This window comes from Tundrisphaera macrotermitis (genome assembly GCF_051175315.1).
Classification (GTDB): Bacteria; Planctomycetota; Planctomycetia; order Isosphaerales; family Isosphaeraceae; genus Tundrisphaera.
Genome location: NZ_CP195100.1, coordinates 2125530 through 2356215 on the forward strand (window position 1 = coordinate 2125530; position 230686 = coordinate 2356215).

The window sequence follows — 230686 nt, forward strand, 5'->3', positions numbered from 1 at the left end:
TCCAGCTTGCCGACCGGGGCAAGCTCCGCACGTCGGACCCGCTCTCGACGTGGTTCCCCAACTTCCCGAACGCCCGCAACATCACCGTGGACGACCTCCTGCGGATGCGCAGCGGGCTGGCCGACGGGTTCGACGAGGCGTTCCTCCAAGAGTATTACGCCAATCCCCGGATCCGGGTCCCGGTCTCCCAGATCCTCGCCCGCACCGCCGCGAAGGCCGACCGCTTCAAGCCGCCCGGCGAGGCGACGGTCTACAACAACACCAACTACATCCTCCTGCAGGAGATCGTCGAAAAGGTCTCCGGCCGGACCCTGGGCCAGCAGATCCAACGGACGATCCTCCGCCCGCTCGGCCTGCGCGACACCCTCTACCCGACCACCGACCAGTTGCGCAGCCCGCTCCGGGGCTACAGCCTCGACCCGGCCACGGGCCGGTACATCGACCGGACCGTGCTCAACCCCGCCATCGCCGGCGGCGCCGGGGCGATGATCTCGACCCTGGGCGACCTCAAGACCTCCGCCCGGGCGCTGGCCACCGGCACCCTGCTGAAGCGGAACACCCAGCAGGTCCGCCTCGATGGCGCCCCGATCTCCGGCGCCCCATCGTTCGTGAAGTACGGCCAGGGGATCGAGGAGCTGGGCCGGTTCGTGGGCCACAACGGCACCATCTTCGGGTTCAGCTCCGAGATGTACGACCTGCCCGCCCTCAAGGCCACGATCGTCATCAACGTCAACCGCCTCGACGCCGACGACCAGAGCCAGTCCACGCCCCTGTTCGTGGCCCTGTCCAAGATCGCGTTCCCCGAATACGTGAATTGGTGATCGCCTGCCGCCGCCGGGGAAGGACCACAGGCGTCGGTCCATCCCCCGGCTCGGCGATCCCGCTCAGCGATGTCGGCTGAGCCTGGACCCGGCAACGGGAAAGGCGGCGACGCATGGTGTGGCTCTGAGTTCCGCCACGCAGAAGAAAGCTGGGTCTAGACCCAGCCTACATCACTGTCCATCGCCCAATTCGATCGTCGCACCTGTCCCGCCCGGACCAGTGGCGGTCAATCGCAGCAACCTCCACCAAGGAATCACAGGAATGACGATCGCCGCAATCATTCCACCCAGACCATAGACGAAATCGATCCGTCCCGTCTGGATACCGAAGCCGAATGAGACTGCGGCAAGGACCGCAATGACCACCGAGGCGTATTCGGCAAACTTCGAGGGACGCATTCCCGTGACCTGGTCAACCCTCGCTCGAAGCTCGGAGACTTCTTTCAAGGCCCGACTCAGTTTCACGTCATTTCCAGCCCGGAGCGAATTCTCCTGCTCAAGTTCGTTGCATCTAACACGCAATTCGATCAGTTCTTGAGTCTGCTTTTCCAATCGTTCAGCAGCATACTTCAGACTGTAGTTTTCGCTCCACAAGGCACTATTTTTCATAGACAACTTTTCAATTTCAGCCGCAAAATTCTCCACGACAGGCGAGTTGATTACCCTCGTCAGCAAACTGTCTTCTGACATGAGGTGACGTTCAATGGCATGATAAACGTCAAGCACGATGATAGGTTTGAAAATGTATTCGCAGGCGCCCAATCGTACGCATTGGACGATCTCAGCCGGTGACTTTGCTTCTCCAGTTACGATGATGACCCGGGTGGCAATCTTACGCTCCCGTAAAGCCTGCAAAACTTCAAACCCGTTGAAAATTGGCATTTGAATGTCGAGGAGAATTATATCGGGGGTGTCCTCCTCGGCGGCCTTGATTGCTTGGGCGCCATCCAATGCGATTCGGATATCGTAATCATTGTTGTATGACTTAAGCATTCGCTTAAGCGACCTGTTCGACTCTGTCATGTCGTCAGCCAGCAAAATTTTGTGCTTCACGGCTTCGGGCACTGGACAACTCCGATGCAATCTGCGTTAAGGATCGTTCCTGGAGGTGTCCACTTCACCTTCCGGTCGATTCAGAACGGGATGTCATCGTCGTCGGTGGCCCGCCCCGCGAACGTGGATGGCTTGAGTCTTGCTTGAGACGGTTGCGGAGCCATGAGGGATGCCGAATGATCCCGACACCACTTCTTCCCGTCGTTGGTTATCGTATAATCGAGATAATGGTTGTCGTAGGCATCGTGGACCGCCTCAACGTTGAGTAAACCTTTTTCAATCAAGGCATCCAGGACAAGCGCCAAATGGGTTTCATCGTATTCGATGCCCTCCAGTTTCATTTCAAGTTGACGGAATGTGCAGCCATCGCCAGATGAGTAGTGGTTGGCAAAGATCAGTCCCAACACTTGCATTTGCAAAGTGGTAAGTTGGATTTCCTGGGTTTTGACATCGGTTTTGACTATCTTCCGAAGCCGCTCATAGTCGATCGAGTCCAACTCTCGCTCGAAAGCCTCTTGTACATCCTCTTCTGAGGGTTCGGTTACCTCATCGCCGGCTAAAATGAATTTCATCATAGATCGAAGATCCAAGAAGATTTCAGTTAGCGGAAATCCATCCTTCAGCAAGGGGTGGAGGGTGTATTTCCCCGCTCCGACCTGAATTCCGAAGTCCTTCAAATTCTCGCTACAGAAAAGCAACTGACATTCTTCGAGGTTCTTATCAGCGAAGAAACCTTCAAATGTCTCGATTATCGCGCAATCAGCCCAGGGATTGTTGTTGCGATCTTCCGCATTCGGGTAGTTTCCAGATAACAGGCGCTTATGGGCATAGAACCATAGCTTCTGGGAGTACGGCAGTTTAATGGTCGAAGCAAAGTTCAACAATTTCCGTTGTTCCTCCCTGTTGGCATTCATCATCGCGGTCTTTTTCTTGTGGAGGGATTCCACCTCCGCACGCAATGACTCCCCAATGTCCTCGATTTCCGTGGATTTGAAATTCTGCATGAACCAATCTGTGATCTTGGACTTGGCGTCTTTCAAGTGTTTGTCAATGGTGAGTCTGCTTACCTGCCATTGTTTCTCGCATTCCAGGGTGACCACTTCGGGGACCAAAATGGTTACCTCTCCGGCGTCCACCTTGGACTGAAGTCCCCTCCAATGGTCGATCTCACACCCTGGTTTCCCCTGGGTCCAGCCCCGAATGAAAATGTTGGAATCGATCGCGACATAAACGGTCTTGTCCATGGGTCGAATTCTCTCGTTTGCCGACCTCTGACCCCTCCCCCGGGTAGGGTACCATCCGTTCACAAAACGGTCAAAGGCTCACTGAATCGGCGAATCCTGGCTTCAGGACAAAAAGTCACGAATTTTGATGGTTAGTTGCTTACTTACTTACATGGCAATTCCCATGAGTAGATCAAAGGGGACATAGCGAATATCGAGTAGATCAAAGGGGACATAGCGAATATCGCCGGGTGGACTTGGTTAGCCTGTCAACCACGGCGCCAGCGATCATGCGACTTGGGATCGGCCAACGACTCGGCCGATCCCGATCATGCACGCAGGGGCCGGGGCCCATGACCCCGCTCGCCGGCACGGTGGTTGGCAAGCCGACCACGGCCACCCGGCCGAGGGGTGACTTGATCCGCAAAATCCGCCCCTCGAGGCAGATAGTGTGCTAAGCGACCCGCGCCGCAACGATAGTGTTCGGTGGATTTCTCCCCCGGGCACCGTTGCTTCGCGAGCTTGCACCATGAAGACCCTGGCCACCGCCTCCGCCTCTTCCCGCTATCCCGACGCCAACGTGCTGGTCGATGGCTTCGCGACGCCGGTCGCCCGCGTACCGGAGAACCAGCAGAACGTCAAGGATCGGGAGAAGGTGTACTTCGACGCCCTGTGCCCGCAGAATTTCTTCCACGCCTGGATCGTCGAGGATGTCGCCCTGATGACCCTCCGGCTGGAGCGGTGCGCCCGGATCGAGCGCCGGGAGCGGGACCGGATCGCGCTCCGGGCCGAACGCTTCTGGGATGACGACCGCCGCCGCGAGGTCGAGGAGGTCAGAGCCCGGCTCTCCGACGACCCGGCCCGCACCGTCGCCCGGCTCCGATCCAGCCCCCACGGCTGCGACTGGATGATCGAGCGTTGGCAGCTCCTTGCCAACGAGATCGAGCGGGACCGGGCCTGGACCGAGGCCCACCTCGCCCTGGCGCACGACCTCCTGGGCACCCTCCCCGACTTCCGGATCGACGCCCCCGGCTTCCCACTCGGCCCGGCCGACCTGGCCCGTCGCGAGATCGCCGCGCTCCGCGAACACCGGCTTTCCGTGGCCGAGGCCGACGCCCTCGATCGCTCGCTCGCCATGGCCGACCTCGGCGAAGCGACCACGCCCGAACTCCGCCGGCTTCGCCGCCATGAATCGGCACTCCACAAACGACTGCGGTGGAATCTCCACCAGCTCCAGGTCGTCCCCAAGCATCACCGCCCGCACCCCGAGCTCGCCCTGCTGCACGCCTCCGAGCCCGACCCGGCCCCGATCGTCACCGAGCCCGAACCCGAGCCCGAGCCCGAATCGCCTCGCGTCGATCGCGAACCAGGGCCGGCCCGCCGCGCCGAACCTCGGTTGCTCAAGGACCGGGCCCGCCGCCAGGCGAAACGGCGCCGCGTCGACCGCATGGACAACTGAGGCCGCGCCCGTCGCGACGCTCGCCCCGGCTGCCCGTCCCTGATGAGGGGGCCGGGCCGGCTCCCTCGCGTCCGCCCCTCGCCATTGGCCCGCTTCTTGGCAATCCGGTCCCCATGAGGTCGCGTTTCCGGGCGTGTTCCCGCCTCGAACAGCCTCCCGTTTCGACGATCGACGAGCGACCGCGACGCAACCCGACGGCTGCCCACCCCCGGATCACAGAACGAAGCCAACGCGGGGGTCGGCCGGCATCCGCGGGAATCCAAAACGAACCCAATCCCGGCCGCCCGGGACGGCCACGGCGGAAAATCCAGAACGAACCCATCGTCGGCCGCCCAGAGGCGGAGGGCCCTGGGCTTGAGCCGGGCGTCGTTGATCCGGTCGAGGATGGTTTGATGACCCCCGGCCAATCCGGGCGAATCAGGCGTCGGCGTGGTCGCGGAAGAACTCGGCCAGGGCGACCTTCTTTTCGGCGGCGATCGAGTCGGAGAGCTTCCCCCGCTCCTCGGCGGACATCGGGGTGAAGGCCCGGGCGATGGCCGCATTCCGCTCGATGAACTCGGGCTTCGGCATCCCCAGGCTGGCGAGGCTCACGGGCAGGGACAGGGCGTAGGCGATGAGGCGGTCGACCGGCGCGGCCCCGAGGAGTTGCTCCTGGCCGAAGACCTTCATGGCGATCACGCCCATCCCCTTGCGGGCGGCGACGGGCAGGGCCAGTTCCTCGAAGCCGCCTTGTTTCATGGGCGTGGCCTTCATTCCGCCCGGGGCGTCTGCCATCCGGGCTCGGGCGGCGTTCAGGGCCATCTGGGTGCAGTCGAAGTCGTGCCGCTCCAGTGCGTCGCGGAGCGCCTCGGGGCTGGCATGGCTGGTGATGCCGATGGCCCGGACGATCTTCTCGTCCCGGGCCCGGTAGAGGGCCTTGAGGACTCCGTCGGGCGCCTCGATTTTGGCCAGGTCGTCGGGCCCGGACAGGGCGTGGATGTGGACCACGTCGAGGCGGTCGGTCTTCAGCCGCTTGAGGCTCAGTTCGAGCTGCCTGCGGGCCGCTTCGGCCGTCCGGGCCGAGAGCTTGGTGGCCAGCGTGACCTCCCCGCGTCGCGTCGCCATGACCTTGCCGACCCGTTCTTCGCTCTTGCCGTCACCGTAGGAGTGGGCGGTGTCGATGTAGGTGATCCCCAGGTCGATGGCGCGGTTCAACGCCTCCAGCGCCCGGTCCTCGTCCTTGTACATCAGGAACCGGCTCCCCGAGCCGAACCCGAGGATCGGCACGGTCAGGCCGGTCTTGCCCAGCGGGCGGGTCGGCAGCCCGGCGGCGGCCGGCGCGGCCCCCAGCGACGGGAGGGCCAACGCCCCGGCGGCGGTCGATCCCAGGAACCGGCGGCGCGAGAGTTCCATGGCGGAGGCTCCTCTTCGGAAGCGGCGGATGGCGATGGAGATTCGGCGCATCGTATCCGGGACGGACGCCGGCGGCGACCCCCTCCGGGCCGAGCACGAGGCGGAACCCCGGTGGTCCTGGGCGTGGCCCGCGTGTATTATAAGAGTGCAGTTCCCCCCCACCCGGACGTGCCCCCCCACGACCGATCTCGGCACTTCGCACTCCCCCCCGCGCGAACGAGCCCTTCGCGGATCATCCATCCCCACCCCCAAGTCCCGAGAGTCCTCTTATGCTCCGCCGCGCCTCCCGCCGTGCGTTCACCCTCATTGAACTGCTGGTCGTGATCGCCATCATCGCCGTCCTGATCGCCTTGCTCCTGCCCGCCGTGCAGGCGGCTCGCGAGGCCGCCCGCCGCGCCCAGTGCACCAACAATCTCAAGCAGATCGGCCTGGCCGTGATGAACTACGAGAGCACCCACGGGTCGTTCCCGCCGGGCGCCAAGTACATCGCCCATGCCACGTGGTATCACTTCACGCTCCCCTACATGGAGGGGTCGGCCCTCTCCAACGCCTACAACTTCATGGGGTCGAACTGCTCGACGCCGGCGCTGACCTACTCGGGCGTCGAGAACACCACGGTCAGCTACGCGCGGGTCAACTCGTTCAGCTGCCCGAGCGACCAGAACGTCGCGCCGCTGGGCGGGGTGACGTCGGGCAACTACGTCTGCAACTTCGGCAGCACCGGGACCGGCCTGTTCCAGAGCCAGGCCACGATCAACGGCGTGGTCGTCCCGTTCCGGGGCGCCCCGTTCAGCTGGCTGAACGCCTCCCCGCCCACGTGCCCCGCGACCCCGACCGTCCGGGGGGCCTCCACCAGCACGATCTCCTCGATCACCGACGGCACCAGCAACACGCTGCTGGCCTCCGAGACGATCCAGGGGCAGACGTTCGGGTCGCTCACCGACCTCCGCGGGTTCATCCAGTACGGCTCGTCGTGCGGGTTCTCGGCGATCCTGCCCCCGAACTCGCCGCTGCCCGACGACATCAACCAGGCCAGCTACTGCGCCAACCAGCGGCCCAACCCGCCGTGCCAGTTCCGCGACGCCTCCCCGTCGCTGACCAACATCAAGTTCATCGACCCCACGGGCGCCAGCACGACCACCCGGACCGGCGACCAGTATGCCGCCCGCAGCCGCCACCCCGGCGGCGTGAACGCGGTGAACTGCGACGGCAGCGTCAAGTTCTACAAGAACACGGTCAACCCGCTGACCTGGCAGGCCCTCGCCTCCAGCCAGGGCGGCGAGATCATCAGCTCCGACTCGCTCTGACCCACATCTCGAGCCCTCGAAAGTGAGCACACTCATGAAGAATGCCCTGGCCCTCCTGGCCCTCGCCTTCGCCACGTGGACCTTCGTCGGCTGCTCCGGCGACGACAAGCCGGCACCGCCCGCCCCCGACGCCCCCAAGGCCCCGGGCGTCCCCCCCGGCGGCCCCTGAGCCGGCATCGACAGGCATCGCCATCCATAGCGGAGGCCCCGCTCGCCCCATCGAGCCGGGGCCTCCGCCGTTTCGCGCCCGACCTTCCGGGGCCATCTCCAGGGTGGCCACCAGCCCATAATGGTCGGAGGGGTAGAGGCCGGGGTCGCCCGGGGCGGGCCGGTCCAGGAACAGGTCGCACGAGACGACGCGGAGGTCCCGGCCGGCGAAGATGTAGTCCAGCACGCCCCGCCACGACTCTCCCGGGCGGTTGGTGAACCGGCGCATCAGCCATCCCGTCACCGCCGAGCGGAGGGCATCCCCGCCGACCAGCGGAGTCGGGCAGGTGGCCTCGGGCTCCCGGCCGTGGGCCGCCTCGTGGGCCGAGGCCATCACCTCGCGCAGCCGGGCGATCGGCCGCGAGTCCGGCAGGGCGTTGAAGTCGCCGCAGACCACGGCGGGCGTCCCCGGCTCGATCGCCTCCAGCCAATCGAGGACGAGCCCGACCTGCCGGGCCCGTGCATTGTGAGCGGCCGGGGACCAGTAGTAGTGGCCGTTGACGAGGGCGACGGCCCGCCCCCCGACCCGCACCCGGACGAGTTGGGCCGTCCGCCCCTGCCCGCGCAGGTCGAGGACCTCGTGGCGCTCAACCGGCAACCGGCTCAACACGGCGATCCCTTCGCGGGCCCGCCCCCGATGCCATCCCGCCTTGGGGCAGGGGAGCACCGCATAGCCCCCGAGTTCGCCCGCCAGCCAGTCTGCGGTGCTCGCGCCCGGCGGCCCCGTCACCTCCTGCAACGCGACCAGGTCGGGCGCGGCCTCGGCCAACCCCTCCGCCAGCAAGCCCCGCCGCTCCCGCCACCGCGACGGGTCGTTCAGGATGTTGATCGTGGCGACGCGGAAGGACGCGGGGTTCATGTCAGGACGGCTGCCCGACGTCGCTCGACTCAACGCCGATTTCGAGCGATCTGCAGACCCCTCGCAAGGCCACCTCGCCGAGGAGATTTTCATGATGGCAGCGGATCAGGAAGCGATAGAAGGCGTCGCGGAGTTGCCGTCCCGCATCGCCGAGTTCCTGGCTGGGGACACGCCTCGGCGGTGTTGCGGTTGTCCGCGTACAGCAAGGATCATCAATGTCGAACTCGATCGTCCCATGATCGGCCACGAACTTCATCTGGGCCGCCTTCATCCGCTCGAACCTGCGGCTATAGCCGTCGATGACTTCGAGGCAATGCCGCACCTCGGCCGCCCAGAAGTCGAGGTTCGCCAGGTGCCCTACGAGTTGATGGCGATTTAATGTGGCAAACTTCGTGAGTTGGTTGATAAGGGTCCTGGATATGTCCGAGGAATAAGCCATTCCAACGCCTCCGGAATCCTGGCCTGTGAGCGGTCCCTCGCTATTCTCGCCCACGGCCGGTTGTCTCGGCCACCAAGAGGCGTACGTACTCGGCGAGATCCAGCGGATCGCCCATCAAAACTGGCCCCGCTTCAGTGTCACATCAAACGGCAAGCCTCGCGAAAATCATCAGACCGCAGCTTGTCGCGATGACGAAGGAACGCCCCGTCTCCGAGAAGCCGCAAGCTCGCCATTCGCAGGCTCCGTCATCGCCAATGCAGATCTCTTGATCGGAGTCCGGGGCCACCAAGTAAACGCTTTGAGTCGGCCACTCGCGGGCTTGAACACGCATCCTCCATCCGTCACAAGTCGTGAGGGGGAGGCCACCGCCGAAGAGCCCGACGACCCGCACAACATGGCCGTCCAGTGGACCGATGCCGATGGCCGTGAGTCGGATCGGGTCGAAAAAGTCATGGGCCTCGTCGTCATCGCGGGCGACTTTTACTCCGGTGAGGCAATCGAAGACGCCTCGTCCCTGCGAGGAGAGCACCAGCAAAAGATCGGATCCGGCCGCATATCCGACCTGGAAGAGGCCGCCGACGGCATGACCCTGAATCGGTTGCCAAGGTGCTGGGACATCGCGGATCACCTCGGTCATCCGGTTTCCTTTCCGCCCACGGCACCGGATGAATCAGTGCGCATGACCATAGGTGAGATCCGCGATATCCCGCAGCGACCGATGATCCTCACAACAGACAGCGGCTCAGGCCAAGAGTTCCTTGACCACCCGGCCGTGGACGTCGGTGAGGCGGAAGTCGCGGCCGGCGTAGCGGTAGGTGAAGGTCTCGTGGTCGAAGCCGAGGAGGTGGAGCATCGTGGCGTGGAGGTCGTGGACGTGGATCTTGTCCTGCACGGCCTGGAAGCCGAAGTCGTCGGTGGCGCCGTGGACGTGGCCGCCCTTGACGCCGCCGCCGGCCATCCACATCGTGAAACCGTAGTGGTTGTGGTCGCGGCCGTTCATCTTGCCGGCGTTGGCGCCGGGGGTGGGCAGCTCGACCGTGGGCGTGCGGCCGAACTCGCCGCCCCAGATCACCAGGGTGTCTTCGAGCATCCCGGTCCGCTTGAGGTCGGTCAGCAGGGCGGCGATCGGCTTGTCGCACTGGTCGGCGAGCCGGCGGTGCTCCTTGGCGATCTCGTCGTGGCTGTCCCAGGGCTGGCCCTCGCCGTGGTAGACCTGGACGTAGCGGACCCCGCGCTCCAGGAGGCGGCGGGCGATCAGGAGCTGTCGGGCCTGGACGCCGGGGCCGTAGAGGTCGCGGACCTCCTTGGTCTCCTGGTTGACGTCGAAGGCGTCGCCGGCCTCGGTCTGCATCCGGTAGGCCAGCTCGAACGACTGGATCCGCGAGTCGAGCTGGGCCTCGGCCTGGCGTTTCTCCAGGTGGTCGCGGTTGAGCTGCATCAGGAGGTCGAGCTGGGCCCTTTGGGCCGTCGGCGTGACCCGGCGGTTCTTGATGTGCTGGATCAGCTTCTCGATGTCGGTGTGACGGGTGTCGATGTGGTTGCCCTGGTAGATCCCGGGCAGGAACGACGACTGCCAGTTCTGCGCCCCGGTGGTCGGCCGCCCGTTGGGGCAGAGGACGACGTAGCCGGGCAGGTTCTGGTTCTCGCTGCCCAGCCCGTACAGCACCCACGAGCCGACGCTGGGGCGGGACTGGCGGGCCTCGCCGCAGTTCATCAGCATGAACGACGGCTCATGGTTGGGCACGTCGGCCGTCATCGACCGGATCACGCACAGGTCGTCGGCGTGCTGGGCCACGTTCTGGAACAGCTCGCTGATCTCGATGCCGCTCTGCCCATACTTCTGGAACTTGAACGGCGAGCCCATCGCGGCGCCGGTCTTGCGCTCGGTGGGCAGGGTGAGCGGGATCGGCTTGCCGTCGTACTTGGTCAGTTCGGGCTTGGGGTCGAAGGTGTCGACCTGCGACGGCCCGCCGTTCATGAACAGGTGGATCACCCGCTTCGCCTTGGGGGCGAACTGGGGCGCCTTGGGGGCCATCGACGAGGTGAGCTTCGGGGCGGCGGCCCCCTCGGCGGCGCGGGCGGGCCGGGTCAGCCCGGCCTCGGACATCAGGGTGCCCAGGGCCAGCGAGCCCAGCCCCATGCCGGCGCGGTTGAGGATCTCGCGCCGGGTCAGTGCGGCATCCCCGAATCGGGGCGAATGGTGGGACATCGGCGGGGCCTCCGGGATCAGTCGACGAACAGGAATTCGTTGGCCAGCAGCAACACCTGGGCATACTCTTCCCAGGGCGTGGTGCCCTGGGACTTGTCCCCCTCCGGCCGGGGCGCCGCGACGAACGCCCGGCCCAGCTCGACCTCGCGGGGCTCGGGGGGGCGGCCGAACAGGTCGGCGTAGAGGCGGTGGATCCGGGCCTCGGCCTCGGGCAGGGCCTCGATGTCGGGGCGGTGGGCCAGGGCCTTGGCCTGGTCGAGCAGGAACGGGCTGTTCATGAGGAACAGGGCCTGCTGTGGGACGGTCGTCTGGGGCCGGACCGGGGCGTGGGCGTCCGGGTTGGCCACGTCGAAGGTCGGCAGCGTCGGGTCCAGGTCGAGGCGGTCGGTGTAGCCGTAGACGCTCCGCCGGGTGGCGTAGGCCTGGCCGGTGAACAGCCGGACGGAGCGGCCCCCCATCGCGGGGTCGAGCTGGCCCGAGGCCGCCAGGATGCTGTCGCGCATCGCCTCGAAGTCGAGCCGGCGCCGCTCCTGGCGCCAGACCAGGCGGTTGCTCGGGTCGATCGCCTCGGCCTCGGGCCGGCGGTCGCTCGCCTGCTGGTAGGCGGCCGAGGCCATGATCATCCGGTGCATCGCCTTGATCGACCAGCCGCCCTGGATGAACCGGCTGGCCAGGAAGTCGAGCAGGTCGGGGTTGGTCGGCGGCTCGCCCCGGAGGCCGTAGTCGCTGGGGGTGAGGACCAGCCCGGAGCCGAAGTGGTGCATCCAGATCCGGTTGACCATGACCCGGGCGGTCAGGGGATTCTTGGGGCTGGCGATGGCGCGGGCCAGGCCGAGCCGGCCGCTGCCGTCGTCGAACGGCTTGGCCTCGCCCCCCTCGGACAGGACCCGGAGGAACCGCCGGGGGATCGTCTTGCCGGGCCGCCCGGGGTTGCCCCGGATGTAGACGTGGGGCTCGACCGGCTTGGGGGCGTCGACCATCACCATGGCGCGGGCCGGGGAGCCGGGATGGGTCACGTCCAGCTCGCCGACCTTCTTGGCCAGATTGTCGTTGGCCTCGCGCTCGGCGCGGTTCAGGACCCGGCGAGCCTGGTCGGCGGGCACGGACAGGCCGCCGTCGGCCCGGGCCAGCAGGGCGCGGACCGGTTCGAGCGACGGGTCGGGCAGGACCTCGGGCGGGCCGACGAATTCGGGGGGGACGGGGCCGGATCGGGCGGCCCGCTCGAACAGGGCCCCGTAGCGGAGGGCCACGTCGCGGAGCGAGGCCGGGGCCGGCTCGTCGGCCACCAGCCGGAGGACGTTCGGGTCGAGGGGCAGGGCCGGGTCGGGCTTCGAGAAACGCTCCTTGACCTCGGCGGCCTTCGCGGCGAACTCGGCCGGGGGCAGGGCGGCGAAGGCCCGCCAGGGGGCCAGGATCGGGTCGTGGCCGTCGCCGGATTTCGCCAGGATCTTGCCGAGCCGGGGCGCCACCCAGCGGAGCCGCTCGGGCGACACGTCCTGGGCCCGCGCGGCCTCGTCGAGCTTGGGGCCCCGGGGCTGGAAGTCGAGGTCGAACGCCGCGGCGACGAACTTGGCCAGGTGGCGGCGGATCTCGGCGTCGATGCGGGCGCGGAGCCGGTTCAGGTCGTCCTCGGCCGCCTTCTCGCGGGCGGCCCGCTCCTTGTCATAATCGGCCCGGGCCGGGTTGGGATCGGCCGGGCTGATCAGCGGCGGTTCCTCGGGCTCGACCGAGCTGGCGAAGACGCCGTGGAGCGAGTAATAGTCCTCGGTCGGGATCGGGTCGAATTTGTGGTCGTGGCACCGGGCGCAGGCCACGCCCAGCCCGAGGAAGCCCCGGGTCACCACGTCGATCCGGTCGTCGATGACGTCTTCATTGTTGTTCAGGTACCGGCGGCCGACGGTCAGGAACCCCAGCCCGGCCAGGGCCCGGTTGTCCTCGCCGAGGCCGAGCTTGTCGGCGGCGATCTGCTCCAGGATGAAGCGGTCGTAGGGCCGGTCCTCGTTGAACGCCCGGATCACATAGTCGCGATAGGTATAGGAATAGGGATAGCGTCCCTCGGCGGTGAAGACGTATCCCTTGGTGTCCGCATACCGGGCCACGTCGAGCCAGTGCCGGCCCCAGCGCTCGCCATAGCGGGGCGACGCCAGAAGGCGGTCGACCACCTTGTTGAAGGCGTCGGGCGACGAGTCGGCCAGGAAGGCGTCGACCTCGGCCGCCGTCGGCGGCAGGCCGTGGAGGTCGAACGTGGCGCGGCGGATCAGGGTCCTTTTGCTCGCGGCCGGCGAGGGGGCGATCCCCTTGGCCTCCAGCGCGGCGACCAGGAAGGCGTCGATCGGCGAGGCGACCGTCGCCGCCGCCGACTTCACCGCGGGCGGGGCCGGATCGCGGATCGGCTGATACGACCAGTGCGTTTTGGAGGCGTCTTCCTTGGCCTCGGCCGAGAGCACGACCCCTTCCGGCCAGGGGGCCCCCATCCGGACCCATTGGCCCAGGGCCTCGACGGCCGGGGCGTCGAGCTTCGCCCCCTTGGGGGGCATCTTGATGTCCCCCTCGTGCCTCGCGGCCAGGACGAGCATGCTCTTGTCGGGCTCGCCGGGGACGATCGCGGGGCCGCCGTCGCCGCCTTCCAGCATCGCGGCGCGGGAGTCGACCCGAAGCCCCCCCGACTGCTTCGCCTCGCCGTGGCACTTCGCGCAGTGCTCGACCAGCACCGGCCGCACCTTGGACTCGAAGAAGGCCGCCGCCTCGGACGACGGCTTCCCATCGGGGGCCGGGCCGGCGCCGGGCGCGAGCCGGGCCGATGCCAGGCAGGCGAGCAGGGCAAGGCCGACGGAGGATCCCCTTCGCTGGGCACTTCGCATGGTCGGGTTCTCGGGACGATCGGCAGGGTGGGGGCCCAGGCGGGCCGGAGGCGGGAGGACGCCCGACCTCGCACGCATTCGAAGCGTGGCCGGGCGCCTTCATTATGGATGAATCGCCGGAAAGTTCAACAGTCTCTCGATCCGGCCCCCCCGGCCCACGGAGCATCGGTCCGATCGCCGGGGGATGGGCCTCAGCGCGGGACGGCCGTCCCGGCGGGCGGGGCACCCTGGCCGGGCAGGGCGGGGCGGAACGCGGGCGCGACCGGCGGCTGGCCCGTGGCCGGGTCGACCGGCAGGACATCCCCGGTCGCCAGGAAGCCGGTGATCGCGGCGTGGACGTTCTCGACGTCCACCGAGTAGGTAATCTGGGGGATCCCCGGCGGGATGTCGGTGACGAAGTAGTTGAGCTGGTATCCGGGCAGGATCCACTGATTCTCCCACTCGGGCATCCAGACCGCGTTGAGCACCCGGACCGAGACCCGCGACGGCGCGGTCACGGGGTCGGAGCCCAGGTGGCGGACGACCAGGTCGAACCGGCGCTCGATCGGGTCGAACGACGGGGTGACGGCCATGTATTCGCGGGGCGTGATCTGGGCGAAGACGATCGGCCGGCGCGCGATCGGCTTATCCGGGGCGTCGCGGGCCTCGACGGTCACGGTCATGGTCCGGGTTTGGCCCTGGGGGATGTCGTCGGCCACCACCTCGTCCTCGATCGTGTCGTCGGCCTTGCCGGGCTGAAGCGTCAGGGACTTGCTCTTGCCCGACGGGTTGGCCGGGGTCTTCATCCCGTAGCGGACCACGACCGGGGTCGGCCGGTCGAACCGGTGGCGGATCACCAGGCGATAGCGGAGCGTGGTGCCGGGGTGCAGGAAGCCCTGCCCCTCGTGGCGGCGGAACTGGTCGGCGATCTTGATCTTGCCGCCCCGGTACTCGACCGACCGGAGGGTCTGCTCGATCGAGATGGCCACCCGTTCGGCGGCCGGCTCGATCCGCACGAGGGTCGCGAGGTCGGCGTCGAACGACCGGCCGCGATAGAAGACGCCCGGGCGGATCTGGGCCTCGATGGCCTCGAAGGCGGCCTGGGTCCTCCGCAGTTCGCAGGCGATCGGCTCGGCCACGTCGCGGCCCATCACCGGCGCCAGCGCACCCTGTCCCGGGGGCAGGGCCTGGCCCGAGACCCGGACGTCGAGCGGGGCGGCGGCGTCCCGGGGGAGGAACACCGCGGCATCCCCCGCCGGCACCGGGCCGTCGGCCGACAGCCGGAGCTTGATCGGCCGGGCCTCCCAATCCGACAGGAGGATCGGCCCGGCCCCTCCGCCGTCGGCGCGGACCAGCAGCCGGGCCGAGGTCATGGCGTCGGCCCGGGCGGCCAGGGCCCCCAGCGCCGGGGGGTTGGCGAACCGCCGGGCGTCGTCGAACAGGACGCGGGCGTGGCGGGGGGCGAAGTCCTCCAGCAGCCGGCGGCCCCGCCAGGCCAGCCCCTCGGCGCGGAGGAGGCGGAGCGCCGGCAGGGTCGGGTCGTCGCCGCCGGCCGTCTCGGACCACGGCAGGACCCGGGCCATGGCCGGGCCCCCCCCGGAGGCCGCGCGGGCCTCCCGGAGCTTGGCCGACAGGTCGGCGAAGGCGGCGAACCGGGCGGCGTGCGGGGCCGAGGCCGCGGCCACCGCCCGGGCGCGGGACTCGGCCTCGCGGATCGCGGCGAGCGGGCTGCCGTCCAGCCCGCCCAGTTCCAGGAGGATCAGGTCGAGCCGGGCCAGGTTCCGCGCCAGGGCCCAGAAGCTCGGGTCGTCGGGCGACCCCTCGGCCGGGGCCGACGTTTCGGTGGAATGCGGGCCCGGGCCGGGCAGGGTGGACGCCACCCGGGGAGACCGGGCCTGGTCGAGCAGGCGGAGCCGGACGGCGGCCGGGATCGCGGGGACCGCCAGGGCATCGTCGAACTCGCGCCAGGGGTGGGCCCCGTCGGACTCGGCCAGGTCGCGGAACCGCCGTTCGGCGCGGGCGACCCAGGCCTCATACCCCTCCTTCAAGGAGCGATAATCGGCCTCGGCGTCGCGGGGGCGGGGGTCGTCGGGGTCGGCGGCCGGGGCCTTCTCGTCGCGGAGCGGCGACGGGGCGGCGCGGAGGGTCTCGGCCAGGTCGGCGGCGCGGTCCATCAGGGTGACGAAGGCCGGGTCGAGGTCCTTGTCGTCGCGGGCCGCCGCCCGGGCCGCCCACTCGCCGAATCCGGGGGCCTCGGCGGCGATCCGCTCGATCAGGTCGTGGGCCTCGGCCGCCCACTCGGCCAGGCGGAGGGCGCGGCGGGCGTCGTCGTTGGCCTCGTCCAGCTTCCGGTGGGCCTCGGCGAACGGCGGGCCGCCCGCGCCCCGGCCGGCGTCGGGGTCGACGGCGAACAGGCGGTCCTGCGCCTGGCGGCGGGCCTGGTCGGACCGCTCCACCAGGGGGGCGATCCAGCCCAGGACGCGATCATCGGCGGCCACCGCCGATTCGACGATCATCCTCGCGTCGATCGCGGCGCGGAGCAGCTCGCCCCGCGCCCCCTCGAACGCCGTTGCCACGCCGACCCGCCGGGCGAACGCGCCGGCCCAGGTGGCGACCTGGGCCTCGACGAACGCGGGGCGGCCCGAATCCTCGGGGCTGGCCAGGGCGGCCACCGCCCCTTTCCCCGAGGGCCGCGCCTTGCTCTCGACCCCGGCGCGTCCCGCCCCGACCGCCTTCTCGGCCCGGCCCGAATCGGCGGCGGCCGGGGTCCCCTTGCTCGCGTCCGCGTCGGCCTTGGCCGCGTCCGGGGGCTTGTCCGGGTCGGCCGGGGCCTCGGGCTCGGCGGCGGCGGTCAGCGCCGCCAAGGCGTCCTCGATCGCGGCGCGGGACGCGTCCAGGTCGCGGCGTCCGGCCTCGTCGGGTCGGAGGGCCAGGCCCCGCGCGGCATCGGCCAGGGACCGGGCCGGGCTCGGGGCGAGCATCCGCGCCGCGTCGGCCAGCTTCGCCTCCAGCGTCGGCAGGGAGTCGAGCAGCTTCTTCGCCCCCGGATCGTCGCCGGCGCGGAACAGGCGTTCGGCGCGGAGCAGGGTCTCCTGGTACTCGCGCCACTCGACCGGGGCCAGGCGATAGGGGCGGGTCGCCCTCAGGGCGTCATGCCGCGCCCATTGCTCGCCGAGCGAGGCGCGGAGGGCCGCCGCCGGGTCCTTCTTCGGGTCCCCACCCTCCGCGACGGCGGGCGCGGCGACCGTGCGGGGCAGGGGGATAGCCCGGAGGGCGAAGTCGACGTCGGGCCCGGCCAGCAATTCGGGCGTCTGGATCGCCCCCCGGTTCTCCTTGACCCAACGCGCGACCTCGTCGCGGACGTACGCGGCCAGCGACCGCGCGGAGAGGCGCCGGCCGGTCCGCGCCGCGGCCTCGCCCGACAGCCCCAGCGCGACGAAGTGGCCGAACGCCGACCGGCCGTCCGCCTCCGACCCCCAGCTCATCTGGCCCGGGGCGCACGAGCAGAGGATGGCCGTGTTGGGCGGCGGGTTCTTCGCCATCGCCGCGCGGAGCCGGTCCACGAACGGATTGGCATACACCCCGAGGTTGCGGTCCGACCCCACCTGGCCGGCGTCCAGGATCAGCAATTTGGACTTGGCCGCCACGTCCGGCTCGCCGAACGCGGCCAGCAGGGCGTCGGCCGTGCAGATGGCGTCGGCGGCCGCGCCCCCCTCGGTCGACGGCAGCGCCCCGGGCCGGGGCGGCAGCAGGAACGCCCGCTTCGCATCGGCCACGCCCGCCGCCGACAGCGAAACCACCACCGGCCCGCGCGACCGGGCCAGCACCCCCCGGAGCGACGGCAGGAGGTTGTCGTAGGCGATCGCCCCAGACGCATCCCCGCCGATCGGCCGCCCGACCCGCTTGAAATCCCCGGCTTGCCCGACCACCACCGGCGCCGACCGCGACCCCAGGGCGACCCACCCCGCGTCGATCCGCGCCCCCTTCTTGGCCAGCACTACCCACATCGGCAGCCAGATCAGCAGCACCACCGCGACGATCAGCGCGGTCGCCACCAGGATGGCCCGCGACTGGTCCGGTTTCGACATCCCGCCCAACCCGAGCCGGGCGAGCGCGACGGATTCTTTCCGGGCGGGAGGGGCGATCGGGCTGGCCATGGGAACCTCGGGGGGCTGGCGTTTTCCGGCCTCGCATCGCGAAGCGTCCCCGATTCTAACGCGACGGGATTCGATCCGGGACATCCAATCCGGATGACTTGCCCACCAGAATGCATTCGCCACCCGTTGCTGCCCACCCAGCCCGATGGCTCCTGGCTCGGGAGTAGTCGTAGGCTGGGTCGAGACCCAGCACCCGTCGGGTCTCGCTTAGTGACAAGCTGACTTCGATTGCGGGACAGTCGGGTTTTCTTCTCCACGAGCGTGACTCGGATGGGTAGCTGGGTCTTGACCCAGCCTACGACTACTACCTCTGCTTGCCTGGACATCATTCGGAGGCGAGTTCACGTGCACTCGCGGGAGTCCGACCAAAGATAATAGAAGTCGAAATCGACGCTCAGCCCATAGCTTCCGAGCCTCGCCACGATGCCGGCGTCGAACTGCAAGCCCGGGTAGCCCTCATGGAAGTAGCCGACGAGTTGCATGCAACCGCCAAATTCCCGGGATAAGGAGGCGAAACCCTCGGGATTCCGATCGAGTTGATCCAGCACGTCCTCGATGTGCGCCTCCAACGGCTCGGAGTGGGGGTGGCGTGAGCGAAGGGACCATTTGCTGCACTTGCGTTCGTACCTCGTCCTGGGATGCATGTCGCCCGCGCGCCAGGAATCGCTCGGGACGGTGCCGAGACGGGATGTGATCGCTTCCGGATCGAAGGAACCCGTCACGGCGAAGTAAGCGAATTGTTCATTCGGCCGGCTCATGGGCGGACCTCCTCCATCTATGCCAGGGGCTTGAGCGAGGCGGTGAGAGTCTCGCGGCCGTCCTTGAGGGCGACGACCCGGAAGTTGAGGGCGCGGTCATCGGCCTCGACGCGGATCAGGCGGGCGTTGGTGTCCAGCTTCGGGCCGCCGCCGATGAGTTGCTGGTAGGGGAATTCGGCGGTCGCCGGCATGTGGTGGGACGAGTGGGTGTGGCCCGAGACGATGATCTGGGCCCCCCAGCGGACGAGGGCGTCGTGCCAGGCCTGGCGGCCACGCAGGCTGAAGTGGTCGAAGCCGGTGAGGGCGTAGTTGGGCGTCGATTCGTCCTTCCAGCGCAGGGGGATGTGGCAGAAGGCCACCCGGTAGGGGGCGTCCTTGAGGTGGGGCTTCTCGATCTCCTCGGCGAGCCAGCGGGCCTGCTCGCGGATCAGGTTGGCGAAGTCGACCATGCCCAGGAAGCTCGGGTGGTCGTCGGGCTTGTCCTCGCCCGTGTCCAGCACCACCGCGCCCACCGGGCCGGAGCGGAACGAGTAGTAGGGGCGGCCGTGGGGATAGTCGACGTACCCCGGCAGGCGGTTGGCGGCCAGACCCCGGACGTCGTGGTTGCCCCGGTTGAACAGGATCGCCGGTCCCTGCGCCAGGTCGAGCCCGCCCCGGGGCTGGAGGTAGAGGCCGGGGATCATCGACTCGGTGTTGATGTTGTTGCTGACGTCCCCGTTCCAGAACAGGAAGTCCCACGGCTCGGCCCGGGTCATCTCGCCGAGCTTCGCCAGGGTCTCGGGGTGGTCGTGGGTGTCATTCCAGATGGCGAACCGGGTGGACTTCGCGCCCGGATCCAAAAGCCCGAGCCGATACGTCTTGCCGACCCGGACCCCGAACCCCTCGGGCGGACGCGGCGTCCCGGGGATCGGCCGCGTGTGGGTGCGATACCAGTACTTGCCGCCCGGCCTGAGGTCGCGGAGGCGGACCCGGATCGCATGATCGCCGTGGGGGATCGACCCGAACCCGTCGCCGCGCTCGATCCGGCCTTTCCCCTCGGCCTCGACCCCGACCTCGCCGTACTCGACCCAACCCAGGGACGGCACCGCCACCGGCCAGATCACCGTCGCCCCCGTCTCCGTCGGCGCGTAGACGGCCGGGGCCTCGCCCACCGGGGCCGGGTCCGCCGCGGCCAGCAGCGACGGGGCCATCGCGGGCCCAAGTCCGACGAGTCCGGCATTCTGGAGGAGTCGGCGGCGATTCATGGCTGGATCTCGGGAGGTTCGGTCGTCGGGTCTCGATCGCGACCGGGCCACTCTACCCGCGACGCGGGACGGATCAATCCCGCAGGGCCTCCGCCTTTTCCGGGTGGCTGTGGTTGGCTTGCCAACCACGGCGCCGACGAGCCCGCCCTGGCCATCATCCGCCGGCGTCGATGATCCTGGCCCGATGCCGCGATGGTTATCGCCCTGGAATCTTGGCGCCGGCGCCGTGGTTGGCAAGCCAACCACAGCCACCCAGACGGGTTGTGGAACGGTCGATGACCCTCCCGGCGCGTGACGCATCAAACTTGCGGGGCGGTTGGCCCACCCTTGGGGACGGCCGACGGTTCGGGTATGCTGATCGCACCGACGCGGCGGGCGTCGGCGAATCACGGGGAGGACAGCCGAATCATGGCGAGCCGGTCCGTCCACTGGTCCGAGGGGATGTTCCTCCGTCCCCACCACTTCCAGGCCGCCGACCGCCACGCGCGCGAGTCGCTCCGCGAGTCCGAGGACTGGTTCCGCCCGTTCAACTGGGGGCTGCGCCGGGTCGAGTTCGACCGGGACGCCATCGGCAACGAGTCGGCCCGGCTCCTGGCGTGCGAGGCCCGGTTCAAGGACGGGACTAAGGTCGCGATCCCCGCCGAGGCGTCGGTCGACCCGGTCGAGCTGAAGGCGGCGCTGGCGGCCTCGGCCGCGGTGACGATCTACCTGGCCGTCCCGAGCTACCAGCCCAGCCGCGCCAACGTCCAGGAGGCCCCGACCGCCGACGGCCCCCGGTTCTGGGTCGACGAGCAGGAATGCCGCGACGAGAACACCGGCGCCGGCGAGGAGCCGATCCAGGTCCGCCGCCTCCGCGCCCGGCTGCTCCTCTCCACCCAGGACACCACCGGCTACGAGGTGTTGCCCCTGGCCCGGGTCGAACGCTCGGCGCAGGCCGGGGCGCCGCCGCGGCTGGTGGCGTCGTATGTCCCCCCCTTGATCTGCCTGGATGCGTGGCCCCCGCTCTGGCGCGAGGTCCAGTCGCTCCACTCGCGGATCGACGCCCACATCAAGCGGATGGCCGCGCAGCTCGTCGACCGCAAGATCTCGTTCGACAGCCAGGTCCCCGGCGACGCCGAGCGCCTGCTCAAGCTGGCGGTGCTCAACGGGGCGTCGGGCTTCATGGCGGCCACCGTCTTCGTGCCGGGGCTGGCCCCGCTGGGGATCTACCAGGAGCTGTGCCGCCTGGTCGGCCAGCTCGCCCTGTTCTCCGACAACCGGCGCCCGCCCGACCTGCCGTCCTACGACCACGAGGACATCGGCGGCTGCTTCGCCCTGGCGATCCGCGAGATCCAGGACCGCCTGGGCGACGTGTCACGCCAGGCGTTCGAGAAGCGTTACTTCCTCCGCGTCGGCGAACGCCTCCAGGTCGCCCTGGAGCCGGAATGGCTGATCGAGACGAAGCGGCTCTACCTGGGCGTGGAGACCGACCTGTCCGACCAGGAATGCCAGGACCTGCTGGGGGCGATGGAGCTGAAGCTGGGCAGCGGCGCCCAGGCCGAGCAGATCTTCCTCCGGAGGCTCCGCGGGCTCCGGCTCCTGCCCGTCACCCGCCCGCCGCGCGAGCTGCCGGCCGGGCAGGGGGTCGTCTACTTCCAGGTGGAGCGCGACCCGATCTTCTGGAAGGACGTCGGCGACACCTACACCCTGGGCATCCGCATGAACCTGAACCGGGCCGCCTTCCAGGGGGACCAGATGCTCGCCGTTACCTCCCCGGCCGGCAAGGCGACCAACCTCCAGTTCGCCCTCTACATCATCTAAATCGAGCTTCTTTCCCCCGGCCGGCCCCCCACCTCATGACCGAATCGTTCGCCAACCTGGTCTTCCCGGTGATCCGCCGGCTGGTCGATTTCCGGGCCCGGGTCGAGGCGGGCGAGAATCCCCCGCTGGAGGCCGAGCGGGCGGCGATCCTCGCGGATCTCGACGAGGCCGACGGGAAGTCGCGATCGTCAACCCAGCTCGCCCACGACTTCGCCCTGGCCAGGTGCGCCCTGGTCTACTGGATCGACGAGGTCATGCTCACCTCGCGCTGGGCGCATGCGGGGGAGTGGAAGGAGCGGATCCTCGAATTCGAGATCTACGGGAAGTGGGAGGGGGGCGAGCTGTTCTACGAGAAGGCCCACGAGGCCGAACGGCTGGCCGGGACCGACCCGCTGGAGGTCTTCTTCCTGTGCGCCGCGCTCGGCTTCCAGGGCCGGTATGCGTTCGACCACCCGGCGTACCTGGCCTGGGTGGATCGGGTCTACCAGAGGATCGCCGCCGGCAGCCCGTTCCCGGACCGGTTCCTCCCCGACGACGCCGTGCCCCGCGAGCCGCTGGCCCCGTTGCCGGGCCAGTCGATCCTGCTGGCGGTCAGCATCCTGGTCTCGGCCACCGTCCTCGCCACCCTGGCGGGGCTGATCGTCGCCGTCCATACGTCCCTCTGACAACCATCTCGCGGAGATGTTTCGCCCGATGCCCCAACCTCGACGCCACGCGACGCCCAGGACGCTAATCTTGACGCTCTTCACGCTGATGGCCCCGATCCGGAGCGAGGCCGGGGAGCATCTCGGCGGCTACCCTCTCGATGAGTCCCACCTGAGTTCGCCGTTCTGGCGGTCCAGGACGCAATTCGGCGAGTCGGTGCTGTTCCTCAAGGAGCCGGACCGGGCGACGGCCGACGGGACGCTGCTGCTCCGGCCGGCGACGGTCCGCCGGGTGCGCAACGCCCAGACCGGCGAGGTCTACGAGGCCGGCCGCGACTACACGATCGACGCCCCGGGGCGCCGGCTGGTCGCGACCGAGGGCTCGCGGATCCCCCGCCTCGACCGCTCCGAACTGACCAAGCCCCCCCGGTCGCCCGGCTCCATCCCGCACAAGCTCGGCGATCCCGGGACCTGGATCCGCTATCAGGAGAACGGGTTCCACGCCCTGCAGGTGGAGGTCGACTACGACGCCGACGAGGCCTGGCCCGGCATCCGGCCCGCCCACCCCGACGCGGCCCTGGCCCGGGCGATCGCCAAGCTCAAGGCGAAGGGGGAGTTCAACCTCGTCGTCACCGGCGACAGCATCTCCACCGGGGCCAACGCGTCGCGCAAGGAGCTGCCCCCGCACCAGCCCGCCTACCCGGAACTGCTCGCCGCCGGGCTGGAGGCGAAGTATGGCGCACGGGTGCAACTGACCAACGTGTCGGTGGGCGGGGCGACCGTCGCCGGGGCGATGTCGTCGATCGACGCGGTGGTCGCGGCCCGGCCCGACCTGGTCATCGTCGCCTACGGGATGAACGACGTGGCCTCGCACGATACGGCCAAGTACGAGGACGGCGTGCGCCGGGTCATCGAGGCCGTGCGGGCCCGGGCCCCGGAAACGGACTTCATCCTGGTGGCGACCAGCCGGGGCAACCCCGACTGGGTCCACACCCCCGCCGACCAGTTCCCGCGCTTCCTCGAGGCCCTCTCCCGGCTGCGGGGCGACCACATCGCCCTGCTCGACCTGACCACGCTCTACGGCGAGATCCTGGCCCGCAAGCGGTTCATCGACCTCACGGGCAACGGGGTCAACCACCCCAACGACTGGGGCCACCGCTTCCACGCGCAGGCCTTTTTGGACCTCCTGACCGACGACGGCGCGACGCCCTGACCGGACCGCCGCAACCCCCGACCCCCCGGTGCCTCCCGTGATCTCCTGGGCGAAACGCTGGTTCTGGACCTTCCTGGCGGCCGCGGTGCTGGTCGCGCTGGGCGTCCTGTTCCTGTTCGTCCTGCCGCGCAGGACGGACCCCAACGCCTTTTTGGACCGCTCGCTGCCGCCGGCGATCGCGGACCACTTCTGGGCCTGGATCTACGCCCTGATCCTGGGCGTGTTCGCCTTCGCCTGGCTCCTGGCGCGGGCGATCCGCCGGGCGCGGGCCGCCGCGCCCGGCGGTGCGGAGATCGACCCGGCCGACCTGGCCACCGGCCCGGCCCGCTATCCGGAGTTGGAGGAGGCGTGGCGGCAGATCCGGATCCGCCTGAGCCAGGCGCAGATCGACCCGGGCGCCCGGAACGTGATCCTCCTGATCGCCCCTCACGAGGACTGGGCGGCGGCGCTGGTGCGGTCGGCGGGCCTCCCCCTGTTCGTCCAGGCCCCGGAGACCGACGCGCCGATCCACGCCTTCGCCACCCAGGACGCCCTGCTGATCAGCTGCTCGGGCATGTCCGCCTTCGGCACCCAGGAGGCTGACGGCGTGACGCGGATCGAGGCCCTGTGCCGGCTCCTCCTGGCCGAGAACCGGGATTGCCCGGTGATCCGGGGGGTGGTCGCCCTGTTCCCGGCCGGCTGGACCACGGCGGGGGAGTCGGTCCGCTGGGCCTCGGCCCTGCGCGATGACCTGAACGCGATCGAGCGCGTGACCCGGGTCCGCCCGCCGGTCTTCGCCCTGTTCCCCGAGATGGAGACGGTCCCCGGCTTCGCCGAGTTCATCCGCCGGATGCCCCGCGAGGCCCGCCAGCAGCGCGTCGGCTTCGCCGTGCCCCGGGACCATGCGCTGGGCGACGACGTCTCCCAGCGCGGCCTGGTCTGGCTGTCCGGCTGGTTCCACGCCTGGGCCCTGAACCTGATGGCCGGCGACCCCCTGGACGCCGACGGCAACGGTCGCCTGTTCGTCCTGGACCACGAGATCCGCCGCTACCGCTCGCGGTGGCGAAAAATCCTCGACGCCGCCCTGGCCACCCACCGCGAGAGCGAGCCCGCCCTGTTCCGGGGCGTCTACCTCACGGCCACCGGCGTCGGCGCCGACGACCAGGCCTTCTCCGCCGGCCTGTTCCGCGGCCCCCGCGCGCGGATCGTGGCCGACCACGCCGCCACCACCTGGACCGCCCAGGCCGAGGCCGACGACCGCCGCTATCGCCGGATCGCCCTCTGGGTCGGCCTCGTCGGGGCCCTGCTCACCCTGGGCACCTGGGCCTTCATCCTGCTCCGCATCGTCCACGAGCCGATCTGGTGGCTCGCCCCCCTCGCCCAGATCATCGCCTGGGCCCTCGCCCTCCGCCGCATCCTCCGCCGCCCCGCGCCGCCATCGGCCACAAGTTGACGCACGGGAAACTCAACCTTTGCCCCGGGCGAGTGCGATGATCCCGACGCGATCCAAAGCGAAACTGCCGCACCACCTCTCATACCCCGTCGGTGCCGGGATCATCACCGATGCGTTGGCCGGAGCGCCCCATTTCGAGGCCCTCTCCGTGGCATTCTGGAGCGCAGCCGTCTGGCCCGACTCGGAGTTCCGCCGCCTTCTCGCCGAGTGTTTGCCCTATCGGGTCATGGCGGCCGTGTACCAGCCCGCCCGCAAGCCCGGCCTCAGCGGGGCGGACTTCATGGTGCAGCGGGGCTGGTATGGAGAAAAATGGGAGTTGGAGGTCTACCCGGTGCTGTCCGAGTTCAGGCCGCTGGCCAACCGCTTGCTCCGGGAGGAGGGCCTTCCGTCCATCGCGGCATGGTTGAAGGCCTCCGACAGGCCCGGCTGGGCCAGGACATACCAGAGCATGGAACTCTGGTTCGACCCGGACGGCCAGTCCCTCATATCCAAGGTGCGTTCCGGCGTGTAACCCGGCGTGACAGCATTCGGCCAATTGGTGCTGGGCCCCGACCCAGACGACTCGAATTTTAACTATGCTCCTGCGTCGCGATCGATCAGAAGGTAATGCGTGCTCCGGCCGCCGGCGCTGGCCTTCGCCAGGACGCCCCGCCCGACGAGGTCGATGATGTCGCGATGGGCGGTGTCCTGGGAGCATTTGGCGAGCTTCGCCCACTTGGATGAGGTGAGATGGCCCTCGAACCCGTCCAGCAGGCGGTTGAGGACCTTGCGCTGGCGTTCGTTGATCGATGCGCCCGAGAGGGAGTCCCAGAAGCGGGCCTTTCGCAGGACTCGGGCCAGTGTCACCTCGGTCCCCTCGAACGCTCGGCCCAGGCAGCCGAGGAACCAGGCCATCCAGCGGGAGACGTCGAGCGTCCCTTTCTGGGTCGCCTCCAGGGTGCGGTAGTAATCGTCGCATTCGGCCCGGATTTGGGCCGACATGCTGTAGAACCGGTCGGGGCTCCCCTCGGAGCGGGCCAGGGCCATGTCGGCGATGGCGCGGGCGATCCGGCCGTTGCCGTCGTCGAACGGGTGGATGGTCACGAACCAGAGGTGGGCCAGGGCCGCCTTGAGGACCGGGTCCGTCGTCGGCGGTCGGTTGAACCAGGCCAGGAAGACGGCCATCTCGTCCGGGAGTCGGCCCGCGGCCGGGGCCTCGAAATGGACCCGCTCGTTGCCGATCCGGCCCGAGAGGACCCGCATCGGCCCGGAGGCGTCGTCGCGCCAGGCCCCGACCCGGATCGGGTGCAGGCCGCTCCTCCCGGTCGGGAACAGTGCCGCGTGCCAGTCGAAGAGCCGCCCCTCGGTCAGGGGCCGGTCGTAATGCCGCGTGGCGTCGAGCATCATCTCGACCACCCCCTCCACGTCCCGATCGGCGGGCTTGAGCGCGCCGATGTCCACGCCCAGGCGGCGGGCCAGGGAAGACCGGACCTGCTCCGGGTCGAGGGTCTCCCCCTCGATCTCGCTCGTCTTGAGCACGTCCCGGGTCAGGGTATCGAGGACGGCCTCCTCGCGGAGCCGAAAACCCAACGCCTCCATCCGGCCGACGAGGCGACCCTGCCGGTGTCGCACCGCCGCGAGCGGGGCCGCCAATGTCTCGTCGTTCCAGGAGAAGTCAGGCCAACGGTCGTTTTGGTGGATATACAACGTCATTCTCCGCAGGCACTGCGTGGATTGTACGCATCGATTTAGCCGTAGGAAACCTGATTCTCCGCGGTTTTGCGGAGAATGCGCCGGGCAATCTCCGCATTCCCGGATGGCCGGAAGATGAGCAGGTGGCTCCGGGACGTTCCCTCGAAGGGGGCGACCATTTCAGGATGGCGTGCCATGCCCCGATCGTCGGGCCTGTTGCAAGAGAGGGAGATGCCTGTACCCCTTTTCCGGTGGGGACGCTAGGATCGGGGCGAGAGGGAGCGGGATCAGGGCGAGACGGATCGAGGGGGCAGGGCGGGATGAGCGACGAACGGGCCGGATCGGAACGCAACCCCGCGATGCCGTGGGACCTGCTCGACCGGGGCGATCCCGGGTTCGTGGACGTCCTGCGGGGCATCCACGACGCCGACGCACTGGCGGACTTCGCCCTGGGCTGGTATCAGGATGACCGGCCGGCGGCGCGTCGGCTGCTGCACGACTACCTCGGCCGGCCGCTGAACGCGTTCCGCCACGAGGGGCTGGTCAAGCGGCTGTTCAAACTCGCCGAGGTCGCCCGCGACGACGCGACCATGGCCCGGTTCCTGGTCCTGTTCGACCGCTCGATTCGCCGGTCCCGCCGCAAGAAAGCCCGCCACGAGAACCGGAGGGTGGCCAACCGGGCCGAGGCCGACGCCCTGCTGGCGGAGTGGAAACCCCGGGGATTCCGTCTGCTCGGCATGCACCAGCCCCGCCCGGGCGGGATCGTCCAGATCCTGGGCTACTGGCCCGACGAGGTCATCGTCCAGCCCCGCGGCACCGACATGCCGCGCGACCGGAAGGGCGGGGTGAGCCGCTGGGATGCGCAGGCACGACGGCTGGTCCCGCCCGACGCCCCCAACCCGATCCCCCCCGCCGTGCCGGACTGGGCCGACCGCTTCCGCCTGTTCTCGGTCTCGACCCGGAAGTACCTCCGAAGGCGTTCCTGGCGCTACCTCCGCAACCTGGGCCGGCAGCAGCCGGGCCGGTACGTCGCGGCGGCCCGCGAGGCGCTTCTCCAGTACCGGGATGAGGATGCGCCCGACGGGCTGGCGCTGCTGGACAACTGGGGGCTGGTCCACATCCTGTTCCACGACAGCCCGGCCCTCGTCGCGGGGGCGAGCGGCTGGGCCCCGGCCGAGGGGCGATCGCTGGCCGACCTCGCCCCGGCGCCGGCCTTCGCGGCCCTTTGGGACGAGGCGCCCCGGGCGGTCGTCGACCTGCTGGGCCGGGCCCCAAGCCGGACCGTCCGCCAGTGGGCGATCCGGCGGATCCGCGAGCATCCGGACGGGGTCGCGGCGGCCTGGCCGGTGGCCGAGCGGATCGACCTGCTCGGCCACGCCGACCCCGACGTCGTGGCCCTGGCGGCGGAGTGGCTGGGCGGGGTGGACGGGCTGGACGCCCTGGGCTTCGACCGCTGGCTGGAACTGGTCGTCTCCACCAGCCCGGACTCGCTCGACCTCCTGTGCGACCTGGTCCGCCGCCACGTCCGCCCCCAGGACGTCTCCGCCGAGCAGGCCGCCGAACTGGCCTCGCGACGCCCGGCCCCGCTGGCCCGGCTGGGCCTGGACTGGCTCCGCGCTCGCCCCCTCGGCGAGCCCGCGGCCGATGCGCTCCTGACCCGCCTGCTGGAGGCCGAATGCCCTTCGGCCCGCGTCGAGATCCTGGCGTGGCTCCGCGAAAGCCTGGCCCGCCTGCCCGAGCATCGCGCCGACCGGGCCCTGCGGTTCCTGGACAGCCGCCACGCCGACGCCCGGGCCGAGGGATGGCGGTGGTTCCTCGCCGATCCGACGCTCCATCAGGACGTCGGGATCTGGCGGAAGCTCGCCGAGACGCCACATGACGACGTCCGGATCGCCCTGCTCGCCGACCTGGAGAAAAGGGCGGGCGGAGGGGACCCGTCCCGACTCGGCCTCGACCCGGGATCGCTGCGGCCGATGTGGGCATCGGTCCTCCTGAACGTCCACCGGGGGAACCGGGCCAAGCCGGTCGCGGTCCGGCAGATCGTCCAGGCCCTGCGCCGCAACCCCGACGCCGCTCCGGACCTGCTCCCCTTGCTGGGCGTGGCCCTCCGATCGGTGCGGGGCCCGGAACGTCGGGCGGGGCTGGCGGCGGTCGTCCAGCTGGTCGAGAAGAAGCCCGGGGTCGAGCCCCTGGCCCGGTCGTCGTTCCCGGAACTGGCCTGGTCCTGATCGAAAACAGGGATGAGGTGGTCGATGGATCTGGCAGTCGCTTATCAAGGCCGAAGTGCCGTGGTCGCAACCCCGGCCGGGTTGGCCGTGTCGCTGGCCCCCAACCTTCGCCGCGACCGGGTGGCGTTCGACGCCGCCCTGCGCCATCCCTTGCGCTTCCGGGAGGCGATCGGGGCGCTGCACGACGTGGTGATCGGCGACCTCCGCCGCGGGCCGCGGGACCGATCGGCCCGCAACGCCCACCGCCGCTCCGAGGCGGACCGCGAAGAGCGGCTCCGTCGCCAGGTCACCGCCCAGGCCCGCGCCGCGCACGCCGAGGCCAACCCCGAACTGGCCTTGCTGGAGGGGGAGTTCCGGCAGAAGCGGGCCCAGTACTGGAAGGCCCGGCGGGCCTATTCCGACCACCTGAGCCGCAACAACCCCAGGTTGTGGCGGCTCCTGATGCCCTGCGACCCGGTGGTCACGGTGGCCCCCGACGTCCTGTTCTTCGAGTGCTTCAGCGCCGATGAGAGCAGCTACGGCTGCCTGACCGTCGACCGCGAGGGCTTCGGCCCCGCCCGCGACGTGGCCGAGGGGACCACCAACGTCGACTACTCGTGGGCCCTGTACGAGCACTTCCAGGAACTCCGGAGCTACCGCGAGACCCGGTTCCTGATCGACCCGGGCGGCTTCGAGGTCGCGACCACGGGGCAGGGGGAGGGCTACCGCGAGGAGAAGATCCCGCTGCCCCCGAGCTGGCTCCGGGGCTTCCTCCAGCTCCAGTCGGCCATGGCCCTGCCCACCCGCCGGGTCCGGGTCGGCCGCGAGGGGCTGTACAACATCCTGGCCTTCCTGAAGCGGAACCGGGCCGCGAAGTCGCCCCGGGCCCTCCGGTTCGAGCTGGAGCCGGGCCGCCCGCCTTCGGTCGTCCTGGAGCCGTGGGAGAAGCGGATCGCCCTCCATGACCGCCCCTACGACGGCCCGAAATCCGAGGTGATCCGTACCTGGGGACGCGACCGCCTGCTGGTCCTGGCCCGGCTCCTGCCTTTGCTGGACGACGCGGAGGTGGACCTCCTGGGGACCGGCCTGCCCAGCTTCTGGTCGGTCCGGATGGGGGAGATGCGGCTGTTGCTCGGCCTGTCGGGCTGGACCGCCAACGACTGGACCGGGGCATCGGCGCTGGCCCAGCTCGCCCCGCCGGCCGACCCGGATCCGCTCGCCGTGGCCCGGGTCGCCGCCTCGTTCGGCGATGCCCCGGCCCAGAGCCTGGACCGGATCGTGGCCCGGACCGGCGACCCCGCGCCGGTGGTCGCCGCCGCGCTCAACACCCTGGCGCTGATGGGGCAGGTGATCTACGACCTCCACGCCGGGGCCTACCGCTGGCGCCAGGTCATGCCGGTGGCCCTGTCCGCCGAGCTGATCGGCCCCGAGGACCCGGAGACCGTCGCCGCCCGCTCGATGACCGCCACCCAGGGCATCCGCGTGACGAAGGACGAGACCCGGCCCGACGGCCTCCGCGTCCTGGAAGGGCTCGATTACCACCGCCCGATCTCCCTGCTGCTGGACGCCGACGGCCGGATGGTCGGCGGCAAATGCTCGTGCTCGCACCACTTCACCGGCGGCCTCCGCCGAGGCCCGTGCCGCCACCTGCAAGCCCTCCGCCTCAAGGCCTCGACCCCGGCCGATGCCGCCCCGGCCGGCCTGGCGGCCTGGTTCGCGTCGCTCTGGAACTGAGCTTCTTGACTTCGCGGGGTCGATCGGGGAAAGTCGGGGTCGAGACGGGGCGGGCCGGGCCCGAGACCACCTTGCTGCGGCGTTCCGCCGCGGTCGCAATCGCCCTCCCGTTCGCTTCCCCAGGGCCGTTGTTCTTTTGTCCCCGTCCGCACTATCGACGGGGCTGAGGCAACGAGGTTCCCCCGTCCGATAGTGCGGACGGGGACTCTGTGAACGACCCTGGTCGACGCTTCGAAGTCGGGCCGGCCCGCCTGTTTCCTCGCCCTTGCGGCGTGACGAGGGATTCTCACAGGATCGATCCCGGGTCGGCCCTCGCGACCCCGACGGAGCGGGGCGGCGTGCATGGGTTTCCTCGCTGATCTGGTCCGACGCGTCCTGGGCGCGGCACCCCGGGCCCCCGAGCCCGCCAAACCGATCCCCGCGGCCCCCAAGCCCGCCCCGGCGGCCCCGGCCGCCCGACCGAGCACCCCGGCGGGACCGCCGCCCGCGCCGACGCCGATCATCGACGCCCCCAGGACGCTCGGCCTGGATGCCGGCGACTTCCTCCCGGCCTCGCCGGCAGAGCTGGCCCAACAGGCCCAGGCCGGCGGGCCGGATTTCCGGTTCAACGTTTGGTTCGGCCGGACCGACCGGATCCCGCCCACCACCGACCCCCGGACCCTCCTGATCGACCGGGGCATGATCGGCCAGGGGCTGCTCACGCCCGAACAGCTGCGGGAGATCCACGAGGTCGGCGCGCGGATGGAACGCGTTCGCGAGGCTTCCGAGGCCGCCGAAGCCCGCGCCGGGCGGTCCGGCGACGAGGCCGTGGCGGCCGACCGCGCCGAACGGGCCCGGATCAAGGCGGCGAAGAAGGCCGAGGTCGCCGAGCGCCGCCGGCTCCACGCCGAGAAGGTCGCCCACCGCCACGCCACCGACATCGTCTACCTGGGCCGGGGCGTGTCGGGCCGCCTGAACGACCGGACCAGCGATCTCGCCGCCCTCGAAGCCCGGGGGATGCCCGCGCTCCAGACCCCGGCCGACCTGGCCGAGGCCCTCGGCCTGCCGGTCCCCCGGCTCCGCTGGCTCGCCTTCCACGCGGAGGCCGCCACCCGCGTCCACTACGTAGGCTTCGCGGTCCCCAAGCGGTCGGGCGGGACCCGATCACTGCTCGCACCCCATACCACCCTCGCCCTGGCCCAGCGCTGGATCCTGGAACGGATCGTGGCCCGGATGCCGGTCGAGGCCGAGGCCCACGGCTTCGCCCCCGGCCGGAGCATCCTCTCCAACGCCCTGCCGCACGCCGGAAAGGCGGTGGTGGCCAACCTCGACCTCGAAGCCTTCTTCCCGAGCATCGGCTTCCCCCGGGTCCGCTCGGTGTTCCAGCGTGCCGGGTACTCGCCGGCCGTGGCCACGATTTTGGCCCTGCTCTGCACCGAGTGCCCCCGGCGAACGGTCACCTACGACGGCACGACCTACCACGTCGCGACCGGCCCGCGCGGCCTGCCACAGGGCGCCTGCACCAGCCCCGGCCTGTCCAATCAGGTCGCCCGCCGGCTCGACCACCGCCTGGCCGGGCTCTCCGCCAAACTGGGCGCAACTTACACCCGATACGCCGACGACCTCACCTTCTCCGGCGGGCCCGACCTCGACCCCCGGGTCGGCTACCTCCTGGCCCGGGTCCGCCACCTGGCCTCGGCCGAGGGGTTCCGGGTCAACGAGGCGAAGACCCGCGTCCTCCGCCGCAACGCCGCCCAGACGGTCACCGGCCTCGTCGTCAACGACCGCCCCGGCGTCCCCCGCGACGAGGTCCGCCGCCTCCGCGCCATCCTCCACCGCGCCCGCACCGAGGGCCTCGCCGCCCAGAACCGCGACGGCCACCCCGACTTCCGCGCCTACCTCCTGGGCAAGATCGCCTTCGTCGGCATGGCCCGCCCCGAAGCCGGCGCCAAACTGCGGGCGGAGTTCGACTCCCTCCCGGCCGACTGATCCGCGACCCTGTTCGATCAGCACGTTGCAGGCGAAATCCCGCCCTTCGGACGATCGCCCGGGTCCGTCGTTGGCTTCGTTTGGGATTCACCTGTGGGTCCGACCCGGGTCCCGAGTTGGCTTCGTTTGGGATTCACCTCCGGGCCCGACCCGGGTCCCGAGTTGGCTTCGTTTCGCCGCCGACGAGATCACCCGGATCCACCATCCCGGGTCGATCCTCCGCCGGCGTTCGAGACGCGTCCCCGATGATGATGCGAGATCGGGCCACATTTCCAGGGCGGCGATCGGTCATTCGATCCCCCGGGCTTCGGCCATCGAAGCTCATCGTCGGCCCTGCGAAAAACGCCCCCGCTCACTTCCGCGTGGCCGAGGTCCCGAAGGCCCCCCCGGCGCGATGGCCGTCCGATCGATCGGCGCCTCCCGACCTCGGGCGATCGGGCGCAGCCCTTCAGACGGACAGCCTCGCAAGGTAGACGACCATCGCCAGCCCGAGGAGCGACAGGCCGGCCGCCACCACGATCCCGAGCGACAGCCTGGGCGGCCGATACGGCTCGCCCCGCCCGATCCCGCCCAGCACCCGGGCGTGCTCGATGGCCGCCATCACGTTCACCGCGACGCCGAAGATCACCAGACCCGTGCCGATCCAGAACGATAGGCCCGACGGATTCGCCGTGGCCACCCGGCCGGTAGCCGCCATCTCCCGGAGGAACAGGCCGAACCGGGCGACGACGAACCCGAACCCCATCATCGCCAGCCCGGTCCGGATCCAGGCCAGCAACGTGCGCTCGGCCGCGAACCGGACGCGAGGGTCCTCCGGCGTCTCAGGATCGTTGCCCATCGCCTTCCCTCGCTACGAACATCACGGACGGCCGGTGAACGCCGAGGAAGACCCGGCGATCCACGCGTTCACGACGGCCACGATCGACCTTCGTCGCTCGGGTCGCCCCGGCCGTCCTGGACCTCAGCACGTTCGGGACCGCTCGCCTCAAATAGCCCGCCGCAGCCGCGGGCGTTGGGCCGGCGAAGTCCGTCGGCCCGCCCGATTGCGCGAGGTCGTGCGGCTTCGGCTCCCTCAGATCGTGATCACCACCTTGCCGAAGTGCGAGCCGCTTTCCAGGTGGGCATAGGCGGCCGGGGCCTGGTCGAACGGGAAGACGCGGTCGATGACCGGGCGGATCTGGTTGGCGACGATGGCGCGGTTCATACTCTCGAACATGACCCGGGAGCCGACGAAGATCCCCTGGAGGCGGATGCTCCGCATCAGCAGGGGGCGGGGGTCGATCTCGCCGCCGGTCAGCACGCCGATCAGGGCGATGTGGCCGCCCGAGCGCACCGCCTTGATCGAGCGGGGCAGGGTGCCCGCGCCGCCGACCTCGACGATGTGGTCGACGCCCCGGCCGCCGGTCAGCTCGCGCACCGACTTCTCCCAGTCGGGCGTCGTCCGGTAGTTGATCCCGTCCGAGGCCCCCAGCGACAGGACCCGAGCCAGCTTCTCGTCGCTGCTGGAGGTGGCGATCACGCGGGCCCCGGCCGCCCGGGCGAACTGGAGGGCGAACACGGAGACGCCGCCGGTCCCCTGGACCAGCACCGAGTCTCCGGGCTTGATCCCGCCCGAGTCGACCAGCGCGTGCCAGGCCGTGACAGCGGCGCAGGGCAGGGTGGCGGCCTCCTCGTCGCTCAGGTGCTCGGGCGTGGCCACGACCCCGCCCTCGGGCAACACCGCGCGTTCGGCGAGCATCCCGACCCCGCCCGCGCCCAGTGCGGTCTTCGACGATTCATCATCGATCGGCCCGGCCTGCCAGTCGGGCATGAAGCAGCCGGCCACCCGGTCGCCGACGCGGAACCGCGTCACCCCCGGCCCGACCTCGTCCACGAGCCCCGCGCCGTCGGACACCGGCACCAGCGGGAGGGGCAGGTGCGGGCTGTACTGGCCCCGCGCGATCATCAGGTCGCGATAATTGAGCGACACCGCCCGGACCCGGATGGCCACCTCGCCCGGCCCCGGCTTCGGCTCGGGCACGTCGTCCCGATGCAGGGCGCCCACGCCGCCGAACTCGCCAATCCGATATGCCTTCATCTCACCGGCCTCCGACGCCCTTCACGGGACGGAGGCCGATCCTCCATCCGGCGTCATTGTGGCGGGCGGTCAACCCCCGGATCCTCCGGCGGGAACGGCCAGATCCGGCTTATTCGACGGTGCCACGCAGCCATGAGGCCGCGGCATCCAGGTGGTGGCGGGCCACCGCGCTATCCCCGGCCGCACCATCGCGCCTCGGGCTGTACAACGTGTCGAGGACGCGGACCAAGGCGGGGACCTCGGGGCAATGCCAGCGTCCGTCTTCATCCAGCACCGCCTCGGCGGTGCCGCTCCGACAGGGAAATCGCAGGCGTCCCATCATGACGGGATCTCTCAAAAGACAGGGAGCGTTCATGGGAGACGATTCGCCTTCAACCGCCGGAATATTGGGAGGATTCCGGCGACCTCATCGGCAGATCCCCCCCGACCCGAACCTCTCCGACCCGTTACGTCCGGGCTCGAAACAATGTTCGATAGCGAGTCGAAATCTCCCCGAGTCGCGGTTCCGAACCGGTCGAGGCCGAAGCAACCCCAACCCAGTATAGGTCGCATTTCGATGCCGAGGCGGTCGTGAACCGCCTCGTTCGAATTCATGGGGTCATCACATGAGGAGGTCTTGGCTACCTGGGACCTCCAGGGTGCTTGCGGTGATCCCGGGCGTCAAGCCTCAGGGGTGAATCCGAGGACGACGTCGACCCGGGCGGCCAGTTCTCCCACCTTCGAGCCGGGCAGGGGGGCGAACTCGGCGCAGACCGACTCCCGGGCCTTGGGATCGCGGACCCCGCGGAGCACGCCATCGCGTTCGTTTTGCGGGTGACCCTTGATATAGAACTGGGTCGTCAGCAGTTCCTTGCCACCCTTGCGAACCTTGACGTGGATGTGCGGCGTCCGTCCCGGATAGCTCACCGGCTTGATCGTCCGGAAGTAGTATTCCCCCGACGAGCCGGTCAGGAATCGGCCGAATCCCTGGAAGTTCCCGTCGTGCTTGCCGTGGTTGGGGTCCTTGGAGTGGATGTACGCCCCGGCGTTGTCCACCTGCCAGATCTCGATCACGGCGTTCCGCAGCGGGTCCCCCTTGGCGTCGAGCAGGCGGCCCGACAGATGGGTGATCTCCCCGACGGCCGGGGTCAGCGAGTCGTTGACCACGATCAGGTCGTTGTCGGTGTCGAGCGGCAGTTTGTCGGGATAGAACGGCCCCTCGGTCATCTTCGGGGTCCGCATCAACTCATCGGCGAATGCCCCGCGTGCCGTGAGAGCGACCGAGGCCGCAACGCCAAGAAAGGCACGCCGGCTGGATCGAGCGAACATCGGATCGGACATCGGGTCATGCTCCTGAGAGGGGCGGACACAGGGGCTATCGGAGAGCGACGGGGCGAGCCCCCAACGATAGAGGCGTCGGATCCGATCCGATCGCCCCGACGAGTTGACCGGAATCTCCCCCACGACAATTCACGGGGCGGCGTTTTCCAATTCCGGGATGACCTCATAGATGCAAACCGAACTCGCGCCCGCGTCTCGCCGCCAGACCTGGCGGACCCGATCGGGATGGCGTTCGATGAACTGCGCAATGGGATTGGCCGGCGATCGAGCATAACGGTTGTCATCGATCAGCAGGTAGGCCACGCCCAGCCGATCGATCGAACGGGCCGCTTCCTCGGGATCATCCGGGTTGACGCCCAGGCCGACACGCCCGGTCGTCCAGTAGACCTCGGCCGGGTGCATGGAAAGCACGGGGCCGGGACGCCCCCCATGCCGGGAAATCCAGCGGCACGCCTCGTCGAATGGTCGATCGGCCAGGCGACGGGCCTCGGCTCGACCCGCAATGATCGCATAGGCAGGATAGGGAAGGGAAGCGGTGACGACGACCAACGCCGCCCAGGCGCGCGGCCGCCGAAACCCGAGCCAGGCCGCGGGCCTGGCTAGTCCTTCGATGGCCCCCACGATCAGGCAAGGGACGAGCGGGATCAGAAATCGCCCCGCCTCGGTGAAGGGCCAGATCAGGAGCAGGGGCAGGGTCGCCAGCGGGACCAAGCCGGCCAACCTACGCCTCGGCGAACGCAGGGTCCGCACCCATCCCCACCCGATCAGGCTGGTCGCGAGCACGGCCCAGAGATTCACGACGATCAGCAAGATGGGAGATCTTGCCACCTCGGTCCCGATCTCGACGATCGGTCCAACCCATTGATCGGGGAGACGTTGGAGATAAAACACGGCCTGATGACCGATGAGCGATGCCAGCCCATCCCCGGTGAACAATCCCGCCTGGTTTCGGTGGGGCGACGACATCAGCCAGACGACCCAGGGCAGCACCAGCACGAAGGACGCGAGCCCCATCCCGAACAAACTGGCCGTCCGCCGCCGGAGGATCAGTTCGATTCCCATCGCCAGGACCAGAGTGATGGCGACATGACGAGTGAGGACACCCAGCCCGAGCAGAGCACCCAGGATCATCCCACGCCCGACCCCACCACGTCGCCCGACCCTGACCCCATAGAGAATCGCGGCCTGATCGATCAGGAAAAAGAGAGGCTCGGACAGGATCAAACCTCCGGTGCGGCCCCACGTCCAGTTGATCGCCAGGGCCAGGGCAGCACCCAGTGCGATCCGGTTTGTGTACATCGAACGGAACCACAACCACGCCAGGAAGATGGCCACGATTGTGCACGCAACCGAAAAGATGTGAGCCGACTCGGAGGAGGGTTCCAGGAATCGCCACAAGGAAGCCAGACCCAGTGGATATCCCGGAGGAAAGTGCGTATGGCGGGCCGGCTCCGGGGCAAAAACATCTCGATATCCCTGCCCCTCGGCCAACGCTCGCCCGAGAACGGCATAGCTCGCACCGTCGTATCGAGGGGGCGACGATCGATCCGCGTTCATCAGGATGGATACCGCGGCCACGACTGTGATGAGCGAACCCGACAACCAGAACCAGGTTCCAGGAAGCTTGAAACGATTGACCATCATCTGCCCACCACGACAACCCACGATCACGATCCAAGTCGTTACGATTTCGCTCCGATCCCCGCAGGAATGTCGGACGGATTCGTACCGGGGAAGCCCGCGATCATCAGGGATCCGGCCGGCCGGGACAAGTCGGTCTACTTCGAAACGAAAAAAGCCGCCGCCCGGCATCCCTGGTGGGGGATGCCGGGCGGCGGCTGGTGTGGGATCCGGCGATGACCGACTTTCGCGCCGAGGGCACTATCATGGGCCTGGCGGGCTTAACGGCCGTGTTCGGGATGGGAACGGGTGGGGCCCCGCCAGTATCGTCGCCGGAAGTCGGCCGGGGGAGGGTCAGCTCCCCGCGGCCGCGGTGGTTCGGATCGTCCGCGGAGGGTGGTCGCACACACGCGTCGTGATGGCGGACGGGATCATCTCGGTCGCGGACCCGTGGAGGATCATGGATCGTCGTCGATGGGCCTGAGATCCCGAATGATCGCGGCCCTGTTGGGGGCGGCGACGAGTCGGGGTGGTCAAGCCGCTCGGCTGTTAGGACCGGTCGGCTGCGACGGTCGCCCGTCGTGCACTCCCGGCCTATCGACCTGGTCGTCTTCCAGGAGCCTTCGCAGCATATCGCTGCCGGAAACCTCGTCTTGAAGAGGGCTTCGCGCTTAGATGCCTTCAGCGCTTATCCTTTCCCGACCTGGCTACCCGACGATGCCCCGAGCGGGACAGCCGGAACACCAGAGGTCGGTCCTCCCCAATCCTCTCGTACTAGGGGAGACCCTTCGCAAGTTTCCAACGCCCACGGCAGATAGGGACCGACCTGTCTCACGACGGTCTGAACCCAGCTCGCGTACCGCTTTCATTGGCGAACAGCCAAACCCTTGGGACCTTCTCCAGCCCCAGGATGCGATGAGCCGACATCGAGGTGCCAAACCTCCCCGCCGCTGTGGACGCTCGGGGGAGATCAGCCTGTTATCCCCGGAGTACCTTTTATCTGTTGAGCGACGGCCTTTCCATCCAGCACCGCCGGATCACTAAAGCCGACTTTCGTCCCTGCTCGACTGATGGGTCTCGCAGTCAGGCACCCTTGTACTTTTGCGCTCATGTTGCCCGATTGCCGACCGGGCCGAGGGTACCATTGCACTCCTCCGTTACGCTTTGGGAGGAGACCGCCCCAGTCAAACTGCCCGATGAACACGGTCCCGATCCGGGCCACGGATCGGTGAGGACCAACGTCGGTTCAGGGTGGTATTTCACCGATGGCTCGCCGACGGCTGGCGCCGCCGGGTCGCTGCCTCCCACCTATGCTACACAAAACCGACGCTGGGCCAGTGTCAACCTGCAGTAAAGGTTCACGGGGTCTTTCCGTCTGACCGCGGGTACGTGGCATCTTCACCACGGCTACAGTTTCACCGGGTCCCTCGTGGAGACAGCGCTCCAGTCGTTACGCCATTCATGCAGGTCGGAACTTACCCGACAAGGAACTTCGCTACCTTAGGACCGTCATAGTTACGGCCGCCGTTTATCGGGGCTTCGGTCGCCAGCGTCGCTTTCGCTAACCGGCTCCCTTAACCTACCGACACCGAGCAGGCGTCAGACTCTATACGTCCTCTTGCGAGTTGGCAGAGTCCTGTGTTTTTGATAAACAGTCGCTAGAGCCGATTCTCTGCGGCTCACCCCTCGCGGGATGAGCACCCCTTATACCGAAGGTACGGGGTCATTTTGCCGAGTTCCTTCACGAGGGTTCTCCCGAACGCCTTCGGATGCTCGCCTAGCACACCTGTGTCGGATTGCGGTACGGGCCGATGGATCGTCCACGGCGGGCTTTTCGTGGCCGGGTGAAGAGGGGCTTCCGGATCGAATGCCGTCGCCCTTGCGGGACGGGGTAATCTAATGCCCCGACCCCTCATTTCCCGGCGTCCTCGCCGCTTCAACCTCACCACCGGGTGGCGGAATATTAACCGCCTGCCCATCGTCTACGCCCTTGGGCCTCGACTTAGGTCCCGACTGACCCTGGGCGGATTGACCTTCCCCAGGAAACCTTGTGCTTTCGGCGGACGGGCTTCCCACCCGTCTTATCGTTACTCGTTCCGGCATACGCACTCGCCATCGCTCCACCGTTCGTCCCCGTACGGCTTCGCCGCGGATGGCGACGCTCTCCTACTGCTCGATTTCTCGAACCCGCGACTGCGGCGTGACGCTTGAGTCCCCGTCATTTTCGGCGCGGGATGGCTCGACCGGTAAGCTGTTACGCACTTTTGAAATGGTGGCTGCTTCTAAGCCAACATCCCGGCTGTCACCGCGATCCCACTTCCTTTGCCACTGAGCGTCAACTTGGGGGCCTTGGTCGGCGGTCTGGGTTGTTTCCCTCTCGAGCGTGAAGCTTATCCCCCACGCTCTGACTCCCGGGGTCCGCCTGACGGTATTCGGAGTTGGGTTTCGGCGGGTAGGCGGGAAGCCCCCCGGCCGAATTCCGTCGCTCTACCCCCGTCAGGTACTGCCCGAGGCTGGCCCTAAAGCCATTTCGGAGAGAACGAGCTATCTCCAGGTTTGATAAGACTTTCACTCCTCCCCACGGGTCCTCCCCCGATTTTTCAACATCGGTGGGTTCGGTCCTCCACGGCCTGTTACGGCCGCTTCAACCTGCCCATGGGTAGTTCACCTGGTTTCGCGTCTACTGCGCCCGACATCGTCGCCGGTTAGGACTCGCTTTCGCTGCGGCTCCTCCCCTGAAGGGATTAACCAAGCCGGACACAGTAACTCGCCGGATCATTATGCAAAAGGCACGCGGTCAGGCCGGCCGAGGCCAGACGCCCTCCCACCGCTCGTAGGCACGGGGTTTCAGGTTCAGTCTCCTCCCCTTATCGGGGTTCTTCCCACCGTTCGGTCGCCCTACTGGGTTCGCTATCGGTCGTCATCGAGTACTTAGCCTTGCGGGATGGTCCCCGCCGATTCAGGCCGGGTTTCACGTGCCCGACCCTACTCGGGTACCGGATAGGAGAGTTCGCATCGTCGCCTACGGGACTGTCACCCGCTCTGGTGCCGCTTTCCAGCGGACTTCGGCTGACGCTGGCTCATTCCATGGCTCCGGCCCCACGACCCCGGGTGGTGTCCCACCCGGTTTAGGCTGGTCCCCGTTCGCTCGCCGCTACTGAGGGAGTCTCGGTTGATTTCTTTTCCTCCGGGTACTGAGATGTTTCAGTTCCCCGGGTCTCCGACGGGCATTCCGGGATCGACGCTCTTTGGGCAGCTCCCCCGGACTTATCGCAGCCAACACGCCCGTCATCTGATGACGCCTAGGCATCCCCCCCGTGCCCTTAAGGACTTGACCACTCCGACCCGTGCCCGCCCCGATCCCGTGAAGGATCAGGAGGCCGTGATCGCATGAATCTTGAGTCCCATCGATTCGAGGCCGGCGCGTCTCGCGACGCTCCTTCCCTCGGAGTAACGATCCTCGCATGGGATGGTTTAGTCCCCATGCGGATCCAAAAGGGTCCACGTTCGTGGATGATTCTGTGCCACTACCACTTTCGAGTTTGCACTCGCTTGCGTGTGTGTGACCAACCGCCGAATTGTGAAAGATCCGATGCGTCGGGGCCAACGCCCCGGGCACCTGGCCACCGGCCAGGGGGCGACGCAGCATCCCTGGGGGACCTGCACCGCCCCGCACCCGGTGGGGGAGCGGAGAGGGAAGCGACGGGAGGGCCGGGGAAGGGGTATTAACCCCACCCCCGGCATCCCGGGATTCGATCGATCTGCTGCAAGCGTAGACCACGTTCTATCGAGTCGGGCCCGCAAGGGGGGCCGGCGTCGGGGATCGTGTCCGGGACGGGCCGATGTCATCTCACGGCCCGGCACCGCGGTGAGGATACGGGATCCTCGGTGCGGCGTGTACTCCGGCGTGGATGAAGATTTTCCAAGTTTCCTTAGAAAGGAGGTGATCCAACCGCAGGTTCCCCTACGGTTACCTTGTTACGACTTAGTCCCCATCACGGGTTTCATCTTCGGCGCCTGCCTTTCGGCTCCGGCGACTTCGGATGCCCCCCGCTTTGGTGGCTTGACGGGCGGTGTGTACAAGGCTCAGGAACACATTCACCGCGGCATGCTGATCCGCGATTACTAGCGATTCCGGCTTCATGCGGGCGGGTTGCAGCCCGCAATCCGAACTGGGGGCCGGTTTATGCGATTAGCTCGGCCTTGCGGCTTGGCGACGCTCTGTCCGGCCCATTGTAGTACGTGTGCAGCCCCGGGCATAAGGGCCATGAGGACTTGACGTCATCCCCGCCTTCCTCCGGCTTAACGCCGGCGGTCTGTCTAGAGTTCCCGGCATGACCCGTTGGCAACTAGACACAGGGGTTGCGCTCGTTAGGGGACTTAACCCAACACCTCACGGCACGAGCTGACGACAGCCATGCAGCACCTGTGCACGTTGTACCTTGCGGCCTCACCGACGTTTCCGCCGGCTAATCCGTGCATGTCAAGCCCGGGATAAGGTTCTGCGCGTAGCCTCGAATTAAGCCACATACTCCACCGCTTGTGTGAGCCCCCGTCAATTCCTTTGAGTTTCAGCCTTGCGACCATACTCCCCAGGCGGAACACTTCACGGTTTCCCTACGGCAGGGAGCCCATCGGCGAGCCCCCTACCCAGTGTTCATCGTTTACGGCCAGGACTACCGGGGTATCTAATCCCGTTCGCTCCCCTGGCTTTCGCGTCTCAGCGTCAGAAAGGGTCCAGGACCTCGCTTTCGCCACGGGCGTTCCTTCCGATCTCAACGCATTTCACCGCTCCACCGGAAGTTCCAGGTCCCCCTACCCCCCTCGAGGCCGGTCGTATCCCCGCCACTTCCCCGGTTGAGCCGGGGGATTTCAGCGTCGGACGTGCCGGCCCGCCTACACGCGCTTTAAGCCCAGTAATTCCGAATAACGTTCGCACGGTTCGTCTTACCGCGGCTGCTGGCACGAACTTAGCCCGTGCTTCCTCCAGGGATCGGTCAAGCTTGCGCCTTCCTCCCCCTCGACAGGAGTTTACAACCCGAAGGCCTTCGTCCTCCACGCGGCGTCGCTCGGTCAGGCTTGCGCCCATTGCCGAAGATTCTCGACTGCAGCCTCCCGTAGGAGTCTGGGCAGTGTCTCAGTCCCAGTGTGCCGGGCCATGCTCTCACACCCGGTAGGCATCGCAGGCTTGGTGGGCCGTCACCCCACCAACAACCTAATACCACGACGGCCCGTCTCGCGGCGGCCGAAGCCTTTGGCGGCAAACCGATGCCGGTTCGCCGCGTCGCCGGGAATTACCCGGGGTTTCCCCCGGCTATGCCCGTCCGCGAGGTTGGTTACCATCGCCTTACTCACCCTTGCGCCACTCCCCTTGCGGGGCGTTCGACTTGCATGCCTAATCCACGCCGCCAACGTTCATTCTGAGCCAGGATCAAACCCTTCGAGATGGGAGAGCGGACGAGTCCGCTCCCATTTCCTCGGGTCGAGGAAAAACTAACTGGTCGCCCCGGTCCGATCGGTCGGAGATGAACCCGACCTCGCCACCGAGTGCTGCGTGATCCGACCCGGACAACACGGCGAGGCCGAGGCCCCACCCTGCTCATCCCGATCCTCCCACGCCGGCTCCCCTCAAGGGCCCGCTCACATGCGTGTGTCTGCTTGCAGACGATCGACCGAATTGTCAAAGAAGGGACCGGGAGAGCTTCCCCCCGACCCACGCGACCGCGGCTCGTCCGATGGACTCCCCGCGACCTTGCTTTTTCCACCCGCCCTGAGACGCAGCAAGCGACCCTCGCGGGCCGCCCTGTTCGAGGGCTTCGGTGGTGGTTGTCGCCGGTTTCACTCGCAAGTCATTCGCATGACTCGGTTTGTGTCGGCGACGAGTGAGATATTACCGGGAAGATGTCGCGAAGTCAATCACTTCGTTTTTTTCTTCTCGGCCCGCTCCGCGGCGACTCTCGCCCCCGCCTCGCGTCGTCGTCCCGTCTCACAGGCGACAAGGAAGATCTTACCGAGAGTTTCCCTCACGTCAAGGAACTGGTCACTTTTCCTCCTGCGACTTCACTCATTTTCGGTGCTTTTTCTCGTTCGACGTCGAATTCCTCCAGTGCCGGTTCCGCTTCTAACGATAATCTCACCTAGCCCGGTTATCCGTGCGGTTCAACCTCTCTCTATAGGAGGGGCATAGGGCAGGGGCCTGATCGTCTTCGGGTATCGGGTGAGATTGGGTCAGATCCGTGTCGAGCAAGGATGATTCTCCAGGAGGGGGTTTCTCATGCCCGTCGCCATGCCCATTCAGACGGATTGGCTCAGGAGCGTCCTCATCGAGCGCGGGTATCTGGCCCGCATCAAGGGTGAGGCGATCAAGGTCTACATGGTCATGCTCGAGGCCTGCGGGGGGATCCCCGATCAGAGCGTGACCATGAGCCTCAACCAGATGATGCAGCAAACTCGCCTGTCCTGCCCGACGGTCATCGACTGCCTGGCGCGGCTCGAGAAGCTGAAGCTCGTGGTCTCCACCACGCACGAACGCGGGAAAGTGAAGTCGTATTACGTCTCCGACCCGCTCGCGGACGAGTTCGCTTAATTGAGCCGGCCGAGATCGTTTAACCGACGTCGCGCCCGTCGTCCGGTCCCAGGGAGGGAGACCAGTCGACCATGGATCCGTTCTTCTTCCGGGTCGAACACGACCTGCTCCGTTCCGAGTCCTTCAAGACGCTTGGCGGCTCGGCCATCAAGGTCTATCTGGTGATCGGCCTGTATGCGGATTTCGGGACCGGTTGGGCTTATCCAGGCATTCGCACGATCGCCGCACAGGCGGGACTGAGCCGCCAAACGGTCCTTGCGGCGATCGAGGAGCTCACCCGACTGGGCCTGCTGGCGACCAGCAAGTCGAAGGGGAGGTCGACGGCCTATCGGATCATGCAGCAGGCGCCGCCGGGTCGTCCCGCGGCAAAAAAGCTGCGACCGGCCCAACCGGCAGCACCGACTGGCCCACTTTCTTTAGAGGGTGGGGGTGAAACTGGTCCAGAATCCTTAGGACCCCCCCTCCGAACTGGTCCAAAATCTTTCGAGGCGCTGGCCCAGTTCTTCGGCCCGAGCGGCCCCGCAGCTGGGCCCGAACGAGAACAAAGAACGAGAGAAGACAGCCCCAGCATCCCGATTCCGGGAACGCCGTTTCGTTTGTGCTCCGACGGTCGCCTGGCGGTTGCTGCGAATGTGCAAGATTTGTTGAGGGAGCAGGGGATACCAGGGAGGCTCGCCGAATCCCTGGCCGCCAAGAAGGCGCCCGAGGATGTCGCCAAGGTTTTGCTCAACGCGCTTTATTTGCAAAGCCAGGGCAAGCTACAGAACGGCCCCGGCTACATTCGCGCGGGGATCGAGGATGGCTACGAGCTTCTGCCCCAGGTCGCCAACCGGCTCGAATTGCGCAGACGGGAACTGGAAAATCAGCTCCGTACGGTCGAATCGAAGCAAGAAAAGGCCCGGGAACAGAAGGCGAAAGCGGACGAGGACGCGGCCATCGCGCTGGTGATCGAAAGCCTCCGGCTGGATCAGGTTGAGGAACTGGTCCGGCGGGCCGTCGCGCAACTTCCGGAACCGATCGTCCGCCGCAATCCCACGCTGACGAATCCATTCGTGCGCGGGAAAGTCTACGAACTCGCGGGCGGCGACCCGATCCCTTAATATCTACCAATTCAAGGTTTACGCGCGACTATAAGATCCCTGACCTGCCCCAGCATCCGCCCGTCGAGCCTGGCGCGGCGGACATGCTGGGGCAAGTACGCGCCATCCATCGGGCAACTGATTCGCCGATGGGGTGCGAACCCGGCGTCGAGGATCGCCTTGTAGCCGAAGAAGGCGTGATCCAGATAGCCGTGTCCGGCCGGGAGATCCTTCTCAGTCTGGTTGGCCAGCAGCAAGGCGAAGTAGCCGCCCGACTTGAGTGTGGCGAAAGCGTCGCGTGCCAGCTGATCGAGGAAACGTTGCCACGCGTCCAGGGGGATTTCCGCGACCCCTTCGGACGCGTACTGGCGCGCCAGCATGGTATGGTACGGGGGATCGCAGAAGACCAGATCGCACCCGCTCGCCTCAGGCGGAAAGCCGCTTCGGATGTCGAGACGGATGACTCCGGGACGTTTGGGCTCTATGTCATACGCGAGGCAAACGCGGCCCATCGACTCGCAGACGTCCATGGTCGTCCCGCCGCCGCTCATGGGGTCGACGACCAAGGCGCCGGGGGCGGTGAAGTAGTGGAGCGTATGGGCGACGATAGCTGGGGGGATGGAACCGGGATGGGGGATTCCGAAGGCGCGATCGTGCTTGAACGACCAGACGTCGTAAGGCGTGGGGCGGAAGTTGGCAGAGAAGCGATCGCGACGTCTCAGGTCCTTGTAGGCGGCGTGGATCGTCTTGGTCCCGGCATCGATCTGCGCGACGCCGCTACGGGCGCGATCGTCTCCGGATTGGGCGACCGACCAGAGCTTGCGGGCCTGGCGGTAAAGATCCTTGCCGCCGAGACCAATGGTCCTGGCGATCGCGGTATCGGTGCGACCGCCCCGATCGTCGGAATTCCGACGATCGACAGGATCGGTCCCTTTGCGAAGGTTGGACTGACTTCTCAGCTTCGCCTGGGCTCCCAGGATCTCCTCCAACGCGTCGGCCTCACGCATCTGTTGCGAGAACGTCTTGTGCCGCTGGCGGTTGTATTCGAGGACGGCCTGTCGAAGCTCGGCCGTGGACGCGAACGAGCGGACCTCGCAGGGGAGGTCAACAAGACCCAGGGAGCGGGCACAGGCGAGCCGTCGATTGCCCGAGACCACTTCCCAAACGTCGCCGGTCAAGGTCACGACGAGCGGCACCAGGATGCCCGACTCGCGGATTCCATCGATGAGACCGCCCGTTTCCGCTTCCGGGTCGCCATAAACGGATATGCTGAAAGGACTTGGCTTGAGCAGCGAGGTGGCTATCCGGGTGGCGTGGGCATTCATGGGGCAGCGACCGGGACGCTCGATGGGCGATGGGGAATCGGCGAAGCAGGCTCGTCCGGTGCCAACGTAGCAGCGGGTGTCCGGGGTGTCCAGGTCATCGGGTGGGTCGAAAGCCCCGGGCCGAATTGAAGCGTTTGGTATGGGCGCGCCGATGGGTATCTGGATGATTGGCAAATTCGGGTGGCACGAGGATCGGCGACCCTCGCGACGGGCAGGGAGGCCCGACGTCATGAGTTCTTTCCGACGCGACGACGCACACATCCTGAACCCGCCCGAAGCGGCCGCGTCCCATGTTCGCCCCGACCTCGGAGCGGCCCGGCGCGGGACGTTCTCGATCGTCATCCCGGCCAAGAACGAGGCCGGCAACCTGCCGCACCTCTTGGACGAGATCGCCCGAGCCTTCCGCCCTCTCATCGCCGAAGGGGAGGGGCGTCATCGCCTCGAAGCCTACGAGGTCGTGATCGTCGACGACGGCTCGACCGACGGCTCCGCCGAGGTGCTGCGGGACCTGGGCGAATTGCATCCCGAGCTGCGGTCGGTGATCCTGGCGCGGAATGTCGGCCAGTCGGCGGCGACGGCGGCCGGTTTCCGGGCGTCTCGCGGCGACTGGGTGGGCGTGCTCGACGCCGATCTCCAGAACCCCCCGGCGGACCTGGCGATCCTGTGGGGGGCGTTGCCCGGCCACGATGCGGCGCTGGGGTGGCGGCGGACCCGCGAGGATGTCTGGACCAAGCGGATCATCAGCCGGATGGCCAACCGGGCCAGGAACTGGTTCCTGGGGCAGTCGATCCGCGACACCGGCTGCTCAGTGCGGATCTTCCCTCGCGAGGTCGCACTGAGGCTGCCGATGTTCCACGGCTCGCACCGGTTCTTCGGGCCGCTGCTGATCCGCGAAGGATGCCGGATCGTCCAGATGCCGGTGACGCACCGCCCCAGGACGCGCGGGAAGTCGAACTACCACTTCGGCAATCGGTCGGTCCGGGTGGTGGTGGACCTGCTCGGCGTGGCCTGGCTGCTGAGGCGCCCGGTGCGGTGCGAGGTGGCCGAGGTGATCGGCATGCCCGGTGCGATGACGGCCGGGCAGCGGGCCAACGCGGCTCAGGAGGTCGGCCGATGACGACCGCTAGCTACTGGCTGGTGATCGGGGTCGTGGGGCAGGGGATCTTCGCCCTCCGGTTCCTGATCCAGTGGATCGCCTCGGAGAAGAAGCGCGATTCGGTCGTGCCGATCGCCTTCTGGTGGCTGAGCCTGCTGGGCGGGATCGACCTGCTGGCCTATGCCATCTACCGGCGCGAGCCGGTGATCATCATGGGCCAGGTGATGGGGATCCCGGTCTACGCCCGCAACCTGTTCCTGATCGTGAGGGCCCGGCGGGCGGCCCAGGCCGCGGACCCGACGCCCATGGTCGAGCCACGGGCGGCGCGGGCACACAAGCCGAGGACGCGCCGGGCCTCCAAGCAGGCTCGCGAGAAGGTGGCGGGCTAACCGACCTCGGGCGCGGGGGCGAGCCCGAGCAGTTGCTCGGTGGCCAGGCCGATGTCCGGGGCCCGCATCAGGGTCTCGCCGACCAGGATCGCGGAGACGCCGGCGGCTTCCAGCCGTTCGACATCTTCGCGAGTGCGGATGCCGCTCTCGCTGACCATCAGGACGTCGGGCGGGATCTGGTCGCGGAGCCGCAACGACAGGCCGAGGTCGGTGACGAAGCGATGAAGGTCGCGGTTGTTGACCCCGATCAGGTCGGCGCCGGAGGCCAGGACCCGGGGCAGGTGGACCGGGTCGTGGAACTCGACCAGGGCGGCCATGTTCCACCGCCGGGCCAGTGCCAGGAGCGAGGCCAGCCGCTCGTCGTCGAGGATCTCGGCGATCAGCAGGATCGCGTCGGCGCCGGCCATCCGGGCCTCGACGACCTGGTACTCGTCGATCAGGAAGTCCTTGCGGAGCAGGGGGATGGCGACCGACGCCCGGATCCGGGCCAGGTAGGACAGGTGCCCCTGGAAGTAGGGGGCATCGGTCAGGACGCTCAGGCACGACGCCCCGTGAGCCTGATAGGCCCGGGCGATCGCGATCGGGTCGAAGTCGGCCCGGATGACCTTCGCCGAGGGGCTCGCCTTCTTGACCTCGGCGATCAGCCGGATCGGACCCGGGCCGGAAAGGGCCGCGCGGAAGTCGCGGACCGGGGGTGCCTCGGCCGCCTGCGCCTCCAGTTCCTCCAGGGGGAGCCGGAGCCGCGATGCGGCGACCTCGCGACGCTTGGATGCGACGATCTCGTCGAGGATGGAAGCGGGCACGACGGAACTCTCCCCGGACTGCTCGGAAACGTCGGACGCGGCGCCATCGACGCCGCGAACCACCGTTTTAACCGATACCGGGGCGGTCTGGCGAGGCATGCGGCGAGGGAAGTCCGGGCGCACCCCTTGTCGATACGCCCGGGCCCGGCTCAGCCCCGGACCGCCATCTTCGCCTTCACATACTCGACGAGCTGATCCAGGACCGTGCCCCACCCGTGGTGGAAGCCCATCGCCTCGTGGGTGGATCGGCTCGATTCGTCGGGGTGGAACGCCGTGGCGACGTATCGGGTCCCGTCCCCTTCGGGTTCGAGCGAGAGGACCGCGGTGAACCGGGGGCCTTCCTCGACCACCGCCGGGCGATAGCCGGGCAGCAGCACGTTGGTCCAGGTCAGCCGCTTGCCGGGGAGGATCTCCAGGTAGCAGCCGGTGTAGGGGTACTCGACCCCTTCGGGCGACTTCATCACCGTCCGGAAGATCCCGCCGGGGCGGAGGTCGATCTCGCATTCGGCGATGGTCCAGGGGCGGGGGACGAACCACTGCGAGACGTGCTCGGGCCGGGTCCAGGCCTCCCAGACCAGCGCGGGGGGCACGTCGATGCTGCGGGCCAGCACCAGGTCGAACCGGGGATCGGGTTCCAGGGGGTGGGTCGCGCTCATCGGGACTTGTCCTTGAGGGCCTTGAGATACTCGTCGAGCTGATCCAGGCGGGTCTCCCACTGCGACCGCTGCCGGGCGAGCCAGTCCTCCGCCAGCTTCAGGGGCTGCGGCATGAGCTGGTACGTCCGAACCCGCCCCTTCTTCTCCGAGGTGACGAGCTGGCACTCCTCCAGCACGCTCAGGTGCTGGACGAACGACGGCAGCGCCATGTCGAATGGCGCCACCAGCTCGCTCACCGACGCCGGGCTCTGGCTCAACCGTTCCAGCACCGACCGGCGCGTCGGGTCGGACAGGGCGCGAAACACGCGATCGATCGATGCGGCCTGGGCCATGGGATTTCCTCGCTGGGCTCGCGGCGGCAATGTAGCCCGCCTGAATACTTAGGTCAATACCTTAGTTTTGATCGGCGGCCGGTTCCGGGGGGCGGGTCCGGTACATCAGGGGGACCATCAGGGCGGAGGGCACGACCGAGACGGCCACGAGGGCAACGATGGACCAGACGCGATGCCGGCCGAGCCCGTCCATGCCTTGCTTGAGCGGGTGGGCGTCGAAGAAGGCGCGGGAGATCGGGTCGTTGAAGTGGGCCGCGAACCCTTCGCCCCCGGCGGCAAGGTCTCGGGCGATGGCGAGCCCCCCGAAGGCGGCCTGGCGGGCGATCGCCGCGCCTCCGACCGCGACGTTCCAGGCCAGGGCCCCCCCGCCCGCGGCCCAGGCACCGATGGCCCCCCCGCCGATGGCCAGGATCCCGACCCCGAGCCCGCCGATGCCCACCAGGCCGACGGCCAGCCCGCCCACGGCGATCCCCCCGCAGGCGACCCCGCCCACGCTGATGACGCCCAGGGTCCGGCCGCCGATCGCCATCAGGCCGACGGCCGTTTGCGAGCCGATCGCCAGGATCAGCCCCCGGGCGTGGTCGCCGATCGCGATCCAGCCCCGGGCGATGCCGCGACCGGGCTCGGGCGGCGGGTCGCCCGGGAAGCGGGGGTCGGCCACGTTGATGTCGACCAGGGGTCGGCCGAGGATCGAGGCCCGGCTCCGATAAACCCGGCCTTGCCTCCGCCTCATCCCGGCTTCCATGGCCACCCGGAGCGGGGCATCGTTGGGTTCCAGGGGGGCCGTGTTGGTCGCGTGGAACCGCCGCTGGGCGCGGAGGGCCCGCAGGACGACGAAGGCCACATAGCCCTGGAAGAGCAGGATCGTGCCGAGCAGTATCAGCGGCGACCAGGCGCCGAGGAGTCGCCACCGCATCGCCACCGCGCTCGCCGCGACCGCGAGCATGAAGACCAGGCTGGCCGCCATCATGTGATCGCCGAGTCCCCGGATCCGGTCGCGGTCGGGGCGGGTCGGGGCGAGCTGGGCGGGGAGCCAGGATCCCAGCCAACCGCCCGCCAGGCCGACCAGCGGCCCCAGCACGGAACCGGCGAGGCCGCCGCCGAACAGCCCCGCCACCTTCAACGCGGGCGGCCCGGCGGCCGCGGCCAGGGCGTTGCGCGAGACCGATCCGGAGGCCAGGCCCGCCATCACGGCCGCGGTGAACGTGCGGGTCGGCCGGCTCCGCCGCAGGCCCGACTCGACGATCGCGTCGACCCGGTCGCGGAGCATCCCCCGCCCCCGGGCGAGGCGTTGCCTCACGGCCTCCTCGCTCAGGTCCAGGGCCGCGGCGACCTCGGCCACCGACCGATCCTCGCGGTAATAGAGGATCAAGGGGACGCGGTACGACTCGGGCAGCCGGCCCAGGGCATCCCGCACCAGGTCTTCCTCCTCGCGCGACACCGCCGCGTCGGCCGGCGACGGGTTCGCGGCGATCGGCTCCCGGCTGGCGTCGATCGCCTCGGCGGCCCAGGCGGGGCGGGCGGCGCGGCGGCCGGCGTTCCGGCCCAGGTTCCGGGCGATCCCGCACAGCCAGGCCCGGATCCGGGTCGGGTCGGCCAGCGAGGCACGGCCTCGCCAGGCCGCCCAGAATGTCTCCTGGGCCACGTCCTCGCTCAACGCCAGGTCGCCGCACGTGCCGTAAGCCACGGCGCAGACCAGGGATTGATACCGCTCTACCAGCACCGCGAACGCCCCGGAATCCCCCCCGGCCGCCCGCCGCCAGAGGTCCGGGTCGGTCGCCGAATCGGTCGGTTCTGCCGGCATCATGTCCCACCTCGGTTCGAGAGTCGGCCTCGGTCGCGGGCCTTTCCCAGATGGCCCGACGATCGGGGTGGCGCGAACGACCCGATCCGTGACACGAATCGCCCCGGAATTCCCCCTCCTCGGGGCGGGGCAGGATCGCTCTGCGGCGGTGGCGATGGCCCGGGGCCGGGGCGGCGATCGTCCCCCCAGGATACCGGGGCGATGGGCGGGTCGGCCAGCACACCGCGACGGCCGCGACCCCTCCGGAGCGGTCGCGGGCCGACACCGGGAGGGTTGCGATCGGGCCGGCCCGGTCTTATGCTCCGGGCGACTCCAGCGGGCCATCGACGAGAACAAATCCGGGGATGAGTGCCATGCTTGCGGCCGCCCTGATCCTGCAAATGGTGCCCCTCCTCGCCATCGGCGATGGGGCGGGCCGGTCCGACGTCCTGGTCTATGGCGGGACGCCCGGCGGGATCGCCGCGGCCCTGGCCGCCGCCGACGACGGCGAGTCGGTCGTCCTGGTCGAACCGACCGCCCGCATCGGCGGATTGACGACCTCGGGCCTGTCGCACACCGACTTCCGAACCTTCGAAGGCCTCAACGGCCCGTTCCTGGACTTCGCCCGGCGGGTCGAGGCCGATTATGTGGCCCGATACGGCCGCGAATCGCCGCAGGCCCGCGACTGCTTCCGGGGGACCTTCGGCGAGCCGAGCGTGAACCTGGCCGCCTTCCGCGCGATGCTCGACGAGCACCCCCGGATCCATCTCGCGACCGGGGCCCGCCTGGAGGGCCTGGCGATGGCCGACGGCGGACGTCGGATCGCGTCGGCCACGCTCGCCCGGCCCGATGGATCGACCTGGACGGTGGCCGCCGACGCCTTCATCGACGCGACCTACGAGGGCGACCTGATGGCGAAGGTGGGCGTCGCCAGCCGCGTTGGACGCGAATCCCGCGACGAATACGGCGAATTCCTGGCACCGGACGTTGCGGATGGCCAGCTCCAGGCGTACAACTTCCGGCTGATCATGACCCAGGATCCCGCCAACCGGGTCATGCCGGAGGCCCCTGCCGGGTACCGCCGCGACGATTTCGCGCCAGTACTGGATTGGCTGCAGGGCCGGGGGATCCGGACGGTCTTCGGCTACCCGACCGGGTGCCTGTTCAAGGCCCAGACGCCGCCCCTGCCCAACGGCAAGTACGACATCAACGACGTGTCCAAAGGGTCGATCCGGCTGTCGTTGCCGGGCCGGAACCTGGGCTGGCCCGACGGCTCGCCGGCCGAGCGCGGGCGGATCTTCGCCGAGCACCTGCGGGATCAGGTCGGGCTGCTCTACTTCCTCCAGAACGACGACGCCGTGCCGGCCGCGTTCCGCGACGAGGCCCGCGGTTGGGGCTGGTGCCGCGACGAGTTCGAGGAGACCGGCCACCTGCCGCCGCAATTGTACGTCCGCGAGGCCCGGCGGATGGTCGGCGCGAGGGTGTATACCCAGAAGGACGTCGAGCCGGCCCCCGGCGACGCGCGGGCGGTCCTCCACACGGACGCGATCGCTATCGGGGATTACGGCCTGAACTGCCACGGCACCGCCCACGAGGGCCCCCGGTTCGGCGGCCAGCACTCGGGCGAGTTCTACCGGTCGACCCCGCCCTACCAGATCCCCTACGGGGTGATCGTGCCGAAGGAGGTGGACAACCTGCTCGTCCCGGTGGCGGCGAGCGCCTCGCACGTCGGGTTCTGCGCCTTGCGGCTGGAGCCGATCTGGATGTCGCTCGGCCGGGCGGCGGGCCATGCCGCCCACCTGGCGCGGTCGGAGAAGATCGCGGCCGGCTCCGTCCCCGTCGGCCGCCTGCAACGCCGCCTGCACCGGGCCGGATCGGCGACGATCTACGTCTCCGACGTCCCCCGCGAGGACCCCGAGTTCGCCATCGTCCAGGCGTTCGGCACGGCCGGCGGCCTCCACGGCCTGTCCGGCCCGCCCAGGGGGAGCATCCGCGGTAAGAACATCCACGGCCAGTATTACGAGGCCTTCCCGGCCCACGCCGCCGACCTCGGCCGGCCCCTCGACGCCCCCCTCGCCGAGCGCTGGACCGCGATCGCCCGCACCCTCGGCCTCCCCACCGACGGCCTGCCCCAACCCGACGGCCGGGCCACGCGGCGCGACTGGCTCCGGGCCGCCGCCCGCAATCTTCGGTAGCGGGCCCTGCCGCCCGATGGCGGGTCGGACTTCGCGTTGGCAGGGGCCGTTGTGTCTCGGTAGTCTGGGGCAATGGAAAGATCTCAGTCCCCGGGCCAGATTGGGAGGGCGAGATGAATGTCATCACTCCGGATCAACGCCGGGCCGCGGCCGAGGCGGGCGATGCCCCGCTCAAACTGGAGGACCCACAAACCGGGGACTCCTTCATCCTGGTGCGGGCCGACATTTTCCGACGGATGACCGATCAGTTGGAAGAACGCGAGGACCGCATCGAGCATGAAGCCTGGGCCGCGCAGGCGAGGCGAGCCAGGGAGAGTTGGGCGCGGGAAGATCCATATTGAAGCACCGTCCTGGCCAGCGTCTCCTAGCTTATGTGATCGAATGTGCATGCGGTGCTCGAGCATGGCCGTTGCTTGACGCTGGGCGAAATGTTTGACAATTTGGTATCCTAACCAGCCGAGATGATGAACGAGCCGATCAGGACCAGCCGACCGGGAGCGTGGGCATGGGACGCGACGCGACTGGGGCGAGGATCTTCATCGTCGGGGCGGCGGTGCTGCTCGGGCTGGCGGGGCCGATCCGGGCCGAGGGCGGGGAGGCCGGGGCGGCGTATCAGTCGGAGATCCGGCCGCTCATCGCGCGGTATTGCCAGGAATGCCACGCCGGGGACCGGGTCGAGGGGGACCTCGACCTGGAGGAGTTCGCCGCCTGGGACGAGGCGAGGAAGCATCCCAGGGCCTGGCAGAAGGTCGGGGCGATGCTCGACGGCGGCCAGATGCCGCCCAAGGATGCGAGGCAGCCGACCGACGCCGAGCGGGCGAAGCTCAAGGCGTGGGTGCATGATTACCTCACCACGGAAGCCCGCAAGCAGGCCGGGGACCCGGGCCGGGTGGTCCTGCGCCGGCTGGGCAACGCCGAGTACACCTACACCCTCCGCGACCTCACCGGGCTCGACGACCTGTCGCCGGCCCGCGAGTTCCCCGTCGATGGCGCGGCGGGGGAGGGGTTCACCAACACCGGCAACGCCCTGGTGATGTCGCCGGCCCTGGTGACCAAGTACCTGGACGCCGCCAAGGGCGTGGCCGCCCACGCGGTGCTGCTGCCCGATGGGTTCCGGTTCTCCCCGACTACCACCCCGAGTGACTGGACCAACGAGGGCCTGGCTCGGATCCGCGACTTCTACCGGGCCTTCACCGACCCGCGCGGCGGCAACTCCGTGGTCGTGCAGGGGCTGGTCTTCGAGACCAACCAGGGCGGACGCCTCCCCCTGGAACGCTACCTCGCGGCCACCCTGGCGGGCCGCGACGCCCTGCGGGCCGACCCCTCGAACGCGATCGCGAACGTCGCCCGCGACCACGGCCTAAGCCCGAAATACCTGGGGATCCTGTGGCGGCTGCTCGCCGATGAGTCGCATCCTTCGCCGATGCTCGACGGGCTGCGGGGCCGCTGGAAGGCCGCCGGGCCCGGCGAGGCCGGTGCCTTGGCGGCCGAGGTGGAAGGCTGGCAGGGCCTCCTGTGGCGGTTCAATCTGGTCGGCCACATCGGCAAGGTGGGCGGCCCGAAGGCCTGGATGGAGCCGATCAGCCCGATCGTGGCCCGGCAGGAGATCCGCCAGAAGCTGCCGGCCGTGCCCGACGGCGGCGAGGTGGTCCTGAGCCTCGCGGTCGGCGATGCCGGCGACGGGTCGGATGGCGACCTCGCCGTCTGGGAGCGGCCGAGGCTGGTCGTGCCGGGGCGCCCCGACCTCCTCCTGCGCGACGCGGGGCCGGTGGCCCGCGACCTGGCGGCCCGCCGCGCCCGGATCATCGACGCGGCCGCGCAATGCCTGGCGATCGCCGACGATGTCGGCCGGGAGCCGGGGGCCGTCGACCTGCCCGCACTCGCGTCCAAGCATGGCGTCCCGGCCGAGGCCCTGTCGGCCTGGCTGGAGGCTTTGGGCCTGGATCATGGCGGCCCGGTCTCGCTGGGCGATCCGATCACGCGGACCGTGGCCGGCTTCCCGGGCTTCGATGCCATCAAGGGCTGGGTCGGCGACGAGGCCCTGAGCGTGCTGGCGAACCCGACCGACCAGGCCGCGAGCATCCCGGGGACGATCCCCCCGCATTCGGTGGCCGTCCACCCGACGCCGACGCGGCAGGTCGTGGTCGGCTGGCGGAGCCCGGGCGCGGCGGGCCTGCGCGTGTCCGGGATGGTCCGGGACGCCCACCTCGCCTGCGGAAACGGCGTGGCCTGGTCGCTCGAACTCCGCCGGGGCCGGACCCGGCAGGCCCTGGCATCGGGCGTGACCGATGGCGGCAAGCCCGCCCCGATCTCCATCGCCGACCCGGTCGAGGTCCGCCCCGGCGACGCGCTGGCCCTGGTGGTCGGCCCCCGCGACGGCAGCCACGTCTGCGACTTGACCGCTATCGCCCTGACCCTCCAGGCCGGAGATCGGTCCTGGGACCTGGGCCGCGACGTGTCGGCCGACATCCTGGCCGGCAACCCCCACGCGGACGCATCGGGCACGGCCGGCGTCTGGCACTTCGCCAGCGAGCCGATCGCCCCGGCGACGCCCGGCGCCGTTATCCCGGCCGGGTCGATGCTGGCCCGGTGGCGGTCGTCGGCCGATCCCGCCGAGAAGGCGGCCCTGGCCGATCAGGTCCGGGCGATGCTCCGGGGGGAGGCCGCCCCGGCCCCGGGCTCGCCGGATGCCGCGCTCCGGGGCCTCTTGCTGGCCCCGGCCGGGCCGCTGATGGCGTCGACCCTGCGTCCGGCCCGGGACACGCCCGCCGATCGGGGCGATCCCCGGTTCGGCACCCGGCCGGATGGCGTGGCCGTCGACCCCGCAAGCCTCGCCGTCCGGGCGCCCGGCGTGGTCGAGTTCCGGCTGCCGGCCGACCTCGCGGCGGGGGCGGAGTTCGTCGCCTCGGGGCTGCTCCACCCCGAGGCCGGCCGCGAGGGGAGCGTGCAGTTCCGGGCGGTCGTGGGGCCGGTGGCCGCCGGGCCGGGATTGGGCCCCGGGCCGATCGTCGCCCGCGACGGGTCCGCCGCGAAACGGCGGATCGAGGCCTCGCTCGACGAGTTCCGCCAGGCGTTCCCGGCCGCCCTCTGCTACACCAAGATCGTCCCGATCGACGAGGCGGTGACGCTCACCCTCGTCCATCGCGAGGACGAGCCGCTCCGCCGGCTGATGCTCGACGATGCCCAATCGGCGCAGCTCGACCGGATGTGGGAGGAGCTGCACTTCATCGGTCAGGACGCGATCAAGCTGGTCGACGTCTTCGCCCAGCTCCTGGAATATGCCTCGCAGGACGCCGACCCCAAGGTCTTCGAGCCGCTGCGGCCGGCGATCATGGCCGGGGCCGATGCCCTCCGCCGCAAGCTCGTCGCGGCCGAGCCGGTCCAGATCGACGCCCTGGTCCGATTCGCCGCCCGGGCCTATCGCCGCCCCCTGGCCGACGGCGAGGCCGAGGAACTGCGCGGGCTCTATGGCCGGCTCAGGGAGCAGGGATTGCCCCATGACGAGGCGTTCCGCCTGACCCTGGCGAGGATCCTGGTCGCCCCGGCGTTCCTGTACCGGGCCGAGGTCCCCGCCCCCGGCGTGGCCTCCGCCCCCGTTTCGAACTGGGAGATGGCCAACCGCCTGAGCTACTTCCTCTGGGCCTCCCCGCCCGACGACGAGCTGCGCGGGCTGGCCGCCTCCGGCCGGCTCCGCGACCCGGACGTGGTGGCGGCCCAGGCGCGGCGGATGGTCAAGGACGGCAAGGCGCGGCGGCTGGCGACCGAGTTCGCCTGCCAGTGGCTCCACGTCTACGAGTTCGATCAGCTGGACGAAAAGAGCGAGCAGCACTTCCCGACCTTCGTCGGCCTCCGGGGGGCGATGTACGAGGAGACGATCCGGTTCCTAGCCGACCTGTTCCAGCAGGATCGCCCGGTGCTGGACGTGCTGGACGCCGACCACACCTTCCTGAACGAAGCCCTCGCCGCCCACTACGAGATCCCCGGCGTGGCCGGTCCGGAGTGGCGGCGGGTCGACGGATTGAAGGGCAGGGGGCGGGGCGGCGTGCTCGCCCAGGCGACCACCCTGGCCAAGCAGTCCGGGGCGTCGCGGACCAGCCCGACCCTGCGGGGCAACTGGATCAGCGAGGTCCTGCTCGGCGAGCGCCTGCCGCGCCCGCCCAAGGACATCCCCCAGCTGCCCGAGGACGAATCGGCCACCGAGGGGCTGACCGTCCGCCAGCTGGTCGAGCAGCACGCCAGCAACCCGAAGTGCGCCACCTGCCACGTCCGGATCGACCCGATGGGCTTCGCCCTGGAGGCGTTCGACCCGGTGGGCCGGCTGCGGACCAAGGACCTGGGGGATCGGCCGATCGACGTCCGGGCGAAGGCCGCCGACGGGGCGGAGTTCGCCGGACTGGACGGGCTGCGGGGCTACCTGCTGACCGCCCGCCGCGACGCCTTCGTCCGCCAGTTCTGCCGGAAGCTGCTGGGCTATGCCCTGGGCCGGGCCGTGCAACTGTCCGACGAGCCGTTGCTGGACGAGATGCAGGCGGCGCTGAAGGCCCGCGACCATGCGGTCGGAGCGGCCATCGAGGTCGTGGTCCGGAGCCGGCCGTTCCGCGAGATCCGCGGGCGCGACCGGGTCGACGACGATGAATAAACCCAACCGAATTCCATCCAGCCAGGGGCCCGCGATGACCAGCTCACACACCTTCTCGCGCCGGACGTTGTTGCGGGGCCTGGGCGTCTCCATGGCCCTGCCGTGGATGGAGTCGGTGCGGGTCTGGGGGGACGAGCCGGCGGGCCGCCGGGATTCGAGCGAGGCCCCGGTCCGCCTGGCGGTGTTCTTCGCCGGCAACGGCTTCCACGGCAAGGAGTGGTGGGCGAAGCCCTCCCCCGCCGGGCTGGAACTGGGCGGGGTGCTCCAACCGTTGCAGGGCGTCCGGGACAAGATGCTGTTCATCCAGGGCCTGTACAACGCCGAGGCCCAGAAGGGGAACATCCACAGCTCTCAGACCGGCAACCTCCTCTCCGGGGCGCCGCTGGCGTCGGGCGGCGAGATCCGCTCGGGCACGTCGGTCGACCAGCTGCTGGCCCAGACCTACGGCCGGTCGACCAAGGTGCCCAGCCTGGTGCTGGGGTGCGAGAAGGCCAACCCATCGGTCCACAAGAACTATTCGATGCTCTACAGCTCGCATATTTCCTGGACCTCGCCCACCACGCCCACCCCCCTGGAGTTGTACCCGGCGCTGGCCTTCGACCGCCTCTTCAAGGACGAGGCCCGGGCCGGCGACCGCAGCGTGCTCGACGCGGTGCTGGCCGATGCCGGCGACCTCCGCCGCCGGATCAGCCTGTCGGACCGCCGCAAGCTCGACGAGTACCTGGACTCGGTCCGCGACGTGGAGCAGCGGATCGACTCCGCCGGCAAGCAGGGCGAGCTGCAGGGCTGGCGGCCCACGCTCGACAAGCCCAACATCCCGCGCCCGCCGGAGGGGATCCCCCAGAACATCGCCGACCACATGCGGCTGATGTGCGACATCCTCGTCCTCGGCTTCCAGACCGACACGACGCGGATCACCACACTCAAGCTCAACAACGACCACTCGTCGCTCCGGTTCCCGCACCTGGGCATTGATTATATGATCCACCACCTCCTGTCTCACACCGACAACGCCGATTGGCTCAAGGTCAACCGGTTCTTCGCCGAGCAGGTGGCCTACGTCGCCGCCCGGCTCGACGCGATCCAAGAGGGGGAACGCACCGCCCTGGACAACTCCATGCTCCTGTTCTGCTCCAGCATGATGAGCGGCGCCCACGACAACTCGCAGCTCCCGGTGGTCCTGCTGGGCAAGGGCGGCGGCAAGATCCAGACCGGCCGCGTCCTCGACTACCGCGGCCAGCCCGACCGCCAGATGTGCCGCCTCTACCTCTCCCTGATGGACAAGATGGACGTCCGCCCCGGCCGCTTCGGCGACGCCACGTCGCCCCTGGCCGAGGTCTGATCCGGTCCCACCGGCCTTCCGTAGGGCGGGCACCGCCCACCTGTCGTTCGATGTGATCGGAACACGGGTGGGCGTTGTCCCCTTGCCTCCGTCAGGCTGCCGTCGCCTGCCCGCAATGCCGGACGATCCTGCCGGGCGACATCGAGCAGGGATCGAGCACGGCACGTCCAGGGCGGCAGGTGGCCGCGACGATGACGGGGCGCGGCCACCGGGCTGCTCCGGGAGATCCATCGGGGAGGCGTCGTGATCTGGCCGTTTCGCCTCAGCCCTGTGGATTCCCGGCGATCAGCGACTTCGCCTTATCCAGTGCCTCGCCCGCGGCATCGATCGCCTGCCTCACTTTGGGCATCATGACCCTCGGATTCGTATACCCGCGATTCAATCGGGTTGCCTCATCGATCAGCTTCGTGTCGACCTCCCCCCTCTTGAGGGCCGCGATCGCCGCCTGGATGGCGCCAACCGTCTGCTCCCTCCTCCGATAGCGTTCGTCGTAATCCTTTCCGTTCCGTTGGAACTGGATCGCTCGTAGGCCCTCCGCGGCCCCGGTCAACTCGTCGATGGCGTCGGAGAGATATCCCGGCATGGCGGTCGCATTGCCCGACGCGGGATCGGGTGCCTGGATCGGGACCTGGAGGTCGAACGCCAGCTTCTTGAATCCGTCCGTGGGGCCGAATTCCGACTTGCCGATCGCCTCGCGGACCGCCGGATTCGCCGCGAGCGAACGGTATCGCTCGGCGACCTCGCGGACCATCTTCCTCAACTCGAGCTGACTCGCCTCGGCGGACCTCCACGCATCCTGGGCCTCATCCTGCATCCTCCTGACCTGCTTGGCCTTCGGCTGGCCCGGCCCGAGTTTCCCCCGCCTCGCCTTGGCGATATTCCGGTCGGTCTCCGCGGCCCGCAGCTGTTCGCGGAGCGCGATGGTATTGCCGGACCTCATGGCGACGCGGATGTTGGAGATGGAGGCCTGGTTCTCGGCGATCCGTTGCTGCAACTCGACGAGGGCCTGCTGATTGGCCGAGACCGCCCCGAGTTCCTGGATCGCCTGGTCCGCCATGGCAAATGCATCGATCGTCTCCTGGCATTTGCGGAAGACGTCCTGCTCGGCCTGGAGGACGTAGCGTTTCTTGAATTTCGTGATGCCGTTCGCCGCGAGCGGCCCCGACGCCGGTCCATCCGGCGCGGAGAGGGAATCGGTGCCGATCAGCACCACGAGGCCGCAGACGATGGCAACAAGCGAGGATTTGAGTCCATAGGGGGGCATGGATGGCTCCGAATCGTCCAGGAGAAAACCGGGAGCGGATAGATTCGAGCATCGGATCGAGGATTGCCAGGATATAATAACCACGGGGCCATGCAAGCCCCGAGTGAACACATCCTGAGGTTTGGGGGCCGAGACGGGGGCAGCAAAAAGCGGATGATGGGGGATATGATGAATCATCGCCCGGAGCCCGGCTTGCCGGCGGAGCGGCAGGCGGTTTCGGAGGGTTGGCACCGCCCGCCGATCCTCTGATAGGATAGATCGGCGGGCGATGCCCGGGCCAAGGAGCTTCGTGGTCGTGTCACATCAGTGGGCGTCGTCTTGAGGCGACTTTGGCCCGTGTTCGGGTCGTTCTCGGACGCCCGGCATCATGTAGGAGGGTACGACCATGAAAGTTTTTGCCGGTTGCCTCTCGATGTTCATCTTATCGATCCCCTTCTACGCCGAGGCAGGGGCGGCCGAAGAGATGAAATCGATCATCGAAGCTGTCAAATCAAACGAAAGAAATTATCGCGATTTAAGAATTTCCATCAAAACGGATTATCGCCTCGTGAATCCAGCGATTGCGCTGGACGGGATGCTTCGTGAGCGCAATCAAGCCATTGATTGTATCATAAAAAATAATCAATATTATCTCAAAGAAGATACCACCGAGATTCCCGTGGCCGGCCAGGAGCTGATCATCGACACCACGACGATCAGCGATGGGAAAAACACCCGGTATGTCCAGGGCAATGTCATTGCCAATATTCGATATAATGAATCAAAAGCCATCCACGATCGATATAACCCATTCCTGGTCCTTTTCCAATCATTGATGGTCAATGTCCCATTTTCCACCTTGCTCGGCGGCGACGCGACCCTGAAGGGCCTGCCGGATGCCGGCCGTTACTCGAAGGGGGTGCCGCTCAAGGTCGAGTATGTCCGGGACGAGGCCGTCGATGGAGAGGCCTGCAAGCTCGTGCGGTTGTTGTCTTACAGGAAGGCATCCGATCCCGACATCATGAAAGTTTGGCTTTCGCCTTCACATAACTATCTCCCGGTCAAAATGGAGGGCTTCAACCCGGACATCAGCGCAGAGCGTCCCGTCGAGGTGGGCATGGTGAAGAAATGGCGGAAAGTCGATCCGGGAGTTTGGTTCCCCGCCGAGTGTGAGTCCACGATCTATCTCGACCCGCCGACCTCGCCCCGAGATCTTCAGGGCTTCGGCAAATACTCGCACACGCTCGGATCCGTCGAACTGCATCCTGTCGTGGAAGAAGGAAAATTCTCCGACCTGCCTATTCCGCTAGGGACGACCGTGATCGAGACCGATGGCGGCAAGATCCTTCGCCAGTACAAACAAGGGGAGATCCAATAAAGAAAGGCTGCCGGAGGATGGACACCGCCGACCGATCTTCCGCACGATGGATCGGTGGGCGGTGTCCAACCGACGAAACCGGGTCGTCGATGGCCGGGATTCTTCGCCGCCGAACGACCCAAGTTTCAATAGAGCGAGGCGAGCCCGCATCCTGGCCCGGGGTTCAGGCCCGGGCGAGCCAGTCGTCGAAGCGGGTCGCGCCCAGGAGGGGGCGGTCGCCGGGGGTGAGGGAGCGGTCGTCCAGCGGGGTGCCGAAGTAGCGGGCCTGGGGGTCGGTGGTCACGCGGCGGGCGTCGTGCTTCGCGGCCAGGTCGCGGCGGGCGAGTTCGTCGAGGCGGATCGGCTCGGGGCCGGCCAGCTCGACCATGCCGTTGCGCGGGGGGGAGGTCGCGATCTCGGCCAGCGCGGCGGCGACGTCGTCGGCGGCGATCGGCTGCAGGAGGGCGGGGGGGAGCCGGACCTCGTCGCCCAGCGTGGCCGACTGGGCGATGGCGCCCACGAACTCGAAGAACTGGGTGGCGCGGACGATCGTGTAGGGGATTCCCGCTGCCTGGATCAGGGCTTCCTGGGCCATCTTCGCCCGGGCGTAGCCGAGGGCGGGCACCCGGTCCGTGCCCACCACCGACAGCGCGACGTGGTGGCCGACGCCGGCCGCCCGCTCCGCCTCCGCGAGGTTCCGGCCCGAGGTCTCGAAGAATTCCAGGGCCGCCCGGTCCTCAAACGACGGCGAGTTGGACACGTCGACCACGACCTGCGCCCCCTCCAGGGCCCCGGCCAGCCCCTCGCCGGTCAGGGCGTTGACGCCCGTCGAAGGGGACGCCGCCACCGCCTCATGCCCCCGCCCGCGGAGCAGGGCCACCAGCCTCGACCCGATCAGCCCCGATCCGCCGATCACCACGATCTTCATCTCATATCCCTCCGTCGCTGATGGAGCCCGATGCTGCCGCCAACCCTGGATTCACTCGTGCGCCGGCTCCGGCACGGCCACCGGGCCGCCGTCGCGGGGCTGCAGCACCACGGCGAGGAGGCGGGCCTTCTGCCTGGTGGACGGGTTCCGCGACACCCGGTGGAGGCACTTCGTCGGCTCATAGAATGTCTCGCCCGCCTTGAGGATCTTCGCGGGCTGGTCGTCGATGGCCCACTCGTATTCCCCCTCCAGGATGTAGCCGAACCCCGGGCCGGGGTGCCGGTGGGGGACGCCCGCCTGGCCGGGTTCGATGGTCACCTCCACGAAGGTCACCTTCGCGTCCTTGCCGTCGAGCTTCTCCAGGATCATCCGCTCGGCGATCGCGTTGACCTTCTCGCCCTCGTCGTGGGCCGAGGCCATCGCCATCGCCCCGGCTCCCAATCCGATGCCGGCCGCCAATGCCCACCAGGTGCGCGTCATGTCTTGCTCCTTCGAAGGTGCTTCGGGCCATGTCCTGCCGTTCGAAGATAAGGACGCCCGGGCGGGGTCGGTTTGTGACGACCCGCGGGGCGATCCTGCGAATCGGCCCCGAAAGTTCGCGGAACCTTGCGGCCGACGGCCTCGGGGTGGTGTCATGGGGCCGGAGATCAGCGAATGAATCGATCCACCCGGCGGAGAATCGGACCCATGAGCGTCCCGGCAGCTTCGACGACCACCGGCCGGGCGGGCCGGGATGCCCTGGCCCTGGCCGGGTTCGTGGCCCTGTGCTTCGCCGTGGCGGGGCTGGGCGGGTACTGGTCGAGCCGGGGGTTGGGGCCGTGGTACGACGGGCTGGCCAAGCCCGCCTGGACGCCCCCGGGCTGGCTCTTCGGCCCGGTCTGGACGGCCCTCTACCTGGCGATGGCGGTGGCCGCCTGGCTGGTCTGGAGACGGGGGCCGTCGCCCGCGAGGCAGGGGTCCCTGGTGCTGTTCGGCGTACAACTGGCGCTGAACCTGGCCTGGTCGGGGATCTTCTTCGCCCTGCGGAGCCCCGGCCCGGCGTTCGTCGAGATCGCGGTGCTGTGGGTGGCCATCGCGGCGACCATCGCGGCCTTCGCCCGAACGAGCCGGCCGGCCGCGGCGCTCCTGGTGCCGTACCTGGCGTGGGTGACGTTCGCCTCGGCCCTGAACTTCGCGATCTGGCGGCTCAACGCATGACCCGACCCCGCCGCAGCCCGCGCACCATCGCCATCGGCGACATCCACGGCTGCTCCAGGGCCCTGGACGCCGTGCTCGACGCCATCGGGCCCCGGCCTGAGGACACGATCGTCACCCTGGGGGATTACATCGACCGGGGCCCGGACAGCCGGGGGGTGATCGACCGCCTGATCGGGCTGGCCGGGCAATGCCATCTGGTCCCTTTGCTGGGGAACCACGATCAGATGCTGCTGGAGGTCCGGTCGGGCAAGTACCCGGTCCAGTGGTTCCTGGACATCGGCGGCGGGGCGACCTTCGGATCCTACGGCCCGGGGGCGGTGATCCCGGAGGCGCACTTCGCCTTCCTGGAAGGGTGTCGCGACTACCACGAGGACGACGCCCACATCTTCATCCACGCCAACTACTTCCCCGACATCTCGATGGAGGAGCAGGAGGCCAACATGCTGCGGTGGGAGTCGCTCCGCAACACGGTCCCCGGTCCTCACCAGTCGGGCAAGACGGTCATCGCCGGGCACACGTCGCAGAAGGATGGCCAGATCCTCGACCTCGGCCACCTCGTCTGCATCGACACCTACTGCCACGGCGGCGGCTGGCTCACGGCGATGGACGTCGATACTCGGGACGTATGGCAGGCGGATCGCGATGGGAATCTGAGACCCTGACGTTTCCCTCCGTCATTTCCCCTTGAGTGGACGCGGGCGGACGCGGTTGGGCAGGGGGTCGCCGGTCTCGCGGTCGAACTCGTCGGGGTTCTTGCGGGCGGGCGGGGCGTCTGCCGTCTCGCGGGTCCAGTCGGCCAGGGCCTTCCGCATCGCGTCCAGGGTGGCGGCGTGCTCGGGGAGTGTGGCCACGTTGTGCAACTCGTCGGGGTCGGCGTCGAGGTCGTAGAGTTCCTCGGCGGGTCGGGGGGCGACGAAGCAGGCCCGCTGCGCGGGGGTGAGCTTGCCCTGGTCGCGGAGCCGCCGCATGGCGATGAAGGTCGGGCTCCGGACGGCGTCGGCGGGGGGCGTCAGAGGTTCGTCGGCGTCGTCGTTGCGGATGTACTTGAACCGTTCTGACCTGGCGGCGCGGCCGTGATAGCCGAAGTCGTGCCAGTTCCGTTCGCCGAAGATGTGGTCGCGGACCTTCGCCGAGGGGTCGCGGAAGGTCGCCGCGAAGCTCTTGCCCTGGACGGTCGGCATCGGGTCGACGCCGGCCAGCGCCAGGATCGTCGGGGCGATGTCCACGGTGCTGACCAGCGACGGGCAGCGGCTGCCCGGGGCGATGCGGCCCGGCCAGCGGGCGATCAGGGGCGTCTTGATCCCGGAGTCGTAGAGGGTGGTCTTGGCGCGGGGGAAGGGCCGGCCGTTGTCGCTGAGGAACAGGATCAGGGTGTCGTCGGCCACGCCCTGCCGGTCCAGTTCGTCCAGGACCGTGCCGAGGTGGTGGTCGAGCCGGCCGATCTCGTCGTAGTACCGGGCCAGGTCGGCGCGGACCTCGGGGACGTCCGGCAGGGTGGGCGGGACGAGCACGTCCTCGGGGAGATGGGGATCGGGGATGGCGCCGGGGCGGTAGTCGCGGTGCGGGTCGAGCGCGGCCAGCCAGAGCAAGAAGGGTTTGTCCCTGGGGCGGTCGCGGAGGACGGGGATCCACTGGTCCTCGCCGCCCTGGGCCGCGCCGGGGCCATCGGCATTCATGGCCTTGCCGGCCTCCAGCTGGAAGCCGGCCGGGTTGGCCTCGCGGACCGCGTCGAACCCGCGCTTGGCGGGGTTGCCCAGGTGCCACTTGCCGGCGGCGGCTGTGTAGTATCCGGCGGCCCGGAGTTTTTCGGCGAAGCCGACCTGCGCGGCGGGCAGGGGCCAGTGCAGCTCCTCGGCGTCGGTGCCGTGGGGATAGCGGCCGGTGAGGAGGCTCGCGCGGCTCGGGCTGCAGGAACTGGTGGTGACGAAGGCCCGATCGTAGCACATCCCGCCCCGGGCCAGGCGGGCCATGTGGGGCGTCCGGACCCTTGGGTTGCCGAACGGGCTGCAGTCGTCCCAGCCCAGGTCGTCGGCGATGACCAGGATCACGTTGGGCCGCTTCGGCCCTTCCTCGGCGACGGCGAGGAAGCCGAGCAGCCCCGCGACGATGGCGACGTTCATGATCCGGGCCTCGGTGGTGGTCGATCGGGAGTTTCGGGGCGATTCTACCGGATCGGCCGGGGCGGAAAACGGCCCTCGGAGGGGAGAATGGCCGGATTCGGGGCGGTCGGGCTGCCGACAAGAACAGGAGGATCATTCGACCGGGAGGGAATCATGCTGGAAAACATCGTCCTGGATCGCCCCCTGGCCGTGCTCGACCTGGAGACGACGGGGATCGACCCCAAGGTGGACCGGATCATCGAGGTCAGCGTCCTGAAGCTGGTCCCCGGCGGCGAGCCCGACCACCGGACCCGGCGGGTGAACCCCGGCGTGCCGATCCCCCCCGGGGCGACCGCCGTGCACGGGATCTCCGACGATGACGTGGCCGACATGCCGAGCTTCCGGGCGATCGCGCCGGGGCTGATCCGGTTCCTGGACGGGTGCGACCTGTGCGGGTTCAACATCCTCAAGTATGACCTCCGGCTGCTGGTCAACGAGTGCAACCGGATCGGCATCGACTTCCCGGTGGCCGGCCGCAAGGTGATCGACGCCTGCCACATCTTCCACAGGCGCGAGCCCCGCGACCTCACCGCCGCGTACCGGTTCTACTGCGGCAAGGACCACGAGGGGGCCCACGGCGCCGCGGCCGACGTGCTGGCGACGCTGGCGATCCTGGACGCGCAGGTCGCCTGGTACGACGACCTGCCCAGGACGATCGACGCCCTCCACGACCACCTGGCCGACCCCCGGGCGCTGGACATGAGCGGGATGTTCGCGCGGGCCGACGAGGGGCAGGTCGTCTTCATCATGGGCAAGTACAAGGGAAGGACCCTGGACGAGATCGCCCGGTCCAAGCCAGACTATCTCCAGTGGATGATCGCCGCCGATTACTTCGACGACACCAAGACCATCGTCTCCGAGGCGCTCCGCCGCGCCAGCTGAACAAGGCCCCCCGCATGGACGCCGAAACGAACCCAAGGCCCGAGGCCGGATCAGGTCCGCCCCCCCCGACGCGGCGGCCGGGCCGCGCCCGGCTGACGCTCACGATCAACAACATCAACTATGATGTCCGGCCGATCCCGCCGGGGGACGGGTCGATCTCGCGGGCGTTCCGCCTGTCGCGCGACGGCAACATCTACGACGTGGCCCAGACGGTCCACGGCCCCACCTGCGACTGCCCCGACTTCATCTTCCGCCGCGATGGGCTCGACCCCGAGGGCTGCCTCCACATCCGGGCCATGATCGCCGTCGGCATCCTGGGCTGATCGGCCCGCCTGCGTCACCCGGGCCGCGCGATCCCGGCCCGTCGCATGGTCATTCGCGCAGATTCTCATCGCAGCATCGGCCCGGAATGGCGCGCCATGTCCTAAATTCTCACCAAAGCCATCCCGGCCACCGGCCACGCGCCGGCCGGGCTGGCGGAGGGCCCGGCCGCGATCCAGCGCCGGGCATGAATCGATGGACGTTCCTCGGGCGTCCCCCCTTTCCGCCGGACGAGCCACCATGAATCGCAAGCACGGAAGACGCCGGGATGCCGGCCTGCGCCCCCGCACCTCGCGCAGGAGGGATCGGCTCCAGGTGGAGAGCCTGGAAGGGCGGCAGCTCCTCGCCCAGTTCATCGTGAACTCGATCGCCGATTCCGGGGCCGGCACCCTGCGGCAGGCGATCCTCGACGCCCGGGGCAACGCCGATGCCGACACGATCGTCTTCAGCGCGAGCCTGGCCGGCCAGACGATCAACCTGACGACCAGCGACAGCATCCGGGGGTTCGGCCCGACCGGCCTGGTGGTCGCCGCCGATGACGTCACCATCGACGGCGCGGGCGCCCCGGGCCTGTCGATCAGCGGCAACGATGAGCGGCGGATCTTCGCCGTGGGCTCCTCCGGCTCGCTGACCCTGTCCAACCTCACCCTCACGGGGGGCCGTGCCCAGGGCGGCCGCGGCGGCGACTCGGTCGCGCTCAACGCGGCCGGCGGCGGCGGCGCCGGGCTGGGCGGGGCGATCTACGTCTACCGGGGCACGCTGAACATCCAGAACTCCACCCTCACGGGCAACTCCGCCGCGGGCGGGCGCGGGGGCAACATCAGCCTCGATGGAAGTGCACCCGCGACCGCTGCCGCCACCGGCGGCGGCAGCGCCGGCGGGGACGGCGGCGACTACACCGGGACGGGCGTCCTGTTCACGGGCGGAGCGGGCATCGGCGGGTCGGCCCCGGACTCCGACGATGCGGACGGCGGCGACGGCGGCCCCAATGAGTTCGGCGTGTCGGTTTCGGCCTCCGGCGGCGGCACGCCCGGCGTCAGCGGCGGCCTCGCCGCCCCGGCGACGGGCCTCAGCGACGGCGGGTTCGGCGGCGGCGGCGGCGGCGGCAACGACAACTTCAACGGCGGCCAGGCCGGCGGCGACGGCGGGTTCGGCGCAGGCGGCGGCGGCGGCACGTATGGCACCGGCGGCGGCAACGGCGGGTTCGGCGGCGGCGGCGGCGGTGCCTACCAGAGGTTCGCCGACCCGGCCACCGGCCTGGGCGGCTACGGCGGCGGCAACGGCGACGCCAGCACCAACGCGACCGGGCCGGGCGGCGGCGGGGCCGGGCTGGGCGGGGCCATCTTCAACAACGAAGGGACCATCATTCTCACCAACTCCACCCTCGTGTCCAACACGACCATCGGCGGCGCCGGCGGCGTCGGCTGGGGCAGCGGTGGCCAGGCCGGCCTGGGGATCGGCGGGGCGATCTTCAATCGCAACGGGTCGCTGACGATCTTCAACTCCACGATCACCGCCAACACCTCCACCGTCGCCACGGGCGTCGTCAGCCTCGCCGACGGGATCGCCGCCGCGAACACCTCCATCAACAACACGATCATCGGCGGCAGCTCCTTCTCGTTCCCCGATTTCCTGGGCATCAGCCTCCTGGGCGGCACGAGCAACACCTCGGGCACGGGCAATCTGATCCGCACGGCCGTGGGATTCAACGGGACGATTGCGAGCACGGCCGACCCCTTGCTCGGCGCGTTGGCCAGCAACGGTGGGCCCACCCAGACCCTGCTCCCGCAGGCCGGCAGCCCTGTCCTGGGCGCCGGGGACCTCGCCGCGGCCGCCGACCTGACGACCGACCAGCGCGGCCTGCCCCGCATCTCGCCCACCAACACCGTCGACATCGGATCCGTGCAGGTGGCCCCGCCCACCGTCGCGCCGACGATCACCAGCGAGGCCGCCGCGACGTTCACCGTGGCCTACGCCCAGACCTTCACGATCACCACGACCGGCACCCCGACCCCGACCCTGACGGTGGCCGGGACCTTGCCCGCCGGCGTGACCTTCCTCGACAACGGCGACGGCACCGGCACCCTGGCCGGGACCCCGGCGGCGAGCACCGCCGGTCCGTATTCGTTCACGATCACCGCGGCCAACGGCACCCTGCCCGATGCCGTGCAGTCGTTCACGCTCACGGTCAACCCGGCGATCGTGGTGGGGCCGGGCACGCTGCCGGTCGGAACCATGGACAACGCATATAATCGGCAGCTCATCGCGTCGGGCGGGTCGGGCTCGGCCTACGCCTTCGCCGTCACCGCCGGGGCCCTCCCGCCCGGCCTGACCCTGGACGCCGACGGCCTGATCTCGGGCACGCCGACCGACAGCACGGGCTCGCCGTATACCTTCACGGTCACGGTCACCGACGAGATCGGCGCGGCCGGGACGCAGGTCTTCACGCTCGCGGTGAACCTGGCGGTCGAGATCGCGACGACCCCCGGGCCCGACCCGACGGTGGGCTTGCCTTACAGCCAGCAGTTCGTCGCCTCGGGCGGCTCGGGCATGGGCTACGTCTTCGCCGCGACCGGCCTGCCCGAAGGGATGATCCTCAGCCCCGACGGGTTGCTCTCCGGCACGCCCACCGGCACCGCGCCGATCGAGATCGTCGTCACCGTGACCGACAGCCAGGGCGGCACGGCCACCCAGGGCTTCGTCATCCCCGTCAACCCGGCCCTGGCGATCACGCCGACGGCCCTGCCGCCCGCGCAGGCCGGCGTGGCCTATAGCCAGCAGTTCACCCCGTCGGGCGGCTCGGGCGAAGGCTACTACTTCGCCGCGATCGGCCTGCCCGAAGGACTGACCCTCAGCCCGGAAGGGCTGCTCTCCGGCACGCCGACCTCGACGGCCGTGCCCGCCGAGGGCGTGACGATCGCGGTGGCCGACTCCAACGGGGCCTTCCAATCCTTCACGGTCCCGCTGGTGGTCAGCCCGGCCGCCGTCGCGACCCTGGCCGTCACCACCTCGCCGGCCTCGCCGGTGAAGGGCGGGCCGCTGACGATCACGGTCACGGCCCTGGACGCCTTCGGCAACGTCGTCGCCGGCTATGAGGGGTCCGTCCGGATCGCCGGGACCCCGGCCCAGCCCGGCCTCCCGGCCGACGTGGCCCTGGTCGACGGCGTGGGCACCTTCACCACGACGCTCGGCACCGCCGGGCCGCAGACCTTCACCGTGACCGGAGTGACCGACCCGGCCCTGTCCGGCACGATCTCCGTGGTCGTGGCCGCGTCGGGGCCGGCGACCCGGTTCCGGGTGGATGTCGCCCCGGGGGTGGCCGGGGGGACGACGACCTTCACGGTCACGGCCCTGGACGCCTTCGGCAACGTGGCCACCGGCTATGCCGGCACGGTGAGCTTCAGCGATTCGGACCCGACCGCGATCGTGCCGGGCCCCGCCCCGCTGGTCGACGGCGTGGGCACCTTCACGGTCGTCCTGGGCACGTCCGGCTCGCAGGCGATCACCGTGGCCGACCCCGCCAACCCCGGCATCTCCGGCACGTCGGGCAGCGTCGCGGTGACCGGGATGGCCCGGGGCACCGTGTTCCTGGACATCAACGCCGACGGCATCCAGGATCCCGGCGAGCCCGGCCTGCCCGGACGGGCGGTGTTCCTGGACCTCAACGGCAACAGCACCCCCGACGCCGGCGAGCCCACCGCCGTCACCGCCGCCGACGGGTCGTTCTCGTTCCCCGGCATCGCCCAGGGGACGGCCCCGGTGGTCGAGGACACGGACCTCGACAGCTCGCTGCGGTTCGTGGTCGACCAGGCCCGGACCCTGCTCGACGGGTCGGTGACCGTGGGCGTGACGCCCTATTCGCCGATTGCCGTGGTCCCGGTCGTGCCCAACCCGTTCGCGGGGACGGCGGCCCCGGACGCGAACGTGGCCTATGTCCGGTCGCTCTACCTGGCCATCCTCGGCCGCGAGGCCGGGCCCGGCGAGGCCAAGCCCTGGGCCGATGCCCTGGCCAACGGGTCCATGAGCCGCAACGCGGTCTCCTCGGCGATCGTCAACTCGCCCGAGCACCGCACCATCCAGGTCACCGAGTACTACCGGGCCTACCTCGGGCGAGGGCTCGACCCGTTCGCCCAGGGGTGGATCGACGCCCTGCTGTCCGGGCAGTCGGAGGAGTCCGTCACCCAGGGCATCCTCAACTCGCCCGAGTACCAGTCCAGGCACGCCGCCGACGACGCGTTCATCTCGTCCCTGTATCAGGACGTGCTGGGCCGCGACGTCGACCCCGCCGGGCTGGCCGACACCAAGGCCGCCCTGGCCAACCGGACCCCCCGGTCGGCGGTCATCGCCAACGTGGTGAACTCGGTCGAGGCGATCGACCAGATCCTCGACGGATTCTACTCGTCCTACTTCCGCCGCGAGCGCGACCCGGCCTCGGCCTACTGGGAGGACATGCTCGAAGCGCCGGGCGGCTCGGCGACCCCCGTCGCGGCGGGCCTCCTGTCCAGCGACGAGTTCTACGGCCTGGCCCGGCGGGGCGGGCAGTAATCGCCCATCCCGAAGGATCCTCCGGATCGTCCACCTCGGGGAGGTTCGCCACGCGGCGGGCCTCCCCGTTCGCGTCCCCGGGGCCGATGCGGCATGATGGCGACCGGCACGCCATCCCGAATGGTTCCCGACCCATAGGTGACCCGGGCCGGTGGCCGAGGCAGGTGGGGAAGTTCATCGATGGATCATCGGTCAGGGGACATGGGCGAGACGAGGCGTGGGATCGACCCCATGTGGTGGGAATGCGGCGGCCTGAGTTATGGCAATCTCCTGGTCCGTGCCCCATGCTCCCAGGTCGTCGCAAAGCTCCGGGGATATCGCGACGCGCCGACGCACGTAGGCGACCTGCTGGCCGAGGATGGGATGATGATCGGGCCGGTTCGCGACGATCCGGTCGTGGTCTATCAACTCCGCGGCCACGAGTGGACCCAAATTCATGACTATATCATGGTTTCGTCTTGCGAACTGGCTTCGGACCTCTCGCGCCGGCTCGGCACCCGGACCTACGAATACGGTTGGGAAGACGTGGCGTCCGCCCTGTTCTATCAAATCTTCGACGAAGGAGAATTGATCGAGGTCTACAGCATGTGCCACAACCTCCCGATCTATGAGGGGGCGGTGGGCGAAGCCGATCTGGCGCGGAAGCAACGCGATGGCTGGCGCATCAGCCGAGATCACACCTTCGAGTTCTTCACTAGGCGCGGGACGGAACTCGACGTCGAGTCGCCCAAGGAATGTGATGCACTCCCGGAGCGGGTGGCGGCCAATCTGGGCATGTTCGTCGCCTGCATGCCGTTCTGGCATTGCCGGGAGACCGGAAGGATCGTCCGGGCGGGTGGCTGGGATCGGGGGAAGTTCGAGGCGGCGTACGTCCTGTGGACGCCGAAATCCTGACGGGCGTCAGCGGGTGTCGGGCGACCGCGACTGGCGGATGATCTGGAGCATCGATCGGCCGGATTTCGGTGCCGGGGCGGGGGCGGGCTCGGCGGCCACCGTGGGGCGGGGGCGGAGCGACGACGAGGAGACCTCGGGGTCGACGCGAGCCGCGACCCGGGGTTGCGGGACGAGCCGGGCCGGCTCGGCGAGCGCCGGGGCGGGGGCCGTCGCCGGGGCGGGTTCGGCGTCGGGGGTGGGAGCCGGGGCAGGGCGGGGGTTGGCCGCCACGGCCAGGGCGCCGGCGATGCTGCGGCGGCCGGTGAGCATCAGCTCGTTGTCGACCACGCCCCGTTTCTCGATGATCGCCAGGGCGTGCTTGGCCCCGGCCATGACCTGGAGCGGGGTCATCGCGCCGATCCGGACTTCATAATAGGCGTGGTAGCGCTCGCGGGCGGCGGCCGCTTCCAGGGGTTCGAGCAGGGTCGGGGGCTCGCCGAGGCCGGGGCCGGTCGGGGCCTCGGGGCGGATCGGGGCGGGGGCCGGCGGCGGGGACTCGGGGCGGATCGGCGCGGGGGCGTCGATCTCGATCGGCCGGCACGAGCAGCGGTTCAGGGCGGCCATCGCCGCGGCGCGGACCCGGGGGGAGTTCTCCGACGGGTTGCCGTCTTCCTTGCTGGCCGAGGCGGTCAGCGTCAGCGCGGCGATCGTCTTCTTGGTGCAGCAGCAGCCCGATCCCAGGACGCGGGCGGCGGCATAGCGGACGCACTCGTTGCGGTCGGCGCGGAGCGAGTCGATCAGCGCCTTCTCGGCGTCGGGCCAGTAATGGCAATCGACCGTGCCCAGGTACTCGACCGCCGCGACCCGGGCCTTGGCCCCGGCCTCGTCGGCGGCGATCTTGTTGGCCACGCTGGTCGCGCTCTCCGGCCCGCCCGCCGGGTTGTTGCCCAGCGGGTTGGGCGGGCAGACCTGCGGGACGATCCCGCCGCTCAGGGCCGACAGCGGGGTGAGCCCTCCGTTGAGCAGCCCGCCCAGGGGCGACTGGCAGAGCTTGGCCCGGCAGGCCGCCAGGCCGCCCTTGGACAGGCCGAGGCAGCTCCAGATCGACTTGGGCGGCGCCATCATCGGCACGGCGACGGGGGTGCCGGCGGCGGGGATGCCCGCGGCGGCGGGGATGCCGGGCACGCCGCCGGCGCCGGTCGGGACGCCGGGGATCTGGGCCCACGCGGCGGGCGCGGTCGCCAGCAGGAACGCAACGCCCAGGCCCGCGGATGGCAGCCGTCTCATCAATCGCACCCCCAGGGCCGCCGCCCTCCCTTGGTGATCGCCGCGAGGCGGGAGGCCGGTCGTTCGAGTCAGAGGCAGGTCCAACAGGGGCTGGATACCCCCGATCGGGCCCGGGGCCAATCCCGATTCGCCCGCTTTGGAAGTTTTACCGGCCGATTTCGCGGTTTTGAAAGTTTGGGCTCAAGTTTCGGCGGCTTCGCCCGCCCTGACCTTGCCAAGATAAGGGGCTTCCGCTAGAACCCGGCGAACATCCCTCGATGCCACCCACCAAACCCGCCCCGGGCCCTCCCATCGATGGATCGGCCCCGGGGATTCATCGTCGCGACGCGGGTGGAGGCCGGGCCGGCGTGGCCCGGACGCCCGGCCGACCGGCCCGGAATCGAGGAACGCCCCGTGATGATCGCGCCACCGCAAGGATGCCGACGCCCGGCTCGCGGGTGGCTCATCGCCTGGTCCGCCCTCGTCTTACTCGGCCCGATCGGATGCGCCGCGCTGCCCAGGGATGAGGGGCCACCCGCCCCGGCCGCCGCAGCCCAACCCGTCGTGCCGACCCAGGCCGTGGCCCCGGTCCTGAAGGCCGAGTTGCCCGCGTTGCCGGATCCGGAGCCCGGCCCGAAGCCGGCCGGCGCGCCCGCCGAGGTCGCCCGGGCGCTGGCGGTCCTGTCCGGGGAGCCCGGCGAACCGGCGATGCCGACCGTGGCGGCGATCACCACGCCCCCGCCGCCGGTGCCGGAGGCCGCCCCGCCGCCCCTGGCCGGCGACGTCCTGCCGCCGATCCCCATCGACCTGGCCGCCAAGTTCGACCCGGCCATCACGCCGGCCGCCTGCGCCTCCTGCGGCCAGCGCTACCCGGTGGGGGTCGAGCCGATCCCCGGGATGAGCTGCGGCCGGGCCGGCTGCGTGCCGGGCCACAAGAATTGCTACGCCTACGAGCCCCACACGTTCGTCGGGCGGGTGTTCGCCAACATGTACGAATGCCTGTGCTGCCCCGACCCGTGCTACGAGCCCCGCTGGGTGCCCGAGGCCAACGCCGCCTTCTTCCAGGACTATGCCCGGCCCCGGACCCTCCAGCGGTTCCGCTGGGACCACGGCATCGACCTCCGGTTCCCCGACCGCTCGGAGTACTTCTGGGCCCGCGACGACGGCAAGGGCGACGGGCCCAAGCCGCCGCCTCGCAAGACCAAGGCGGGCCGGCCCAGGCGCGGCACCAAGCCATTGGGCGAAGGGGCCGTGACCTATGATCAACTCTACCTCTACACCGAGGCCGCCACCGGCCGGTTCGCCTTCTTCACCGAGTTCTCGTACCGGACGGTCTACCCCGACTTCGAGGCGTTCCACTCCGGGTTCGGCGACATGAACCTGGGCACCAAGTCGCTGCTGCTCGACTGCGAGCTGATGCAGGTCAGCTTCCAGTTCAAGACCTTCCTGCCGATCGGCAGCGCCAGCAAGGGGCTGGGCACCGGCCACGTCTCGCTGGAGCCGTCCTTGCTCGCCTCGATCCGCCTGGCCGACGAGACCTACCTCCAGGCCCAGCTCGCCGAGTGGATCCCCATCGGCGGCGACCCCACCTACGCCGGGGCCTTGCTCCACTACCACTTCAGCCTGAACCACGTCCTGTACAAGGTCACGCCCGACGTGCCGATCATCGGCACGATGGAGTTCAACGGCTGGTCGTTCCAGGACGGGGCCTACACCAACCCCTATGCCCGGGTGCCGATGAACTCCAGCGGCGCCAGCTACCTGAGCCTCGGCCCCGGCATCCGGATGTCGATCTGCGACAAGATCGACTTCGGCTCCTCGGTCGCCCTGCCCCTGACCAGCCCGAGCTGGGGCGACGCCACCTTCCGCACCGAGTTCCGCATCCTTTATTGACGGGGGTCCGCGAGGGCGGACGCGGCGTCGAAGGGCGCCAGCCGCGTGTCCGGCAGCGAGTTGTCGTGCACCAGCGCCGCCGCCTTGCCGGCGAAGAAGTCGTGATCGCCGGCCACGTCCAGGTTGAACACCGGCTGTTCCGGGCCCGCCTCGACCGAATCGACGCGCCTCGTCCCGTCCAGGAGCCTCAGGACCTCGCCCCCTTCCAGGTCGCGGGCCATCACCCAGCCTTTGCCGGCGACCCAGAACCGATGGAACGGGCTGCTCACGATCGTGTCCCCGGCCACCTTGACCAGGAAGGTCGCGCTGGGCGGGTTGTGATAGACCCGGGTGATCGGCTGATACGACAGCGAGCCATCCGCGACGCTCTGGGTCAGGACGCGGTCGCCGATGCTCAACGTCTCGATCGGCGCGGACCCTTGCAGCGTCCGGACCAGGGTCCCGGCCCCGAAGCACGAAAGCCGATCCCAGTAGGTCTCCTGGGGGCGGACTTGGGTGTAGACGACGACCGGCGGGGGCGTGTAGGCCGAGGGGATCGTCTCGACATACGTCGGCTTGGGGAGTTCCCCGGGCGACTGGTACCGGTAGCCCAGCTGATCGACATACCAGGCCTTCCAGCCTTCCGGGTCCGTCCCCAGATCCTTACCGGCCGCCGACCGGAGGAGGCCGAGGACGAGATCGTTGTCGGACTTGATCCGCGCGTTCTGCTCATCCAGGCTCGCCACGTCGGCCTCGAGCTGCCGCTGCGAGACCACGGCCGCCGTCCGCGCCTGCTCCATCAACTGGCCGATCGGGATGATGGTCTCGTAGGGGGAACTCCGATACATCGCGAACCCGAACTCGTCGGGCGTCAGCTTCTCCGCCTCGGCCGTGGCCCGGACGACCTTGGCGAGCTCGGCCGGGGCCCGCGCATCCAACGCCGCCTGCCTCTGGATCCCATTTTGTCGGATGTACTGGCCGATGGGAGCAAATCCGGCGACATCGAGGCGTCGGGCCAACTCGCCGGAGTCGGCCAACTGGGGGAGGGGGAGCGTCCCATCCTCGATCATCTTCAGCACGGCACTCCCGGTGTAGCGCTTCGTGATGAGGCTCGACGGGCCGCTCCGCTTCAAGATGGGCAGGCCATAATCGTCGTAGGTGAGGAAGTCGCCGACCTGGATCGGGAACGAGGCCGAGGGCGGGGCGTAGTATCGTTGATTGATCGCCTGCTCACCCTCCACGAACAGGGCCCCGGGGGAGCCCGGCCCCCCGACGGGTCGGACTTCGTAACGCAGAGGCCTCCGGATCAGGCCGATGAGCAGCCCGGCATACTCGCGCGGATCGCGACGCTTCAGGGTCTCGGCGGCGGCCCGGCGGATCTCGGCCGACCCGTCGAGGACGGCGAACCAGGCCAGGGCCTGGGACGACGCCGCCGCGTCGATCTGGCCGAGCAGGCGGACGGCCAGGCCCCGATCGGCCTCGTCCCCCCGGGCGAAGACGGCGAGGACCGACCGCACCGCACGCGGATCGGTGACATTCGCGAGGTCCTCCGATGCCTGCGCCCGCTTCTCGCGATCGTTCAACCGGGCGCGGGCATCGAGCAGCGAGGCCTTCCATTTCTGGTCCGCCTCGCCCTGGAGTCGAGCCTCTTCCTTCTCCGCGAGGAGTTGCGCATCGGTCACCCAGCGGCGGCCGTCGCGCTTGAAGCCCAGCTTGCGCCGCGACAGTTCGCGATTCGGGTCGAACCGCAGCGCGATCGCGTGGTGCGCCTTCGATTCGTCGATCAGGCCATTCTCCTCGCACCATTGGGCCAGGCGTGCCTGGCCCTCGGCGGACTGGGGGGCCTTCGCCCGCCGCTCGCGATAGGCGGCCAAGGTCGCCGTGTACGCGGCGTCGTCGGAGAGTTGGCTCGCCACCTTCTCGGGGGAGGCCCACCGGTCGCGGAATCGGACCACGCCCATCAGGCCGCGCGCGGCGGTGTTCTTCGGGTCGCGCAGGCAGGCGAGCGCCAGATGCTTGAGTCGTTCGGCGGGCAGGCCGTGGGCCTCGCACCACAGGGCCAGGCGGATCTGGGAATCGGCATCCGCCCCGGCACGATCGCGCTCCGCCTCGTAGGCGGCCCGCGATGCGTGCGGGGGAGGGCTCGCGGGCGATCCGGGGGAGGTGGTCAGGATTCCGGCCGCGAGCATTACGGCGAGTGTCATGGTCTCGGCTCCAGTGGGGCCCCGGTCGCGATGGTACACTCTAGGGCGTGTCTGGCAATAGTGCCTTCAGCAACCGTTCAAGCATCGCCAGCTTGACCATCGCCTCGAAGTTCTCCGCCAGCTTCTCGAACCGCGTCGCAACCCGCCGCCGATCCTTCAGCCACCCGATGCAACGCTCCACCACGTTGCGACGGCGATACGACGCCTTGTCGAACCCCCGGACCCGCCTCTCATTGGACTTGGTCGGGATCACCGAGGCGATCCCCCGGCGACGGTTGGATCGGCGGATCTTCCGCGAGCTATAGCCCTTGTCGCCGGCCAACTTCCTGGGCCGGCTCCGGGGTCGGCCCCTCCGGCCGGGCACGCGTACCCGGCCCATTACCGCCTCGAACTGGGTCGCCTCGTGCCGCTGGCCGGCGGTCACCGTCACCGCCATCGGGAGGCCCTTGCCGTCGCAGATCAGGTGGATCTTCGAACCGAAGCCGCCGCGAGAGCGGCCCAACGCGTGGTCGGCCGGCTCGGCGGCCGTCCCGTGGGTCGGCGAGGCACCGGCGGCGTCGCGGCTCGCCCGGATCGAGGAGCCGTCGATGCAGAACAGGTCCCAGTCGATCTTGCCGGCGGCGTCGAGCCGCACATGCAGGGCCTCGAGCAGCCGGGCCCAGGTCCCGTCCTTGGCCCAGCGGTTGAACCGCTCGTAGACGGTCTGCCATGGGCCGTAGGTTGGCCTGGGCAGGTCACGCCAGGGGGAGCCGGTGTGGAGGATCCAGAGGATGCCGTCGATCACCCGGCGGTGCCCCTTCCAGGGGTGGCCGGGCCGGGCGTTGGTGGGCAGGAGCGGCTCGATGGCGGCGTAATGCTCGTCGGAGAGGGCGTGTCGGAGTTGAGCCAAGGTCGTGAGGGTGCTGGTGGGGTGATCCGTCCACTCCAATCGTATGGGCCGAGGCTATTGCCAGACACGCCCTAGTCCGCAAGATCGGGCGAAACCTAACGCGAAAACCCCCGGGCCGCGGAATCCGGCTCGTACCGGGAAGTGATACGGTCCTCCGGAGGGCCTCCTCGCCCGGCTCACGCGGGCATGAGGCTGGTGTGCTTCTCCGGCTCCTCGCCGAGCCATTTCGGGTGCGTGGCCGTGGCGTCGAAGATCGACGAGGTCTTGAACAGCTCGAACTCGCCGAGCGAGCCGGCCCCGGAGGTTTTGGCCATCAGGGCATCGATCTCGGCCTCGCCCAGCGGTTGGAAGGTCCGGGCCGCCTCGAACGCCTGGTCCAGGATCTCCATGCTGTCGATGCCGGTGATGACCACCGAGGTCGGCAGGTTCAGGGCGTAGTGGAGGCATTCGATCGCCGTCACCGTGCCGGATCGGAGGATGATCCCGTTGCCCAGCGCCTTCATTCCGAGCACGCCCACGCCCTGCCGGACCAACTCCGGCACGACCGCCCGGGCGAAGCTGCGGTAGTGGGCGTCCATCACGTTCAAGGGCATCTGGGCCGCGTCGAACCGGAAGCCGTGCTGCTCGGCCACCCGGAGCATGTGCAGGTGGATCTCGGGGTCCTTGTGGCCGGTGAAGCCGATGTAGCGGAGCTTGCCCGCCTGCTTGGCCTCCAGGAACGCCGCCTGGGCCCCCTCCTCGTCGAAGATCCGGTGCGGGTCGTCGAAGCGGATCACCTCGTGGTGCTGGACGAGGTCGATGCGGTCGGTCTTCAGCCGCTTCAGGGATTCGTCGATCTGCCGGGCGGCTTCCTTCTTCGACCGGCCGTCGATCTTGGTCATCAGGAAGGCTTTGTCGCGATAGCCGTCCTGGAGGGCCTTGCCCATCCGGATCTCGCTCTCGCCCTCGTTGTAATCCCAGGAGTTGTCCAGGAAGTTGATCCCGCGATCGATGGCGGAATGGACGATGTTGATCGCCGTCTTCTTGTCGACGTGCTTCAGGGCCAGGTGCCATCCCCCGAGCCCGATGGCGGAGACGCGCTCGCCCGTGCTGCCGAGGGTCCGATAGGGCATCTCGGTGTTGCTCATGGCCGCCGCTTTCGTGGTGGTCCGATCCTCGCGGGCGGTGGATGGCCCTGATGAATCGGAGATGTTCGATCGGATGATGTCCGGGCCTGGATCGCGGAGCAATTGCCGCGCCCAAAGTGTTTCCGGCGTTGGTGCGCCTCCTGCCCCCGGATCGGCTATGATAATCCGGGGGGGACGGGCGGCTCGTGCGTTCGTCCCCATGTCCGACGACCACCTCGGAAGGACGATCCACCGGATATGGCTGGGACGGCAGTCCACTGGCACGAGGGGATGTTCCTCCGCCCGCACCATTTCCTGGCGGCGCAGGGCCAGGCCGCGGACCTCGCCCACCGCGACGAGAAGTGGGACCACCACCACAACTGGGGCCTGCGGTCGGCCTCGATCGACCTGGACGCGCTGGCCAACTCCCGGTTCTCCCTGCGCGGGGCGCGGGCCCGGATGCGCGACGGGACGCTGGTGGCGATCCCCGACGACGCCGTCCTGCCGGCGCTCGACCTCAAGCCGGCGTTCGCCGCCCAGGACGTCGTGACCGTCTACCTGGCGGTGCCGATCCTGAACCCGGGCCGGGCCAACGTCGCCAAGGCGGGGGCCGCCGACGGCGTCCGCTACGTCGTCGATACCGAGACCATCCCCGACGAGAACACCGGGGCCAACCCCCAGCAGGTGCTGGTGCGCCGGCTCAACCTCCGCCTGCTGACCTCGGCGCAGGACCAGAGCGGCTACGACGTCCTGCCGCTGGCCCGGATCATGCGGTCGTCGCGGAGCGAGTCCACGCCGCAACTGGACGAGACGTTCATCCCGCCCCTGATCGCCTGCGACGCCTGGCCGCCGCTGGCCGCCGGGATCCTGCAGGCGATCTACGACCGGATCGGCAAGAAGATCGAGGTGCTGGCCTCGCAGGTCACGTCGCGGGGGATCACCTTCGACAGCCAGGCCCAGGGGGACCCGGTCATCTTCGCGCAGCTCCGCGAGCTGAACGAGAGCTATCCGACCCTGGGCGTCCTGGCGTTCGCCGAGGGGGTCCACCCGTTTGCGGCCTACCTGGAGCTGGCCCGCCTGGTCGGCCGGCTGGCGATCTTCGGCGCCACCCGCCGGCCCCCGGACCTGCCCCGGTACGACCACGACGACCTCGGCGGCTGCTTCTTCCGGGCCAAGCAGTGCGTGGACGCCCTGCTGGATATCCTGGTGGAGCCCAACTACAAGGAGCAGCCGTTCGTCGGCGCCGGGATGCGGATGCAGGTGGCCCTGGAGCCGGCCTGGCTGGAATCGGTCTGGCAGATGTACATCGGCGTGCGGAGCCCTTTGCCCGCCGAGGAGACGATTCGCCTGCTGACCCGCCCGGGGCAGCTGGACATGAAGGTGGGCAGCTCGGACCGGGTCGACGCGATCTTCCGGCTGGGCCAGGCCGGGCTCCGGTTCGCCCACTCGCCGCGCCCGCCGCGGGCCCTGCCGTCGTCGCCCGACCTGATCTACTTCCAGGTCACCCGCGAGTCCGAGCAGGCGGAGTGGCAGAACGTCCAACGCTCGCTCACCCTGGCGATCCGCCTGAATGAGAACCTGATCGCCGGCAACATCCAGGGCCAGCGGGTCCTGACGATCAAGGCCGAGGGGCAGGTCACCACGGTCGAGTTCACCCTCTACGTCGCGCCGCAGGGGACGTGATGCCGGACACCATCGCCGCCCTGATCGACCCGGTCATCGCCCAGGGGATCGACCTGCGCGAGCGCCTCGAACGCGGCGAGTCGCCGGTTTTCGCCACCGAGCAGGCGATCCTGGAGGGGCTGCTCAACGGCGTGGGCGGGGAGGAGGCCCGTCGCGGCGACGACCGGCTGGCCACGGTCCGCTATGCTCTGGCCTGCTGGCTTGACGAGACCTTCATCCTCGACTCCCCCTGGGAGTCGCGCTGGAACGAAAGGAAGCTGGAGCTGGCGCTGCACGGCACCAACGACCGCGCCTGGAAGTTCTGGGAGCTGGCCCGCAAGGCCGAGACCCGGTCCGAGGTGGACGTGCTGGAGGCCCTGTTCCTGTGCGTCATGCTGGGCTTCCGGGGCCAGTTGCGCGACCGCCCGGCCGAGCTGCAAGACTGGGTCGCGGCCACCCGGGCGCGGATCACCAAGCTCCGGGGGCAGGGGTGGCCGCCCCCGCCCGAGCTGGAGGTGATCACCTCGGTGGCGCCTTTGCGGGGCCGCGAGTCGTTGCAGAAGGTGGTGATGGCCGGCGGGCTGGTCCTGCTGCTGTCGGTCCCCCTGGTGGCCTTCTTCCTGGTGTACCAACTCGGCCGGTAGGCCAGGCGGCGGGGCATGGGTTTGTTTCGCAAGATCGGGAAGGGGATCCTCGGGCTGTTCGGGCTCCTGCTGCCCGCCGTCTCCGGGGTCCGGGCGCTGGGCCATCCGGGGCCAGGGCTGCGGCGGGTGCTCCGCGTCGTGCTGGTGGCCCTGATCCTGGTGGGGCTGTGGGCGATCAACGAGCGGCTCGACCTGGAAAGGGTGCTCCGGGCGCCGGTTCCGGTCCTCCGCAAGGTCTGGCTGCCGACCATCTTCCTCCTGCTCTACCTGATGGCCTGGATGGGCTGGTGGCTCTGGAAGCTGCTCACTTCGGAGCGCGAGTCGTCGGAGTTCCCGGACATCGACGCCGCCTGGGACGAGGCGCTGCGGGCGCTGGACCAGGCCAGCATCGACCTGACGGCGACCCCCCTGTTCCTGATCTTCGGCCGGCCGGCGGGCACGCCCGAGGCGCTGTTCCACGCCACCCAGATCCCGTTCGAGGTCGGCTTCGCCCCGCGACGGGCCGACGCCCCGCTCCACCTGTCGGCCAACCGCGACGCCATCTTCGTGTCGTGCGAGGGGGCGTCGCTGCTCGCCCGCCAGGCCGAGCTGTTCAACCGGGCGGACGCCGATCGGGCCGCTCCGGCCGCCCCTCCCGAAATCGCCCCGGCCCCGAGCCTCGCGCCGGCCTCGCCGTTCGACCCGTTCGACCTCGGCCCGATCCTGGGTGCGGTGGCCCCGGCGCCGATGGTGGCCGCCCCGGCCGTGGTCGCCCCCGCCCCGGACCCCGGGCCCGAGCCGAGGCGAGTGGTCCTGCTCAAGGACCCGGGGGAGATCGCCCTGATCTCCGACCGGCTCCGCCACCTCTGCCGGCTGATCGCCCGCGATCGCCGCCCCTACTGCCCGGTCAACGGGATGCTGTTCCTGATCCCCGCCCTGGCCATGGAAGACGACGCCTCGGCCGACCAGGCGGGATCCGTCTGCCGCCGCGACCTGGACATCGCCCGAGAGACCCTCCAGACCCAGTGCCCGACCTTCGCCCTGGTCTGCGACCTGGAGTCCGCGCCCGGCTTCCGCGAGTTCGCCGGCCAGTTCCCCGACGCCCACCGCCAGCGGTTCCTGGGCCAGCACTTCCCGCTGCTGCCGGCGATCGACCCGGCCGACGTGCCGAGGATGATCCGCGACGGCGTCCTCTGGATCGGCGCCGCGCTCCTGCCCACGCTGGTCTATCGCCTCTGGCGGGTCGAATCCTCCGCGTCCGGCGACGACCCCGGCGCCGCCGTCCGCGACAACATCCGGCTCTACCACCTGCTCCTTTGGTGGCGGGCCCGGGAATCCCGACTGGCCCGCCTTCTGGTCCGCGCCTTCGTCCTGGAGGCCAATGCCCCGCGCCTCCTGGGGGGCTGCTACCTGGCCGGCACCGGGCTGGATGCCGAGCGCGACCAGTCGTTCGTGGCCGGGGTCTTCCGCCGGCTCGTCGAGAACCAGAACGCCGTCTCCTGGACCCGCGAGGCGCTCGCCTCCGAGGCCGACGACCGCCGCTGGACCACCATCGGCCTGGCCGGCATCGTCGGCTTCGTCGCGGCCCTGATCGCCCTGGGCACCTGGTACTGGCCGCGCTGAGGGCCGGGCCACGCGACGGTCGGGTCGTAGCGAACCAGGGCCCCGCATCGACGAACGCTCGATTGGCGTTGAGGGATGGGCGTGACGGCCCTATAGTCTCCGGGGTGGCAGAGGCGGGCCGACGGGTCGGGGCATTCTCCGTCGTGCCGCTCCCCTCGGATGGGGCGACCGCCGCGATTCCTGCCATCATCGCCAGGGCAAGGAGGACCGACCATGAGCGACGCACCGAAGGGCCCCGCCTCCTACTTCCCCGCCATCGAGAAGAAGTACGGCGAGCCGATCGCCCACTGGCTGGACCTGCTCAAGGGGCAGGCGGGCAAGAAACACTCCGAGATGGTCGCGTGGCTCAAGGCCGAGCACGCCATGGGCCACGGGCACGCCAACGCCCTGGTCGCCCATCATCGGGCCAACCCGGGCGATCAGCCCACCTGAGATCGGCCGGGGACCGCGACCCGACCGCTCCGTTCGAGTTGATCGGCCTCGATCGGCCGGCGGACTCCTCGCCGGTCCCCTTGACGACGAGGAGGATGGGGGCGAAACTAACTCGCCCCCGGGCCGGTGCGTCTCGGCGTCCCGGCCGGCCTGGGGGCCCGGCGTTGCCGTCCCCCAAGACCCGATCGCTCCCCGAAGATGAGCCGCATGAACGCCCGCCGCCACACCTCCCGCCCGACTCCGCCCTGAGCGGACGCTCCTCGGTCCCCGACCAGGACGCCTCGAACTCCCATCGTCGATGGTGGGTGATCCGCCCCATCCCCATCCTAACCGGCGCGAACTCCTCGTTCGTCGCCGCCCTCGGGCGGAGGCGACGCATCGCCTTGCCGTCACCGGGCGCCCCGCCGCCCGGCCCGGCTTCGGGCCCCCCATGGATCGAGATCCAACGAATGATGAACATGGCAAGAATCAAGGATGAGTGGTTCTCCAACGTCGGCCGCGACCTGCTGTCCGGCACGGTGGTGGCGCTGGCCCTGATCCCGGAGGCGATCGCGTTCTCGATCATCGCCGGGGTCGATCCCAAGGTGGGGCTTTATGCGTCGTTCTGCATCGCGGTCGTCTCGGCGTTCGCCGGGGGCCGCCCGGCGATGATCTCGGCGGCGACCGGGGCGATGGCCCTGGTGATGGTCGACCTGGTCAAGGACCACGGGATCCAGTACCTGCTGGCCGCGTCGATCCTGACCGGCGTGCTCCAGGTGCTCGCCGGGCTGTTCCGGCTCGGGGCGCTGATCCGGTTCGTGTCGCGGTCGGTCATCACCGGGTTCGTCAACGCCCTGGCGATCCTGATCTTCCTGGCGCAGGTGCCGGAACTGGTGGGCGGCACCTGGCACGTCTACCCGATGGTGGCCGCCGGGCTGGCGATCATCTACCTGCTGCCGCGCTTCACCCGGGCGGTGCCCTCGGCCCTGGTCTGCATCATCGCCCTGACGGCGGTGGCCATGCTGAGCGGGATGCCGCTGCGGACGGTGGGCGACATGGGGCAGTTGCCCACCGAGTTCCCGGCCTTCCTGCTGCCGAAGGTCCCGATCTCGTTCGAGACCCTGCGGATCATCTTCCCGTATGCCTGCACCCTGGCCGTGGTGGGGCTGCTGGAATCGATGATGACGGCCACCATCGTCGACGACATGACCGACACCACCAGCGACAAGAACCGCGAATGCGCCGGGCAGGGGCTCGGCAACATCGTGGCCGGGATGTTCGGCGGGATGGCGGGCTGCGCGATGATCGGCCAGTCGGTCATCAACGTCAAGTCGGGCGGGCGGACCCGCCTGTCGACGCTGTTCGCCGGCTGCTTCCTGCTGTTCCTGATCCTGGTGCTGAGCGACTGGGTGCGGCAGATCCCGATGGCCGCCCTGGTGGCGGTGATGACGATGGTGTCCATCGGCACGTTCAGCTGGGCCTCGCTGCGGAGCCTGGTCGTCCACCCCAAGAGTTCCAGCCTGGTCATGCTCTCCACCGTGGTGGTGACGGTGGCCACCGGCGACCTGGCCAAAGGCGTGCTGGTGGGCGTCCTCCTGAGCACCCTGTTCTTCGCCATGAAGGTCGAGCGGATCGTCCGCGTCCGCGCCGAATCGTGCGACGAGGGGCGCAAGACGATCTACCACGTCAGCGGGCAGCTGTTCTTCGTCTCCTCGCACGCCTTCATCCGGGGGTTCGACTTCACCGAGCCCGTCGAAAGGGTGGAGATCGAATTCACCCACGCCCACTTCTGGGACATCTCGGCGATCGGCGCCCTGGACAAGGTGGTGATGAAGTTCCGCAAGAAGGGCGTCGCGGTCGACCTCGTCGGCCTGAACGAGGCCAGTTCCACGATGATCGACCGCCTCGGAGCCCACGACAAGCCCGGCGCACTCGACCTGCCGGCCGGGCACTGACGCGGGCCTACTCCCCCCGGCATTTCCCCTCATCGGGAGAGGCCGGGGGGCGACCGGCGATGGCCCGATCGATCCCCTGCGCTTGCCGGGGATGAGAGCACCGCGTTATGATCGATCGAGACCAGTCCCCCGAGAGCGAGCGACCCGGCTCATGCACGCCCCACCCTCCCCCCCCACCACCGAGAACGAGCTCTACCTGAAGCTCTTCATCACCAACGGCGGCGGCTGGTAGCCCTCCCACCTTCTCGATTCCATCATTCTCTATTCATATTACGATCTCTCGGGTCGACCGGTCGCCGTCCATCCCCGGGCCGGGCAGATCCCGACGCCCGCCCCGGATCGTGGGGGAGGACGGTCATCATGGCCCGGATCGTCCATCGATTACGAAAGAATCTGGATATTTATGCATCATATTAGTATCCCTGAGTTTCTAGGCCTCGTCGTCATCATCCTCGGGTCGGCGAAGTTCTTCGGGGCGCTGGCCCGGGCGTGCGGCCAGCCGTCGGTGCTCGGCGAGCTGGTAGCGGGGGTCGTGATCGGCTCGTCCGCCCTGGGCTTCGTCGACCCCAAGATGGACGTGATCCACCTGATGGCCGAGCTGGGCGTGATCCTGCTCCTGTTCGCCATCGGCCTGGAGACCGACCTGGCGAAGCTCCTGAAGGTCGGGGGCAGCTCGGCGGCGGTCGCGGCGGTCGGCGTCGCCCTCCCGTTCGCCCTGGGCTATGGCGCCTGCCGGCTGGTCGGCCTCGGCAATCTCGCTTCGATCGTGGCCGGGGCCTCGCTCACCGCCACAAGCGTCGGGATCACCGCCCGCGTCCTTTCGGACCTCGGCCGGATGCAGGAGCCCGAGAGCCAGATCGTCCTCGGGGCGGCCGTCATCGACGACATCATCGGGCTGATCATCCTGACGGTGGTGGCCGGCCTCACCCAGGGGGAATCGGTGACGGCCCTCGGCGTCGCCAAGATCGTCGGTTCCGCGTTCGGGTTCCTGGTCGTGTCGCTGATCGCGGGGATCCTGCTCACGCCGCCGGTCACCTGGCTCGTGAGCAAGCTCAGATACCCGGGGAGCCCGACCATCCTGGCCGTGCTGCTGGCCTTCGCCCTGGCATGGCTCGCCGATAAAGTGGGCTCCGCCGTGATCATCGGCGCATTTGTCGCCGGGGTGCTCCTCGCCCGCACGCCCAAGGCGCACGAGGTCGAGCATGGGGTCACGGAGCTGGGCAACTTCTTCGTGCCGATCTTCTTCGTCTCGGTCGGGGCGGCCGTCGACGTCCGGGTCTTCAACCCCGCCGTTCCGGAGAATCGCGCGACGCTGATGGTCGGCGGCCTCCTGATCGTGGCGGCGGTGATCGGCAAGTTCGCCGCCGGTTATGCCGCCCCCTGGTTCAAGGGCAACAAGAGGGTGATCGGCGTGGGGATGATCCCTCGCGGCGAGGTCGGGCTGATCTTCGCCCAGATGGGCCTTTCCAGCGGGGTCTTCGACGCGAAACTCTTCGGCGCCGTGACCCTGATGGTCATGGTCACCACCTTCCTCGCCCCGCCGCTCCTGCGGATCCTCTTCCCCCCGGCGGATGCGTCGTGGAAGCCGCCCGAGTCGGAAGGGATCGACGAATGGGTCACGGGCAATTGATGCCCGCTCGCGTCGAATCTCTTCGAAAGGTTACTCGAGGGGCGGCGCCATGACGCTGGAACGGGGGATCGCCCGGGCGTTCGCGATGGATGAAGCGGCCTGGCGGCGTCATGCCAGCCCGTGGAGCGTGTGGACGCGCGTGGCGACCCTGCCGTTGTGGATCCTCGCCGTCTGGAGCCGGGCCTGGATCGGCCGGTGGGCGGTGGCCCCGGTCGCCCTGCTCGCGCTCTGGACCTGGTGGAACCCCCGCCTGTTCCCCGCCCCGGCCTCCACCGACAACTGGGCCTCGAAGGGGGTCATGGGCGAGCGGGTTTGGCTGGACCGCGACCGGGTGGCCATCCCGCGCCACCATCGGCTGGTGCCCCGGATCCTGGCCGCCGTCGCCGCGATCGGGGGCATCCTCCTCATCTGGGGGCTGGCCGAGCTGGCCATCTGGCCGACCCTGCTCGGGATGGCCCTGGCCTTCCTGGGAAAGCTCTGGTTCGTCGACCGCATGGTCTGGTTGTACGAGGACATGAAGGATGCGACGCCGGAGTATCGGGGCTGGGCGAGTCCCGCCGACGATCCGCCGCGGGACCGTGGCATCGAACCGAATCCGTCGGCATAACGGGGCAAATCTCATGATGATCTCGCTGGGGTTGGTGCTCATCGGCCTCGTGCTGCTCGTGGGAGGCGGGGAACTCCTGCTCCGGGGGGCGGTCTCGCTGGCGACGCTGGCCCGGGTCACGCCGGCGGTCATCGGCCTGACCGTCGTCGCCGCGGGAACCTCGGTGCCCGAGCTGGCCGTGAGCCTGATCGCGGCCCTGCGGGGCAGCGAGGCGGTCGCCATCGGCAACATCGTCGGGTCGAACATCTTCAACCTGACGTGCATCCTCGGGCTGGCCGCGATCATCCGGCCGCTGGTCATCGGCGGCAACACGATCCGCCTGGAATACCCCGTCCTGGCGCTGGTGACCCTGCTCTACCTCACGGTCAGCCACGACGGCACGATCGATCGCCTGGATTCCGCCCTTTTCATCGCGATCTACGCCGGATTCACGGCCTACCTGGTCGTGCTGGTCCGCAAGCAGATGAGCCCCGTGGAGGAACACAAGCAAGATCTCGCTGTCAAGGAACTCGCCCAGGCCAACCCCCGGTCCAGCGGCCTGCTGGCCCTGGGGCTGGTGGGGGCGGGCGTGGCCCTCCTCGTCGGCGGCGCCCAGGCGACCGTGACCGGGGCCATCGAGCTGGGCCGGGCCTGGGGGATGTCCGAGCGCATCATCGGCCTGACCATCGTCGCGGGCGGGACCGGGCTGCCCGAGGTCGTCACCTCGCTCGTCTCCAGCGTCCGGGGCCGCGACGACGTGGCGGTCGGCAACGTCATCGGCTCGAACCTGTTCAACATCCTGGGGACGCTCGGCCTGAGCGGCCTGGTCCGCCCGGTCCGGGTCCCGAGCGAGATCATCGTCGGCGACAACCTCTGGATGCTCGGCCTCACCCTGCTCCTCTTCCCGGTGATGTTCACGGGACGCCGGATCGGGCGATCGGAAGGGGTCCTGCTCCTGGCCTGTTACGGCCTCTATCTGTTCGTCCTGCTCGGCAGGACCACGGTCGCATGAGCCGGGCCGTCAGCGGAATAGCTCCAGCGTGGGCGTCGCGGTCGAGCCGGGGGCGACGGTCACCTCGGCGGACGCCTTGGTGAGCGATTCCGGCTTGGCGGCCGAGAGCTTGTACTTGCCGGGGGCGAGGTTGGAGAAGGTGAACGTGCCGTCGGCGGCGGTCTTGGTGCTGGTCGGCCCGGCGCCGACGGGTCCGGTCAGCGAGACTTCGAGGTTGGGCTGGGGATTGCTGCCCTCGACCACGCCGCCCCGGATCGAGCCGGGGAGGACCGGGTCGGCGTCCAGGAGCTCGACGGTCCCGGAGGCGAAGGCCGAGACCCCCGCCGCGTTGGTGAACCGGGCCGACAGGTCGATCGGGCCCTTGCGGTCGCCGGGCAGGGGGAGCGCGGCCGTCCAGGTCGAGCGCCGGGAATCGGCGGGGGCGCCATCGATTGCGGCGACGCCGGACGGGATCTTGCCGTCAACCGGCTTGCCGACGAAGAAGGAGGCCGAGGCGATGCCCGACTCCGACGGCGAGGCGATCGCCGAGACCGCCAGGGTCGTCCCCTTCTTGACCTGGGCCGGCAGCCCGACGAACCGGGGCTGGCCGGGGGGGATGTCGTCGAAGACCACCGGCTGGGTGGCCTCCTGGATGGCATGTCCTTCGGGGTCGAGCATCCGGGCGCGGAGCAGGCGGGTGCCCCGCAGGCCCGCGATGTCCAGGGTCTCGGCCCAGTCGGCGACCGAGGCCGAGAAGGCCAGCGGGTTGCCGGCGCCGCCGATGGCCAGGCCGATCCGCGTCCGCCGAGGGCCGGGGTAGGTTCGCGATAGGTCGGGGCGGAACACCCCGGCGTCGAACCGGCCCAGGACCAGGTCCAGCGTCGCGCCGGGCGGGGCGTTGTCGGCCTCGATGGTCACCTTCAGGGTCGGGGCCGTCCCGCCCGCGAACCGATCGGCGCGGAGCCGGAGGGCGGGCAGGGCGACCGGCTCGGGCGTCCGGGGCGTGGGGGAGCCGGTCGCGAACGTGGTGCGGAAGGCGAACGCGCGGTCGAAGTGGTCCAGCGCGATCACCGCCAGTCCGTCCGGGTCGGCGGCCGGGTCCAGGCCGATCCCCTTGGCGTCCAGGGTGATCGGGCGGCCGTCGGCCGGCAGCGTGGCGCGGAAGGTGCCGTCGCCGGGGCGGAGCAGGGCGGGGATCCGGTCGCGGTCCAGCACCAGCCTGACCACGCACGGCGGCCCGGCGATCGGCCCCGAGGCGCGGAGCGTGACCTCCAGGTGATTCTTGCCCGATGCCCCGCCCGGGTCGAACCGGATCGAGGTGACCCGGGCCACCTCGACGGGCGAGGCGATTCCGACCTCCACCGGCACCGTGGCGAGCTCCGCCCCCCCGGCCTCGGCGTCCAGGATCCGCACCGACAGCGGCCCCGCCAGCTCGGGCAGCTCGGCGTCGGGCCGGGCGGCGGCCGGGGTCGCGGCCCCGGCCGCCGCGACCGGAGGGGCGAAGCCGACCTTGCCGATCGCGCCCGGTTCGAGCTTCACCGTCCCCTCGCCACCCAGGACCGGCGAGCCCGCCGCCAGGATCCGGACGCCGAAGCTCCGCGCCCGGCGGGACGGGTTCCGGACGTAGAGATGCCAGGGTTGGAGCCCGTCCACGGCCCGGAGCCGGATCGCCTCCCGGGGGTCGTCGGGGCGGTCGGGGCTGGCCGCGAACAGGACCTGGGGCCGATCAACGTCGGAGGTCAGGTCCACGTCCAGGAGTTTGTGGAAGTCCCGACCGTCGGCCTGGACGCGGACGAGGAGCCCGCGGGGTGGCGGCGTCTCGGAGCGTCCGGCGCCGGTCCGCAGCTCGATCCGCAGCGGGATCGTCCGATCGAGGGCATCCGACGCCGGGAGTTCATAGCGGCGGATCGACCGGTCATCGCTGCCGGAGTCCGAGCGGACGGCCCCGCCGCCGGGGTCGACCAGCAGCCATCCAGGGTCGTGGATCAGGGCGAAAGCCGGGGCCCGGCCGGTCGAGCGGGCGAGGCGGAAGCCGAACGGGACGGTCGCGACCGGGCGGTCGGCGGCCAGGCTCGGTGGGCCGGAACTCGGGGGGAGGAACTGGACCGGCGCGGGGCGGTCGGCCCGGTCGTCATCGCGGGGGCGGTAGGTCCGGGCCGTGATGGCGTCGAAGGCCGAGCCGCCCAGGTCGCGGGCCCGGTCGTCGGCGCGATCGGCGAGCCAGCCCAGCAGCGCCTTCATGGCCGCCTCGCGGCGCATGAGGGTGGGGTTCGCCTGCGGGTCGTCGAGCAAGGACGACGGGGCGAACGGGGGGAAGAACCGACTCATCCGATCGCGGGCCGCGAGGCTTTTTTGCTCGCGATACTGCCCCGTCAGCCGTTCGCGCCAGGCCGAGTCGATCTCGCGGGCCAGCCCTCGCCAGGTCCCGGGCCGGCCCCGGGCCGCCAGTTCCCGATCGAGGGCGGATCGCAGGGCGGAGAGCCCGTCGGGGTCGAGACCGGCCAGGCCCAGGGCCGCGATCGACTCGCGGGCGCGGCGGGCGGCATCCCGGGCCGGGTCCGGGATCGGGGCGCGGGGGCCGTCGGCCCCGGGGTCGGGCCGGGCCCCCCGGTCGACGGCGATCGAGCGATCGAGCAGGGCGCGGGCCAGCACGCCCCGGGCGGCCCGGATCCGGGCGCGGGCCGGCGCCTCGGGGAAGGGGGTGGCCAGTGCCGCGTCCAGTTCGCGGAGGACGGCCGGGCCCGCGTCGGGCCGGGCGGATCGGGCGATCAGGTCGGCCACCCGGGCCGGCGCGAGCGGCCCCCAGAGGTCGTCCAGCCGGGCGTTGAGGACGTCGATCTTGTGCCGGAGGTCGTCCAGGGCCTGGCGGGGCCCCGCCGCGGGCGATTCGGGCGCGGATGCGGGGGAGGGGGCCGCCCCGGTCAGGAGGTCCGCCAGGTCGCCGGCCACGTCCACCGCGTCCAGCCAGGCACCGGCGCGGTCGGGGAAATACTCCAGATAAGGCCGGTAGGCGGGCAGGTCGCGGAGCGCCTCGTCGACCTCGGCGAAGGCCAGGGTGACGCCGTCCTGCCCCTCGGAGATGGCCTGGTAGGCGTCGATGGCCCGGCCCATGGCCCGCACGGCCTCGTCGAGCGGTGCATAGCCCCGGCCGAACAGGAGCAGGACCTCGCCGTCGTGCCGTGCCCGGGAGGCCTCGTCGAAGGACTTGCGGAGCCGCTCGAAGGCGATCGGCCGGCTTTCCGCCGCCTCGGCCTCGCGGGCCAGCCGGAGGCCGAGCAGGGCGGCCTCCGGCGTCGGGGCATCGCCCCCGGGGGCGGCCGCGCGGGCCAGGTCGGCCAGGCGGCGGAGCATCAGGGTCTCGGCATAGATCGGCCGGGCGTGGCGATGGCGGAGCAGGTCGTCGAGGAAGATCAGGCCATCGCCCCGGCCGTCCCCCCCGACGGCCGCGTCGAAGATGGCCCGGGCGAGGGCAAAGTCGGTGGCGGCCCGGGTCGCGTCGTGGAAGGCGTCGACGAGGCTGCCCGGGTCGGCGGCCGGGTCGGGCTTGGGGGCGCGGAGGAGGGCCGCCCTCTTGGCGAGCAGGTCGGAAAGGGCCTTCGCGATGGCCGGGTCGGCGGCGGCGCCGAAGGCCGAGGCCATGGCCAGCGAGCGGGGCTCGGGCCGCCCGGCCGGCCGGGCCTGCTCGAACCGGGATCGGGCCTCCGCGAGCCGATCGTCCAGGGCGCGGCGGGTCCGGGCTTCGGGGAGGCCGCCCCGCCACTCGGCCTCGGCCTCCAGCACCCCGGCCTCGGCCTTCAGGAAGGCGCGGGGCAGGAGCCGGTCGTCGCCGGCCTTGAGCCAGAGGTCGCGCCGGGCCCAGGCGTCGTTCAGCCAACCGGGATAGGCGGGCGGTTTGGGGATGGCCAGGTGGGGCCGGGGCCGGCTGTGCGCCATGGCCACCAGCGGGAAGTCCTCCCCCGTCCCGGACCAGGCGGGGACCTGCACCGCCCCCCGGTTCAAACGAACCCAACGGGCGACCCGATCGGCGACGAACCGGCCCAGCTCGACGGCGCAGACCAGGCCATCCCGGCCGTCGGTGTCGTCGGCCCAGCCCCGCAGCCCTTCTTCGAGGTAGTAGCTGAAGACCGACCGGCCCATCTCCTCGGAGGCGAACGAGACCTGGCCCGGCCCGCACGCCGAGAGCACCAGCCGCCGGGGGTCGGCGACGGCCTTCAACTCGTCGGGGATCCGCGCCGGGACGTCGTCCAGCAGCACGCCCATCCGGGCCGTCCCCAGGGGCCGCATGATGTCCAGGATCAGGAGCTTGTGGGCGGCCGGGCAGTCGCGGACCGCCACCAGCACGTCGCGGAGCGGGAGCCAGGTCTGGGGCACGGCGGGGTCGGCGTCGGCGGGCAGGATGGCGACCGACCCGTCATCGGCGACCCGGGCATTGGCTGACACCAGCACGACCACCGCGTCCCGCTCCCTCCGCTCACGGAGCCCGGCCAGCGTCGCCGCGATCACCGCCTTCTCCTGGTCGGGGAACCCCAGGCCCACCGTCCGGGCGAAATAACCCCGCCCCAGGGCCGCGGCGTCGTTGCCGGCGAACGGCAGGAACGGGATCTGGCGGTCCTGGTATTCCCCCACCCGGATCGGCACGAAGAACGGGCTGGGGATCGGCCGGATCCAGTTCAACAGCCCGACGACCGCCCCGCCCAACGCCAGGATCGCCGCCAGCAGCCCGTAGATCATCCGCCGGTCCGGCCCGTCCAGCCCCGACGCGCCGGCCCGCTCGGACGGATCATCCCGCCATCGGCGAGGGACGGGGGGCGGGGTCGGCGGCGTCTCGGGCATGGCTCGGCTCGGCGGAGCGGTGTGGACGATGCGGCGGCGGGCCACGAGCCCGGCGTCCCTGGAGGATATCTTACTCCGCCGCCGGCGGGTCGGGCTCGACGGCGAGCCAGGGAGACCGGGCCGCCCGCTCGTACTTCGCCTTCATCCGCCCGAAATGCTCGGCGCGGGACCGTTCCGCCTCGGCCACCCTGGGGGAAACATATCCCTTGGTTGCCATCGACCGCGACCATGCCTCCCTTTGGCGTGCTTCGGCCTCCTTTTTCTGGAACAGCACGGCCGACCGGAGATGCTGCCCTCGCCGGATCAACATCCGCGTGCCGAACGACGCCAGGGCCAGGATCGCCACCGCGACCATCATCCCCCGCAGGGTGAACCGCCACCGAGGCCGCTTCATGCCCGTCGTCCTCCAGCGGTCGGGATCAATCATCCTCGACGGACACCCCTTGGATGAGATCCTTGGCGCGTGCCTGCCCCATCAAGGAGACCAGTTGCGGGAGCAACCGATCGCGATCGTCCCTGGTCTTCGCGACGCAGGAAAGCGTGGCACAACCGTCGGCCGAATTCATCCAGAAATTGACCTTGGTGAAGGCGGGGTCTGCGGCGAGTATCGGGGTGATGGCCGCCACTTCCTCGTCGAATCGCCGGTTCTTGCAACCCCAGTCTCCCATGAGCAAGCCGACGACCAGCCCGACGGGGAGCGAGGGCAACGCCCCGCCCAGCAGGCCGAGGACGGCATACATCCAGCCGCGAGGGCGGAATCGATCGATCTCCTCGTCCGATCCGGGTTTTCCCGAAGGCTGCCGACGCGGGCCCGAAAGGGCGACGGCCAGCACGATGACCGAGCCGACGACCAGCCCGGCGATCAGGCCCTGAGTGATGCCGAGGCCGACGCCGACCTGATCAGGATCGAAACCCGGCTGAACCCCGGCCTGGAAGACGCCCCGATAGTAGAACGGGGCGAAGCGGGCCAGCGCATAGCCCACGCCGCCCCCGCCGGCGGCAAAGCCGATCCCGGCGCTGAGGATGATCAGAAAGCCCTGCCTGATGGTCATGGATACCTCATCGTCACCTCGGGGTGGGCGATTGTGATGGGGCCGCCCTCGGAACCATCAACCAGGATAGACGATCCCGGACCACGTTGCTTCGGCCCGGGAGCGGTGTCACCCTCGGGCGGCGCTACCCAGTCGGGTCGGGCCCCTGGACCCATGCCGCCCGCCGACGAGTGGCGCAGGCCGTCATCGACCCGCGGGCCTTCGGCGCGATCGGGCCGTCTCGGGCCGAGGATGGCCCGTGGCGACCGGCGGCCGGATCACCTCGGCCGATCGTCCAGGCTTCGCCTGATGACGGCGGGCAACGCCGCGTTCAGGGCCCGATAGGCGGCGTCATTCAGGTGGAGTTCGTCGAGTTGGTATTGCGGCTTCATCCGGCCGTCGGACGACAGGACCGCGTCCGCATCGAACACCGTGACACCCGGCCGATGGAGCGCGCGGATCTCCCGGTTCCATTCATCCCGGGCCGCGACGATCCGATCGGACCAGATGGGACGCCGCAGCAAGGAGACGTCGCCGAACGGGAAGACCGTGCTGACGACCACCGGGATCCCCGCCCGGGCGAGTCGATCAATGATGGCGAAGACGTTGGCCCTGAACCGGCCCCGGATCGACGCCTCATCGTCCGGGAATAGCCCGATGGACTTCAGGTCGTTGGCGCCGACCTCCAGGAAGACGAGATCCGGTTTCAAGGCGATGGCGTCCCGCTCGACGCGGAGGAGGAGCTGGGCGCTCGTGTCGTTGCTCCTGCCGCGATTCACCCGCTGGCAGCCGTCCAGGTCGGGCAGGTCCCGCCACATCTCGGTCCGGGAATCCCCGAGGAACACGACGCGGTGGACGCCGCCCGGGGCCGGCGGCAGGGCGGAGTTCAAGGGGAGGAACATGATCTCGGAGGTCGGGTCGAGCCGGACCTGAAGGTTCTTCCGGTACTGTGCGCGGGCGGCCCATGCCAGGGCGACGTTGCCGACCACCGAGAGCAGCAGCAGGACGGCCAGCACGGCCGCTAGGCGATGGGGTCGGGCCGGGATCCGCATGCTTTGATACACCTCGCCCCATGACGGAGGATGGCCGGATGGCGGAGGATGACCGCCTCCGATCGGCCTCCCAGGATGGCCCGGTGCAGGCCATCCCGCAAGGGGGGCGGAGAGGCCGGCGGGCGTGTCCCTCCGCCCCCGATGCGATGGCCCGATCAGGGGCAGGCGTTGCCGCCGGTGATGCCGAAGTTCTCGCCGGTGATGTAGCTCGACTCCTGCGACGCGAGCAGGACGTAGACCGAGGCCAGCTCGGCCGGCTGCCCGGCGCGGCCGAGGGGGGTGTCGGAGCCCATCTTCTGGATCTTCTCCATGCCGTAGTTGCCGGTGGGCTGGATCGGCGTCCAGATCGGGCCGGGGGAGACCACGTTGACCCGGATCCCCTTCTCGGCGAGCTGCTGGGCCAGCCCCTTGGTGAAGTTGAGGTTGGCCGCCTTGGTGACGGCGTAGTCGAGCAGGGCGGCCGACGGCTGGTAGGCCTGGATCGACGCCGTGTTGATGATCGTGGAGCCCGGCTTCATGTGGGGGACCGCCGCCCGGCAGATCCAGAACAGGGCGTAGACGTTGGTCTTCATCGTGCGGTCGAAGGCCTCGGTGGTGAGGTCCTCGATCGACTCGCAGGCGATCATGTGGCCGGCGACGTTGCAGAGGATGTCCAGCCCGCCCAGCGACTTCACCGCCTGCGCCACGAGGTCGTTGCAATACGGCTCGCTGGTGAGGTCGCCGGGGATCGGGTACGCCTTGCGCCCGGCCTTCTCGATCAGGGCGACCACTTCCTTGGCGTCCGCCTCCTCCGAGGGCATGTAGCTCATCGCCACGTCGGCCCCCTCGCGGGCGAAGGCGATCGCCGCCGCGCGGCCGATCCCCGAGTCCGCCCCGGTCACCAGCGCCTTCCGCCCTTCCAGCCGGCCCAGCCCCTTGTAGCTGTCCTCGCCGTGGTCGGGCTTCGGGTCCATCTTGGCGGCCAGCCCCGGCTTGGCCTGCTCCTGCCCCTTGTACGGCGGCCGGGGATACTGCTTGAGCGGGTCCTGCATCTCGTACTGGTGCTTGCTCGATCCGAACATGGGAAGCCATCCAAAAGTCGATGTGTGATCAGGTTGTGCGACAACCGCGACGATCGACCTTGCCCGGCACAAACCATGCCGCCGGGATCACTCGTAGGAGAGTCGCCATCCCGGGCTCGTCACGGGCTGATGGCCGGGCGGGTGGGGCTCGACGAGCGGGCCATACAGGTCGGGGCGGCGGGCCTTGAGATAACGCCGGCCGGGGGCCCGGTCCAGGGCGTCGGCGGCGAGGAGGCCGACGACCACGTCGTCGCCGAGTTCGTGGCTCTCGACGAGGACCTCGCCGCTCGGGTCGAGGATCATGGACAGGCCGGGCTTGATGGTGTCGTGGTCGCGGCCGATGTTGTTGGAGAAGACCACGAAGACGCCGTTCTCCCACGCCCTCGCCGGCAGCCAGCGCATCAGCCAGCCCCGCCCCTTGGGCCCCTGGAATTCCTGCCGCACCCGGGCGGGGTCGCGGTGGCGGCCGTCCCACAGGGCCAGGTCCACCGTGCCGCGCCCCGGCATGGGAGACGGGGTGCAGCCGGTCACGTGCGGCATGACGATCACCTCGGCCCCGAGCAGGGCGGTGGCCCGCACGTTCTCCGGCAGGTTGTTGTCGTAGCAGATCAGGAAGCCGAACCGCACGCCGAGGATCTCCGCAACGTGATACCCCCGGCCGGGCGTCAGGTGCGGGCTGATGAACGGGTGCAGCTTGTGGAACCGGGTGATGAACCCCTCCGGGCCGACCGCGACGTAGCTCTTGTAAAGCCGCCCGTCCGGCTCCCGCTCGATCAGCCCGGCCATGACCACGACGCCCATCTCGCGGGCGATGTCGACGAGTTTTCGGGTCGAAGGTCCGTCCGGGACCGGCTCGGCCAGCGCGTCCAGCTCGTCGCGGGAGAGGGTCTGGAGGTAGGTGTACGAGGTGACGCTGCACTCGTGGAAGCAAACGACCTCGGCCCCCCGGCCCGCCGCCCGCCGGGTCAGCTCGCGGATGCGAGCCAGGTTGTAGGCCTTGTCCCCGTCTCGATGCTCGAACTGGGCGGCGGCAATGCGGATGTCACGCATGATCGGCAAATCTCGCTGAGTGAACGGTCTTCGGACGGGTGGCGTGGATCGTTGTATGGGGCGGCATCGCCCAGGTTCTGGGTATCGGTGGACGATGCCCATCCGATGATGATTACGCGCCTCATGATTCGTGTTCCCAACCCGTTATCTCCGTCCTCGGCATGCCTTCGGCGACCAAATCCTCGGCAATCGATTTGGGCATGAAGTTCGGCACTTCCGCCAGTTTCTCCCGCGGTGCGAAGACGCTCAGTTCATCCCTGTACTTGGCCCATCCCCGAATTTCGTTCTCCGCGATGCCGATGTGCTCCTCGTAGAACAACTCGGCACCGTCTTCCAGGTCGTCTTGGATGACTTCCAGGTTCCGGATGCCCCGGAAGCTGCACTTGACGAGCTTGTCATTCGTGTTGTCATACTCCATCTCCCCGGCCCGACCCAAATCGACAGCCTTCCGGTAAGCCAGTTCGGGGGTATCGGCTTTGATCAGACGGGTGTTGATGTGGATGACGTTCCTGGGATCGCCCTCGATGCGAATTTCGAGGATGAGATTGGCGAGATACCAGCGGGCGTCTTCGGGGATGGATTCCATGCGAGTCAACTCCGTTCGCGGGTCCGATCAAGCTATGATGTAATCGATTCCATAAAACAGGACGTTCGGGACGCGACCGACGAGCTTGAATCCCTCATGCTTGGCCTTGGCGATGAGTACCCGGCCGCACGATGCAGGGACGGGGGATTCTCCTGACAATCTGGGATCTCTTGTCGCAAACATCCGCGGACGGGTATAAAAGTCGGCTGACGGTCGGGCCGTGGCCGTCCTTCCCGATAATTTTCGCATTTGCACCAATCGATCTCCAATTATTCGACAAGCTGCCGGCTCGCCCCACCTCCCGCTTTCCACTCGTTGCGGCCGCCCTTTGCGCCGGGTCGAATTGATGTCGAAGCGTAGCTTCCCAGCCTTCATGATGACAAGGAGGCCGTCATGCTGCATCTCACCGCCCTGTCAGTCGAAGCCATCGGCCTGTTCCGGCTGCATGTCGAGCGGCAGGGGAATCTCCCCGTGGACGATTCGACCCGCGGGCCGTATCGCGAGCTGGCGCGTGCCGGTCTGATGCTGGCCGGCAGCACGTTCCGCGACGGCGAGGAATCGGTCTACGTCCTGACTCGGGAAGGTTTCGAACGCAAGGCCGAGATTTTGGATGGCGCGAGGGAATCGGCCTGATCGGTTGCGTCAGCCCGCAACCTACCTCGCCATCGCCCGCAGGATCTTCCTCGCCCCATCAGCGACGGGCAATGCCGTCTTCGCGGCATGCGTCAGGGCCGCTTCGTGGCTTCCCAGCCTGTGTTCCTCGTACTCGTGGGCGATGATCGCGTCGATCCGGTCGCGCAACCGCGACCTGGCGAACACCATCGCTCCGGGCTGTCCGTGCAAGAGTTCCGGGTTCAGGCACCCGGAATTGACCGTGATCCCCGTGGTGAGCCTGCCCCCGGTGCGGTTGTGGGCGATGAATGCCCGCCACTCGCCACCTCTCTCGAAGTCCGGTGCGCCGTGGAGGTGGTCGGGAATGCCGAGTTCCTCCATGCGGATGGCGCAGTAGGCGTCCAGTTCCCGCTCGTAGCGGTGGGCGAAATCCTCGGCGAGATCGGCCGGGTCGGGGCCTGATGAGTCGGGCATCATCGCCCCGGGATCGCCACCGGGCGGGGGCGGGCATCGTCGGGGGAGGGGGTGGGTAGGTCCTGAATCTCGGCGGAGTAGCCGCGGCGGGCGGCGTTGGCCTTGAAGGAGGCGACCGAGATCAGCTCGATGCCGGAGAGGCGGGCGTCGGCCTCGTCGCGGGTGACGGGCCAGGCCAGCGAGGTCGAGCGGGCGGCGTCGGCGTAGAAGCGGTGCTCCTGGCCGGCGGGGGCCAGGCCCACCGGGCGGGCCCAGACCGGCTTGCCGGGTGCGTGGGCGATCCGGACCACCAGGCAGGTACGCAGGCCCCGGGTGCCGTCGCCGAGGTCGACCGTGTGGTCCTCGATCGTCGCGGATTCGACCGTGACCGGGTCGCCGTCGATCGGCACCGGGGCGATGGTGGCGCGGGGGGCGTCGACCTGGAAGTCGGCCCCGCGGTCCAGGGCCGCCGAGGCCGGGGTCTCCTGGTCGGGGTTCCACCAGGCCCGCAGGACCGGGCGGGCCGGCGCGTTCGTGCCGGGGCTCCGAGGCCAGGCCGCCACGTCCAGGCTCCAGCACGGGGCGGGATAGCCCCCCTGGTCGCCCCAGCGGAGGGTGAACGGGGTCTTCGCGTCCGGGAACGGGGCCAGCTCGAACCAGGCGGCGCGGGGCCGGATCATCTCCAGGGCGGTCTCGCGGGGGTCGAACAGGCGTTCCAGGCTGACCAGCATCTGGAGCCCCCCGGCGTCGCGGGACTGGTCCTGGAGCACCGCCAGTCGCCAGCCGTTCTGCTCGCGGGATGGCCGATAGGGGTGATCGTCGCGCGAGAAGATCCCCCGGGCGAACCCGAGCCCGGAGGCGGTGTTGATGATCCGGACCAGCAGGCGGTCGTCGCGGCCGATGACCAGGCTGCGCCGGGGACGGCCGGGGACCTGGGCCACGACCTGATAGCCCGACGGTTCGAGCCCGGCGGGGAACCAGGCGGTGTTCTGGCCTTCGCGGCCGACCGCCAGCCCCTGGGCGGGAAGGCCGGGGACGGGCACGTTGTCGTCGCGCTCGATCGAGACGGTCAGGCGGCGGCGGAGGGCCCGGCCCAGCACGCCCGCCAGCTCGTCGGCTTGGTCCACTGTGTAGAACTTGCCCGGCAGGGGCAGGGCCTCGATCCCGCCGAACTGGGCCCGGGCCTTCTCGGCCTCGCCGGCGCCGAGCTTGTAGCCGACCACGTTGATCTCGATGCCGGACTTTTCGAACGCCTCGCGCAAGACCTCCGGGATCGGCTTCTTGCCGGGGTTCCAGGGGTCGTGGGCCTCGTAGCGGTTGTCGCCGCCGTCGGTCAGGACCAGCATGGTGCGGAAGCCGGGGGCGTTCCACAGGTCGTCGCGGGCCAGGATCATGGTCCGCACGATCGGCGACTCGTTCCAGGGCTCGATCCGGGGGTAGTCGATCTCGGTCATCAAGCTGGCGAGCTGCGACGGGTCCCAGGGGGTCGGCGGGCGGACCCGGAAGGCGGTGCGCTCGACGTCGCGGGCGGTCTTCTCCGCCCCGACCGACTCGCCGAAGATCCAGAGGCTGACGACGGTCCCCGGCGACACCTGGCCCAGCACGTCGCGCAGGGCCTTCAACGCCTCGCGATACTTGGTGGTCGGCCCCCACGGCTGGCCGGCCGGCGGGCCCATGCTGCCCGAGGCGTCCAGGACGATCGCCAAAGAGCCGTTGCTGGTGCCGTAGCGGTCGAAGGCGGCGGCCTCGGCGCGGATCGCCACCGTACCCGGCGTCGGGCTGGGGGGGCGGGCGACCACCGCGTCGGGGGCCAGGGACAGGTCGACCTCGGTGCGGAACGCGATCGCCTGGCCCCGGAACAGACCCCGGACCCCGAAGCCCGACCGCTGCGTCCGCGGGACGGCGGGGCGGGCGGCCCCGGGGGCGAGCGGGCCGATCCCTTCCAGGATGGTATCGAGCCGGGCCTCGGGCGACCCGTCCACCGACCGGGCCTGGCGCCGCTCCGCGTCGGCGTCGAGGGTGCGGAACACGTCGCCCGGCTCGGACCAGGTCACCGGGTAGCCCTGGGGGACCGGCCCCGATCCGGGCGCGGGGCCGAGCTTGTAGCGGGCGTCGATCCGCCGCTCGTCGGTCACCACCCGGCGGGCGTCGCCGGAGAAGGCCAGGGCGGAAGGCCGTGCGATCCTGTCGCGGGCGGCAACCAGCGCGGCGCCCGGCCGGTTCGGGTCGGCCTCCAGCCGGCCGGCATCCTCCAGGAAAAGCTGGCCGGCCGCCCGGTAATAGGGGGGGCCGCCGGCCGACGGGTCCTCGGCGTCCCAGTGGTCCTCCCAGGCCCGATCCGCCTGCCAGATCAGGAGGTCGCGGACGATCCGCCTGCGCAGGGATTCGGCCGGGCGGACGGCGGTGGGCAGGACCAGGGAGCCGGGGGCCTGGCGGACCAGGCGGTCGGCGTCGCGGAGGTCGGCCAGCTCGCGGTCCCCCTGGTCGGTCACGGCGGCGTCGACGGCCTTCTTGATGGCGTCGGGCACGCCCCGCCAGGTCGCCCCGACCTCGGCGCCCAGCTCGGCGGTGACGGCCCACCAGTTCGGGCCGACGTCGAGCATCGCCAGGCGGTCGCGGGCCCGGTCGAACCGGCTGGTCCCGGCGGGGGCCCCGGCGTCGAACAGGCGTCGGCCGATCAGGGCCACCGCCATCAGCCCCTGGCGGCGGGCCCGGTCGCGGGAGACCGACTCGTTCTCCCGATCGGTGATGATCGCGGAGGTCGCGACCCCCGGCGGGGCCTCCGCGGCGAATCGTCCCTCGATCCGGGCGAGGTTGGCCTGGAGCGTGGCCCGCAGCGCCAGGTCGTCGAACGGGACCGCCAGCGCCTGCTGGGTCTCCCACCACAGGCTGGTCAGGTCGATCGTGTCGATCTGCCCCGCATAGGCGAGGAACCGGGACTCGATCCGCGCGAACCCCTCGGACACCTCGCGGGCGTGGTCGGCGAGGCCGGGTTGGGCGGGCGCGGCCGGGCCGGTGCCGGTGCCGGCCGCGCCCCGGATCGCGGCGAAGTCGGGGGTCTCCAGGGCGGCGAACAGGGCGTGGAGCCGGTCCCACAGGGCCTCGATGTCCCGGGCCATGGCGTCGGATTCGGCCTGCTTCCGCGGGTCGACCCCGTGCCTCTGCCGCCCCGCCCAGGCCGAGTAGTAGGGCAGGGCGGCCATCACCCGGTCGCGGGCCCGGAGCGCCGTGCGGACGATCTCGGCGCCGTCGCGGGCCTGGTTGTAGAGGCGGGATGCCTGCTGGAACAGCCCTCCGGCCCGATCGAGGGCCTCGGCCCCGTCGGCGAGCAGGAGGTCCTGGCCGAACCTCCGGGCGCGGTCGGCCTCGGCCATCACCGACGCGACCCAGGGGACGACCTGCCCGGCGTGGGAATAGCCCCCCTGGGCCGGGATCAGGACGGCCCTTTCGGCGAGCAGGCGGAGCCGGAGCGCCTCGCCCAGCCGGTCGATCCGGAGGAGGGCGGTGGCGGGGTCGGCCGGCAGGTCGCGGTGGAGCATCAGCAGCGTCTGGATCTCGGCGGGGCGGAACCGGGCCGGGTCGTCGATCGCCCGGGCCACCCGCGCCGCCCGATCCCAGTTCGCGGCCGGGTCGCCCGCCGCCCTCTGCATCAGGAGTGCATCGAAGGACCGGCGGATCGCGTCCAGGCCCGATGCGCCGGTGCGGCCCGAGGCGTCGGCCCGGATCTGGTCCCAGATCTTGGCGGTGTCGGCCTCGGCGGCGTCCCAGAGCCGGTCGAACGGGGCCAGGGCGGCCGACAGGTCGACCGGCGTGTCCCCTTCCACCGCGTCCATGGTCAGGGTGGCCTGCGAGGAGGCCAGGTCGATCCGCCGGGCCTGGGCGATCGTGCGCTCCAGGTCGCCCAGGTTCGCCTCCATCCGCGCCGCGGCGTCCGCGGCCCCGGCCCGGGCCAGCTGGTCGCGGCGGATCACCGTGTCCAGATAGCGCCGCCAGAGGTGGGGGGCGTGGACGTAGGGGGCGGGGAAGGCCCGCTCCAGATTCCGGGCCCGCTCCCAGGCGGGATGGACGGCCGGGGCGACGGCCGGGGCCGGATCCTTCGGGGCGGGCAGGGTGCCCGCGGTCAGCTCGATCGCGTGGCCCCGGGCCGCCCCGGACTCGCCCCGGGGATAGCGCATGGGGGTCTGGAGGACGTCGAAATTGGCGTCGGCCCACCGCCGGACGCGGACCCGGGCGAACTGGAACAGCGTCTCGACGTCGACCCGCCCGTCCGGGCCGGCGGCCTCGCCCCGGAGCCCCCGCTGGAGGAAGTGGGCGAAGATCGTGCTCCGGGTCGAGTCGCTGCCCCAGGACCGCTGGTCGACCCCGCTGGAGGAGAGGACGACGAGGTTCGGGACCGCCTCGATCCGGTCGTTCATGGCCTCCAGGGAGCGGGCGAAGTCGTTGTGGAGCATGCCCAGGCCCCAGTCCGAGGCGACCTGGGTCGCGTCCAGGATCAGGAGCTTGCGGGTGGATGGGGGCAACTGCGCGAGGCGGTCGATCACCTGGGAGAGCCGGAGCCGGTTGTCGGGCGTGTCGTCGATGTCGGCGTCGTGGCCCAGGAAGTAGGCCCCCTGGGCATCCGCCCCGCCGTGCAGGCCCAGGATCACCGCCAGGGTGTGCCCCCGGTAGCCGGCCAGGGGGGCATCCCAGGCCGTGCCCGCCTTGAGCACGACCGGCGGAGCCAGCAGCCGGTATTGCCCGCCCGGCGTCGCCAGCCCCGACGCCCTCCGGATGGCCTCGACCCCGTAGACGTTGTGCGGGATCGCCAGGTTCTCCTCGTACCCGGCCTCGACCAGCAGGAGGTCGATGGCCCGGGGCGGGCTGAGCCACGAGCCGACCCAGATTAAGAGCCCGGCCAGCACGCCCAGGCCCAGCGAGGCCAGGACGAACCGGATCGGCCAGGTCCGGCGCGACCGCCTGACCCCGGCCGCCGGCACGGCCTCGCGCCGCCAGCCCGGCCCGAGCCGCCTCGCTCGCCCCGGCGCCGGGCCCGGGGTCGAGGTCCGCCACGCGTGGGGATTGGTCGGGCGGTCGCCTGCCATCGGGGGAGGTCCGGGAGGGAAGATCGGGGGGATGCACCGGCTGTACTATAATCCATCCCGGGCCGGCGGGGGCATTGCTCAGTCGATGTCGTAGGTGAAGCTGCCCGCGTCGTCGACGCCGACGCGGACCGAGGCGATCGGGCGGGCCTCGGCCATCCGGGCGAGGAACTCGCGGGACAGGTCGGGCAGGAGGGACCGGGTCAGGATGTGGTCGACGTTCCGGGCGCCGGATTCGACCTCGCGGGCGCGGGACGAGATGGCGTCGACCACGGCGTCGTCGTAGGAGAAGGCGGCCTTGTGGTTCTCCTTCATCCGCGCCCCGACGCGGCCGAGCTGGAGCCGGATGATCTGCTTCATCACGTCGTCGCGGATCGGCCGGTAGGGGACCAAAATCATCCGGCCGAGCAGGGCGGCGGGGAACGCCTTGAGCAATTCAGGGCGGAGGGCCTCGCCCATCTCCTCGGCCGAAGGCTCGGGGCCGGGCCGGGCGAACCGGGCCATGATCGTGTCCGTGCCGACGTTGGACGTGAGCAGGATCATCGTGTTCTTGAAGTCGATCTCGCGCCCCTCGCCGTCTTCGAGCATCCCCTTGTCGAAGACCTGGAAGAACAACTCCATCACGTCGGGGTGGGCCTTCTCCACCTCGTCGAGCAGGACCACGCAGTACGGCTTGCGGCGGACCGCCTCGGTCAGCACGCCGCCCTCGCCGTAGCCGACGTAGCCGGGGGGCGAACCCTTGAGGCTGGAGACGGTGTGGGCCTCCTGATACTCCGACATGTTGATCGTGACCAGGTTCCGCTCGCCTCCGTACATCGCCTCGGCCAGCGTCAGCGCGGTCTCGGTCTTGCCCACCCCGGAGGGGCCGACCAGCAGGAACACGCCGATCGGCCGGCGCGGGTCGGTCAGGTTGGCGCGGGCCGTGCGGACCCGGCGGGCGATCGCCTCCAGGGCCGCCGCCTGGCCGATGACCCGCTCCTCCAGCCGCGTCTGGAGGTTGAGCACGGTGTGGATCTCGTCGGCCAGCATCCGGCCGACCGGGATGCCGGTCCAGCCGGCGACGACCTCGGCGATCGTCTGGGCGTCCACGCTCACCTGCATGAGCGGGTTCTCGCCCTGGACCTTCCGCAGCTCGGCCACCTTGGCGTCGAGTTCCCCGCGCATCTTCGCGAGTTCCACGTCCGGCGTCCCGTCGCCCGAAGCCGTCTGCTGGGCGTGGGCCTGCTCGACCTGGTCGGACAGGGTGCGGACCTCCTGGACCAGGGCCCGCTCCGACTCCCACCGCTGGTTGAGGTCGACCAGCCGGGCCTCGGATGCGGCCAGGTCCTCGCGGGCCTCGGCGATCCGGGCGGAGCCGGCGTCGCTGGTGGCGGACTCGCGGTCGAGGATGCCGAGTTCGACCTTCAGGGCCTCGATGTGGCGGACGGCGTCCTCGACGGCCGGCGGAGTGGCGATCTGGCCGATGGCCACCCGGGCGCAGGCGGTGTCCAGCAGGCTCACCGACTTGTCCGGCAGTTGCCGGCCCGAGATGTAGCGGTGGGCCAGCTTCACCGACGCTTCCACGGCCTCGTCGAGGATGCGGACCTTGTGGTGCTTCTCCAGGACGTCGCACACGCCCCGCATCATGAGGATGGCCCGTTCCTCGCTGGGCTCCTCGACCTTGATGACCTGGAACCGGCGGGCCAGGGCGGCGTCCTTCTCGAAGTACTTCTTGTACTCGGCCCAGGTGGTCGCGGCGATCGTGCGGAGTTCGCCCCGGGCCAGGGCCGGCTTGAGCAGGTTGGCAGCGTCCCCCTGGCCGGCCTGCCCGCCGGCGCCGATCATGGTGTGGGCCTCGTCGATGAACAGGACGATCGGCACCGGCGATGCCTTGACCTCCTCGATCACGTTCTTGAGCCGGTTCTCGAACTCCCCCTTCACCCCGGCCCCGGCCTGGAGCAGCCCCAGGTCGAGCGTGCGCAGGACCACGTTCTTGAGCGACTCGGGCACGTCGCCGGCGGCGATCCGCAGGGCGAAGCCCTCCACCACGGCGGTCTTGCCCACGCCCGCCTCGCCGGTGAGGATCGGGTTGTTCTGCCTCCGGCGGATCAGGATGTCGACCATCTGCCGGACCTCGGCGTCGCGGCCGATGACCGGGTCGATCTTGCCGGCGCGGGCCTTCTCGGTCAGGTTCAGGGTGTACTGGTCGAGCGCCGGCGTCTGTCCGGCGGCGGCCGGCGCGCCCGAGGTCGCCGTGGCGTTGGACGGCGTCCCGGCGGAGGCGGCCCCCGACGGGGCCTCGGGCGACCCGGCGGTGATCTTGGCCAGGCCCGAGGCCAATCCTTCGACGCCGATCTTGGCCAGCTCGCGCGAGGCGTCGCGGGCCTGCCGGCCGAGCCGGGCGTCCTGGAGGATCGCCAAAAGGAGCGTCCCGGACCGGATCGCCGGCTCCTGGAACTGGATCGACGCCAGGAGCCAGGCATCCCGCGTCGCCTCCTCGATCGCCGGGGCCAGCGTCGGCGTGCGGTCGTTGCCCCTTTTCAGGCCGTCGATGGTCCGGGTCAGGTCGCGGAGGACATTGGACGCGTCCACCTCGAAGTGGCGGAAGATCCGCGTCAGGTCGGTGTCGGCCGCCTCGGCCAGCTTGAACAGCCAGTGCTCCAGCTCGACGCTGTAGTTGGTCCGCGACACGCACAGCCCGGCCGCCGCCTGGAGGGCATTCAAGCACGCCCCGTCCAGCTTCTTGATGAGGGCGCCCTGATCCAGACCCATGCCGATGCTCCTTGCCCATTCCCGACGGCGAGCGTTGATCCACCGGACGCGGTGGGTTTTCAGAAGATCATAGGATGGTAATCCGGCCTTGTTGCGATTCGCAATCGTCGATCGGGGTCTCCGTCGGGAATCGCCGTCGCACCTTGACAGGCGTTTCGCGAAGGACTGTAATATCCATCCTGAATGAGATTGAGTCTCATCTTCTAAAAAACGACCTGTTTTGCGTCAGGGGTCTCGATGAGCGGATGTCCGAGGCGTCGAGGCTTCACCCTGATCGAGCTGCTGGTGGTGATCGCGATCATCGCGGTGCTGATCGCCCTGCTGCTGCCCGCGGTGCAGGCGGCGCGGGAGGCGGCCCGGCGGATCCAGTGCACCAACAACCTCAAGCAGATCGGCCTGGCGTTGGCCAACTACGAGTCGGCCAACGGCGTGCTTCCCCCTTCGAGCCTCGTCCAGGCGACGGCCGGCAAGCTCACCTGGTACGGCGGCTGGAGCGTCCACGCCCGGATCCTGCCGATGATGGAAGGCGGGTCGCTCTACAACGCGATCAACTTCACGACCGACTTCAACAACGCCCCGAACTGGACCGTGGTGGCGACCCAGCCGGCGTCCCTGCTCTGCCCGTCGGAGGTCCGGACCGAGCGTCGCCAGATGGAGTACGGCCCGATGGGGATCTCCAGCTACGCGTTCTGCTCGGGCGATTGGTTCGTGTGGGGCGGCGTCTCGGGGCCGTATTCCCGATCCCCGTTCAGCTCGAACCGATCCCTCCCCTATGCGTCGGTCCAGGACGGGCTGAGCAACACGCTGATGGCCGCCGAGGTGAAGACGTACCAGCCCCGCGTCACCGGCTGCCCGTTGGGGTCGATCACCGACCCGAACAACGTCCCCGCGCCCGGCGCCGACCTGTACGCGGTCGCCCCCGAGTTCACCGGGTCGTGCGCCGCGGGCCGGATCTCGTCGATCGGCCATACCCAGTGGCCCAACGGCGACTCGATCATGTCGGCCTTCACCACGGCGTTCCCGCCCAACCGCAGGACGATGGGCGGGGCGAACCGGGAGTTCGACCTCGACTTCGTCACGGTCACCGAGAAATCCCTGGGCCCGACCTTCGCCTCGCTCACCGCCCGGAGCTATCACCCCGGCGGCGTGAACGCCCTGTTCGGCGACGGCTCGATCCGGTTCGTCAAGGACACGATCGCCCCCTCGACCTGGCGGGCCCTGGGCACTTTCGCGGGCGGCGAGGTCGTCTCGGCCGACTCCTATTGAGTCGATGAGGTCGCCCGCCGCGCCGTCGCGGCGGGGATGGGCCTCCCGGCGTAACAACCCCGGAAGGCCGCCGTCACTGGCGTTTCTTGCCCTGGGCCTTCGCGGCGGCCTCCTCCTGGGCGACCAGGTCGTCGTGCTCCTTCTGCTGCTCGGGTGTCAGGACCCCGCCGACGTTCGAGGGGATGCCTTCCTGGATGCCGCCCCCGCAACCCGTCGTCCCGAGGATGAGCATGGCGATGATGGCGATGCGAGGCATGGTCGCGTCCCTCAATGATTCTGGACAAGGATTCGTGAGATGGCCGTCCCCGACATGGCCGCCGATCCCGGCTCGGGGCGTCGGCGTGATGTGAGCCATCAGCCCGGGCGTCAGTAGGCGTCCGCGCCGAGGACCTCTCCCCCGGCCCGGGTCCCGAGCGCCCACCAGGTCGGCAGGCTGATCGTATTCTTGACGAACTTGACCGAACCGTCGGCGAAGGCGACGTTGACCCCGCCCGGGTGATTGCTCGTCGGCGTGGCGATGCTCCATCGGCCGACCGGCGCGGATCCCTCGTTGGAATTGATGCAGGAGAGGTCGTTCGGGGCCCCGAAGTGGTTGTAATAATTCGATTGGTAGGTCGGATACCCATAGGTCCAGATGTGGCCGATGTGCTGGGTGTTCGCGGCCACCGTCGTGCCGGGCAGCGCCTTGCAACCCTGCACGAAGGTCAGGGCGGTGGCGGGGTTGCCGGTGTTGAACGTGCCGCCGTTGGGGCCGGGGAACATCCCCCGCCTCGCATTCACGGATCCGATGGTGATCGTCGATAGCTGGCCGGAGGGCAATCCGATCAGCCGCTCGCTGAACATCGCGGTGTTGGACAGGCCATCCGTCATCGATGCGAAGGTGAGCGTCCCCGGCACGTTGGTCGACCAGTTCCCGGGCGGGACGATCGAGCCGCTCCAGGCGGCGATGATGCCAGGGCCCCCGATATTGCTGTGATAACTCTTGGTCCCGTAGGGATCGATGGGCCGGAGCGAGGTGCCGTCGGATGGGCAGAGGAGCATGCCAAGCTGCGTGTACCCGACCGTCGTATTCGCCCGGAAGTTGGCGGCGGCGACGGATGTATCCCAGACATAGCAACTGTAATTGAAGGCATTCGCGAGCGGCTGCTGCTCCATCTGTGGCAGCAGCGCCACCGCCCAGCCGTAGCTCGCCCCGCCCGTCGAGAATCCGCTCGTCACGCCCGACGGATAATTGCCCGAGGGCCAGACCGACTGGAAAACCATGACGCTGTTGGAAGATTCGTAATTGTGGACCGCCAGCCCGAGCTGCTTGAGATTGTTGACGCACTGGGAACGGCGGGCCGCCTCCCTCGCGGCCTGCACGGCCGGCAGGAGCAGGGCGATCAGGACCGCGATGATGGCGATCACCACCAGGAGCTCGATCAGGGTGAAGGCGCGTGGGCGAGTACGCATGGGCGCTTCTCCGGCGGCATTGGGAGGACCGGGGGGCAACTCACGACGCTGCGGGCGGGCCGGTGTGAGGATGGACGGGGTCCATCCCGGGCATGTCGAGCGGTGAGCTCGGAGGTCGAACCGAGCGTGGAGCGGAGTCTCGGCGGAGGCGGCGCACACTCGAAAACGTGCGTGCCATCCCCAAATCTCACGAGAGATAGATTTCCAGATCCACGATCGGTCTCGAACCTACTCGACGCGGACTGCCCCCGCAAGCGGATTGTATACAATCCCGGGAATGCTCCCGTCTGTGCCGAGATTTCCCGGCTGCGGGACCCATTTCTTCCTGCCGGCGAACGTGAGCGAGCCGTTATGCCGCCAAGACCTCGATATGGCCGTTCTTGTCGTCAGAGGGGTCGCCCCGGTGAGCGTCCCATTCAGGCCCAGGGCCTTCCCCTTGGCCTTCGCCGCCATCGCCGAGACCTCGGCGGGAGGCCGATGGGCCAGCACGCAGGGGGAGTCGGCGCAAATCCCCCGACTCGACGACCGGGCAAGGCTTGCGGGGCTTTCTCATCGACGGGCTCTGGCGGGCGTGATATCCCTTGGCCAGTTCGGGGCCGTGACGAGGATCATGGTCCATGCCTGGGCCGCAATCACATGCCGGCAAATCGCTGGCGCGTCCTGAATCCGAACGGACGACATCCGCGACGATGTCGAGCACAAATTCGGCTACGACCTCCATCGGCGGCTCGACGACATCCGGCCGGGCTATCGCTTCGACGTCTCCTGCCGAGGGAGCGTGACGGAGGCCCTGATCGCCTTCCTGGAGTCGTCGGACTTCGAGGAGGCGGTCCGCCTGGCGATCTCCCTGGGCGGCGACGCCGACACGCTCGCCTGCATCGCCGGGGGCGTGGCCCACGCCTATGACGGCAGCATCCCGGACCCGATCCGCGCGGAGACGCTGGCCCGGCTCGATGACCCGATGCGGGCCGTGGTCGAGGAGTTCGAGGGGCGTTTCATGGCGGGGTGATCGGGAGAGCCTTGCCGCATCGACGCCTCGGCCGATGTTCGGAGGGATCGGGATGATACCTGATCCCGATGGGGTATCTTCAAGCCGGGGGCTGGGTCGGCTCCGCCAGCCCGCGGCACAGTTGATCGGCTCTTTTGAGGAGGGTCGGGATTCGGAACGGGCCGTGCATCTCGCGGACGTGCTCGGCCGCCTCGGGGAGGCTCAGTCCGACCGCGGTGATGAACAGCGGGGCTTGGCTGCCGCCCCTCGTGATCTCCTGGACGGCTCTCGCTCGGAGGAACCTCGTTTTGGCGACGCCGATGACGGCCACCTGCCTCCCCATCGCCTCATGAAGATGGGCACCCAACCCCGGATCGCCCTCGTCCCCCAGCCACACATAACCGTCGATGAGGACGATCCGGGGCGTTGATTCGATCCGGCCGAGCACCGCGATGAGGCACGGCAACTCGCGGCGGAAGAACTGGCCGGGCTCGTAAGGCTCGACCTCGTCGATCGTGACGACGACCTCCTCCAAGGAACGCTCGTCGCCCCACGCCGAGAACACCACGCAGGCGGCGGCTGCCCCGGCGTCCCGGTAATCGACGTCAACGCAGGCGATCATTCCGGTCGTTCCCGCTGCCCGTCCGCCCATCGGCAAGGCCCAGTGGCCCGGCCTTCTCGATCGTGTTGGCATATGGCGTGGCCTGAGGAACCCGGGTCGGATGTCGCGGGTCGGAGGCGACCGGCGGCACCCGGCGGGGATCAGGCCATGTGGGCGGGAATCAACCCAGGAGGCGGTCCACCTCGGGCAGCAGCTTCGAGAAGTTGAGCCGGTGGTGGCAGGCTTCCTGGGCGGCGGCGAGGTCGGCGCCGGCCCATTCGCGCTCTTCGGCGGGCAGCGAGGCGTATTCCTCGCGGGCGACGGAGCGCATGCCGTGGGACTCGTAGTAGGTGTAGAACCGGGCGAGGTCGCCGAGGCTGGCCTTGGTGCCGGCGGCCACCGAGCAGCGGCCGTCGCAGCCGGGGCACATGGTGGGGTTGGACGCCAGGACGGCGTCGCGCAGCTCGTCGATCTCGGCCTGCTTGAGCGGCTCGAAGCGGCGGGCGGCGTCGGCGTTCTCGTTGACCTGCTCGGTGTTGCGGAAGGTCACGCACGAGGCCGAGAACCGCTCGTCGGTCCAGATCGCCTGGAGCAGCCCCTGCGCGGGGGTCAGGCCCTTGGCCTTGATCGACGGGACGTGCTCGGCGGTGAACTCGGTCTGGCCGGCGAGCTGCTTCATCGAGACCAGGCCAATGTTCTTGGCGTGGCAGGCGTCCAGGGCCTTGTTGAGCGGGTCGGTCTTGGGGAGCCAGGGGGTGTACTTGAGCATGATCACGTCCATGAACCCGCCCTCGGCGGCGTTCTGGATCTGCTCGGCGATCATCTTGTCGTGGGTCGAGAAGCCGACGAACTTGACCTTGCCCGTCTTCTTGAGGGCCTCGGCGGCCTCCTTCAGTTCCTTGCTCTTGGGCCAGTCGGTCTGCCCGGTGTCGAGCCCGTGGAAGAACAGGAGGTCGATGTAATCCGTCTTCAGGGCGGCCAGCCGCTCATCCAGCTTCTTGAGCATGTCGCTCTGCGTGCGGACGTGGCTCTTGGTCGCCAGGAAGATGTTCTTGCGGACCTCGGGGGCGGCGGTCAGCCAGTCGCCGATGACCTTCTCGGAGTTCTTGTACCCCTCGGCGGTGTCGAAGTAGCGGACCCCTTCGTTGTAGGCGAGGCGGAGCAGCCGGCCCAGCCCGGCCGGCTCGCCCACCGTCCCGTGGTTCAGCAGCGTGACCTCGACGCCGGTCTTGCCCAGCTTGCGCGTCGGCAGGACGGGCTTGCCCTGCGCCCCGGCCGCCTTGGGCTCCTGGGCCGTCGCCTGCCCGGCGATCAGGCCGGCCGAGGTCGCCGCCGTCACCGTCACGCCCGCCTGGAGGAAGGCACGTCGATCGATCGCGTTCGAATGCGGCTCGCTCATCTCGCGGTTCTCCTCGATGCCGGAAGCGGAATGTCGCCGGAATGCCGTTCGCCCGGGCGGAGAGAGGGGGGCGGTGCGCCGATCCTATCCGATCCCGCCGGTGTTTAACACGGGCGAATCGGCGGGATTCCCGATCCTGGGACGGCGGGTTCCGCCCCGATCGATCATGCCCCTTGGTGGCCGCCCCGTCCGGGCTTATCATGCACGACGCCGCGAGGGCCCTCCCGGCGGTCGATCTCGGCCTCCGAGGCGAACCGATCCGATGCGCATCGATCAACCCCCGCATCTCCGGGCGAAGCTGGCGGAGTCCTACCAGAGGATCAGCCGCGAGGTGCTGAGGAGCCTGCTGAGCCAGATCATGGAGATCGCGAAGCGCCGACCGGGCCTCATGGTGCTGTTCGTGGTGCTGTTCCCCGCGCTCACCACCTGGTTCGCGCTGGCGGCCCGGGCCGCGAACGGGGAGCCCGTCGAGCCGTGGCGATGGCTGGGCGGGCTGTTCGTCGGGCCCTTGCTGTTCGTGGCGTTCGGCCTGCTGACGCTGGTCGCCCTGCGATTCGGGCTCTGGGCCGGGACGTATGCCGATCGCTGTGCGGAGATCCGCGACGGGCGGGTCCGTCTCGGCAAGGCGTGGTCGGGCTCGTTCCGGGCGGACCAGCTCCTCGCCTGCAAGGTCGAGCCGGATCCCGAGCTAGATGGTGTCTATCGCCTCGGCTTCGCCTTCCAGAAACGATTCTGCCGCCCGCTGCGATGGGAGATGATGGTCGAGGACGTGCGGGCGGCCGAGGATTTCCGGCGAGAACTGGAGCGGCAGGCATTCGAAGGGCGTGAAGCTAGGCATTGACCTTCCGCGAGGGAGTAGCGGGCGATTGTACGATCCTGCCCCATCGATTTATGGGTTGCAGGGTCGAGTGAGATGCAGGATATCAATGCAGCGGTGCGTGAGATCCGAGGCTGATTCTGGCGACGCGAGATGAACAGGGACGAGTGGGACCGCTGCGACGACGGCTTGGCGATGCTGCTCTGGTTCCGGTTGAGTTGGACCGGCGACCGGAGCGAGTTGGATCGGCTCACGCAACGCTATCTGCTGGCGTGCTGCCGCCGGATCTGGCGGCTCTTGCCCGACGAATACTGCCGGCGTGCCTTGAAGGTCGGGGAGCGTCACAACAAGGGATGGGCGAGGCGGCGCGAGTGGGAATGGGCGATCCGCGACGCCGAGGGGGCGGGCTCCAACCTGGAATGGGCCACGGCTCCCGACTTCGACGAGTGTCCCGAGGCCGACACCCTCCGGCGCTGGATCGGCGAGGTCGCCGCTATCCCGGCCGAGGATATCGTGAGGATGATCGGATCAGGCCGACCGACCGAAGTCGCCACCCCGGAGAAACTCCTGGCACACGCCGCCTACTTCGTCGAATTCGCCCTCTACAGCTACAATGGCTGGGGCCGAACCCCGCATCCGGTGTCCCGACCCTGGTACGTAGATTGGTTATCCCAATACTCGGCATTCCTATCCGCACCATTGCTCCGCGAATCCGTGGCGCATGCCCCGTGCGTGCGGAAGCTGGGGCTGGCGACCCGGAGCCGACTTGCCAAACGTCGCTAGACGGAGGAGGGCCGGATGGGCGTGCCGATCGTGAGGCTTTGTGCCTCGATCGACTACCGGGGGCCGGGCGTGGCCTGCTTCGATCCCGAGAAGGTCATCGACCGGCTCCGGGAGCGATTCCCCGGGGCGGTCGTCGACCCGACCGATCAGGCCGAGCGGGAGGTGGCCCGGATCGATGCGTTCGTCGGCGAGGCCCCGGCCGATGACGAGGCGATGCGGGCGGTCCGGAGGCAAGTCCGGGGCAAGGCCCGCCGCAACGGGCCGGTCTATCGCTTCCAGATCGACGACGGGCAGGGCGGGTCGATCGAGGGGCGATCGAGCCGATACACCGTGGAATTCTGGGCCGATCAGGCCATCGGCGACGACCTGCGGGGCCGGATCGTCGACTTCCTCCGATCGTTGGGGCTGGGGAAGGTGATCGTTCGATGAAGGGATCTAGCGATGAATGAGCCGACGATCCACCTGATCTCCGGGATGCCGCGGAGCGGGTCGACCTTGCTGGGGAACATCCTGGCGCAGAACCCGAGGTTCCACGCCACGGCGACCAGCGGGATCGTCGACGTCCTGTTCGGGGTCCGCAACCACTGGGACCAGCTCGGGGCGTTCAAGGCCATGCCCGACCGGGCCGAGTGTGAGGCGGCGAAGCTTCGGGTCCTGCGGGGCATTTTGGCCGCGTATCACGGCGAATGCGGCAAGCCCGTGGTGTTCGACAAGTCGCGGAGCTGGCTGGCGTATCTGGAGATGGCCGAGGCGGTCCTGGGCCGGCCGGCGAAGGTGCTGGTGCCGGTCCGCGACCTCCGCGACGTGCTGGCCAGCTTCGAGCTGCTGTGGCGGGCGTCGGCGGGCACCGGCCAGGGCGAGGCCGAGGCGGCCCACTTCTTCGAGTTCCAGACGGTCGAGGGCCGGTGCGCCGTCTGGACCCGGGGGGACCAGCCGGTGGGCCTGGCGTTCAACCGGATCAAGGACGCCCTCCAGCGCGGGTTCCGCGACCGGATGCACTTCGTCCGGTTCGAGGAGCTGACCCGCGACCCGGCGAGGACGCTCGATGCGATCTATCGGTTCCTGGGCGAAGACCCCTTCCCGCACGATTTCGACCGCGTGGAGCAGGCCACCCGCGAGGACGACCGGGCGTATGGACCGTTCGACCTCCACCGGATCCGATCGCGGGTCGAGCCGGTCGCCCCGCGCTGGCCGGGCGTGCTCGGTCAGGCGGCCGCGCCGTATGCCGGCATCGAGGTCTGGTAGGGGGTTGCGTCGGGGCGTCCCATCCGGCTTGATTAAGGGGGGGATCGCCCGGGCCGAGGACCACCGCGGATGTACAAGCAACCCGACGCGCTGAAGCTGACGACCCCGCTGGGCGCCGACGCCCTGCTGCTGGAGCGGTTCGAGGGGCGCGAGGCGATCTCCGAGCCGTTCCGGTTCCGCCTGGAAATGCTGGCCGAGGCGGGGACCGACATCCCCTTCGAGCGGATCCTGGGGGCCGAGGTCTCGGTCGCGCTGGGGCGGCCCGACGGGATGACGCGGACGTTCCACGGCATCATCCACCGCTTCACCGAGGGGGAGCAGGAGGTCGGCCCCAGGGGCGAGACGACCTTCACCCGGTATGAGGCGGAGATGGTCCCCCGGCTGTTCCTGCTGGGTCGCAAGGTGCAGAGCCGGGTGTTCGCCTCGAAGACGATCCCCGAGATCCTGGCGGAAGTGCTGTCCGGGCTCGACGTGGTGGACCGGATCCAGGGGCAGTGGGAACCGCGCGAGTTCGTCGCCCAGTATCGCGAAACGGACCTGGCGTTCGCGTCCCGGCTGATGGAGGAGGAGGGGATCTTCTATTTCTTCCGCCACTCGACCGAGGGGCACCAGCTCATCCTGGCCAACACGCCCCAGGCCCACCCGGAGGTCGACCGCCCGTCGAAGGTCATCTACGAGAAGGTGATCGGCGGTACCCGCGACGAGGAAAGGGTGCTGGCCTGGCGGAAGACGCAGGAGATCCGCTCGGGGCGGTCCACGCTCCGCGATTACTGCTTCGCCATGCCCGGTAAGGACCTGACCGCGTCGCGGACGATCCAGGAGACCGCCGACGTCGGAGCGGTGACGCACTCGCTCCAGGTGGGCGGGAATGCCGCGTTCGAGATCTACGACGACCCCGGCCGCTTCGCCCAGAGGTTCGACGACATCTCGCCGGGCGGCCAGGACCAGCCGCAGGCCCTGGGCAAGATCTTCGACGACGGCCTCCGCACCGTGGGGATTCGGATGCAGGAGGAGGCGGCGGCCGGCCTCGTCGTGGACGGGGAAGGGGGCTGCCGCCAGTTCGCCGCCGGCCACTCGTTCAGCCTGCAGAGGCACCGCAACGGCGACGGCCCCTACATCCTGGCCTCGGTCGAGCACGAGGCCAGCGTGGAGGGGACGTACACCCGCGACGAGCCGGCCCGGCTCAGCTACCGCAACCGCTTCCGCGCCCTGCCGGCGTCGATCCCGTTCCGCCCGGCCCGGGTCACGCCCATGCCCCGGGCCCACGGCCCGCAGACGGCGGTGGTGGTGGGGCCTTCGGCCGACGACCCGATTTTTTGCGACAAATACGGCCGGATCAAGGTCCAGTTCCTCTGGGACCGGGCCGGGTCCAAGGACGCGGACAGCTCGTGCTGGATCCGGGTCTCGCAGCCCTGGGCCGGGTCCAACTGGGGGGCGATCACCCTGCCCCGGGTGGGCCAGGAGGTGGTGGTCGACTTCTTGGGCGGCGACCCCGACCGGCCGATGATCGTGGGCAGCGTCTACAACGCGGCGCAGATGCCGCCGTTCACGCTGCCGGCCAACAAGACCCAGGCCGGGTTCAAGTCCCACAGCCACCGCAGCGACAGCGGCGAGGCCTTCAGCGGGCTGGGGTTCGAGGATGCTGACGGCGGGGAGCACGTCCACCTCCACTCGCAACGGCACATGACCCAGAGCACCGAGCAGAACTTCTACATCAACGCCGCCAACCAGCACCACCAGCACGTCGGCAAGTACAGCGTCCGCCAGGTGGGCGGCCTCCCGTTCATGGACCACTCGGCGACCATGGGGGCGGGCGGGGGCGGGGGCGGCCCGGGCGGGCGGCGTGGCGCGGGGAACAATGACAAGGATCCGGACGTCCCCAACACGGCGACCAACGGGCCGTTCTACTGGAACCCGGCCGTCGAGGGCGGGATCGCCGAGAACCTCGACATGGTGCTGGGTTGGCGGCGGTGCAACACGGTCGGGTTGTATTCGACCACGACCTTCGGCCAGACCAACGCCACGACGATCAATCCCCTGGGCCTGATCCGATTTCTCGAGAAGGAGCCCATCGATCCGGGCTTCCGCGGGGCGGCCGGGCTCGGGCTGGCCTCGGTCCTCAAGAGCGCGACGATCGGGGTGGCGATCGGTGGCACGACCTCCATGCATTACGGGCCCAAGATCGACATCCGCCACGGGTCGGCCGCAGTCGAGGCGACGCGGAAAAACGATACGGTCTGCTCGCTTGCGTCCGGCGTCCTGGCCAGCATGTATTGCGTCTCTGCCCTGGGCGACCTGCTCTTGCCGTTGATCCCCAATAGTTCCAGCGTGGGCGCCGCCACCGGTTACGGCATCGGGGCCATCACACTCACGGACCTCCTTCTGGCCAGCTGGATCGCCCTGGAGACCCGGATCAGCAAGACAGAAAGTCTTGGACGCAAGCTCAAAATGATCGCTGATTCCTTTAATGTGAGAAATGCTGAAGTTAAGGAGCAGCTCGATGGATCCGCGGAGGATGAACGTCTCGCGAGTAGCGATGACGAGGGCGAGAGGTCTAGCGGCGTGGCGGACGTCGATACGTCGGGTATGGTGACCAAGTCGAGCGACTCGCTCTACGCAATCAATAGCCCAAGGATTTCGCTGCTCAGCTCCCTGGGGCTGGATGCGACCGAGCCATCCCTGATCGCGATCCAGGCGCTGGGCAACGAGCTGACGCAGGGGACGGTGCTGGTTCAGGGGACGAGCGAGGTCATCGCCATCGGCGGCGATCAGACGTATTTCAGCATGGAGACGATCGAGGACGTCGAGGGCGCGGTCTTGCTGGACTGCGGCCCGGCCGGGACGATCACGCTGCAGTCGGGCATCGAGCAGGAGCCCAACTCGCTGATCATGTCGCCCGAGGGGATCGCGGCCTCCTCCACCCTGAGGATCGAGGCCGAGGTCGACGAGTGCAGCATCACGATGACGCCCGAGGGGATCACCGAGACGGCGGCCGAGAGCGCCCTGTCGATCACGGCGGAGGGGATCACCCTGACGGTCGCCGAGAGCGTCGTCGAGATCACCGCCGAGGGGATCATCCTGACGTCGGGGCCGTGCAGCGTCGAGATCACCCCCGAGGGGATCATGATCAACGGCCTGACCATCGCGCTGACGGGCGACGAGAGCGTCGAGATCACGGCCCCCGAGACGATGATCCTCTAGCCGAGGCGAAGCCGATGAGCCAGGTCCGGGCCGCCACGACGCCCTCGACACGTACCGCCGCCGCGATCGGGCTCGAGGCCAAGCTCGGGCGGCGGGCCCGCTCGCTCCTGACGGACGAGCTCCGCCCCGGGCAGTATCTCTCGCTGCTGATCCGGGGGCGGCACCACGCCGACGCGATCCGGTTCATGGCCCATTCGCTGCTGAACCGCGAGGCAGTCTGGTGGGGCTGCCTGTGCGCCCGCCACGCCCTGGGGGAATCCCCCGCGCCCGCCCACCGGGATGCCCTGGGCGCGGCGGTCCGCTGGGTCATCGCCCCGACCGACGACCATCGCCGCGAGGCCGGCGAGGCGGGCGTCAAGGCGGGCCGGGGGGCGGCGGCCGGATGCATCGCCCGGGCGGCCCAGTACGCCGCCGGGCCGCCCGCACCGGCGGACTCGCCCACCCCGACGCCCGCCCTGATCCTGCCGAGCCTGGCGGCCCGGCTGTGCGGGGCGGGCATCCTCCGCGCGGCGGGAGCCGGGGCCCCCGGCGGGCTCTCGGTCCGGTACCGCCAGTTCATCGCCCTCGGGCTCGACGTCGCCTATGGCGCCAACCGCTGGGAGTGACCCCGTGACGGCCACCCCGCCGGGCCATCGATCGCCGATCCCGTTCGCCCGGCAGGAGGCGGACTGGTGGTGCGGCGCCGCCGCCCTGGCCATGGTCTACGGCTCGTTCGGGATGCACCTCTCCCAGCAGGCCATCTGGGACGGGCTGTCTTGCGACGGCCATGCCGGCCGATCCGGTGTGGACACCCACCGGCTCGGCCACGACGCCATCGGGCGGGGACTCACGGCCGAGGTCCTCCAGGCGGCCGATCCCTGGACCGTCCTGCTCCGCTGCCACGACGCGGGCGTCCGCGTCATCCTCAACCACCCGCTCGGGCCGCGGTCGTCCCGCCGCCACTTCTCGGCGGTCGGCGCGATCGAGGCCGATGCGATCCTCCTCCACGACCCGATGCTCGACGGGCCTAATCTCCTGCCCAGGGCGGAATTCCTCGACCTCTGGGCCTGGACCGGCCGGGTGTTCGACTCCACCGCCCACAACCTCGTCGCGATCGCCCGGCCCGCGGCCGTCCCCCGCGACTGCCCACGCTGCGGGCTGGGCCAACCGCCGGCGCTGCCGTGCCGGCGTTGTCGCCGACCGTACCCGGTGGGCATTCCCGCCGCCCACGGCTGCCTCAACCCCGGCTGCGAGCTCGCCCTCTGGCGGACGATCTATTGCCCCGATTGCGACGCCCCACTGACGACGCTCGACGGGGCCCGGTTCGGCGGCCCCTTCCCTCCCGAGGTGATGATGGACAACCCCCAGGACATCCACAAGCTGGCGCAAGCCTTCCAGGCCTACCACGACCGGCTCTCCGAGGCCCGCGAACGCAGCCGCGATCCCCAGCTCCGCGAGCAGGTGGACCGACTTCAGGCCGAGTTGAAGAACTCGCTCGACCAGTTTTCCGAGACGATGAACAGCCTCAACGACCGGCTGGCCTCCGACCATGCCCGGAATCGCGAGCGGCTCGCCCGGTCCCGCGAGAAGGCGGAGGCCCACGCCAAATCCCAGGCCGAGGCCCTCGAACGGCTCGCGGCCAAAAAGGCGGAGAAACTCGCCCGGGCCCAGGCCAAGGCGGCGGAGAAGGAAGTGGACCCGCTGCTCGGCGCCAAGCTCCGCGACCAGCTCCTCGACGAGTTCGGCACCCGCCGCGACGTCCCGCCCACGCCGGCCGGCGAACTCGGATCGGCGATCGACTACTGGCCCGGCTCGTGACCCCCGGAGGAACCCGACGATGACCCCTGCGACGACCGCACCGCCCGTCCCCGAAATCGCCCCGACGATGCCCGGCCCGCCGCCCCGATTGCCCTCGGGCCGGTCGGTGGTCGTGGTGGTCGGCGATGGCCGCGAGGAGATCGAGGTCCGCTCGCCCGAGGGGGAGGTCGAGGTCCGGATCCTGCTCGGGGGCGAGGTGCCGGAGGTCCGGCTCCGCTCGGCCCGGCTCTCGATCGAGTCGGCCGACGCCGTGGCGATCCGGGCCCGCGAGTTCCGGGTCGAGACCCGCGAGGATATCCACATGGACGGGGCCATGATCCGGCTGAACTGCGCCGGGGCGGCGGCCCAGGCGGCCGGCTCAGGGGCCGATCATCACCGTGAAGCAGCCCAGGACGATGGTGCCGCCGTGGACGGTGGGGTCGCCCATCCGGGCGGCGGGCAGGCCCATGATCAGCACGGTCGGGCTGCCCATGGCGATCACGTCGGGCGGGCCGACGCACACGGCCATGTCGGTGGCCCGGGCGGCGGGTAGTCCGCCGATCAGGACGGTGATCGCCCCCGGCGGCAGGATCGGCCCGCCGACGTGGGGCACCGGGCCGGTGAACATCGGGCAGACGTGCATGTCGGTCACGCGGGCGGCGGGCTGGGGCATGGTCGGAGGGTCCGGTCGGGTCGGATCAGAGGAACAGGGCCGCCTCGATCGCCAGCCCGGGGCCGAACGCCAGGGCCACGCAGGGCCGGGGGGCGTCCTGGCGGCGGAGCCGGTCGAGGATGAACAGGATCGTGGGCGAGGACATGTTGCCGCACTGGGCCAGCACGTCGCGGGACACGGCGGTCGCCTGGCGATCCAGGCCGAGGGCGGTCTCCACCGCGTCGATGATCCTCGGGCCGCCGGGGTGGACGGCCCAGGTCCGCACGTCGTCCGGCGCCAGGCCGAACGGGGCGAGCCAGCCTTCCAGCCAGGGCCGCAGGGCCTCGGCGATGATCGGGGCGACGCGCGACGACAGGGTCATGGCGAACCCCTGGTCGCCGATGGTCCAGCTCATCGCGTCGCCGCAGTCGGGCAGGAGGTAGGAGCCGCTGCCGGCCGCCTCCCAGCGGTCGCCCGACGGCAGGTCCGACCCGAGCACCAGGGCCGCCGAGCCGTCGGCGAACAGGGCGTTGGCCACCGCGTCGTCGGCCTCCCACCCCTCCTGGAAGTGGAGGGCGCACAGCTCGGCCGCGCACAGGAGGACCCGCGCCCTCGGCTCGGACCCGGCGAACGCCCGCGCCACCCGCAGGCCGTTCAGCGCCCCGTGGCAGCCCATGAACCCGACGTGGGTCCTTTGGACGCCCGGGTCCAGCCCCAGCCCGCCGATCAGGGCCAGGTCGAACCCCGGCGCCGCGAACCCGGTGCAGGAGACCGTGACCAGGTGGGTGATCGACGACGGCGCCACGCCCGACGCCGCCAGCGCCTTGCCGGCCGCCTCGCGGGCCAGGGGGCGGACCAGGCAGTCGTAACGCTCCATCCGCCACCGGGTGGTGGCCCCGTGCAGCCCTTCGGGCGGCGTCTCCGGCTCGGAGCGATCGAGCATCGCCAGGTGGCGGCGGCGGACCCCCGACTTGCGGTACAGCGCCGCCAGCCGCTTCGCCTGGCCGTCGTCGTGCCCCGACAGGTGGCTGCTCAACGCCGCCGCACGCTCCTGGGCCAGCGAATGCTCGGGGAGTGCCGTCCCCATCCCCCCGATCGCCAATCGCATCAGATCATCGCCCCCTTGCTGGTTGCCGCCCCTCGATTTCCCCTAGTGTACGCGAACGACCAGGGAAGGACGAGCCGAACGATTGGATCAATCGGCATCATTTCGGCCGATCCCCGACGAACCGGGCCAGGGTCGTGAGGCGGTCGATGAAGACCTCGCTCGACAGGTACGGCAACCCCATCGGCAACTTCGGCTGGCCGACCAGCCGCTCGCCCGCGAACGTCGAGACCCACCGCCCCTGGGCGTCCAGTTCCCCGATGATCCGCCGGACTTCCAGGGGCGAGGGGCGGGCCGGCTCGGCCCGGGGGGCGACGCCTTCCCGGGCCGCGCGATACGCCTTCTCGATGCCGTCCAGCCGGGAGGGCTGGACCCATCCGTAATGCGACGGGGCGGCCGAGTCGTCGTAGGTGAGCTGATAATCGGCGTCCATGAACAGGGGCCGATTGGACTTCAGCTCGTAGAACCGGGCGACCCGTCCGCCCGGCAGTTGGCTTCGTTTGAGATAAGCGAGGGCCCGGGGGATCGGGTCGAGGTAGGCCTTGTTGCCGGTCTCGCGGGCGATCCGCATCAGGGTTTCCATGACGCCCTGGGATTCCCATCCGGTGACGGCGGGGGGCTCGAACTTGCGGGCCCAGATCGGGGCCATCGTGTCGGGGTGGTACTGCTGGCACCAGGCGGGCTGGGGGTCGGGCATCTGGGCCAGGACCAGGAAGTCGCCCAGCCGTTCGAGCGCGGCCCGGCTTTTCGCATCCCCGTAGACCTGATGGACCGCGATGAGGGTCTCGGCCACGGTCGACGCCAGGTTGTCGTTCAGGGTCGGGCAGTTCCAGTAATCCTTGACCCGCCCCTCGCTCCGCCAGTCCCCCTCCGGGTACCGGGCCCGGACGACCGGCTTGGCCGCGACCGGCCCCGTCCAGACCTGCGGGAAGGCCCCGCTGGGGAACTGGGCCTTGAGAAGGGCGTCGACCGCATAGAGGGCCGCCTCGTGGATCTCCGCATGGCGGAAGTCCAGCGCCTTGTCCACCCTGGCGAGGAACTGGATGGCCGACTGGGTCTGGCCGTCGTCGAGCGACGAGATGTTCTTGCCGGCCCCGCCCTTGCGTTTGCGATAGCGATCAACCGGCTTGCCCGGGGCGAACGAGATCGTCTGCGTCCACCCGCCCGACTCCAACTGACCGGCCACCAGCGCCTCGGCGGCCTCGCGGGCGGCATCCAGATAGAACCGGTCGCCGGTCGCGGCGAACGCCTCCAGGTACGCCATCCCCACGGCGGGCGTCCCGGGCGGCTGGACCACGATCGTGTCGGCGTCCAGCTTCCCCTCGCCCCAACGCTGCTTCAGGTCCAATCGGGTGTAGTAGGCATATCCCCCGTGGCTGGCCACCCGCCCGCGATAGAACCCGGCCGCCTTCCGCATGGCCTGGACCGCCTGCTCGCGCAGCGGGGGCTCGGCCCCGCGGACCTCGGGATGGCCCCCGCCCTGGATGGCGGCGAGGAACAGCGACAATCGGAACAGGAGCGATCGCGTCACGTGACTTGTCCTTCTGACCATTGGACGGGGGAGGGTGTCGCTCATCAGAGGGCCGGCCCGGTCCTATCGGCTCAAGGTCGCAGGGCCTCTTCCACCAGGGATTCCACCGCCTCCCGGAGCGGAGGGCCGTTCAGGTTCTTGAAACGGATGATCCCCCGAGCGTCGATCACATAATTGCTGGCCCAGGAATGGACCCTCCAATCTCTGGTGATGGGACCGTCACCGCCACCTTGCCACCAGGAGGGCCACGTCATGGCCTGATTCGCGGCGGTGCGGATGGCCTGGGTTCGATCTTCGTCGCCGCAAACACCCAGGAGAACGAAGGGTTTGCGATCCATCCGGGCGATGAGTTCCTTGTGGCCCGGGATGGCGCGTAGGCACGGGGCACAGCCGGAATTCCAGAAGTCGACCACGACCACTTTGCCGCGAAAGTCCCCCAATGAAAGCGGCCTGCTTCGAAGGTCCTCGCCGACGATGTCCGGGGCCAGCTTGCCGATGCCCAGGGCCTGCATCTCATCGAGTTCGGAGCGGGCCGACTCGCCGATCGTGCGGGCCCAGCCGGGTCGCTTGACATCGCCATAGGTGGTGATGGCCCGCTCGAACAGCCGCTCGGCCTCGGGGCAGTCCTGGCCACGGCGACCGGACCGTTCCTTGAGGATCTGGGCGAGGCCGAAGCAAGCGTGGCCCCGGTCCTCTCGGGCAGGATTCCCGGCGAGGATCGACCGGAACAGGGGCTCGACCCCCTCGGGGTGAGAACCGGCGAATCTGAGGGCGATCTCGCCCACGCCAGCCGACTCGGCGTGGTGACTGGTCAGCCAGCGGACCGCGTCGCCGGCCTCGGTGCCCGAGGGGGCGGACCGGGCGATCTCGGCCAAGGCGTCGAAGGCGAGCGGCCCATCGCGGTCGAGTCGAGCGATCCGGAGCAACTGGGATGGGTCGGGCCGGAATGAAGGCGGTTCGTCCTGATTTGCTGGGGGCGGGGCTTTGGTCAGGGATCGCCCGTCCCAGAAGCCGAGGGACTGTTTGCCGCGGCGATCGGTCACGGCCACGCCGGCCGGCATCTCCAGGCCGGCGAGGGTCCAGGTCGACGGATCGACCGGGATGCCGTTGCGGGTCTCTTCCCGTTCGATGGACCATCCCCGGTCCTGGATACCGTTCGCGTCGAAGTGCCGGGACGTGATGCGAGTCGGCAAGGGGCAATCATCGTCGAGTGCCCCGTACTCGGAAACGACCTCGCTCCGGCCGAGGCGAGTACGAATCTCATGCCGGAGGAGTCGGCATGTTGGTGAAGCATGGACCCAGAAGTGCCGCTCCAGGTCCGGCCGATCCGGGGACCCTCCGACCAGGACGTGCCAGGCCGGGGATGCTGCGATGTCCTCGCGACCGACCAACCTGACCGTCTCGCTTGGGCGGGGTGCAAGCCGAAGCCGGACCGTCTCGGACGGGCTGAGGTCGGCGGACAGTCCGAGGATGCGGGGGTCGAAGGCGTCGCGGGCGGGCCAACCCTTGAGGTCGGCGATGACCGCCGTCCGATTCCCAGAGAGGTAATTCATCACCTGATGCCCGTCGTAAATCGTGCGGCGGCGCTCGCCGCGTCGAACGCCCAGCCCCGCGTCGACGATGGCCGCCTGTCCCCCCAAGAGGCCCTCAAGGCTTCGCGTTTTGTTGGCGATCGGGCCCGATTCGGGTCGCAGCCAGGGGATCTCCAGCCAACTCAGATCGGCATCGAAGCGGCGTCTCTCGCCTTCGAAGGTGACGACCAGCCGGGTCCGTACCGGAGGCCCGTCGACGTCCCGGGTCGGCATGTCGATCAGGATCAGCTCGATCCGTCCCGGGCCGAACGCGAGCCGGTCGCGCTCGATCCTTTCGAGCAACGAGCGGGGATCGGGCGGTGATTCGTCGGCGACGACCGGCGTGACCAACGCGGCGACGATCAGGGCGGCGACCCATCGCTTTGCCGATCGCGCTGAACCGGCCGGAGAGGCGGCGATCGCATCGAGATGGTTCATGCCAGTCCCTCCGGGAAGTCCACGGCGCGGCCCTCGGTCATGGCTTCGTGTCCGATCAGGATGGTGGCGGCGTTGAGGAGGCCGGCGCGGGCGTCGCAGAGGGTGGCGGGGTCCTTGCGGCGGGCGGAGTCGAGGAAGGCGACGAGCTGGTCGCGGGTGTCGTCGCCGGAGGCCTCGATCTCGTAGGGGGTGCCGCGGTGGGCCCAGGGGTCGTTGGACATCTTGAGGGTCTTGCCCGAGGTGATGATCGCCGCGTCGCGGACGGCGACGCCCGCCTCCTGGTCCCAGCCGGGGCCGTCGCCGGTCGTCTCGCGGTAGAACAGCCCCTTGGCCTGGGTGAGGTAGAGGGTGCCCTTGGACCCGAGGATCGTCTCCGAGGCCCCCTCGTAGGCGTTGTTCTGGAGCGACGAGTAGGTGACGCGGACCGTATAGGGGCCCCCCTTGTCGCGGAGGGCGGCCGGTGGCTTCGTTTGGTACTCGTAGAGGCAGTGGACGTTGTCGAAGACGTCGCGGCCGTCGCGGTCGTGGTCGATCCCCCCGGTGCCGATCGCCCGCGTCGGCGGCCCGCCCAGGACCCAGTTGGCGATGTCGAGCTGGTGGCTGGCCAGTTCCGACATCAGCCCCTGCGATCGGGCCCGGAACAATCGCCAGTTGAGCCGATGTTCCAGGTCGGGGAAGCGGGGGTCGGCGCGGGGGACGGGGACGGGCCGGCGGCCGTTGGTGTGGCGGTGCCAGCGGCACTCGATCGCGGAGATCCGCCCGAGCATCCCGGCGGCGACCATCGCGGCGGCCTGCTTGTAGATCGCGTTGAATCGCCTTTGGATGCCCACCTGGAAGATCGCCCGGCGGTCGGCGACGGCCTGGGCGAGCTTGCGGCACTCGTCGAGGGTGAGGCAGAGGGTCTTTTCGCAGAAGACGGCGGCCCCGGCGTCGAGCGCCGCCAGGCTCATGCCGTAGTGGCAATCCAGCGGGGTGGCGATCACCACGGCCGCCGGCCTGGCCTCGCGGAGCATGGTGGCGAGGTCGCGGAACGGCCGGGCGCGGGGTCCGGCGTATTCTTCCCCACGCTTGAGGTGGGGCTCGTAGTCGTCGCACACCGCCACCAGCTCGGCCCCGTCGATGGTAGCCAGGGCCCGGATCAGGTCGCACCCGCGCCCGCCGGTGCCGACCACCCCCACCCGCACCGGCTCCAGCGGGGCGAACTCGTCGTCGTCGCGGGCCGAAGCGAGGGGCGCGGATGCCCCCCAGGCGGCCAGCGCCGCCGATCCGAGCAGGAAGTCTCGCCGTCCGGTCGGGGCTGGCCTCATCGCGCTTCTCTCGGGTCGGTGATCAGGGTCGGGGCGTCGTGATTCGGGAGGGCCCGGGCCACGGCCTCGACCAGCCCCGGGGGGATGTCGATCGAGATGATCGACCGGGCCGCCGGGCCGCCGACGGGCCGGATGAGGAGCCGGCCGGCCATCGACGTCGCGAAATCGACGCGGGCCTCGTCCCACCGCAGGGTGTGGATCGAACGCCCGTGCCCGACGACGATCCCACGCTCGTGGATGGCCAGGAGCGGGCGGTTCGAGGCCCACCGCGTGGCCGCGATCATCGTCACGAACTGGAACAGGAGCAGCCACTCCGCCCCCGAGACGCCGCCGGTCCTCGGCGTCCGGGTGAACAGGCACCCGAGCATCGCGACGGCGAAGGCGATGGGGATGGCCCGGATCAGGAGGACCGTGCCCCGCGGCTGCGGGACCCGGACCCGTTCCGGCCCGAGTTTCCGGACATGCAGGGAAGGCATGGCATCAACTCCTTGCCGTGCGGCCCCGGGGCGGGGGCGGTCGACCCGCTCGCGTGCCCGCCGGATGATCCGAGGACCGGGTGTTTGGGTTCGTTTTTCCATCGTCTCATCGACCCGGCCCCGACGCCAGCGCGGTTGGCCGGGCAGGCCGGGTGTTTGGGTTCGTTTTTCCATCGTCGGTCACAGCCACTCGACGCCGTCCCGATCGATCCAGGCGACGCGGACGCCATCGCGTTGGGTTCGTTTTTGCCAGCGTTGCCCGCGATCCTTGCCCATCGCCAGGAGGGCGGTCGAGAGGACCTCGGCTTCGGCGGCGGTGGGGGCGATCGCGGAAACCGCGGCCTGCTCACTTTGGGGGGTGCCGGTACGTGGGTCGAGGATGTCGGACCGGGCCATGCCGGGCCCGAGGGTGGCCGAGCTGGAGAAGCCGCAGTCGACGAGTTCGACCCGCCCCAGCTCGGTGCCCGGATCGTTCGCGAACGGGTCGCGCAGGGCGATTTGCCAGGGATGGCCGTCGGGTCCGACCCCGCGCGCCAGGGCGGAGCTGGTCCCGCCGTGGAGGAAGGCCGAGCGGATGCCGAACTCCGCGACGACCCGCGCCGCCGCGTCGAGGGCATATCCCTTGCCATAGCCGCCCAGATCGATCCGGGCCGCGGGGTCGAGGAAGCGGACCGTTGCCGCGTCCGGGTCGATGGCGATCCGGTCGTCGAACCGGAGGCCGGGCCGGGCCCCGGCCGCCGCGAGGATGTCGAAGGACCCGTCGGTCCGCTCCCACCACGACCGGGCATCGAGGAGGATCGCCAGCAGTTCCCGGTCAACCCGGACCGGCCGCGCGGCGGCCTCGCGGTTCACGCGGGCGACCTCGGCGGCGGGGTCGAAGCGGGAGAGCAGGCGTTCGACCCGCCGGATCTCATCGAGGGCCGCCCCGGCCACGGCGTCGAGGTGCTCCTCGTCGTCGCCGACGAGCCAGGCCTCGAAGGTGGTCGCCATCGCCGGGCGGATGCGATGGACGATCGGCACCGATGGGCCTCCCGGATTCGGGACGTCACGAGGAGCAGGGTCGGTCGGGTGAAGGGATTGGCCGTCCTCGGCAATCCCGGATCTTTGCCCGGGTGGCTGTGGTTGGCTTGCCAATCACAGGGCCAACGTGTTCGCCGCAAGCGATCGTCGGCGAGGGCGGCCGGGTCGGGCGATGGCCATCCATCCGGGGCAGTGGCGCCGGCCCTGTGGTTGGCAAGCCAACCACAGCCACCCGACGGAGATGACGAATCTGCACCGTTCAAGATGAAGGGCTTGCCCTGCCTCCCGGCCGGGCACATCGCGAGGGGCAGGGGGCCGACGAGGGCCGGCCCCCGATTCTGGCCTCAGGCGTAGCAGCGGACCTCGTAGACGCGGGCCTGCTCGGAGCCGTTGGTGGCCGTGACTTCCAGGCGGATCGACTGGGCGTCGACCGCGGGGAAATCGTGGCGGCGGAGGCGCTGGTGGTTGCCGGTGACGCGGGCGAGTTCGACCTCGCGGCCGTCGGCGGTCCTGGCCTTCAGGACGTAGTCGCGGACGGTCTCCGGCTGGGGGGCGCGGATGATGTGCTTGTTGTTGTTGTCCGACGACGTGAGCGTCAGCTCGCGCTGGAAGCCGGTGTCGAAGGTGATCTGGACGTGGCGGATCGGCTGGGGCTTGTCCCAGGCGAGGTCGAGCCACACCGGGCCGCCGGCCATCGGGGCGGCCCAGCGGTGGTTCAGCTCGCCGGCCATGTCGCGGACGAAGCCGTCCAGGACGTTCTCCGGCTTGGCGGTCTGGTAGACCGACGAGGCGGTGGCCTTCGCCTGGCGGGCGACGTCGAGCGGGTCCTCGTTGCGGAGGCCCTTGATCGTCTGGTCGTCGCGGAGCAGGGCCTGCTGGAGGTCGACGATCCGGGTCGAGTCGTCGGCCAGGGTCCGCGGGGTGATCCCGTGCTTCACGCAGTGGGCGGCGGCGGTGCCGGCGGCCTGTCCCATCACGGCGCAGGTGGCCATCACGCGCGTGGAGGTGAAGGCGACGTGGCTGCAACTGGCGTTGCGGCCGGCCATCATCAGGTTGGACACGTCCTTGCTGTAGAGCGCCCGCAGGGGGATGTTGTACACCTCCGCCAGCTTGGTGCTCACGAAGGGCTTGTTGTTCGAGTCGTCGAACCCGCCGGGCGGGTGCTCGTCCAGGCCCCACCCGCCGATGGCGAGCGCGTCCTTGAACGGCTCGGTCAGGCCCATGAGGTCGTGCTGGGTGAGGATGTGGTCGCCCTCGATGCGGCGGCTCTCGCGCTTGCCGGGGACCATGCCGACCCAGTCCATGGCCCAGTTGGCCGAGGTCGGGTACTTGCCGCTGTTCTTGATGTAGTCCCACACGCCGGTGACGATCGACAACAGCTCGAAGCGGATCCGCTCGTTGTCGCGGATCGTGTCGGTGGAGCCGCCCCACTCGATCCACCAGTAGCCGTATTCCCAGGACGAGATGCCGCGGAACCGGAGGTGCTTGGGCTCGACCTTGCGGGCCCAGGCCGGGGCCTTGAAGGGCATCGGCTTGCCGTAGTCGCGGGCGGTGAACAGGATGCTGGAGCCGAGGGTCTCGCGGGTCGGCTTCTCCCAGGCGAGCGGCTCGTTGTAGGCCTCGCGCGACTCGTGGCCCCACCGCATGGTGGCGCCGGCCTCCAGGGCCAGGCGGCTGTCGCCGGTGCAGTCGATGTAGACCTTGGCGTTGACCCGATACAGGTGCTCGGTCTTATCGGACCGGGCCAGGACGCGGGCAATCTTGCCGTCCTTGACGTCGGCGGCGGTCACGGCGGTGTCGAGCAGCAGGGTGCAGTTCGGCTCCGTCATGATCTTGTCGTAGAGGAGCAGGTCCCACAGCTCCCAGGAGCGCTGGGGGTTGTTGGCGGCGTCGTCGAGCCGCAGCTCCTCGATGATCCCGCCCTCGCGCCAGCCGGGGCGTCCGCCGTGGTTGTTGGCCCCGACGATGTGCATCTTGACCTCGCTGGAGGAGTTCCCCCCCAGGCGGGACCGGTCCTGCACCAGGACGACCTTGCTGCCGCTCCGCGCGGCGGCCAGGGCCGCGCACACGCCCGCCGGCCCGCCGCCCGCGACGAGCACGTCGCAGTCGAGGTCGACCAGGGTCATGTGGGGCTCGCCCTCGAACCGCTTGGCGGCGAGGTCGGCGTCCATCGGCGCGATGGCGCGGAACGCGTCCCGGATCTCCTCGGGCGCCCGCAAAGGCGGCGCGGCGGCCTCGGCCGAGCCGTCGGCCAGGACCAGGACGGAGTACGTCGAGAGGCCGGCGGCGGCGAAGAAGTCGCGCCGATTGAGGCGATCGGGAGTCTCGTTCATGATTGGTCGCACCGGGGGAGGGACGGGCCGTTCGGGTCGAGCCGTGGGCATCCGTGATGCGCACTCTACCACGCCCCGGATGCCGCGGCAACCGCCGATCCGAGCCGGACGGCGGGCCCCGGCCCCGGGCTTTGACCCGGCCCGACGCGGCCGGTAGGTTGGGGCGGCCCGATGAACCCCCACCGGAGAGACCCATGATCCGACCCCCCGCCTCCCGTTCATTCGCCCGGGCCCTGCTCGCGGCCGTCGCCTGGCTCCCGGCGGCGGTCGCCGCGGGCGCGGACAGGCCCAACATCCTCCTGATCGTGGCCGACGACCTGGGCTGGGCCGACGTGGCCTACCACGGGGGGCGGGTCGCCACGCCGAACATCGACCGGCTGGCGAAGACCGGGGTGGAGCTGGACGCCCACTACGTCCAGCCGGTCTGCACGCCGACGCGGACGGCCCTGATGACCGGGCGCTATCCCGGCCGGTTCGGCCCCCAGGCCCTGGCGCCGAGCAACCTCCGGGCGCTGCCGCCGGGCACCGAGACCCTGGCCTCGGCCCTCCGATCGGTCGGATACACAACCCACATGGCCGGCAAGTGGCACCTGGGCTCGCGGCAGGAGTGGGGGCCCAAGCAATACGGGTTCGACCACAGCTACGGCTCGCTCAACGGGGCCGTCGACCCGTGGGGCCACCTCTACCGCAAGGGGCCCTATGCCCGGACCTGGCACCGCGACGGGGTCGTCTACGACGAGGAGGGGAACGCGACCGAACTGGTGGCGCGGCAGTCCGCGAAATGGATCCGCGAGGCCAAGGGGCCCTGGCTCGTCTACGTCCCGTTCCATGCCGTGCACATCCCGGTCGACGCGCCGGACGAGTACAAGAAGCTCCACGAGGGCCGGAAGTTCTACGACGACCCCAAGATGGACGAGTCGTACCATCGGTTCGCCGCGTTCATCTCCCAGCTCGACGCCAAGGTCGGGGAGCTGGTCGCGGCGGTCGACGCCTCCGGGGCCCGCGACAACACCCTGATCGTCTTCACCTCCGACAACGGGGGCCTGCACAGCGGCGCGAATGCCTACATCAGCCAGGTCCCGCCGACCCCGGTGCTGAGCAGCAACCTCCCGCTCCGCGGCCAGAAGGACCTGCTCTACGAGGGGGGCATCCGCGTGCCGGCGTGCGTCAACTGGCCGGCGAAGCTCGCCCCGCGCAAGCTCCTGGCGCCGCTGCACGCGGTGGACTGGATGCCCACGCTCGCGAAGCTGGTCGGGTATCAGTCCGCCTCGGACCTCAAATGGGACGGCCTCGACGCCTGGCCCTTGCTCTCGGGGGCGGCCGCGGACCCCGCCCCGCGCACCCTCTACATCGCCCACCGCCGGGGCCACGTCCTCCGCCACGGCGATTGGAAGCTGATCGCCTTCGCCAACGGCCGGAGCGAACTCTACAACATCGCCGCCGACCCGTACGAGACGGCCGATCGCGCGGCCGCGGAGCCGGCGAAGCTCGCCGAGCTGAAGGCCCTCCTGGACGGGATGCGGGCCAAGGACGTGGACAAGCTCCCGGCCGACCTGGAAGGGATCCCCGCCTGATTGACCGGGTGAGCGGGGCCGGCGCCGGGCTCAGGCGTCCGGCCCGACCCGGCGGGCGACGGCCAGGGCCGAGGTGCCGAACGGGACCGGCAGCCGCCGCAGGATCCGGTCTTCGATCAGGCAGAGCCGGGCCAGCAGGCGATTGGCCCAGGGGGCGGGCAGGGCGTGCTGTTCGAGCTTCGAGGCGCGGCGGCGGTTGACCCGCGCGACCAGGTACTTGGGCGGGAACAGGCCCGGATAGAGGTAGCGGAGCCGGATCAGTTCCAGGCCCGGGACGTCGAGCGTCCGGCGGAGCGTCGCGGCGGTGTAGCGGCGGTGGTGGAGGTTGATCTCGTCGTGGTGGTCCCAGAGCGCCGGGAACGCCGGGACGGTGACGATCAAAAGCCCGCCCGGCCGGAGCATGGCGGCCATCGCCCGCACCGCCGCGCCGTCGTCGGCGATGTGCTCGATCACGTCGAGCGCGGTGATCAGGCCGAACCGCCCGGCGTCGGCTTCATAGGACGGGTCGCCGAGGGGGAGTGTCGAGATCCGGTCGCGGTACGGGCCGTCGGGGTCGAGCAGGCCGGCGTCGACCTCGATGCCGCGGACCCGGCCGAACCTCTCCAGCTCGGGGAAGAACAGGCCGTCGCCGCAGCCGACGTCGAGGATCTCCCCGCCCGGCGGGAGGCCGAGCGACCGGATCAGGTCCAGGAGGATCGCCTCGCGGCTCCGCCACCACCAGTGCTCGCGGTAGAGCCGGGCATAGGCGGCGGCGTAGGGGGCTTGCATGGTCGTCCTGCGCTCGGATCGGCCCGGGTGATGTCAGCGGTCAGCCGTCGCGGTCCCGGGGCCGGCCGACGAACTCGCGGATCAGGGCGACCGGCCGGGCCCGGGACTCCTCGTAGGTGCGGATCACATATTCGCCGACGAAGCCCAGGCAGAGCAACTGGACCCCGGCGAAGAACCAGATCGAGATGATCAGGCTGGCGAACCCCCACGGGAACCGCGACGGGGCGACGAAGTACCAGGCCACGTAGCCGAAGGCGACCAGGATCGCCGCCGACGAGAGGATGAACCCGAGGAACTGGATCAGGCGGATCGGCAGCCGCGTGAACGAGAACATCCCGTCGTAGGCCAGGGCCAGGAGCTTGCGGAGCCCGTACTTCGGGGCCCCGGCCGCCCGCGCCGCCCGTTCGTACGCGACGCCGACCTGCGTGAACCCGACCCACGACCGGATCCCCCGGACGAACCGGTTCCGCTCGGGCAGGCGGAGCATCGCGTCGACGACCCGCCGCCTCATGCACGAGAAGTCCCCGGCATCCGGGGGGATCTCGATCGCCGCCAGGGTGCCCAGCAGCCGGTAGAAGGTGAAGTAGGAGGCCCGTTTGAGGACGCCCTCCTTGCGCTTGAGCCGGACCCCGTAGGCCACGTCGGCCCCCCGGCCCAGGGCGACGAGCAGGTCGGGGATCGCCTCGGGCGGGTCCTGGAGGTCGGCGTCGATCACCGCGACGACCGACCCCCGGGCGTGCTCAAGCCCGATCGACACGGCCGCCTGGTGGCCGAAGTTGCGGCTCAGGAAGATCCCCCGGAACCGGGAGTCATTCTCCACCATCGTGCGTATCATCGCCTCGGAGCGGTCCACGCTGCCGTCGGAGACGAGCAGGAACTCGTGCTCGAAGAAGCCCGTGGCCTCGGTGATGGCCAGGAGGCGGACCTCCAGCTCGGGCAGGTTCTCCGCCTCGTTGTAGATCGGCACGACGATCGTCAGGAGCGATCGGTCCAGGGGCTCGGCGTGGTTCATCGCTGGTAGATCGGCAGGTAGCGGTATTCGACGGCCAGGGCGAGGACGGCGGTGGCGGTGCAGTAGACCCGCCCGCCCGACCGGTCGTTGCCGTCGCCCGACAGCCAGCTGCCGTCGGGGTCCTGGTGGGACAGCAGGATCGCCACCAGGGGCGGGTAGTAGGCGTCGAAGTAGCGGTCGCCGACCTGGAACAGCGCCTGGGGGCAGTAATAGACCTCGTAGAAGAAGTACTCGCTGCCCCACCGGGGCGGGTGCTTGAGCAGGTACTCGGCCCCCGCCATGGCCTCGGCCGAGAGGTGGTCGCCGCAGATCTCCAGGGCCAGGATGCCGGTGCCGGTGCGTGGGTTGTTCGCCCCGCCCCCCGGCTGGTAGCCGAACCCGCCCCCCGGGGCCGCGCATTTCTTGAGGTAGCCCACGGCGCGGTCGATGTGGCCCGACGGCACGGCGCAGCCGGCGGTCTTCGCGGCCCGCAGCGCCATGACCTGCCAGCCGCTCACGCTCAGGTCGCTGTCCGACGAGGTGGGCTGATACCGCCACCCGCCGGCGTTCCGCTCCCCCTTGCCGGGGGCGTCCTGGGCCTTCAGGATCAGCGCCACCGCCTTCGCCAGCGCGGCGCGGGCCCGGTCGGCGGCCTCGGGGTCGGGGATCATGCCCACGACCTCGGCGAGCATCAGGGTGCTGATGCCGTGGCAGTACATCGGGCCGTGGCTGGTGTTGCTGACCAGCATCCCGTTGGGCTTTTGGTGGTCCAGGACGTAGTCGATCCCACGGTCGATCGCGTCGCGATACGGCCCCGGCCGCCCGGGGACGTGCCCGGCCGCCAGGAAGGCCATCACCGCCAGCGACGTGGTCGAGGTCGCCCGCCCGAACCCGGCATCCCACCCGCCGTCGGCCTTCTGGGATCGTTGCAGGTAGGCCAGCGCCTTGGCGATCGCCGCGTCCGACCGGCTCGGGCTCGGCCCCTGGGCGCGGGCGGAGGAGGGGGGGGAGGCCAGGACCAGGAGCAGGGCGGCCGATCGGGCCATGCGTGCGAGTCGGGTCGTCATGGGTCTCGGGGCCGGGCCTTCGTCGGTCCTGGGTCGGCCTTCACTCTACGCCCGGGGCCCCGGCCCGGTCCAGCCTCCTCCCGCGCGGGTTGCGTGGCCGGGCCGGCGGGCTTACCCTGAACCCCCGATGGCCGGGATGTCCGGCCCGGGCGGCGCGATCGGGGAGGGGATGCGGTGATCGGACTGATGGCCGGGATGGTGGCGACCCTGGTCCTGGCCGCCCCCCCGGACGAGCCCCGGGCCCGGTTCTCGCTCGCGGGACCGTTGAGCGAAACGACGCGGAATGTCACCCGCCGCTGGTTGCTGGAAGCCCCGGCGGCCAACCCGGCGCTGCTGGGGATGTTCCGCGACCGCGACCGCCCGCCGGCCCGCGACCTCCTGCCGTGGTCGGGGGAGTTCGCCGGCAAGTACCTGACCGGGTCGGTCGAGATCCTCAACCTCACCGATGACCCGGCCCTGGAGGACCACCTCCGGCGGTTCGTCGCCGACTTCGTCGCCTGCCAGGACGCCGACGGCTACCTCGGCCCGTTCCCGCGCGACCATCGCCTGACCGGCACCGGGCCCAACATCGCCGGCAAACCCGGAGGGACCTGGGACGCCTGGGGGCATTATCACGCCCTGCTCGGCCTCCTGGCGTACTCGGAGCGCACCGGCGACCCCGCCGCCCTGGCCGCCGCGACGAAGATCGGCAACCTGTTCTGCGACCGCTTCCTGGGCGATAAAAAGCCCCGGCTGGTCGACACCGGCTGGACCGAGATGAACCTGGCGCCGGCCCACGGCCTGCTCCTGCTCCACCGCCGCACCGGGGACGGGCGTCACCGGGATCTGGCCGACCAGTTCATCGCCGAGTTCGCCGCGCTCGACCCGGCGGGCAAGCCGATGGCCGGGGACTACTTCCGCCAGGGGCTGGCCGGGGTGCCGTTCTTCAAGACGCCCAGGCCCCGGTGGGAGAGCCTGCACCCGATCCTGGCGCTGGCCGAGCGGCACCGCGTCGGCGGCAACCCCGACGACCGTCGGGCGTTCGAGAACCTGTGGTGGAGCATCGTCGAGACCGACCGCCACAACAACGGCGGGTTCTCCTCCGGCGAGCAGGCCCAGGGCCACCCGGAGCACCCGGGGGCCATCGAGACCTGCTGCACGATCGCCTGGATGGCCATGAGCGTGGAGATGCTCCGCATGACCGGCGACCCCCTGGTGGCCGACGAACTGGAGCTGTCGACGCTCAATTCCGCCCTCGGACTGTTCGCCCCGTCGGGGCGGTGGAGCACCTACAACACCCCGATGGATGGCCGCCGCCTGGCCAACTTCCACGAGATCGGCTTCCAGTGCCGCGCCGGCTCGCCCGAGCTGAACTGCTGCTCCGTGAACGCCGCCCGCGGCCTCGGGCTCCTGAGCCGGTGGGCCGTCGGGGCGGATCAGGACGGCCTGACGCTGAACTGGTACGGACCCGGCCGGATCGTCGTGACCGTCCCCACGGGCCCGACGGTCACGCTCACCCAGGCGACCACCTATCCCGCCGACCCGGCCGTCCGCATCGCGGTGGACCCCGACCGCCCGGCGGCGTTCCCGCTCCGGCTCCGCATCCCCCGCTGGTCGGCCCGGACCACGGTGGCGGTCAACGGCACCCCGGTGCCCGGCGTCACGCCCGGCCGCTACCTCGTGCTCGACCGCCCCTGGAAGGCCGGCGACGAGGTGGCGATCACCTTCGACTTCGCCCCCCGCGCCTGGGCCGGCGAGCGCGAGTTTGCGGGCAAGTCGTCGATCTATCGCGGCCCGCTCCTGCTCGCCTCCGACCCCCGGTTCGACCCGGCCGACCTCCCGAACCTCTCCGCCGCCTCCCTCTCGACCCTCGCCCCGGTCGCCTGGGACGGCCCGGCGCCCCGGCCGATCCTCCTGCTGGAAGGCCGATCCGACGGCCGCCCGTTCCGCCTGTGCGACTTTGCCTCCGCCGGCGCCGACGGCTCGGCCTACCGCTCCTGGCTGCCGGTCGAGGGGATCAAGCCGACCCCGTTCGACCGCTCGGCCCCCGGCCGCACGTCGCCGGTGCCTTGAGCCGCCGGGGCGATCGACGGGACGATTCCGACAACCATCCTCGGGTGATTTGCCATGAATCCTGACGTGCTCGTGGTGGGCGCCGGCCCGGTCGGACTGGCGATGGCGGGCGAATTGAGGCGGTACGGCCTGTCGGTGCGGATCATCGACAAGTCCGCCCAGCGGACCGACAAGTCCAAGGCCCTGGTGGTCTGGAGCCGGACCCTGGAACTCCTCGACCGGGCGGGCTGCACCCCGGCTTTCCTGGCGGCCGGGATGAAGGTCTTGGCCGCGAGCATCCGGGCCGAGGCCCGCGAGATCGCCCGCGTCCGCCTGGACGGGATGGAGACGCCCTATCCGTTCGCCCTGATGATCCCCCAGAGCGAGACCGAGCGGCTGCTGGAGGAGCATCTGGACGGTCACGGCGTCCGGGTGGAACGCCGGACCGAACTGGCCCGCTTCGCCACCGACGCGGACGGCGTCGACGCCACGATCCTCCGCGCCGATGGGTCCGAGGAGGCGGTCCGGGCCTCGTGGCTGATCGGCTGCGACGGGGCCCACAGCACGGTGCGGCATGCACTGGGGATGGGATTCGAGGGGGAGACGACGCCGAGCGACTGGATCCTGGCCGACGTCCACCTCGCCGGCGTGAAGGCCGACCCGCCCGAGATCGCCATCTTCTGGCACCGGGATGGGACCATGGCGCTGTTCCCGATCGCGCCGGGGCGCTATCGCATGATCGCCGACGTGGGGGACGCGTCCGGGCCGGACCGCCGCGCCGACCCGTCGCTGGCGGAGGTCCAGGCGCTCCTGGACCGGCGCGGGCCGGGCGGCCTCACCGCGTCGGACCCGATCTGGCTGGCCTCTTTCCGGATCAACGAACGCAAGGTGGCCGACTACCGATCCGGCCGGGCCTTCCTCGCCGGGGATGCGGCCCACATCCACAGCCCGGCCGGGGGGCAGGGCATGAACACGGGGATTCAGGACGCCTGCAACCTGGCCTGGAAGCTGGCCCTGGTCCATCGCGGACTGGCCGCGTCGGAACCCCTCCTGAGCAGCTACAATATCGAGCGCGGGGCCGTGGGTCGGCAGGTGCTGGCCGATGCCGGCCGCCTGACGGCGCTGGCGGTCCTCAAGGGGGCCGTCCTCCAGGAGATCCGCAACGTCGCCGCCTCGCTGGTGTTCGGGCTCTCCCCCGCCCGCAAGGCGATGGCGAACAAGCTGGCCGAACTTTCGGTCGGCTACCCGACGAGCCCCCTCACCGCCCCGTCCCACCACGGCCCCGGCCATCCCGCCCCCGGCGAGCGGGCCCCGTTGCGGGGCGATGCCCAACCGGTCGGCGCCGGGGACACCCCCCGCTTCGTCCTGTTCGGCCCCTCCGACGTGGACGGGGCCGTGCTGATCGCCCGCCATCCCGACGTGCTCGAACCCGAGGTCCGCGCCCCCTTCTCCAGGGACGGCCTCTGGCTCGTTCGGCCGGACGGCTACGTCGCCGCGGTCGCCCGGAAGGGGGACTGGGCCGCCATCGAGGCCCATCTCCGCCGGCTCCTCCGGCGCGGGCGAGGTTGAAGGGTTTTGGGCGATTTGGCTGGTATGGGGAGCGGGGGCGACTTCGGTGCGGCGGGCCGCACATCAGCGGGATCCTCGACCGGCGAAGCTCCGGAACCTGCCGCGTGGCGGATTTGAAACATCATGCCATCGGCGGGATCGTCGGATCTTCCGCGTCGCGTAAGCTCGCTCACGAAAGCGGGCCGGGCCACCTGTGCGGCGGGGGACGTGGGTGCATACGATGGGATGGGGCACACGTTTGACGCATCATCGTGTCGATCGCGGGCCGAGCCCGATCCGGCCGGCTGGCGTCCTGGTGTGGCCGATCCGAGGGATGGGGCATCGCCGGGGCACGCGGCGTGCGTGATGTCACCCCGGACGGCCGGGAGTGGTCGGCCCGCCGGTCCTCGCCGCGCGGATGGAGGCCCGCTCCCGGTCTGCGACAGCATGATTCGGCGCCGCGGGCCGCGAGGCCCTCGCCTCCCGATCGAGACCCACGCATTTCCCACGCGGTTGGCCCCCCATGACTCGATCCGGTAATGACATGCGGCGTGAGTCTCCGATCCTGGGCGTCGCCGAAGACCCGCATCGCTCCGGCGAGGAGCAGTTTCGGCTGATGGCGGACGCCATCCCTCAGATCGTTTGGGTCACCGACGCCGATGGGCGTACCGAATTCTTCAACCGCCAGTGGGAGGCCTACACGGGCGTCCCGTACGAGCCGACCACGGCCCCGGAGGTCGCGGCCAGCTTCCTCCACCCCGATGACGGGCCGCCGACGATGGCGGCGTTCACCGAGGCGCGCCGGTCCGGGTCGACCTTCCGGGTCGAGCACCGGATCCGGTCGAGGCGCGGCGACTACCGGTGGTTCCTGGTCCGGGCCGAGCCGTATCGCGATCCGGAGTCCGGGGAGATCGTCCGCTGGTTCGGCACCTCGACCGACATCCACGACGCGAAGCTGGCCGAGGCGTCCCTGGCGCGGAGCGAGCGGAGGTTCCGCGCCCTGGTGACCGCCACGTCGGATGTGATCTATCAATTGAACCCCGACTGGTCGCTGCTCCAGCCGCTCGACGGCCGGGGCCTGATCCCCAGCAACGACGAGCCGATCCGCAACTGGATCGACCGGAACGTCCCGGCCTTCGAGCATGAGCGGCTCCGGGAGGCGATCGGGCGGGCCATCGCCACCCGGCAGCCGTTCTCACTCGAACACCGGACCCTCCGGCCCGACGGGACCCTCGGCTGGACGTACTCGCGGGCCGTCCCGGTCCTCGACGCGGCCGGGGAGATCATCGAGTGGTTCGGCGCCGCGAGCGACATCAGCCGCAGCAAGGGGATCGAGGCGGAGCGGGAACGATTGAAGGAGGAGTCGGACCGCCAGAGGCTCGTCTACGAGGCGGCGCTGTCGAACACACCCGACCTGGTCTACATCTTCGACCTGGATCATCGCTTCGCCTACGCCAACGAGGCCCTCCTCGCCATGTGGGGCCGGACCCGCGAGGAGTCCCTCGGCAAGAACTGCCTGGAACTCGGCTACGAGCCCTGGCACGCCGAGCTGCACGACCGGGAGATCGAGCAGGTGGTCCGCACCCGGGCGCCGATCCGCGGCGTGGTGCCGTTCAACGGGACGAACGGCCGGCGGATGTACGACTACATCTTCGTGCCGGTGCTCGGCGCCGGCGGCGAGGTGGTGGCGGTCGCCGGCACGACCCGGGACGTCACGGACCTGAAGGAGTCCGAGGCGGAGCTGAGGCGGGGCGAGGGTCGGCTCGCCGCCGCGCTCTCGGCCGCGAGCCTCGGCACCTTCGAGTGGGACGTCGCGACCGACCTGATGACGCTCGACGACCGTTGCCGCGAGATCTTCGGCTTCGGCCCGGGGGAGGGGACGCGCGCCGGGGATCTCTTCGCCCGCATCCACCCCGAGGACCTCGCGCGGGTGGCGGCCGAGTCGGCCCGCTCGCGCGACTCGATGTCGCGTCTCGAGACCGAGTACCGGATCGTCCTGCCCGGCGGGGCCGTCCGGCGGGTCCTGAGCATCAACCTCGCCGTCCCGGACCCGGGCGGCAAGTCCGAGCGGATGATCGGCGTCTTCGGCGACGTCACCGACCGCCGGCGCGACGAGGAGGAGCTGCGATCGAGCGAGGAGCGGTTCCGATTCCTGGACACGCTCGGCCAGGCGACCCGGTCGGCCGACGACGCCGGCGAGATCATGGCCACGACCGCCCGGCTCCTGGGCGAGCACCTGGAGGCCACGCGCACCGCGTACGCGACGGTCGACGCCGACAGCGACCGGTTCGTCATCCACCAGGACTGGACCGCCCCCGGCGCGGCGAGCACCGCGGGGGCCTATTCCCTCGACCTCTTCGGGCCGAGGGCCGCCGCCGACATGAGGGGCGGGCGGACGCTGGTCATCCGCGACGTGGACGCGGAACTCGACCCTGGGGGCGGCGCCGACATGTTCAACGCCATCGGGATCAAGGCCATCGTCTGCTGCCCGCTCGTGAAGGACGGGCGGCTCGTCGCCATGATGGCCGCCCATCAAGCGACGCCCCGGCCCTGGTCCAACGCCGAGGTGGCGCTCGTCGAGGAGGTGGTCGAGCGGTCGTGGGCCCACATCGAGCGCGTGCGCGCGGCCGAGGTGCTCCGCGAGAACGACCGGAGGAAGGACGAGTTCCTGGCCATGCTGGCGCACGAGCTCCGGAACCCCCTCTCGGCCATCGGCAACGCCGTCCAGGTGGTCCGGCGGAGCGACGCCCGGGAAGACCTGGAGTGGGCCAAGGAGGTCATCGGCAAGCACGTGGGCTCGCTCTCCCGGATGATCGACGACCTGCTCGACGTCTCGCGGATCACCCGCGGGAAGATCGAGCTCAAGAGGCGGAAGGTCGACATGCTCGCGCTGGTCGCGAGCGCCGTGGAGACCGTCCGGCCGCTGGTCGAGGAGCGGCGCCACGAGCTCACGGTCTCCCACTCGACGGCCCCGATGTGGGTGGATGCGGATCCCCACCGGATCGAGCAGGTGCTCGTGAACCTGCTCACCAACGCGGCGAAATACACCGAGGCGGGCGGGAGGATCACGCTCGCGGCCCGGCCCGACGGCGGCTCGGTCGCGGTCGCTGTCTCGGACAACGGCACCGGGATTCCGCCGGAGAAGATCCCGCAGATGTTCGAACTGTTCGCCCAGGGGGACCGCTCGATCGCCCGTTCCGAGGGGGGGCTGGGCATCGGGCTCACGCTGGTCAAGAACCTGGTCGAGATGCACGGAGGGAGCGTCATCGCCCGGAGCGAGGGCGTGGCCCGGGGGAGCGAATTCACCGTGAGGCTGCCCGCCGTGGCCGCGCCGGAGGCGGGGCGGCCGGGGGCGTCCAGGCCCGCCGAGGGATCGCCGGCCAAGGGGGCAAGGGTCCTCGTGGTCGACGACAACGAGGATTCGGCCCGCGGCCTCGCGAGGCTCCTGAAGGTCCTGGGCAACCAGGTCGAGGTGGCCTCCGACGGCCCGACGGCGCTCGGCCTCGCCGGGTGGTTCGCCCCCGACTTCGTCCTGCTCGACATCGGGCTACCCGGCATGGACGGCTACGAGGTCGCCCGGCGCCTGCGTGCCGACGGGCTGGCGGGCACGACGATCATCGCCGTCTCAGGGTACGGCGAGGAGGCGGCCCGCAGCCGCGCACGCGAGGCCGGGTTCGACCACCATCTGGTGAAGCCCCTCGACTACGAGACGCTCGTGGCCATCATGCGGGCCGGGCGCTGACCGGGGAGCCGGGGCGTCAGCGGCCCTGGCCGAAGGGGCGGGGAGGCTTGGCGGCGTAGGCGGCGACGTCCTTCGCGGCCTTGGTCTCGATGCCGGGCTTCTGGAGGAAGCCGAGGTCGCGGGCCCAGTCGATGAAGCGGTTCTGCCAGGTGCCGAACGGGATGCCGCCCCGATCGGTGAGGCCGCCGGACATCCGCGAGCCGTCGGGCAGGGGGTCGCCGGGGTGGCGGCCATTGCCGTAGAGGTGCAGCTCCACGTTGGGGACGCCGGCATAGAGCATCGCCTGGTAATATTCCAGCGCCCAGACGGCGTGGATCTGGTCCCCGGCGCCGGCCGAGGCGATGAACGCGGGCGGGACGTCCTTGGGGATCGGCGGCGCCGTGCGGTTGCGGGCGAACGGGGTCGGGCCGGGGTAGATGATCCCGGCGAAATCCGGGCGCGACGAGATCCCGGCGAACGGGTCGGACGGGGCGGCATTCGCCTTGTCCCACTCCTCGTAGAGCAGGGCGGCCGGGGCGGACAACTCGGCGCCGGCGGAGAAGCCCATCACGCCGATCCGGTGGGGGTCGATGCCCCACTCCTTCGCATAGGCCCGGACGACGCGGACGGCCTGCTGGGCGTCGTGGACGGCGTCGACCTCCGCGACGTAGCCGTCGGCCCGCAAGCGGTTCCGGAGGATCGCCGTGTTGATCCCGTAGTTGCGGAAGAATGGGACGAAGTCGGCCCCCTCGCCGCTCACGCTCAGGTTGCGGTGGCCCCCGCCCGGGATCAGGATCACCAGGGTACCGGTGTTGATCCCCTTGTCGACCGTGTGGACCTCGATCGACGGGTTGTGGATCGACACCACGTTGCTGATCCGCCCGGGGACGGACCCGCTCATGTTGTACACCTCGGGCACGTGCAGCTTGTCCGCCTTCAGGTGCGGCGAGTCGGGCGCGAACAAAGGCACGACGACCCCGCCCGGCAGGATCGCCTGCGGCGCATATGGCTGGCCGGTATCGGCGGCCGGCTTCGGGACGGCCTGCGGCGGCGGCAGGGGCGGGAGCGGGGCCTTATCCTGGGCCATCGCGGCGGGGCCGATCAGCACGCAGGCGGAGAGGAATGCGGCTCGTCTCATGGGTCTCGGAGTCCTCGGGGTGCGTCGTGGGAGGAGCCGACGCGCCGGTCTTGCCCGGCGGGGTGCGGTGATTTTAACAGTATCGGAGGGACGGGGTGGCATCGGCACGGATTAGCTACCCATCTCGTCCTACTCCGGCTCGTCCCCCGGGCTCTGCCGGGCCGCATGACGCACGGTCAGCACGATCACGGCGTCGTCCCGGATGGCGAAGAGGATGCGATAGCGGCCTCGCTTGCCTCCGTGGAGCAGTACCCGGACCTCCGTGCCATAGTCCTCGGAATCTGGATCGACCGGGCAGCGAAATGGGGTGGATTTCAGGGTGTCGATCCTGGACCGGATGCTCCGAACCCAGCGGAGCGCCGGGGCCGACGACTTCGAGTGGTCGAGGATCCACCGCGCGGCGTCCCGGATGTCGCGTTCGGCTTGCGGTTGGAGGATGACGCGATAGGTCATGCATCGTCCTTCGTTCGCAGCTCCTTTTCCAAAGCGTCGAAGACCTCATCCATCGGCTTCCCCTCGCCGCGTTCCATCGACGCGAGCCCTTCCTTGACGGCCTGGATGGTTTCGAGTCGATCGGCGAGGCGGACCAACCTCTGATAGGAGGCCGCGTCTTGCACCACCAGTTCCGCCTTGCCGTTGATGGTCAAGACCACCGGCTGCCCGGTTTCCTTGAGCTGGGCGAGGAATTCGGACGTCTTCCGTTTGAAGTCGGTCAGCGGGTGGATGTCTCGGCTGAGGTCCATCGGTACGCTCCTGTATCGCATTGGGTAAGCATCGAATTCAATGCTATTTGCCATTCGACTCGGCGGCAATCCCGAAAGCGTCGCATCGACCATTGACCGATCGGGCGATGGCCGACCTTGGTCGCCCGGGCGGGGGGTGGTATCATGGCCGGTCGCGGATCGGCGGTCGAGGGGGTTGCACGCGCCCGGATCGGGGTGGCCCGCCGTCCAGTCCCTGTCCCGGTTCCTTTTCCCGAGGTCGTCGCGGCACCATGAGAGCGGGTATCGTCGGTCTGCCCAACGTGGGCAAGAGTACGCTGTTCAACGCACTCACCAGCTCCAAGCAGGCCCAGAGCGCGAACTATCCGTTCTGCACGATCGAGCCCAACGAGGGGGTCGTCAGCGTCCCCGACGATCGGCTGGCGCGGATCAGCAAATACATCGTCCCCAAGAAGCTGGTGCCCGCGGCGCTGCGGCTGGTGGACATCGCCGGGATCGTCAAGGGGGCCAGCGAAGGCGAAGGGCTGGGCAACAAGTTCCTCAGCCACATCCGCGAGGTTGACGCCATCCTCCAGGTCGTCCGCTGCTTCGAGGACCCCGACGTCGTCCACGTCGCCGGCGCGGTCGACCCGGTCTCGGACATCGAGACCATCGAGATCGAGCTGATGCTGGCCGACATGCAGACCCTGGAGAACGCCCTGCCCAAGGCCGAGCGCTCCGCCAAGGGGAACGACAAGGAGGCCAAGCTCCGCGTCGAGGCGATCCGCAAGTGCCTGGACCACCTCAAGACCGACCAGCCGCTGCGGAAGCTGACCCTGGACGAGCCCGAGGCCGACGCCATCTCCAGCTTCGGCCTGATGACCGCCAAGCCGATCCTCTACGTCGCCAACGTCGACGAGTCCGACCTGGCCGGCGAGGGGGAACTGGTCCGGAAGGTCCGCGAGTTCGCCGATAAGGTCGGGGCCTCGGTCGTCCCGGTCTGCGCCAAGCTGGAGGCCGAGATCGCCGAGCTGGACGAGGCCGACCGCGCCGAGATGCTCGAATCGTCGGGGCTGGCCGAGGCGTCCCTGCCCAAGCTGGCCCGCGAGGCGTACCGCGTCCTCGGCCTCCAGAGCTACTTCACCGCCGGCGAGACCGAGGTCCGCGCCTGGACCATCCCGGTCGGTGCCACCGCGCCGCAGGCCGCCGGGGTGATCCACACCGACTTCGAGAAGGGCTTCATCCGCGCCGAGGTCTACACCCTGGCCGACCTGGAGACCTACAAGACGGAGAAGGAGATCCGCTCCAACGGCAAGCTCCGCACCGAGGGCAAGGCCTACGTCATGCAGGACGGCGACATCTGCCACTTCCTGTTCAACTGATCCGGGCGGGTGGGCGATCACACGACGGGCCGGCAGGTTCCTTATTCGAAGGACCTGCCGGCCCGCTGCGATATCAGTTGGCCAGCTTGACGCGCTGGAGCTTCATGATCCGGCCGGACATGTTCCAGTCCTGGACGTAGAGGTTGCCGTCCTTATCCCAGGCCGAGCCGTGGGTGCCGCTGAAGCAGCCTTCCACCCAGTCTTTCTGGGGGATGTTGTAGTTCCTGCCCTTGGCGGGGTCCGGGTTGTTGCCCAGGACGGAGATGATGGTGTTGGTCTTGTCGAGGATGACCAGCCGCCCGTGGAGGTCGGGCACGGACACGAAGTCCCCCTGGACCAGCGCCGAGGTCGGCATGCCCAGCCCGGTGACGACCTCCTCGATGAACTGGCCATCCAGGTCATAGTGGAGCAGGCGGCCCTTGGGCTGGTGGTTGCGGTCGCAGATCAGCAGGCGGGGCGGGGTGTAGCGGGTGTCGAGCGTCATCCCGTGGGCGGTGTTGAACTCCTTGAGCCCGTTCCCCTTGGTGCCGAAGTGCATCAGGTACTTGCCGGCCTTGTCGAACTTGAAGATATGGTTGCTGGCATAGCCGTCGGACAGGTAGATCGAACCGTCCGGGGCGACCGTGATGGCCGTGGGGTTGAACTTCTTCAGGTCCAGGCCCGACTCTTTGGGGAACGGCAGCTTCAGCACGATGGCGCCGGTCCTGGCGTTGAGCTTGATCCCCTCGGCGGCGTTGTTGCGGGCCCCGTAGAGGAACTCGCCGTCCTCCTCGTCGCGAATCTTGATGTCGTGAATGTCGGCGTACTCGTCGCCGAGGAAGCTGCGGACCACTTCCCCCTGCGGCGAGAAGACGTAAACGCCGGCGTGTGCGCTAGTGTAGACGTTGCCGTCCTTGTCGACGGCGACTCCGCCGTGGGTCGGGCCGATCTGGGACTTGCCGTCCGGCCCCAGGCCCCAGCCGGGCACGGTGTCGAACGTCATCGCGCCGCAGCCCATCCGCACGGGCTGGGCCTTGTCGGCCGCGACGGCCGGGATCGAGGAAGCGAGCAGGAGGGCGAGGGCGGCGAAGGTCGGTCGGATCGTCACGGTGCAGGCTCCGGGCAGGGGTGATCCCATCGCCGAATCCGAGACGCATCGCCGGCACGGCGGCCGGGCAGGGGCCCGGTCGGCGGCGCGGAGGGTCGGGGCGCGATGGGAGGTTCACGGAGAGACTACCAGTGCGGCCGGCCCGGAAGTAGTTCCCGCCGGCCGGACCCCGCCCCGGTCGGTTGCGGCCCGGTCGGGCGTGTGCGATCCTGGCCGCTCCGACCGATCGACGAATCCGATCCGCCCTCCGCCGGGGTCGCGCCTGCTGCGCGATCGCTCGCCGGGCCGCATCTCTCCCGCGGGAGTCCGCACCATGTCGACGCGCCCCTTCCGGTTGGCCCTGGCGTTGCTGCTCGTCGTCGGGGCCGCGGCGCGGGCGGATCGGCCCCCCAACGTCCTGGTCCTGTTCAGCGACGACCAGCGGGCCGACACCATCGGCGCCCTGGGCAACCCCCACGTCCGGACGCCGGCGCTGGACCGGCTGGTGGCCGAGGGGACGGCGTTCACGCGGGCCTATTGCATGGGGTCGGACCAGGGGGCGGTGTGCGTGCCGTCGCGGGCCATGCTGCTGACCGGCCGGACCCTGTTCCGGGTCGACACCAAGATCGGCCAGGACACCTGGCCCGAGGCGTTCGCGCGGATGGGTTACGAGACGTTCCTGGCCGGCAAGTGGCACAACGGTGAGGCATCGGCCCTGCGGGCGTTCCGCCAAGGGCGGTCGATCTTCCTGGGCGGGATGGGCGATCCCGATACCCTGCCGCTCCGCGACATCGGCCCCGACCGCAAATTCACCGCCCCCCGGCCCGCCGCCGAGCACGCGGTCAAGATGTTCGCCGACGCCGCGATCGGCTTCCTGGGGGATCGCAAGGGGCAGGACGGGCCGTTCCTCTGCTACGTCGCGTTCAACGCCCCGCACGACCCCCGCAAGGCGCCGAAGGCGTATCACGACCACTTCGACCCGGCCCGGATCCCGCTGCCGGCCAACTTCTTGCCGGTCCACCCGTTCGACAACGGGGCGATGAAGCTCCGCGACGAACTGCTGGCGCCGTTCCCCCGCACGGTCGAGGATACCCGCCGGCAACTGGCCGACTACTACGCCGCCATCGAGCACCTCGACCACCAGGTCGGCCGGATCCTGGACGCCCTCCGGGTCAACGGGCAGGCCGGCGACACCGTGGTCGTGTTCGCCAGCGACCACGGCCTGGCGATCGGCAGCCACGGGCTGTTCGGCAAGCAGAGCCTGTATGAACACTCGATGCGGGCGCCTTTGATCTTCGCCGGGCCGGGCATCCCCCGGGGGAAGCGGACCGAGGCGATGGCCTACCTGCTCGACATCTTCCCGACCCTCGGCCATCTGGCCGGCGTGCCCGGCCCGGAGGGGAGCGAGGGGATCGACCTGGCCCCGGCCTTCAATGACCCATCCGCCGGACGCCCGGCGATCTTCACCGCCTACGCGAAGGGGCAGCGGGCGATCCGCGACGGCCGCTGGAAGCTGATCGCCTACCCGCCCCTCAATCTCACCCAGCTTTTCGACCTCGATGCCGACCCCGCCGAGACGCGCGACCTGGCCGGCGACCCCAGGTACGCCGCCGAGGTCGCCCGCCTCACGGCGATGCTCCGCGCCAGGCAGGCCGAGTTCGGCGACGACCTGCCGCTGACCACCGACAAACCCCGCCCCCGCGCGTTCGTCCCGCCGAAACCGCGATGAGGAGACCCCCCGCGATGCGCCTCCGCCACCTGCTGCCGATCGCCCTGGCCGCCCTGATCGGCCCGAATCCGGCCCGCGCCGACGAGCCGGCCGCCTTCTTCCCGATCATGGCCTGGAACGCCCCGCCCGACGACCCGGCCGCGCTCCGCAAGATGCGCGAGTGCGGGATCAACGTGGCGGGTTTCGTGAGGATCGAGGGGCTGGACCGCTGCCGCGACGCCGGGCTCAAGGCGATCGTCTCCGACCCCCGGCTCGACGCCGACTGGACCCAGGTCGACCCCGCCAAGGTCCGGGGGCGGATCGCCGAGGTGGTGAAGCAGGCCAGGGATCACCCGGCGGTCTACGGCTACTACTTCCGCGACGAGCCCTCCGCCGCCCTGTTCCCCGGCCTGCGGGTCGCCGTGGACGCGGTCCGGGAACTCCACCCCGGGGCGTGGCCCTACATCAACCTCCTGCCCACCTACGCCACCCCCGAGCAACTGGGCACGCCGACCTACGACGCCTACCTGGAGCGGTTCGTCGCCGAGTGCCGGCCCACCACCCTGAGCTATGACCACTATGCCCTGATGGAAGGAGGGACGCTCCGCGCCGGCTACTTCGCCAACCTCGCGGCGATGCGCGGGGCGGCCGTCAAGCACGGGCTCCCGTTCTGGAACATCGTCCTGTCGGTGGCCCATTTCAACTACCGCGAGCCGACCGCCGCCGACTTCCGGTTCCAGGCGTATACGTCCCTGGCCTACGGGGCGCGGGGGCTCGCCTACTTCACCTACTTCGGCAGCACGACGGGCAATTATCGCATGGCGCCGATCGACGCCTTCGGCCACGAGACCGCGACCTGGGGCTGGATGCGCGACGTCAACCTACAGGTGGCCCAGCTCGCCCCGACCCTGCTGAAGCTGAAGTCGGACCGGGTCTACCACTTCGGGGAGATCCCCGACGGCTGCGCCGGGCCCGACGACCAGTCGCTGGTCAAGGCGATCGCCGGGCCGATCCTGGTGGGGGACTTCACCCACGAGGACGGCTCGCGCTACATCCTGGTGGTCAACCGCAGCACCACGGCGTCGATCCCGGGCCTGCCCCAGCTCCGCGACCCGTCGCTGAAGCTGGAGAAGGTTTCGGCCTACACCGGCAAGGTGGCCCCGCTGGCCGGCGAGGACGTCTGGCTGGCGCCGGGGCAGGGGGCCTTGCTCAAACTGGCCCGATGAAATCGCGAAATTCTTGGCGGAATTTCCTGTCAGATCTGGCACGTGCCGGGATATATTCCATCCGTCCGCCCGCCAATCCGGCGGCCCCCGCCGGATCTCTCCTTCCTCCGCCGAGTTCTACGGGTTTCGGGGACGCGAAGCCATCCGGATCGTCGCCGGGATGATCCCGCGCGCCGAGCGTGCCCGCCCGTTCGGGAGGCCCTCCATGATCGGTCGTCGCCGCGGTTTCACGCTGATCGAGCTGCTGGTCGTCATCGCCATCATCGCCGTCCTGATCGGGCTGCTGCTCCCGTCGGTGCAGGCGGCGCGCGAGGCGGCCCGGCGGATGCAGTGCACCAACAACCTGAAGCAGATCGGCCTGGGCCTCCACGGGTTCAACGACACCTTCGGCAAGCTGCCGGCGGGCAACCTGAGCTGCGACAACTTCGAGATCGGGATGCGGTGGGGCTGGATCCCCCGGATCTCCCCGTTCATCGAGCAGGGGAACCTGGCCAACGCGTTCAACTTCTCGATCGCGTCGTGGCAGGGGGACAACTTCCAGCACCTCCAGAAGAAGTGGCCCCTGTTCCTCTGCCCGTCCGACCCCTTCGTCGACGACCTCCGCGAGGAGGAGATGTTCGCCGCCCCCACCTGGCTGGTCTCGCAGGCGGACTACGCGGCGTGCATCGGCGACTACAAGAACTCCGGCGGCGTGGGCGTGACGCCCGACTACGGCAACGTCTCCTGCACCACCCCGGTGCGCGGGGCGATGGGCCGGTTCGCCTGGGCCGCCCGCCTGTCCGACATCCCCGACGGCCTGTCCAACACGTTCCTGGTCGGCGAATGCGTCGGCCGGACCTCGATCGTGGTCAACTGGGGCGTCCAGAGCTTCGCGACCACCGCGTACCCGATCAACTACCGCAACCGCTCGCTGGTCGACAACCCCCCCAGCCAGGCCAACCCCCGCTGGGACGAGTCGATCGGCTTCCGGAGCTTCCACCCCGGCGGGGCCAACTTCCTGCTGGGCGACGGCTCGGTGCGGTTCGTCAAGGACGGGATCGCCGGGGCCACCTATCGGGCGCTCGCCTCGCGCGAGGGGGCCGAGGTCTTCTCCAACGACTGACCGGGCCGGTCGGATCGGCCGCGACTTTCCCAAAGCCCCTTCGCAGGTGAATCCGTGATCTCGTCCCGGACCCGACCGTCCCGCCTCGTGGTGGCCTCCTGCCTCGCCCCGATCCTCGCCCTGGCCGGGTGCGGCCCCGCCCATCCCGGCCTGGCGAAGGTCGCCGGCACCGTCACCCTGGACGGCAAGCCGCTGCCCCGGGGCACGATCGTCTTCGAAGCCCCGGACGAACGCCCGGCCATCGGCCAGATCGAGGGCGGTTCGATCGCGGAGGTCACGACCTACGAGCCCGGCGACGGCGCCCCTCAGGGGCGCGTCAAGGTCGCGATCACCGCCAACGAGGACCCCCCGGCCGGCGGCTCCGCCGAGGTCGCCAACCCCGGCGACCGCAAGAAGATGCCCGCCAACTACATGTCGGGCAAGTCCCTGATCCCGGGCCGCTACAACGACCCGGGCACCTCGGGGCTGTCCGCCGAGATCAAGCCGGGCGAGAACACCGTCCGCTTCGACCTGTCGTCGCGGCCCTGAGATCGGGGGCGGCCCGCCGGGCCCTCCTCCATCCCCGGGCCGGGATGTGGTGGAAGTCACATCGACGTGCGGGTATCTTGATCGGGCCGGTCCTCCGGAGGCCCCTCGCACCGCGATCGGCCCGGGGATGGCGCGATCCCGATCGAAAGGCCCACGTCGATGGCATGGCCCTCCCCCCGCACCGCGGCGGCCCTGGTCGCATTCGGCCTGCTCTCCAACGCCGCCCTGGGCGTCGCACCGCCCGCGGACGGGCCGCCCCCGGCCGTCCGATCCGTCGGCAAGCCCCCGACCGAGGCGGAATGCCTCGCGGTCGGCGAGGCGATCACCAAGGCCATCGACGAAGGCGACATCGCCGCATTCGACCGGGCGTTCGACTGGGACGCGGTCTACCAGAGCACCACCGGCGGCGTCGAGGCCGCGGAATCGTTCCGCAAGGGCTTCGTCGAGGGGATCGAGCAGGCGAGGCGCGCCAACAAGGGGCTCTCGGCGAGCATCATCCAGGCCGTCCAGAAGGGGGGCACCTACTCCCTGCTCCGCTACCACACCAAGGAGAAGGGCCCCCGCCTCCTGTTCCGCCTCCTGAGCCCCGAGGCGGGCGTGAACTACCACGACCTGCCCCTGGCCCGCCGGGCCGACGGATCGGTCCGGGTCGTCGACGCCTACATCTACCTGAGCGGCGAGATGATCTCGCAGACCATGCGGCGCCTCTACATCCAGGGCGTGGCCAAGGCCTCGGGCGGGATCCTCAACCGCCTGACCGGCGAGGATCAGCGGTTCCTGAAGGCGATCGGCAAGATCTCCGAGATGAACGAGGGGCTCCGCAACGGCAAGTTCGCCGAGGTGCTGGCGACCTACAAGGGCCTGGACCCCGACTTCCAGAAGGACCGGAGCATCCTGCTGATCCGCCTCCAGGCGGCCCAAGGCCTCGGCGACGACGCCGAATACGGGCTATCGATCGAGGACTACCGCACCGCCTACCCCAAGGATGCCTGCATCGACATCCTCTCGATCGATTACTACACGTTGAAGAAGGAGTGGCCCGAGGCCCTCGCCTGCATCGAACGGCTCGACAAGGCGGTGCTCGGCGACCCCTACCTCCAGGTCATGCGGGCGGGCGTCCGCACCGAGCAGGGGGACTTCGCCGCCGCCCGCGCCGACCTCGACAAGGCCGAGGCCGCCGAGCCCGACCTGATCCAGTCCTACTGGACCCGGATCAGCATCGCCCTCAAGCAGAAGGACTATGACGAGACCCTCCGGGTCCTCCGCCTGATCCGCGACCGCTTCCAGGCCGAGTTCGCCGACCTGGCCACGGTCCCCGACTACAAGGGATTCACCGAGTCCCCCCAGTACCAGCAGTGGCTCAAGGACCTCAAGGGCGACCTCGGCAAGGACAAGGAGTAGACACCGGCGATGGACTGGAACGTGCGCCCCGGAATCGGGCTCGGCGACCTCCGCTTCGGCTCGTCCCGCGATGCCGTGGCCGGACGGCTGGGCGACCCGGATGACATCGACGAGGATCTCGACGGCCCCGACCCGCATGTCGCCTGGGAATACGAGAACCTGGGCCTGACCGCCTATTTCGACGGGGGCGAAGATTTTCGCCTCTCGTCGCTCAAGATCGAATCCGAGGACGCGGAACTGTGCGGCCATCGCCTGGTCGGGCAGCCGGAAGCCCTGGTCCGGGCGATCCTCGGCGGGCTGGACCTCGGCCGCTCCGAATTCGAGCTGCTGGAGTTCGCCGACCACCCGACCCTCGGGTGGCTCCGCTACGACGAGCAGGGCCTGGGCTTCTGGTTCCAGGACGGCCGGCTGGACGCGATCGACTGGGGGCCCCTGATCGGCCCGGACGACGACTTCCTCTGGCCCGGCGATGCGGGCTGACGCGAGGGCGTGGGCCCGGGCGATCGCCAGCCTCGAAAGGTCGGGTTTCCCGAAGGCCTGCGGAGGGGACGAGGGATGAATCCGGACCAACTGGGCGACATCGCGGGCCGGGTCGGCCGCCTCGAATCCACGGTCCAGGTGCTGGCGGTCCTGCTGGTCGCGGCCTCGATCGCCCTCGTCCTGGTCGCCCTCCGGGTATTCCGCGGGCGGGTCGTCCTGGGTGGCCGGGCCGGCGGCGGTCGGCTGATCCTCGGCATGGACGGGGCGGGCCATCCCGAGATCGTCCTCCGGGGTCGCGATTCCCGGTCGAGCCTGACGCTGGGGTTCGCCCCGGACGGCCACCCCCGGCTCGGGGTGAGCGATCGTTCGGGGGTCGTCCGCTTCTCGCTGGATTCCCGCGAGGCGGGGCCGCGCCTGACCCTGATGAATGAGCAGGGCGAACCCCGGATGATGGCCGGCTTCGATTCGGATCAGGTCCCGGGGATGACGATCCTCGACGAGGAGGGAAAGAGCCGGATCGACCTCAGCCTGGACGAATCCGGGAGGCCCTACCTGGTGGTGTTCGACGGCGCCGTGACCAGGCGGCTCGCCCTGGGGGTCGCCCCGTCCGGCGCCCCGGCCCTGGTCTTCTTCGACGGGGCGGGCGAGGAGCGGATCGGTGTCGGATTCGATGCCGACGGCGAGCCGTTCCTGCACGTCCTCGATGCGGAGGGAGGCCTCGTCCATCGAGTTCCCCCGCAAGCCGGAGGGGCCGGCGAGGCGTGAATCGGGCCCGTGGGCCGAGATGCTGGATGAGGGCGCCGACCGATGTGGATCCTGGCATGCAGCGGCCCGAATGCGCCCGCGACGATCGGGCGGAACATCGCCTACTCCCAGGCCCAGGCGGTGGCCGTCGGCGTCCTCACGCTGATCTCGATCGCCATCTGGATCCGATCCCACCGCCGCATCCGCTATACCGCGTCCTGCCTGCTGATCCTCTCCTTCCACCCGGCTTGGACGATGAGCGCGATTCATGGCGATTGCGGTCACGGCATGGTGGCAGCCTCCGTGTGGGCGTCGATACTGGGCCTGGCGGCGATCATCCTGCAGGCGCGATATGCCCGGCGAGTGCGACGGGCGAGGCGGGGGCCGATCCGGTAGAATGCCGGGGATTGCCCCGGTTCGCCGGCGTCGCCGGCAATGGACCGGCGATGCCGCTCGACTCGCATGAGGAAGGTATATCTGCCATGAAAAGATCTTTGAGTATCGCCGCCATCGCCGTCGCCCTTGCCAGCCCATGCCCGGCCGCCGAGCAGGAAGGGTCCAAGGCACCCCGGCCGGAGATCGTGTCGGCCTCGGAATGGGGCTCCAAGCCCCAACCGATCCCGGACGCGCGCAAGCACACGCCGAAGTACGTGACGATCCACCATGCCGGCGTGCTCTGGAAGGCCCAGGTCACGCCCGACGCGTTCGTGCGCAACATGCAGGGCTGGGGGCGGCGGGACAAGGGCTGGCCCGACCTGGCCTACCACTTCCTGATCGCCCCCGACGGGAAGATCTACGAGGGCCGATCGCTGGACTACGAGCCCGAGTCCAACACCAAGTATCCTCTGGCGGGGAACATCGGCGTCGAGATGATGGGCAACTTCGAGCAGCAGCGGCCCGACCCCCGGCAGATCGCCTCGTGCGTCAAGCTCACGGCCTGGCTCTGCGACCGGTACGGGATCGATAATGCTTTGGTACGCGGCCACAAGGACGCCGCCTCGGGGCAGACGACCTGCCCCGGCAAGGACTTCGAGCGTTACCTCAAGGACGGCCAGTTCCGCCGGTGGGTCGAGGAAACCCGCGCCGGGAAGGCCCCCGAGATCGACCCCGGCCCGCCCCTGCCCGGCGGTCCGACCGAGATGATCCCGTCCGCCGCCCCGCCCAAATAAGGGCCGACCGGGCTCGCCCGGCGGGCCGACCCGGGCCGGCTCCGCGAGCACCCGGTCGTTTCGGAGTCGGCCCGCACCCTCGCTTTTACCACCAGGATGCCTGATAGTGCCGCCGCATCCGGGCGTGAAAGGCTGCATCCTGGAGGTATTCATGTCGAGTCGGGGTCGCGCCTGATCGTTCGTGCCGATGACACGGATCCGATTCCGGGAGCGGGACCTCCCCATAACGGGGCAGGCAGCCCCCCCTGAAGGAAGACGGATTGGAAGCTCGGCTGGTCGAAATCCCCTCCATCATGCTGTGGTATTTGATACACCGCTTCCTGAGGTCGTGTCGTTGCTTCTCGTGGATCGCCCCGAGGGAGACGCCCACCGCCGCGACCAGAGTCATCATCCGCCGCACCGTGAATCGCACGCGGGGCAACCTCATGGCCGGATCTCCCGGGGCAGGGGGTCAACGATCGCAACGGGCCAGCCGTGGCGGAATGTCATCCGCCCGAAGCATCAGGGTCTCGTCCCGACCGATGAAGGTCAGGTGATATTCTTGTGCCGGAGCCGGTCCGTCGGCGGGGCGAGGGGGATCGGTTCCACTCGCCGCCGGGGGGCGGCCTGTTGCGGCACCTGCGGCGGCAAGTCGGGGAAATTTTTCGGGAGGGTGTCGTAGAAATCCTTCGGCAGGAGGGTGTCGAAGAGATCCGGCGGGACATCCAGGGGCGGAGGCAGGGGCCCCAACGCTTCGAACGGCCGCTCCAACCCGTCCAGGAACCTCTTCTCCATCGCCCGCTGGCCCTCGGCCCCTTTGAGGAACCACTCTTTCAACCGTGGATTCGTCATCTTCGCGGCGCTGGCTTCCATCTGCCGACGCGACTCGGCCGCCCGGGCGGCCATGTCGCGCAACCAGGCCCGCCGCTGCTCCGCCTTGCGTTCCTGATCCTCGCGGAACTTCGCATCGCCGCCCGGCCTGTCCTTCGGGCCGACCGGCTTCCTGGCCTCGGGAGCGATCCATTCATCCCGCCGGTCCCGATCCACGGCGCCGGCGACGGCATCCGCCCCGACGCCTGCGATCGCGACGCAGAGGGCCATCCCGAAGAGACGAGTGCGGCGGCCCGAGCGGCCACCTTCCGGCGTGTTCATGGCCCCTCCCGAAACGATCCAACCGACGGCCCGCCCCGGGCGGCCCCCTTGAAAGATCCCCCGGCCCGGAACATCGACCGCCGGGAGCATCGAATCTCGTTTGTGTATCAAAGATGACTGGGTGTCGCAACATGTTTAACGCCCAGAGAACTGCCTCCCGGCCGGACGACCACGCCCATCGGGGGTAATCGTCGGCACGGACCGGGCGAACCGTCGGCCCGGATCCGATCGCGCCGGGGTGCGGCAGGCCCGGCGATGGTCGTCGGCCCGGGCGGCCCAGGTGATGTCCTGCGGGCGTGCCCATCGGCCAACCCGGGCCGATCGCCGGGAAAGATGGGGTCGCCGAGAGCCGAGGATCGCCGAGACTCTTGCATGCCTCCCCGGGCGGCATGACACAATGGTCGTCCGGCCCGCGCGGGCGGGGCCATCGAATCATCGACGGGGGAGGGGGCTGGATGAACGCTCGCGTGATCGCCGGGTGGGGGATGGCCGTCGTGATAAGCCTGAAGATCGGGGGGCCGTCCCGGGCGCAGCAGCCCCCCGGCGCGGCAAGGGCGGTGACGCTCGGGGCGATCTTCGGCGATCGCATGGTCATCCAGCGCGACCGGCCGATCCGGGTCTGGGGGGAGGCCGCCCCCGGGTCCGTGGTGGCGGTGCGGGTCGGACCCCGCGAGGGCGGGGCGACAGCCGGGGACGACGGGCGGTGGGAGGCGGTCCTAGATCCCCTCCCGGCCGGCGGGCCGCACGCCGTCCGGGCGTCGGTGGGCGGGGCGACAGCCGAGGCCGCCGACGTGCTGGTGGGCGACGTGTGGATCGCATCCGGCCAGTCGAACATGCAGATGAACCTCAAGGATTGCGACGGCGGGCCGGCCGCCGCCGAGGCCCTCGCGAAGATCCCCCGGCTCCGCCTGGCCTCGGTCGGCCGCAAGGCGAGCGCGTCGCCGGAGACGCGGGCCGACATCCGGTGGAACGGGGCTACGCCCGAGGTCAGTCTCGGATTCTCGGGGGTCGCGGCCTTCTTCGCCGCTTCGTTGCAGGCCGACCCGGCCCTGGACGGGGTGCCGCTGGGGATCATCGACAGCTCGTTCGGCGGGTCGGCCTGCGAGGCGTGGGTCCCGCGCGAGGCTTTGGCCGGGTTCGATCCCAAGGACCTCAAAATGTCGATGTTCGGGGCGGGTCCGTCGGGATTCTACAACGCCATGATCGCCCCGCTGGGCCGGGCCCCGATCCGCGGGGTCGTCTGGTATCAGGGGGAGAGCAACGCCGATCGGCCGGGGCTCTATCCCCGTCTCCTCGGGGCGCTGATCGGCTCGTGGCGCGAGCGGTTCGACACGCCGGACCTGCCGTTCGTGGTCGTCCAGTTGCCGGACTGGGCGCCGGGCTCGGCCGGGTATTCGTGGGCCTGGCTCCGGGAGGCCCAGGCGGAGGCCGTCCGGGCGACGCCCCACGCCTCGCTGGCGGTCGGGCTGCACACCACCGACGGGTTCGACCTCCACCCCCGGGAGAAGGCCGAGATCGGCCGCCGCGCCGCCCTGTGTGCCCTGCGCGACGCCTATGGCCGCCCGGTCGTCGCCGGCGGGCCGGCCTTCAAGGCGGCTCGGCCGGACGGGAACGCGCTCCGGGTCGAGTTCGCCGCGACCGGCGGCCTGGTCGCGCGGGGAGGCGATCCGGTCCGGGGCTTCGCCGTGGCCGGGGCCGACGGCCGGTATGCCTACGCCGACGCCGCCATCGACGGTGCCTCGGTGATCCTCCGGAGCGGCGAGGTGCCCGAGCCCCGGACGGTGCGATACGCCTGGGCGGGGGTGCCGGACGCCAACCTGTCGGACGCCTCCGGCCTGCCCGCGGCCCCGTTCCGGACCGACGCCCTGGCCCCGCCCGACGTGGACGTCCAGCCGAAGCCGCGGGCCCGGCAGGTCCGGATGAAGGCGTATGAGGCGACCGTCGAGGGGAACGGCTCGGTGACCAGCCTGGGCGTGGGGGGCAAGCAGTTCCTGTCCAACGCCCTGGGCGGGTCCGGCGGGACGAGCGTCCCGGGCTGGCTCGGCCCCCGGGAACTGGCCACGATCTGCGAGCCGGGGCCGGGCCGGGTCGAATGCAGCGACGGCGAGGTCGTCGTCCTGCTGGAGTTCGCCGAGGCCGGCATGGAGTGGACGATCGCGAACCGGACGGCGAACTCGATCAAGTTCCGCATCGCCCTGACGCCGCAGGTGGCCGTGGCGGGCGAGCTCGGGTCGGGGCCGCTGACGCTCTCGCGGGGCCCGGCCGCCCTGGTCGTGGACGGCGTGGAGTCGGTCAACAAGACCGACGAGGGGCCGGTCCTGGAACGATCGGTGGCGGGCCGGTCGTCGCAGAAGCTGACCCTTCGGGTCGTCGATCCATCGAAACATCCTTGAGCCTGCCTCTCTACAACGGCACGCCCGGCGATGCGACGTCCTGTTCGGGCCCTAACTTCCACGGCAAGATGAATTGCGGATATCCCGGCAAGACGTCCGAGCTGACGTGGTCATTCTCGGGCCATCGCGGCGATCAGGACATCGACCTGTTCGCCCGCAAGTACCCCAGCGATGCCCCCAACGCCGCCCTGACCTCGCGCGAGGCGGCGTTCTCGGGCGAGCGGATCATCCTGTTCCAGGACGCGAATCAGACGATCCTGATCGATCCGCCCGCGTCGCCGGGAGGAAATCCTCGGGTGTGCCCTTTGATTTTGGTAATCGCCTTGGCGGTCCTGGGTGGCTGTGGTTGGCTTGCCAACCACGGCGCCGGCGCCCACGATCCCGAGATGATGGCCCGCGAGGCACCGGGTCGCGGATCTTCCATGCCGGCCGACGATGGCCGAGGAGGGCTCGTCGGCGCCGTGGTTGGCAAGCCAACCACAGCCACCCGAAGACCACGTCGCCAAAATCAAAAGGCACACCCAAATCCTCCATTCATGAATTGAAGGCTTGCAAACATTCCGGGGCGTCGTAGACTCGACCATCCTTCCCTCCACACATCCCGGGATGCCCGCAAGCTCGGCCCGACCGGCGACCCCGGTTGGGCGGCTGCCGGTCCCCCGCATCGGCCGCCTTCGCGGAGGTCTCCATGCCGATCGTGCCGGGGCGTCGTCGCGGTTTCACGCTGATCGAGCTGCTGGTGGTGATCGCGATCATCGCCGTGCTGATCGCCCTGCTGCTGCCGGCCGTGCAGGCGGCGCGCGAGGCGGCCCGGCGGATCCAGTGCACCAACAACCTGAAGCAATTCGGGCTCGCCCTGCACAACTACCACGACATCCACGGCCGATTCCCCAACGGCGGGCTGGGCCGCGACCCCGCCAGCGCCAACTATGGCGGCGTCATCTTTCGCCAGCCCTTCTGCGTGGCCGTCCTGCCGTTCATCGAGCAGGGGGTCGTCTACGCGGCCTACAACACCAACCTCATCTTCAGCACCGCCGATAACTCGACGACCCGGATGACCCTGATCAGCGTCTGGAATTGCCCCTCCGACTCGTCCCAGGTCTTCACGGGCGCCGGCGCCTCCGCCCCCAGCGACTACAAGGGGAATTACGGGGTCAACTGGGGCCCCGACGTCTACCTCAACCCGCTGCCGGGACTGGGCGTCTTCTACCTCGCGTACGGGGCGGGATTCGGCGAGATCCCCGACGGGACCAGCAATACCCTCGCGCTGATGGAGATGCTCCAGACACCCAGCCAGGTCGCCGGCCAGCTCGATCGCCGGGGCCGGATCTGGAGCGACGACACGGGCTGCTACCAGATCACCGCCCGGCTGACGCCCAACAGCAAGCAGCCCGACAACGGGGCCTGCGGCAACGACCCGGCCCGCAATTACCCGTGCGTCACCGCGACGGCCACCGCCGCCCAGCCCCAGAATTACATGGGAAGCCGGAGCCGCCACCCGGGCGGCGTCAACAGCCTGCTCTGCGACGGCTCGGTCCGGTTCTTCAAGGACTCGATCGCGGCCGCCACCTGGCGGGCGCTCAGCACCCGCAACGGCAGCGAGGTGATCTCGGCCGACAGCTACTGACGAAGCCCGCTCACATCATGCTCACGGGGTCGACGTCCACGGCCAGCTCGACCCCCGACGGGGGCGGGTACTGCGGCAGGACCGCGTGGATCAGGTCCTGGAGCGGGCGCGGGGACGGGCAGCGCAGGCGGAGGTGGAACCGATACAGGTCGCGGATCTTCTCCACCGGGGCGGCGAACGGCGTGGTCATGTGCACCACCGACGGCGCCTCCGCGCGGAGGGCATCGGCCAGGGTTTCCAGGTAGATCCGGACGGCCCGCGCGTCGGCACCCCGGGCGATCAGCCGGACCATCCGGCCGAACGGCGGGAGTCCGGCCTTCTGGCGGGCCTCCAGCTCCTCGGACACGAAGCCGAGGTAGTCGTGATGCTGGGCGTGGGCGATGGCCGGCACGGTCGGGCAGAAGGTCTGCACCAGCACCCGCCCGGGACGCTCGCCGCGGCCGGTCCGGCCGGCCACCTGGGCCACGATCTGGAAGGTCCTTTCGGCGGCCCGGAAGTCCTCCAGGTGCAAGGCCGTGTCGGCGTCGACCACGCCGACCAGCGTGACGTTGGGGAAGTCCAGCCCCTTGGCGATCATCTGGGTGCCCAGCAGGATCCGCGTCTCCCCGTTGCGGAACGCGGCCAGCGCCTGCTCGTGGCTGCCGTGGCCGCGCATCGTGTCCGAGTCCATCCGCTTGGTGGCGTGGTCCGGGAACGCGGCGCGGACCTCACGCTCCAGCCGCTCGGTGCCGATCCCGCCGTAGTACAGCAGCTTCCGGCAGCTCGGGCAGTACTGGAGCTTCTCGGTCTCGGCGTCGCAGAGGTGGCAGACCAGCCGCTGCCGGGAGCGGTGGAACGTGAGGCTCGAATCGCACGACTTGCACTTGAGGATGTCGCGGCAGCCGGGGTTCACGCACACGGCATAGGTGTGGAATCCCCGGCGGTTGAGCAGCAGGATGACCTGGCCGCCGTCGTCGAGTGCCGAGGCCATCGCCGACTTGAGCGGGGTGGACAGGGCCACGCCGATCGGCTTCTCGTAACGCATGTCGATGAGTTCGACCTCGGGCATCGGCCGCGAGGCGACGCGCTCGGTCAGGGCGATCCGGGTGTAGCGGCCGGTGCGGGCGTTGTTCCAGGTCTCCAGGGCGGGCGTGGCCGAGCCCAGGATGATCGGCACGCCTTCCAGCTTCGCCCGCATCATGGCCACGTCCCGGGCGTGGTAACGCGGGACGACCTCCTGCTTGAACGAGCTTTCGTGCTCCTCGTCGATCACGATCAGCCCGAGGCGGCGGGCCGGGGCGAACACCGCCGACCGGGCGCCGACGACGACCTGGATCTCGCCCGAGGCGATGCTCCGCCAGTGCCGGTGCCGCTCCCCTTCGCTCAGGTGGCTGTGCAGGACCGCGACCCGGTCGAACCGGCGGCGGAACCGGCGGATCGTCTGCGGGGTGAGGCTGATCTCCGGGACCAGCACGATCGCCTCGCGGTCCCGGGCCACGACCCGGTCGATCGCGTCGAGGTAGACCTCGGTCTTGCCCGACCCGGTCACGCCGTGGAGCAAAAACGGGGCGAACACGCCGGGCGTGTCCAGGCTCGGGCCCAGCATCTCCAGGGCCTTGGCCTGCTCGGCGGTGGGCTCCGGGGCGGGGCGGCGGGCGAAGTCGGGATCGTCGTCCGGGGCGGCGGGCGCCGCGCCCATCCGCCGCTTGACCGAGTGGATCAGGCCGTTCTGGCGGAGCGTGGTCACCGGGCCGGGGCCGACCTTGGCCCGGCGGCAGACGTCGGACAGCGTCAGCGGGACGTCCGACCGGGCCAGGATCTCGATGATCTCCGCCTGCTTGGCGGTCAGGCGGAGCGACCCGTCGGCCTTCTTCGCCAGGGTCGATTCCGGCACGGTCAGGCAGGTCCAGACCCGCGTCCCCGCCTGCTTCTTCACCCCGGCCGGCACGGCGGCGTCCAGCGCCTGGCCCCAGGCGCACGTATAATAGGAGGCGATCCAGCGTGTCAGGTCCAGCATCCGCGCGTCGATCAGGGGCGGGTCGTCCAGGGCCTCGATCACGTCCTTGACCCGGGCCGGGTTGACCTCGGCCGACTCGTCCACGCTGACGCAGTAGCCGGTCACCGGCTTGTTGCCCCGGCCCAGCGGGACCGTGACCCTCTGGCCGGGCACGACCTGCGCGCGGAGCCGCTCGGGGATCCGGTAGGAATAGACCGCGTCCATCGGCCGGTTGAAGACCACCCCGGCGAACGGCCCCTCGACGATCTCGCCGCCGGCATCGTCGGCCTCGGGGTCAGGCCCCGCGAACAGGGCCGGCTGGATCGTCCCTTTGCCGTTGACAAGTCGCATCGGCCCGTCCTATCGTCACCTCGGGAACCCCGCCCCATTCTAAACGCTTGTCCATCCGGAGGCGACCTCGATTTCCGGGGCGGGGGAGAGGGCGGTCGGGGTCGCGGCGATCGCGAGGAGATGGGGGTGGCGATGCAACTCGGCCTGTTCGGCGGCACGTTCGACCCGATCCACGTCGGGCACCTGATCCTGGCCGAGACCTGCCGCGAGGCGCTCGGTCTGGACCGGGTCTGGTTCGTGGTCGCGGGCTCACCGCCCCACAAGCCGGGCGGCCGGACCGCCGTGGCCCACCGGATCGAGATGGTCCGGCTGGCGATCGCCGGCAACCCGGCCTTCGAGGTTTCCGAAATCGAAGCCAAACGCCCCGGGCCCCATTACAGCGTCGAGACCCTGGAGGCGATCCGCCGCGACCGCCCCGAGGACGACCTGTCGTTCCTGATCGGCGCCGATAGCCTGGTGGACCTGCCCCAATGGCGCGAGCCGGGGCGGATCATGGAACTGGCCCGGCTGGTGGTGGTCAACCGGCCCGGCTTCGAGCCCCCTCCGTTCGACCCGCCCCCCGGTGCCCGGCCGATCGCCCGCATCGACGTGCCGCCGATCGGCATCGCATCGCACGCGATCCGCCGGATGCTCCGCGAAGGCCGGAGCGCCCGCTACCAGATCCCCCACGCGGTCAAGGCCTACATCGACGCCCACGGCCTTTACCGAGCCGAGGACCCGACCCGATGAGCACCCACACGCCATCCACCTCCTCCGAGATCGAGTATCCCGACAGCGACGGCGAGCCGATGGCCGAGAATACCCTCCAGTTCCGCTGGATCGTCACCATCCAGGGGGGGCTGGACGCCCTGTTCCGCGATCGGCCCGACGTCTTCGTCGCCGGCGATCTCCTCTGGTATCCGATCGAGGGGGACAACAAGACCCGGATGGCCCCCGACGCGATGGTCGTCTTCGGCCGGCCCAAGGGGTATCGCGGGTCGTACATGCAGTGGGTCGAAGACGGCATCGCCCCGCAGGTCGTCTTCGAGGTCCTGTCCCCCGGCAATCGCCCGGCCGAGATGAGCCGCAAGCGGGAATTCTACGAGCGGTTCGGCGTCGAGGAGTACTACGTCTACGACCCCGACCGCGTCACCCTCCGGGGTTGGCTCCGCGACGGCGAGACCCTCCGGCCGATCATGCGGATGGAGGGCTGGGTCAGCCCCCGCCTCGGCGTCCGATTCGGGCTCCGGGAGGAACTGGAGATCTACCGGCCCGACGGCCGCCCGTTCATCGACTTCCTGGAGACCGACCGGCAACGCCTGGAGTTCGAACGCGAGGCCCGCCTGGAACGCCTCCGCGCCGAGGAGGCCGACGCCCGCGCCGAGGAGGCCGACTCCCGCGCCAGGGAGGCCGACGCCCGCGCCAGGGAGGCCGACGCCCGCGCCGAGGAGGAGCGTGCCCGTTCGGCCCGCCTCCTGGCGAAGATGCGCGAGATGGGGATCGATCCGGAGAGCCTCGACTGATCGGGCCGGCCACGGAAGTCGGCGAGCCGTGCCGGGGGCGGGGGCCGTCGGTTGTGATACACTGATCGGGTCGGCGGGGCGACCTGCCCCGGCAGATCCGGGACCTTGCGAGAGCACCTTCCGCCATGCGCGTCTTGTCCGGCATCCAGCCTTCGGGCCCGCTGCACATCGGCAACTACCTCGGGGCGATCCGCCAGTACCTCGAACTCCAGCGCGGCAACGACGCCTATTTCTTCGTGGCCGACTACCACGCGCTGACCAGCGTCCGCGATGCCGCCAGGCTGCGGGGGTACGTCTTCGACGTGTTCGCGGACTTCCTGGCGTTGGGGCTCGATCCGGAGGTCGCTACCCTGTTCGTCCAGTCCGACGTGCCCGAGGTCGCCGAACTCGCATGGCTGCTGACGACCGTCACCCCGATGGGCTGGCTGGAGAAGTGCGTCAGCTACAAGGACAAGGTGCAGCAGGGGTTGCCCGCCGAGCACGGCCTGTTCGCCTACCCCGTGCTCCAGGCCGCCGACATCCTGCTCTATGACGCCGACGTCGTGCCCGTGGGCCAGGACCAGAAGCAGCACCTGGAAGTGACCCGCGACATCGCCGAGCGGTTCAACCGGACCTACGGCGAGGTCTTCACGATCCCCAAGCCGTACATCCTGGACAGCGTGGCGGTCATCCCCGGCATCGACGGCCGGAAGATGAGCAAGAGCTACGACAACACGATCGAGATCTTCGACGACCCCAAGACGATCCTCAAGAAGTGCAAGAAGATCGTCACCGACAGCACCCCGGTCGAGGCCCCCAAGGACCCCGACACCGACGCCCTGTTCCAGCTGTTCGCCCTGTTCGCCTCCGATGCCGATCGGGAGGAGGTCGCCCGCCGCTATCGGGAAGGGGGGATCGGCTACGGCGAGGTCAAGCAGCGGCTGGCCGCCGACATCGCCGCGCGATTCGCCGAGGCCCGCGACCGCCGGGCCGATCTGGTGGCGCACCCGGAGCGGGTGGCCGAGATCCGTCACGCGGCGGCGGCGAAGGCCCGGGCCACGGCCCGGGCGACGCTGGCTCGCGCCCGGGCGGCGTGCGGGCTGGGCTGATCGGGGTCACTCGTCCCGGCCGTGGACCTGCGCGGGGGGATGGGTCGCCTCGACGGCGGAGAAGGTCTCGAGGATCTTGTAGGTGTGCGAGGCCCCCCGGGGGACCACCCAGGAATCCCCCGGTTCGAGGATGACGACCTGCCCGGCCAGGTGCAGCTCGGCCTTGCCGGACAGGACGTAGCCGACGGTCTCGTAGTCGCGGGCGGCGGAGGGCTTGGGCTCGCCCGCGGCCTCGTCCTCCCAGAGCCTCATGGAAAGGTTCTTGCCCGAGGCGAGATAGCGCTGGCCCATCTCCCCCCGGGGGGAATGCGACGAGCTGACCTTGATAATCGTGGTGTCGGCCATGAGTTGCATCTCCTGGATCGTTCGGACCTGGGACGACTCGGGCGGGAAGCGGCGGGGATGATCCGGGCAAATGGCGTGCCCCGGCCGGGATCGGGCGGACGCGTGATCGATCGGGATTGACCGGGATGAAGATCGGGCCTATCCTCCGACGCTTCGGAGGCAGGGAGGGCCGCGCGGAAGGATTCGCGGGCCCGGAAGACCACCCAGGGAGGGGGATGCATGCGGCGTCGGGCCGTCATCGCCGGTGGTTGCCTCATCCTCGCCCTCCTTCCCGGCTGCGCCGGCTGGCGGTCGAGGCGCGACGCCGGGGCCGATAGCCCGGCCCAGGAGGCCCGCCGCCAGGAGCTGAGCCAGGACGCCACGGCGGCGATGGACAGCGGCCAGTACGATCGGGCCCGGCCCGTGCTGGAGACGCTGGCCGCCGAGTCCCCCAAGTCGGCCGAGCTGCACTTCCGGCTCGGCAAGGTGAAGCAGCTCCAGGGGGATCTCGGCTCCGCCGAGGTGTCTTACCTCCGGGCCTTGACCTTCGACCCCCGCTACGTCGGCGCCCTGATCGGCCTGGGCCAGGTCTCCGCCCGCCTGGGCCGCCACCCCGCCGCCCTGGAGCGGTTCGAGACGGCCATCGAGGTCGACCCCAACCAGCCCGAGGCCCATTTCGCGCGGGGCCAGTCGCTGGAGGCCCTGGGCCGGACCGACGACGCGCTGGCCGCCTACTTCCGCTCGCTCGAACTCGACCCCGGATCGGCCCCGGCCATCCTCCGGATCGCGACCCTCCAGCTCGGCCGGGGCCAGCCCGATCAGGCGCTGGTCCGGCTCGATCAGGCGGTGGACCTGGCCCCCGACGATCCCGAGGCCCGCCACCAGCGCGGCCTGGCCCACCTGGCCCTCAAGCACGCCGGCCCGGCCATCGCCGACCTTTCCTCGGCCGCGGCCCGCCTGCCCGACCGGCCCGACGTCCTGCTCCACCTCGCCCAGGCCCTGGAGGCCGATCGCAAGCCGTCGGAAGCCCTCCAGGCGGTCGAACGATCGCTCCGCCTCGACCCGACTTCCACGATCGCCCGCGACCTGTCCGACCGCCTCCGCCGCTGACCGGCGGGGCGGGCGTGTGCAGGGCGGGTGATCTTCGCGACGATCCCCAGGAATGCACGAAGCCGCCCCGACGTCGATACCGATCGTCGGGGCGGCTGGGATGGATCGGAGCAAGCCCGCATCAAGGGCGGATCAGGCTTGCCCGCGGGTCAGAACGAGTCGGCCGACAGGATCTCGCCGCCGGCGCGGGTGCCCAGGGCCCAGATCACGTTGTTGGCCGTCGTATTCTTGAGGAACCGGACCGAGCCGTCCCCCAGGAGGATGTTCGCCCCGCCGGAGTGGTTGCTGCTCATGTTGAACATCCCGGCCGCGGACAGCGTGTTGGCGTTGCCGGCGCTGCAGCTCACATACTTGGAGTTGGGGGGCAGGAGGGTGCTGCCCAGGGTGTAGCCGACCAGCCCGAAGGCCCAGGATTCGCCCTGGATCGGCGTGTAGGCCGCCCGCTTTGTCGCCACGGCGGCGGTGCAGTCGGTGATCCACTGCTGGAAGGCCGGGGTGTTCAGGGCGGGCATGATCTCCGTGCCGGCCTTCTGTCGGCCCGTACCGGCGGGGGGATCGCCGAAGAACACGATGTCCGTGGCGGGCGTGACGACACTCTGGTTCCCGGTGCCATTCTTGAACTCGGCGAAGGCGATCGTGTTGCTCGACCCATCGGTGATATCGCGAAGGCCGATCGGCGAGCCGGTCACCTGGAACACCCCGTTGGGCGGCCCGCCTGCGTTGTCCGCCTTCCATTCGATGCCAGCCCCATAGGAGGCGAAATAATTATTGCCGGCCGCCCGCAACTTGTTCTGTGAGCTGATCCAACTCGGCTCGATCCCCGACGGGCAGAGGAATGTGGCCACCCTCGCGGACGTGAAGGTGGAGTTTATCTGCGTTACGGTATCATCGCCTTTCGCCGCGAGCGAGAAGTTCGCCGCGTTGTACAGGGCCGACTGCTCCATGCCCGGCAGGAGACGGGCGTGGGCGCTGAAGCCGTGGGGATCGGCGGCCGTCCCGTTGGCGAGCCGACCCTCCAGGCCGCCCGGGGGGAAGCAATCGTTGGTCTGATGGTAGTTGTGTAACGCCAGGCCGAGCTGCTTGAGGTTGTTGACGCACTGCATCCGCCGGGCGGCCTCGCGTGCCGCCTGAACGGCCGGCAGCAGCAGGGCGATCAGCACCGCGATGATCGCGATGACCACCAGCAATTCGATCAGGGTGAAGCCACGGCGGGGATGATAAAGGGTGGATCGGCGAGGCATGAACATAATTCGGCTCCGGGGGCGTCCGATGCGGGCCGGCCCCCGGCACGGATTCGCCGTTGGATTGGGGCTTCAACGGCCGTCGTGATGACGATCTTTTAAATGGGTGAGATGGGCGTCAGGATACTCGTGACCTGTGGCGATGGGAAGGTTAAGGGCTTACGGAATCCCGAAGAAACATCTGATGTTCCCTTGCCTCAACAAATGTGGGGGACTGGGCCCTGTGGTCGCCATCCCCACCCTAGGACGGCCGTTCGACCGGGCTCGTCACGAAAGGTGGCTGTGGGTGGCGATCGGCGTCACCAGCGTTTATCGTGGCGCGTGCCGCGTCGCCCGCGCCCGGACCTCCGTCCCACCCTCCCCAGTCATCGCCAGATCGGAAGGCCCGAGGATGACCCTACGCCCGACACTCGCAATCGCTTGCTTGTTATTCTATGCCTCGGCCTGCCGGGGGGGCAGTCCTCCGGCCCCGGCCCCGGACCGGCCGAACATCGTCCTGATCTTCGCCGACGACCTCGGCTGGCGAGACGTGGCGTCCAACAGCGACGGGTTCATCGAAACCCCCAACCTCGACCGCCTCCGATCGCAGGGCATGAGCTTCACCTCGGCCTACGCCGGGGCCGCCAACTGCGCCCCGAGCCGCGCCTGCCTCCTGTCCGGCCAGTACACGCCCCGGCACGGCGTCTACGCGGTGGGCGACACCGATCGCGGCCCGAAGGACAAGTTCCGCCTCGCCCCCGTGCCGAATGCGCAGGGGCTGCGGTCTGACATCGTCACCGTGGCCGAGGCCCTGAAGGGCCAGGGCTACGCGACAGGCCATTTCGGCAAGTGGCATCTCGGCTCGGACGCCCGGGGCACCGGGCCGAAGAGCCAGGGCTTCGACGTCAGCCCGCCCGAACTGGTCCCGGCCCGAGACGGCGGCGACGATGACGACGAGGACGAGAAGCCCGGGCCCTCCCGCAAGGGGGCCAGGAAGGAAGCGGCCAAGGGCGCGAACCCCGACCCCAAACGCACCGTCTCGATCACCCGGGCCGCCTGCGACTTCATCGAGACCAACAAGGATCGCCCGTTCTTCGCCTACCTCGCCCACCACGCCATCCACACCCAGCTCCAGGCGAAGGAGTCGACGCTCGCCCGGTTCCGGGCCAAGGCCGACGCAACCAACGTCCCCCACGTCGCGGCGCTCTATGCCGCCTGCACCTACGACCTGGACGCCAGCGTGGGCGTGCTGCTGAAGAAGCTCGAAGACCTCGGGCTGGAGCGGAACACCCTGGTCATCTTCACCAGCGACAACGGCGGCACCCCCGCCTCGATCAACGAGCCCCTGCGGGGGGCCAAGGGGGCCTACTACGAGGCCGGCATCCGCGAACCCTTCTTCGCCCGCTGGCCGGGCCGGATCGCCCCCGGGTCGCGGTGCGACGTCCCGATCATCAACCAGGATCTTTATCCGACCTTCGTCGCCGCGGCCGGCGGCACGCCCGCCCCGGCCCTCGATGGCGCGAACCTCCTGCCCCTGTTCGAGGGGAAGGGGACGATCGACCGCACGTCGATCTTCTGGCACTTCCCCGGCTACCTGGACAAGCCCGTGCCCCGGGGCCGCGACCCGTTGTTCCGCACCCGCCCGGTGACGGTGATCCGCAAGGGGGACTGGAAGCTGTTCCTCTACCACGAGGAATGGGTCCTGGACGGCGGCCGCGACGCCCTGGCCACCAACCACGCCGTCGAGCTCTACCGCGTCGGCCAGGACATCGGCGAGCGCGAGGATCTGGCCCAGAAGGAGACCGCCAGGCGGGACGAATTGCTGGGTGACCTGCTCGGGTGGATCAAGTCGACCGACGCTCGCCTGGCCACCCGCAAGTAGGCCGGAAGACCTCGGGCGATTTGCGTGGCGTGGCGTCCCCGGCTTGTTTAACATCGGGCGGAGATGCGGGACGAGGATCCTGAAATCGAGGGGCGCATGGATCAAACGCGGTCGGCGGCCGGCATCGATCGACGGACCTTCCTCCTGGCGTCCTGCGCCGGGATGGCCGGCTTGGGCCGGTCGGCCTCCGGTGCGGCGACGGGGCAGGGCACCGCCCGCTCGACGATCCTGTTCTTCCTGTGCGGCGGGGCGTCCCAGATCGACACCTGGGACATGAAGCCCGACGCCCCGGCCGAGTATCGGGGGCCGTTCCGGCCGATCGCCACCTCCGCGCCGGGGATCCGCCTCTCCGAGCACCTGCCGATGCTGGCCGAGCAGGCCCACCACCTCGCGGTGGTGAACTCGGTGGGGGCGACGGTCAACACCAACGACCACCACGCCGGCTACTACTACAACCTGACCGGGCACGTCCCGGACGTCAGCTTCCTGACCCTGGCCAACAACCGCACGCCCCAGCCCGACGACTGGCCGTATCTGGGCTGCGTGGCGGCCTCGCGGCGGCCCCAGCGGGCCGACCTGCCCAACGCGATCACGCTGCCCCACCGCCCGAGCCAATCCCCGTACACCCGGCCCGGGCAGTTCGCCGCGAGGCTGGGCGTGGAGCACGACCCGCTCTACGTCAACGGATCGGTCGAGCGTCCCCTCCGGTTCGAGGCCCCGGCCCTCAGCCTGGAAGGGAACGTGACGGCCGCCCGCCTCCTCGATCGCCGCTCCCTGATGGCCGCCGTCGACTCCGCCCGCTGCGACCTCGATCTCAACCCCCGGGTCCGGCTGTACTCGGCCCACCAGGAACGGGCTTTGGGCCTGCTCGGCTCGTCGCGGACCGCCGCGGCCTTCGACCTCTCCTCCGAGCCGGCGAGCCTCCGCGCCCGCTACGGCGAGACGGTCAACGGCATGAGCCTGCTCCTGGCCCGGCGGCTGGCCGAGGCCGGCGTCCCGTTCATCACGGTGTTCTGGAAGGAGAACGAGAAGATCGCCGCCAAGTGCAAGAGCGGCGGCGGCTGGGACACCCACGGCAACAACTTCAACTGCTTGAAGGACAACCTCCTCCCCGAGTTCGATCGCGGCTTCTCGGCGCTGGTCGCGGACCTCGCCGGCCGGAATCTGCTCGATCAAACCCTGCTGCTGGTCACCAGCGAGATGGGCCGCACCCCCAAGATCGGCGACATCCGCTCCGGCGGGGCCTCGGGCGCGGGCCGCGACCACTGGACCCACTGCATGAGCGTCCTGCTGGCCGGCGGGGGCATCCGGGGCGGCCAGGTCTACGGGGCGAGCGACCGCCTGGGCGAACGCCCCGCCAACCGCCCGGTCACGCCGGCCCACATCGCCAAGACGGTCTACCACGCGATGGGCACCGGCGACCTCCAGGCCACCGACCGCGACGGCCGCGTCTTCAACCTCCTGGAAGCCGGCGAACCGCTGCTCGACCTCTTCTGATCCGGACGAGGGGCCGGCCCCCGGCCCGGCGAATGTCGCCTACTCATCCGGGGCCTTCGCGCGCGACCCGACGCTTCGGCGAAGGTCGTCGGGTCGCGCCCTGGACATCAGGTACGGATGATTGTTCAATAGCCGTGCCGCGAGCCCATGCGAGGGGCACTCGTCGGCGAATCTTGACGACACTTCATCGATCCCTAATCACAGATCCCGGGCGGGGAAACGTCCCAGCGGGGTCGGAGGCTTGCGCCATGTACCGTCCGAATCGTCGGTCGAACCGAGGGTTTACCCTCATCGAACTCCTCGTGGTCATCGCGATCATCGCGGTGCTGATCGCCCTGCTGCTGCCGGCCGTGCAGGCGGCGCGAGAGGCGGCCCGCCGGATGCAGTGCACCAACAACCTGAAGCAGTTGGGCCTGGCCTCGGCCAACTACATGGACGCCAACTCCTGCCTGCCGCCGACCGGGACCGACGCGAGCCGGAACCCCAACGACTTCTCGATGAAGATGAAACTGCTGCCCTTCCTGGAGCAGCGGGCGGTCTTCGATACGTTCAACGTGTCGACCGTCTTCAATAATGTCGCGAACTGGACCGGCACCTGCACCTCGGTCAATGCCTTCCTCTGCCCCTCGGACCCGTATCGCTGCAACCGGAATATGTCAGCCTCGCCGGGGATGGCGTATGCCTTCGGCGAGTGCAACTACGCCAACAATCTGGGGACCTGCCCGTCGCTCACCAGCGGCACGATGGACGGGCCGGCCTACTCGTTCAGCCCGCAAAATCCCCAGATCTCGTCGCCCGTGACGATCGCGTCGATCACCGACGGCACCTCGAACACGGTGATCTTCAGCGAGATGCTCCGGGGCAATAACACCTCGGCGCCCGGCCGGAACGCCACCTACACCACATCGATCACCTATTCGTTCCCCACGGCGCCGCCGCTCCAGAACAACGACCTCCTGGCCACCGTCCAGGCCCTCGCGGCGACCTGCCAGGCCGCGACGACGGTCAACAACTACACCACCCGCGGCTTCTCCTGGGTCCAGCACAACTGCGGGCTCGGCGGCGGCTACAGCCACATCATGACCCCGAACAAGAAGTCCTGCCAGTTTGCCGGGCAGAATAACTATCCCGGCATCAAGGAAGCGACCCTGTTCGGTGCCACTTCGGCCCACCCGGGCGGCGTCGTCGTGGCGCTGCTCGACGGCTCGGTCCGCTTCGTCAAGGACACCGTCAACCCGGCCACCTGGATCGCCGTGTCGACCAAGGGGGGCGGCGAGATCATCAGCGCCGACAGTCTCTGAGCCCACATCCGGCGCCGCGACGAGAGAAACGTACCCAAGAGGAAGATCTCATGACCCCGAAGCCTTTCCGCCTCGCCCTGATCCCGGCCGTCGCCCTGCCCCCCTTCCTGGGCCTCGCCCTCCTGAGCGGATGCGGCGGCGATGATGGCACGCACAGGCAGGTGCCGTTGACCGAGGAGAACAAGGCGAACATCGCCGCCGAGAACGCCGCCTCGGAGCAGGCCGCGGCCAAGAAGACGACCAAGGGCCAGCCCTGACTGCAAGACCTCGGGAAGACCGAGAGCCCGATCGACGGATCGTCTCCAAGCGACCGCCCCGCCGGATCATCCCGGCGGGGCGGTTGCGTTTCCTCGTCGTAGCGATCGGCGCGATCAGCTCCCGGACCGATAGTGGCCCCGGACCGTCTGCACGGCGTGGTGCCAGCGGGCCGAGGCGGCGGTGCGCCAGGCCTCGTCGCGGGCGGGGGTGAAGGCGCGGCCGTTGGCCTCGATCAGCGCGGCGGCCTCGTCGGGCCCGGAGAAGAGGCCGATCCCCAGGCCGGCCAGGAGGGCGGCGCCCAGGGCGGTCGACTCGACCTGCGAGGCGCGGAGCAGGGGGAGGCCCAGCAGGTCCGCCTGGAACTGGAGGAACGGGTCGGACCGGGCCATCCCGCCGTCGGCCCGCAGGTCGCGCAGGGGCATCTTCAGGTCGGCGTTCATGGCGTTGATCAGGTCGGCCACCTGGTAGGCGACCCCTTCCAGCGTGGCTCGGGCGAGGTCGGCGACCGACGTGGCGCGGGTCAGGCCGAAGATCGTCCCCCGCGCGTCGGCGTCCCAGTGCGGCGCGCCCAGGCCGGTCAACGCCGGGACGAACAGGATGCCCGAATCGGGGTCGGCCTGCTCGCACAGGACGTCGGCCTCGGGGGCGGCCCCCACCGCCTTGAGCCCGTCGCGGAGCCACTGCACGGCCGCCCCGGCGATGAACACCGACCCTTCCAGTGCATATTGCGGGGGCCCATCCCCCAGGCCCGCCGCCAGCGTCGTGATCAGGCCGTGGGTCGACGGCACGGCCCGCTCGCCGGTGTGGATCAGCAGGAATGCCCCGGTCCCGTAGGTGCACTTGGCCTGGCCCGCCGCCAGGCAGCCCTGCCCGGCCAAGGAGGCCTGCTGGTCGCCGGCCACTCCGGTGATCGGCAAGCCATCGGGCAGATAGCCCAGACCCTTTGTCTTGCCGAAATCCCCGACGCTCGGGAGGATTTCGGGCAATATCCCGGCCGGGACCGCGAAGAAGCTGCAAAGGTCATCGGCCCAGGTCAGCGTGCGGAGGTCCATCAAGAGGGTCCGCGACGCATTGGTGGCGTCGGTGACGTGGCGTTCCCCGCCGGTCAGGTGCCAGATCAGCCAGGTGTCGACGGTCCCGGCCGCCAGTTCCCCGGCCTCGGCGCGGCGACGGGCATCGGGGACGTTGTCGAGCAGCCAGGCGTACTTGGTCGCCGCGAAGTAGGAATCGAGCACCAGCCCGGTGCGTTCGGAGACCCAGGCTTGACGATCGCGGTGGCTCTCGCAGAACGGCGCGGTGCGGCGGTCCTGCCAGACGATGGCCGGCCCGATGGCCTGGCCGGTCCGGCGATCCCACACGATGGCCGTCTCGCGCTGGTTGGTGATGCCGAGGCTCGCGATCCGATCCGCGCCGATGCCCGCCTCCTCCAGCGCCTGGACGACCACCGGCCCGACCGAATCGACCAACGCCTTCGGATCGTGCTCGACCCACCCCGGCTTGGGGTAGGTGGGGGGGACCTCGACCTGCCCCTGGCCGACCGGCCGGAGCCGGTTGTCATAGACGACCACGCGGGTGCTGGTCGTCCCCTGGTCGATCACGAGCAGATGGTCACGCGCCATGACGAAGGGCTCCGAATCGCAGATAAGACGGGGAAGGCCCACATCTTACCCGCACCGACCGCCGATTGCTCCGGTGTTATGATCGATCCCGGCCTCGCCCTTCCGGCGGGCCGAACCTTGAGGGGCTGAGCCGATGGAACCGACGACATTCGCCCTGTTCGCCCAGCACATGAACCGCGAGGTCATCGTTTGGGACGGCCACCCCTTCACCCCGGGGGCGGCCGTCGCGATGTTCGCGATGCTGATCCCGATCGTCATCGTGCCGACCGCGATGATCATCCGGTCCTCCCAGAAGAAAAGGGAGATGGAGCATCGGGAACGGATGAAGGCCCTGGAATTCGGCCGCACCCTGCCGGGAGATGAGTCGGAGTGGTCGCCGATGCGGGTCGCCACCAAGATCGGCGCGGGGGTGCCCCTCGGCCTGATGGGGATCGCCTGGCTGACTAGCATGACCGTCCGCGACCGCGACGTGATCCAGGCCGCCTGGGTCGGGGGCGGGGCCATCAGCTTCATCGCCGTGATCTGCGGGGCGATCCTGGCCCTGAGGGCGTTCGGCCTCGACCATCGGCTCCGGCTGGCCCAGGACGAAGCGGCCCGCAAGCCGACGTTCGACCCGGACGCCTATGATCACGTCGGCACGCGGGGCTGAGACCATCGCGCGGCCCCGGAGGCGGCCCACACGGCCATCACCGGCTCGATCGGCAGGTGGAACCGCGCCGAGACGATCGTCAGGGCGTGGAACGCGGTGATCAGCCCCGCCGCCAGGAACGTCGGCCCCAGCCGCCGTCGCAGGTCGCGCGGGGCCAGCACCACGCCCAGCACGGCCAGGGCCGTCAGGCCGAGGTGGCTAACGCGGTAGAGCCGGTTCCGCGTCTTGGGGTTGGTCTCGTCGAACAGGATGAAGTAGCGGAGCCGGCGCAGGCAGAGCCGGGGATACCGGGTCGGGTCGGCCCGGAGGTCGTCCAAAGCCTTGCGGAACAGGTAGCGGGATCGGGCCGGCTCGGTCATCGCCGCCATCGTGCGATAGTCGTCGCGGGTCAGGGCGATGTCGTCGAGGTAGCCGGCCTCGTGGCGGGCCCGCCACAGCGCCCGGTTCTGGTCGCGGAGCGAGCCCCCGGCCCCCTCCAGGATCGGCTCGACCGACGCCCGCACCACCTTGTCGGTCCCCTCGCTCAGGGCGCAGTTGCCCTGCCAGAAGGCATAGCCGAACGAACTCTTGACCGGCACGAACTCGCCGTGGACCAGGGCATTGCGGACCACCCAGGGCGCCACGCCGATCGCGCAGGTCAGGCACAGGACGGCCAGGGGCCGGATCGACCCGCGCCACCCCAGGCCCCGGACGGCCGCCCAGGCCATGCCGAAGGCCACCAGCCCCAGGATCGGATCGGTCAGCGCCAGGATCGCCAGCCAGGTGCCGGCCGCGATGGCATCGCCCGTCCGGCCGGTCCGGCCCAGGCGATAGCCCCAGGCCAGGCAGCCGGCCACCAGGGCCGCGGCCATCGACGCGACCTGGATGTGCGTGGCCGCGTAGACCAGCGTCGGGTGGACGGCGACGATCAGGCCGCCAAGATAAGCGACGATGGGGCGGCCGGGCGCGACCTCGGCGGCCAGCATCGCGACGGCGAGGACCAGCACGCCCCCGAGCACCGCCTGGGCCAGCTCCAGGATGAGCAGGGCGCGCGGGGTGCCGGCCCCGCCCAGGGCATAGGCCCCCGCCACCGCGACCGGATACAGCGGTGCCTGCTGCGAGGTCGGGCCGTCGGCCCCCAGGAACATGACCGAGAACCCGCGTCCGGCCAGCAGATTCTCGGCGATCTCGCCGTGCTCGTAGGTGGCGTGCCGGACCTGGTGGCCGCCGAGCACGAAGATGGCCGCGACCCGGGCGGAGATGGCCAGGACGATCAGGGCGGTCAGGACGCGACGGTCGGGCATCCGGCGGGCTCGGCTTCGGGCGTCCGCCGGGACGGCCGGTGCATCCGGCCGACGCCCCGTCGGTGCCGGGGATTTGGCCGGATCCCGCCGATCCGGTCAACCCGAGTCCGGGCCATTCAGGCCATCTGCATGGCGAGGGGGCGGGCGCGGCCGGCCTCGGCCGTCATCGCGGCGGCACGCCGGGGCTTGCGGGCCGCCGGGGCCACGACCGGGGCGTCGTCTTCGAGCTTGCGGACGGCGCGGACCTCGATCTTGCGGACCCACTCGCGGGTCACGCCCAGGCGTCGGCCGACTTCCTTGAGGGTCATCGGGGCGTCCCCGCCGAGCCCGAACCGGAGGGTGAGGATGGCCCGCTCGCGGTCGTCGAGGCGTTCCATCCGGCGGCGGAGCTGGCGGCGGTCGTCGGCCCGTTCCAGGGCCTCTTCCGGGGCCTCGCGGTCGTCGCAGGCCTCGTCGGCCGACCAGCCGTTCTCGTCGTCGGACGGCCCCTCGCCCCGGATCAGGCTGGCCCGCCGGGCCCGCATCACCATGTCGCGCTGGGCCTCGGTCAGGCCCAGCACGGCGGCCACCTCGTCGAAGCCCGGCATCCGGCCCTGCTCGCGGTAGAGGGTCCGCTCGGCCTTCCGCCACTTCGAGAGCAGGGTGACCATGTGGGCCGGCAGGCGGATCGTGGCCGTGGTGTTGGTCAGGGCGTGGCGGATGCCCTGCTTGATCCAGTAGCTCGCATAGGTGCTGAACCGGGTGCCGAACCGGGGGTTGAACTCCTCGGCGGCGCGGATCAGGCCGAGGTTGCCCTCGCCGATCAGGTCATCCAGGCTCATCCCCCGACCCGTGTAGTCGCGGGCGATCTTGACGACCAGCCGGAGGTTGGCCCGGATCATCCTCGAACGGGCAGCATCGTCGCCGGCGGCGATCCGTTCGGCCAGTTCGCACTCCTCGGCGGCCGTCAGGAGCGAGTCCCCCTGGATCTGGCCGAGGTAGATGTCCATCACGCCGCTTTCCTGGCCCTTGCGATCGTTGCGAGACATGGTGGCTGGCTCCCGGTCCTGCACTATTCGGGTCGGTCTGCTCGCCTTGAACCTCCTCATCGAGGATGTGGCGGCGGCCTTCAGCACTCCCATTGAGATCGCCGAAAATAACCGGCGGCTATTTTTTACAATTTCGAGATTTTCTCCCCGATCATGTCCTAAGCTTCCCGCGAAGGACCCGGCCTCGCCCGTCGAGGCGGCCCCATTCCAGGATGAAAGCCGATGATCGGATTATCTGGCGGCCAGGAGGAATCTTCTCGGCGCGACCGCGTGCCCGGCTATAATAGCGCGGTGTCGGAGTGTCGGGATGGGCGTGCCGCATCCGGGATCTCCTCGGACACGAGCCCGCCGCCGAGCTTCCGAGGGGGCCGGGCGATGGATGACGATGGTGTCGAATTCGCCGAACTGATCGCGCGCGTCCGGGCGCACGACGAGGCCGCGATCGCCGACCTGCTCCGCCGCTTCGAGGCCGACGTCCGGACGATGGTCCGCGTCCGGCTGCCGAAGGCGATGCGCAACCACTTCGACAGCATGGACTTCGTCCAGGCGATCTGGACGAGTGTGCTGGTCAAGAAGGGGGACGAGGTCGGGGAATTCTCCGACGCCGGCAAGTTCCGGGGGTTCCTGGCCGTGGTGGCCCGGAACAAAGTCTTCGAGGAGCATCGGCGCCTGAGCACCCTGAAGTACGACCTCGGCCGCGAGGAGCGGCTGTACGTCCGCCGCGGCGAGCGCGAGATCCCCAGGGAGGTCCGGGCCGCCGACCCCACGCCCAGCGAGACGGTGCAGGCCGGCGAACGGCTCGGGCAGCTCACCGAGGGGCGTTCCGCCCACGAGAAGCAGGTCGTCGAGCTGCGTCGCCAGGGGCTGACCTTCGAGGAGATCGCCCGCCAGCTCGGCCGCGACGAGCGGTCGATCCGGCGGATCATCGACGACCTTCGCAAGCGGATGGAGGAACGGCGATGGCAATGAACGACCGGGTCCGCCCCCGGCGATCGAACGCCCAGCGAGCGGCGGGCGGGCCGTCGCGGACGGCCCCGTCCCCGGACCCACGCCGTCCCCGGCCGCGCCGCTCCTGGAACGCGATGACACGCATCGACGCGGCCGGCCCGCCGCCGGGCCCGCTCGCCGACCTGGGGACCGTCCTCGAAGCCTTCACCGAGAGCTGGGAGCGCGGCGACCGCCCCCGCGCCGAGGTCTACCTGGATTGGATCTCGGCCGAGGATTCGGCCGAGCTGATCTACCACGAATATTGCCTGGCCGAGGCGTCGGAGCTGGACCCCGACCCCGACGAGTTCCTCCGCCGGTTCCCGGAACATGCCGAGGCGCTGAGCCGCCTGTTCCAGCTCCATTCGGCGTTCTCGCCCGAGGACCTGGCGGGCCTGGCCGGGCCGTCGGCGCTGCCCCGGGTGGGCGATGACATCGGCCCTTATCGCCTGGTCCGCGAGCTGGGGGAGGGGGCGTTCGCCCGCGTCTTCCTGGCCGAGCAGATCGACCTAGATGACCGCCTGGTGGTGCTCAAGGTCTCGACCCGGGCCACCGCGGAGCCCCGGCTGCTGGCCCGGGCCAGCCACACCCACATCGTCCCGGTGATCCGCCACGGCTCGACCGAAGACGGCGATCTCCACCTGGTCTGCATGCCCTACCTGGGCGGGGCGACGCTGGGGGACCTCCTGGCCGCCCGTCTCAAGGATGGCCGACGCCCCCGGACCGGCGCCGACCTGCTGGCCGACCTCGACCGGATCTCGGGCCCGGGCCACTTCGAGCGGGGGGGAGGGCGGCCGATCCGGGACTTCCTGGCTCGCTCGTCGTATGCCCAGGCGGTGGCCTGGATCGTCGCCCGGCTGGCCGAGGCCCTGGAGCACGCCCACCGCCGCGGCGTCTCGCACGGCGACATGAAGCCGTCCAACATCCTCCTGACGGCCGATGCCGTGCCGATGCTGTTCGACTTCAACCTGGCGGTCGACCGGCGCGACGACGACGCCGGGCCGGGGTCGGACGCGGGCGGGACCCTGGCCTACATGGCCCCCGAACGCCTCAAGGCGCTGGCCGGGGCCGGCGATGCCGGGCCGATGCGCTCCGCCGACCGCCATCGGGCCGACCTGTATGGCCTCGGGCTCGTCCTGCTGGAGGCGCTGACCGGGCGTCCCCCGGAACTTCCCCGCGACCGCCACCAGGGCCAGAAGGCGATGGCCTCGGCCCTCGCCGCGGCCCGAACCGTCGCGAGGCGCCCGCCCCGAGGCCGGAAGGGGCGGACGATCCCCCCGGCCCTGGGCGCCATCCTGGCCCGATGCCTGGCCCCCGACCCGGCCGATCGTTATGCCCTGGGCCGCGAACTCGCCGAGGACCTCGACCTCTGGTGCGCCGACCGTCCGCTCGCCTTCGCCGAGGAACCCCGCGTCGCGGGGCTGGCGACCTGGGCCCGGCGCCATCGCCTCCCCCTGATCGCCGGGGTCGCCACCCTGGCCACCGCCCTGGGGGCCGGCGGGTTCGCCTGGATGGCCATCCGGGGGTCGAAGGCCGATCAGGCCATCGACAAGCGGTCGTTCCTGGATCGGGCGGACGCCAACGCCTTCCTGTTCCACGACCTCGGCGACTGGGCGTCCGACGAGCATGGGGATGCGGCCGAGAACGCCCGGATCCAGCTCGGCCGCTATGACGTCCTGGGCCCGGGAGATTGGACCCAGCGGGACGACGTCCGGTATCTGCCCGAGCCCGATCGCGGCGATCATGAAGCCTGGATCGTCGAGCATGTCTGGCGCTACGCCGATGCGGTCGTCCGGGATCGGCCCGATGCGCGTAAGGATTGGGAGACGGCCGCCGCCCTGCTCGACCGGACGATCGCCCGCTTCCCCCTGGGGCCGCTCCGCGCGACCCGGGAAGTCCTGGCCGCCAAGGTTGGGCCTCCTCGCCCCGCCGCCCCGGGCCGGATCGAAGGCCCGGCGCCCGCGTGGATGGAATCCTACCTGAGCGGGGTCGCCGCCGAGCGCGACCACGCCCGGGTCGCGCTCGGGCACTATCGCGACGCCCTGCGGGCCCGCCCCGACACTTTCTGGGCCGACTACCGCGCCGCCGTGGTGGCCAGCCGGATCAACGACTATCCGGACGCCACCCGACATATCAAGCGCTGCCTGGCCCGACGGCCCGACAATCCCGCCCTGCACACCCAGCTCGCCTGCATGCTGCTCAAGGTCACCGAACCCCGACTCCGGCGGACCTTCGCATGGCAAGTCGACCCGGCGACGGCGGAAGGCGATCCCCTGGCCGAATGCGATCGTGCCCTGGAGATCGACCCCGAGTTCCACGAGGCCCTGGCCACCCGGGCCATGATCCTTCGGTCGTCGGGGCGGTGGGAGGAGGTCGAGGGCGACTTCCACCGCCACGGGCTGCTGACGCGATCCCGGGGCGAGTCGCGGACCCTGATGGCACGATTCCGGTCCCATTCCCAGCTCGGGTCGTCGTACCATCCGCCGACCCACCGGGGCGAGAAAGCCCTCCTGTCGCGGGCCCTGGAGGCGGCGCCCGGCGACGGCGACGTCCGCGCGATGATGGCCGCGAGCCTGCTCGCGGACGGGCGGGCCGACGATGCGATCGCCGCCTGCGATCGGATCCTGGAGAAGGATCCCAGGCATCTCCGGGGCCGATACATCCGCGCCCTGGCCCGGCACCAACTCAAGCATCCGGGAGCGATCGGCGAGTTCGCCCGCCTCATCGCCGACCCCCGCTTCGAAGAGGTCCTTCGCGAGGACCTGGAGGCGATCCGCTCCTTCCACTATGTCGCCACCGACCATCTGAAGGGGGGCCGGTTCGGCCCGGCCTTGGAAGTGGCCCGGACGGGCCTCGCCCACCTCGACCGTTTGGGCCTGAGATCCGGGGCCGGCTCGTTGCTCGGGGAATCCCACTACCTGATCGCCCGGATCCATGCCTCGGCCCCGGACGCGTCGGATCGGCTCCCCGCCATCGCCGATCACCTGGGCCGGGCCTTCGAAGAGCATGCGTCGTTCCGGGATGGTTGGTTCGCCACCGACGTCCGGTTCAACGCGATCCGCGGGCGGCTCCAGGTTCCTCTCGTCGAGTGATCGGGGCGAAAACGCCCCGCGTGCGAGGGAAATGAGGCGAACCCTCCGGGCCACGAATGGCCCGGAGGGTTCGACGTTGTCACGGCACCGGCCGGCCCGCATCGCGAGTGGTCCGGGCGACTTGGGCCTCCCGGTGCCGGCCTCGGTCACGATCGACGGGCGAGCTCGGCCCGACGATCGGCGTTCATCAGGCGGGTTCCCCCGGCCCACCCGGGAACGAAGGGGTGGAGATCGGCGGGTCGCCGCTGCCCGGCGGGGGGGCCGCACCGTCCCCGCCCGGCGTCAGGGGCTCGGGATCCCCCGGGACCGGGTGGCCCGGATTCCGGATCGGCGGGAGTTCCTCGGCGGAGGCCGCGGCATCGAGCGAGATCTCGTAGTTGACGGAAGTGGCCTCGGCGGATTCGCTCTCCTGCTGGAAGGATTCGATCGAAACTTCTGCCATGACGGGCATGCCCATGCTGGAAGGATTCAGTTTGCGCTCAAGGGCTTCGGGGGCGAAACGAGGGTTGCGAAACCGACGCATTTTAGTTTTGTCTTTCATCTCTTGGGGAGAGACCGGACCGTCCTGGACCACTCGCCATACAACATCGTGCAAATCGCCAATCTTGCGCATACAAAATTCGTCCCGCTTGCGGGATTATCAAAAGTTTTTTCCAGGCACGACCCCGCGTGGGCGGCCCTTGCCCGATTCGCGCGGCGCATGGGGGAGCATCCCGGGCCGAGGCGGCCGGGTTCTCGGGAACATCGGGTTTCATCGCGGATCAAGCGGTGATCGGGGAGCGGCGGCGTCGAGACGCGACGAGATCCTTGGCGGGGCAGCCGCCGCACGACCCTCCCCCGGATCCGCACCCTTGGCTCCCGCAACCGGCGGATCCGCAGCCGGCGGGTTCCGCCTCAACTTCCTCGGCGGCCGGCTCCGGCTCCGTGGCATCGATCCCGGCCGGTTCGAAGACGACGTCGAGGCCGAGCCGGATTTTCAGCGCGGCCACCATGCCCGCCGCATCGAGCTGGTGGGGGCCGAAATAGAGGAGGACGGTGCGGCCATCCATCAGCGATTCCACATCGATCAGGTCGATGGGCCAGGCCCCTTCCTCGAAGATGGCCCGGCAGGCCTCATACCGGCGCGGGGCGTCCAGGGCCGCGCTGGCCGCCAGTTCGAGGTCGGCGGCGTCGGCGGCCCGCAGGATCCGGGCGGAGGAGGGGGGGGCCTCGTCGTCGGGGGCGTCCAGCAGGACCTCGCCCAGTTCCGTACCGCGATGGGTGCGGATGACGACCGCCTGGCCGCGAGGGTGGGCCTCCGTGGCCGCGAGACGCCCGATGGTGCGGGCGACGCCATAGCGGACCAGGTAGGTTCGACCCATCGTCTCGCTCCGATCTCGGATCTCGGGGAAGGTGCGGGCCGATCGCCCGCGATTTCAGCATAACGGCCGCCGCGACGCCGGTGCAAGGCGGGCTGCCCGCCGAAACGGGGTGCTTTGGCGCTCGCAGATTCGCGGCCCGGCCCTATAATTCCTCCGCGTGGACGACCCGATCGGCGGCCCCGAGGGATGCGCGACATGGCCCGAGCAAAGTGCACGCTGAAGGTCCGCGGGCTGGATTGCCCGGTGGAGGTGGCCGCACTCAGCGCCGCCCTGGAGCGTGCCCCGGGGGTCTCCACGCTCGGATTCGACCTGATCCACGGGATCTTATCCGTCGATTACGACCCGGAGGCGACCGATCCCGCGGCCCTGGTCCGGCGGATCGCGTCCCGGGCCGGGATGAAGGCCGAGCTGGCGGGCGACCCCGAGGTTTCGGCGCCCGGCTGGTGGGAGAAGAACAGCCGTTGGGCCACCACGGCGGCGTCCGGCGTGGCGTTGCTGGTCGGGGTGGTCATCGGCTACGCGGGCGGGCCCGATCGGGCGGCGACCGCGGCCTATGCCCTAGCGATCGCGGCGGGCGGCGTGGACCTGATCCCCCGCGCGGCCCGCAGCCTGCGCGGGCTCCGGCTCGACATCCACGTCCTGATGGGGGGGGCCATCCTCGGGGCGATCGCCCTGGGGCAGTGGGACGAGGCGGCGACCGTCGCCTTCCTGTTCGGGCTGTCCGAGGCGCTCGAATCGCTGAGCGTCGACCGCGCCCGGCGGGCCGTCCGGGCGCTCCTGGAAGTGGCCCCGGACGAGGCCGAGGTCGTCGGGGAGGGCGGCGTCGGCCGGAAGGTGCCCGCCTCCGAGGTCCAGGCCGGCGACCGGGTCCGGGTCCGCGCCGGGGAGAGGGTTCCGGTCGACGGCGTCGTGACGCTGGGCCGGTCCAGCCTGGACCAGAAGGCGATCACCGGGGAGTCGGTGCCTGTGCCACGCGGCCCGGGCGATGCGGTCTATGCCGGGACGGTCAACGGCGATGGCTCCCTGGAGGTCGAGGCGAGCGGACCTCTCGAAGACGCCCTGATCTCGCGGGTCGCCGAGCGGGTCCGCCAGGCCCAGGCCGGCCGCGCCCCGGTGGAGCGGACCGTCGAGCGGTTCGCCAACGTCTACACCCCGATCGTGGCCGCGGCGTCGCTGGCGGTCATGCTGGCGCCTCCGCTGTTCCACCTCGCCTCGGGCCACCCGGCCGACTGGGCCCTCTGGTTCGGCCGGGGGCTGGTGATCCTGGTGATCGCCTGCCCGTGCGCCCTGGTGATCGCCACGCCGGTGGCCCTGGCCTCGGCCCTGGCGGCGTCGGCCCGGCGCGGGGTCCTGCTCAAGGGGGGGCAGTTCCTGGAAGAACTCGGCCGGCTCCGCGTGATCGCCTTCGACAAGACGGGCACCCTCACCCGGGGCGAGCCCGACGTGGTGGAGGTGGTCGCGGCCGGAGGCGGCGGGGACGACGAACTCCTGCGGATCGCCGCCGCCCTGGGCGACCAGGGGGGGCACGTCCTGGGACGCGCCATCTCCAAACACGCCCGCACGTTGCGGCTGGACGTGCCGATCGCCGACGGCTACGCGGCCGTGCCGGGGATGGGGGCGACCGGCCGCGTCGATTCGGTCGAGTATCACATCGGCAGCCATCGGTTCATCGACGAGGTGGGCCTCTGCCCGCCCGACTTCCATGCCCGGTTCGGCACCGCCGAGGGGGATGTCGGGACCTCCGTGGCGCTCACCGCCGCGTCCGGCCCGATGGGCTGGATCCGCCTGGCCGATCGCCCCCGGCCCGAGGCCGCCGCCGTCCTGGCCGAGTTGAACGGCCTGGGCATCGAGACCGTGATGCTCACCGGCGACAACGGCCCGACCGCCTCGGCGATGGCCCGGGAACTGGGCATCGCCGAGCAGCGGTCGGGGCTCCTGCCCGCCGACAAGGCCACGATCGTCGCCGAGCTGAATCGCAGCAAGGGGCCGACCGGCATGGTCGGCGACGGCGTGAACGACGCCCCGGCCCTGGCCGCCGCCCGGGTCAGCGTGGCCCTGGGGGGCATCTCCAGCGCCGCGGCCCTGGAGACGGCCGACGTGGTCCTGATGGGCGACGACCTGTCCGCCTTGCCCTGGCTGGTCCGGCTGGGCCGCGCCACCCTGTCCCGGATCCGGCAGAACATCGCCCTGGCCCTGGGTTCCAAGGCGCTGGTGCTTGTCCTCGCCGTGTTCGGCCTGGCGACCCTGTGGATGGCGATCCTGGCCGATGTCGGCGTCAGCCTGCTGGTCACGGCCAACGCCCTTCGGCTCCTCCGACGCATCTGATCAGGGGGAGGGCAGGGCGACCAGGCCCGGGAGCCAGCGGGCATAGATCCAGACGATCCCCCCGACCAGCAGGGCCAGCGCGATGCTGTGGCCGAGGACCGATCGGAGGATCGCCCCCTCCCGGCCCCGGTCGCCGGTCGCGGCGGCCGCCACCACGATCGACTGGGCGTCGATCATCTTGCCCATCACGCCTCCGGTCGTGTTGGCCGAGGCCATCAGGATCGGCGACAGCCCCAGCTTCTCGGCCGTGATCTTCTGGAGGTTGCCGAACAGGACGTTGCTCGACGTGTCCGACCCGGTCAGGGCCACGCCCAGCCAGCCCAGGAGGGTGCCGAAGATCGGGTAGAGGGTCGGCCCGGTCCGGGTGAATGCCAGGCCCAACACCACATCCATGCCCGACGCCTTGGTGACGAACCCCAGGGCCAGCATCGCCGCGATCGCCGCGAGCGAGGGGATCAGCCGGCGGACCGTCCCGGCGAGGATCGCGGCCAATCGGCCGGGACTCACCCCCAGCAGGAGGCCGCCGATCACCCCGGCCAGGAACACCGCCGTCCCCGTCGCGGAGACCGGCACGATGTCGGCCACCGCCTTCTCGCGGTCCTTGTCGGTCGGCACGGCATGGCCGGTCACGGCCTCGCCCTTGGCGATCTGCAGGTGGAGGCCGGGGATCTGCCATTTCCACGAGGTGTGGGCGTCGATCCGACCCTTGACCGCCGGTATGCCCCAAATCAGGACCATCGCCGTGAGCAGCGCGAACGGCATCCAGGCCCGCGCCACGCGGAGCGGGGTGAGCGAGGTCTCGGCCTCGACCCGCGCGATCGCCTCGCCATCGTGGGGGAAGCGGTATTCCTCGCGGGGCTTCCAGAACCGGAGCAGGACCAGCCCCGCCAGCAGGCTGGAGATCGACGAGGCCAGGTCGACCAGCTCGAAGCCGACGTAATTCGACCAGAAGAACTGCGTCCCGGCGAACGCCCCGCCCACGGTCAGCAAGGCCGGCCACACCGCCAACGTTGCCCGCCAGGGGACCATGGTGCGGACCAGCCAGAACGGGAGGATCAGCGACAACGGCGGCAGGATCCGCCCCGATGTGGCGCTCAGGGCCTCCACGGGCAAACCCGTGACCTCGGCCAGGGTCCGGATCGGGATGCCGATCGACCCCCAGGCCACCGGCGCCGTGTTGGCCAGCAGGCACAGGACCGCCGCCCGGCCCGGCTGGAAGCCCAGGCCGACCAGGAACGCCGAGGTGATCGCCACCGGGGCGCCGAACCCCGCCGCCCCCTCGATGAACGCCCCGAATGAGAAGGCCACCAGCACCGACTGGATCCGACGGTCCCCGGACAGCCGGGCCACCGACGCCTTCATCACCTCGAACTGGCCGGTGGCCACCGCCACATCGTAGAGGAAGACCGCCGCCACGATCAGCCAGGCGATCCGGAACGCCGCGAAGATCACCCCCTGGCCGGCGCTGGCCAGGGCCATCCCCAGCGGCATCCCGAAGGCGCCGACCGCCGCGGCTACCGCCGCGATCAGGCCCGCCAGGGCCGCCAGCCAGGCCGGGGCCCGGCCCGAGATCAGCAGCCCGAGGAGCACCAGCACCGGCAACGCCGCCACCAGCGTCGAGGACGGCCAGTGGCCCAATGGGTCGTAATTCTGGGTCCACATCGAAGTCCGCTCCAGGTGGCGAAGGAGGGTCGCGCACGACCGCGCCCGCACGGAGACTACGCCATCGCCCTGCGGTGCGACAGGCCCATGCGGCGCGGCCCCTCGGTGCTGGCCCCGCCGGCCGGGCCCGGAGGGTGCTGGCCCCTTGACCCAAGCGGGAAACGGGGTTACCTTGTGACCACGACGGGCCCAACCCGTAGGGCCATCGGTCGATCAGTCAAGGAGCGGATGGGTGCAAATCGAGATCTCGACCCGCCACGGGAGCCTGACGCCGGCCCAGCACCGGTACGTCCATGACAAGGCCGAAAAGCTGGTCAAGTACTTCGAACGGCTGATGTCGATCGAGGTGGCCATCGACCACGTCAAACACCTGTGGCAGGTGGAAATCCGGGTGTCGGCCGAGCACAAGCACGACTTCTTCGCCAGCGAAGAGGCCACCACGGCCGAAGGGGCCATGGACCTGTGCACCCACAAGGTCGAAGAGCAGCTCCGCCGCTACAAGGGCAAGGTCCAGCACCACAAGGGCGAGACACCCCAGGGTGGTGAGCACGTGATCTGACCGCGATCCGGCGGCGGTGATGCCTCGGCGTCGCGTCCGCCGTCAGGGCCGTCGACACACGCCGGCATCCCGGCGGCGCCAGAGATGATGGAGAGGACGGAGGGTCGGATGAAGCTTTCGGATTTCGTGGTCCCCGAGGCGATCCTCGTCGACCTCCAGGCCACCGGCAAAGAAGCGGCGATCCGCGAGATCGTCCGCAGCCTCCACGCCGCCGGCCAGGTCGCCGAGGCCGATCTCGAAGGGGTCATCCGCGCGATCCTGGGCCGCGAGGAGCTGGGCTCGACCGGGATCGGTCAGGGCGTGGCGGTGCCGCACACCCGGCACCCGACCGTGTCGCGCCTGGTGGGGACCGTCGCCCTGTCCCGTCACGGGGTGGACTTCGCCGCCCTGGATGGCGACCCGGTCGACATCTTCTTCCTGCTGATCTCGCCGCCCAACCAGCCCGGCGACCACCTCCGGGCCCTCGAAAACATCTCCCGCCATCTGAAGGACGAGAAGTTCGTCAGCTTCCTCCGCCAGGCCAAGACGCGCGAATCGGTCATCGAGCTGCTCGAAGAGGCCGACCAGGCGTCCGCCTGATCGCCGCGTCGGGCCCGCCGTCGTCGTCCGACGCCGGGCCCCGGAAACCGGCCCGGAACCGATGGAACTCCGTCTCCCGCCCCCTGGTCGACCGAGTCGCCGATGAGCCAAGATTCGCAGGTCGCCCGCCGCCAGGTCGAAATCACCAACGTGCTGGGGCTGCACCTCCGCCCGGCCGATAAATTCGTCCGGATGGCCAACCAGTTCCAGAGCCAGATCCAGGTCCACCACCTGGGCCGGCAGATCAACGGCAAGAGCATCCTCGACTTGACGACGCTGGCCGCCGAGCAGGGCACCCAGCTCGTCCTGGAGGCCCGTGGGCCCGACGCCGAGGCCGCCGTCGCCGCGCTGGCCGATCTGGTCCTGGCCCGGTTCTTCGAAGACGAGGAGGGCCAGGACGCCGACCCTGCCCAATGATCGGCCCGGCCCATGCCCGGCGCCTTCGACCGTTCATGCATCCGCATGCCTCGCGACGGGAGGGGGGCTCGATGTCCAGCATGATGCAAACGCTGCGCGGGATCGCCGTCAGCCCTGGCATCGCCATCGGCCCGCTGCGGGTCCTCGACCCCCGCGGCCTCCGGCCCCCGGTCCGCGCCGTGGCTCCCGAGGATCTGCCCGCCGAGCTGGAGCGGCTCGATAAGGCGCTGAGCCTGGCCCGCGCCGAGGCCGAGATCGCCGAGGCCGAGGCCCGCGAGCGGATCGGCCCGCAGTACGCCGACATCCTCGCGGCCCACGCCCGGATGGTCGACGACCCCACCCTCCGCCGCGACGCCCGGGCCCGGATCGAGCGCGACCTGGTCAGCGCCGAGCACGCCGTCAGCGAGGTCTTGGAAGGCCACGCCGTCCGGCTGGAGAAGCTGGCCGACTCCCACCTGGCCGCCCGCGCCGCCGACGTCCGCGACATCCAGCGGCGGATCCTGGCCCAGTTCCCCGGGGCCGGGGCCGGCCTGGGCCCCGACGCCACCCTGTCCGACCCGGGCGGGCCGATCGTGGTGATGGCCTACGACCTGTCCCCCAGCGAGACGGCCGGCCTGGACCCCGCCCTGGTCCTGGGATTCGCCACCGAGGGGGGCGGCCTGGCCAGCCACACCGCGATCGTCGCCGCCGCCCTGGAAATCCCCGCCGTGGTCGGGCTGGGCCGCACCCTGGAGCTGGCCCGCAACGCCCAGGTGGCGATCATCGACGGCGATGAAGGGCTCGTGGTCCTCGACCCCGACCCCGCCACGCTCGCCCGCTATCGGCTGGCCGCCGCCGAGCGGGTGGCCCGGTTCGAGGGGCTGGCCGACCTGGCCCACCTCCCCGCCGAGACCCTGGACGGGCGGCGGGTCGAGCTGTGGGGCAACATCGAGTTCCCCGCCGAGGTCGACGCCTGCCTGGACCGGGGCGCCTCGGGCATCGGCCTGTATCGCACCGAGTTCCTGTTCCTGAACGCCGATCGGCCCCCGTCCGAGGACGAGCAATACGCCGCCTATGAGGCGGTGGTCCGCTCGGTCCGGGGCCGCCCGGTGACGTTCCGCACCCTGGACCTCGGCTCCGACAAGCTCACGGCGTACCGCCGGGGCGGACCGCCCGAGCCCAACCCGGCCTTGGGGCTCCGGAGCCTCCGGCTGTCGCTCCGCGACCCGGGGCTGTTCCGCACCCAGCTCCGGGCGATCCTCCGGGCCTCGACGCTGGGGGACGTCCGGGTCATGTTCCCGCTGGTCTCCACCCTGCCGGAGTTCCGCCAGGCCCGCTCCCTGCTCGATGAGGTCGCCCGGGAACTCGCCGCCGAGGGGGTCGCCGTCCGGGCCGACCTGCCCGTCGGCGTGATGGTCGAGGTCCCCTCGGCGGCGGTGATGGCCGACCACCTGGCCAGGGAGGTCGATTTCTTCTCGATCGGGACCAACGACCTGATCCAGTATGCCCTGGCCGTGGACCGCACCAACGAGACGGTCGCCGAGCTGTACAGCGCCGCCGACCCGGCCGTGCTCCGCCTGATCGCGATGGTGGTGGAGGCGGCCCGCCCGCGCGGGCTGGAGGTGACCGTCTGCGGGGCGATGGGGGGCGAGCCCCTCTACGCGATGGTGCTGCTGGGCCTGGGGGTCCGCCGCCTGAGCATGCCGCCGCACCAATTGCCCGAGATCAAGCGCGTGATCCGCTCCATCCACGACGACCGGGCCGCGGCCCTGGCGGCCGAATCGCTGGCCGAATCGTCGGCCGCCGGCGTGGTGGCCCGGCTCCGCTCCGCCCTGCTGGAGGCCCTGCCCCCCCCCGAGCATCCCCCCTCGACCGATCGACGGGCCGATTCCGCCGCTTGACCCTCGACCCGGCGGCCCCGGTCGGCGACAATCAAACGCTCGCGGCCCCGGCTCGTTGCCGACGCCGCCCCGAATCCATGATCGACCCGAACGCTCGAACCGCCGGACGCGACGCCGCCACCGCCCGAGACACCGCCGGCCCCCCGGGCCGCGACCGAAGGGCCCCGCGAATCGCACCGGCCAACGACCTCGCCCGGACGCCTCGCAACGATGTCTTCTCCCAAGGTGCGCCTCCGGTTCGCCAAGCGCGGTGACCTTCGACTGGTCAGCCATCATGACCTGATGCGCTGCCTGGAGCGGATGGCCCGCCGCGCCGAGCTGCCCTTGGCCTGGAGCCAGGGGTTCAACCCCCGGCCCAAGGTCGCCTTCACCCTGGCCCTGGGGCTGGGGATCGAGGGCCACCGCGAAGTGGTCGAGATGGAGCTGGCCGAGCCGATGGAGCCGGCCGAAGTGCTCCGACGCCTCGTCTCCGTCTCGCCGTCCGGCCTCGACTGGCTCGATGCCGAGGACCCCGGCGCCGGACGCCCGGCGCAGGCCGGGGCGGTCCGCTACGCCCTGCCCATCCCCGAGGACCGGCGCGACGCCGCGCGCGACGCCCTGGCCGCCCTCCTGGCCGACGACCGGAGGCCCTACACCCGGCATCGGCCCGACCGCACCGTCGAGATCGACATCCGACCCTTCGTGGTCGATGCCGAACTCGACGGCGACGGCATGCTCCGTTTCCGCCTCAAGATGACCCCGGCGGGCACCGCCCGGCCCGAAGAGGTGGTCGACACCCTCGGCCTGCGCGACCTGATGGGACGAGGGGCCATCCTGGCTCGCACCGAGGTGGAGCTGGCCCCGTGATGATCCGCATCCCCGAATCCAGAATCGACCCGACCGGGCCCCCGCGACGGACCCCCCCCGCCTCCACGGCGGGTCGCCGGCCCTCGCGCCTCGCGTCGCCGGGTCTCCTACCCCCGACACCGACCATCGCCACCGCGATCGCGCCAGAAAGATCGACCGCATGAAGAAAGAAATGCTGATCAACGTGCTCCAGCCCGAGGAGTGCCGCATCGCCATCCTCGAGGATGGCGTGCTGGAAGAACTCTACGTCGAGCGGACCAGCCACGAGAGCTACACCGGCAACCTCTACAAGGGCCGGGTCGTCAACCTGGAGCCGGCCATCCAGGCCGCGTTCGTCGACTTCTCGGTCGGCCGCAACGGCTTCCTCCACGTCTCCGACGTCGAGCCCCAGTACTACCGCCGCAACCTCTCCGACCAGGCCGAGCTGAGCCCCCGGGACCGCGACCGCGAGCGTGAACCCCGACGCGACCGGGCCCCCGAGGCCCGCGGCTCCGAATCCCGCCGCGACCGGGCCCCCCGCGCCGCCGAGGATCGCGAGCCCCCGGCCTCCGGCGGCTTCGGCGAGGGGATCATCGATCCCCCCCGCCGCGACCGGCCCGACCGCTCCGAGCGCGGCCGCCGAGACCGCTCCGAGCCCCGCCGCTTCGGCGAAGGGCTGGAAGGGGAGGACGCGCCGGCCCCGAAGCGCCCCGCCGATGCCGACCGGTTCGCCCCCGACGAGACGCCCCGCCGGCTCCGCTCCGAGGTGCCGCCCCCGGCCACCCGGGCCGTCGAATCCCCTTACCTCCGGACGCCCCCGCCCGAGCGGGATGAGCCGGTCGTCGAACGCTCCCCTTATTCCCGCAGGCCCACGCCGGCGCCGACCCCGCCCCCCCCGCCCATCGAGCGGGATGAGCCGGTCGCGGAGCGTCCCCGGAACCCGGCCGCCGGATTCGTCCGGCCCTCCGAGCCCGAGCCGTTCGACCCCGACCTGCCCCCCAGCCGGACCCAGCGGTCCCGCCCCGCGCCCCCCCGGCCGGCCGAGGACGAGGTGAAGCCCCGGGCCGCCCTGGACCCGCGCGACGTCGAGACCGAGCCCGAACCCCCGTCGGCCCGCGAGCCGCGACGGGGCCGTGGCCGGGGCCGGAGCCGGCCCGCCGCCGAGGTCGAGCCCCCGGCTCCCTTCGAGCCGATCGCCGAGCCCGAAGCCGCCGAGTTCGAATTCCCTGCCGAGCCGGCCCCCGAAGACTCGGCCGACACGCCCCGGCGTCGCGGCGGCCGCGATGCCATCCGCTCGCGCGGCGGCGATCGTCCTCAGCCGCCGGCCGCCGAGCGTCCCCGCCCGGCCCCGCCGGCGCCCCCGGCCGAGCGTCCCCGCCCGTTCGCGGCCGACCTGGAGGCGCCCCGGCCCCAGCCCACCGAGCCCGAGTGGGCCCGCACGGCCGTCCCCGAGAAGACCCGTTCCTACGCCCCGGACCGCGAGGCCGACCGGCCCCAGCCGACGGCCCCCGAGCGGTCTCGCCCGGCCCCGCCGGCCGAGCGGGGCCGAGGCTTCGCGGCCGACCTGGAGATCGACCGGCCCGCGCCGCCGGCCGCCGAGCGTCCCCGCCCGGCCCCGCCGACGCCCCCGGCCGAGCGTCCCCGCCCCGCGGCCGCCGAGCGGGGCCGAGGCTTCGCCGCCGACCTCGAGATCGACCGCCCCACCCCGCCCGCCCCGGAACCGACCCGCGAGCGCGGCCGGGCCGCGGCCGAGCGTCCCCGGGCCGCTGAGTTCGAGCCCCCGGCCCGCGAATCCCGCTCCAAGCCCCACGACCGGGCCGGCGAGGAAGGTTACATCCCGCGCCGGCTCCGCGCCGAGGCCGAATCCGCCGCCCCGCCCGCCTGGCCCGACCTCGCCGATGACGAGGAACTGACGCCCGGCATCGACGGCGACGAGGAGGGCGAGGGCACCGAGGACGCGGAAGGTGGCACGGCCAAGGAAGGCGGCCGTCGCCGCCGCCGTCGCCGCGGCCGGCGCCGGGACCGCGACGCGGTCGATCGCGCCCCCACTCCCGAAGCCGAGGTCGAGGAGGTCGAGGACCTCGCCGACCCCGATGAGTTCGACGAGCCGGGACCCGCCCGCCGCGAGGCGATCGAGGCCCACGGCTCCGACCTCGACGACCTGACGTCGACCGCCGACTTCGACTTCGGCGACGACCACGAGCACGACGAGTTCGACGAGGACGAGGATGAGGATGAAGGCGGCCGGGCGCCCAAGGCGGCCCGCGTCTCCGACCCCGAAGACCAGATCGACCCCGAGCTGGAAGAGGAGATCCGCAAGGAGATCGAGGAGATCGCCGAGCTGGAGCGCGAGATGGGCCTGCGCGGGACCGTCGAGGCCCGCCCCCGCCGCGGCGACGACGCCGGCAAGGGCGGCGTCCGGGGCCGGGGCACGGTCAAGCCGCCGATCCAGGAGATCTTCCGCCGCGGCGACGAGGTGCTGGTCCAGGTCATCAAGGAGAGCATCGGCACCAAGGGGCCGACCCTCTCGACCTACATCAGCATCCCCGGCCGCTACCTCGTCCTGATGCCGGGCCTGAACCGCGTCGGCGTGTCGCGCAAGATCGCCGACGAGGGCCAGCGCCGCAAGCTCCGCGAGATCATGACCGAGCTGAACCCGCCCAAAGGGCTCGGCTTCATCGTCCGGACCGCCGGCCTGGACCGCTCCAAGCGGGAGCTGGCCCGCGACCTCGCCTACCTGCTCCGGCTCTGGAAGGTGATCCTCCGCCGGATCAAGAAGGCCAAGAGCCCGGCGCCGATCTACCAAGAATCGGACATGATCACGCGGACGATCCGCGACATCTTCACCTCCGAGATCGACACGATCTGGATCGACGAGCCGTCGGCCTTCGAACGCGCCCAGGAATTCCTCCGCGTCGTCATGCCCCGCTTCGTCGACCGGCTCAAGCTCTATGACGAGAAGGTGCCGCTCTTCCACAAGTACGGCATCGAGGACGAGATCGCCAAGATCCAGCGTCGCCGCGTCGACCTGCCCGAAGGCGGGTCGATCGTGATCGACCAGACCGAGGCCCTGGTGGCCATCGACGTCAACTCGGGCAACTTCCGGGTGGAGAACGACGCCGAGCGGACCGCCTACGAGATGAACCTCCGCGCGGCCAAGGAGATCGCCCGCCAGCTCCGGCTCCGCGACCTCGGCGGCGTGATCGTCAACGACTTCATCGACATGCGGGACGAGAAGAACCGCCGCGGCGTCGAGCACGCCCTCCGCGACGCGATCAAGCGCGACCGGGCCCGGACCAAGGTCCTCCGGATGAGCCAGTTCGGCCTCATCGAGATGACCCGCCAGCGGATCCGGCCCAGCCTCAAGCGATCGGTCTACGAGGATTGCTCGCACTGCGCCGGGGCCGGCGTCGTCAAGACCACCGAGAGCATGTCGATCGACGTCATGCGGATCCTGGCCCTGGCCTCGCACCGCGAGGAGATCCGCCGGGTCAACATCGGCGTCCACCCGGGCGTCGCGATCCACCTGAACAACCGCAAGCGGAAGGAGATCGCCCGGATCGAGCTGGACGCCAACATGGTGATCCATATCCGTCACGAGGCCGACGCCCCCGCCGAGCACCTGCAGGTCGACTGCTTCGACGCCAACAACAACGAAGTCCGCCTCTTCCCGGCGCCCCCGCCGGAGCGGCACCATCACCACCGCCGCGGTTCGCACTGAGCGGCACCCGGCCCGTCCTGATCTCCGAGCGGGAGCCGTCCCTCGCCATCGCGCGGGGGGCGGCTCCCGCTTTCGTTGCGCCCCGAAACGCGGGGCAGGGGGCTCCTGGCGGCCATCCATGACCTAGGGTAGAGGCGGGCCCCCGACGCGGCCGGGCCCGGCGAGACATCTCGCCACAGGCAGGGATCGGGCCGATCGACGGAGATGGCAATGGCCGTGAACCTACACCCCGGAGTGGAAGTCGTCGCCGGCTACCCTCTGGTCCGATCGCTGGGCCGGGGCGGGTTCGGCGAGGTATGGGAGGCCCTGGCCCCGGGCGGGGTCCGGGTGGCTCTCAAATTCATCCGGCTCGGGGGCACCGAGGCCGGGCCCGAGCAGAGGGCGCTGGAGACGATCCGCAACATCCGCCATCCCCACCTGCTCGACGTCCAGTTCGCCCTGGTCGTGGATGACTGCCTCGTCATCGCCATGCCGCTGTGCGACCGCAGCCTGAAGGACCGTCTGGACGAGTGCAAGAGGGCCGGCCTGGCGGGCATACCCCGCGACGAACTGATCGAGTACCTCCGCGACGTGGCGCGGGCCGTCGATTACCTGAACGAGCCCCGCCACCCGTCGGGGTCCGGCAGGCTGATCGGGGTCCAGCACCGCGACATCAAGCCGCACAACATCTTCCTGGTCGGCGGCTCGGCTCGGCTGGCCGACTTCGGTCTGGCCAAGGTGCTGGACCATTCCAGCACCGATCACACCGGGGGGATGTCGCCGCACTACGTCTCGCCGGAGGTGATCCAGGGGCGCGTGTCGTCGCGGACCGACCAGTATTCGCTGGCCGTCACCTACGTCCAGCTCTGCACCGGCCGCCTCCCGTTCGGCCAGGGTTCGGTCCATCGGATCCTGTTCGCGCACGTCCACCAGCCGCCCGACCTGGCCGGCCTGTGCCCGGGGGACCTCGCGGCCGTGCGCCGGGCCCTGTCCAAGGATCCCGAGGATCGCTGGCCCGACTGCCGGGCCTTCCTGCGTGCCCTGGAGTCGGGCGAGGCCGCCGAGCCGGACCCCGGCCTGGATACCCGGGCCCCGGAGGCCTGCAAGGCGAACACCGTCGCGGACCATGACTGCTTCTTCGGCTACGAGATGTCGCCCTCGGTCCCCGCCTATGCGGCGCCGAATACGGTCGCGACCTCCCCCACGGTCGCAGCCTCCGCCGCGATCGCGCCATCGATCCCGATCGTGGCACCGCCGTCGATCCCGATCGTGGCACCGCCGTCGATCGCACCGCCGCCCTTCTGGTGGCCGGGCCCGAGACTCTGGGACGGGCGAGGGAGTGTGGACCTGCGCCGGGCGAGCGTGCTGGCCCTGCTCGTCGCGACCTGCGTGGCGACCGGGCTCTCCGGCTTCGCCCCGACACGCCTGCCCGCCTCCCCGGCGGCCCGGCCGGCCGCGCCCCACCTCCCGTCCTTGATCGCCGTGACGAAGGGGGTGGCCCGACGCCCCGCTCCGCTGGCGACGCTGACGAATGGGATCGGCATGAACCTGGTCCTGCTCCCCTCCGGGAAGTTCCTGATGGGCGCCCCCGAGGAAGAACCGGAGGCCTCGGACGATGAGAAGCCTCAGCACCGGGTCCGGATCGAGCAGGCCTTCTACATGGGCGCCTACGAGGTGACTCAAGGCGAATATCAGAAGGTCATGGGGGTCAACCCGAGCTGGTTCGCGGCCACCGGGGGCGGAAAGGCCCACGTCGCCGGATTGGACACATCCCGCTTCCCCGTGGAGCAGGTCTCGTGGAAGGATGCGGTCTCATTCTGCAACAAGTTGAGCGACCTTGAAGGCCTGCGGCGATGCTACGCCGACGGCGAGGCGTCCATCGAGGGGGCGGACGGCTATCGGTTGCCTACCGAGGCGGAGTGGGAATACGCCTGCCGCGCGGGGACCACGACGGCCTTCGCCTTCGGCGATCGCATCACGTCGAACGAGGCCAACTTCGACGGCGAGTTCACCTACAACGACTCCCGGCCGGGGGTGGCCCGGGAACGATCGACCCAGGTGGGCAGTTTCCCCGGCAATGCGTTCGGGCTGTTCGACATGCACGGGAATGTTTCGGAGTGGTGCGCCGACGGGTACGACGGATCCTATCAGCCCCTGTCCCAGGGCGACGACCCCGACGACCCGGAGGACTCGTCCGTGCGCATGGTCCGCGGCGGCGGGATGATGAACATCCCGCGCCATTGCCGATCGGCGACCCGGCTCAGGCAGGTGAATTACTTCCGGAGCAACGTCGTCGGATTCCGCGTGGCCCGCACCTACGTTGCACCGGAGGCCGGGGGCGTGAAGCCGCCCGCCCCGGCCGCCGGCCCCGAGGTGTCGGGGGGAACGAATGTCACGCCCAAAGGGTGACCGCGGCGATTCTCGCGGAGATCGCCCTTCCGGCCCGGATCGGACTTCGGTATAATCTGCGCTTTCGGATCGGCCCAAACAGCCTCCAGGGGTCTCGCCCCGGCTCGGGGACCGACAGACCCAGACATCGTTTCGGACCCGGCGACCCGCGGCCCATCGCTGCCGGCGGATCGTGAGGAGTGCTTGACAGTGGCTTATGCAATCTTCGAGGACGGCAGTCACCAGTTCCGGGTCAGCGAGGGCGACACCATCGTGGTCGACCGCCGCGTGGTCGATCTCGGCGGCGAGGTGGTCTTCGGCAAGGTCCTCCTGATCTCCGGCGAGGGCGGCCCGGTCATCGGCAAGCCGGTCCTGGAAGGGGCCCGCGTGGTCGCCAAGGTCGTCCGCCAGTTCCGCGACAAGAAGGTCGTGATCCAGAAGTTTCGCCGCCGCAAGAACCTCCGCCGTCGCAACGGCCATCGCCAGAGCTACACGACCGTCCAGATCACCAGCATCGTCGCCTCGGCCTGAATCAAGCCCTCGGCCGAAACGGATGTCCGCTGATCGTACCCAGGCCGTCCCGCCCGCGTCACCGACGCAGGATGGGGCGGCCTTCGCTTTTTCACCCGGCCGGTCCCGTGCATTCGAGTCGATCGCGCGCCCATTTCGGCGCCCTCCCTATAATCATCCCGTCCGGCCAAATAATTCACGAGACAACTTGCGCCTTGGCGAAACGGCGCGGCGATATTTGGAGAGGCACCACCCAGGGACGGCCGGTCGAAGAAGACGCGAACGATGCCCAGGTGATTCATCCGGCGATCGAGCGATACTGAACAGAAATCCCTATCTCGCAGCTTGACCACTACTGGATTTCTGTTAGTGTGTGGCCGATTGTTCATGGCGACAAATTCGGAGAATGTCCATGGCAACGGTAGAAGAACGGGCGACAGCTTCGCGTGATCAGGCAGGGACTCGGGCCGAGCGGGCGCGATCGGGGATGGTCGTCCCCCGCGTCTTCAGCGCCGAGGGCGTGAGCCCGTTCGACCAGGTCGAGTGGGAGCTGCGCACCGCCGAGATCAAGGATGAGAAGGGGCGGGCGTTCTTCACCCAGAAGGATTGCGAGATCCCCAAGGCGTGGAGCCAGCTGGCCACCAACGTCGTGGTGAGCAAGTACTTCTACGGCGAGGTGGGCTCGGCCGAGCGCGAGAGCAGCGTCCGCGCCCTGGTCGACCGCGTGACCCGGACGATCACCGACTGGGGCCGCGAGGATGGCTACTTCGCCACCCGCGAGGACTCCGAGCGGTTCTACGACGAGCTGACCACCCTCTGCCTCCAGCAGTACGGGTCGTTCAACTCGCCGGTCTGGTTCAACGTCGGCCTGTTCCACAAGTACGGGATCGCCGGCGCCGCCAACAACTGGCGCTGGGATGAGGAGACGCGGACGGTCGTCAAGGCGACCGGTGCGTACGAGTACCCGCAGGCGTCGGCGTGCTTCATCCAGAGCGTCGGCGACGACATGCAGGACATCATGCGGGTCGCCACCTCCGAGGCGATGCTGTTCAAGTACGGCTCGGGCACCGGCACCGACCTGTCGACGCTCCGCTCCAGCCGGGAGAAGCTCGCCGGCGGAGGCAAGCCTTCCGGCCCGGTCAGCTTCATGCGGGTGTACGACTCGATCGCCAGCGTGATCAAGTCGGGCGGCAAGACCCGCCGCGCCGCCAAGATGCAGACCCTCAAGATCTGGCACCCGGACATCCTCGAATTCATCGAGTGCAAGACCAAGGAAGAGAAGAAGGCACGCACGCTGATCGGGGCCGGCTACGAGGCCAACTTCAACGGCGAGGCCTACAGCTCGGTCATGTTCCAGAACGCCAATCTGTCGGTCCGCGTCACCGACGCGTTCCTCCGGGCCGTCGAGGATGGCGGCGAGTGGACCACCCGCTCGGTCACCACCGGCCGGCCGATGGACACCTATCCGGCCAACCGCCTGATGGACGCCATCGCCGAGGGGACCTGGCTGTGCGGCGACCCCGGCCTGCAGTATGAGGACACGATCCAGCGCTGGCACACCTGCCCGAACACGGCGCCGATCAACTCCAGCAACCCCTGCTCGGAGTACATGTTCGTCGACGACTCGGCGTGCAACCTGTCCAGCCTGAACCTGATGAAGTTCCTCCGCGAGGACGGCTCGTTCGACGCGAGCAAGTTCCGGGCGGCCTGCCGGATCTTCATCACGGCCCAGGAGATCCTGGTCGACCACGCCAGCTACCCGACCGACCGGATCGCGGCCAACAGCCACAAGTTCCGGCCGCTCGGCCTGGGCTACGCCAACCTCGGCAGCCTGCTGATGGCCGGCGGCCTGCCCTACGACTCCGAGGAAGGCCGGGCCCTGGCCGGCGGAATCACCGCGATCATGCACGGCCAGGCCTACCTGACCAGCGCCGAGCATGCCGGGGTCCTCGGGCCGTTCGACGGCTTCCCCCTCAACCGCGAGCCGATGCTCCGGGTGATGGAGATGCACCGCGACGCCGTCGAGGGGATCGGCTCGTCGGTCCCGGCCGAGTTGCTGGACGAGGCCCGGTCCACCTGGAACGAGTGCCTCGACGCCGGCCGCCGGTTCGGCTATCGCAACAGCCAGGTCACGGTGCTGGCCCCGACCGGCACGATCGCGTTCATGATGGACTGCGACACGACCGGCATCGAGCCCGACATCGCCCTGGTCAAGTACAAGCAGCTCGCCGGCGGCGGGATGCTCAAGATCGTCAACCGCACCGTGCCGATGGCGATGCGGAAGCTCGGCTACGACGAGCCGGTGATCCGCGGCGTGCTCGACTACATCGACGCCAACGACACGATCGAGGGGGCGCCCGGCCTGCTCGACGAGCACCTGCCCGTGTTCGACTGTGCGTTCGCCCCGCCCCAGGGGGGCCGGAGCATCCACTTCCGCGGCCACCTGAAGATGATGGCGGCCGTCCAGCCGTTCCTCAGCGGGGCGATCAGCAAGACCTGCAACGTGCCGGCCGACGCCACCGTGGCCGACATCAAGGACACCTACCTGGAAGGCTGGAAGCTGGGCCTCAAGGCCATCGCGATCTATCGCGACGGCTCCAAGGGGAGCCAGCCGGTCAGCACCAAGTCGGACTCCGACGCCAAGGCCGACGACGCCGTCCAGACGATCCCGGTGGTCGCGGCGGCCAGCCTGCCGGTGATCCCGGCCCCGGCCCCGGTCGCCGCCCCGGCCCCGGTCGCCGACCGGCCCAAGCGGGCCCGCCTGCCGCACACCCGGCAGAGCCTGACCCACAAGTTCGACATCCAGGGGCATGAAGGCTACGTCACCGTCGGCTTCTACCCGGACGGCCGGCCCGGCGAGGTCTTCATCACGATGGCCAAGGAAGGGTCGACCATCGGCGGCCTGATGGACGTCCTGGGGACCTCGATCTCGATGGGCCTCCAGTACGGGGTGCCGATCGACGTCTTCGTCAACAAGTTCGCCCACAGCCGGTTCGAGCCGGCCGGGTTCACCAAGAACCCGGACATCCCGATCGCCAAGAGCGTGACCGACTACATCTTCCGCTGGCTGGGGATGGAGTTCATCGAGGGCTACCGCGAGGCCAACGCCCCGCAGCGGGTCGTCGACGAGCCCCCCGCCCCCAAGCCGCTGGTCAAGACCAACGGCCACCGCGCCGCGACGATCGCCGACCTCGAACACACCGAGGCCGAGCTGTCCCACACGCCCGCCCCGTTCGCCGCGGCCGTCCCGTCCTACTCCGACGGGCTGGAGAAGCGGGACCAGCAGTTCGCCCAGTTCCAGAGCGACGCCCCGGCCTGCGACGGCTGCGGTGCCCTGACCGTCCGCTGCGGCACCTGCTACCGCTGCTTCAACTGCGGCAACAGCATGGGCTGCTCCTGATCCGTCCGGGAGCCTGATCGCAACTCGCGGCCCCGCCACCCCTCTCCGGGTGGCGGGGCCGCTCGCGTTTCCCGAAGTGTGGCGGAACGATGGGGGTCGGTTTATGCTGTCTGGCATCCGGCCGGTCCCCCGGCGAAACGACCCGACGCCCACGCCCCGCGAGGCCTCCATGCCTTCGTACACGCTCACCGACACATCGAAGGATACCTGGGTCGACATGTTCGAGGTCTCCGCGGCCAAGCTCGGCCACCCGGCGGCCCACCCCTGGTCGGTCACCAAGACGACCCTGCGGGGCGGGCGTCGCGACGGCGTGGACCTGATCCGGCTGGACAACGGGGCCCTGTCGGTCGCGATCGTGCCGACGCGGGGCATGGGATTGTGGCGGGGGAACTACCACGGCGACGCGATCGGCTGGAAGTCGCCGGTCGTGGACGGGCCGGTGAATCCCCAGTTCGTGAACCCGTCGGATCGCGGCGGGCTGGGCTGGCTCGACGGCTTCGACGAACTGCTGGCCCGATGCGGGCTGGTCAGCAACGGGTCGCCCTACTCGGTCCCGGTGCTCAACGCCGACGGGTCGACCGCCCGGACCGACCTCGTCGGCCTCCACGGCCGGATCGCCAACATCCCGGCCCACTATGTGGCGGTCCACGTCGATGATGCGGCCCCGCACGCGATCACGATCGAGGGGCGGGTGGCCGAGTCGACCCTGTTCCACCCCCAGCTCGAACTGTCGACCCGGATCTCCACCGTCCCCGGCTCGAATCACCTGGTCGTCCGCGACGAGGTGACCAACCTGTCCGACTCCCCGGGCGAGTTCCAGATCCTCTACCACTGGAACTTCGGCCAGCCCTATCTCGGCCTCGGGTCGAAGGTTGTGGCACCCATCGACACCCTGGTCCCCCGCGACCCCCGGGCCGCCGAGGGGATCGACGCCTGGGACACCTACGCCGGCCCGACGCCCGGGTTCGCCGAGCAGGTCTACCTGGCCAGGCTCCGCGGCGACGGCCCCGACGGCCGGACCCTGGTCCTGCTCCACGACGCCGGCGGCAAGAAGGGGGTCGCCCTCCGCTACTCCACCGCCCAGCTCCCCTGCTTCTCGCTCTGGAAGGCGACCGGCGGCCTCAAGGATGGCTACGTCACCGGCCTGGAGCCGGGGACCAACTACCCCCACCCCAAGCCGCTCGAAAAGGCCCGGGGCCGCGTCATCCCGCTCGCGCCGGGCGGCTCCCACGTCGCCGAGACCGTCCTGGAAATCCTCGACACCCCCGACGCCGTGGCCGCCATCGCCGCCGAGATCCGGAAGCTCCAGGGCCCCAAGCCCCCCACGATCCACCGGGGCATGATCGAGCCGTTCGTGCCGATGGGGTGAGGTTGATCCGATCGATTGCTCATGATCTTATTACATGGAACGACCCGCCGGCGGGCGGAGCAAATCCTGGAACGCGGGCCGGACCCTCGGTTTGAAGAGCCCGGAGGCCGGGCCGGCGATGATGGCTTCTCGATGGCCATCGAAGCCGGCCCGTTCCATTTCGGCCACCCGGAGGAATACGCCCGAGGGAAGGCCCATCAGTTTCCGGATGAAGGCGGCCCGGCGATCCTGGTGGTTGATGTCCCCGACGCGATCGTACAATGTGCTGAGACCGCCTGGTTTCCGCTCGCACAGGGCCTGGTCCAGTTCGACGCGGGGTCGGGCCTGGAAGAGTTGTTGCTGGCGTGGCCGGCTTTGTCGAAGCGAATTCGGAGCATCCCATGAGCCGGAATACCGCCGACACGACCGGGCTGGAATCGGTGCTCGCCGATGCGAGTCGCGGAGTCCTGGGGATGGTGGACGAATTGATCGCGATCTCCCGGAAGCGGGAAATCCACCTCCTCTGGGAGGACCAGCATTGTCGGATCCGCCCGGTGGACGGAGACCCCGGCCCCTGGCCCGAAGTGCCGATGCCGCGATCCGTCTTCCGGGCGATCCTGGCCCGGATCTCCGCCCTGTGCAACGAACGGTCCGCCGCGCCGGTTTCACCTTATGGCGGAGAGGCCGACATCGTGTCCGGCCCCGGATCGATGGACGGGATTCACGCGAGCTTCGCCAACACGCCGGACGAGCAGAGGTTGGACCTGGTGCCGCTGCATCCCGAGGCCCAACCGAGGACGGACGACCGTCGGGCCTCCGCTGATCGGGCCAGGCCGCTCGCCCGCTGATGCGCTGTCGATGATCCCGAGGCGATCGAGTCACTTCTTGGTCGTCGCCGCCGCGTCCTGGGCCGGGCGGTCCAGCTTCAACTTGCTCATCTTCTTGAGCTTGGGGACGATGTAGTAGTCGGTGTACTGGGAGCCGCGGTTGGTGAGGTAGTAGTCCTGGTGGTAGGCCTCGGCCGGGTAGAAGGCCTGGAACGGGACGAGTTGGGTGACGATCTTGCGGCGGAAGGCGCGGGAGGCGGTGAGGTCCTTGTACATCGCCAGGGCGGCCTTCTTCTGCTCCTCGCCGTGGTAGAAGATCACCGAGCGGTACTGGGGGCCGTAGTCGTCGCCCTGGGCGTTCAGGGTGGTCGGGTCGTGGGCGTGGAAGTAGACCTTGAGCAGGGTCTCGTAGGAGATCACCGAGGGGTCGAACTCGATGTTGACGACCTCGGCGTGGCCGGTCTGGCCGGTGCAGACCTGGGCGTAGCTCGGGTTGGCGACCATCCCGCCGGAAAATCCCGAGGTCACCGACTTCACCCCCTTGTACTGCTCGAAGACCGCCTCGGTCGACCAGAAGCAGCCGGCCCCGAAGGTGGCGACCTCGGTCGAGGGGAGGGGCCTGGGCTTGGCCGCCGCCTTCTCGGGGTCGATCGGCTTGGCGGCCGGCTCGGCGGTCGCGGCCGGGGGCGTCGAGGTCGCGGGGGCCTGGGCCGACGCGGGGCGGGGCAGGGGGAGGCCGGCGGCCCACACGAGGGAGGCCGAGGCCAGCAGCGGGCCGAACGAACGTCGAGAAAGCGCCATGAGGGTCGAGGCTCCCATTCCAGGGCGGCCCGCGAACCGGGCCGGCTCGGACAATTTTACGAGCCCGCACAGGTCTCGGGCAAACCAATCCTACGTCGGCCGGGCCCGAATCGGCCGCGCGACGGCCGGTCGGTCCGGGATTTTAACCTCGGCCGAGGTCCATCCCCTGCTTGCCTTTCCGCCCGATTGGGTTTGTTCGGGATCGCCGCCGGCCCGGCCTGTTGGCTTCGTTTCGCACGTCCGATTACCAGGTCGACCCTCGGGCTTGGGTTCGTTCGGGACGGCCCGGATTGGCCGGCCCGACCTCGGGCATGGGTTCGTTTGGGATTGGTCCGATGGCGACTCCACGCCCCGATGATGGCTTCGTTTCGTCCCGGGGATGGCCCATCAGGCCCTCCCGCCGGCCGGGGTCGATCCGGGTGCCGGGGATCGGCGAGGGGCCCTCGCTTTCGCGGGACGATGGCCCCCCTCCCTTGGTGGGAGCGACGACGCCGGGCGGCGGGCGCGGGTCGCCGGATCGGCCCGCGACCCCGGTGCGGAGAGCCGGCCGGGCGGGGGCGCGGGGGATGCGGCCCGCTCACTTCGGGGGCGATCGTCGGCCGGATCGGCGGGTCGGGTCGGGGCGGAGGTCGCCTTGACCGAATCGGCGGGGCGGGCTAGCCTGCGGCGTCCATGCCCCCCCAGGACGGGGGGAAGGCAGCCCGCCTCGGGCGACGACAAGGGAGTGTCCGACGATGAGCGATCCGACGAAGGAACCGATGGCCGTGCCGGCCCTCGACCTGAAGGCCCAGTACCAGACCATCAAGGATGAGATCGATCCGGTGGTCCGGGCGGTGGTCGAGAGCCAGTACTTCATCCTGGGCCCCGAGGTGGCGAACTTCGAGGCCGAGGCGGCCCGCTACTGCGAGGCCCCCCACGCCATCGGGTGCTCGTCGGGGTCGGATGCCCTGCTGCTCCCGCTGATGGCCATCGACCTGAAGCCGGGGGACGAGGTCGTGACCTCGCCCTACTCGTTCTTCGCGACCGCCGGGGCGATCTGGCGCACCGGGGCGAAGCCGGTGTTCGTCGACATCGAGCCGGACACCTACAACATCGACCCCGCCAAGATCGAGGCGGCGATCACCCCGAACACCAGGGCGATCATCCCGGTCCACCTGTACGGCCAGGCCGCCGACATGGACCCGATCAACGCCATCGCCAGGAAGCACGGGCTGTTCGTCCTGGAAGACGCCGCCCAGGCCATCGGCGCCGGATACAAGGGGAAGCGGGCCGGGACGCTCGGCGACGCCGCGGCGTTCAGCTTCTACCCGAGCAAGAACCTGGGCGGGTTCGGCGACGCCGGCATGGTGACCACCACCGACACCGCGATGGGCAAGCGGGTGGCGCGGCTGCGGGTCCACGGGATGGAGCCGAAGTACTACCACCATGAGGTCGGCTACAACGCCCGGATCGACGCCCTCCAGGCGGCCGTGCTCCGGGTCAAGCTCCGCCACCTCGACGCCTGGACCGAGGGGCGCCGGCGGGTGGCCGCCCGCTATGCCGAGCTGTTCAACGAGATGGGGCTGGGCGAGGTCGCGACCCTGCCGGGCGAGAAGCCGGGGAACTTCCACGTCTACAACCAGTACGTGATCCGGGTGCCGGCCGAGGCCCGCGACCCCCTGCGCGACCACCTGGCGAGCCGCAAAGTCGGGTCGGAGATCTACTACCCGATCCCGCTCCACCTCCAGGTCTGCTTCGCCTCCCTGGGCCACAAGCCGGGCGACTTCCCGATCGCCGAGGCCGCGGCGCTGGAGACGATCGCCCTGCCGATCTATCCGGAGCTGAGCGACGAGGCCCTCCGGCACGTCGTCGGCTCGATCGCCTCGTACTTCGAGGCCCAGACGATCCTCCCGTTCGACGGGCCCAAGCGTCACGTCGCCTGACGGCCACGCGGGCGGCCGGTCCCCGCTTCAAAAGGGCCGGCCGATCCCCTAGAATCGGGCCTTTCCCGTCGACCTGTCCCGCCTTCGGGACGAGCGAGCGAAAGGCCGATTCCCCTCGATGCGCCCGGAAGCCCTCGCCTATCTCGCCTGCCCGGACACCGGGGCGGCCCTGGACCTCGGGCCCGACCCCCGGATCGACCCGGACGGGCACGTCATGGCCGGGACCCTGGTCGGCCAGGCCGACGGCCGCCGGTTCGCCATCGAGGACGGCGTGCCCCGGCTCCACCCCCGCTCGGTCGACGCGGTGAAGGTCGAGACGGCGCGGCGGTTCGACGACGAGTGGCTCCACTGGAAGGACCTGCGCGACTACTACGAGCGCCAGTTCCTCGGCTGGGTGGCCCCGCTCAGGCCGGCCGACTTCGCCGGCAAGGTCGTCTTCGAGGGCGGCTGCGGCAAGGGACGCCACACCGCCACGGTGGCCGGGTTCGGCCCCAAGGCGTTGGTTTCCCTGGACCTGGGGAGGAGCGCCCTGGTGGCGTTCGAGCACACCCGGCACCTCGCCAATGCCCACGTCGTGATGGGGGATCTGCTCCATCCCCCGGTCCGCCCCGTGTTCGACCTGGCGTTCTCGGTGGGGGTGATCCACCACCTGCCCGACCCGGCGGAGGGGTTCGCCAGCCTGGCGCGGGTGGCCCGCGACGGCGGCCGGGTGGCGATCTGGGTCTATGGCCTGGAGAACAACGGCTGGATCGCCCGCGTGGTCGGCCCGGTGCGCGAGGCCCTCACGGCACGGCTGCCGCCGGGACCTTTGCGGCACGCCTCGGCGATCCCCTCGGCGGCGCTCTGGGCCGCGATCCGGATGTTCTACAAGCCCCGCGCCGGGGGACGGGGGCCGAGGCTTCCGTATGGCGACTACTTCGCCTCGATGCATGATTTCCCGTTCGATGAGATCCACTCGATCGTCTTCGACCAGCTGGTGACGCCGGTCGCCCACTACCTGCCGGGCGACGAGGTCCGCCGCTGGTTCGCCGACGGGTTCGCGGATCCGGTCGTCCGGTGGCACAACCGTTATAGCTGGACCGGGCTGGGCACGGTGCGCCGCCCCGGGGCGTCGGCGTCATGACCGGGCGACGCTGGGCGATCGGGATGGCGGTCGCGGCGGCGACCCTGGCTCTGATGGTGGCCACCGAGCCGAAGATGGCGATCGTCTGGGATGAGGGGTTCGTGCTCGGCCGCCAAGCCCGGATCCGGTCCTGGCTCCGCGCCCTGGCCGACCCGCCCGGGTTCGCCCGGACCTGGACGCCGCCGGCGCCGGGGTCGGAGCTGGTGCAGCAGGACATCCCGCCCCGGCCCGCCCCCCGGGCGGACGAGATCGACACCCGGGGCAAGCTCCTGTCCCGCCCGGCGCTGGACTGGTTCTGGCCGTTCGCCCGCGAGGAGCCGCACGGCCACCCGCCGTTCTACGCCATCGAGGGGCTGATCGGCGACGTCCTGACGCCGGGCCGGCCCGACCTCCAGCGCGCCCGGCTCGGGCCGATGCTGGCCTTCAGCGTGGCGGCGGGGGTCCTGTGGTGGTTCGCGGCCCGTCGCTGGGGCGGGTGGGGGGCGAGCCTGGCGGCCGGGGCCTGGGCGCTCCAGCCCAACCTGTTCGGCCACGGCCACTACGCCACGGTCGACGCCCTCCTGACCAGCCTCTGGCTGCTGGCCCTGGTCGCGTTCGCGGAGGCCGTGGACACCGACCGCCGCTCCCCCCGGTGGGGCTGGGCGATCCTGTTCGGGATGATCTGCGGGATGGCGGCCGACAGCAAGTTGACCGGCTGGTTCCTGCCCCTGCCGTTCCTGGCCTGGAGCGTCCTGTACCGCGACCGCCGCGGCCTGCTCGCGCTGCTGGCGGGCGGGGTGGCCGGCGCCCTGACCCTGTACGCCTTCGGGCCGCCGTTCTGGGGCGACCTGGTCGGCGGCCTGGAGCGGTTCTTTCGGTCGAACCTGACCCGGGGCCGGACGATCCCGATCCCGGTCCAGTTCCTGGGTCGGATCTACGACACGCCCCGCGAGTCCCTGCCCTGGTACAACACCGTGGCCTGGACCGCGCTGGTCACGCCGGTCGGGTTCCTCGGATTGAGCCTGGCCGGGGCGGCCCGGGCCTTGGCATCGTTCGGGAAGCGCACCGGGCCGGTCGACGAAAGGGCGAGGCGGATCGAGCGGGTCGGGGTCCTGGCGGTGATGCACTGGGGCTTCCTCCTGGCGCTCCGGGCGATGCCCCACACGCCGGGACACGACGGGGTCCGGCTGTTCCTGCCGGCGTTCGGGATGCTGGCGATCGCCGCCGGGTCGGGCGCGGCATGGGCCGTCGAGCGGTGGGGCCGGGCGGGGAAGGTGCTGGTGGCCCTGGCGCTGGCGGAAGGGGCCGTGGCCGTGGCGGTGATGATGCCGGTGCCCCTGAGCTACTTCAGCCCGATCGCGGGCGGCCTGCCGGGGGCGGCCCGGCTGGGGATGGAGCCGACCTACTTCTGGGACGGCTTGACCGACGACGCCCTCGACTGGATCAACGCGAACACGCCCCCCGGCCGGACCGTCCGGTTCGCCACCTTCCCGACGTCGTGGCTCTACCTCAAGCAGTCGGGCAAGCTCACCGCCGCGCTGGCCCCGATCGACCCGGGCCGGCCGATGTGGCTGGTGATCCAGAACCGTCCCGGGGCGTTGGGGCCGGTGGAGCGAAACCTCTTGACGCGGGGGACGCCCGCTTACGTCGTTCGGAAGCTGGGCGTGCCGCTGGTCCTCATCTACCCCTATCCGGACGGAACCTGATGGCCGCGATCCCGGAAACCGCCCCGCCGACCTCCCCGGGCCTGTCCGGCCGCCGCTGGTGGCTGGGGTGCGGCCTGGTCCTGCTCGGGTCGCTGCTGGCCACGGTGCCGACCGCCGGCGACATCGGCCTGACCTGGGACGAGCCGTCGTACCGGACCAGCCAGGTCGTCTCCGCCCAGTGGTGGGAGAAGTTATTCCAGGCCCGGTCCGTGGCCGACCTCCGGGCGCTGGTCGAGCCCGATGCCCTCCTGATCTACTGGCCCTACGCCCGGTTCGGCTACAACTTCCACCCGCCTTTGGCCGGCCAGCTCGACCTCCTGACCCACGCCCTGTTCAAGTCGTGGATCAAGGACATCCCGTCGCGGCGTCTGGCGTCGGTCTTCGAGTACGCGGCGACGATCACGCTCCTGTTCGGGTTCCTGGCCCGGCGCTACGGGGCGTGGGTCGGCGGGGTGGCGGCCGGGGCGCTCCTGGTCATGCCCCGGGTCTATGGCGACGGCCACATCGCGGGCACCGACATGCCGGGGCTGTTTTTGTGGGTGGCCACGGCGTTCGCCTTCTGGAAGGGGATCAACGAGCCCGACGGGCGGCGGTGGCGGGTGCTGGTCGGGGTCCTGCTCGGCCTCGGGTTCGTGGAGAAGATGGCGGCGGTGGCGGTGCTGGGGCCGTTGCTCCTGTGGCTGGCGGTGTTCCGGCTGCCGGGTTCGTTGCGACGCCGGGCGGACTGGGTCGATGGCCTGGCGACGTCGGCGTTGATGCTCCTGCCCCTGGGGGTGGCGTTCGCGGAGGTCCGCCGCCTGGCCGACCTTCTGCCGCCCCCCAACCGATACGACATGTTCGGGGCCCTCCCGCCGACGTCGATCCCGGGCGGGATCCTGCTCCTCCCCGCCCTGGTCTGGGCGGCGCGGCGGCTGCTGGGCCGGCTGCGGCCCAACCACCCGGTCTGGGGCGTGACCCGCCCCGCGCTGGAGACCTGGACGGCGATCCTGGCGTTCGCCCCGCTGGTCGGCTGGCTGGGCAACCCGACGTGGTGGCGCGAGACGATGGTGCGGATGGCCCACTACTACGCCCTGAGCACCGACCGCCAGAACGCCCTGCCGGACATCCGTATCCTCTACTGGGGGCGGATCTACGAGTACAGCCTCCCCTGGCACAACGCCTGGGTGCTGATGGCGATCACCGTGCCGGTCGGGATCCTGCTGGCGGGCCTGGTCGGGATGGGAGTGTCGCTCGGGCGATCGTGGCGGACTCGCGACCTGATCCCGCTCTATTTCGCCGCCCACTTCGCGTTCCTCCCGTTCGTCCGGATGCTGCCGACCCCCGCGCACGACGGGGTCCGGCTGTTCCTGCCGACGTTCGCCTTCCTGGCGGCGTTCGCCGGCTGGGGGGTGGTGGCCATGGCCGACGCCCTGGCCCGACGGGTCGGCCACGCCTGGGCCTGCCGGGGGGCGGTGGCGGGGCTGGTGCTCGTGCCGGCCGCCTGGCAGCTGGCGGCGATCCACCCGTTCGAGCTGTCGTACTACAACGAGGTCATCGGCGGGCCCCGGGGGGCCTGGAAACGCGGGTTCGAGCTGACCTACTGGTACGAGGCGTTCGACGGCCCGGTGCTCGCGGACGCGAACCGACTGCTGCCTCGCGGGGCGGTGATCGACTTCCTCAACCCCCTGACCGAGCCGCCGACCTTCGCCTGCCTCCAGGACCTGGGGGCCCTGCGCGGGGACATCGTCCTGGGGCGGGCCGACCCGGACCACTTCCCGTATGCGTGGATCCTGACGCACGACAGCAAGGCGACGCCGTTCACCCGGCTCCTGTTCGCGATGACCCCCTGGTATCGCAGCCATCCGCCCCAGGTGGGCGGCCTGCCGATGGCCACGATCGCCTCGCCCAAGGCGGTGGCGCGGGCCTGGGCGCTCGACCTCCTGACCCAGAACGGACCGGCGCCGGTCCAGCCCGTGGTGCTAGCCCCGCGGTTCGTCCGCGACATCCCGGTGCTCGGGCGTCCCCTGAGCCGGCTCTGGGGCGAGGGGGTGGCCGAGGCCCCTCCGCCCCGCGTCGATGACGCGGTCCTGGACTGGGCCCGCTCCGACGTTGAGGGGCTGCGCCGGGCCGCCCGCGCCTTGATCGACCGCACGCCGATCGAGCCCGGCTCCGGCGCGGCGCGGCTCCGGTCCCTGCTCGGCCTGGACGGGGACCCGGCCGGGTGGCGTCCCCAGGCCCAGACCCTCCTGCGGATCGACCCCGAAGCCCTGCTCGACGCGATCCAGATCCTCCACGCCCGGCCGGACGCCGTCCGCTCGGTGCTGCTCCGGCCCGGCTACACCGACCCCTCCAGCCTCGGCGGCCCGCTCGATCGCGACCTGCCCGCGCCGGTCGCGGAAGGACCGGCACAAGAGACCCGCCCATGAAGACGCATCGCGGCGGGATCGCCGCCTATGTGACCAGCCACGGATTCGGCCACCTCAACCGGTCGGTCGCGGTGCTCAACCGCCTGCCGGCCGAGGTGCCCTTGACGATCCGCTGCCACCCCGACCTGTTCCCGTCGTGGGGGGAGCGGCTGCTCCGCCCGGCCCGGCTGGAGCCCCACGCCTCAGACGTCGGCACGCTGGGACCGCCCGGCGACAGCGCCGCGACCGACGGCCCGGCCACGCTGCGGAAGGCGGCCGAGGTCCACGCCCGGGCCATGGCCGAGGTCGACGCCGAGGCCGCGAAGCTCGCCGACGAGGGGACGGCTGCCGTCCTGTGCGACGCCACGCCGGTCCCCCTGGTCGCCGCGCGAAGGGCCGGCGTGCCCGGCTTCCTGCTGGCCAACTTCACCTGGGCCGACATCTACGAGGAGCACGCCCGCCCCCTCGGCCGGGAGGCGATGGAGACGGTCGAGGCGATCGCCGACGCCTACCGCCACGCCCACACCCTGTTCCGGGCCGCGCCCGCCCTGCCCATGGCCGACATCGCCTCGCGGGTGGACGTGGGGATGGTGGTCTCGCCGGGCCGGGACCGCCGGGCCGAGATCCGCGAGCGGTTCGGCCTGGCGCCTTCGGACAGGATCGTCTACTCCTACGTCGGCCGGTACGGGCAGGACGGGATGGGCTGGGACCGGCTCTCGCGGCTCGACGGGGTCCACTTCGTCGGGTTCCACCCCGCGCCCGGGGGGCCGGTGGCCAACCTCCACGTCGTCCCGGCCTCGGACTGGACCGGGGCCGACCTGGCGGCGTCGGCCGACGCGATCGTGGCCAAGGCGGGCTACGGCACCGCCTGCGAGGCGATGGCGGCGGGCGTCCCACTGATCTACCCGCCCCGCGACGGCTTCGCCGAGTTCGCCGCCCTCGATGGGGCCCTGACCGCCTGGGGCGGCGGCATCCCGGTCTCGGCCGAGGACTTCGCCGGGCTCCGTCTGGAAGCCCCTTTGGCCCGCGCCTTCTCCCTCCGGCCCGGCCCGCCACCGTTCCCCGCCGACGGCGCGGCCCGGGTGGCCGGCCTGCTGCTCGAAGCGATCGGCTACACCCCCCTGGATCGGGAACCCCTCCCATGAAGCTGGTGATCCACCCCGCGATCGATCCCCAACGCCTCGCCGCGCTGCGGCTGGCCGTGCCCGGCGCCGAGTGGGTGAACGCCGAGACCGAGGCCCGGGCCCTGGCGGCGATGCCGGGCACCCTGGCCTTCCTGGGCAAGATCACGCCCGACCTGCTCCGCGCCGCCGACCGCCTGCGGTGGGTCCAGGCGTTCACGGTCAGCCTGGAGCACTACATCTTCCCGGAGTTGGTCGAGCACCCCTGCACCCTGACCAACATGCGGGGGCTGTTCGGCGACGTGATCGCCGACCAGGTGATGGGCTACGTCCTCTGCTTCGCCCGCAACCTCCACACCTACATCCGCCAGCAGGCCGAACGCCGCTACGAGCCGGCCGGGGGGGAGGGGGCGCGGGTCAACAACGCGTCGGGGCCGGGCACGGTCAACGCCATGGACCGGGCCACGATCTTCCTGCCCGACGCCACGATGGGGATCGTCGGCCTCGGGGCCATCGGCGCCGAGATCGCGCGGAGGGCCCTGGCCTTCGGCATGACGGTCCGCGCCGTGGACCGCTTCCCCGACCGGACCCGCCCGCCCGAGGGGGTGGAGTCGGTCGAGGGGCTCGACGCCCTGCCCGAGCTGCTGGGCTCCAGCGACTTCGTGGTGATCGCCGCCCCCCACACCCCCGAGACGGCCGGCTGGTTCGACGCCGCCATGCTCGCCCACATGAAGCCCACCGGCTACCTGATCAACATCGGCCGGGGTGCGATCGTGGTGCTGGACGACCTGGTCGCCGCGCTCCGAGACGGCACGATCGCCGGCGCCGCGCTGGACGTCTACGAGGTCGAGCCGCTCCCGCCGGACCACCCGCTCTGGGGATTCCCCAACGCCATCCTCACCCCCCACACCGCCGGATATTCCCCGGTGATCGCCCGCCGCCACCTGGAGACCCTGGTCGAGAACGTCGGCCGCTTCGCCCGGGGCGAACCCCTGCTCAACGTCGTCGACAAGGCCCTCTGGTTCTGACCCGCCCGGCCTTGCCATTCATGCCATTGATCGGCCGAACTGGCCGACCTCGGCCGATCGCACGCCCACCCAGAACACCCCTCCCTCCGAGGCGGGCCGCATGGTGCGGGATGGCACCTGACCGTTCGCTTCACCGGAGATGAAGGGAATTACCTCCGGTAAAGCCAGGCATTGAACCGAGCAGGAGCAGGACTTCGATCCTGAGAAAATTCTTGACTTGCCCGGAAAACGTCCGTTAAATCGAGTCGTGTACTCCCATCCATTCTCTCATCCTCTGGGCAAGAACGAGCTGTACATTCGGCTCTTCCTCACCAACGGCGGTGGTTGGATACGTCGCAGCTGACGTGCCTCCAACTGCATCACGGGTGACTCCGGTCGGTTCAGCCGGTGTGACAAAGCGACGAGAGGTCAACCACCTCCGGCGAGCTTTCGTGATTTCTATGCCCAGCGTGGCCATTTGCAGGATAGGATCACGCGATAAGCATTCGTGGTGGCAATAGCCTGGTTTCTCAGGCTGATTCCTATATGAGCTAGTGTGTAGTTTGTCTGCGCCACAAGTGACCCGGTTTATCAACCATTAACCCGTTAGAATGGAGCATCAACCAATGCGAAGCCTCGCCTCAGCCTTCGTTTTCGTCTCTCTGATTGTGCCGGCCAATTACGCGTTCTCGCAAGAAGAACCTCTCAAGGCCAACAAGCGAGATACCGTCAAAGATCACCGGTACATGGAAAGCAACGCGACCTTGTACCGCAACGGGAAGTTCGTCATCCAGACGCGGTCTTGGTCCAAGAAGAACTTCCAGGGGCTGAAGGGCCAGTCAGTCTTCGCCGTCGTCGTCGACGGCAAGGGCAATGCGATTTGGGCATCCAAGGTACACAAATGTAAGACTATCGGTGGCACTCAGGACCCCGGCACGGCCTCGGACCGTAAGGATACGAATGATGAGAAATGGCCGGAAGCCATTGGTCAGCATGCGAAGTCTATCGATATTTATCATGATGCCGGCGACTTGAGCCAGAACCGAAAGAGCCAAGTAAACGATATCAAAGAAGCAGTTAAATCTGCTGGCGAAATCGCCCAAGAGGTGAAGAACGCTATCAAGAAGCTGGAATAAGATTGTTCGCAGCCATGGTCTCAATGACCTCCGAGGACATGCCCAACTCGCGGCGTGCCTATTCTACTGGCATCGGCAGGCTCCTGGACAAGTGTCTGGGGTCTCGTGTTAGAAACCCTGGTCCGTCCTGTTTGCCCTTGGCTTGAGAGGTAACATAAAGGCCATTATCGTCCGGGTGGCCGTGGTTGGCTTGCCAACCACGGCGCCGACGTGCCCGCCCGGCGATCGATGGCCGGCGTCGATGATCCCTGGCCCGGTGCCGCGATGGCCATCACACCGCGATCGCGTCGCCGGCGCCGTGGTTGGCGAGACAACCACGGCCGCCCAGGACCGCCGGACCGAAGGCCAAAATCGAAGGGCACACCCGCGATCCCCGCATCGAAGGCCGGGGCGGGCCGGGTGAGTCATTCCACCTTCACCGGCACCTCGGCGTCGAACATCAGCTTCGGGTCCTCGCGGCCGGCGAGGGTCTTCCGCAGCGTCGCGATGGTCCGGTCCGCACGGCCTTCGAAGATCGTCTTCCCCCGGTGCGTCACCGCGATCGGCTGGTCCAGGTCGAGCATCCGGTCATCGAGCCGGACCAGCAGCGTCGTCCCGGGCTCGGCGGCGATGTCGATGGACTGGCCGGCCCGCCGGGCCTCGACCAGCGTCCCGGGCTTCGCCGTCCCGGGCGGGACCGCCAGCCAGTAGGATCGGTCGTGGGTCGTGCCCGCCTGCTTCCAGACCACCCGGTCGGGCGTGGGATTCCGCCGGTGTTTCGCCATCCAGGGCAGGGCGGCCGCATCCTCGCGGTCCATCCAGTGGCCCTTGCCGGCGTGGATCTTGACGAGGTGGTCGTAGCCGCCGGGGTCGGCCTTCCGGAGGTCGTCGAGCGTTTCGCCCCACCGGGCGGCGACCTTGTTGCGGTCGTAGGCCGCGTCCTCGCCGCCGACCTGGAGGGCGAATGGGACGTTCCGCAGGCCGAGCGGGTCGGCGTCGTTGGGGTGGCCCGCCATCATCGCCGCCGCCGCCCAGGAGTCGGCCATCCTCGGGGCGAGCTGGTAGACGCCGTCGCCGCCGGCCGAGTAGCCCATCACGTAGACGCGGTCCGGGTCCACCCCTTCCAGGGCGACGTAGTCGGCGATCAGCCGGCCGAACAGCCGGTCGATGTGCGGCTCGTGCCAGAGATTCCAGGTATTCGTCGGCGCCCTCGGGGCGACGTAGATGCCCTCGTCGAGCTTGTAGAGCCTTTTCTGGTTCGCCCACTGGCCGTCGTTGACCCGGGCCGGGGCATTGCCGCCTCCGTGCAGCGAGATCCAGAGGCTGTGCCCGCCCTCGGGCTTCTCGCCGAAGGTCGTGACGCCGAACGGCATCGAGAGCTTGCCCTCGGCGAGCGTGCGAGCCTCCAACTCGGCGGCCCGCTCCTTCCTGAGCCGGGCGACGTGGTCGTCCCAGAGCAGGCCTCGGGCGATGGCGGCATCCTCCCGGGTGAGCGGGACGGCGGCGAAGGCCCGGTCGTCGATCGGTCCCCCCGCGCCCAGGGCCCGGCGCAGGTCCGCGACGGCGGAGGCCGATGCGCCGGGGTCGGCGGGCCGGGCGGTGCCCGAAAGGGCGACGAAGGCGAGCAGGGTCGGCAGGAACCGCATGGCGTGGTCTTCTCGTGATGGTGGGTGGCCTGGGCGTCAGGGCCCGACCTCGGACAGCCTGGCCTTCCGCGCCGGATCGGGCTCGTCCCAGATGGCTTCCCGGAAGGGATGGTCAGGGCCGCGAACGTCCACGATCCCATACCAGAACCGGGCCCGGCCCAGGGCCGAGCGATCGCCATCGGCGACGGCCGCGATGGAGCGTTGCCAGTCCCGATGGATTTCCCGCCGGGCCCATGCCGGGAGCCCGAAGGCGATCGCGAGGCCGATGAGCATCCCCGCCGCGGCCGGACGCCGGCCGGATCTCGACTCGGCCGCGTCCCAGGCGATCTCCCCCTGGCGCAGGTAGGCCACCGCGGTGAGCCAGGGGGTGAAGCCGAGGACGCCGATGAGGAACAGCAGGGCGATGAGGCTCAGCGGCAGGAGCAGCACCCCGAAGCACGCCGCGAACAGGGCCCCGGCGAAGAGCATCCCGGCGACGACCCCGCAGGCCGGCCCGAGCCGAGCCCGGAGCAGGAGCCAGGCCGCGAGCGTCGTCATCTGCAGCAGCATGAAGCCGTAGCAGTAGGTCCGATATCTCCCCAGCCACGGGCCGTCCTCATCGCCGCCCTGGAAGAACAACGGGTCCAGGTACAGGCAGGGGATCGGGGCGATGATCCCCGCGAAGGCCGCGAAGCCCGGCGATATCAACCACTCGCGCAGCCGTGCGGCGATCGCCCGCCGCCCGGCCTTCGCCTTCTCGGGGGTCCCGCCCCGGAAGGGGGTGGCCCTCGCGGGCGGCGGCCCGTCCAACTCGCGGTCCCAGGTCGGATGGCGCTTTCCCGGATCCGGCATCCCCATCTCCTGGTCAGCATTTCGGCGGGCGGTCGCCCATCCTCCGGGCGTGCCGCCCCAGAGTAGCGACGGAATCGCGGGCGGGAAAGCCCATCGACACGACGCGGCCGGCCCGGCCACCATGGGGGCCTCGTCGGCCGACATCGGGGCCGCGAACCTTCGACCCAGCGAGACGATTCATGGTCACCATTCGCACCGCCGGCCTCGGCGACGCGGCCGCGCTGGCCGACCTGGCGAGGCGGACGTTCCACGACACCTTCGCCGCGCAGAACCGGCCCGAGGACATGAAGGCCTACATGAGCGGGGCGTACACGGCCGGGCGGCTCGACCGCGAACTCCGGGAGCCGGGGGCCGTCTACCTGATGGCCGAGGACGCCACGAAGCTCATCGGCTTCGCCAAGGTCGCCCCGTCCGAGCCGCCCCCCTGCGTGACCGTCCGCGACCCGCTGCGGCTGGCCCGGCTCTACGTCGCCGCCGAGGCCCTCGGCTCGGGCGTCGGGGCGGCCCTGATGCGGGAGTGCATCGGGCGGGCGGAAGGCTCGGGCCACGGGGGCCTGTGGCTGGGCGTGTGGGAGCACAACCGCCGGGCCATCGCCTTCTACGAAAGGTGGGGCTTCGCGCCGGTGGGGACCGAGCCGTTCCTCCTGGGCAGCGACCGGCAGACGGACGTCTTGATGCAACTCGACCTCGGCAACAGGGCCGGATGATGTACACCCCCGCCTCGTTCCAGATGTCCGACCCGGATGAGATCCGCCGATTCATGCGCGAGCACGACTTCGCCACCGTCGTCACGCACGGCGAGGGCGGCATGATCGCGTCCCACCTGCCGCTGCTCCTCGACGCCGAGGCCGGGCCGCACGGCACGCTGGTCGGCCACATGGCGCGGGCCAACCCCCAGTGGCGGGACATCGCGGGCGATGCCCTGGCCATCTTCTCCGGCCCTCATGCCTACGTCTCGCCGTCCTGGTACGAGGCCCCGGGCACCGTGCCCACCTGGAACTACCTGGCGGTGCACGCCTACGGGCCGGTCCAACTCGTCGAGGATCGGGACGGCCTGCACGACATCCTCGCCCGGACCGTGTTCGCCAACGAGCGACACCGCCCGCAGCCGTGGTCGTACGACCCCGACGACCCGGAGATCGGGGCGATGCTCCGGGCCATCGTCGGCTTCCGGATCGAGATCCGCCGCCTGGAGGGGAAGGCCAAGCTCAACCAGAACCAGCCCGAGGAACGCCGCCGCAAGGTGATCCGGGCCCTGGAGGCCCGGGCCGACGAGAATGCCCGGGCCATCGCCCGATGCATGGAGTCGACCTTGGGAGGATGAGGTGCGGGGGGCATGCCCCGGCCTCGCGGCGAAGGCGGAGGATGCCCGGGCGGTCCCCTGGTGAGAAAAGGGAACATATGCAAGATCGAAAAAGATTTCCGACGTGCGGGAATGGGGTTTGCTTCCCCTGATCCTGCCCCGTCCGACCGCCGGGCGCCTCGAATCAGGTCACGCGCCGGATGCCGCCCGCTGGGATGGCTCCCGGCCCGTCCACACCCTCTCACCGCCGTCGAGTACCATCATGCCCGAGGAATTGAACATCGCCGTCGTCCAGCCGCCGGCCGTCGCCGCGGCCCCCAGGCGCATCTCGTGGGCCGCCGTGTTCGCCGGGGTCACCGTGACCCTCTGCGCCCAGCTCCTCCTGAGCCTCCTGGGCCTGGCCATCGGCGCCAGCACCATCCACCCGCTCCGCGAGCAGGACCCGGCCGCCGGCCTGGGCGTCGGGGCGGGCATCTGGTTCGTCGCGACCGGCCTGATCTCGCTGTTCGCCGGCGGCTGGACCGCCGGGCGGCTCGCGGGCGTCCCGCGCGGCGTCGACAGCACGCTCCACGGCGTCCTGACCTGGGGCCTGGCCACGCTGCTCACCTTCTACCTCCTGACGACGGCCATGGGGGCCCTGATCGGCGGGGCGGCCCGCGGCCTGGGCACGGTCGCCTCGGCCCTGGGGCAGGGGGCCGCCTCCGTGTCCCCGGAGATCTCCGGGGCGGTCCGCCGCGAGATGCAGGAACGCGGCGTCGACTGGGACGGCATCCGCGACGAGGCCACGAAGCTGCTCCGCGAGACCGGCAAGCCGGAACTCCAGCCCGAGGCGATCAAGGACCAGGGGGAGAAGGCCAAGGCCGACGCCAAGGACTCGGCCAAGGCCGCCGGCGAGAACCCGCAGGCCTCCGACGACGAGTTCAACGCGCTGCTGGAGCGGTTCTATAATCGCGGCTCCGACGTGGCCAACGCCGCCGACCGCGAGGCGCTGGTCAACGTGCTGGCCGCCCGCACCGGCAAGAGCAAGGAGGAGGCGGGCCAGATCGTCGACCGCTGGGAAGCAACCTACCAGAAGGCCCGCAAGGAGGCCGAACGCCTGAAGGCCGAGGCCGGGCAGAAGGCCCGCGAGGCCGGCGACGCGGCCTCCAAGGGCGTGAGCCGGGCGGCGTTCTGGAGCTTCCTGGGCCTGCTGGGCGGGCTGATCGCGGCGGCCCTGGGCGGGCGCGCCGCGGCCCCGAGTCCGCTGGCGGTCGGCGTCGGGTCGGCTTCGGGCCGCCTGTAAGCGATCGTCCGATCGGCAAACCTGGCGGCCCGGGCCTCCTCTCGGAGTGCCCGGGCCGCACGCTTCGCTCCCGCACGTCGACCGAGCCCCCATCGAACTCCACCTCTCTGGGCGCGCCGAGCACGCTTCGGGCCGGCCTCGGCCAGGTCGAACGCGGACGCGAACGTCCCCCGGCCAGCCGCGTCGGCAGGTCGTCGAGGCGGCCGGCCCGGGCCTTCCGCGCCAATCCCGGGCGCCGGCCAACGATCCGGGCCGATCGGGCCGTACACGTGGGAGAGGTGTCCCGCCGCCGTTGCCATCAAGAACCCATCCCGCTTCGCGGCGGGCCGTCCACCAGATGCTGGGAAATGCCGCCATGTCGACCCGCCACCCCGGAAAGTCCCGCCGTCGCCCCGCCCGCCTGCCCCAACTCGAAGGGCTGGAGGATCGCCTCTGCCTGACCAGCTCCGTCGAGCTATTCGGCGACGGCACGCTGTTCATCTCGGGCGACAACGGCCGCGATGCCTTCGAGATCGCCGACGGCGGCCAGGGCACCGTCGGCGTCATCGGCAACTTCGACGTCTTCGGCGACGGGGCCTACGGGGACTCGTTCGGCACCTATGACGCCCTGTTCGATGGCGTCTCCCGGATCGTCGTCGAGACCTACGGCGGCAACGATTTCGTCGAGTATTACCTGACCGACCCCCTGCTCGTGCCCCGGGCGGTCAGCCTGGACCTGGGCGGCGGCAACGACCGGGCGGTGGTCACCCTGGGCACCGTCCAGGGGGTGGACCTCTTCGTCGACGTCGATCTCGGGCGGGGCAACGACCGCTTCGACGGGAGCCTTTCCGGCGACCTCCTCGACGCCTCGATCCAGTTCGACGTCGACGGCTCGGCGGGCAACGACGACATCGGCGTGGTGGCCGACGACCTCTACCTGGACGACTTCTCCCTGCTGGACATGGTCCTGTTCGGGGGGGCGGGCAACGACCTGGTGACTGCCGACCTGGAGTTCGCCCCATCCTCCACCGGCCGGGTGGTCGTCTCGGTCCTGGGAGCGGGGGGCAATGATTCGCTGGGCCTGAACGTCTATGGGGTGGAGAACGTGGCCGATGGCAGCTCGGCGTACCTGGATGGCGGCCCGGGCCGGGACCGCTTCGGGGCCACGCCCGAGGTGAGCGTGGTCAACGTCGAGCCGACCCGCGGGCGGCGTCGCTGAGGGTGCGAGGGAGGGGAGTCCTCCATCGGCACGGCCAGGCCCCGCGCGCCGCGATGCGCCTCTGGGTCGCCGCGCGTCCGGCCTTGCCAGGTCCGGGATCGGCCTCTATCTTACCCCGGGCTGGCCCGACGAGGCCCACGAGGGGAGTCGGGGCCCGGTGCGGACCAAGCATCCTCAAGGAGGGCCGATGACGATGGACCCGATTCCGAAGTGGCAGCGAGTGACCGGCTGGGTCCTCTCGGGCATCCTCGCCCTCCCGTTCCTGCCCAGCGCCTACTTCAAGATCGCGCAGCCCGACGGGTTCCTCAAGGAGTGGACCAAGGATTATCCCGCCGCGTCCGCGCGGCCGATCGGGATCATCGAGCTGGCGATCTTCATCCTCTACCTGATCCCGAAGACGCGCTACATCGGCGGCCTGCTCATGCTCGCCTACCTCGGCGGGGCCGTGGCGACGCACGTCCACACCAACGACGGCATGTTCTTCGTGCCGGTGATCATCGGGGTCATCGCGTGGATGGGGCTGTACCTCCGGGATCGCCGGCTCCGGGCCCTGGTGCCGTTCGTGGCCGATTGAACCCATGGCGGGCCGGCGATTGACGGGGGTCATCCCGGCCCGTTACGATCCGGGCCGGGCCGGGGTCCGACGCCGCGAATCGCGGCGCGATCCCGGCGGATGCCCGATCGAAGTCCCCGTCAACGGCGGCCGAACCGTGCAGATCCTGCTGACCAACGACGACGGCGTGTTCGCCCCGGGCCTCCGGGCGCTGCGCAAGGAATTGCTCCGCCTGGGCGACGTGACGGTGATCGGCCCGGCGCAGGAGCAGAGCGGCGTGGGCCATTCGATCACCCTGATGGAGCCCCTGGTCGTCAAGCCGATCGACGACGAGGAAGGGGCCTCCATCGGCTACATGGTCGAGGGCTCCCCGGCCGACAGCGTCAAGCTCGCCATCTGCGAGCTGATGAAGCGCCCGCCCGACCTGATCGTCTCGGGCATCAACTCCGGCAGCAACGCCGGGATCAACGTCCTGTACTCGGGCACCGTGGCCGCCGCCATCGAGGGGGCGTTCTTCAAGGTGACCAGCATCGCCGTGTCGCTGGAACTGGCCGAGCACTTCGATTACCCCCACGCCGCCAAGAACGCCGTGCGGGTGATCGAGCGGATCCTGGCCAACAACCCGAAGCCGGGGTCGCTGTTCAACGTCAACATCCCGGCCCACTCGCGGGGCGAGCCCAAGGGGGTCCGCGTCGTGCCGATGGGCGTCGGCCGCCACGGCGAGGGGTTCGAGCGCCGGAATGACCCGCGCGGGCGGACCTATTACTGGATGACCTACAACCCCCCGTTCCACCTGGACGGCCCCGAGACCGACGTGACCAGCCTGTGCGAGGGCTACATCACCGTGACCCCGCTCCACTTCGACCTCACCCGCCACGACCAGCTGGCCGAAATCGGCGGCTGGGACTGGACCGGGGCGACCGTCGCCCGGTGAGCGGGCGGCCCGCCCTCCTCGAACGCCGTCATCTTCCCGCATCCTCCCGACATCGGCCCCAAGGACACCCATCGATGCGTGCCCCGGCGCGTTGCCTGCTCCCGGCCTCCGTGGCCTTCGCCTCGCTCCTGCTGGTCATCGGCTGCGACCCGCCCAAGAAGGCCAAGAAGGCCGAGGACCGCGGCATCCTGGGCAAGAAGACCCAGGACATCCGCGACGCCCCCACCGAGGCCGCCAAGGGAGGGGTGGAGACGACCCCCTCGATCCCGGTGACCGACCCGATCACCCAGTCCACCAAGGGGCTGATCTTCGCCCTGGAGCGGACCTCGCAGCTCCAGGTCGAGCACGCCCTCAACCTGTACCAGGCCGAGAAGGGGGAATACCCCAAGGACACCGAGCAGTTCATGGCCGAGGTCATCAAGCCCAACAACATCGCCCTGCCGGTGCTGCCCTACTACAAGAAGTATGCCTACCTGCCCGACGAGCATCGGCTGGTGATCATGGAGTACCCCGAGCTGAAGAAGGCCGGCCCGCCCCAGTGAGGTGACGGGGCGGGGCCGGGCCGGTTTCAGCGGCGGGGCCGGGCGCCGAAGCCGGGGATGTAGCCGATGGCCGGGAACTGCGTGGGGGTGATCCGGGTCACCAGCCACCGGCCCGGCTCGGCCTCTCGGAACGCCAGCGACCACTCGGTGTTCCCCGAGGCGAAGGCGTGGCTGCCCCCCATGCTCATGTCGTACGAGCCGAAGGCCAGCGCCCGGAACTCGGCCGTCCCCATCCGCGTCTGCCGGCCGACCTGGGCCTGTAGCCGGCTGATCCGCACCGAGTCGAACCGGGTCCGGGGCAGCTGGGCGAGCACGGCCCCGAAGATGAGCGAATCGTCGAGCATCCGGCCGCTCCGCGTCACCGAGACCTCGGGGTCGAGCAGGGCCTTGACCCGGTCGACATCCGACTTCTCGACCGCGTCGGCCAGGTCGTAGACGACCGCCTCGACCCGCTCGGCATCCGTGACCCAGAACCACTCCAGCGCGAACAGGGCCAGCGACGCGGCCAGCAGGCCGCCCGCCCAGACCAGGTATCGGCCGTCCTGGGTGATCCGAAGCGCCGCCAGGCACGCCGCGGCGGCGATCCCCAGGATCACGAGCCCATAAGTCGCATCTTCGACCAGATATGTCATCGGTGCCGCCGCCGGGGTCGTGATGTGATGGGGAGGGGGACGAAAGGACTGCCCCCCTATTCTAGCGGCCGGCCAACCGCCGGGAAGGGGACGGGTCGGACGATTGTCCCGAAGGTGGCCGGCCCCTCGCCCCGGGCCGGCCGGCGGGGTAGGATCGGTCCGTCCGAACGGCGAGATCAACCTGGGAATCGATCGGTCGAAACATGGCAAATCCCGCGTCTCGGGTCATCGAGTGGCTGGGCGGGCACGAGCTGGCCGTCCTGGTGGGGACGTCGTGCCTGGTGGCGGCGACCTGGGGGTTCATCGTCCTGTCCAGCCAGGTGACGAAGGGGAACACCCACGACTTCGACAACCGGCTGCTGATGGCCTTGCGGGTGCCCGGCCACCCCGAGCGGCCGATCGGCCCGGAGTGGATGTCGGAGACCGCCCGCGACATCACGGCGTTGGGCAGCACCGTGGTGCTGACCCTGGCGACTTTGGGCGTGGTGATCTTCCTCGGCCTGGACCGCCGCTACGGGGCGATGACCTTCGTGGCGGTTTCCGTCCTGGGCGGCTGGCTCCTGAGTTCCGCCCTCAAGGCGGCGTTCGACCGGCCGCGCCCCGACCTGGTCCCCCACCTGATGCGGGCCTACTTCTCCAGCTATCCCAGCGGCCATTCGATGATGTCGGCGGTCGTCTACCTGACCCTGGGCGGCCTGGTCTCGCGGCTGGTGACGCCCCTGCGGCTCCGGTTCTTCTTCCTGTCCCTGGCCGCGACCCTGGCCGTGATCGTCGGCCTCAGCCGGATTTACCTGGGCGTCCACTACCCCACCGACGTCCTCGCCGGCTGGACCGCCGGCGGCGCCTGGGCCACCCTCTGCTGGCTGGTCGGCCGCCGCCTCCAGCGCGAGGGCCGCGTCGAGCGGGCCGCCTGACCCGAGGACGCCGATTGTCTTCCCCGCCGCGAATTCGTAGGGTGGAAGGCAGGGCGAGCTTGCCGAATCGTCCGCCCCGGGAGGAGCCGCGATGCATTACAAGATCCCGCTGGTCTTCGAGCCGCAGCCCGAGGGGGGCTTCACCGTCACCTGTCCGGTGCTCCCCGAATTGGTGACCGAGGGGGATTCGGTCGAGGATGCGATCGAGAACGTCCGGGATGCTCTCGCGGCGGTCCTCGAAATCTATCGAGATTCGGGCCGGATGCTCCCCGACTACCTCGCGGTCGGCTCGGCGGCCGGGCCCGTCCATGCGGACCTGATGATCGCCGTGCCGTGAACTATCGGGAGATCGCGAGGAAACTGACGCATTCGGGATGTCGCGAGATCCCCCGATCTGGTGGCGGGTCGCACCGGAAATGGTTCAACCCGGGCACCGGTCAGTCGGCCGTATTCCCGGATTGGGGCGGTGCCGACCTGAAGCTTGGGACGGTCCGCGCCGCAGTCCGACAACTGGGGCTGTCTTGGGACGAGTTCAATCGACCGGGCACGTCCTGAGCCCCGATATCGCGAGGTCCACGGATCGGCCCGGCTCATCGGGGCGTGGACGGCGAGGCAAAAAATCACGGGATGGGGGCGGCGATGCGACGGTTTATCGGATGCTTGATCGTGGGCGCGTCGATCGTCGTCGGCCTCGGGGGCGATGCCCCGCAATCGTCGGCCGAGGCGTCGGCCTCGCGGCGGGCGGACCAGGCGGCGTTGAAGGAATACGGCTCTCTGGTGGGAACATGGAAGGGGACCGGGCAGCCGAAGCGGGGGCAGTCCAAGGGGGCCTGGACCGAGGGGGCGACCTGGGCATGGAAGCTCGCCCCCGACGCCGCGGCGCTGGCGGTGGAGTTCGAGAAGGGGAAGTATCTCCGGTCGGCGGTGCTCCGGCCCGGCAAGGGGCCGGGGTCGTTCCGGCTCGACGCGACCCTGGCCGACGGCTCGGCCCGGGAGTTCACCGGCCAGGGGGAGGCCGGCAAGCCGCTGATCCTGAGGGCGGAGCAGGCCCGGGGCGGGCTGGCGCGGATCATCCTGACGATCCCCAACGAATCCCGGTTCCTCCTCCTGCTGGACGAGGCCAACCCGGGGGCATCCACGGCGATCGCGCTGGCCCGGCTGGGCGAGGTCGGCTACACCCGGCAGGGGGTCGCCTTCGCGGCGGGCGGGGCGTCGGGGCCCGAGTGCATCGTGACCGGGGGCCGGGGCACGATCAAGGTGTCGCACCAGGGCAAGGAGTACTGGGTCTGCTGCTCGGGCTGCCGCGACCTGTTCAACGCCGAGCCCGCCGCGATCCTGGCCGAGTCGGCCGCGAAGTCCAAGGCCGCCGCCTCCGGCAAGTAGTCGGGATGGTCGATGCCGCCGAGGGCGGGTAGACTGGGCCCCTCGTCCCGCCGACCCGCCCCTCGCCGCACCCCGACCAGGCAGATCCCCCCGGATGTCCCGACCCGCGACGACCGTCCCGCTCGACGCCCCCGGACTGGCGGTGGCCACCCTGTGCTGTGCCCTGTGGGGCGGCAACGGCGTGGCGGTGAAGTATGCCGTGGGCGGCGGGCATCTGCCCCCCCTGGGCAGCGCCGGGCTGCGGTTTTTGATCGCCCTGCCGGTGATCGCGATGGCATGCGGCAAGATGGGGGCGACGCTGCGGGTGGATCGCCGGCTCTGGTGGCTGGTGATCCTCCACGGGGTGCTCGCGGCGCTCCAGATCGGGGCGTTCAACTGGGGCACCAGCCTCAGCGAAGCCGGGCGGTCGGCGGTGTTCGTCAACGTCCACCCGTTCCTGGTCGCCCCGATGGCCTGGATCCTGCTGGGCGAATCCCTGGGCCCGCGGCGGATCGCCGGCCTGATCGCCGCCGCCGCCGGGGTGGCGGTCCTCCTGGCGAAGCCGCTGATGCTGGGCGGGGGCGGGCTGGTCGGCGACCTCGTCGTGCTGGCCTCGGGCGTGATCTTCGCGTTCCAGACGATCGCCCAGAAGAAGACCTTCCCGCTGATCCCGCCGACGACCCTGCTCCTGCTCCAGACCGCCATCGCCGGCCCGCTCACCCTGGGCCTGAGCCTGGCCATCGAGGGCCCCGCCCGGTTCCACCTGACCTGGGAGGCCATGGGCGGGCTGGCCTACCAGGGTTTGGGCGTGTCGGGCGTCTGCTTCACCCTGTGGATGATCCTGCTCCGCCGCTACCCGGCCGTCCAGCTCTCGGCCATCACCTTCATGGTGCCCGCCTTCGGCATCCTGATCGCCAACCTCACCCTGGGCGAGCCCTTCACCTGGCCCCTGGCCATCGGCGGGTCGCTGGTCGCGCTCGGCATCTACCTGGTGTCGTCCGACGACGAGTGACCGCGCTCAGGGCGTCGCGCCGGTGATCTCGCCTAGCAGCCGGAAGAACCCCCGCTTCCGATCGCTGTTCGTCCCCCAGTCCACCGGGACGCTCTGGTAGCCCTCGGCGAAACCCTCGTCTTTCATCCGGTAGTCGAAGAAGCCCCACGAGGCGTATTCGGCCACGGCCGCCCGGAAGTTGTTGGCGGGCTTGTCGAAGTCGAAGTGGTCATCCTCGTTGAACAGGATCGGCATCGGGCGATAGCCGTCGACCTTGCGGGCGGCCCGGACCATCTCCCCGACCCGCGCCGGCTCCTTGACGCCGTTGCCGTGGAGCAGGAGGAAGTCCGACGCCTTCACCACGTTGGGCCTTGGGATCGAACCGCCCCCGTAGCTGGTCCCGACGAGGAGGCGATGCCCGGCCGCGGCCGAGCGGTCCCGGACGCGGAGGATCAACTCGTGGACCCGCTCCGGCCCGAGGATCGGGTGGTCATAGGCCTTCACGTTGCATTCGTTGTCGACCTCGACGAGGACGTTCCGGTAGCCCCCGGCGACCAGCCAGTCGACGGTCGCATCCACGCCCGCGACCACGGCCGCCTCGTCCTTCAACCGCTGGTCCTGGCCGAAGTAGTAGATCCCCAGGATCGCGACCATGCCCAGCTCGTCCGCCCGGTCGAGGATCCGGGCCAGGCGTGCCAGGTACTCCGGCCGGAGGCTCCCGTCCCCCCGCAGCGCCGAGTTGTGCCAGGGCTGGTCCTTGGAGTACCCCTGCGGGCTCCCCCCCTGGAGGTTGAGCGTGAACGCCAGCAGCCCGGCCTTCCGCCACCCCGGCATCTGCGCCAGGAACTCGGCCGTGTTGCGATCCGCGTCCCACCGGCCGGTGTCGGGATAGGCCCACCGGCCCACGGTCTCGGGGTTGAGGTCGTCGAAGGTCGCCTGGACCATCCGACTGTTCATCAGCAGCCCTTCGACGGATGCCCGCCCCTCGTACGTCGGCCTCCCGTTGATGAGGAACCGGGCCCCGTCGATCGCCACGGTCGTCTTCCGCGCAGGAGCTTCCGCGAACGCAGCAGGGCCGACGAGGCAGAGCGCAAGGACCAGCCCGGTTCGAAACATCGCCGATCTCCGATCTCAGGAAGGAAGGGGCGGGGACATCGGCCTCGCATCCCCGGCCCATTCATCGCATCCGGCCGGCGCCTTTGCAATCCACTGCCGGGGCCGAACCCGGATCGGTCGAGCCCATCCGATTCGAGATGGTTTGTGGGCGTTCCCCGATCTGTGATACTGATGCCGATCTCACTCGAAATGGATACGTTGCCGATAGGTCCGCGACACATGAAGATCCCCGACTTCCAGACCGTCATGCTCCCGCTGCTCAGGATCCTGGAAGACGGCCAGACCCGCCCGATGAGGGAGGTGACGAAGCTGGTCGCCGATGCTTTTCAACTCACGGAGGAAGAGCGGGGCATGATGCTGCCGAACGGTCAGCAGTCGATCATCAGTAATCGTGTCGCCTGGGCCAAAACTCACATGAAGATGGCCGGGCTCATCGAGAATCCCAACCGGGGCCAGGTACGCCTTTCCGACCTGGGTCGGTCCATCCTTGCCGAGAAGCCGACATCGATCGGCATGAAATCGCTGAGGCGGTACCCGTCCTATCTCGCGTTCATCGGGAAATCCCAGCCCGATCCGGAGGTGGTGATCGATGATACCGTCATCGAGGAGAAGGCGACCCCCCTCGAACTGATCGACGCTGCCTACCGGACCTTGCGGCAGGCGACCACCGAGGACCTCGTCTCCCGGCTCAAATCCTCCTCGCCCGCCTTCTTCGAGGACGTGGTGGTCCGGCTCCTGATGGCCATGGGGTATGGCGGCGTGGCGGGGCAGGGGACGGTCACGGGCAAGAGCGGGGATGGCGGGATCGACGGCGTGATCCAGCAGGACAAGCTCGGGCTGGACATCGTCTGCATCCAGGCCAAGCGCTGGGACGGGCCGGTGGGACGGCCGGTGGTCCAGGGGTTCGTCGGCAGCATGGACTACGTCAAGGCGAAGAAGGGCGTCGTCATGACGACCTCGACCTTCACCAGGGAGGCCCAGGACTTCGTCCACCGGATCGAGGCCAAGCGGGTCGTCCTGATCGACGGCGACCGCCTCGCGGACCTCATGATCGAACACAATCTGGGTGTCACCACGACCAAGGTCTACGAGCTGAAGGAAGTCTCCAACGACT

Annotated in this window: 180 protein-coding genes, 3 rRNA genes and 1 pseudogene (2 of these 184 only partly in view); 107 read left to right on the plus strand and 77 right to left on the minus strand. The window is 70.1% G+C overall.

Annotation, left to right across the window (positions count from 1 at the left end):
- Positions 1–821, plus strand: the 3' portion of a protein-coding gene (locus TA3x_RS08665; RefSeq protein WP_435020265.1) for a serine hydrolase domain-containing protein. Its footprint begins 445 nt before the window's first position; the window shows 821 of its 1266 coding nt (coding positions 446–1266); the start codon falls outside the window, past its left edge; it ends in the stop codon at positions 819–821.
- A gap of 171 nt (positions 822–992) precedes the next feature.
- Here TA3x_RS08665 and TA3x_RS08670 read toward each other — a convergent pair whose 3' ends face one another.
- Together TA3x_RS08670 and TA3x_RS08675 are read right to left on the minus strand one after the other, a co-directional pair.
- The gene (locus tag TA3x_RS08670; protein WP_435020267.1) at positions 993–1886 is read right to left on the minus strand and encodes a response regulator; all 894 of its coding nucleotides are present in this window, start codon (positions 1884–1886) and stop codon (positions 993–995) included.
- Positions 1887–1954: 68 nt separating this feature from the next.
- Positions 1955–3118 carry a PIN domain-containing protein gene (locus TA3x_RS08675; RefSeq protein ID WP_435020269.1) on the minus strand — a complete coding sequence of 388 codons (1164 nt, stop codon included), beginning with the start codon at positions 3116–3118 and terminating at the stop codon, positions 1955–1957.
- Positions 3119–3626: 508 nt separating this feature from the next.
- Between TA3x_RS08675 and TA3x_RS08680 the strand changes: the two genes are divergently transcribed.
- Positions 3627–4556 (plus strand): hypothetical protein, encoded by a 930-nt coding sequence (locus tag TA3x_RS08680; RefSeq protein WP_435020271.1) that lies wholly within the window; start codon positions 3627–3629, stop codon positions 4554–4556.
- Positions 4557–4973: 417 nt separating this feature from the next.
- Here the strand turns inward: TA3x_RS08680 and TA3x_RS08685 are convergent, their stop codons facing one another.
- Positions 4974–5948, minus strand: coding sequence for an aldo/keto reductase (locus tag TA3x_RS08685; protein WP_435020273.1), 975 nt, complete (start codon positions 5946–5948; stop codon positions 4974–4976).
- Positions 5949–6217: 269 nt separating this feature from the next.
- Between TA3x_RS08685 and TA3x_RS08690 the strand changes: the two genes are divergently transcribed.
- Positions 6218–7255 (plus strand): DUF1559 domain-containing protein, encoded by a 1038-nt coding sequence (locus TA3x_RS08690; RefSeq protein WP_435020275.1) that lies wholly within the window; start codon positions 6218–6220, stop codon positions 7253–7255.
- Here the strand turns inward: TA3x_RS08690 and TA3x_RS08695 are convergent.
- The 8 genes from TA3x_RS08695 to TA3x_RS08730 form a co-directional block, all read right to left on the minus strand.
- Complete coding sequence (locus TA3x_RS08695; RefSeq protein ID WP_435020276.1) at positions 7236–8321, minus strand: endonuclease/exonuclease/phosphatase family protein; 1086 nt, start codon at positions 8319–8321, stop codon at positions 7236–7238. The genes TA3x_RS08690 and TA3x_RS08695 overlap by 20 nt on opposite strands.
- Position 8322: 1 nt before the next feature.
- Positions 8323–8760: a hypothetical protein gene (locus tag TA3x_RS08700; protein WP_435020277.1), complete on the minus strand. Its 438-nt coding sequence runs from the start codon at positions 8758–8760 to the stop codon at positions 8323–8325.
- A gap of 142 nt (positions 8761–8902) precedes the next feature.
- Positions 8903–9397, minus strand: a complete 495-nt coding sequence (locus TA3x_RS08705) for a hypothetical protein (protein ID WP_435020278.1) — start codon at positions 9395–9397, stop codon at positions 8903–8905.
- Positions 9398–9502: 105 nt separating this feature from the next.
- Positions 9503–10969, minus strand: a complete 1467-nt coding sequence (locus TA3x_RS08710; protein ID WP_435020280.1) for a DUF1501 domain-containing protein — start codon at positions 10967–10969, stop codon at positions 9503–9505.
- Positions 10970–10986: 17 nt separating this feature from the next.
- Positions 10987–13830, minus strand: coding sequence for a PSD1 and planctomycete cytochrome C domain-containing protein (locus tag TA3x_RS08715; protein ID WP_435020282.1), 2844 nt, complete (start codon positions 13828–13830; stop codon positions 10987–10989).
- 191 nt (positions 13831–14021) lie between these two features.
- Complete coding sequence (locus TA3x_RS08720) at positions 14022–17966, minus strand: hypothetical protein (protein WP_435020284.1); 3945 nt, start codon at positions 17964–17966, stop codon at positions 14022–14024.
- Between the two features lie 341 nt (positions 17967–18307).
- Positions 18308–18724, minus strand: a complete 417-nt coding sequence (locus tag TA3x_RS08725; protein WP_435020286.1) for a DUF4279 domain-containing protein — start codon at positions 18722–18724, stop codon at positions 18308–18310.
- Positions 18725–18741: 17 nt separating this feature from the next.
- Positions 18742–19968: a metallophosphoesterase gene (locus TA3x_RS08730; protein ID WP_435020288.1), complete on the minus strand. Its 1227-nt coding sequence runs from the start codon at positions 19966–19968 to the stop codon at positions 18742–18744.
- A 408-nt stretch (positions 19969–20376) separates the two neighbouring features.
- On the opposite strand from TA3x_RS08730, the gene tssK (TA3x_RS08735) reads away from it, so the two are divergent.
- The 5 genes from tssK (TA3x_RS08735) to TA3x_RS08755 all read left to right on the plus strand — a co-directional run bounded on the left by tssK (TA3x_RS08735) (position 20377) and on the right by TA3x_RS08755 (position 25568).
- Positions 20377–21768 (plus strand): type VI secretion system baseplate subunit TssK, encoded by a 1392-nt coding sequence (gene tssK, locus TA3x_RS08735; RefSeq protein WP_435020290.1) that lies wholly within the window; start codon positions 20377–20379, stop codon positions 21766–21768.
- Between the two features lie 35 nt (positions 21769–21803).
- Positions 21804–22433 carry a DotU family type IV/VI secretion system protein gene (locus TA3x_RS08740; RefSeq protein WP_435020292.1) on the plus strand — a complete coding sequence of 210 codons (630 nt, stop codon included), beginning with the start codon at positions 21804–21806 and terminating at the stop codon, positions 22431–22433.
- Positions 22434–22461: 28 nt separating this feature from the next.
- On the plus strand, positions 22462–23625 hold the full coding sequence (locus tag TA3x_RS08745) for an SGNH/GDSL hydrolase family protein (protein ID WP_435020294.1): 1164 nt from the start codon (positions 22462–22464) through the stop codon (positions 23623–23625).
- A gap of 37 nt (positions 23626–23662) precedes the next feature.
- Positions 23663–25057: a type VI secretion protein IcmF/TssM N-terminal domain-containing protein gene (locus TA3x_RS08750; RefSeq protein ID WP_435020296.1), complete on the plus strand. Its 1395-nt coding sequence runs from the start codon at positions 23663–23665 to the stop codon at positions 25055–25057.
- A 148-nt stretch (positions 25058–25205) separates the two neighbouring features.
- The gene (locus TA3x_RS08755) at positions 25206–25568 is read left to right on the plus strand and encodes a hypothetical protein (RefSeq protein WP_435020298.1); all 363 of its coding nucleotides are present in this window, start codon (positions 25206–25208) and stop codon (positions 25566–25568) included.
- Positions 25569–25630: 62 nt separating this feature from the next.
- On the opposite strand, the gene TA3x_RS08760 is transcribed toward TA3x_RS08755, so the two are convergent.
- Positions 25631–26749 carry a Fic family protein gene (locus TA3x_RS08760; RefSeq protein WP_435020300.1) on the minus strand — a complete coding sequence of 373 codons (1119 nt, stop codon included), beginning with the start codon at positions 26747–26749 and terminating at the stop codon, positions 25631–25633.
- Between the two features lie 299 nt (positions 26750–27048).
- Between TA3x_RS08760 and TA3x_RS08765 the strand changes: the two genes are divergently transcribed.
- The 3 genes from TA3x_RS08765 (at position 27049) to TA3x_RS08775 (ending at position 32637) form a co-directional block, all read left to right on the plus strand.
- Positions 27049–28956 (plus strand): hypothetical protein, encoded by a 1908-nt coding sequence (locus TA3x_RS08765; RefSeq protein ID WP_435020302.1) that lies wholly within the window; start codon positions 27049–27051, stop codon positions 28954–28956.
- Between the two features lie 24 nt (positions 28957–28980).
- Positions 28981–30669 carry a hypothetical protein gene (locus TA3x_RS08770; protein ID WP_435020304.1) on the plus strand — a complete coding sequence of 563 codons (1689 nt, stop codon included), beginning with the start codon at positions 28981–28983 and terminating at the stop codon, positions 30667–30669.
- 342 nt (positions 30670–31011) lie between these two features.
- Positions 31012–32637 carry a reverse transcriptase family protein gene (locus TA3x_RS08775; protein ID WP_435020306.1) on the plus strand — a complete coding sequence of 542 codons (1626 nt, stop codon included), beginning with the start codon at positions 31012–31014 and terminating at the stop codon, positions 32635–32637.
- A gap of 448 nt (positions 32638–33085) precedes the next feature.
- Here TA3x_RS08775 and TA3x_RS08780 read toward each other — a convergent pair whose 3' ends face one another.
- The 8 genes from TA3x_RS08780 to TA3x_RS08815 form a co-directional block, all read right to left on the minus strand.
- A complete protein-coding gene (locus tag TA3x_RS08780; RefSeq protein ID WP_435020308.1) occupies positions 33086–33475 on the minus strand; it encodes a YidH family protein in 390 nt (129 codons plus the stop codon).
- Positions 33476–33709: 234 nt separating this feature from the next.
- The gene (locus tag TA3x_RS08785; protein WP_435020310.1) at positions 33710–34714 is read right to left on the minus strand and encodes a zinc-dependent alcohol dehydrogenase family protein; all 1005 of its coding nucleotides are present in this window, start codon (positions 34712–34714) and stop codon (positions 33710–33712) included.
- Positions 34715–34823: 109 nt separating this feature from the next.
- Positions 34824–35036 carry a hypothetical protein gene (locus TA3x_RS08790; protein ID WP_435020312.1) on the minus strand — a complete coding sequence of 71 codons (213 nt, stop codon included), beginning with the start codon at positions 35034–35036 and terminating at the stop codon, positions 34824–34826.
- Positions 35037–35374: 338 nt separating this feature from the next.
- A complete protein-coding gene (locus tag TA3x_RS08795) occupies positions 35375–36034 on the minus strand; it encodes an intradiol ring-cleavage dioxygenase (protein ID WP_435020314.1) in 660 nt (219 codons plus the stop codon).
- 129 nt (positions 36035–36163) lie between these two features.
- Complete coding sequence (locus TA3x_RS08800) at positions 36164–37678, minus strand: glycosyltransferase family 39 protein (RefSeq protein ID WP_435020316.1); 1515 nt, start codon at positions 37676–37678, stop codon at positions 36164–36166.
- 204 nt (positions 37679–37882) lie between these two features.
- Positions 37883–37991, minus strand: a 5S ribosomal RNA gene (gene rrf, locus TA3x_RS08805).
- A 192-nt stretch (positions 37992–38183) separates the two neighbouring features.
- A 23S ribosomal RNA gene (locus TA3x_RS08810) occupies positions 38184–40991 on the minus strand.
- Between the two features lie 599 nt (positions 40992–41590).
- Positions 41591–43101: ribosomal RNA gene (locus TA3x_RS08815) — 16S ribosomal RNA — on the minus strand.
- Together the 16S, 23S and 5S rRNA genes form the textbook arrangement of a ribosomal RNA operon.
- A gap of 839 nt (positions 43102–43940) precedes the next feature.
- Between TA3x_RS08815 and TA3x_RS08820 the strand changes: the two genes are divergently transcribed.
- Complete coding sequence (locus tag TA3x_RS08820; RefSeq protein WP_435020317.1) at positions 43941–44240, plus strand: hypothetical protein; 300 nt, start codon at positions 43941–43943, stop codon at positions 44238–44240.
- Between the two features lie 71 nt (positions 44241–44311).
- Positions 44312–45340 carry a helix-turn-helix domain-containing protein gene (locus TA3x_RS08825; RefSeq protein ID WP_435020319.1) on the plus strand — a complete coding sequence of 343 codons (1029 nt, stop codon included), beginning with the start codon at positions 44312–44314 and terminating at the stop codon, positions 45338–45340.
- Between the two features lie 11 nt (positions 45341–45351).
- Here TA3x_RS08825 and TA3x_RS08830 read toward each other — a convergent pair whose 3' ends face one another.
- Positions 45352–46644 (minus strand): DNA methyltransferase, encoded by a 1293-nt coding sequence (locus TA3x_RS08830; protein WP_435020321.1) that lies wholly within the window; start codon positions 46642–46644, stop codon positions 45352–45354.
- A 229-nt stretch (positions 46645–46873) separates the two neighbouring features.
- On the opposite strand from TA3x_RS08830, the gene TA3x_RS08835 reads away from it, so the two are divergent.
- Complete coding sequence (locus tag TA3x_RS08835) at positions 46874–47761, plus strand: glycosyltransferase family 2 protein (RefSeq protein WP_435020323.1); 888 nt, start codon at positions 46874–46876, stop codon at positions 47759–47761.
- Positions 47758–48129, plus strand: coding sequence for a lipid-A-disaccharide synthase N-terminal domain-containing protein (locus tag TA3x_RS08840; protein WP_435020325.1), 372 nt, complete (start codon positions 47758–47760; stop codon positions 48127–48129). The genes TA3x_RS08835 and TA3x_RS08840 overlap by 4 nt, the downstream gene beginning before the upstream one ends.
- On the opposite strand, the gene trpC is transcribed toward TA3x_RS08840, so the two are convergent.
- From trpC to TA3x_RS08860, 4 genes are all read right to left on the minus strand, one after another.
- Complete coding sequence (gene trpC, locus TA3x_RS08845; RefSeq protein WP_435020327.1) at positions 48126–48932, minus strand: indole-3-glycerol phosphate synthase TrpC; 807 nt, start codon at positions 48930–48932, stop codon at positions 48126–48128. The genes TA3x_RS08840 and trpC overlap by 4 nt on opposite strands.
- A 149-nt stretch (positions 48933–49081) precedes the next feature.
- The gene (locus TA3x_RS08850) at positions 49082–49588 is read right to left on the minus strand and encodes an SRPBCC family protein (RefSeq protein ID WP_435020329.1); all 507 of its coding nucleotides are present in this window, start codon (positions 49586–49588) and stop codon (positions 49082–49084) included.
- Positions 49585–49920, minus strand: a complete 336-nt coding sequence (locus TA3x_RS08855) for an ArsR/SmtB family transcription factor (RefSeq protein WP_435020331.1) — start codon at positions 49918–49920, stop codon at positions 49585–49587. Before TA3x_RS08855 ends, TA3x_RS08850 begins: the two co-directional genes overlap by 4 nt.
- 61 nt (positions 49921–49981) lie before the next feature.
- Entirely contained in the window at positions 49982–51727 is a 1746-nt protein-coding gene (locus TA3x_RS08860; protein ID WP_435020333.1) for an RNA polymerase sigma factor, read from the minus strand.
- A 377-nt stretch (positions 51728–52104) separates the two neighbouring features.
- Between TA3x_RS08860 and TA3x_RS08865 the strand changes: the two genes are divergently transcribed.
- The 4 genes from TA3x_RS08865 to TA3x_RS08880 all read left to right on the plus strand — a co-directional run bounded on the left by TA3x_RS08865 (position 52105) and on the right by TA3x_RS08880 (position 59879).
- Positions 52105–53898, plus strand: a complete 1794-nt coding sequence (locus TA3x_RS08865) for an FAD-dependent oxidoreductase (protein WP_435022321.1) — start codon at positions 52105–52107, stop codon at positions 53896–53898.
- A 113-nt stretch (positions 53899–54011) separates the two neighbouring features.
- Positions 54012–54239 (plus strand): hypothetical protein, encoded by a 228-nt coding sequence (locus TA3x_RS08870; protein ID WP_435020335.1) that lies wholly within the window; start codon positions 54012–54014, stop codon positions 54237–54239.
- A gap of 164 nt (positions 54240–54403) precedes the next feature.
- On the plus strand, positions 54404–58537 hold the full coding sequence (locus TA3x_RS08875) for a DUF1592 domain-containing protein (RefSeq protein WP_435020337.1): 4134 nt from the start codon (positions 54404–54406) through the stop codon (positions 58535–58537).
- Between the two features lie 34 nt (positions 58538–58571).
- On the plus strand, positions 58572–59879 hold the full coding sequence (locus TA3x_RS08880; RefSeq protein WP_435020338.1) for a DUF1552 domain-containing protein: 1308 nt from the start codon (positions 58572–58574) through the stop codon (positions 59877–59879).
- A gap of 262 nt (positions 59880–60141) precedes the next feature.
- Here TA3x_RS08880 and TA3x_RS08885 read toward each other — a convergent pair whose 3' ends face one another.
- Entirely contained in the window at positions 60142–61374 is a 1233-nt protein-coding gene (locus tag TA3x_RS08885; RefSeq protein WP_435020340.1) for a hypothetical protein, read from the minus strand.
- 154 nt (positions 61375–61528) lie between these two features.
- On the opposite strand from TA3x_RS08885, the gene TA3x_RS08890 reads away from it, so the two are divergent.
- Positions 61529–62500 carry a hypothetical protein gene (locus TA3x_RS08890; RefSeq protein WP_435020342.1) on the plus strand — a complete coding sequence of 324 codons (972 nt, stop codon included), beginning with the start codon at positions 61529–61531 and terminating at the stop codon, positions 62498–62500.
- Positions 62501–62663: 163 nt separating this feature from the next.
- Here TA3x_RS08890 and TA3x_RS08895 read toward each other — a convergent pair whose 3' ends face one another.
- Both TA3x_RS08895 and TA3x_RS08900 read right to left on the minus strand, forming a co-directional pair.
- Entirely contained in the window at positions 62664–63407 is a 744-nt protein-coding gene (locus tag TA3x_RS08895; RefSeq protein ID WP_435020344.1) for an SDR family oxidoreductase, read from the minus strand.
- A gap of 51 nt (positions 63408–63458) precedes the next feature.
- Positions 63459–63887 carry a cupin domain-containing protein gene (locus TA3x_RS08900; RefSeq protein ID WP_435020346.1) on the minus strand — a complete coding sequence of 143 codons (429 nt, stop codon included), beginning with the start codon at positions 63885–63887 and terminating at the stop codon, positions 63459–63461.
- Positions 63888–64094: 207 nt separating this feature from the next.
- On the opposite strand from TA3x_RS08900, the gene TA3x_RS08905 reads away from it, so the two are divergent.
- Both TA3x_RS08905 and TA3x_RS08910 read left to right on the plus strand, forming a co-directional pair.
- Positions 64095–64604 carry a TspO/MBR family protein gene (locus TA3x_RS08905; RefSeq protein ID WP_435020348.1) on the plus strand — a complete coding sequence of 170 codons (510 nt, stop codon included), beginning with the start codon at positions 64095–64097 and terminating at the stop codon, positions 64602–64604.
- A complete protein-coding gene (locus TA3x_RS08910; RefSeq protein WP_435020350.1) occupies positions 64601–65266 on the plus strand; it encodes a metallophosphoesterase family protein in 666 nt (221 codons plus the stop codon). Before TA3x_RS08905 ends, TA3x_RS08910 begins: the two co-directional genes overlap by 4 nt.
- Before the next feature lie 12 nt (positions 65267–65278).
- On the opposite strand, the gene TA3x_RS08915 is transcribed toward TA3x_RS08910, so the two are convergent.
- The gene (locus TA3x_RS08915) at positions 65279–66724 is read right to left on the minus strand and encodes a sulfatase family protein (RefSeq protein ID WP_435020352.1); all 1446 of its coding nucleotides are present in this window, start codon (positions 66722–66724) and stop codon (positions 65279–65281) included.
- A gap of 153 nt (positions 66725–66877) precedes the next feature.
- On the opposite strand from TA3x_RS08915, the gene TA3x_RS08920 reads away from it, so the two are divergent.
- The 4 genes from TA3x_RS08920 (at position 66878) to TA3x_RS08935 (ending at position 73405) form a co-directional block, all read left to right on the plus strand.
- Entirely contained in the window at positions 66878–67645 is a 768-nt protein-coding gene (locus tag TA3x_RS08920) for an exonuclease domain-containing protein (RefSeq protein ID WP_435020354.1), read from the plus strand.
- Positions 67646–67659: 14 nt separating this feature from the next.
- On the plus strand, positions 67660–67968 hold the full coding sequence (locus TA3x_RS08925; RefSeq protein WP_435020356.1) for a hypothetical protein: 309 nt from the start codon (positions 67660–67662) through the stop codon (positions 67966–67968).
- Positions 67969–68206: 238 nt separating this feature from the next.
- Positions 68207–72511 (plus strand): putative Ig domain-containing protein, encoded by a 4305-nt coding sequence (locus tag TA3x_RS08930; protein WP_435020358.1) that lies wholly within the window; start codon positions 68207–68209, stop codon positions 72509–72511.
- Positions 72512–72691: 180 nt separating this feature from the next.
- Positions 72692–73405, plus strand: a complete 714-nt coding sequence (locus TA3x_RS08935; protein WP_435020360.1) for a hypothetical protein — start codon at positions 72692–72694, stop codon at positions 73403–73405.
- Between the two features lie 6 nt (positions 73406–73411).
- Here TA3x_RS08935 and TA3x_RS08940 read toward each other — a convergent pair whose 3' ends face one another.
- Entirely contained in the window at positions 73412–74671 is a 1260-nt protein-coding gene (locus tag TA3x_RS08940) for a hypothetical protein (RefSeq protein WP_435020362.1), read from the minus strand.
- 396 nt (positions 74672–75067) lie between these two features.
- Between TA3x_RS08940 and TA3x_RS08945 the strand changes: the two genes are divergently transcribed.
- Positions 75068–76543, plus strand: a complete 1476-nt coding sequence (locus tag TA3x_RS08945; protein ID WP_435020364.1) for a hypothetical protein — start codon at positions 75068–75070, stop codon at positions 76541–76543.
- On the opposite strand, the gene TA3x_RS08950 is transcribed toward TA3x_RS08945, so the two are convergent.
- The 3 genes from TA3x_RS08950 to TA3x_RS08960 form a co-directional block, all read right to left on the minus strand.
- Positions 76537–78726 (minus strand): polymorphic toxin-type HINT domain-containing protein, encoded by a 2190-nt coding sequence (locus tag TA3x_RS08950; RefSeq protein ID WP_435020366.1) that lies wholly within the window; start codon positions 78724–78726, stop codon positions 76537–76539. The two genes, TA3x_RS08945 and TA3x_RS08950, sit on opposite strands and share 7 nt — an antisense overlap.
- Before the next feature lie 40 nt (positions 78727–78766).
- Positions 78767–79615, minus strand: a complete 849-nt coding sequence (locus TA3x_RS08955; RefSeq protein ID WP_435022289.1) for an IS5 family transposase — start codon at positions 79613–79615, stop codon at positions 78767–78769.
- Between the two features lie 176 nt (positions 79616–79791).
- Positions 79792–80742, minus strand: coding sequence for an aldo/keto reductase (locus tag TA3x_RS08960; protein WP_435020368.1), 951 nt, complete (start codon positions 80740–80742; stop codon positions 79792–79794).
- Between the two features lie 237 nt (positions 80743–80979).
- Between TA3x_RS08960 and tssK (TA3x_RS08965) the strand changes: the two genes are divergently transcribed.
- The 8 genes from tssK (TA3x_RS08965) (at position 80980) to TA3x_RS09000 (ending at position 90223) form a co-directional block, all read left to right on the plus strand.
- On the plus strand, positions 80980–82404 hold the full coding sequence (gene tssK, locus TA3x_RS08965; RefSeq protein WP_435020370.1) for a type VI secretion system baseplate subunit TssK: 1425 nt from the start codon (positions 80980–80982) through the stop codon (positions 82402–82404).
- On the plus strand, positions 82404–83027 hold the full coding sequence (locus TA3x_RS08970; protein ID WP_435020372.1) for a DotU family type IV/VI secretion system protein: 624 nt from the start codon (positions 82404–82406) through the stop codon (positions 83025–83027). The genes tssK (TA3x_RS08965) and TA3x_RS08970 overlap by 1 nt, the downstream gene beginning before the upstream one ends.
- Positions 83028–83042: 15 nt before the next feature.
- On the plus strand, positions 83043–84629 hold the full coding sequence (locus tag TA3x_RS08975; RefSeq protein WP_435020374.1) for a type VI secretion protein IcmF/TssM N-terminal domain-containing protein: 1587 nt from the start codon (positions 83043–83045) through the stop codon (positions 84627–84629).
- Positions 84630–84842: 213 nt separating this feature from the next.
- On the plus strand, positions 84843–85061 hold the full coding sequence (locus TA3x_RS08980; protein ID WP_435020376.1) for a DUF4287 domain-containing protein: 219 nt from the start codon (positions 84843–84845) through the stop codon (positions 85059–85061).
- 458 nt (positions 85062–85519) lie between these two features.
- On the plus strand, positions 85520–86995 hold the full coding sequence (locus TA3x_RS08985) for a SulP family inorganic anion transporter (RefSeq protein WP_435020378.1): 1476 nt from the start codon (positions 85520–85522) through the stop codon (positions 86993–86995).
- Between the two features lie 403 nt (positions 86996–87398).
- Positions 87399–88625 (plus strand): cation:proton antiporter, encoded by a 1227-nt coding sequence (locus TA3x_RS08990; protein ID WP_435020380.1) that lies wholly within the window; start codon positions 87399–87401, stop codon positions 88623–88625.
- Between the two features lie 49 nt (positions 88626–88674).
- On the plus strand, positions 88675–89232 hold the full coding sequence (locus tag TA3x_RS08995; RefSeq protein WP_435020382.1) for a DUF6653 family protein: 558 nt from the start codon (positions 88675–88677) through the stop codon (positions 89230–89232).
- A 13-nt stretch (positions 89233–89245) separates the two neighbouring features.
- Positions 89246–90223 carry a calcium/sodium antiporter gene (locus TA3x_RS09000; RefSeq protein WP_435020384.1) on the plus strand — a complete coding sequence of 326 codons (978 nt, stop codon included), beginning with the start codon at positions 89246–89248 and terminating at the stop codon, positions 90221–90223.
- A 9-nt stretch (positions 90224–90232) separates the two neighbouring features.
- Here the strand turns inward: TA3x_RS09000 and TA3x_RS09005 are convergent, their stop codons facing one another.
- The 7 genes from TA3x_RS09005 to TA3x_RS09035 all read right to left on the minus strand — a co-directional run bounded on the left by TA3x_RS09005 (position 90233) and on the right by TA3x_RS09035 (position 99815).
- Positions 90233–95035 (minus strand): carboxypeptidase regulatory-like domain-containing protein, encoded by a 4803-nt coding sequence (locus TA3x_RS09005; protein WP_435020386.1) that lies wholly within the window; start codon positions 95033–95035, stop codon positions 90233–90235.
- A 70-nt stretch (positions 95036–95105) separates the two neighbouring features.
- Positions 95106–95429 (minus strand): hypothetical protein, encoded by a 324-nt coding sequence (locus TA3x_RS09010; protein WP_435020388.1) that lies wholly within the window; start codon positions 95427–95429, stop codon positions 95106–95108.
- Positions 95430–95454: 25 nt separating this feature from the next.
- Complete coding sequence (locus tag TA3x_RS09015) at positions 95455–96087, minus strand: hypothetical protein (protein ID WP_435020390.1); 633 nt, start codon at positions 96085–96087, stop codon at positions 95455–95457.
- Between the two features lie 257 nt (positions 96088–96344).
- Entirely contained in the window at positions 96345–97118 is a 774-nt protein-coding gene (locus TA3x_RS09020; RefSeq protein WP_435020392.1) for an SGNH/GDSL hydrolase family protein, read from the minus strand.
- Positions 97119–97273: 155 nt separating this feature from the next.
- Positions 97274–98179, minus strand: a complete 906-nt coding sequence (locus TA3x_RS09025; RefSeq protein WP_435020394.1) for an SDR family oxidoreductase — start codon at positions 98177–98179, stop codon at positions 97274–97276.
- An 87-nt stretch (positions 98180–98266) separates the two neighbouring features.
- The gene (locus tag TA3x_RS09030) at positions 98267–99229 is read right to left on the minus strand and encodes a nitrilase-related carbon-nitrogen hydrolase (protein WP_435020396.1); all 963 of its coding nucleotides are present in this window, start codon (positions 99227–99229) and stop codon (positions 98267–98269) included.
- A gap of 121 nt (positions 99230–99350) precedes the next feature.
- Positions 99351–99815: a DUF4288 domain-containing protein gene (locus TA3x_RS09035; protein WP_435020398.1), complete on the minus strand. Its 465-nt coding sequence runs from the start codon at positions 99813–99815 to the stop codon at positions 99351–99353.
- A gap of 393 nt (positions 99816–100208) precedes the next feature.
- Between TA3x_RS09035 and TA3x_RS09040 the strand changes: the two genes are divergently transcribed.
- Positions 100209–100448 carry a hypothetical protein gene (locus TA3x_RS09040; protein WP_435020400.1) on the plus strand — a complete coding sequence of 80 codons (240 nt, stop codon included), beginning with the start codon at positions 100209–100211 and terminating at the stop codon, positions 100446–100448.
- 21 nt (positions 100449–100469) lie between these two features.
- Here TA3x_RS09040 and TA3x_RS09045 read toward each other — a convergent pair whose 3' ends face one another.
- The 3 genes from TA3x_RS09045 to tssH form a co-directional block, all read right to left on the minus strand.
- The gene (locus TA3x_RS09045; RefSeq protein ID WP_435020402.1) at positions 100470–100904 is read right to left on the minus strand and encodes a hypothetical protein; all 435 of its coding nucleotides are present in this window, start codon (positions 100902–100904) and stop codon (positions 100470–100472) included.
- Positions 100901–105961 carry a hypothetical protein gene (locus TA3x_RS09050; RefSeq protein ID WP_435020403.1) on the minus strand — a complete coding sequence of 1687 codons (5061 nt, stop codon included), beginning with the start codon at positions 105959–105961 and terminating at the stop codon, positions 100901–100903. The genes TA3x_RS09045 and TA3x_RS09050 overlap by 4 nt, the downstream gene beginning before the upstream one ends.
- A gap of 78 nt (positions 105962–106039) precedes the next feature.
- The gene (gene tssH, locus TA3x_RS09055) at positions 106040–108709 is read right to left on the minus strand and encodes a type VI secretion system ATPase TssH (RefSeq protein WP_435020405.1); all 2670 of its coding nucleotides are present in this window, start codon (positions 108707–108709) and stop codon (positions 106040–106042) included.
- 237 nt (positions 108710–108946) lie between these two features.
- Here tssH and TA3x_RS09060 point away from each other — a divergent pair, with 237 nt between their 5' ends.
- On the plus strand, positions 108947–109975 hold the full coding sequence (locus TA3x_RS09060; protein ID WP_435020407.1) for a DUF1559 domain-containing protein: 1029 nt from the start codon (positions 108947–108949) through the stop codon (positions 109973–109975).
- Between the two features lie 73 nt (positions 109976–110048).
- Here TA3x_RS09060 and TA3x_RS09065 read toward each other — a convergent pair whose 3' ends face one another.
- Both TA3x_RS09065 and TA3x_RS09070 read right to left on the minus strand, forming a co-directional pair.
- The gene (locus TA3x_RS09065; RefSeq protein WP_435020409.1) at positions 110049–110231 is read right to left on the minus strand and encodes a hypothetical protein; all 183 of its coding nucleotides are present in this window, start codon (positions 110229–110231) and stop codon (positions 110049–110051) included.
- A gap of 110 nt (positions 110232–110341) precedes the next feature.
- On the minus strand, positions 110342–111427 hold the full coding sequence (locus TA3x_RS09070; RefSeq protein ID WP_435020411.1) for a DUF1559 domain-containing protein: 1086 nt from the start codon (positions 111425–111427) through the stop codon (positions 110342–110344).
- Between the two features lie 736 nt (positions 111428–112163).
- On the opposite strand from TA3x_RS09070, the gene TA3x_RS09075 reads away from it, so the two are divergent.
- Positions 112164–112436 (plus strand): ADP-ribosylglycohydrolase family protein, encoded by a 273-nt coding sequence (locus tag TA3x_RS09075; RefSeq protein ID WP_435022323.1) that lies wholly within the window; start codon positions 112164–112166, stop codon positions 112434–112436.
- Positions 112437–112515: 79 nt separating this feature from the next.
- Here the strand turns inward: TA3x_RS09075 and TA3x_RS09080 are convergent, their stop codons facing one another.
- Both TA3x_RS09080 and TA3x_RS09085 read right to left on the minus strand, forming a co-directional pair.
- Entirely contained in the window at positions 112516–113037 is a 522-nt protein-coding gene (locus TA3x_RS09080) for an endonuclease V (protein ID WP_435020413.1), read from the minus strand.
- Positions 113038–113197: 160 nt separating this feature from the next.
- On the minus strand, positions 113198–114415 hold the full coding sequence (locus tag TA3x_RS09085) for an aldo/keto reductase (protein WP_435020415.1): 1218 nt from the start codon (positions 114413–114415) through the stop codon (positions 113198–113200).
- Between the two features lie 262 nt (positions 114416–114677).
- Here TA3x_RS09085 and TA3x_RS09090 point away from each other — a divergent pair, with 262 nt between their 5' ends.
- The 7 genes from TA3x_RS09090 to TA3x_RS09120 all read left to right on the plus strand — a co-directional run bounded on the left by TA3x_RS09090 (position 114678) and on the right by TA3x_RS09120 (position 122258).
- A complete protein-coding gene (locus tag TA3x_RS09090) occupies positions 114678–115256 on the plus strand; it encodes a hypothetical protein (protein WP_435020417.1) in 579 nt (192 codons plus the stop codon).
- A gap of 129 nt (positions 115257–115385) precedes the next feature.
- On the plus strand, positions 115386–116015 hold the full coding sequence (locus TA3x_RS09095) for a hypothetical protein (protein ID WP_435020419.1): 630 nt from the start codon (positions 115386–115388) through the stop codon (positions 116013–116015).
- Between the two features lie 15 nt (positions 116016–116030).
- Positions 116031–116444, plus strand: coding sequence for a hypothetical protein (locus tag TA3x_RS09100; protein ID WP_435020421.1), 414 nt, complete (start codon positions 116031–116033; stop codon positions 116442–116444).
- Positions 116445–116456: 12 nt separating this feature from the next.
- The gene (locus TA3x_RS09105; protein WP_435020423.1) at positions 116457–117260 is read left to right on the plus strand and encodes a sulfotransferase family protein; all 804 of its coding nucleotides are present in this window, start codon (positions 116457–116459) and stop codon (positions 117258–117260) included.
- Between the two features lie 69 nt (positions 117261–117329).
- Complete coding sequence (locus TA3x_RS09110; protein ID WP_435020425.1) at positions 117330–120461, plus strand: type VI secretion system Vgr family protein; 3132 nt, start codon at positions 117330–117332, stop codon at positions 120459–120461.
- Positions 120462–120475: 14 nt separating this feature from the next.
- On the plus strand, positions 120476–121066 hold the full coding sequence (locus TA3x_RS09115) for a DUF6931 family protein (RefSeq protein WP_435020426.1): 591 nt from the start codon (positions 120476–120478) through the stop codon (positions 121064–121066).
- A gap of 4 nt (positions 121067–121070) precedes the next feature.
- Complete coding sequence (locus TA3x_RS09120) at positions 121071–122258, plus strand: cysteine peptidase family C39 domain-containing protein (protein ID WP_435020428.1); 1188 nt, start codon at positions 121071–121073, stop codon at positions 122256–122258.
- 358 nt (positions 122259–122616) lie between these two features.
- On the opposite strand, the gene TA3x_RS09125 is transcribed toward TA3x_RS09120, so the two are convergent.
- From TA3x_RS09125 to TA3x_RS09160, 8 genes are all read right to left on the minus strand, one after another.
- Positions 122617–122910, minus strand: coding sequence for a PAAR domain-containing protein (locus TA3x_RS09125; protein WP_435020430.1), 294 nt, complete (start codon positions 122908–122910; stop codon positions 122617–122619).
- A gap of 25 nt (positions 122911–122935) precedes the next feature.
- Positions 122936–123997, minus strand: coding sequence for a type III polyketide synthase (locus tag TA3x_RS09130; RefSeq protein WP_435020432.1), 1062 nt, complete (start codon positions 123995–123997; stop codon positions 122936–122938).
- A 97-nt stretch (positions 123998–124094) separates the two neighbouring features.
- Positions 124095–125525: a pectate lyase gene (locus tag TA3x_RS09135; protein ID WP_435020434.1), complete on the minus strand. Its 1431-nt coding sequence runs from the start codon at positions 125523–125525 to the stop codon at positions 124095–124097.
- Positions 125526–125596: 71 nt separating this feature from the next.
- Complete coding sequence (locus TA3x_RS09140; RefSeq protein WP_435020436.1) at positions 125597–127534, minus strand: TlpA family protein disulfide reductase; 1938 nt, start codon at positions 127532–127534, stop codon at positions 125597–125599.
- Complete coding sequence (locus TA3x_RS09145) at positions 127531–128841, minus strand: Gfo/Idh/MocA family protein (RefSeq protein ID WP_435020438.1); 1311 nt, start codon at positions 128839–128841, stop codon at positions 127531–127533. Before TA3x_RS09145 ends, TA3x_RS09140 begins: the two co-directional genes overlap by 4 nt.
- On the minus strand, positions 128838–129317 hold the full coding sequence (locus TA3x_RS09150) for a hypothetical protein (RefSeq protein ID WP_435020440.1): 480 nt from the start codon (positions 129315–129317) through the stop codon (positions 128838–128840). The genes TA3x_RS09145 and TA3x_RS09150 overlap by 4 nt, the downstream gene beginning before the upstream one ends.
- Positions 129318–129497: 180 nt before the next feature.
- The gene (locus TA3x_RS09155; RefSeq protein WP_435020442.1) at positions 129498–130337 is read right to left on the minus strand and encodes an FAD:protein FMN transferase; all 840 of its coding nucleotides are present in this window, start codon (positions 130335–130337) and stop codon (positions 129498–129500) included.
- Positions 130338–130681: 344 nt separating this feature from the next.
- Positions 130682–132670 (minus strand): FAD-dependent oxidoreductase, encoded by a 1989-nt coding sequence (locus TA3x_RS09160; RefSeq protein WP_435020444.1) that lies wholly within the window; start codon positions 132668–132670, stop codon positions 130682–130684.
- Positions 132671–132864: 194 nt separating this feature from the next.
- Between TA3x_RS09160 and TA3x_RS09165 the strand changes: the two genes are divergently transcribed.
- A complete protein-coding gene (locus tag TA3x_RS09165) occupies positions 132865–134244 on the plus strand; it encodes an arylsulfatase B (RefSeq protein WP_435020446.1) in 1380 nt (459 codons plus the stop codon).
- A gap of 30 nt (positions 134245–134274) precedes the next feature.
- Here the strand turns inward: TA3x_RS09165 and TA3x_RS09170 are convergent, their stop codons facing one another.
- From TA3x_RS09170 to TA3x_RS09180, 3 genes are read right to left on the minus strand one after another with little or no spacing between them, the layout of a single operon-like run.
- Positions 134275–135012: a class I SAM-dependent methyltransferase gene (locus tag TA3x_RS09170; protein WP_435020448.1), complete on the minus strand. Its 738-nt coding sequence runs from the start codon at positions 135010–135012 to the stop codon at positions 134275–134277.
- Positions 135013–135052: 40 nt separating this feature from the next.
- Entirely contained in the window at positions 135053–136024 is a 972-nt protein-coding gene (locus TA3x_RS09175) for a glycosyltransferase family 2 protein (RefSeq protein WP_435020449.1), read from the minus strand.
- Positions 136021–137070: a prenyltransferase/squalene oxidase repeat-containing protein gene (locus TA3x_RS09180; RefSeq protein WP_435020451.1), complete on the minus strand. Its 1050-nt coding sequence runs from the start codon at positions 137068–137070 to the stop codon at positions 136021–136023. The genes TA3x_RS09175 and TA3x_RS09180 overlap by 4 nt, the downstream gene beginning before the upstream one ends.
- Positions 137071–137244: 174 nt before the next feature.
- Between TA3x_RS09180 and TA3x_RS09185 the strand changes: the two genes are divergently transcribed.
- From TA3x_RS09185 to TA3x_RS09195, 3 genes are all read left to right on the plus strand, one after another.
- On the plus strand, positions 137245–139122 hold the full coding sequence (locus TA3x_RS09185; RefSeq protein WP_435020452.1) for a beta-L-arabinofuranosidase domain-containing protein: 1878 nt from the start codon (positions 137245–137247) through the stop codon (positions 139120–139122).
- A 54-nt stretch (positions 139123–139176) separates the two neighbouring features.
- Positions 139177–140670 carry an FAD-dependent monooxygenase gene (locus tag TA3x_RS09190; RefSeq protein ID WP_435020454.1) on the plus strand — a complete coding sequence of 498 codons (1494 nt, stop codon included), beginning with the start codon at positions 139177–139179 and terminating at the stop codon, positions 140668–140670.
- Between the two features lie 523 nt (positions 140671–141193).
- On the plus strand, positions 141194–144391 hold the full coding sequence (locus TA3x_RS09195; protein WP_435020456.1) for a PAS domain-containing protein: 3198 nt from the start codon (positions 141194–141196) through the stop codon (positions 144389–144391).
- 16 nt (positions 144392–144407) lie between these two features.
- Here the strand turns inward: TA3x_RS09195 and TA3x_RS09200 are convergent, their stop codons facing one another.
- From TA3x_RS09200 to TA3x_RS09210, 3 genes are all read right to left on the minus strand, one after another.
- The gene (locus tag TA3x_RS09200; RefSeq protein ID WP_435020458.1) at positions 144408–145508 is read right to left on the minus strand and encodes an alpha/beta hydrolase; all 1101 of its coding nucleotides are present in this window, start codon (positions 145506–145508) and stop codon (positions 144408–144410) included.
- A 129-nt stretch (positions 145509–145637) separates the two neighbouring features.
- Positions 145638–145961, minus strand: a complete 324-nt coding sequence (locus TA3x_RS09205) for a type II toxin-antitoxin system RelE/ParE family toxin (RefSeq protein ID WP_435020460.1) — start codon at positions 145959–145961, stop codon at positions 145638–145640.
- Positions 145958–146251, minus strand: a complete 294-nt coding sequence (locus TA3x_RS09210; RefSeq protein ID WP_435020462.1) for a type II toxin-antitoxin system Phd/YefM family antitoxin — start codon at positions 146249–146251, stop codon at positions 145958–145960. Before TA3x_RS09210 ends, TA3x_RS09205 begins: the two co-directional genes overlap by 4 nt.
- A 251-nt stretch (positions 146252–146502) precedes the next feature.
- On the opposite strand from TA3x_RS09210, the gene ychF reads away from it, so the two are divergent.
- On the plus strand, positions 146503–147591 hold the full coding sequence (ychF, locus tag TA3x_RS09215) for a redox-regulated ATPase YchF (RefSeq protein WP_435020464.1): 1089 nt from the start codon (positions 146503–146505) through the stop codon (positions 147589–147591).
- A gap of 73 nt (positions 147592–147664) precedes the next feature.
- Here ychF and TA3x_RS09220 read toward each other — a convergent pair whose 3' ends face one another.
- Positions 147665–148678, minus strand: a complete 1014-nt coding sequence (locus tag TA3x_RS09220; protein WP_435020466.1) for a 6-bladed beta-propeller — start codon at positions 148676–148678, stop codon at positions 147665–147667.
- A gap of 313 nt (positions 148679–148991) precedes the next feature.
- On the opposite strand from TA3x_RS09220, the gene TA3x_RS09225 reads away from it, so the two are divergent.
- From TA3x_RS09225 to TA3x_RS09265, 9 genes are all read left to right on the plus strand, one after another.
- On the plus strand, positions 148992–150386 hold the full coding sequence (locus tag TA3x_RS09225) for a sulfatase-like hydrolase/transferase (RefSeq protein WP_435020468.1): 1395 nt from the start codon (positions 148992–148994) through the stop codon (positions 150384–150386).
- Between the two features lie 14 nt (positions 150387–150400).
- Positions 150401–151591: a hypothetical protein gene (locus TA3x_RS09230; RefSeq protein ID WP_435020469.1), complete on the plus strand. Its 1191-nt coding sequence runs from the start codon at positions 150401–150403 to the stop codon at positions 151589–151591.
- Positions 151592–151796: 205 nt separating this feature from the next.
- On the plus strand, positions 151797–152693 hold the full coding sequence (locus TA3x_RS09235; protein ID WP_435020471.1) for a DUF1559 domain-containing protein: 897 nt from the start codon (positions 151797–151799) through the stop codon (positions 152691–152693).
- A gap of 54 nt (positions 152694–152747) precedes the next feature.
- A complete protein-coding gene (locus TA3x_RS09240; protein WP_435020473.1) occupies positions 152748–153221 on the plus strand; it encodes a hypothetical protein in 474 nt (157 codons plus the stop codon).
- 159 nt (positions 153222–153380) lie between these two features.
- Positions 153381–154622 carry a tetratricopeptide repeat protein gene (locus tag TA3x_RS09245; RefSeq protein WP_435020475.1) on the plus strand — a complete coding sequence of 414 codons (1242 nt, stop codon included), beginning with the start codon at positions 153381–153383 and terminating at the stop codon, positions 154620–154622.
- Between the two features lie 9 nt (positions 154623–154631).
- On the plus strand, positions 154632–155102 hold the full coding sequence (locus TA3x_RS09250) for a hypothetical protein (RefSeq protein WP_435020477.1): 471 nt from the start codon (positions 154632–154634) through the stop codon (positions 155100–155102).
- A gap of 75 nt (positions 155103–155177) precedes the next feature.
- Positions 155178–155867, plus strand: coding sequence for a hypothetical protein (locus TA3x_RS09255; protein WP_435020479.1), 690 nt, complete (start codon positions 155178–155180; stop codon positions 155865–155867).
- Between the two features lie 42 nt (positions 155868–155909).
- Positions 155910–156242, plus strand: coding sequence for a hypothetical protein (locus TA3x_RS09260; protein ID WP_435020481.1), 333 nt, complete (start codon positions 155910–155912; stop codon positions 156240–156242).
- Positions 156243–156328: 86 nt separating this feature from the next.
- Entirely contained in the window at positions 156329–157015 is a 687-nt protein-coding gene (locus tag TA3x_RS09265; protein ID WP_435020483.1) for a peptidoglycan recognition protein family protein, read from the plus strand.
- A gap of 528 nt (positions 157016–157543) precedes the next feature.
- Here the strand turns inward: TA3x_RS09265 and TA3x_RS09270 are convergent.
- Complete coding sequence (locus TA3x_RS09270) at positions 157544–158146, minus strand: hypothetical protein (RefSeq protein ID WP_435020485.1); 603 nt, start codon at positions 158144–158146, stop codon at positions 157544–157546.
- Positions 158147–158601: 455 nt separating this feature from the next.
- Between TA3x_RS09270 and TA3x_RS09275 the strand changes: the two genes are divergently transcribed.
- From TA3x_RS09275 to TA3x_RS09285, 3 genes are all read left to right on the plus strand, one after another.
- Positions 158602–160539, plus strand: coding sequence for a sialate O-acetylesterase (locus TA3x_RS09275; protein ID WP_435020487.1), 1938 nt, complete (start codon positions 158602–158604; stop codon positions 160537–160539).
- Positions 160536–161084, plus strand: coding sequence for a hypothetical protein (locus TA3x_RS09280; protein ID WP_435020489.1), 549 nt, complete (start codon positions 160536–160538; stop codon positions 161082–161084). The genes TA3x_RS09275 and TA3x_RS09280 overlap by 4 nt, the downstream gene beginning before the upstream one ends.
- Positions 161085–161227: 143 nt before the next feature.
- Complete coding sequence (locus tag TA3x_RS09285) at positions 161228–162166, plus strand: DUF1559 domain-containing protein (RefSeq protein WP_435020491.1); 939 nt, start codon at positions 161228–161230, stop codon at positions 162164–162166.
- Positions 162167–162176: 10 nt separating this feature from the next.
- Here the strand turns inward: TA3x_RS09285 and priA are convergent, their stop codons facing one another.
- Positions 162177–164492 (minus strand): replication restart helicase PriA, encoded by a 2316-nt coding sequence (gene priA / locus TA3x_RS09290; protein WP_435020493.1) that lies wholly within the window; start codon positions 164490–164492, stop codon positions 162177–162179.
- Positions 164493–164624: 132 nt separating this feature from the next.
- Here priA and nadD point away from each other — a divergent pair, with 132 nt between their 5' ends.
- The 3 genes from nadD to trpS all read left to right on the plus strand — a co-directional run bounded on the left by nadD (position 164625) and on the right by trpS (position 167082).
- Complete coding sequence (nadD, locus tag TA3x_RS09295) at positions 164625–165221, plus strand: nicotinate-nucleotide adenylyltransferase (protein WP_435022325.1); 597 nt, start codon at positions 164625–164627, stop codon at positions 165219–165221.
- Positions 165218–165994, plus strand: coding sequence for a Uma2 family endonuclease (locus TA3x_RS09300; protein ID WP_435020495.1), 777 nt, complete (start codon positions 165218–165220; stop codon positions 165992–165994). The genes nadD and TA3x_RS09300 overlap by 4 nt, the downstream gene beginning before the upstream one ends.
- 125 nt (positions 165995–166119) lie before the next feature.
- Entirely contained in the window at positions 166120–167082 is a 963-nt protein-coding gene (gene trpS, locus TA3x_RS09305) for a tryptophan--tRNA ligase (protein ID WP_435020497.1), read from the plus strand.
- Positions 167083–167088: 6 nt separating this feature from the next.
- Here the strand turns inward: trpS and TA3x_RS09310 are convergent, their stop codons facing one another.
- Positions 167089–167427, minus strand: coding sequence for a cupin domain-containing protein (locus tag TA3x_RS09310; protein WP_435020499.1), 339 nt, complete (start codon positions 167425–167427; stop codon positions 167089–167091).
- Between the two features lie 219 nt (positions 167428–167646).
- Here TA3x_RS09310 and TA3x_RS09315 point away from each other — a divergent pair, with 219 nt between their 5' ends.
- A complete protein-coding gene (locus TA3x_RS09315) occupies positions 167647–168516 on the plus strand; it encodes a tetratricopeptide repeat protein (RefSeq protein WP_435020501.1) in 870 nt (289 codons plus the stop codon).
- Between the two features lie 149 nt (positions 168517–168665).
- Here the strand turns inward: TA3x_RS09315 and TA3x_RS09320 are convergent, their stop codons facing one another.
- Positions 168666–169757, minus strand: coding sequence for a DUF1559 domain-containing protein (locus TA3x_RS09320; RefSeq protein ID WP_435020503.1), 1092 nt, complete (start codon positions 169755–169757; stop codon positions 168666–168668).
- 424 nt (positions 169758–170181) lie between these two features.
- Here TA3x_RS09320 and TA3x_RS09325 point away from each other — a divergent pair, with 424 nt between their 5' ends.
- From TA3x_RS09325 to TA3x_RS09340, 4 genes are all read left to right on the plus strand, one after another.
- Positions 170182–171618, plus strand: coding sequence for a sulfatase (locus tag TA3x_RS09325; RefSeq protein ID WP_435020505.1), 1437 nt, complete (start codon positions 170182–170184; stop codon positions 171616–171618).
- A 96-nt stretch (positions 171619–171714) separates the two neighbouring features.
- The gene (locus TA3x_RS09330) at positions 171715–173115 is read left to right on the plus strand and encodes a DUF1501 domain-containing protein (RefSeq protein WP_435020507.1); all 1401 of its coding nucleotides are present in this window, start codon (positions 171715–171717) and stop codon (positions 173113–173115) included.
- A 248-nt stretch (positions 173116–173363) separates the two neighbouring features.
- Entirely contained in the window at positions 173364–174416 is a 1053-nt protein-coding gene (locus tag TA3x_RS09335; RefSeq protein WP_435020508.1) for a DUF1559 domain-containing protein, read from the plus strand.
- Positions 174417–174466: 50 nt separating this feature from the next.
- Positions 174467–174673 carry a hypothetical protein gene (locus TA3x_RS09340; RefSeq protein ID WP_435020510.1) on the plus strand — a complete coding sequence of 69 codons (207 nt, stop codon included), beginning with the start codon at positions 174467–174469 and terminating at the stop codon, positions 174671–174673.
- 114 nt (positions 174674–174787) lie between these two features.
- On the opposite strand, the gene glpK is transcribed toward TA3x_RS09340, so the two are convergent.
- Positions 174788–176293 (minus strand): glycerol kinase GlpK, encoded by a 1506-nt coding sequence (glpK, locus tag TA3x_RS09345; RefSeq protein ID WP_435020512.1) that lies wholly within the window; start codon positions 176291–176293, stop codon positions 174788–174790.
- Positions 176294–176426: 133 nt separating this feature from the next.
- Here glpK and TA3x_RS09350 point away from each other — a divergent pair, with 133 nt between their 5' ends.
- Positions 176427–176942 (plus strand): hypothetical protein, encoded by a 516-nt coding sequence (locus TA3x_RS09350; protein WP_435020514.1) that lies wholly within the window; start codon positions 176427–176429, stop codon positions 176940–176942.
- On the opposite strand, the gene TA3x_RS09355 is transcribed toward TA3x_RS09350, so the two are convergent.
- Together TA3x_RS09355 and TA3x_RS09360 are read right to left on the minus strand one after the other, a co-directional pair.
- Entirely contained in the window at positions 176921–178225 is a 1305-nt protein-coding gene (locus TA3x_RS09355; RefSeq protein WP_435020516.1) for a hypothetical protein, read from the minus strand. The genes TA3x_RS09350 and TA3x_RS09355 overlap by 22 nt on opposite strands.
- Before the next feature lie 116 nt (positions 178226–178341).
- Positions 178342–179253 (minus strand): sigma-70 family RNA polymerase sigma factor, encoded by a 912-nt coding sequence (locus TA3x_RS09360; RefSeq protein WP_435020518.1) that lies wholly within the window; start codon positions 179251–179253, stop codon positions 178342–178344.
- A 375-nt stretch (positions 179254–179628) separates the two neighbouring features.
- On the opposite strand from TA3x_RS09360, the gene TA3x_RS09365 reads away from it, so the two are divergent.
- Entirely contained in the window at positions 179629–180222 is a 594-nt protein-coding gene (locus TA3x_RS09365; protein ID WP_435020520.1) for an RNA polymerase sigma factor, read from the plus strand.
- A gap of 113 nt (positions 180223–180335) precedes the next feature.
- Positions 180336–183329: a protein kinase domain-containing protein gene (locus TA3x_RS09370; RefSeq protein WP_435020522.1), complete on the plus strand. Its 2994-nt coding sequence runs from the start codon at positions 180336–180338 to the stop codon at positions 183327–183329.
- Between the two features lie 187 nt (positions 183330–183516).
- On the opposite strand, the gene TA3x_RS09375 is transcribed toward TA3x_RS09370, so the two are convergent.
- Positions 183517–183942: a hypothetical protein gene (locus TA3x_RS09375; RefSeq protein WP_435020524.1), complete on the minus strand. Its 426-nt coding sequence runs from the start codon at positions 183940–183942 to the stop codon at positions 183517–183519.
- A 148-nt stretch (positions 183943–184090) separates the two neighbouring features.
- The gene (locus TA3x_RS09380; protein ID WP_435020526.1) at positions 184091–184690 is read right to left on the minus strand and encodes a PSP1 C-terminal domain-containing protein; all 600 of its coding nucleotides are present in this window, start codon (positions 184688–184690) and stop codon (positions 184091–184093) included.
- A gap of 195 nt (positions 184691–184885) precedes the next feature.
- Here TA3x_RS09380 and TA3x_RS09385 point away from each other — a divergent pair, with 195 nt between their 5' ends.
- Entirely contained in the window at positions 184886–187015 is a 2130-nt protein-coding gene (locus tag TA3x_RS09385; RefSeq protein ID WP_435020528.1) for a heavy metal translocating P-type ATPase, read from the plus strand.
- Here TA3x_RS09385 and TA3x_RS09390 read toward each other — a convergent pair whose 3' ends face one another.
- Positions 187016–188677 (minus strand): L-lactate permease, encoded by a 1662-nt coding sequence (locus tag TA3x_RS09390; RefSeq protein WP_435020530.1) that lies wholly within the window; start codon positions 188675–188677, stop codon positions 187016–187018. It abuts the gene before it with no gap.
- Positions 188678–188909: 232 nt separating this feature from the next.
- Here TA3x_RS09390 and hpf point away from each other — a divergent pair, with 232 nt between their 5' ends.
- The 13 genes and pseudogenes from hpf to TA3x_RS09455 all read left to right on the plus strand — a co-directional run bounded on the left by hpf (position 188910) and on the right by TA3x_RS09455 (position 205131).
- Entirely contained in the window at positions 188910–189236 is a 327-nt protein-coding gene (hpf, locus tag TA3x_RS09395) for a ribosome hibernation-promoting factor, HPF/YfiA family (protein ID WP_435020532.1), read from the plus strand.
- 108 nt (positions 189237–189344) lie between these two features.
- A complete protein-coding gene (locus TA3x_RS09400) occupies positions 189345–189815 on the plus strand; it encodes a PTS sugar transporter subunit IIA (RefSeq protein WP_435020534.1) in 471 nt (156 codons plus the stop codon).
- 102 nt (positions 189816–189917) lie between these two features.
- On the plus strand, positions 189918–190232 hold the full coding sequence (locus tag TA3x_RS09405) for an HPr family phosphocarrier protein (protein ID WP_435020536.1): 315 nt from the start codon (positions 189918–189920) through the stop codon (positions 190230–190232).
- Between the two features lie 71 nt (positions 190233–190303).
- The gene (gene ptsP, locus TA3x_RS09410) at positions 190304–192112 is read left to right on the plus strand and encodes a phosphoenolpyruvate--protein phosphotransferase (protein WP_435020538.1); all 1809 of its coding nucleotides are present in this window, start codon (positions 190304–190306) and stop codon (positions 192110–192112) included.
- A gap of 210 nt (positions 192113–192322) precedes the next feature.
- A complete protein-coding gene (locus TA3x_RS09415) occupies positions 192323–192958 on the plus strand; it encodes a TIGR03936 family radical SAM-associated protein (RefSeq protein ID WP_435020540.1) in 636 nt (211 codons plus the stop codon).
- Positions 192959–193118: 160 nt separating this feature from the next.
- Positions 193119–193359: pseudogene (locus TA3x_RS09420) on the plus strand (Rne/Rng family ribonuclease); the annotation flags it as partial.
- Positions 193360–195290: 1931 nt separating this feature from the next.
- Positions 195291–196658, plus strand: a complete 1368-nt coding sequence (locus TA3x_RS09425) for an Rne/Rng family ribonuclease (RefSeq protein ID WP_435022327.1) — start codon at positions 195291–195293, stop codon at positions 196656–196658.
- 210 nt (positions 196659–196868) lie between these two features.
- Positions 196869–199046: a bifunctional serine/threonine-protein kinase/formylglycine-generating enzyme family protein gene (locus TA3x_RS09430; protein WP_435020542.1), complete on the plus strand. Its 2178-nt coding sequence runs from the start codon at positions 196869–196871 to the stop codon at positions 199044–199046.
- A gap of 189 nt (positions 199047–199235) precedes the next feature.
- A complete protein-coding gene (gene rplU / locus TA3x_RS09435) occupies positions 199236–199556 on the plus strand; it encodes a 50S ribosomal protein L21 (protein WP_435020543.1) in 321 nt (106 codons plus the stop codon).
- Positions 199557–199947: 391 nt separating this feature from the next.
- Positions 199948–202935 (plus strand): vitamin B12-dependent ribonucleotide reductase, encoded by a 2988-nt coding sequence (locus TA3x_RS09440; protein ID WP_435020544.1) that lies wholly within the window; start codon positions 199948–199950, stop codon positions 202933–202935.
- A gap of 169 nt (positions 202936–203104) precedes the next feature.
- Positions 203105–204304 carry an aldose 1-epimerase family protein gene (locus tag TA3x_RS09445; protein WP_435020546.1) on the plus strand — a complete coding sequence of 400 codons (1200 nt, stop codon included), beginning with the start codon at positions 203105–203107 and terminating at the stop codon, positions 204302–204304.
- 132 nt (positions 204305–204436) lie between these two features.
- The gene (locus tag TA3x_RS09450) at positions 204437–204688 is read left to right on the plus strand and encodes a hypothetical protein (protein WP_435020548.1); all 252 of its coding nucleotides are present in this window, start codon (positions 204437–204439) and stop codon (positions 204686–204688) included.
- The gene (locus TA3x_RS09455) at positions 204685–205131 is read left to right on the plus strand and encodes a hypothetical protein (RefSeq protein WP_435020549.1); all 447 of its coding nucleotides are present in this window, start codon (positions 204685–204687) and stop codon (positions 205129–205131) included. The genes TA3x_RS09450 and TA3x_RS09455 overlap by 4 nt, the downstream gene beginning before the upstream one ends.
- Positions 205132–205161: 30 nt before the next feature.
- Here the strand turns inward: TA3x_RS09455 and msrA are convergent, their stop codons facing one another.
- Complete coding sequence (gene msrA, locus TA3x_RS09460) at positions 205162–205911, minus strand: peptide-methionine (S)-S-oxide reductase MsrA (RefSeq protein WP_435020551.1); 750 nt, start codon at positions 205909–205911, stop codon at positions 205162–205164.
- A 734-nt stretch (positions 205912–206645) separates the two neighbouring features.
- Between msrA and TA3x_RS09465 the strand changes: the two genes are divergently transcribed.
- From TA3x_RS09465 to TA3x_RS09495, 7 genes are all read left to right on the plus strand, one after another.
- The gene (locus TA3x_RS09465; protein ID WP_435020553.1) at positions 206646–207833 is read left to right on the plus strand and encodes a DegT/DnrJ/EryC1/StrS family aminotransferase; all 1188 of its coding nucleotides are present in this window, start codon (positions 206646–206648) and stop codon (positions 207831–207833) included.
- 118 nt (positions 207834–207951) lie between these two features.
- Positions 207952–208956, plus strand: a complete 1005-nt coding sequence (locus TA3x_RS09470; RefSeq protein WP_435020555.1) for a methyltransferase domain-containing protein — start codon at positions 207952–207954, stop codon at positions 208954–208956.
- A complete protein-coding gene (locus TA3x_RS09475; protein ID WP_435020557.1) occupies positions 208953–210641 on the plus strand; it encodes a glycosyltransferase family 39 protein in 1689 nt (562 codons plus the stop codon). The genes TA3x_RS09470 and TA3x_RS09475 overlap by 4 nt, the downstream gene beginning before the upstream one ends.
- A complete protein-coding gene (locus tag TA3x_RS09480; protein WP_435020558.1) occupies positions 210641–213046 on the plus strand; it encodes a glycosyltransferase family 39 protein in 2406 nt (801 codons plus the stop codon). Before TA3x_RS09475 ends, TA3x_RS09480 begins: the two co-directional genes overlap by 1 nt.
- Complete coding sequence (locus TA3x_RS09485; RefSeq protein WP_435020559.1) at positions 213043–214170, plus strand: hypothetical protein; 1128 nt, start codon at positions 213043–213045, stop codon at positions 214168–214170. Before TA3x_RS09480 ends, TA3x_RS09485 begins: the two co-directional genes overlap by 4 nt.
- The gene (locus tag TA3x_RS09490) at positions 214167–215174 is read left to right on the plus strand and encodes a D-2-hydroxyacid dehydrogenase (protein WP_435020561.1); all 1008 of its coding nucleotides are present in this window, start codon (positions 214167–214169) and stop codon (positions 215172–215174) included. The genes TA3x_RS09485 and TA3x_RS09490 overlap by 4 nt, the downstream gene beginning before the upstream one ends.
- Positions 215175–215779: 605 nt before the next feature.
- Positions 215780–216289 (plus strand): hypothetical protein, encoded by a 510-nt coding sequence (locus TA3x_RS09495; protein WP_435020563.1) that lies wholly within the window; start codon positions 215780–215782, stop codon positions 216287–216289.
- 404 nt (positions 216290–216693) lie between these two features.
- On the opposite strand, the gene TA3x_RS09500 is transcribed toward TA3x_RS09495, so the two are convergent.
- Positions 216694–217914: an alpha/beta hydrolase gene (locus TA3x_RS09500; RefSeq protein WP_435020565.1), complete on the minus strand. Its 1221-nt coding sequence runs from the start codon at positions 217912–217914 to the stop codon at positions 216694–216696.
- Positions 217915–217950: 36 nt separating this feature from the next.
- Complete coding sequence (locus TA3x_RS09505; protein WP_435020566.1) at positions 217951–218745, minus strand: hypothetical protein; 795 nt, start codon at positions 218743–218745, stop codon at positions 217951–217953.
- A gap of 179 nt (positions 218746–218924) precedes the next feature.
- Between TA3x_RS09505 and TA3x_RS09510 the strand changes: the two genes are divergently transcribed.
- From TA3x_RS09510 to TA3x_RS09540, 7 genes are all read left to right on the plus strand, one after another.
- Positions 218925–219452 (plus strand): GNAT family N-acetyltransferase, encoded by a 528-nt coding sequence (locus tag TA3x_RS09510; protein ID WP_435020568.1) that lies wholly within the window; start codon positions 218925–218927, stop codon positions 219450–219452.
- Complete coding sequence (locus TA3x_RS09515; RefSeq protein WP_435020570.1) at positions 219449–220069, plus strand: FMN-binding negative transcriptional regulator; 621 nt, start codon at positions 219449–219451, stop codon at positions 220067–220069. The genes TA3x_RS09510 and TA3x_RS09515 overlap by 4 nt, the downstream gene beginning before the upstream one ends.
- Before the next feature lie 241 nt (positions 220070–220310).
- A complete protein-coding gene (locus tag TA3x_RS09520; protein ID WP_435020572.1) occupies positions 220311–221330 on the plus strand; it encodes a hypothetical protein in 1020 nt (339 codons plus the stop codon).
- Between the two features lie 355 nt (positions 221331–221685).
- Positions 221686–222528, plus strand: a complete 843-nt coding sequence (locus tag TA3x_RS09525; protein ID WP_435020574.1) for a hypothetical protein — start codon at positions 221686–221688, stop codon at positions 222526–222528.
- Between the two features lie 193 nt (positions 222529–222721).
- Positions 222722–223102, plus strand: a complete 381-nt coding sequence (locus TA3x_RS09530; protein WP_435020576.1) for a DoxX family protein — start codon at positions 222722–222724, stop codon at positions 223100–223102.
- Between the two features lie 136 nt (positions 223103–223238).
- A complete protein-coding gene (surE, locus tag TA3x_RS09535; protein ID WP_435020578.1) occupies positions 223239–224015 on the plus strand; it encodes a 5'/3'-nucleotidase SurE in 777 nt (258 codons plus the stop codon).
- A gap of 74 nt (positions 224016–224089) precedes the next feature.
- The gene (locus TA3x_RS09540; protein WP_435020580.1) at positions 224090–224557 is read left to right on the plus strand and encodes a hypothetical protein; all 468 of its coding nucleotides are present in this window, start codon (positions 224090–224092) and stop codon (positions 224555–224557) included.
- A 26-nt stretch (positions 224558–224583) separates the two neighbouring features.
- On the opposite strand, the gene TA3x_RS09545 is transcribed toward TA3x_RS09540, so the two are convergent.
- Positions 224584–225189, minus strand: coding sequence for a hypothetical protein (locus tag TA3x_RS09545; RefSeq protein ID WP_435020582.1), 606 nt, complete (start codon positions 225187–225189; stop codon positions 224584–224586).
- 203 nt (positions 225190–225392) lie between these two features.
- On the opposite strand from TA3x_RS09545, the gene TA3x_RS09550 reads away from it, so the two are divergent.
- The 5 genes from TA3x_RS09550 to TA3x_RS09570 all read left to right on the plus strand — a co-directional run bounded on the left by TA3x_RS09550 (position 225393) and on the right by TA3x_RS09570 (position 228477).
- Positions 225393–226103, plus strand: coding sequence for a phosphatase PAP2 family protein (locus TA3x_RS09550; RefSeq protein WP_435020583.1), 711 nt, complete (start codon positions 225393–225395; stop codon positions 226101–226103).
- Positions 226104–226194: 91 nt separating this feature from the next.
- On the plus strand, positions 226195–226440 hold the full coding sequence (locus TA3x_RS09555) for a type II toxin-antitoxin system HicB family antitoxin (RefSeq protein WP_435020585.1): 246 nt from the start codon (positions 226195–226197) through the stop codon (positions 226438–226440).
- On the plus strand, positions 226437–226658 hold the full coding sequence (locus tag TA3x_RS09560) for a type II toxin-antitoxin system HicA family toxin (protein ID WP_435020587.1): 222 nt from the start codon (positions 226437–226439) through the stop codon (positions 226656–226658). The genes TA3x_RS09555 and TA3x_RS09560 overlap by 4 nt, the downstream gene beginning before the upstream one ends.
- Positions 226659–226742: 84 nt before the next feature.
- Positions 226743–227486 carry a hypothetical protein gene (locus tag TA3x_RS09565; RefSeq protein WP_435020589.1) on the plus strand — a complete coding sequence of 248 codons (744 nt, stop codon included), beginning with the start codon at positions 226743–226745 and terminating at the stop codon, positions 227484–227486.
- Between the two features lie 94 nt (positions 227487–227580).
- Positions 227581–228477, plus strand: coding sequence for a DMT family transporter (locus TA3x_RS09570; RefSeq protein WP_435020590.1), 897 nt, complete (start codon positions 227581–227583; stop codon positions 228475–228477).
- A gap of 6 nt (positions 228478–228483) precedes the next feature.
- On the opposite strand, the gene TA3x_RS09575 is transcribed toward TA3x_RS09570, so the two are convergent.
- Entirely contained in the window at positions 228484–229572 is a 1089-nt protein-coding gene (locus TA3x_RS09575; RefSeq protein WP_435020592.1) for a hypothetical protein, read from the minus strand.
- A gap of 219 nt (positions 229573–229791) precedes the next feature.
- Here TA3x_RS09575 and TA3x_RS09580 point away from each other — a divergent pair, with 219 nt between their 5' ends.
- A protein-coding gene (locus tag TA3x_RS09580; RefSeq protein WP_435020594.1) for a restriction endonuclease crosses the window boundary here: on the plus strand, positions 229792–230686 show its 5' portion. 23 nt of this gene lie beyond the right edge of the window; the window shows 895 of its 918 coding nt (coding positions 1–895); it begins with the start codon at positions 229792–229794; its stop codon lies off the right edge, out of view.

Bases quoted from the DNA above. Each gene is read 5' to 3' on its own strand.
- TA3x_RS08675 (WP_435020269.1), bottom strand. From the start codon at position 3,118: ATGGACAAGACCGTTTATGTCGCGATCGATTCCAACATTTTCATTCGG.
- TA3x_RS08680 (WP_435020271.1), top strand. From the start codon at position 3,627: ATGAAGACCCTGGCCACCGCCTCCGCCTCTTCCCGCTATCCCGACGCC.
- TA3x_RS08685 (WP_435020273.1), bottom strand. From the start codon at position 5,948: ATGGAACTCTCGCGCCGCCGGTTCCTGGGATCGACCGCCGCCGGGGCG.
- TA3x_RS08690 (WP_435020275.1), top strand. From the start codon at position 6,218: ATGCTCCGCCGCGCCTCCCGCCGTGCGTTCACCCTCATTGAACTGCTG.
- TA3x_RS08695 (WP_435020276.1), bottom strand. From the start codon at position 8,321: ATGAACCCCGCGTCCTTCCGCGTCGCCACGATCAACATCCTGAACGAC.
- TA3x_RS08700 (WP_435020277.1), bottom strand. From the start codon at position 8,760: ATGGCTTATTCCTCGGACATATCCAGGACCCTTATCAACCAACTCACG.
- TA3x_RS08705 (WP_435020278.1), bottom strand. From the start codon at position 9,397: ATGACCGAGGTGATCCGCGATGTCCCAGCACCTTGGCAACCGATTCAG.
- TA3x_RS08710 (WP_435020280.1), bottom strand. From the start codon at position 10,969: ATGTCCCACCATTCGCCCCGATTCGGGGATGCCGCACTGACCCGGCGC.
- TA3x_RS08715 (WP_435020282.1), bottom strand. From the start codon at position 13,830: ATGCGAAGTGCCCAGCGAAGGGGATCCTCCGTCGGCCTTGCCCTGCTC.
- TA3x_RS08720 (WP_435020284.1), bottom strand. From the start codon at position 17,966: ATGGCCAGCCCGATCGCCCCTCCCGCCCGGAAAGAATCCGTCGCGCTC.
- TA3x_RS08725 (WP_435020286.1), bottom strand. From the start codon at position 18,724: ATGAGCCGGCCGAATGAACAATTCGCTTACTTCGCCGTGACGGGTTCC.
- TA3x_RS08730 (WP_435020288.1), bottom strand. From the start codon at position 19,968: ATGAATCGCCGCCGACTCCTCCAGAATGCCGGACTCGTCGGACTTGGG.
- tssK (WP_435020290.1), top strand. From the start codon at position 20,377: ATGGCGAGCCGGTCCGTCCACTGGTCCGAGGGGATGTTCCTCCGTCCC.
- TA3x_RS08740 (WP_435020292.1), top strand. From the start codon at position 21,804: ATGACCGAATCGTTCGCCAACCTGGTCTTCCCGGTGATCCGCCGGCTG.
- TA3x_RS08745 (WP_435020294.1), top strand. From the start codon at position 22,462: ATGCCCCAACCTCGACGCCACGCGACGCCCAGGACGCTAATCTTGACG.
- TA3x_RS08760 (WP_435020300.1), bottom strand. From the start codon at position 26,749: ATGACGTTGTATATCCACCAAAACGACCGTTGGCCTGACTTCTCCTGG.
- TA3x_RS08765 (WP_435020302.1), top strand. From the start codon at position 27,049: ATGAGCGACGAACGGGCCGGATCGGAACGCAACCCCGCGATGCCGTGG.
- TA3x_RS08770 (WP_435020304.1), top strand. From the start codon at position 28,981: ATGGATCTGGCAGTCGCTTATCAAGGCCGAAGTGCCGTGGTCGCAACC.
- TA3x_RS08775 (WP_435020306.1), top strand. From the start codon at position 31,012: ATGGGTTTCCTCGCTGATCTGGTCCGACGCGTCCTGGGCGCGGCACCC.
- TA3x_RS08780 (WP_435020308.1), bottom strand. From the start codon at position 33,475: ATGGGCAACGATCCTGAGACGCCGGAGGACCCTCGCGTCCGGTTCGCG.
- TA3x_RS08785 (WP_435020310.1), bottom strand. From the start codon at position 34,714: ATGAAGGCATATCGGATTGGCGAGTTCGGCGGCGTGGGCGCCCTGCAT.
- TA3x_RS08790 (WP_435020312.1), bottom strand. From the start codon at position 35,036: ATGATGGGACGCCTGCGATTTCCCTGTCGGAGCGGCACCGCCGAGGCG.
- TA3x_RS08795 (WP_435020314.1), bottom strand. From the start codon at position 36,034: ATGTCCGATCCGATGTTCGCTCGATCCAGCCGGCGTGCCTTTCTTGGC.
- TA3x_RS08800 (WP_435020316.1), bottom strand. From the start codon at position 37,678: ATGATGGTCAATCGTTTCAAGCTTCCTGGAACCTGGTTCTGGTTGTCG.
- TA3x_RS08820 (WP_435020317.1), top strand. From the start codon at position 43,941: ATGCCCATTCAGACGGATTGGCTCAGGAGCGTCCTCATCGAGCGCGGG.
- TA3x_RS08825 (WP_435020319.1), top strand. From the start codon at position 44,312: ATGGATCCGTTCTTCTTCCGGGTCGAACACGACCTGCTCCGTTCCGAG.
- TA3x_RS08830 (WP_435020321.1), bottom strand. From the start codon at position 46,644: ATGAATGCCCACGCCACCCGGATAGCCACCTCGCTGCTCAAGCCAAGT.
- TA3x_RS08835 (WP_435020323.1), top strand. From the start codon at position 46,874: ATGAGTTCTTTCCGACGCGACGACGCACACATCCTGAACCCGCCCGAA.
- TA3x_RS08840 (WP_435020325.1), top strand. From the start codon at position 47,758: ATGACGACCGCTAGCTACTGGCTGGTGATCGGGGTCGTGGGGCAGGGG.
- TA3x_RS08850 (WP_435020329.1), bottom strand. From the start codon at position 49,588: ATGAGCGCGACCCACCCCCTGGAACCCGATCCCCGGTTCGACCTGGTG.
- TA3x_RS08855 (WP_435020331.1), bottom strand. From the start codon at position 49,920: ATGGCCCAGGCCGCATCGATCGATCGCGTGTTTCGCGCCCTGTCCGAC.
- TA3x_RS08860 (WP_435020333.1), bottom strand. From the start codon at position 51,727: ATGATGCCGGCAGAACCGACCGATTCGGCGACCGACCCGGACCTCTGG.
- TA3x_RS08865 (WP_435022321.1), top strand. From the start codon at position 52,105: ATGGTGCCCCTCCTCGCCATCGGCGATGGGGCGGGCCGGTCCGACGTC.
- TA3x_RS08870 (WP_435020335.1), top strand. From the start codon at position 54,012: ATGAATGTCATCACTCCGGATCAACGCCGGGCCGCGGCCGAGGCGGGC.
- TA3x_RS08875 (WP_435020337.1), top strand. From the start codon at position 54,404: ATGGGACGCGACGCGACTGGGGCGAGGATCTTCATCGTCGGGGCGGCG.
- TA3x_RS08880 (WP_435020338.1), top strand. From the start codon at position 58,572: ATGACCAGCTCACACACCTTCTCGCGCCGGACGTTGTTGCGGGGCCTG.
- TA3x_RS08890 (WP_435020342.1), top strand. From the start codon at position 61,529: ATGAAAGTTTTTGCCGGTTGCCTCTCGATGTTCATCTTATCGATCCCC.
- TA3x_RS08895 (WP_435020344.1), bottom strand. From the start codon at position 63,407: ATGAAGATCGTGGTGATCGGCGGATCGGGGCTGATCGGGTCGAGGCTG.
- TA3x_RS08900 (WP_435020346.1), bottom strand. From the start codon at position 63,887: ATGACGCGCACCTGGTGGGCATTGGCGGCCGGCATCGGATTGGGAGCC.
- TA3x_RS08905 (WP_435020348.1), top strand. From the start codon at position 64,095: ATGAGCGTCCCGGCAGCTTCGACGACCACCGGCCGGGCGGGCCGGGAT.
- TA3x_RS08910 (WP_435020350.1), top strand. From the start codon at position 64,601: ATGACCCGACCCCGCCGCAGCCCGCGCACCATCGCCATCGGCGACATC.
- TA3x_RS08915 (WP_435020352.1), bottom strand. From the start codon at position 66,724: ATGAACGTCGCCATCGTCGCGGGGCTGCTCGGCTTCCTCGCCGTCGCC.
- TA3x_RS08920 (WP_435020354.1), top strand. From the start codon at position 66,878: ATGCTGGAAAACATCGTCCTGGATCGCCCCCTGGCCGTGCTCGACCTG.
- TA3x_RS08925 (WP_435020356.1), top strand. From the start codon at position 67,660: ATGGACGCCGAAACGAACCCAAGGCCCGAGGCCGGATCAGGTCCGCCC.
- TA3x_RS08930 (WP_435020358.1), top strand. From the start codon at position 68,207: ATGAATCGCAAGCACGGAAGACGCCGGGATGCCGGCCTGCGCCCCCGC.
- TA3x_RS08935 (WP_435020360.1), top strand. From the start codon at position 72,692: ATGGATCATCGGTCAGGGGACATGGGCGAGACGAGGCGTGGGATCGAC.
- TA3x_RS08940 (WP_435020362.1), bottom strand. From the start codon at position 74,671: ATGAGACGGCTGCCATCCGCGGGCCTGGGCGTTGCGTTCCTGCTGGCG.
- TA3x_RS08945 (WP_435020364.1), top strand. From the start codon at position 75,068: ATGATCGCGCCACCGCAAGGATGCCGACGCCCGGCTCGCGGGTGGCTC.
- TA3x_RS08950 (WP_435020366.1), bottom strand. From the start codon at position 78,726: ATGACACTCGCCGTAATGCTCGCGGCCGGAATCCTGACCACCTCCCCC.
- TA3x_RS08960 (WP_435020368.1), bottom strand. From the start codon at position 80,742: ATGAGCAACACCGAGATGCCCTATCGGACCCTCGGCAGCACGGGCGAG.
- tssK (WP_435020370.1), top strand. From the start codon at position 80,980: ATGGCTGGGACGGCAGTCCACTGGCACGAGGGGATGTTCCTCCGCCCG.
- TA3x_RS08970 (WP_435020372.1), top strand. From the start codon at position 82,404: ATGCCGGACACCATCGCCGCCCTGATCGACCCGGTCATCGCCCAGGGG.
- TA3x_RS08975 (WP_435020374.1), top strand. From the start codon at position 83,043: ATGGGTTTGTTTCGCAAGATCGGGAAGGGGATCCTCGGGCTGTTCGGG.
- TA3x_RS08980 (WP_435020376.1), top strand. From the start codon at position 84,843: ATGAGCGACGCACCGAAGGGCCCCGCCTCCTACTTCCCCGCCATCGAG.
- TA3x_RS08985 (WP_435020378.1), top strand. From the start codon at position 85,520: ATGGCAAGAATCAAGGATGAGTGGTTCTCCAACGTCGGCCGCGACCTG.
- TA3x_RS08990 (WP_435020380.1), top strand. From the start codon at position 87,399: ATGCATCATATTAGTATCCCTGAGTTTCTAGGCCTCGTCGTCATCATC.
- TA3x_RS08995 (WP_435020382.1), top strand. From the start codon at position 88,675: ATGACGCTGGAACGGGGGATCGCCCGGGCGTTCGCGATGGATGAAGCG.
- TA3x_RS09000 (WP_435020384.1), top strand. From the start codon at position 89,246: ATGATGATCTCGCTGGGGTTGGTGCTCATCGGCCTCGTGCTGCTCGTG.
- TA3x_RS09005 (WP_435020386.1), bottom strand. From the start codon at position 95,035: ATGCCCGAGACGCCGCCGACCCCGCCCCCCGTCCCTCGCCGATGGCGG.
- TA3x_RS09010 (WP_435020388.1), bottom strand. From the start codon at position 95,429: ATGAAGCGGCCTCGGTGGCGGTTCACCCTGCGGGGGATGATGGTCGCG.
- TA3x_RS09015 (WP_435020390.1), bottom strand. From the start codon at position 96,087: ATGACCATCAGGCAGGGCTTTCTGATCATCCTCAGCGCCGGGATCGGC.
- TA3x_RS09020 (WP_435020392.1), bottom strand. From the start codon at position 97,118: ATGCGGATCCCGGCCCGACCCCATCGCCTAGCGGCCGTGCTGGCCGTC.
- TA3x_RS09025 (WP_435020394.1), bottom strand. From the start codon at position 98,179: ATGTTCGGATCGAGCAAGCACCAGTACGAGATGCAGGACCCGCTCAAG.
- TA3x_RS09030 (WP_435020396.1), bottom strand. From the start codon at position 99,229: ATGCGTGACATCCGCATTGCCGCCGCCCAGTTCGAGCATCGAGACGGG.
- TA3x_RS09035 (WP_435020398.1), bottom strand. From the start codon at position 99,815: ATGGAATCCATCCCCGAAGACGCCCGCTGGTATCTCGCCAATCTCATC.
- TA3x_RS09040 (WP_435020400.1), top strand. From the start codon at position 100,209: ATGCTGCATCTCACCGCCCTGTCAGTCGAAGCCATCGGCCTGTTCCGG.
- TA3x_RS09045 (WP_435020402.1), bottom strand. From the start codon at position 100,904: ATGATGCCCGACTCATCAGGCCCCGACCCGGCCGATCTCGCCGAGGAT.
- TA3x_RS09050 (WP_435020403.1), bottom strand. From the start codon at position 105,961: ATGGCAGGCGACCGCCCGACCAATCCCCACGCGTGGCGGACCTCGACC.
- tssH (WP_435020405.1), bottom strand. From the start codon at position 108,709: ATGGGTCTGGATCAGGGCGCCCTCATCAAGAAGCTGGACGGGGCGTGC.
- TA3x_RS09060 (WP_435020407.1), top strand. From the start codon at position 108,947: ATGAGCGGATGTCCGAGGCGTCGAGGCTTCACCCTGATCGAGCTGCTG.
- TA3x_RS09065 (WP_435020409.1), bottom strand. From the start codon at position 110,231: ATGCCTCGCATCGCCATCATCGCCATGCTCATCCTCGGGACGACGGGT.
- TA3x_RS09070 (WP_435020411.1), bottom strand. From the start codon at position 111,427: ATGCGTACTCGCCCACGCGCCTTCACCCTGATCGAGCTCCTGGTGGTG.
- TA3x_RS09080 (WP_435020413.1), bottom strand. From the start codon at position 113,037: ATGATCGCCTGCGTTGACGTCGATTACCGGGACGCCGGGGCAGCCGCC.
- TA3x_RS09085 (WP_435020415.1), bottom strand. From the start codon at position 114,415: ATGAGCGAGCCGCATTCGAACGCGATCGATCGACGTGCCTTCCTCCAG.
- TA3x_RS09090 (WP_435020417.1), top strand. From the start codon at position 114,678: ATGCGCATCGATCAACCCCCGCATCTCCGGGCGAAGCTGGCGGAGTCC.
- TA3x_RS09095 (WP_435020419.1), top strand. From the start codon at position 115,386: ATGAACAGGGACGAGTGGGACCGCTGCGACGACGGCTTGGCGATGCTG.
- TA3x_RS09100 (WP_435020421.1), top strand. From the start codon at position 116,031: ATGGGCGTGCCGATCGTGAGGCTTTGTGCCTCGATCGACTACCGGGGG.
- TA3x_RS09105 (WP_435020423.1), top strand. From the start codon at position 116,457: ATGAATGAGCCGACGATCCACCTGATCTCCGGGATGCCGCGGAGCGGG.
- TA3x_RS09110 (WP_435020425.1), top strand. From the start codon at position 117,330: ATGTACAAGCAACCCGACGCGCTGAAGCTGACGACCCCGCTGGGCGCC.
- TA3x_RS09115 (WP_435020426.1), top strand. From the start codon at position 120,476: ATGAGCCAGGTCCGGGCCGCCACGACGCCCTCGACACGTACCGCCGCC.
- TA3x_RS09125 (WP_435020430.1), bottom strand. From the start codon at position 122,910: ATGCCCCAGCCCGCCGCCCGCGTGACCGACATGCACGTCTGCCCGATG.
- TA3x_RS09130 (WP_435020432.1), bottom strand. From the start codon at position 123,997: ATGCGATTGGCGATCGGGGGGATGGGGACGGCACTCCCCGAGCATTCG.
- TA3x_RS09140 (WP_435020436.1), bottom strand. From the start codon at position 127,534: ATGAACCATCTCGATGCGATCGCCGCCTCTCCGGCCGGTTCAGCGCGA.
- TA3x_RS09145 (WP_435020438.1), bottom strand. From the start codon at position 128,841: ATGAGGCCAGCCCCGACCGGACGGCGAGACTTCCTGCTCGGATCGGCG.
- TA3x_RS09150 (WP_435020440.1), bottom strand. From the start codon at position 129,317: ATGCCTTCCCTGCATGTCCGGAAACTCGGGCCGGAACGGGTCCGGGTC.
- TA3x_RS09160 (WP_435020444.1), bottom strand. From the start codon at position 132,670: ATGAACGAGACTCCCGATCGCCTCAATCGGCGCGACTTCTTCGCCGCC.
- TA3x_RS09165 (WP_435020446.1), top strand. From the start codon at position 132,865: ATGATCCGACCCCCCGCCTCCCGTTCATTCGCCCGGGCCCTGCTCGCG.
- TA3x_RS09170 (WP_435020448.1), bottom strand. From the start codon at position 135,012: ATGCAAGCCCCCTACGCCGCCGCCTATGCCCGGCTCTACCGCGAGCAC.
- TA3x_RS09175 (WP_435020449.1), bottom strand. From the start codon at position 136,024: ATGAACCACGCCGAGCCCCTGGACCGATCGCTCCTGACGATCGTCGTG.
- TA3x_RS09180 (WP_435020451.1), bottom strand. From the start codon at position 137,070: ATGACGACCCGACTCGCACGCATGGCCCGATCGGCCGCCCTGCTCCTG.
- TA3x_RS09190 (WP_435020454.1), top strand. From the start codon at position 139,177: ATGAATCCTGACGTGCTCGTGGTGGGCGCCGGCCCGGTCGGACTGGCG.
- TA3x_RS09195 (WP_435020456.1), top strand. From the start codon at position 141,194: ATGCGGCGTGAGTCTCCGATCCTGGGCGTCGCCGAAGACCCGCATCGC.
- TA3x_RS09200 (WP_435020458.1), bottom strand. From the start codon at position 145,508: ATGAGACGAGCCGCATTCCTCTCCGCCTGCGTGCTGATCGGCCCCGCC.
- TA3x_RS09205 (WP_435020460.1), bottom strand. From the start codon at position 145,961: ATGACCTATCGCGTCATCCTCCAACCGCAAGCCGAACGCGACATCCGG.
- TA3x_RS09210 (WP_435020462.1), bottom strand. From the start codon at position 146,251: ATGGACCTCAGCCGAGACATCCACCCGCTGACCGACTTCAAACGGAAG.
- ychF (WP_435020464.1), top strand. From the start codon at position 146,503: ATGAGAGCGGGTATCGTCGGTCTGCCCAACGTGGGCAAGAGTACGCTG.
- TA3x_RS09225 (WP_435020468.1), top strand. From the start codon at position 148,992: ATGTCGACGCGCCCCTTCCGGTTGGCCCTGGCGTTGCTGCTCGTCGTC.
- TA3x_RS09230 (WP_435020469.1), top strand. From the start codon at position 150,401: ATGCGCCTCCGCCACCTGCTGCCGATCGCCCTGGCCGCCCTGATCGGC.
- TA3x_RS09235 (WP_435020471.1), top strand. From the start codon at position 151,797: ATGATCGGTCGTCGCCGCGGTTTCACGCTGATCGAGCTGCTGGTCGTC.
- TA3x_RS09245 (WP_435020475.1), top strand. From the start codon at position 153,381: ATGGCATGGCCCTCCCCCCGCACCGCGGCGGCCCTGGTCGCATTCGGC.
- TA3x_RS09250 (WP_435020477.1), top strand. From the start codon at position 154,632: ATGGACTGGAACGTGCGCCCCGGAATCGGGCTCGGCGACCTCCGCTTC.
- TA3x_RS09255 (WP_435020479.1), top strand. From the start codon at position 155,178: ATGAATCCGGACCAACTGGGCGACATCGCGGGCCGGGTCGGCCGCCTC.
- TA3x_RS09260 (WP_435020481.1), top strand. From the start codon at position 155,910: ATGTGGATCCTGGCATGCAGCGGCCCGAATGCGCCCGCGACGATCGGG.
- TA3x_RS09265 (WP_435020483.1), top strand. From the start codon at position 156,329: ATGAAAAGATCTTTGAGTATCGCCGCCATCGCCGTCGCCCTTGCCAGC.
- TA3x_RS09270 (WP_435020485.1), bottom strand. From the start codon at position 158,146: ATGAACACGCCGGAAGGTGGCCGCTCGGGCCGCCGCACTCGTCTCTTC.
- TA3x_RS09275 (WP_435020487.1), top strand. From the start codon at position 158,602: ATGAACGCTCGCGTGATCGCCGGGTGGGGGATGGCCGTCGTGATAAGC.
- TA3x_RS09285 (WP_435020491.1), top strand. From the start codon at position 161,228: ATGCCGATCGTGCCGGGGCGTCGTCGCGGTTTCACGCTGATCGAGCTG.
- priA (WP_435020493.1), bottom strand. From the start codon at position 164,492: ATGCGACTTGTCAACGGCAAAGGGACGATCCAGCCGGCCCTGTTCGCG.
- nadD (WP_435022325.1), top strand. From the start codon at position 164,625: ATGCAACTCGGCCTGTTCGGCGGCACGTTCGACCCGATCCACGTCGGG.
- TA3x_RS09300 (WP_435020495.1), top strand. From the start codon at position 165,218: ATGAGCACCCACACGCCATCCACCTCCTCCGAGATCGAGTATCCCGAC.
- trpS (WP_435020497.1), top strand. From the start codon at position 166,120: ATGCGCGTCTTGTCCGGCATCCAGCCTTCGGGCCCGCTGCACATCGGC.
- TA3x_RS09310 (WP_435020499.1), bottom strand. From the start codon at position 167,427: ATGGCCGACACCACGATTATCAAGGTCAGCTCGTCGCATTCCCCCCGG.
- TA3x_RS09315 (WP_435020501.1), top strand. From the start codon at position 167,647: ATGCGGCGTCGGGCCGTCATCGCCGGTGGTTGCCTCATCCTCGCCCTC.
- TA3x_RS09320 (WP_435020503.1), bottom strand. From the start codon at position 169,757: ATGCCTCGCCGATCCACCCTTTATCATCCCCGCCGTGGCTTCACCCTG.
- TA3x_RS09330 (WP_435020507.1), top strand. From the start codon at position 171,715: ATGGATCAAACGCGGTCGGCGGCCGGCATCGATCGACGGACCTTCCTC.
- TA3x_RS09335 (WP_435020508.1), top strand. From the start codon at position 173,364: ATGTACCGTCCGAATCGTCGGTCGAACCGAGGGTTTACCCTCATCGAA.
- TA3x_RS09340 (WP_435020510.1), top strand. From the start codon at position 174,467: ATGACCCCGAAGCCTTTCCGCCTCGCCCTGATCCCGGCCGTCGCCCTG.
- glpK (WP_435020512.1), bottom strand. From the start codon at position 176,293: ATGGCGCGTGACCATCTGCTCGTGATCGACCAGGGGACGACCAGCACC.
- TA3x_RS09350 (WP_435020514.1), top strand. From the start codon at position 176,427: ATGGAACCGACGACATTCGCCCTGTTCGCCCAGCACATGAACCGCGAG.
- TA3x_RS09355 (WP_435020516.1), bottom strand. From the start codon at position 178,225: ATGCCCGACCGTCGCGTCCTGACCGCCCTGATCGTCCTGGCCATCTCC.
- TA3x_RS09360 (WP_435020518.1), bottom strand. From the start codon at position 179,253: ATGTCTCGCAACGATCGCAAGGGCCAGGAAAGCGGCGTGATGGACATC.
- TA3x_RS09365 (WP_435020520.1), top strand. From the start codon at position 179,629: ATGGATGACGATGGTGTCGAATTCGCCGAACTGATCGCGCGCGTCCGG.
- TA3x_RS09370 (WP_435020522.1), top strand. From the start codon at position 180,336: ATGACACGCATCGACGCGGCCGGCCCGCCGCCGGGCCCGCTCGCCGAC.
- TA3x_RS09375 (WP_435020524.1), bottom strand. From the start codon at position 183,942: ATGCGCAAGATTGGCGATTTGCACGATGTTGTATGGCGAGTGGTCCAG.
- TA3x_RS09380 (WP_435020526.1), bottom strand. From the start codon at position 184,690: ATGGGTCGAACCTACCTGGTCCGCTATGGCGTCGCCCGCACCATCGGG.
- TA3x_RS09385 (WP_435020528.1), top strand. From the start codon at position 184,886: ATGGCCCGAGCAAAGTGCACGCTGAAGGTCCGCGGGCTGGATTGCCCG.
- TA3x_RS09390 (WP_435020530.1), bottom strand. From the start codon at position 188,677: ATGTGGACCCAGAATTACGACCCATTGGGCCACTGGCCGTCCTCGACG.
- TA3x_RS09400 (WP_435020534.1), top strand. From the start codon at position 189,345: ATGAAGCTTTCGGATTTCGTGGTCCCCGAGGCGATCCTCGTCGACCTC.
- TA3x_RS09405 (WP_435020536.1), top strand. From the start codon at position 189,918: ATGAGCCAAGATTCGCAGGTCGCCCGCCGCCAGGTCGAAATCACCAAC.
- ptsP (WP_435020538.1), top strand. From the start codon at position 190,304: ATGTCCAGCATGATGCAAACGCTGCGCGGGATCGCCGTCAGCCCTGGC.
- TA3x_RS09415 (WP_435020540.1), top strand. From the start codon at position 192,323: ATGTCTTCTCCCAAGGTGCGCCTCCGGTTCGCCAAGCGCGGTGACCTT.
- TA3x_RS09425 (WP_435022327.1), top strand. From the start codon at position 195,291: ATGGGCCTGCGCGGGACCGTCGAGGCCCGCCCCCGCCGCGGCGACGAC.
- TA3x_RS09430 (WP_435020542.1), top strand. From the start codon at position 196,869: ATGGCCGTGAACCTACACCCCGGAGTGGAAGTCGTCGCCGGCTACCCT.
- TA3x_RS09440 (WP_435020544.1), top strand. From the start codon at position 199,948: ATGGCAACGGTAGAAGAACGGGCGACAGCTTCGCGTGATCAGGCAGGG.
- TA3x_RS09445 (WP_435020546.1), top strand. From the start codon at position 203,105: ATGCCTTCGTACACGCTCACCGACACATCGAAGGATACCTGGGTCGAC.
- TA3x_RS09450 (WP_435020548.1), top strand. From the start codon at position 204,437: ATGGCCATCGAAGCCGGCCCGTTCCATTTCGGCCACCCGGAGGAATAC.
- TA3x_RS09455 (WP_435020549.1), top strand. From the start codon at position 204,685: ATGAGCCGGAATACCGCCGACACGACCGGGCTGGAATCGGTGCTCGCC.
- msrA (WP_435020551.1), bottom strand. From the start codon at position 205,911: ATGGCGCTTTCTCGACGTTCGTTCGGCCCGCTGCTGGCCTCGGCCTCC.
- TA3x_RS09465 (WP_435020553.1), top strand. From the start codon at position 206,646: ATGAGCGATCCGACGAAGGAACCGATGGCCGTGCCGGCCCTCGACCTG.
- TA3x_RS09470 (WP_435020555.1), top strand. From the start codon at position 207,952: ATGCGCCCGGAAGCCCTCGCCTATCTCGCCTGCCCGGACACCGGGGCG.
- TA3x_RS09475 (WP_435020557.1), top strand. From the start codon at position 208,953: ATGACCGGGCGACGCTGGGCGATCGGGATGGCGGTCGCGGCGGCGACC.
- TA3x_RS09480 (WP_435020558.1), top strand. From the start codon at position 210,641: ATGGCCGCGATCCCGGAAACCGCCCCGCCGACCTCCCCGGGCCTGTCC.
- TA3x_RS09485 (WP_435020559.1), top strand. From the start codon at position 213,043: ATGAAGACGCATCGCGGCGGGATCGCCGCCTATGTGACCAGCCACGGA.
- TA3x_RS09490 (WP_435020561.1), top strand. From the start codon at position 214,167: ATGAAGCTGGTGATCCACCCCGCGATCGATCCCCAACGCCTCGCCGCG.
- TA3x_RS09495 (WP_435020563.1), top strand. From the start codon at position 215,780: ATGCGAAGCCTCGCCTCAGCCTTCGTTTTCGTCTCTCTGATTGTGCCG.
- TA3x_RS09500 (WP_435020565.1), bottom strand. From the start codon at position 217,914: ATGCGGTTCCTGCCGACCCTGCTCGCCTTCGTCGCCCTTTCGGGCACC.
- TA3x_RS09505 (WP_435020566.1), bottom strand. From the start codon at position 218,745: ATGCCGGATCCGGGAAAGCGCCATCCGACCTGGGACCGCGAGTTGGAC.
- TA3x_RS09510 (WP_435020568.1), top strand. From the start codon at position 218,925: ATGGTCACCATTCGCACCGCCGGCCTCGGCGACGCGGCCGCGCTGGCC.
- TA3x_RS09515 (WP_435020570.1), top strand. From the start codon at position 219,449: ATGATGTACACCCCCGCCTCGTTCCAGATGTCCGACCCGGATGAGATC.
- TA3x_RS09520 (WP_435020572.1), top strand. From the start codon at position 220,311: ATGCCCGAGGAATTGAACATCGCCGTCGTCCAGCCGCCGGCCGTCGCC.
- TA3x_RS09525 (WP_435020574.1), top strand. From the start codon at position 221,686: ATGTCGACCCGCCACCCCGGAAAGTCCCGCCGTCGCCCCGCCCGCCTG.
- TA3x_RS09530 (WP_435020576.1), top strand. From the start codon at position 222,722: ATGGACCCGATTCCGAAGTGGCAGCGAGTGACCGGCTGGGTCCTCTCG.
- TA3x_RS09540 (WP_435020580.1), top strand. From the start codon at position 224,090: ATGCGTGCCCCGGCGCGTTGCCTGCTCCCGGCCTCCGTGGCCTTCGCC.
- TA3x_RS09545 (WP_435020582.1), bottom strand. From the start codon at position 225,189: ATGACATATCTGGTCGAAGATGCGACTTATGGGCTCGTGATCCTGGGG.
- TA3x_RS09550 (WP_435020583.1), top strand. From the start codon at position 225,393: ATGGCAAATCCCGCGTCTCGGGTCATCGAGTGGCTGGGCGGGCACGAG.
- TA3x_RS09555 (WP_435020585.1), top strand. From the start codon at position 226,195: ATGCATTACAAGATCCCGCTGGTCTTCGAGCCGCAGCCCGAGGGGGGC.
- TA3x_RS09565 (WP_435020589.1), top strand. From the start codon at position 226,743: ATGCGACGGTTTATCGGATGCTTGATCGTGGGCGCGTCGATCGTCGTC.
- TA3x_RS09570 (WP_435020590.1), top strand. From the start codon at position 227,581: ATGTCCCGACCCGCGACGACCGTCCCGCTCGACGCCCCCGGACTGGCG.
- TA3x_RS09575 (WP_435020592.1), bottom strand. From the start codon at position 229,572: ATGTTTCGAACCGGGCTGGTCCTTGCGCTCTGCCTCGTCGGCCCTGCT.